207 protein-coding genes, 1 tRNA gene and 4 pseudogenes (2 of these 212 cut by a window edge) are annotated in these 225,651 nt (G+C 63.7%); 125 read left to right on the top strand and 87 right to left on the bottom strand.

The window, feature by feature from the left end:
• From BGRAMDRAFT_RS07795 to BGRAMDRAFT_RS07760, 8 genes are all read right to left on the bottom strand, one after another.
• On the bottom strand, positions 1-690 hold the 5' portion of the coding sequence (locus BGRAMDRAFT_RS07795; protein ID WP_006048157.1) for a dienelactone hydrolase family protein. Its footprint begins 627 nt before the window's first position; 690 of the gene's 1,317 nt are visible here — the first part of the coding sequence; it begins with the start codon at positions 688-690; its stop codon lies beyond the left edge, outside the window.
• Between the two features lie 633 nt (positions 691-1,323).
• The gene (locus tag BGRAMDRAFT_RS07790; protein ID WP_006048156.1) at positions 1,324-1,773 is read right to left on the bottom strand and encodes a YchJ family protein; all 450 of its coding nucleotides are present in this window, start codon (positions 1,771-1,773) and stop codon (positions 1,324-1,326) included.
• 7 nt (positions 1,774-1,780) lie between these two features.
• Positions 1,781-2,911: an acyl-CoA dehydrogenase family protein gene (locus tag BGRAMDRAFT_RS07785; protein ID WP_006048155.1), complete on the bottom strand. Its 1,131-nt coding sequence runs from the start codon at positions 2,909-2,911 to the stop codon at positions 1,781-1,783.
• A 62-nt stretch (positions 2,912-2,973) separates the two neighbouring features.
• Positions 2,974-3,651 (bottom strand): SDR family oxidoreductase, encoded by a 678-nt coding sequence (locus BGRAMDRAFT_RS07780; protein WP_006048154.1) that lies wholly within the window; start codon positions 3,649-3,651, stop codon positions 2,974-2,976.
• Between the two features lie 46 nt (positions 3,652-3,697).
• Positions 3,698-4,918 (bottom strand): acetyl-CoA C-acetyltransferase, encoded by a 1,221-nt coding sequence (locus BGRAMDRAFT_RS07775; RefSeq protein WP_006048153.1) that lies wholly within the window; start codon positions 4,916-4,918, stop codon positions 3,698-3,700.
• Positions 4,911-5,687 carry a carbonate dehydratase gene (gene can, locus BGRAMDRAFT_RS07770; protein ID WP_006048152.1) on the bottom strand — a complete coding sequence of 259 codons (777 nt, stop codon included), beginning with the start codon at positions 5,685-5,687 and terminating at the stop codon, positions 4,911-4,913. Before can ends, BGRAMDRAFT_RS07775 begins: the two co-directional genes overlap by 8 nt.
• A gap of 105 nt (positions 5,688-5,792) precedes the next feature.
• On the bottom strand, positions 5,793-7,649 hold the full coding sequence (gene aceK / locus BGRAMDRAFT_RS07765) for a bifunctional isocitrate dehydrogenase kinase/phosphatase (protein WP_006048151.1): 1,857 nt from the start codon (positions 7,647-7,649) through the stop codon (positions 5,793-5,795).
• Between the two features lie 230 nt (positions 7,650-7,879).
• Positions 7,880-8,347, bottom strand: a complete 468-nt coding sequence (locus BGRAMDRAFT_RS07760) for a MerR family transcriptional regulator (protein WP_006048150.1) — start codon at positions 8,345-8,347, stop codon at positions 7,880-7,882.
• A gap of 123 nt (positions 8,348-8,470) precedes the next feature.
• Between BGRAMDRAFT_RS07760 and BGRAMDRAFT_RS07755 the strand changes: the two genes are divergently transcribed.
• A complete protein-coding gene (locus tag BGRAMDRAFT_RS07755; RefSeq protein WP_006048149.1) occupies positions 8,471-9,541 on the top strand; it encodes an MBL fold metallo-hydrolase in 1,071 nt (356 codons plus the stop codon).
• Between the two features lie 113 nt (positions 9,542-9,654).
• On the opposite strand, the gene BGRAMDRAFT_RS07750 is transcribed toward BGRAMDRAFT_RS07755, so the two are convergent.
• The 6 genes from BGRAMDRAFT_RS07750 to argS form a co-directional block, all read right to left on the bottom strand.
• The gene (locus BGRAMDRAFT_RS07750; RefSeq protein ID WP_006048148.1) at positions 9,655-11,241 is read right to left on the bottom strand and encodes an ABC transporter substrate-binding protein; all 1,587 of its coding nucleotides are present in this window, start codon (positions 11,239-11,241) and stop codon (positions 9,655-9,657) included.
• Between the two features lie 258 nt (positions 11,242-11,499).
• Positions 11,500-12,327 (bottom strand): helical backbone metal receptor, encoded by an 828-nt coding sequence (locus tag BGRAMDRAFT_RS07745; RefSeq protein ID WP_006048147.1) that lies wholly within the window; start codon positions 12,325-12,327, stop codon positions 11,500-11,502.
• Positions 12,328-12,330: 3 nt separating this feature from the next.
• A complete protein-coding gene (locus tag BGRAMDRAFT_RS07740; protein ID WP_006048146.1) occupies positions 12,331-13,104 on the bottom strand; it encodes an SDR family oxidoreductase in 774 nt (257 codons plus the stop codon).
• Between the two features lie 16 nt (positions 13,105-13,120).
• Positions 13,121-13,759, bottom strand: a complete 639-nt coding sequence (locus tag BGRAMDRAFT_RS07735; protein ID WP_029969595.1) for a thiol:disulfide interchange protein DsbA/DsbL — start codon at positions 13,757-13,759, stop codon at positions 13,121-13,123.
• 203 nt (positions 13,760-13,962) lie between these two features.
• A complete protein-coding gene (locus BGRAMDRAFT_RS07730) occupies positions 13,963-14,790 on the bottom strand; it encodes an SPOR domain-containing protein (RefSeq protein ID WP_006048144.1) in 828 nt (275 codons plus the stop codon).
• A gap of 61 nt (positions 14,791-14,851) precedes the next feature.
• The gene (gene argS / locus BGRAMDRAFT_RS07725) at positions 14,852-16,642 is read right to left on the bottom strand and encodes an arginine--tRNA ligase (RefSeq protein WP_006048143.1); all 1,791 of its coding nucleotides are present in this window, start codon (positions 16,640-16,642) and stop codon (positions 14,852-14,854) included.
• A gap of 444 nt (positions 16,643-17,086) precedes the next feature.
• On the opposite strand from argS, the gene BGRAMDRAFT_RS07720 reads away from it, so the two are divergent.
• The gene (locus tag BGRAMDRAFT_RS07720; RefSeq protein WP_006048142.1) at positions 17,087-17,413 is read left to right on the top strand and encodes a DUF1840 domain-containing protein; all 327 of its coding nucleotides are present in this window, start codon (positions 17,087-17,089) and stop codon (positions 17,411-17,413) included.
• A gap of 186 nt (positions 17,414-17,599) precedes the next feature.
• Here the strand turns inward: BGRAMDRAFT_RS07720 and BGRAMDRAFT_RS35280 are convergent, their stop codons facing one another.
• From BGRAMDRAFT_RS35280 to BGRAMDRAFT_RS07685, 7 genes and pseudogenes are all read right to left on the bottom strand, one after another.
• Positions 17,600-17,806, bottom strand: coding sequence for a hypothetical protein (locus BGRAMDRAFT_RS35280; protein ID WP_006048141.1), 207 nt, complete (start codon positions 17,804-17,806; stop codon positions 17,600-17,602).
• 197 nt (positions 17,807-18,003) lie between these two features.
• Positions 18,004-20,720: pseudogene (gene metH / locus BGRAMDRAFT_RS07710) on the bottom strand (methionine synthase).
• A gap of 86 nt (positions 20,721-20,806) precedes the next feature.
• Positions 20,807-21,877, bottom strand: a complete 1,071-nt coding sequence (locus BGRAMDRAFT_RS07705; protein ID WP_006048138.1) for a homocysteine S-methyltransferase family protein — start codon at positions 21,875-21,877, stop codon at positions 20,807-20,809.
• A gap of 308 nt (positions 21,878-22,185) precedes the next feature.
• Positions 22,186-22,443 (bottom strand): BTH_I0359 family protein, encoded by a 258-nt coding sequence (locus tag BGRAMDRAFT_RS07700; RefSeq protein WP_006048137.1) that lies wholly within the window; start codon positions 22,441-22,443, stop codon positions 22,186-22,188.
• Between the two features lie 111 nt (positions 22,444-22,554).
• Entirely contained in the window at positions 22,555-23,349 is a 795-nt protein-coding gene (locus BGRAMDRAFT_RS07695; RefSeq protein WP_006048136.1) for an alpha/beta fold hydrolase, read from the bottom strand.
• Positions 23,350-23,554: 205 nt separating this feature from the next.
• Positions 23,555-24,823 carry a DUF3108 domain-containing protein gene (locus tag BGRAMDRAFT_RS07690; RefSeq protein ID WP_044020541.1) on the bottom strand — a complete coding sequence of 423 codons (1,269 nt, stop codon included), beginning with the start codon at positions 24,821-24,823 and terminating at the stop codon, positions 23,555-23,557.
• Between the two features lie 41 nt (positions 24,824-24,864).
• Positions 24,865-25,764 carry an IclR family transcriptional regulator gene (locus tag BGRAMDRAFT_RS07685; RefSeq protein WP_006048134.1) on the bottom strand — a complete coding sequence of 300 codons (900 nt, stop codon included), beginning with the start codon at positions 25,762-25,764 and terminating at the stop codon, positions 24,865-24,867.
• A 163-nt stretch (positions 25,765-25,927) separates the two neighbouring features.
• Here BGRAMDRAFT_RS07685 and BGRAMDRAFT_RS07680 point away from each other — a divergent pair, with 163 nt between their 5' ends.
• The 6 genes from BGRAMDRAFT_RS07680 (at position 25,928) to rfaE2 (ending at position 32,568) form a co-directional block, all read left to right on the top strand.
• Entirely contained in the window at positions 25,928-26,911 is a 984-nt protein-coding gene (locus BGRAMDRAFT_RS07680; protein ID WP_006048133.1) for a fumarylacetoacetate hydrolase family protein, read from the top strand.
• 132 nt (positions 26,912-27,043) lie between these two features.
• Positions 27,044-28,345: an ABC transporter substrate-binding protein gene (locus tag BGRAMDRAFT_RS07675; protein ID WP_006048132.1), complete on the top strand. Its 1,302-nt coding sequence runs from the start codon at positions 27,044-27,046 to the stop codon at positions 28,343-28,345.
• Positions 28,346-28,405: 60 nt separating this feature from the next.
• Entirely contained in the window at positions 28,406-29,257 is an 852-nt protein-coding gene (locus BGRAMDRAFT_RS07670; RefSeq protein ID WP_006048131.1) for an enoyl-CoA hydratase/isomerase family protein, read from the top strand.
• Between the two features lie 267 nt (positions 29,258-29,524).
• A complete protein-coding gene (locus tag BGRAMDRAFT_RS07665; protein ID WP_006048130.1) occupies positions 29,525-30,409 on the top strand; it encodes a PhaM family polyhydroxyalkanoate granule multifunctional regulatory protein in 885 nt (294 codons plus the stop codon).
• A gap of 591 nt (positions 30,410-31,000) precedes the next feature.
• Positions 31,001-31,873 carry a ferritin family protein gene (locus tag BGRAMDRAFT_RS07660; protein WP_006048129.1) on the top strand — a complete coding sequence of 291 codons (873 nt, stop codon included), beginning with the start codon at positions 31,001-31,003 and terminating at the stop codon, positions 31,871-31,873.
• 212 nt (positions 31,874-32,085) lie between these two features.
• A complete protein-coding gene (gene rfaE2 / locus BGRAMDRAFT_RS07655) occupies positions 32,086-32,568 on the top strand; it encodes a D-glycero-beta-D-manno-heptose 1-phosphate adenylyltransferase (protein ID WP_006048128.1) in 483 nt (160 codons plus the stop codon).
• 25 nt (positions 32,569-32,593) lie between these two features.
• Here the strand turns inward: rfaE2 and BGRAMDRAFT_RS07650 are convergent, their stop codons facing one another.
• The 3 genes from BGRAMDRAFT_RS07650 to BGRAMDRAFT_RS07640 all read right to left on the bottom strand — a co-directional run bounded on the left by BGRAMDRAFT_RS07650 (position 32,594) and on the right by BGRAMDRAFT_RS07640 (position 34,674).
• Positions 32,594-32,833: a hypothetical protein gene (locus tag BGRAMDRAFT_RS07650; RefSeq protein WP_006048127.1), complete on the bottom strand. Its 240-nt coding sequence runs from the start codon at positions 32,831-32,833 to the stop codon at positions 32,594-32,596.
• A 117-nt stretch (positions 32,834-32,950) separates the two neighbouring features.
• A complete protein-coding gene (locus BGRAMDRAFT_RS07645) occupies positions 32,951-33,760 on the bottom strand; it encodes a type III pantothenate kinase (RefSeq protein WP_006048126.1) in 810 nt (269 codons plus the stop codon).
• Positions 33,757-34,674 carry a biotin--[acetyl-CoA-carboxylase] ligase gene (locus tag BGRAMDRAFT_RS07640; protein ID WP_006048125.1) on the bottom strand — a complete coding sequence of 306 codons (918 nt, stop codon included), beginning with the start codon at positions 34,672-34,674 and terminating at the stop codon, positions 33,757-33,759. Before BGRAMDRAFT_RS07640 ends, BGRAMDRAFT_RS07645 begins: the two co-directional genes overlap by 4 nt.
• Before the next feature lie 106 nt (positions 34,675-34,780).
• Between BGRAMDRAFT_RS07640 and BGRAMDRAFT_RS07635 the strand changes: the two genes are divergently transcribed.
• The 10 genes from BGRAMDRAFT_RS07635 (at position 34,781) to BGRAMDRAFT_RS07590 (ending at position 43,601) form a co-directional block, all read left to right on the top strand.
• The gene (locus tag BGRAMDRAFT_RS07635; RefSeq protein ID WP_044020539.1) at positions 34,781-35,914 is read left to right on the top strand and encodes an MlaE family ABC transporter permease; all 1,134 of its coding nucleotides are present in this window, start codon (positions 34,781-34,783) and stop codon (positions 35,912-35,914) included.
• Positions 35,911-36,789, top strand: a complete 879-nt coding sequence (locus BGRAMDRAFT_RS07630; protein WP_006048122.1) for an ABC transporter ATP-binding protein — start codon at positions 35,911-35,913, stop codon at positions 36,787-36,789. The genes BGRAMDRAFT_RS07635 and BGRAMDRAFT_RS07630 overlap by 4 nt, the downstream gene beginning before the upstream one ends.
• A 30-nt stretch (positions 36,790-36,819) precedes the next feature.
• Positions 36,820-37,782, top strand: coding sequence for an MlaD family protein (locus BGRAMDRAFT_RS07625; RefSeq protein ID WP_006048121.1), 963 nt, complete (start codon positions 36,820-36,822; stop codon positions 37,780-37,782).
• A gap of 30 nt (positions 37,783-37,812) precedes the next feature.
• On the top strand, positions 37,813-38,454 hold the full coding sequence (locus BGRAMDRAFT_RS07620; protein ID WP_006048120.1) for an ABC-type transport auxiliary lipoprotein family protein: 642 nt from the start codon (positions 37,813-37,815) through the stop codon (positions 38,452-38,454).
• A 31-nt stretch (positions 38,455-38,485) separates the two neighbouring features.
• Positions 38,486-39,643, top strand: a complete 1,158-nt coding sequence (locus BGRAMDRAFT_RS07615) for a VanZ family protein (protein WP_006048119.1) — start codon at positions 38,486-38,488, stop codon at positions 39,641-39,643.
• Positions 39,644-39,855: 212 nt separating this feature from the next.
• Entirely contained in the window at positions 39,856-40,179 is a 324-nt protein-coding gene (locus BGRAMDRAFT_RS07610; RefSeq protein ID WP_006048118.1) for a (2Fe-2S) ferredoxin domain-containing protein, read from the top strand.
• 8 nt (positions 40,180-40,187) lie between these two features.
• Positions 40,188-40,832 carry an alpha/beta hydrolase gene (locus tag BGRAMDRAFT_RS07605; protein WP_006048117.1) on the top strand — a complete coding sequence of 215 codons (645 nt, stop codon included), beginning with the start codon at positions 40,188-40,190 and terminating at the stop codon, positions 40,830-40,832.
• Between the two features lie 333 nt (positions 40,833-41,165).
• A complete protein-coding gene (locus tag BGRAMDRAFT_RS07600) occupies positions 41,166-42,395 on the top strand; it encodes a D-alanyl-D-alanine carboxypeptidase family protein (protein ID WP_006048116.1) in 1,230 nt (409 codons plus the stop codon).
• A 13-nt stretch (positions 42,396-42,408) separates the two neighbouring features.
• Positions 42,409-43,314: a D-amino acid aminotransferase gene (locus BGRAMDRAFT_RS07595; RefSeq protein WP_006048115.1), complete on the top strand. Its 906-nt coding sequence runs from the start codon at positions 42,409-42,411 to the stop codon at positions 43,312-43,314.
• A 17-nt stretch (positions 43,315-43,331) separates the two neighbouring features.
• Positions 43,332-43,601: an HP0495 family protein gene (locus BGRAMDRAFT_RS07590; RefSeq protein WP_006048114.1), complete on the top strand. Its 270-nt coding sequence runs from the start codon at positions 43,332-43,334 to the stop codon at positions 43,599-43,601.
• A 26-nt stretch (positions 43,602-43,627) separates the two neighbouring features.
• Here the strand turns inward: BGRAMDRAFT_RS07590 and BGRAMDRAFT_RS07585 are convergent, their stop codons facing one another.
• A complete protein-coding gene (locus BGRAMDRAFT_RS07585) occupies positions 43,628-44,644 on the bottom strand; it encodes a transcriptional regulator GcvA (RefSeq protein WP_006048113.1) in 1,017 nt (338 codons plus the stop codon).
• A 98-nt stretch (positions 44,645-44,742) separates the two neighbouring features.
• Between BGRAMDRAFT_RS07585 and BGRAMDRAFT_RS07580 the strand changes: the two genes are divergently transcribed.
• The 3 genes from BGRAMDRAFT_RS07580 (at position 44,743) to lipA (ending at position 46,887) form a co-directional block, all read left to right on the top strand.
• On the top strand, positions 44,743-45,069 hold the full coding sequence (locus BGRAMDRAFT_RS07580; RefSeq protein WP_006048112.1) for a DUF2917 domain-containing protein: 327 nt from the start codon (positions 44,743-44,745) through the stop codon (positions 45,067-45,069).
• Positions 45,070-45,140: 71 nt separating this feature from the next.
• Complete coding sequence (gene lipB, locus BGRAMDRAFT_RS07575; protein ID WP_006048111.1) at positions 45,141-45,866, top strand: lipoyl(octanoyl) transferase LipB; 726 nt, start codon at positions 45,141-45,143, stop codon at positions 45,864-45,866.
• 13 nt (positions 45,867-45,879) lie between these two features.
• Positions 45,880-46,887, top strand: coding sequence for a lipoyl synthase (gene lipA / locus BGRAMDRAFT_RS07570; protein ID WP_006048110.1), 1,008 nt, complete (start codon positions 45,880-45,882; stop codon positions 46,885-46,887).
• A gap of 122 nt (positions 46,888-47,009) precedes the next feature.
• On the opposite strand, the gene BGRAMDRAFT_RS35835 is transcribed toward lipA, so the two are convergent.
• Entirely contained in the window at positions 47,010-47,144 is a 135-nt protein-coding gene (locus BGRAMDRAFT_RS35835) for a hypothetical protein (RefSeq protein ID WP_006048109.1), read from the bottom strand.
• A 54-nt stretch (positions 47,145-47,198) separates the two neighbouring features.
• The gene (locus BGRAMDRAFT_RS07565) at positions 47,199-47,645 is read right to left on the bottom strand and encodes a hypothetical protein (protein WP_006048108.1); all 447 of its coding nucleotides are present in this window, start codon (positions 47,643-47,645) and stop codon (positions 47,199-47,201) included.
• Between the two features lie 276 nt (positions 47,646-47,921).
• Between BGRAMDRAFT_RS07565 and tauA the strand changes: the two genes are divergently transcribed.
• The 3 genes from tauA to BGRAMDRAFT_RS07550 are packed head-to-tail and all read left to right on the top strand — an operon-like array spanning position 47,922 to position 50,649.
• A complete protein-coding gene (gene tauA, locus BGRAMDRAFT_RS07560) occupies positions 47,922-48,944 on the top strand; it encodes a taurine ABC transporter substrate-binding protein (protein ID WP_006048107.1) in 1,023 nt (340 codons plus the stop codon).
• Between the two features lie 41 nt (positions 48,945-48,985).
• The gene (locus tag BGRAMDRAFT_RS07555) at positions 48,986-49,783 is read left to right on the top strand and encodes a taurine ABC transporter ATP-binding protein (RefSeq protein ID WP_006048106.1); all 798 of its coding nucleotides are present in this window, start codon (positions 48,986-48,988) and stop codon (positions 49,781-49,783) included.
• Positions 49,780-50,649, top strand: coding sequence for an ABC transporter permease subunit (locus BGRAMDRAFT_RS07550; protein WP_006048105.1), 870 nt, complete (start codon positions 49,780-49,782; stop codon positions 50,647-50,649). The genes BGRAMDRAFT_RS07555 and BGRAMDRAFT_RS07550 overlap by 4 nt, the downstream gene beginning before the upstream one ends.
• A gap of 40 nt (positions 50,650-50,689) precedes the next feature.
• On the opposite strand, the gene BGRAMDRAFT_RS07545 is transcribed toward BGRAMDRAFT_RS07550, so the two are convergent.
• Positions 50,690-51,373 (bottom strand): histidinol-phosphatase, encoded by a 684-nt coding sequence (locus BGRAMDRAFT_RS07545; protein WP_006048104.1) that lies wholly within the window; start codon positions 51,371-51,373, stop codon positions 50,690-50,692.
• A gap of 234 nt (positions 51,374-51,607) precedes the next feature.
• Here BGRAMDRAFT_RS07545 and BGRAMDRAFT_RS07540 point away from each other — a divergent pair, with 234 nt between their 5' ends.
• Positions 51,608-53,275 carry a Na/Pi cotransporter family protein gene (locus BGRAMDRAFT_RS07540; RefSeq protein WP_006048103.1) on the top strand — a complete coding sequence of 556 codons (1,668 nt, stop codon included), beginning with the start codon at positions 51,608-51,610 and terminating at the stop codon, positions 53,273-53,275.
• A 45-nt stretch (positions 53,276-53,320) separates the two neighbouring features.
• On the opposite strand, the gene BGRAMDRAFT_RS07535 is transcribed toward BGRAMDRAFT_RS07540, so the two are convergent.
• A complete protein-coding gene (locus tag BGRAMDRAFT_RS07535) occupies positions 53,321-54,091 on the bottom strand; it encodes a DeoR/GlpR family DNA-binding transcription regulator (RefSeq protein WP_006048102.1) in 771 nt (256 codons plus the stop codon).
• Between the two features lie 308 nt (positions 54,092-54,399).
• Between BGRAMDRAFT_RS07535 and ugpQ the strand changes: the two genes are divergently transcribed.
• The 8 genes from ugpQ (at position 54,400) to BGRAMDRAFT_RS07495 (ending at position 64,432) form a co-directional block, all read left to right on the top strand.
• Complete coding sequence (gene ugpQ / locus BGRAMDRAFT_RS07530) at positions 54,400-55,164, top strand: glycerophosphodiester phosphodiesterase (RefSeq protein WP_006048101.1); 765 nt, start codon at positions 54,400-54,402, stop codon at positions 55,162-55,164.
• A 137-nt stretch (positions 55,165-55,301) separates the two neighbouring features.
• Positions 55,302-56,414: an ABC transporter substrate-binding protein gene (locus BGRAMDRAFT_RS07525; RefSeq protein WP_029969649.1), complete on the top strand. Its 1,113-nt coding sequence runs from the start codon at positions 55,302-55,304 to the stop codon at positions 56,412-56,414.
• 96 nt (positions 56,415-56,510) lie between these two features.
• A complete protein-coding gene (locus tag BGRAMDRAFT_RS07520; protein ID WP_006048099.1) occupies positions 56,511-57,449 on the top strand; it encodes an ABC transporter permease in 939 nt (312 codons plus the stop codon).
• Complete coding sequence (locus BGRAMDRAFT_RS07515; protein ID WP_006048098.1) at positions 57,446-58,237, top strand: ABC transporter permease; 792 nt, start codon at positions 57,446-57,448, stop codon at positions 58,235-58,237. Before BGRAMDRAFT_RS07520 ends, BGRAMDRAFT_RS07515 begins: the two co-directional genes overlap by 4 nt.
• A gap of 19 nt (positions 58,238-58,256) precedes the next feature.
• Entirely contained in the window at positions 58,257-59,327 is a 1,071-nt protein-coding gene (locus BGRAMDRAFT_RS07510; RefSeq protein WP_006048097.1) for an ABC transporter ATP-binding protein, read from the top strand.
• Between the two features lie 393 nt (positions 59,328-59,720).
• Entirely contained in the window at positions 59,721-61,001 is a 1,281-nt protein-coding gene (locus BGRAMDRAFT_RS07505; protein ID WP_029969651.1) for a dicarboxylate/amino acid:cation symporter, read from the top strand.
• 61 nt (positions 61,002-61,062) lie between these two features.
• The gene (locus tag BGRAMDRAFT_RS07500; RefSeq protein ID WP_006048095.1) at positions 61,063-63,063 is read left to right on the top strand and encodes a sensor histidine kinase; all 2,001 of its coding nucleotides are present in this window, start codon (positions 61,063-61,065) and stop codon (positions 63,061-63,063) included.
• Positions 63,064-63,079: 16 nt separating this feature from the next.
• Entirely contained in the window at positions 63,080-64,432 is a 1,353-nt protein-coding gene (locus BGRAMDRAFT_RS07495) for a sigma-54-dependent transcriptional regulator (protein ID WP_006048094.1), read from the top strand.
• 92 nt (positions 64,433-64,524) lie between these two features.
• Here the strand turns inward: BGRAMDRAFT_RS07495 and BGRAMDRAFT_RS07490 are convergent, their stop codons facing one another.
• Positions 64,525-65,058, bottom strand: coding sequence for a TlpA disulfide reductase family protein (locus tag BGRAMDRAFT_RS07490; protein ID WP_006048093.1), 534 nt, complete (start codon positions 65,056-65,058; stop codon positions 64,525-64,527).
• A gap of 249 nt (positions 65,059-65,307) precedes the next feature.
• Here BGRAMDRAFT_RS07490 and BGRAMDRAFT_RS07485 point away from each other — a divergent pair, with 249 nt between their 5' ends.
• Entirely contained in the window at positions 65,308-65,964 is a 657-nt protein-coding gene (locus BGRAMDRAFT_RS07485; protein ID WP_006048092.1) for a hypothetical protein, read from the top strand.
• 342 nt (positions 65,965-66,306) lie between these two features.
• Here BGRAMDRAFT_RS07485 and BGRAMDRAFT_RS07480 read toward each other — a convergent pair whose 3' ends face one another.
• Together BGRAMDRAFT_RS07480 and BGRAMDRAFT_RS07475 are read right to left on the bottom strand one after the other, a co-directional pair.
• Entirely contained in the window at positions 66,307-67,890 is a 1,584-nt protein-coding gene (locus tag BGRAMDRAFT_RS07480; protein WP_006048091.1) for a YifB family Mg chelatase-like AAA ATPase, read from the bottom strand.
• 123 nt (positions 67,891-68,013) lie between these two features.
• Positions 68,014-68,271, bottom strand: a complete 258-nt coding sequence (locus tag BGRAMDRAFT_RS07475; protein ID WP_006048090.1) for an accessory factor UbiK family protein — start codon at positions 68,269-68,271, stop codon at positions 68,014-68,016.
• A 466-nt stretch (positions 68,272-68,737) separates the two neighbouring features.
• Between BGRAMDRAFT_RS07475 and BGRAMDRAFT_RS07470 the strand changes: the two genes are divergently transcribed.
• The 7 genes from BGRAMDRAFT_RS07470 (at position 68,738) to ptsP (BGRAMDRAFT_RS07440) (ending at position 76,473) form a co-directional block, all read left to right on the top strand.
• Complete coding sequence (locus tag BGRAMDRAFT_RS07470; RefSeq protein WP_006048089.1) at positions 68,738-69,076, top strand: P-II family nitrogen regulator; 339 nt, start codon at positions 68,738-68,740, stop codon at positions 69,074-69,076.
• 44 nt (positions 69,077-69,120) lie between these two features.
• Positions 69,121-70,620 (top strand): ammonium transporter, encoded by a 1,500-nt coding sequence (locus BGRAMDRAFT_RS07465; protein WP_006048088.1) that lies wholly within the window; start codon positions 69,121-69,123, stop codon positions 70,618-70,620.
• Between the two features lie 265 nt (positions 70,621-70,885).
• Complete coding sequence (gene gshA / locus BGRAMDRAFT_RS07460) at positions 70,886-72,175, top strand: glutamate--cysteine ligase (RefSeq protein WP_006048087.1); 1,290 nt, start codon at positions 70,886-70,888, stop codon at positions 72,173-72,175.
• A gap of 145 nt (positions 72,176-72,320) precedes the next feature.
• Positions 72,321-73,277 (top strand): glutathione synthase, encoded by a 957-nt coding sequence (gene gshB, locus BGRAMDRAFT_RS07455; RefSeq protein ID WP_006048086.1) that lies wholly within the window; start codon positions 72,321-72,323, stop codon positions 73,275-73,277.
• A 340-nt stretch (positions 73,278-73,617) separates the two neighbouring features.
• Complete coding sequence (locus BGRAMDRAFT_RS07450; protein WP_006048085.1) at positions 73,618-74,106, top strand: PTS sugar transporter subunit IIA; 489 nt, start codon at positions 73,618-73,620, stop codon at positions 74,104-74,106.
• Positions 74,107-74,203: 97 nt separating this feature from the next.
• Complete coding sequence (locus BGRAMDRAFT_RS07445) at positions 74,204-74,473, top strand: HPr family phosphocarrier protein (RefSeq protein ID WP_006048084.1); 270 nt, start codon at positions 74,204-74,206, stop codon at positions 74,471-74,473.
• 251 nt (positions 74,474-74,724) lie between these two features.
• Positions 74,725-76,473 carry a phosphoenolpyruvate--protein phosphotransferase gene (gene ptsP, locus BGRAMDRAFT_RS07440; RefSeq protein WP_006048083.1) on the top strand — a complete coding sequence of 583 codons (1,749 nt, stop codon included), beginning with the start codon at positions 74,725-74,727 and terminating at the stop codon, positions 76,471-76,473.
• 93 nt (positions 76,474-76,566) lie between these two features.
• Here ptsP (BGRAMDRAFT_RS07440) and BGRAMDRAFT_RS07435 read toward each other — a convergent pair whose 3' ends face one another.
• The 3 genes from BGRAMDRAFT_RS07435 to gpmA all read right to left on the bottom strand — a co-directional run bounded on the left by BGRAMDRAFT_RS07435 (position 76,567) and on the right by gpmA (position 80,042).
• The gene (locus BGRAMDRAFT_RS07435) at positions 76,567-77,325 is read right to left on the bottom strand and encodes a HesA/MoeB/ThiF family protein (RefSeq protein WP_029969653.1); all 759 of its coding nucleotides are present in this window, start codon (positions 77,323-77,325) and stop codon (positions 76,567-76,569) included.
• Between the two features lie 63 nt (positions 77,326-77,388).
• Positions 77,389-78,966, bottom strand: coding sequence for a S41 family peptidase (locus BGRAMDRAFT_RS07430; RefSeq protein ID WP_006048081.1), 1,578 nt, complete (start codon positions 78,964-78,966; stop codon positions 77,389-77,391).
• A gap of 329 nt (positions 78,967-79,295) precedes the next feature.
• On the bottom strand, positions 79,296-80,042 hold the full coding sequence (gene gpmA / locus BGRAMDRAFT_RS07425; protein WP_006048080.1) for a 2,3-diphosphoglycerate-dependent phosphoglycerate mutase: 747 nt from the start codon (positions 80,040-80,042) through the stop codon (positions 79,296-79,298).
• A 137-nt stretch (positions 80,043-80,179) separates the two neighbouring features.
• Here gpmA and BGRAMDRAFT_RS07420 point away from each other — a divergent pair, with 137 nt between their 5' ends.
• The 5 genes and pseudogenes from BGRAMDRAFT_RS07420 to BGRAMDRAFT_RS07400 form a co-directional block, all read left to right on the top strand.
• Complete coding sequence (locus tag BGRAMDRAFT_RS07420) at positions 80,180-80,605, top strand: rhodanese-like domain-containing protein (RefSeq protein ID WP_029969654.1); 426 nt, start codon at positions 80,180-80,182, stop codon at positions 80,603-80,605.
• Positions 80,602-80,862, top strand: coding sequence for a glutaredoxin 3 (gene grxC / locus BGRAMDRAFT_RS07415; protein WP_006048078.1), 261 nt, complete (start codon positions 80,602-80,604; stop codon positions 80,860-80,862). Before BGRAMDRAFT_RS07420 ends, grxC begins: the two co-directional genes overlap by 4 nt.
• A gap of 154 nt (positions 80,863-81,016) precedes the next feature.
• On the top strand, positions 81,017-81,487 hold the full coding sequence (gene secB / locus BGRAMDRAFT_RS07410) for a protein-export chaperone SecB (RefSeq protein WP_006048077.1): 471 nt from the start codon (positions 81,017-81,019) through the stop codon (positions 81,485-81,487).
• A 21-nt stretch (positions 81,488-81,508) separates the two neighbouring features.
• Positions 81,509-82,507 carry an NAD(P)H-dependent glycerol-3-phosphate dehydrogenase gene (locus BGRAMDRAFT_RS07405; RefSeq protein ID WP_006048076.1) on the top strand — a complete coding sequence of 333 codons (999 nt, stop codon included), beginning with the start codon at positions 81,509-81,511 and terminating at the stop codon, positions 82,505-82,507.
• A gap of 138 nt (positions 82,508-82,645) precedes the next feature.
• Positions 82,646-83,188 (top strand): annotated as a pseudogene (locus tag BGRAMDRAFT_RS07400) (O-acetyl-ADP-ribose deacetylase); the annotation flags it as partial.
• Here BGRAMDRAFT_RS07400 and trmL read toward each other — a convergent pair.
• Positions 83,167-83,636, bottom strand: a pseudogene (gene trmL, locus BGRAMDRAFT_RS33565) (tRNA (uridine(34)/cytosine(34)/5-carboxymethylaminomethyluridine(34)-2'-O)-methyltransferase TrmL). The pseudogenes BGRAMDRAFT_RS07400 and trmL overlap by 22 nt on opposite strands.
• An 18-nt stretch (positions 83,637-83,654) precedes the next feature.
• Positions 83,655-84,440 (bottom strand): ComF family protein, encoded by a 786-nt coding sequence (locus BGRAMDRAFT_RS07390; protein WP_044020530.1) that lies wholly within the window; start codon positions 84,438-84,440, stop codon positions 83,655-83,657.
• A gap of 83 nt (positions 84,441-84,523) precedes the next feature.
• Here BGRAMDRAFT_RS07390 and BGRAMDRAFT_RS07385 point away from each other — a divergent pair, with 83 nt between their 5' ends.
• The 8 genes from BGRAMDRAFT_RS07385 (at position 84,524) to BGRAMDRAFT_RS07350 (ending at position 91,846) form a co-directional block, all read left to right on the top strand.
• Complete coding sequence (locus BGRAMDRAFT_RS07385; protein ID WP_006048072.1) at positions 84,524-85,489, top strand: methyltransferase domain-containing protein; 966 nt, start codon at positions 84,524-84,526, stop codon at positions 85,487-85,489.
• A 279-nt stretch (positions 85,490-85,768) separates the two neighbouring features.
• Positions 85,769-86,242, top strand: a complete 474-nt coding sequence (locus BGRAMDRAFT_RS07380) for a DUF2244 domain-containing protein (protein WP_006048071.1) — start codon at positions 85,769-85,771, stop codon at positions 86,240-86,242.
• A gap of 80 nt (positions 86,243-86,322) precedes the next feature.
• Entirely contained in the window at positions 86,323-87,981 is a 1,659-nt protein-coding gene (gene coxB, locus BGRAMDRAFT_RS07375; protein WP_006048070.1) for a cytochrome c oxidase subunit II, read from the top strand.
• 43 nt (positions 87,982-88,024) lie between these two features.
• Positions 88,025-89,638 carry a cytochrome c oxidase subunit I gene (gene ctaD, locus BGRAMDRAFT_RS07370; RefSeq protein WP_006048069.1) on the top strand — a complete coding sequence of 538 codons (1,614 nt, stop codon included), beginning with the start codon at positions 88,025-88,027 and terminating at the stop codon, positions 89,636-89,638.
• A 144-nt stretch (positions 89,639-89,782) separates the two neighbouring features.
• Positions 89,783-89,917, top strand: a complete 135-nt coding sequence (locus tag BGRAMDRAFT_RS35275; RefSeq protein ID WP_006048068.1) for a cytochrome oxidase small assembly protein — start codon at positions 89,783-89,785, stop codon at positions 89,915-89,917.
• Positions 89,918-89,958: 41 nt separating this feature from the next.
• Positions 89,959-90,573 (top strand): cytochrome c oxidase assembly protein, encoded by a 615-nt coding sequence (locus BGRAMDRAFT_RS07360; RefSeq protein WP_006048067.1) that lies wholly within the window; start codon positions 89,959-89,961, stop codon positions 90,571-90,573.
• 54 nt (positions 90,574-90,627) lie between these two features.
• Entirely contained in the window at positions 90,628-90,837 is a 210-nt protein-coding gene (locus BGRAMDRAFT_RS07355; protein ID WP_006048066.1) for a DUF2970 domain-containing protein, read from the top strand.
• A 151-nt stretch (positions 90,838-90,988) separates the two neighbouring features.
• Positions 90,989-91,846: a cytochrome c oxidase subunit 3 gene (locus BGRAMDRAFT_RS07350; RefSeq protein WP_006048065.1), complete on the top strand. Its 858-nt coding sequence runs from the start codon at positions 90,989-90,991 to the stop codon at positions 91,844-91,846.
• A 190-nt stretch (positions 91,847-92,036) separates the two neighbouring features.
• On the opposite strand, the gene BGRAMDRAFT_RS07345 is transcribed toward BGRAMDRAFT_RS07350, so the two are convergent.
• The gene (locus BGRAMDRAFT_RS07345) at positions 92,037-92,246 is read right to left on the bottom strand and encodes a twin transmembrane helix small protein (RefSeq protein ID WP_006048064.1); all 210 of its coding nucleotides are present in this window, start codon (positions 92,244-92,246) and stop codon (positions 92,037-92,039) included.
• A 111-nt stretch (positions 92,247-92,357) separates the two neighbouring features.
• On the opposite strand from BGRAMDRAFT_RS07345, the gene BGRAMDRAFT_RS07340 reads away from it, so the two are divergent.
• The 5 genes from BGRAMDRAFT_RS07340 to BGRAMDRAFT_RS07320 all read left to right on the top strand — a co-directional run bounded on the left by BGRAMDRAFT_RS07340 (position 92,358) and on the right by BGRAMDRAFT_RS07320 (position 96,540).
• Entirely contained in the window at positions 92,358-93,074 is a 717-nt protein-coding gene (locus tag BGRAMDRAFT_RS07340; RefSeq protein WP_006048063.1) for an SURF1 family protein, read from the top strand.
• Positions 93,075-93,143: 69 nt separating this feature from the next.
• The gene (locus BGRAMDRAFT_RS07335; protein WP_006048062.1) at positions 93,144-93,872 is read left to right on the top strand and encodes an SCO family protein; all 729 of its coding nucleotides are present in this window, start codon (positions 93,144-93,146) and stop codon (positions 93,870-93,872) included.
• Between the two features lie 22 nt (positions 93,873-93,894).
• A complete protein-coding gene (locus BGRAMDRAFT_RS07330; RefSeq protein ID WP_006048061.1) occupies positions 93,895-95,004 on the top strand; it encodes a COX15/CtaA family protein in 1,110 nt (369 codons plus the stop codon).
• A gap of 6 nt (positions 95,005-95,010) precedes the next feature.
• On the top strand, positions 95,011-95,916 hold the full coding sequence (cyoE, locus tag BGRAMDRAFT_RS07325; RefSeq protein WP_006048060.1) for a heme o synthase: 906 nt from the start codon (positions 95,011-95,013) through the stop codon (positions 95,914-95,916).
• Positions 95,917-95,922: 6 nt separating this feature from the next.
• The gene (locus BGRAMDRAFT_RS07320; protein ID WP_006048059.1) at positions 95,923-96,540 is read left to right on the top strand and encodes an SCO family protein; all 618 of its coding nucleotides are present in this window, start codon (positions 95,923-95,925) and stop codon (positions 96,538-96,540) included.
• Positions 96,541-96,594: 54 nt separating this feature from the next.
• Here the strand turns inward: BGRAMDRAFT_RS07320 and BGRAMDRAFT_RS07315 are convergent, their stop codons facing one another.
• Positions 96,595-96,885 carry a YciI family protein gene (locus BGRAMDRAFT_RS07315; protein WP_006048058.1) on the bottom strand — a complete coding sequence of 97 codons (291 nt, stop codon included), beginning with the start codon at positions 96,883-96,885 and terminating at the stop codon, positions 96,595-96,597.
• A gap of 286 nt (positions 96,886-97,171) precedes the next feature.
• Between BGRAMDRAFT_RS07315 and BGRAMDRAFT_RS07310 the strand changes: the two genes are divergently transcribed.
• Positions 97,172-97,984 carry a MetQ/NlpA family ABC transporter substrate-binding protein gene (locus BGRAMDRAFT_RS07310; RefSeq protein ID WP_006048057.1) on the top strand — a complete coding sequence of 271 codons (813 nt, stop codon included), beginning with the start codon at positions 97,172-97,174 and terminating at the stop codon, positions 97,982-97,984.
• Positions 97,985-97,990: 6 nt separating this feature from the next.
• Here BGRAMDRAFT_RS07310 and BGRAMDRAFT_RS07305 read toward each other — a convergent pair whose 3' ends face one another.
• Positions 97,991-98,917, bottom strand: a complete 927-nt coding sequence (locus tag BGRAMDRAFT_RS07305) for a helix-turn-helix domain-containing GNAT family N-acetyltransferase (protein WP_006048056.1) — start codon at positions 98,915-98,917, stop codon at positions 97,991-97,993.
• A gap of 365 nt (positions 98,918-99,282) precedes the next feature.
• On the opposite strand from BGRAMDRAFT_RS07305, the gene BGRAMDRAFT_RS07300 reads away from it, so the two are divergent.
• The 5 genes from BGRAMDRAFT_RS07300 to nagE all read left to right on the top strand — a co-directional run bounded on the left by BGRAMDRAFT_RS07300 (position 99,283) and on the right by nagE (position 106,629).
• Positions 99,283-100,017 carry a GntR family transcriptional regulator gene (locus BGRAMDRAFT_RS07300; protein ID WP_029969675.1) on the top strand — a complete coding sequence of 245 codons (735 nt, stop codon included), beginning with the start codon at positions 99,283-99,285 and terminating at the stop codon, positions 100,015-100,017.
• A 56-nt stretch (positions 100,018-100,073) separates the two neighbouring features.
• On the top strand, positions 100,074-101,177 hold the full coding sequence (nagA, locus tag BGRAMDRAFT_RS07295; RefSeq protein ID WP_006048054.1) for an N-acetylglucosamine-6-phosphate deacetylase: 1,104 nt from the start codon (positions 100,074-100,076) through the stop codon (positions 101,175-101,177).
• Entirely contained in the window at positions 101,170-102,177 is a 1,008-nt protein-coding gene (locus BGRAMDRAFT_RS07290) for an SIS domain-containing protein (RefSeq protein ID WP_044020526.1), read from the top strand. The genes nagA and BGRAMDRAFT_RS07290 overlap by 8 nt, the downstream gene beginning before the upstream one ends.
• Positions 102,178-102,215: 38 nt before the next feature.
• Positions 102,216-104,780: a phosphoenolpyruvate--protein phosphotransferase gene (gene ptsP, locus BGRAMDRAFT_RS07285; RefSeq protein ID WP_006048052.1), complete on the top strand. Its 2,565-nt coding sequence runs from the start codon at positions 102,216-102,218 to the stop codon at positions 104,778-104,780.
• Positions 104,781-104,853: 73 nt separating this feature from the next.
• Positions 104,854-106,629 (top strand): N-acetylglucosamine-specific PTS transporter subunit IIBC, encoded by a 1,776-nt coding sequence (gene nagE, locus BGRAMDRAFT_RS07280; RefSeq protein ID WP_006048051.1) that lies wholly within the window; start codon positions 104,854-104,856, stop codon positions 106,627-106,629.
• A gap of 127 nt (positions 106,630-106,756) precedes the next feature.
• On the opposite strand, the gene rpoH is transcribed toward nagE, so the two are convergent.
• Positions 106,757-107,692 carry an RNA polymerase sigma factor RpoH gene (gene rpoH, locus BGRAMDRAFT_RS07275; protein WP_006048050.1) on the bottom strand — a complete coding sequence of 312 codons (936 nt, stop codon included), beginning with the start codon at positions 107,690-107,692 and terminating at the stop codon, positions 106,757-106,759.
• A 360-nt stretch (positions 107,693-108,052) separates the two neighbouring features.
• Between rpoH and BGRAMDRAFT_RS07270 the strand changes: the two genes are divergently transcribed.
• Positions 108,053-108,616: an acyloxyacyl hydrolase gene (locus BGRAMDRAFT_RS07270; RefSeq protein WP_006048049.1), complete on the top strand. Its 564-nt coding sequence runs from the start codon at positions 108,053-108,055 to the stop codon at positions 108,614-108,616.
• Between the two features lie 39 nt (positions 108,617-108,655).
• On the top strand, positions 108,656-109,039 hold the full coding sequence (locus tag BGRAMDRAFT_RS07265) for a nuclear transport factor 2 family protein (RefSeq protein ID WP_006048048.1): 384 nt from the start codon (positions 108,656-108,658) through the stop codon (positions 109,037-109,039).
• Positions 109,040-109,041: 2 nt separating this feature from the next.
• Here the strand turns inward: BGRAMDRAFT_RS07265 and ybiB are convergent, their stop codons facing one another.
• Entirely contained in the window at positions 109,042-110,013 is a 972-nt protein-coding gene (ybiB, locus tag BGRAMDRAFT_RS07260; RefSeq protein ID WP_006048047.1) for a DNA-binding protein YbiB, read from the bottom strand.
• Between the two features lie 240 nt (positions 110,014-110,253).
• On the opposite strand from ybiB, the gene BGRAMDRAFT_RS07255 reads away from it, so the two are divergent.
• Entirely contained in the window at positions 110,254-110,952 is a 699-nt protein-coding gene (locus BGRAMDRAFT_RS07255) for a fumarylacetoacetate hydrolase family protein (protein WP_006048046.1), read from the top strand.
• A 26-nt stretch (positions 110,953-110,978) separates the two neighbouring features.
• Entirely contained in the window at positions 110,979-111,623 is a 645-nt protein-coding gene (gene maiA, locus BGRAMDRAFT_RS07250) for a maleylacetoacetate isomerase (protein ID WP_006048045.1), read from the top strand.
• 97 nt (positions 111,624-111,720) lie between these two features.
• On the opposite strand, the gene ftsY is transcribed toward maiA, so the two are convergent.
• Positions 111,721-112,908, bottom strand: coding sequence for a signal recognition particle-docking protein FtsY (gene ftsY / locus BGRAMDRAFT_RS07245; protein ID WP_006048044.1), 1,188 nt, complete (start codon positions 112,906-112,908; stop codon positions 111,721-111,723).
• Positions 112,909-113,163: 255 nt separating this feature from the next.
• Here ftsY and rsmD point away from each other — a divergent pair, with 255 nt between their 5' ends.
• The 3 genes from rsmD (at position 113,164) to BGRAMDRAFT_RS07230 (ending at position 114,727) form a co-directional block, all read left to right on the top strand.
• Complete coding sequence (gene rsmD / locus BGRAMDRAFT_RS07240; protein ID WP_006048043.1) at positions 113,164-113,778, top strand: 16S rRNA (guanine(966)-N(2))-methyltransferase RsmD; 615 nt, start codon at positions 113,164-113,166, stop codon at positions 113,776-113,778.
• A 112-nt stretch (positions 113,779-113,890) separates the two neighbouring features.
• On the top strand, positions 113,891-114,406 hold the full coding sequence (gene coaD / locus BGRAMDRAFT_RS07235; protein ID WP_006048042.1) for a pantetheine-phosphate adenylyltransferase: 516 nt from the start codon (positions 113,891-113,893) through the stop codon (positions 114,404-114,406).
• 63 nt (positions 114,407-114,469) lie between these two features.
• Positions 114,470-114,727, top strand: coding sequence for a YfhL family 4Fe-4S dicluster ferredoxin (locus tag BGRAMDRAFT_RS07230; protein WP_006048041.1), 258 nt, complete (start codon positions 114,470-114,472; stop codon positions 114,725-114,727).
• A gap of 83 nt (positions 114,728-114,810) precedes the next feature.
• Here the strand turns inward: BGRAMDRAFT_RS07230 and hisC are convergent, their stop codons facing one another.
• The 8 genes from hisC to BGRAMDRAFT_RS07190 form a co-directional block, all read right to left on the bottom strand.
• The gene (gene hisC / locus BGRAMDRAFT_RS07225; protein WP_006048040.1) at positions 114,811-115,890 is read right to left on the bottom strand and encodes a histidinol-phosphate transaminase; all 1,080 of its coding nucleotides are present in this window, start codon (positions 115,888-115,890) and stop codon (positions 114,811-114,813) included.
• Positions 115,891-116,043: 153 nt separating this feature from the next.
• Positions 116,044-116,646, bottom strand: a complete 603-nt coding sequence (gene pth, locus BGRAMDRAFT_RS07220; RefSeq protein WP_006048039.1) for an aminoacyl-tRNA hydrolase — start codon at positions 116,644-116,646, stop codon at positions 116,044-116,046.
• 150 nt (positions 116,647-116,796) lie between these two features.
• Positions 116,797-117,414, bottom strand: a complete 618-nt coding sequence (locus tag BGRAMDRAFT_RS07215; RefSeq protein ID WP_006048038.1) for a 50S ribosomal protein L25/general stress protein Ctc — start codon at positions 117,412-117,414, stop codon at positions 116,797-116,799.
• 163 nt (positions 117,415-117,577) lie between these two features.
• Complete coding sequence (locus BGRAMDRAFT_RS07210; protein ID WP_006048037.1) at positions 117,578-118,534, bottom strand: ribose-phosphate pyrophosphokinase; 957 nt, start codon at positions 118,532-118,534, stop codon at positions 117,578-117,580.
• Positions 118,535-118,580: 46 nt separating this feature from the next.
• Positions 118,581-118,657: transfer RNA gene (locus BGRAMDRAFT_RS07205), tRNA-Gln, on the bottom strand.
• A 52-nt stretch (positions 118,658-118,709) separates the two neighbouring features.
• Positions 118,710-119,591: a 4-(cytidine 5'-diphospho)-2-C-methyl-D-erythritol kinase gene (gene ispE, locus BGRAMDRAFT_RS07200; protein ID WP_006048036.1), complete on the bottom strand. Its 882-nt coding sequence runs from the start codon at positions 119,589-119,591 to the stop codon at positions 118,710-118,712.
• Positions 119,592-119,681: 90 nt separating this feature from the next.
• Positions 119,682-120,314: a lipoprotein insertase outer membrane protein LolB gene (gene lolB, locus BGRAMDRAFT_RS07195; protein ID WP_006048035.1), complete on the bottom strand. Its 633-nt coding sequence runs from the start codon at positions 120,312-120,314 to the stop codon at positions 119,682-119,684.
• On the bottom strand, positions 120,314-122,155 hold the full coding sequence (locus BGRAMDRAFT_RS07190) for a tetratricopeptide repeat protein (protein WP_006048034.1): 1,842 nt from the start codon (positions 122,153-122,155) through the stop codon (positions 120,314-120,316). The genes lolB and BGRAMDRAFT_RS07190 overlap by 1 nt, the downstream gene beginning before the upstream one ends.
• A gap of 87 nt (positions 122,156-122,242) precedes the next feature.
• Here BGRAMDRAFT_RS07190 and mutM point away from each other — a divergent pair, with 87 nt between their 5' ends.
• Positions 122,243-123,073: a bifunctional DNA-formamidopyrimidine glycosylase/DNA-(apurinic or apyrimidinic site) lyase gene (gene mutM / locus BGRAMDRAFT_RS07185; RefSeq protein WP_006048033.1), complete on the top strand. Its 831-nt coding sequence runs from the start codon at positions 122,243-122,245 to the stop codon at positions 123,071-123,073.
• Between the two features lie 6 nt (positions 123,074-123,079).
• On the top strand, positions 123,080-124,228 hold the full coding sequence (mutY, locus tag BGRAMDRAFT_RS07180; RefSeq protein WP_006048032.1) for an A/G-specific adenine glycosylase: 1,149 nt from the start codon (positions 123,080-123,082) through the stop codon (positions 124,226-124,228).
• 30 nt (positions 124,229-124,258) lie between these two features.
• Here the strand turns inward: mutY and BGRAMDRAFT_RS07175 are convergent, their stop codons facing one another.
• The 11 genes from BGRAMDRAFT_RS07175 to kdsD form a co-directional block, all read right to left on the bottom strand.
• Positions 124,259-124,894, bottom strand: coding sequence for an LON peptidase substrate-binding domain-containing protein (locus BGRAMDRAFT_RS07175; protein ID WP_006048031.1), 636 nt, complete (start codon positions 124,892-124,894; stop codon positions 124,259-124,261).
• Between the two features lie 39 nt (positions 124,895-124,933).
• Positions 124,934-125,827: an RNase adapter RapZ gene (gene rapZ, locus BGRAMDRAFT_RS07170; RefSeq protein ID WP_006048030.1), complete on the bottom strand. Its 894-nt coding sequence runs from the start codon at positions 125,825-125,827 to the stop codon at positions 124,934-124,936.
• A gap of 105 nt (positions 125,828-125,932) precedes the next feature.
• On the bottom strand, positions 125,933-126,901 hold the full coding sequence (gene hprK, locus BGRAMDRAFT_RS07165; RefSeq protein WP_006048029.1) for an HPr(Ser) kinase/phosphatase: 969 nt from the start codon (positions 126,899-126,901) through the stop codon (positions 125,933-125,935).
• 139 nt (positions 126,902-127,040) lie between these two features.
• Positions 127,041-127,556, bottom strand: a complete 516-nt coding sequence (locus BGRAMDRAFT_RS07160; RefSeq protein WP_006048028.1) for a PTS sugar transporter subunit IIA — start codon at positions 127,554-127,556, stop codon at positions 127,041-127,043.
• A gap of 294 nt (positions 127,557-127,850) precedes the next feature.
• Positions 127,851-128,207, bottom strand: coding sequence for a ribosome hibernation-promoting factor, HPF/YfiA family (gene hpf, locus BGRAMDRAFT_RS07155; protein ID WP_006048027.1), 357 nt, complete (start codon positions 128,205-128,207; stop codon positions 127,851-127,853).
• Positions 128,208-128,378: 171 nt separating this feature from the next.
• On the bottom strand, positions 128,379-129,890 hold the full coding sequence (locus BGRAMDRAFT_RS07150) for an RNA polymerase factor sigma-54 (protein WP_006048026.1): 1,512 nt from the start codon (positions 129,888-129,890) through the stop codon (positions 128,379-128,381).
• 174 nt (positions 129,891-130,064) lie between these two features.
• Positions 130,065-130,850 carry an LPS export ABC transporter ATP-binding protein gene (lptB, locus tag BGRAMDRAFT_RS07145; protein ID WP_006048025.1) on the bottom strand — a complete coding sequence of 262 codons (786 nt, stop codon included), beginning with the start codon at positions 130,848-130,850 and terminating at the stop codon, positions 130,065-130,067.
• Positions 130,847-131,518 carry a lipopolysaccharide transport periplasmic protein LptA gene (gene lptA / locus BGRAMDRAFT_RS07140; RefSeq protein ID WP_006048024.1) on the bottom strand — a complete coding sequence of 224 codons (672 nt, stop codon included), beginning with the start codon at positions 131,516-131,518 and terminating at the stop codon, positions 130,847-130,849. Before lptA ends, lptB begins: the two co-directional genes overlap by 4 nt.
• A 21-nt stretch (positions 131,519-131,539) precedes the next feature.
• Positions 131,540-132,151 carry an LPS export ABC transporter periplasmic protein LptC gene (gene lptC / locus BGRAMDRAFT_RS07135; RefSeq protein WP_006048023.1) on the bottom strand — a complete coding sequence of 204 codons (612 nt, stop codon included), beginning with the start codon at positions 132,149-132,151 and terminating at the stop codon, positions 131,540-131,542.
• Positions 132,148-132,708, bottom strand: coding sequence for a KdsC family phosphatase (locus BGRAMDRAFT_RS07130; RefSeq protein ID WP_006048022.1), 561 nt, complete (start codon positions 132,706-132,708; stop codon positions 132,148-132,150). Before BGRAMDRAFT_RS07130 ends, lptC begins: the two co-directional genes overlap by 4 nt.
• Complete coding sequence (kdsD, locus tag BGRAMDRAFT_RS07125; RefSeq protein WP_006048021.1) at positions 132,708-133,691, bottom strand: arabinose 5-phosphate isomerase KdsD; 984 nt, start codon at positions 133,689-133,691, stop codon at positions 132,708-132,710. Before kdsD ends, BGRAMDRAFT_RS07130 begins: the two co-directional genes overlap by 1 nt.
• 173 nt (positions 133,692-133,864) lie before the next feature.
• Here kdsD and BGRAMDRAFT_RS07120 point away from each other — a divergent pair, with 173 nt between their 5' ends.
• The 5 genes from BGRAMDRAFT_RS07120 (at position 133,865) to purU (ending at position 139,074) form a co-directional block, all read left to right on the top strand.
• Positions 133,865-135,868, top strand: a complete 2,004-nt coding sequence (locus BGRAMDRAFT_RS07120) for a monovalent cation:proton antiporter family protein (protein ID WP_006048020.1) — start codon at positions 133,865-133,867, stop codon at positions 135,866-135,868.
• Between the two features lie 78 nt (positions 135,869-135,946).
• Complete coding sequence (locus BGRAMDRAFT_RS07115) at positions 135,947-136,513, top strand: adenine phosphoribosyltransferase (protein ID WP_006048019.1); 567 nt, start codon at positions 135,947-135,949, stop codon at positions 136,511-136,513.
• Positions 136,514-136,574: 61 nt separating this feature from the next.
• Positions 136,575-137,201, top strand: coding sequence for a LysE family translocator (locus tag BGRAMDRAFT_RS07110; RefSeq protein ID WP_006048018.1), 627 nt, complete (start codon positions 136,575-136,577; stop codon positions 137,199-137,201).
• Between the two features lie 69 nt (positions 137,202-137,270).
• Positions 137,271-138,122, top strand: coding sequence for an NUDIX hydrolase (locus BGRAMDRAFT_RS07105; protein ID WP_006048017.1), 852 nt, complete (start codon positions 137,271-137,273; stop codon positions 138,120-138,122).
• A gap of 82 nt (positions 138,123-138,204) precedes the next feature.
• On the top strand, positions 138,205-139,074 hold the full coding sequence (gene purU, locus BGRAMDRAFT_RS07100; RefSeq protein ID WP_006048016.1) for a formyltetrahydrofolate deformylase: 870 nt from the start codon (positions 138,205-138,207) through the stop codon (positions 139,072-139,074).
• Between the two features lie 180 nt (positions 139,075-139,254).
• Here the strand turns inward: purU and BGRAMDRAFT_RS07095 are convergent, their stop codons facing one another.
• Positions 139,255-140,538, bottom strand: a complete 1,284-nt coding sequence (locus tag BGRAMDRAFT_RS07095) for a PepSY-associated TM helix domain-containing protein (RefSeq protein ID WP_006048015.1) — start codon at positions 140,536-140,538, stop codon at positions 139,255-139,257.
• Positions 140,539-140,863: 325 nt separating this feature from the next.
• Between BGRAMDRAFT_RS07095 and BGRAMDRAFT_RS07090 the strand changes: the two are divergent.
• Positions 140,864-143,049, top strand: a pseudogene (locus tag BGRAMDRAFT_RS07090) (TonB-dependent siderophore receptor).
• Between the two features lie 67 nt (positions 143,050-143,116).
• Here the strand turns inward: BGRAMDRAFT_RS07090 and BGRAMDRAFT_RS07085 are convergent.
• Together BGRAMDRAFT_RS07085 and uvrA are read right to left on the bottom strand one after the other, a co-directional pair.
• The gene (locus BGRAMDRAFT_RS07085; protein WP_006048012.1) at positions 143,117-144,202 is read right to left on the bottom strand and encodes an AI-2E family transporter; all 1,086 of its coding nucleotides are present in this window, start codon (positions 144,200-144,202) and stop codon (positions 143,117-143,119) included.
• A 33-nt stretch (positions 144,203-144,235) separates the two neighbouring features.
• Positions 144,236-147,109 (bottom strand): excinuclease ABC subunit UvrA, encoded by a 2,874-nt coding sequence (gene uvrA / locus BGRAMDRAFT_RS07080; RefSeq protein ID WP_006048011.1) that lies wholly within the window; start codon positions 147,107-147,109, stop codon positions 144,236-144,238.
• Between the two features lie 244 nt (positions 147,110-147,353).
• On the opposite strand from uvrA, the gene BGRAMDRAFT_RS07075 reads away from it, so the two are divergent.
• Both BGRAMDRAFT_RS07075 and BGRAMDRAFT_RS07070 read left to right on the top strand, forming a co-directional pair.
• Positions 147,354-148,541: an MFS transporter gene (locus BGRAMDRAFT_RS07075; RefSeq protein ID WP_029969720.1), complete on the top strand. Its 1,188-nt coding sequence runs from the start codon at positions 147,354-147,356 to the stop codon at positions 148,539-148,541.
• A 161-nt stretch (positions 148,542-148,702) separates the two neighbouring features.
• Positions 148,703-149,257, top strand: coding sequence for a single-stranded DNA-binding protein (locus tag BGRAMDRAFT_RS07070; RefSeq protein WP_006048009.1), 555 nt, complete (start codon positions 148,703-148,705; stop codon positions 149,255-149,257).
• Between the two features lie 65 nt (positions 149,258-149,322).
• On the opposite strand, the gene BGRAMDRAFT_RS07065 is transcribed toward BGRAMDRAFT_RS07070, so the two are convergent.
• Positions 149,323-150,123 carry a bestrophin-like domain gene (locus tag BGRAMDRAFT_RS07065; RefSeq protein ID WP_006048008.1) on the bottom strand — a complete coding sequence of 267 codons (801 nt, stop codon included), beginning with the start codon at positions 150,121-150,123 and terminating at the stop codon, positions 149,323-149,325.
• Positions 150,124-150,424: 301 nt separating this feature from the next.
• Between BGRAMDRAFT_RS07065 and BGRAMDRAFT_RS07060 the strand changes: the two genes are divergently transcribed.
• Positions 150,425-152,083, top strand: a complete 1,659-nt coding sequence (locus BGRAMDRAFT_RS07060) for a methyl-accepting chemotaxis protein (protein WP_006048007.1) — start codon at positions 150,425-150,427, stop codon at positions 152,081-152,083.
• A 251-nt stretch (positions 152,084-152,334) separates the two neighbouring features.
• Here the strand turns inward: BGRAMDRAFT_RS07060 and BGRAMDRAFT_RS07055 are convergent, their stop codons facing one another.
• From BGRAMDRAFT_RS07055 to BGRAMDRAFT_RS07030, 7 genes are all read right to left on the bottom strand, one after another.
• Positions 152,335-153,144: a c-type cytochrome gene (locus tag BGRAMDRAFT_RS07055; protein WP_006048006.1), complete on the bottom strand. Its 810-nt coding sequence runs from the start codon at positions 153,142-153,144 to the stop codon at positions 152,335-152,337.
• Complete coding sequence (locus BGRAMDRAFT_RS07050; protein ID WP_006048005.1) at positions 153,141-154,766, bottom strand: b(o/a)3-type cytochrome-c oxidase subunit 1; 1,626 nt, start codon at positions 154,764-154,766, stop codon at positions 153,141-153,143. Before BGRAMDRAFT_RS07050 ends, BGRAMDRAFT_RS07055 begins: the two co-directional genes overlap by 4 nt.
• Entirely contained in the window at positions 154,753-155,331 is a 579-nt protein-coding gene (locus BGRAMDRAFT_RS07045) for a cupredoxin domain-containing protein (RefSeq protein WP_006048004.1), read from the bottom strand. The genes BGRAMDRAFT_RS07050 and BGRAMDRAFT_RS07045 overlap by 14 nt, the downstream gene beginning before the upstream one ends.
• 2 nt (positions 155,332-155,333) lie before the next feature.
• Positions 155,334-155,510, bottom strand: a complete 177-nt coding sequence (locus BGRAMDRAFT_RS34935; protein WP_006048003.1) for a hypothetical protein — start codon at positions 155,508-155,510, stop codon at positions 155,334-155,336.
• Positions 155,511-155,577: 67 nt separating this feature from the next.
• Complete coding sequence (locus BGRAMDRAFT_RS07040) at positions 155,578-156,918, bottom strand: c-type cytochrome (protein WP_006048002.1); 1,341 nt, start codon at positions 156,916-156,918, stop codon at positions 155,578-155,580.
• Positions 156,915-157,595 (bottom strand): c-type cytochrome, encoded by a 681-nt coding sequence (locus BGRAMDRAFT_RS07035; protein ID WP_408282186.1) that lies wholly within the window; start codon positions 157,593-157,595, stop codon positions 156,915-156,917. The genes BGRAMDRAFT_RS07040 and BGRAMDRAFT_RS07035 overlap by 4 nt, the downstream gene beginning before the upstream one ends.
• Before the next feature lie 366 nt (positions 157,596-157,961).
• Positions 157,962-158,849 (bottom strand): LysR family transcriptional regulator, encoded by an 888-nt coding sequence (locus tag BGRAMDRAFT_RS07030; protein ID WP_006048000.1) that lies wholly within the window; start codon positions 158,847-158,849, stop codon positions 157,962-157,964.
• 94 nt (positions 158,850-158,943) lie between these two features.
• Between BGRAMDRAFT_RS07030 and BGRAMDRAFT_RS07025 the strand changes: the two genes are divergently transcribed.
• The 8 genes from BGRAMDRAFT_RS07025 (at position 158,944) to BGRAMDRAFT_RS06990 (ending at position 170,349) form a co-directional block, all read left to right on the top strand.
• A complete protein-coding gene (locus BGRAMDRAFT_RS07025) occupies positions 158,944-160,482 on the top strand; it encodes an MFS transporter (protein ID WP_006047999.1) in 1,539 nt (512 codons plus the stop codon).
• Between the two features lie 277 nt (positions 160,483-160,759).
• Positions 160,760-161,461: a response regulator gene (locus BGRAMDRAFT_RS07020; protein WP_006047998.1), complete on the top strand. Its 702-nt coding sequence runs from the start codon at positions 160,760-160,762 to the stop codon at positions 161,459-161,461.
• Between the two features lie 163 nt (positions 161,462-161,624).
• Positions 161,625-162,314: a response regulator gene (locus tag BGRAMDRAFT_RS07015; RefSeq protein ID WP_006047997.1), complete on the top strand. Its 690-nt coding sequence runs from the start codon at positions 161,625-161,627 to the stop codon at positions 162,312-162,314.
• Positions 162,315-162,433: 119 nt separating this feature from the next.
• Positions 162,434-163,078 carry a response regulator gene (locus BGRAMDRAFT_RS07010; protein WP_006047996.1) on the top strand — a complete coding sequence of 215 codons (645 nt, stop codon included), beginning with the start codon at positions 162,434-162,436 and terminating at the stop codon, positions 163,076-163,078.
• Positions 163,079-163,318: 240 nt separating this feature from the next.
• Positions 163,319-164,065, top strand: coding sequence for an aquaporin Z (gene aqpZ, locus BGRAMDRAFT_RS07005; protein WP_006047995.1), 747 nt, complete (start codon positions 163,319-163,321; stop codon positions 164,063-164,065).
• Between the two features lie 29 nt (positions 164,066-164,094).
• The gene (locus BGRAMDRAFT_RS07000) at positions 164,095-168,546 is read left to right on the top strand and encodes an ATP-binding protein (RefSeq protein ID WP_083803801.1); all 4,452 of its coding nucleotides are present in this window, start codon (positions 164,095-164,097) and stop codon (positions 168,544-168,546) included.
• A gap of 279 nt (positions 168,547-168,825) precedes the next feature.
• Entirely contained in the window at positions 168,826-169,260 is a 435-nt protein-coding gene (locus BGRAMDRAFT_RS06995; protein WP_006047993.1) for a CHRD domain-containing protein, read from the top strand.
• Positions 169,261-169,383: 123 nt separating this feature from the next.
• Positions 169,384-170,349: an alpha/beta hydrolase gene (locus tag BGRAMDRAFT_RS06990; RefSeq protein ID WP_006047992.1), complete on the top strand. Its 966-nt coding sequence runs from the start codon at positions 169,384-169,386 to the stop codon at positions 170,347-170,349.
• On the opposite strand, the gene BGRAMDRAFT_RS06985 is transcribed toward BGRAMDRAFT_RS06990, so the two are convergent.
• Entirely contained in the window at positions 170,319-171,161 is an 843-nt protein-coding gene (locus BGRAMDRAFT_RS06985; RefSeq protein ID WP_006047991.1) for an EcsC family protein, read from the bottom strand. The genes BGRAMDRAFT_RS06990 and BGRAMDRAFT_RS06985 overlap by 31 nt on opposite strands.
• 138 nt (positions 171,162-171,299) lie before the next feature.
• On the opposite strand from BGRAMDRAFT_RS06985, the gene BGRAMDRAFT_RS06980 reads away from it, so the two are divergent.
• Together BGRAMDRAFT_RS06980 and BGRAMDRAFT_RS06975 are read left to right on the top strand one after the other, a co-directional pair.
• Entirely contained in the window at positions 171,300-172,895 is a 1,596-nt protein-coding gene (locus tag BGRAMDRAFT_RS06980) for an MDR family MFS transporter (protein WP_006047990.1), read from the top strand.
• Positions 172,896-172,923: 28 nt separating this feature from the next.
• Positions 172,924-173,415, top strand: coding sequence for a MarR family winged helix-turn-helix transcriptional regulator (locus tag BGRAMDRAFT_RS06975; protein ID WP_006047989.1), 492 nt, complete (start codon positions 172,924-172,926; stop codon positions 173,413-173,415).
• Between the two features lie 59 nt (positions 173,416-173,474).
• Here the strand turns inward: BGRAMDRAFT_RS06975 and BGRAMDRAFT_RS06970 are convergent, their stop codons facing one another.
• Complete coding sequence (locus BGRAMDRAFT_RS06970; RefSeq protein WP_006047988.1) at positions 173,475-174,752, bottom strand: amino acid deaminase; 1,278 nt, start codon at positions 174,750-174,752, stop codon at positions 173,475-173,477.
• A 112-nt stretch (positions 174,753-174,864) separates the two neighbouring features.
• On the opposite strand from BGRAMDRAFT_RS06970, the gene BGRAMDRAFT_RS06965 reads away from it, so the two are divergent.
• The 3 genes from BGRAMDRAFT_RS06965 (at position 174,865) to BGRAMDRAFT_RS06955 (ending at position 177,708) form a co-directional block, all read left to right on the top strand.
• Positions 174,865-175,755 (top strand): MurR/RpiR family transcriptional regulator, encoded by an 891-nt coding sequence (locus BGRAMDRAFT_RS06965; RefSeq protein WP_006047987.1) that lies wholly within the window; start codon positions 174,865-174,867, stop codon positions 175,753-175,755.
• Between the two features lie 3 nt (positions 175,756-175,758).
• Positions 175,759-177,240 carry an N-acyl-D-amino-acid deacylase family protein gene (locus BGRAMDRAFT_RS06960; RefSeq protein WP_006047986.1) on the top strand — a complete coding sequence of 494 codons (1,482 nt, stop codon included), beginning with the start codon at positions 175,759-175,761 and terminating at the stop codon, positions 177,238-177,240.
• An 81-nt stretch (positions 177,241-177,321) separates the two neighbouring features.
• Positions 177,322-177,708, top strand: coding sequence for a RidA family protein (locus tag BGRAMDRAFT_RS06955; RefSeq protein WP_006047985.1), 387 nt, complete (start codon positions 177,322-177,324; stop codon positions 177,706-177,708).
• Positions 177,709-177,775: 67 nt separating this feature from the next.
• On the opposite strand, the gene queF is transcribed toward BGRAMDRAFT_RS06955, so the two are convergent.
• From queF to BGRAMDRAFT_RS06925, 7 genes are all read right to left on the bottom strand, one after another.
• Complete coding sequence (gene queF / locus BGRAMDRAFT_RS06950) at positions 177,776-178,600, bottom strand: NADPH-dependent 7-cyano-7-deazaguanine reductase QueF (protein ID WP_006047984.1); 825 nt, start codon at positions 178,598-178,600, stop codon at positions 177,776-177,778.
• Positions 178,597-179,499 (bottom strand): 5'-nucleotidase, encoded by a 903-nt coding sequence (locus BGRAMDRAFT_RS06945; protein WP_006047983.1) that lies wholly within the window; start codon positions 179,497-179,499, stop codon positions 178,597-178,599. Before BGRAMDRAFT_RS06945 ends, queF begins: the two co-directional genes overlap by 4 nt.
• Positions 179,500-179,528: 29 nt before the next feature.
• Positions 179,529-181,094 carry a threonine ammonia-lyase, biosynthetic gene (gene ilvA, locus BGRAMDRAFT_RS06940; RefSeq protein WP_269745233.1) on the bottom strand — a complete coding sequence of 522 codons (1,566 nt, stop codon included), beginning with the start codon at positions 181,092-181,094 and terminating at the stop codon, positions 179,529-179,531.
• Positions 181,095-181,172: 78 nt separating this feature from the next.
• Entirely contained in the window at positions 181,173-181,544 is a 372-nt protein-coding gene (locus BGRAMDRAFT_RS06935) for a hypothetical protein (protein ID WP_006047981.1), read from the bottom strand.
• Positions 181,545-181,588: 44 nt separating this feature from the next.
• Complete coding sequence (locus BGRAMDRAFT_RS34930; RefSeq protein WP_006047980.1) at positions 181,589-181,765, bottom strand: hypothetical protein; 177 nt, start codon at positions 181,763-181,765, stop codon at positions 181,589-181,591.
• Positions 181,766-181,823: 58 nt separating this feature from the next.
• Positions 181,824-182,027 carry a hypothetical protein gene (locus BGRAMDRAFT_RS06930; RefSeq protein ID WP_006047979.1) on the bottom strand — a complete coding sequence of 68 codons (204 nt, stop codon included), beginning with the start codon at positions 182,025-182,027 and terminating at the stop codon, positions 181,824-181,826.
• A gap of 103 nt (positions 182,028-182,130) precedes the next feature.
• A complete protein-coding gene (locus BGRAMDRAFT_RS06925; protein ID WP_006047978.1) occupies positions 182,131-182,673 on the bottom strand; it encodes a hypothetical protein in 543 nt (180 codons plus the stop codon).
• Here BGRAMDRAFT_RS06925 and BGRAMDRAFT_RS06920 point away from each other — a divergent pair.
• From BGRAMDRAFT_RS06920 to BGRAMDRAFT_RS06820, 21 genes are all read left to right on the top strand, one after another.
• Positions 182,642-184,048 (top strand): SDR family oxidoreductase, encoded by a 1,407-nt coding sequence (locus BGRAMDRAFT_RS06920; protein ID WP_269745232.1) that lies wholly within the window; start codon positions 182,642-182,644, stop codon positions 184,046-184,048. The genes BGRAMDRAFT_RS06925 and BGRAMDRAFT_RS06920 overlap by 32 nt on opposite strands.
• A 7-nt stretch (positions 184,049-184,055) precedes the next feature.
• Positions 184,056-184,520: a DUF2269 family protein gene (locus BGRAMDRAFT_RS06915; protein WP_006047976.1), complete on the top strand. Its 465-nt coding sequence runs from the start codon at positions 184,056-184,058 to the stop codon at positions 184,518-184,520.
• Positions 184,521-184,900: 380 nt separating this feature from the next.
• A complete protein-coding gene (locus BGRAMDRAFT_RS06910; protein WP_006047975.1) occupies positions 184,901-188,995 on the top strand; it encodes a DUF3683 domain-containing protein in 4,095 nt (1,364 codons plus the stop codon).
• Positions 188,996-189,029: 34 nt separating this feature from the next.
• On the top strand, positions 189,030-189,458 hold the full coding sequence (locus BGRAMDRAFT_RS06905) for an HIT family protein (RefSeq protein WP_006047974.1): 429 nt from the start codon (positions 189,030-189,032) through the stop codon (positions 189,456-189,458).
• An 84-nt stretch (positions 189,459-189,542) separates the two neighbouring features.
• The gene (locus BGRAMDRAFT_RS06900; RefSeq protein ID WP_006047973.1) at positions 189,543-189,956 is read left to right on the top strand and encodes a gamma-butyrobetaine hydroxylase family protein; all 414 of its coding nucleotides are present in this window, start codon (positions 189,543-189,545) and stop codon (positions 189,954-189,956) included.
• A 67-nt stretch (positions 189,957-190,023) separates the two neighbouring features.
• Positions 190,024-190,755: a bifunctional demethylmenaquinone methyltransferase/2-methoxy-6-polyprenyl-1,4-benzoquinol methylase UbiE gene (gene ubiE, locus BGRAMDRAFT_RS06895; RefSeq protein ID WP_006047972.1), complete on the top strand. Its 732-nt coding sequence runs from the start codon at positions 190,024-190,026 to the stop codon at positions 190,753-190,755.
• 38 nt (positions 190,756-190,793) lie between these two features.
• On the top strand, positions 190,794-191,792 hold the full coding sequence (locus BGRAMDRAFT_RS06890; protein WP_006047971.1) for a Tim44 domain-containing protein: 999 nt from the start codon (positions 190,794-190,796) through the stop codon (positions 191,790-191,792).
• A gap of 193 nt (positions 191,793-191,985) precedes the next feature.
• Entirely contained in the window at positions 191,986-192,630 is a 645-nt protein-coding gene (locus tag BGRAMDRAFT_RS06885) for a ubiquinone biosynthesis accessory factor UbiJ (protein WP_006047970.1), read from the top strand.
• 15 nt (positions 192,631-192,645) lie between these two features.
• On the top strand, positions 192,646-194,223 hold the full coding sequence (gene ubiB / locus BGRAMDRAFT_RS06880; protein ID WP_006047969.1) for a ubiquinone biosynthesis regulatory protein kinase UbiB: 1,578 nt from the start codon (positions 192,646-192,648) through the stop codon (positions 194,221-194,223).
• 39 nt (positions 194,224-194,262) lie between these two features.
• Positions 194,263-194,898 (top strand): methyltransferase domain-containing protein, encoded by a 636-nt coding sequence (locus BGRAMDRAFT_RS06875; RefSeq protein ID WP_006047968.1) that lies wholly within the window; start codon positions 194,263-194,265, stop codon positions 194,896-194,898.
• Positions 194,899-195,125: 227 nt separating this feature from the next.
• Positions 195,126-195,512 carry an FmdB family zinc ribbon protein gene (locus BGRAMDRAFT_RS06870; protein WP_006047967.1) on the top strand — a complete coding sequence of 129 codons (387 nt, stop codon included), beginning with the start codon at positions 195,126-195,128 and terminating at the stop codon, positions 195,510-195,512.
• Positions 195,513-195,584: 72 nt separating this feature from the next.
• On the top strand, positions 195,585-196,238 hold the full coding sequence (locus BGRAMDRAFT_RS06865; protein WP_006047966.1) for a DUF502 domain-containing protein: 654 nt from the start codon (positions 195,585-195,587) through the stop codon (positions 196,236-196,238).
• Positions 196,239-196,314: 76 nt separating this feature from the next.
• A complete protein-coding gene (gene aspS, locus BGRAMDRAFT_RS06860) occupies positions 196,315-198,114 on the top strand; it encodes an aspartate--tRNA ligase (RefSeq protein WP_006047965.1) in 1,800 nt (599 codons plus the stop codon).
• Positions 198,115-198,290: 176 nt separating this feature from the next.
• Positions 198,291-198,776, top strand: coding sequence for a dihydroneopterin triphosphate diphosphatase (gene nudB, locus BGRAMDRAFT_RS06855; protein ID WP_029970480.1), 486 nt, complete (start codon positions 198,291-198,293; stop codon positions 198,774-198,776).
• Complete coding sequence (clsB, locus tag BGRAMDRAFT_RS06850) at positions 198,773-200,032, top strand: cardiolipin synthase ClsB (RefSeq protein ID WP_006047963.1); 1,260 nt, start codon at positions 198,773-198,775, stop codon at positions 200,030-200,032. Before nudB ends, clsB begins: the two co-directional genes overlap by 4 nt.
• A gap of 262 nt (positions 200,033-200,294) precedes the next feature.
• Positions 200,295-201,704 (top strand): tetratricopeptide repeat protein, encoded by a 1,410-nt coding sequence (locus tag BGRAMDRAFT_RS06845; protein WP_006047962.1) that lies wholly within the window; start codon positions 200,295-200,297, stop codon positions 201,702-201,704.
• A 243-nt stretch (positions 201,705-201,947) separates the two neighbouring features.
• A complete protein-coding gene (locus BGRAMDRAFT_RS06840; protein ID WP_006047961.1) occupies positions 201,948-202,547 on the top strand; it encodes a TetR/AcrR family transcriptional regulator in 600 nt (199 codons plus the stop codon).
• 68 nt (positions 202,548-202,615) lie between these two features.
• A complete protein-coding gene (locus tag BGRAMDRAFT_RS06835; RefSeq protein ID WP_006047960.1) occupies positions 202,616-204,403 on the top strand; it encodes an acyl-CoA dehydrogenase C-terminal domain-containing protein in 1,788 nt (595 codons plus the stop codon).
• Positions 204,404-204,530: 127 nt separating this feature from the next.
• Positions 204,531-206,966 (top strand): 3-hydroxyacyl-CoA dehydrogenase/enoyl-CoA hydratase family protein, encoded by a 2,436-nt coding sequence (locus tag BGRAMDRAFT_RS06830; RefSeq protein WP_006047959.1) that lies wholly within the window; start codon positions 204,531-204,533, stop codon positions 206,964-206,966.
• 30 nt (positions 206,967-206,996) lie between these two features.
• On the top strand, positions 206,997-208,196 hold the full coding sequence (locus tag BGRAMDRAFT_RS06825) for an acetyl-CoA C-acyltransferase (protein ID WP_006047958.1): 1,200 nt from the start codon (positions 206,997-206,999) through the stop codon (positions 208,194-208,196).
• A 123-nt stretch (positions 208,197-208,319) separates the two neighbouring features.
• Complete coding sequence (locus BGRAMDRAFT_RS06820; RefSeq protein WP_006047957.1) at positions 208,320-209,090, top strand: enoyl-CoA hydratase; 771 nt, start codon at positions 208,320-208,322, stop codon at positions 209,088-209,090.
• Between the two features lie 51 nt (positions 209,091-209,141).
• Here BGRAMDRAFT_RS06820 and fdhD read toward each other — a convergent pair whose 3' ends face one another.
• A complete protein-coding gene (fdhD, locus tag BGRAMDRAFT_RS06815; protein WP_006047956.1) occupies positions 209,142-209,969 on the bottom strand; it encodes a formate dehydrogenase accessory sulfurtransferase FdhD in 828 nt (275 codons plus the stop codon).
• Positions 209,970-210,092: 123 nt separating this feature from the next.
• Here fdhD and BGRAMDRAFT_RS06810 point away from each other — a divergent pair, with 123 nt between their 5' ends.
• Complete coding sequence (locus BGRAMDRAFT_RS06810) at positions 210,093-210,569, top strand: nitrate reductase associated protein (RefSeq protein ID WP_006047955.1); 477 nt, start codon at positions 210,093-210,095, stop codon at positions 210,567-210,569.
• Positions 210,570-210,741: 172 nt separating this feature from the next.
• Positions 210,742-213,852, top strand: a complete 3,111-nt coding sequence (locus BGRAMDRAFT_RS06805; RefSeq protein ID WP_006047954.1) for a sensor domain-containing protein — start codon at positions 210,742-210,744, stop codon at positions 213,850-213,852.
• Between the two features lie 27 nt (positions 213,853-213,879).
• Here the strand turns inward: BGRAMDRAFT_RS06805 and BGRAMDRAFT_RS06800 are convergent, their stop codons facing one another.
• Entirely contained in the window at positions 213,880-214,494 is a 615-nt protein-coding gene (locus tag BGRAMDRAFT_RS06800; protein WP_006047953.1) for a glutathione S-transferase, read from the bottom strand.
• 168 nt (positions 214,495-214,662) lie between these two features.
• Between BGRAMDRAFT_RS06800 and BGRAMDRAFT_RS06795 the strand changes: the two genes are divergently transcribed.
• Positions 214,663-215,583 (top strand): LysR substrate-binding domain-containing protein, encoded by a 921-nt coding sequence (locus BGRAMDRAFT_RS06795; protein ID WP_006047952.1) that lies wholly within the window; start codon positions 214,663-214,665, stop codon positions 215,581-215,583.
• A gap of 52 nt (positions 215,584-215,635) precedes the next feature.
• On the opposite strand, the gene BGRAMDRAFT_RS06790 is transcribed toward BGRAMDRAFT_RS06795, so the two are convergent.
• The gene (locus BGRAMDRAFT_RS06790) at positions 215,636-216,031 is read right to left on the bottom strand and encodes an acyl-CoA thioesterase (RefSeq protein ID WP_006047951.1); all 396 of its coding nucleotides are present in this window, start codon (positions 216,029-216,031) and stop codon (positions 215,636-215,638) included.
• A 293-nt stretch (positions 216,032-216,324) separates the two neighbouring features.
• Here BGRAMDRAFT_RS06790 and BGRAMDRAFT_RS06785 point away from each other — a divergent pair, with 293 nt between their 5' ends.
• Complete coding sequence (locus tag BGRAMDRAFT_RS06785) at positions 216,325-218,235, top strand: ABCB family ABC transporter ATP-binding protein/permease (RefSeq protein WP_006047950.1); 1,911 nt, start codon at positions 216,325-216,327, stop codon at positions 218,233-218,235.
• An 8-nt stretch (positions 218,236-218,243) separates the two neighbouring features.
• On the opposite strand, the gene murU is transcribed toward BGRAMDRAFT_RS06785, so the two are convergent.
• Together murU and BGRAMDRAFT_RS06775 are read right to left on the bottom strand one after the other, a co-directional pair.
• Positions 218,244-218,951, bottom strand: coding sequence for an N-acetylmuramate alpha-1-phosphate uridylyltransferase MurU (gene murU / locus BGRAMDRAFT_RS06780; RefSeq protein WP_006047949.1), 708 nt, complete (start codon positions 218,949-218,951; stop codon positions 218,244-218,246).
• 9 nt (positions 218,952-218,960) lie between these two features.
• Positions 218,961-220,073 carry an aminoglycoside phosphotransferase family protein gene (locus tag BGRAMDRAFT_RS06775; protein ID WP_006047948.1) on the bottom strand — a complete coding sequence of 371 codons (1,113 nt, stop codon included), beginning with the start codon at positions 220,071-220,073 and terminating at the stop codon, positions 218,961-218,963.
• A gap of 220 nt (positions 220,074-220,293) precedes the next feature.
• Between BGRAMDRAFT_RS06775 and BGRAMDRAFT_RS06770 the strand changes: the two genes are divergently transcribed.
• From BGRAMDRAFT_RS06770 to rsmA, 4 genes are all read left to right on the top strand, one after another.
• On the top strand, positions 220,294-222,660 hold the full coding sequence (locus BGRAMDRAFT_RS06770; RefSeq protein WP_029970463.1) for an LPS-assembly protein LptD: 2,367 nt from the start codon (positions 220,294-220,296) through the stop codon (positions 222,658-222,660).
• Positions 222,661-222,727: 67 nt separating this feature from the next.
• Positions 222,728-224,089: a peptidylprolyl isomerase gene (locus BGRAMDRAFT_RS06765; protein ID WP_006047946.1), complete on the top strand. Its 1,362-nt coding sequence runs from the start codon at positions 222,728-222,730 to the stop codon at positions 224,087-224,089.
• 5 nt (positions 224,090-224,094) lie between these two features.
• On the top strand, positions 224,095-225,105 hold the full coding sequence (gene pdxA, locus BGRAMDRAFT_RS06760) for a 4-hydroxythreonine-4-phosphate dehydrogenase PdxA (protein ID WP_006047945.1): 1,011 nt from the start codon (positions 224,095-224,097) through the stop codon (positions 225,103-225,105).
• A 70-nt stretch (positions 225,106-225,175) separates the two neighbouring features.
• A protein-coding gene (gene rsmA / locus BGRAMDRAFT_RS06755; protein WP_006047944.1) for a 16S rRNA (adenine(1518)-N(6)/adenine(1519)-N(6))-dimethyltransferase RsmA crosses the window boundary here: on the top strand, positions 225,176-225,651 show its 5' portion. 355 nt of this gene lie beyond the right edge of the window; the window shows 476 of its 831 coding nt (coding positions 1-476); its start codon is at positions 225,176-225,178; its stop codon lies beyond the right edge, outside the window.

Genomic DNA, 225,651 nt, shown 5'->3' with positions numbered 1-225,651 from the left:
GCCATACGCGCCGAATGCTCGCGTCAGATTGCCCTGCCAGTCGCCGCACGCGTCCTGGCGCAAGCCGCCGGAAAAGTTGATGAGCGCCCGCACGCCCGGCGCTGCTTCGGTGCCGTAGGCCATCGTCGCCAGGCCGCCATGCGACGTGCCCGCCACGACGATATGCGTGGCGTCGACGTAAGGCTGCTTCGACATGTAGTCGATCGTCGCCGCGACGTCGCCGGCTTGCGACATGCCGTTGCGTTCGACGTCGCAGCCGTCCTGTTGATAGACGCCGCCCGACTGGCCGAAGCCCTGGCGGTTCGGCGCCACGACCACGTAGCCGCGGCGCACGAATTCACGCGCGAACGGCAGCGGGTCGCTGCGTTCCTGCATACGCGGATCGCCGGCAATCTTGCCGTGATTGAAGACGATCATCGGAAACGGGCCTGGGCCGTCCGGCTTGTAGATCGTCGTTTGAAGGGTGACGTCGCCGTCGGCATCGACGGGTACGCGGATAATCTGTTCGTTCAGCCGCGCGCTCGGCAGATACACGTCGTCCGGCAGTGCGATGCGCGGCACGTGAGCGCGGGCGAGCGGTCCGGGCTGGGCGTCCGCGAGCGGGGTCGCGTGCGCCGCTGCCACAGCGCACGCCGCCGCCGCCGCTGCACACATCGCTGCCCACTTCGCCAGAACCTTGCTCAACGCCATTCACCCACCTGCCTCAAAAAATCTGCCTCGACATCTCGTGTCTGTTCATCGAATCGCGCGGCTGACATTTATCTTTCGCACGCGCGTTTGCGACAAACAAAAACATGCTCACGTACGCATTGCGCGAAGCGCACGCACGCCAATCGAGATCGCACGGGATAAACCCAACGGCCGACGCGACCCCACGCGCCGATGATGAACGCCACCTCCGCTGCCGGAAGCCGCTGCCATAACCTCATTAACTGGTTATCGGCAGGCGCCGGCGCAACTTGCGGAACCCTTACCAGCGGGCCCTCGCTTGATGGCGTCACGAAGCAACGGCCTCATCCTGGCACGACAATTTTGTTTTGTGCAATCAAGGAGAACCCCTGACGAAAAAATTGCCGCGTCGCGCGAGAGGCAGAGCGGCAGGCTCGATGAGCAAGGCGCGCGGCGAAAACCCGCGCAGGTATGGGCAATAAAGCCGCGAAAAGGGCCTTAAATCGGCGGATCGAGGCGATGCGTTGGCCGGGCTCGCCTTTGCATCGCGCGATAGCGGGCTGACTGGACTGTCGCGTCGAGCCAACGCCTTAAAGCGGCCCCGCTAAGGGGCCATATGCGATGACGGCGGATTCTCCGTTGACGCTTAAAAAGCTATTCGCTTACATCGCCGTCGACATAGAGCCAGTGGCCGCGATCATTGCGAATGAAACGGCTTAACTCGTGCAGCCGATGCGCGCGCCCGGCCACCTTGTACCGCGCGACGAACTCGACGGTTGCGTGTTGCGAATCCGTTTCGGCGAAGGCCTTGATCTGCAGTCCGAGCCAACGCGGGGCGTCGGGCGCGGAAGGGTCGGCGTCGAGATCGGCGGGGCAGGTGGCGGGCGCCCACGTGGCGCGCAAATAATCCGTTGCGCCGACAACATACGCGCTGTAGCGCGAGCGCATCAGTTCGAGCGCGCGCGGCGCCAATTCGCCGCCGTCGATATAACGGCCGCAGCACGCCGCGAAACGCGGTGCTTTCGCGGCCGCGGACTGGCGAGGCGCCGCGCCGCCGCATGGACAGTCGGCGGGCCGCTGTGTGGACGACTCGTGCTTGCTCATCGAACTCCTAACCAAGACCGCGGGCGATCAATATCTTCTGGATGTCGCTCGTGCCTTCGTAAATCTGGCACACGCGCACATCGCGATAAATCCGTTCGACCGGAAAGTCGCTCAGATACCCATAGCCGCCGTGAATTTGCAGCGCCGCCGAACAGATGCGCTCCGCGGCCTCCGACGCAAACAGTTTCGCCATCGCGGCTTCGGTAAGGCAGGGCTGGCCGGCGTCTTTCAACGACGCCGCGTGCCAGATCAACTGACGCGCGGCTTCGAGTTGCGTCGCCATATCGGCGAGACGGAACTGCACGGCCTGGTGCGAGAACAGCGGCTGGCCGAAGCTCTCGCGCTCCTTCGCGTAACTCAACGCTGCTTCGAACGCCGCGCGCGCCATGCCGACGCTTTGCGCGGCGATGCCGATGCGCCCGCCTTCGAGCCCCGACAGCGCAATGCGATAACCCTCGCCTTCTGCGCCGATCAGATTCGCGGCGGGCACGCGGCAATCGTCGAAAATGATTTGCGCGGTATCCGACGAATGCTGGCCGAGCTTCTCTTCGAGCCGCGCGACCAGATAACCCTTGCTGTCGGTCGGCACGATAAACGCGCTGATGCCGCGCTTGCCGGCGGCCTTGTCGGTGACGGCCATCACGATGGCGACGTTGGCGTTCTTGCCGCTCGTGATGAACTGCTTGACGCCGTTGAGCACGTAGGCGTCGCCATCGCGCGTTGCGGTGGTGCGCAGCGCCGAGGCGTCGGAACCCGCCTGCGGTTCGGTCAGGCAGAACGCGCCGAGCATCTCGCCGCGCGCGAGCGGCGTGAGCCAGTCGCGCTTTTGCGCGTCGTTGCCGTAACTCAGCAGAATGCTGCACACAGGGCAATTGTTCACGGAGATCGCCGTCGATGTACCGCCGTCGCCGGCTGCGATTTCCTCGAGAATCAGCGCGAGCGCGAGCGCGTCCATGCCGGCGCCGCCGTACTCTTCGGGCACGAGCACGCCATACGCGCCGAGTTCCGCAAGTTGCCTATGCACTTCTTTTGGAAAAGTGCGCTCGCGGTCCCACGCCGCCGCGTGCGGTGTGACGGCTTCGCGCACGAAGGTGCGCAGCGCGTCGCGGACCATCAGATGATCCTGATCAAGCACCATGAATCTGCCTCCTCACTCTGGCCTCGTGCATAAGGGCCGACCAGACCACTCACGCGCTCGTGCTACCACTCCAGCTGCGTGCCGTCGTATTGATAGAAGCGGCCATTGAACGCGTCGCGCGAGGCCGCTGCCTGCGCGAGCACGTCACGCATGCCGGCGACGCTCGTCGTGGGATCGATTGCCGCGTGCGCGCCGCCCATGTCCGTCTGCACCCAGCCGGGATGCAGCGACACGCACGTCGCGCTCTGTGCTTCGAGCGACGCGAGCTTGAGCGCGTCGTTCAGCGCGGCCTTGCTCACGCGATACAGCCAGCCGCTCGTGCCGCCCGAATCGGCGATGCTGCCCATCTTGCTCGAGATCACCGCCAGCACGCCGCCCGTTTCCTCGACGATCGGCAGCAGGATCGGCATCAGTTGCATCGGGCCGCGCACGTTGGTGTGCATCACATGATCGAAGTCTTCGGCGGTGATGGTCTCAATGCGGTCGCTGCGCGGACCATACACGCCCGACACGACGATGGCGACATCGACCTGCTCGCCGTCGAGCTTCCAGCCCAATGCGGCGATGTCCGCGGGCTCGGTTACGTCGACGGAATAGGTTTGCGCGCCGAGCTGCGTGAGGGCGTCGAGCGCGGCGCCGTCGCGCGCGGTGGCGAGCACACGCCAGCCGCTTTGCTTGTACTGCCGGACAAATTCCTGGCCGATGCCACGCGACGCACCGACAATCAACACTGTCTTCATGAATCACCTCCGACTATGTGACGCGCCTGACCATACGCACGACGCGTCAAACGAGTTCGATGCCCGTTGCCGTCGCTTCGCCGCCGCCGATGCAAAGCGTGGCGACGCCGCGCTTGCCGCCGCGCTTTTTCAGCGCACCGATCAGCGTGACGAGAATGCGCGCACCCGATGCGCCGATCGGATGGCCGAGCGCACACGCGCCCCCGTGCACGTTGACCTTGTCGTGCGGAAGCTTGTGCTCCTTCATCGCGGCCATCGTCACGACGGCGAACGCCTCGTTGACTTCGTACAGATCGACTTCGTCCGCGCGCCAGCCGTTTTTGTCGAACAGCTTGCGGATCGCGCCGACCGGCGCGGTGGTGAACTTCGCCGGCTCCTGCGCGAACGTGGAGTGGCCGGCCACGCGCGCAAGCGGCGTGACGCCGAGACGCTTCGCCGTCGATTCGCGCATCATGACGAGCGCCGCGGCGCCGTCCGAAATCGACGACGAGTTCGCGGCCGTCACCGTGCCCGTTTTGCTGAACGCGGGCTTGAGCGTCGGAATCTTTTCGAGGTTCGCCTTGTACGGCTGTTCGTCGTGGTCGATGGTCGCTTCGCCTTTGCGGCTTTGCACTTTCACCGGCGCGATTTCCCACGCGAACGAACCGTCTTCGTTCGCACGTTTCGCGCGGTTCAGCGACTCGACGGCGAACGCGTCTTGCGCTTCGCGCGTGAAGTCGAACGAGGCCGCGCATTCTTCCGCGAACGTGCCCATCAAACGGCCTTTTTCGTAGGCGTCTTCGAGGCCGTCGTAGAACATGTGATCGATGACCTGGCTGTGACCCATGCGCATGCCGCCCCGCGCTTTGGGCAGCAGATACGGCGCGTTCGTCATGCTCTCCATGCCGCCCGCGACGATCACGTCGACCGAACCGGCGGCCAGCATGTCATGCGCGAACATCGCCGCGCGCATGCCCGAGCCGCACATCTTGTTGACTGTCGTGCTGCCCGTCGAAAGCGGCAAGCCGGCGCCGAGCGCGGCTTGCCGCGCGGGCGCCTGGCCGAGGCCCGCGGGCAGCACGCAACCCATCACGACTTCATCGATCTGCTCGGGCTTGAGGCCCGCGCGCTGAACCGCGGCTTCGATCGCGATCGAGCCGAGTTGCGGCGCGGTCAGCGATGCGAAATCGCCCTGAAATGCAGCCATCGGCGTGCGTGCCGCGCTCACGATCACAATCGGATCGGCCGTCATGCCGTTCGTCTCGGTCTTTGTCTTCGTCTCACTCATGTTTTAGCTCCTTGATTACGCCTTGGACTATCGCCGGCACGTCGCCAAGCTGCGCCGCGTCTGACGCGACGACGTCGTTGTCCGCCGTATGCGCGGTGCTCGCCGACACGCCGGCCACGCAACGCCGATAGGTTTCATCGAGCGCGGCCGCGTTGTTGATCGTCATGCCGAGGTCGCGCACCTTGCCGTCGTGCACGCCATAGGCCCAGCCGTGCACCGTGAGTTCCTGGCCGCGCGCCCATGCATCGTTGATGATGGTCGTGCGGCACACGTTCACGACCTGCTCGATGGTGTTCAGTTCGACGAGACGCCGGTGACGTGTCTCGCCAATGGGCCACTCGTCGATCAGTGCGGCATGTTTCGCGCGCACGTCCTGCACGTGATGCAGCCAGTTATCCGCGAGACCCACGCGGCGGCCGTGCAACGCCGCGGCCACGCCCGAGCAGCCGTAGTGGCCGACCACCCTGATGTGCTTGACCTTCAGCAGATCGACGGCGAACTGGATCACCGAGAGGCAGTTCAGATCCGTATGCACGACCACGTTCGCGATGTTTCTGTGCACGAATACTTCGCCCGGCGGCAGACCGATGATCTGGTTCGCGGGCACGCGCGAATCGGAGCAGCCGATCCACAAATACTCGGGCGTCTGCTGATGCGCGAGGCGCGAGAAGTACTCGGGATCTTCGGACAACTTGCGCGTGACCCACGCGTCGTTGTTATCGAACAGATGCGCGAGCGGATGAGCGGGGTTGGAAGCGTTCATGTTCATGATGCGTCTTGGCGGTTAATCGACGGTTATTCAGTGGTTATCTGGCGGTTAAGCGACCGTTTCAGCGGCCGGTTTCGTTACGTTGGATTCGGTGTAATGCATGGGCTAGGCAACTCTCACGCTGCGCTCGTCGGCCTGCGGTTCAGCGGCGCTGATAGCATCTGCTGCGTTCGACTCTGCGGATTCTGCATCGACAAACCGCTCCGGATAGCGAATGCAAAAACGCACGCTGCTGTCATACGGAAAGAAGTCGGGCAGTTCGCCTTTCAGCAGATGATTCTTGTGCTTTTGCCACAGCGCCGGATCGAAGAAGTCCGCGTGATGCTGCATGAACGCGCGGCGCACGCGCGGGTCGCCGAGCAGAAAAGTGCCATACGTCTCGGGGAAAATGTCGTGCGGCCCGACCGAGTACCACGGCTCGCCCGACATCTCGTCCTCTTCGTTGCGCGGCGCGGGCACTGCACGCACGTTGCAGTCGGTCAGATATTCGATCTCGTCGTAATCGTAGAACACCACGCGGCCGTGGCGCGTCACGCCGAAGTTCTTGTACAGCATGTCGCCGGGGAAGATGTTCGCCTGCATCAATTCCTTCACCGCGTTGCCGTATTCCTTGATGCCGTGATCGACGTCGTCGTCGCTGCCGTTTTGCAGGAACAGATTCAGCGGCACCATGCGGCGCTCGATATACATATGGCGGATCACCACGTTGTCGCCGTCGTACTCGAGCAGCGACGGCACTTCTTTCTCCAGTTCACGCATGAGCGCTTCGTCGAGCCGCGAAATGGGCAGCGCGACGCTCGAATATTCGAGCGTGTCAGCCATGCGGCCGAGGCGGTCGTGTCGTTTGACGAGCTGATACTTCTCCTGAATCTTCGCGCGCGTGGTTTCCTTCGGCGGCGGGAAGTTGTCCTTGATGAGCTTGAACACGTACGGAAAAGAGGGCAGCGTGAACACCAGCATCACGAGCCCCTTGATGCCGGGCGCGATGATGAACTGATCGCTCGAATGCGACAGGTGATGCAGCAGATCGCGATAGAACAGATTCTTGCCCTGCTTCTGCAAACCGACCGACGTGTAGATTTCCGCTTTTGGCTTGCCCGGCATGATCATGCCGAGGAATTCGACGTAAGCCGACGGCACTTCCATATCCACAAGAAAGTACGAGTGCGAGAAGCTGAAGATAATCAGCAACTGTTCGCGCGTCAGCAGCACGGTGTCGAGTGCGAGCACGCCGGGCTTCACATGACGCAGCGGCACGGCGAACGGCAGCAGCCTGTCGCCGTTGATGATTCGCCCGACGATATACGCGGACTTGTTGCGAAAGAACAGCGACGAGAGCACATGAATCTGGAAGTTCGGCGCTTCGTCGAAGGTGCCGAACGCGTCGTGAATCGCCTGCATTACGCAGCCGACGTCGCGCGTCAGATCTTCGAACGGCGGCTCGAGTTGAAAATTCGTGACGATGCGCTCGAGCGTCGCGGCGAGGCCGTCCTTGCCGGGATAGTACGCGCGATATGTCGGCTTCGCCGCGGGCTCGTCGTTCTCGATGTATTCGGTCGAGATCGCCGGGCGCACGAAAATGAAGTCGTTGTTGAAATACGAGCGGTGCAGAATCTTGCAGCACACCGAATTGAAAAACGTTTCCGCGCACTCGGGCTGACGGTGCGTGGTGAGAAGGCCAATGTAGTGCAGCTTGATCTGCTGCCACACTTCGCTGTCGATGTTCTCCGCGTCGTACTCGTCTTCGAGCAGTTCGACGCATTCCTGCACGCGGTCGTCGTATGAAGTAATGCGCTCCCGCGCGAGCTTTTGCAGGCCATGCCAGTCGCCGTTCTCGAACAGCGTCTTGGCATGAATCGCCGCGTCGCGAAAGATCCGGTAGTGCCGGTTGAATCCTTCGAGCATGGTTTGCGCGACGTCAAAGCCGATTTGCGACGACAACAGTTTGGGGAAGTGATTCATGTCGACCGTGCATTCGTCTCGTGTCGTGAAGACACCCGTGATTGTATCGTCGGGTGCGCTCGCGACGCATTGCGTCAACCGGCTCGTGCGCCGGCGCCGTGTGAGCGGTGCCGGGCATTTGCGGACTTTTCCGGGCAACTGCGCTCAATGCCCTGGTTCGGCGTTGTTAAACGGCTCAATTTGCAGCAAGAAAAATTTCGTTCACGACTTCACCTGGTGCGCATGTCTCGTCATGCGGGCTTGGCTTCGCGCGCTCGTCGCCCTTGTTGCGTTTCTTGCGCTTGCGTCGCTTTGCGTGCCTCGGAAGCCGCATGCTTGCCGCCTTCGAGCAGCGCGCGCGCCTGCGCTTCGTATTGCGCGAGGTCTTCGAGCGTCGCGTTCAGGTCTTCCAGTTGCCGCTCAAGCACCTCGCGATGACGCGCGACCGTGCCGAGAAACGCGTGCAGTTGCGGGACGGTGTCCGTCGGCGATTCGTACACGTCCAGCAGATCGCGAATTTCGGAGAGCGTGAAGCCGAGCCGCTTGCCGCGCAGCGTCAGCTTCAGGCGCGTGCGGTCGCGGCCCGAATAGACGCGCCGCAAGCCGCTCGAACCTTCGCGGCTCGGCGAGAGTAAACCCTGGTCTTCGTAGAAACGTATGGCGCGCGGCGTGACGTCGAATTCCCGCGCGAGTTCGGTGATCGTGTATTGAGTGGTCATCGGGGCATTCACTGGCCGGGCACAAAGTCAGATTGAACGATAGAATCGACGTTTACGTTATCGTCAACTTGGGTTGAATGCAACCTGCGGCAAGTACGCGGAAAGCGTGGAGGAAGACACCGAATGAATGCACTCGAACATCAACTCGACTATCCGTTCAACGACACGCTGCCCGAGCCCGGCCACGCGCAGGAAGTCGCGCCCGGTGTGTTCTGGCTGCGCATGCCGTTGCCGTTCGCGCTCGACCATATCAATCTGTGGCTGCTGCGCGATCAGATCGACGGCGAGGAAGGCTGGACGGTGATCGACTGCGGGATCGCGTCGGACGCGATCCGGGAGAACTGGGAAAAGGTATTTGAGTCGGTGCTCGACGGTTTGCCGGTGCTGCGCGTGATCGTCACGCATTGCCATCCTGACCACGTCGGTCTCGCGGATTGGGTTTGCAGCGGCGGCGACAAGAAGCGCTGGGACGCGCGCCTGTGGATGACGCTCGGCGAATACATGCAGGCTCGCGTGATGGCGGCCGGCGACGGCTCCAACGCGGGCGGCGAAGCGGCGGCGCGGCACTTCGCGCTGCACGGCGTCACCGACGAGGACTCGCTCGAGAAACTGCGCAGCCGGCAGAGTTATTACGCGAATCTGGTGCCGTCGGTGCCCGATCAATACCGGCGTTTGCGTGAAGCGGACCGCGTGCGGATCGGCAGAAAAACGTGGCGCGTGGTGACGGGCTACGGCCATTCACCGGAGCACTGTGCGCTGCATTGCGAAGAGATGGGCGTGCTGATTTCCGGCGACATGGTGCTGCCGCGCATTTCGACGAACGTCTCGGTGTTCGCGATGGAGCCCGAAGGCTCGCCGCTTGCGCTTTATCTCGAGTCGCTCGCGCGCTACGAGGTGATGCCTGAGGACACGCTCGTGTTGCCGTCGCACGGCAAGCCGTTTCGCGGCGTGCGTACGCGCGTGAAGCAGTTGCGCGAGCATCACGATGCGCGTCTGGCCGAAGTGCGAGAGGCGTGCGCGCAAAAGCCGCAAAGCGCGGCGGACATCGTGCCGCTCATGTTCAAGCGCGCGCTGGATATTCACCAGATGACGTTCGCAATGGGCGAGGCGCTCGCGCATTTGCATCTGCTGTGGCTGGCGGGCGCGTTAAAGCGCACGCACGATGCGGATGGGGTGATGCGGTTTTCGGCGTGAGCCCTTGCTTGATGTCGGTGGCCTACGCATAAAAAAAGCCCGGTCGCGCGTTGCACTGCATTGCGCGACCGGGCTTCTGCTGCTTCGGGTTCGTGCGGTATGTTCGTGCGGTATTACTGCACCGACACCGCCCCGAAGTTCTGCCGCCCAAACGGGCTCACGTGATAACCGCTCACGTTGGTCCGCGTGATAGCTGCCGCCGTCGGATAACCGAGCGGAATCCACAGCGCCTGATCGTGAATGATCTGCTGCGCAGCCTGATACGCTTTCGTGCGCTTGGCCTGGTCCGGCGTGGACTTGCCGTCGGCGATCAGCTTGTCGAGGTCCTGATCGCAGAAGCGCGCGAAGTTGATGCCCGACTTCACCGCATTGCAGCTAAAGAGCGGGGACAGGTAGTTGTCCGGATCGCCGTTGTCGCCCGCCCAGCCCATGAATAGCGAGTCGTGCTGGCCTTGCTTGGCCTGCTTGATCAGCTCGCCCCATTCGATCACCTTCACGTCAGCCTTCACGCCGATCTTCGCGAAGTCCGCTTGCAACAGCTCGGCGCCCGCTTTCGGATTCGGATTCAGCACGCTGCCGTTCGGACGCACCCAGATGGTCGTTTCAAAGCCGTTCGGATAGCCGGCATCGGCGAGCAGTTTCTTTGCCTTGGCCGGATCGTACGGCCAGGCCTTCACGGCCTTGTCGTAGCTCCATGTGTTCGGCGGATACGGATTCACCGCTGCGGTCGCGGTGTTGTCGAAGACGGTCTTCAGATACGTGCCGCGGTCGAACGCCATGTTCAGCGCGGCGCGCACCTTCTGATTGTCGAGCGGCTTCTTCTGCGTGTTCAACGCGACGAACGCCGTCATGAACGCGGGCGTCTGCACGATGGCGAGCGACTTGTCGTTCTTCGCATCCGCGAGATCCTGCGGTTTCGGCGACAGCGCAATCTGGCATTCGCCGGCTTTCACCTTTTGCGCGCGCACGGTGGCGTCGGGCGTGATTGCGTAGATCAGACGGTCGATCTTCGGCTTCGAGCCCCAGTAGGTCGGGTTCACGTCGTAGCGGATCACCGCGTCTTTCGTGTAGCTCTTCAACTCGAACGGGCCGGTGCCGACCGGCTTCGAATTCAGATCGACCTGCTTGCCGGCCTTCAGCAACTGGTCCGCGTATTCCGCCGAATAGATCGACGCGAAGCCCATCGTCAGGATCGATACGAAGGTTGCGTCCGGCGCGTTCAGTTCGAACTTGACGGTGTTGTCGTCGACCTTGCTGATCGCCTTGATGAGCTTGGGCAAGCCCATCGACTGCGCATGCGGAAAGCCGCTTGCGCCCGTCACCTTGTGCCACGGGTTGCTGTCGTTGAGCATGCGGTCGAACGTGAAGACGACGTCGTCGGCGTTCAGCGGCCGCGTCGGCTTGAAGTAGTCGGTGGTCTGGAACTGCACGTTCGGGCGCAGATGGAACGTGTACGTGAGGCCGTCCGCGCTCACGTCCCACTTGTCGGCCAGCGACGGCACCACTTTCTTCGCGGCCTCATCGTAGGAGACGAGCGAATTGAAAATCACATCCGCCGATGCATTGGTCGTAACGAGCGAGTTGAACTGCACGACATCGAAGCCGTCGGGGCTCGACTCGGTGCAGACGGTCAGCGGTTTGGCGAGCACGAGCGCGGGCGCCGTGAAGAGTACGGCGGCTGCGAGCAGTTTGAAGCGCATAAGATCTCCGATAACAAGCGCAGTCAGGCAGTGCGTCTGGTTGTGTGGTTATTCCGTTGACGAGCGACAGCGACGTTTATGGCCTCGCCGTCGACTTCATTCTGATACCTTTCCGGGGCTCGCGCATGCTCGCCAAAATGCGGGCTCACGTGCGCGCCGGCCTTCGCGAAAGCTTATCGAAGGGCAGTTCGCGCGACAACAACATAATCCGCATATCCATATGGGATCGTATGGAGGCTGTCCGTGCGCGTGCTGGCTTCACGCGGCGCTCGCACGCTGCATCAGATAAGCGATGCCGTCGATCGCGCGCACGCCGTACCACGAGACCATCTCTCCGTCGATCAACTCGATGCGCTTGCCGGCCATGCGCGGATCGCTTTTCAGCGCATCGCAATGCGCCTGCGTGAAGCGATAAGGTTCGCTCGAAAGCAGAATGCGGTCGACGCCGGCAAGCCACGGCGCGTGCTCGGCGTCGTCGAATTCGAACGATGGATAACGGCCCGCGCCTGTCGCGCCGCCTTGCACATCGGGCAGCGTCTGCCAGTTCACGACGCGCAGCATCGCGGAGATGTAGGTGTCGCGCGCGACGGTCATCCACGGTTCGCGCCAGATCAGATACAGCACGTTTTGCGCGGCGAATGCATGCCCGGCGGCTTCATGCAGACGCGCCTGCAACGCATCGGCGAGACGCTGCGCTTCGTGCTCGCGATCGAAGATCGCGCCCAGCAGCGCGTACAGCGAGAGATTGTCGTGCGGCGTGAGCGGATGAGTCACGACGACATGCGGCACGAAAGCACGCAGTTGCTCGACGGTGTCGCGCTCGTTCTCGTCGATATTGACGATCAGGTGAGTAGGCCGCAGCGCGCGAACGGCGTCGACCTTCACGGCTTTCGTGCCGCCGACCTTGGGCACATTGCGCACCTTGTCGCGGGGATGCACGCAAAAACCGGTACGCCCGACGACCTGGCGTTCTAGACCCAGCGCAAACAGCAGTTCGGTGATGCTCGGCACCAGCGAGACGATGCGCGCGCCGGCACCCGTTTTTTCGTGCGCGACGCCGGCTGCATCGACCGCACAGGCAGACATGATTTACTCGACGACGGCGCGCGGCTTGCGCGGCGCGCGTTCGAACACGCGGTCGTAGAGCCAGCGCGGCACGACGTGCAGCAGCATCGCCACGAGCCGCATCTGCCACGGAAACACCGCGAAAGCGGTGCGGCGCTCGATGGCCTGCGCGGCTTTCGCGGCAAAGCGGTCGGCGTCCATCAGAAAGGGCATGGTGTAGGGATTGTGCGCGGTCATCGGCGTGCGGATATAGCCGGGCGCGATCGTGACAACGCCCACGTCGTGCGGGCGCATTTCGACGCGCAACGCTTCGAGGTACTTGAGCGCCGCCGACTTCGACGCGCTATACGCGCCCGAACCCGGCAAGCCGCGCACGCCCGCGACGCTCGCAATGCCGACGAGCGTGCCGCGTCTTGCGGCAACCATCGCGGCCGCGAACGGCTCGAAGGTGGCGACCATGCCGAAGTAGTTGATGTCCATCACTTCGCGGAAGGTGCGCAGGTCGCCTTCGCCGGTGACGGCGCCGCGGCTGACGCCCGCATTGGCGATCACGATGTCCGGCTGGCCATGTTCCGCGATGAACTGCGCGGCCGCTTCGGCGAGCGCCTCGGCGTCGCGCACGTCGACGCTATAGCAGGAGATGGAGTTTTGCGGATGAGACCGCTTGAAGGCGGCGAGGGCTTCGCCGCGGCGGGCAACGAGGCCGAGCGTCGCGCCGCGCCGCGCGTATTCGGCGGCGAGCGCGAGGCCAATTCCACTCGAAGCGCCGGTAATGAAAACTTTCAACGGTGAGCTCATTCCGGCGCCTCGGGCTTTACATCTTCTTCGCGCGAACCTGCTGGACCAGGTAATCGAGCACCTGGACCGTGCCAGGCAGGCTGTTGGTCGCAGCCGGGCCGGTTTCGTACTTGCCTTGCACGGCGATGGTCGGCACACCGTCGATCTTGTAGTCTTCGAGCAGTTTCTTGTCTTTCTGCAACGCGCTTTGCGTCGAGAACGAGTTGTACGCGTCCATGTACTTCTTCGGATCGACGCCGTTCTTCGCGAGGAATTTGGCCTGATCTTCCGGCGTCAGCAGATAGTTCTTGTTGACGTGAATTTCGTTGAAGACCTTCGGCGTGAGCTGGTTGGCGAGACCGAGCGCGTCGAGCGCGTGATACATCTTCGAATGCGGAATGAAGTCGTCGCGGAAGGCAACCGGCACGCGCTTGAACACGACGTCCGGACCCTGCTTCTTCACCCAGGCTTCGAGGTACGGGTCGAATTCGTTGCAGTGCGGGCAGCCGTACCAGAAGAATTCGGTGACTTCGATCTTGCCGGCGGGCACGTCGGTGGATTGCGCGCTCGGCAACACGGTGTAGTCCTTGCCCGAGACCGGCGCGGTCGGCGATGCGTGCGCCGAGGCCGCGACGAGGCCCAACGAGAGGAACAGAATGCTCAGCAGTTTTTTCATGTTGTCTTGACCCAGGTAGGCGTAAAACAGTGGCGCCACGCAAATGCCCGTCACCGTTTTCAAATCGGCGTTGGACGGCTCTATCGGCCGTCGTGCTCAATCATGCTCAATCGTGCTTACTGTGCTTGTTGCCTGCGATTCCTGTGACAGGCGCCGCACGCCGATAGTTCGGCGGCGGCGCCTGCCTGCGGGTCCCGCGCTGCTTATTGTTTGGTGAAGCGGATCACGGCGGTGTCCACGCCCGCGTCCGACAGACGCTGACGGCTCGCGTTCATGTCCTCGAACTTCGAGAACGGCCCGATACGCACGCGATAATACGTGACCCCGCCCGCATCGCGCTGCGTGACCTTCGACTCGAAGCCCTGGAACGCGAGACGCGCGCGTTGCTGTTCGGCGTCCGCAGCGGTTTTGTACGCGCCCACTTGCAGGAAGTAGCCGGTGTTCGCGTCGCCAGGTGCCGGCGCTGCGCCCGAACCCGGCTTGACGTTCGCGACCGCCGCCGACGACGTGCTCTTCGGCGCGGAACCCGCTGTGGTCGCAGCCGGCGCGCTCGTGGCTTGCGGCTTTTTCACCGCGGCGGTGGCGCTGCTGCCGTTATCCGGCGCGGGCTTCGGCGCGACTGCCGTGCCGTTGGCATTGCCCGCGGCATTATTGTTCCCGCCGAGGGTCGGCGGCACTTCGATGATTTGCGGCTGCTCGAGCATGCCCGACTGCGTCTGCGAGTTGGTCTGGCCAGGCGCGGTGTTCGGCGGCGCGGGTTGCGCGGCCTGCGGCACCGGCTGACCCGGCGTCTTGCCTTGCAGCGGACGGTTCGGATCGTATTGCGCCTGGCTCGCGCTCGACTCGGACGCCGCGGGCGGCGCGACCTTCGACACGAACGGCGTAGGCGCACGGGTGATATACAGCGCCACCACTACCGCGATCGCGAGGCCGACAATCAGGCCCAGCACGATGCCGAGAAAAGTACCCCCGGTTTGTTTCGATTGCTTTGTTGTGCGGCGTGGTTTTGCCATCGTATGAATCACCTGCAAAAAGAATCCTGGAACGGCCGCCGATTATAACGACGGCCGCATGCATGTTGCGCCGGAGGACTTACATCTTGACGGGAGCGGAGACGCCGATGATCGCAAGACCGTTGGCGAGCACCTGACGCGTGGCTGCGAGCAGCGCGACGCGTGCATTGCGTTCGGCCGCATCGTCGACCAGCACGCGTTCGGCTCTGTCATTGTAGAACGAGTGGAATTCCCCGGCGAGGTCGCGCAGATAGAACGCGACCGCGTGCGGCGCGAGTTCGTCGGCGGCGTGTTGCAGCATGTCCGGGAACTCCGCGAGCTTGTTCAGCAAGGCCATTGAGCGCTCGCTCGACAGCGGCGCGAGGTCCACGCTGTCAAGCGTGCTTTCGTCCGCGCCGTAGCGAGTTTTGCATTCGGCGATGACCGAGCAGATCCGCGCATGCGCATATTGCACGTAGTGCACGGGGTTTTCGTCATTTTGTTTCAACGCGAGGTCGATGTCGAAGACGAACTCCGTATCGGCCTTGCGCGAGATCAGGAAGAAACGCACGGCGTCGCGGCCGCGGCGAATCGTCTCTTCGTCGATCTGATCGACGGCTGCCTCGGTGCCCGGCAGCGCGCCGCCCGACCATTCGATCAGATCGCGCACCGTCACGTAGCTGCCCGCGCGCTTGGAGATTTTCACCTCTTCGCCGTTGCGCATGACCGTGACCATCTTGTGCAGCACGTAGTCGGGATAGCCCTTCGGAATGCCGATGCCGAGACCTTGCAGCCCGGCGCGCACGCGCGCGATCGTGCCGTGGTGGTCGGAACCCTGAATGTTGATGACCTTGGTGAAGCCGCGCTCCCACTTTGCGACGTGATACGCGACATCGGGCACGAAGTACGTGTACGTGCCGTCGGTCTTGCGCATCACGCGGTCTTTGTCGTCGCCGTCGTCGGTTGTGCGCAGCCACAGCGCGCCTTCCCGCTCGTAGGTCTTGCCCGCGGTGATGAGCGCCTGCACCGTCTTCTCGACGCGGCCTTCAGTGTAAAGCGACGACTCCAGGTAGTACTGGTCGAACTTCACGCCGAACGCCTGCAAGTCCATGTCCTGCTCGCGGCGCAGATACGCCACCGCGAAGCGGCGGATCGCGTCGAGATTCTCGACGTCGCGCGCGCCGGTGACGGGCTCGCCGTCGCTCGCCGATACCGTGACGCCGTTCAGATAGTCTTTCGCGATGTCGGCAATGTACTCGCCGTTGTACGCGGAAGCGGGCCAGCCGGCGTCGCCCGGAGCGAGGCCGCGTGCGCGCGCCTGGGTGGATAGCGCGAGCGTGCCGATCTGCACGCCGGCGTCGTTGTAATAGAACTCGCGATGCACGTCCCAGCCTTGCGACGCGAGCACGTTCGACAGCGCGTCGCCGAGCGCGGCCTGGCGGCCGTGGCCGACGTGCAGCGGTCCGGTCGGATTCGCGGATACGAACTCGATCAACACGTGCTTGCCCGCGTCGCGTTGCGAGCGGCCATACACGTCTTTCTCCGCGAGCACGGCCTTGACCACCGCCTGCTTGGCCGCAGCGGCAAGACGCAGGTTGATGAAGCCGGGGCCCGCGACTTCGGCGGATTCGATCAAGCCTTGCGCCTGCGGCTGCGCGAGCAGCGTGTCGACGATTTGCTGCGCCAACTGGCGCGGATTCGCGCGCAGCGGCTTGGCGAGTTGCATCGCCACATTGCACGCGACGTCGCCGTGCGCGGCGACCTTCGGACGTTCCAGCGCGATGGTGGGCGATACGAAGGCGGCTTCCGTCGCGCCTTGCGTGGCGAGAGCGACCTGCTTCACCGTGTCGGCGAGCAGTGTTTCCAGAGTGTGTTTATGTGCGGGCAGCATGCTTGTTGCGAGTCCAGTGAGGCAATCCGGTGATACGGAGGAAGCGCCGGCCGCCTCGAGCGCGGCCGATTCGGCAGAAGCGTGGAAAGCGGCGGTTGCGCGGCGGCGCGGTCTGTCATGACATATCGGCATGACGAGGCGAGCTGTTGGGCACTTTGCCTGCAATGCAATCAGCGCGCCGTTCGGCCGCGAGGCGAAGGCTTGGCCGCTGCGGCATGCAGGCCGCAACCGGCTGGCCGGCCGCGCCGCTGCGCCTTGCCGCGCGCGGTGCAATGCGGCGCGCTTTTCCGTCCAGACGGATTTTAGCAGGTGCTAATATGTTCAATGAGAAGCCCAGCAAGGGCCGTGGCCGCCGCGTCTGTTCGCGCGGCTAACGGAACATGCGAGAGGCCGCTTTCGGCTCCGCTTGCGCGTGAAGCCAACATAACGAAAAAGGGAATTGTCATGCTGATTACTTTCAAATGCCGAGCTTGTCCAGATGTGATGATGCTCGAGAATCTGGCGCAGTATCTGGTCGGCATTGTCGGCAAGCGCCTCGGTGAGCGCGGTGTGATTACGCACGCCGAAACCGGCGAAGCGATCGCCAAACTCGAAGCGGCCATCAACTTCGACAAGCAGGAACGCGCCGAACACGACGGCCATTTCCACGAAGGCGAAGAGGGCCACGAGCATCACGAGATTCCGCCGGGTCTTGCGCAACGTGCGTATCCGTTCCTCGACATGCTGCGCGCCGCCCAGAAGGAAAACGCGGACATCGTCTGGGGGCTGTAGTCGAGGCAGGTTCGCCGCGACGGCAGCGGCGACTGTCGTGGCCAGGGCGACAAACACGGCCATCGTGGCCGCGGCACTTGCTGTGACTCATGGCCTGTCGCCATGTCCCGTCAATGTATGGCGCCAAAAAATGAGCCCGCTCGAAGCGGGCTCATTTTCTTTGCAAGCCAGAAACGCGAAAGCGGCTTACTGGCTTGCGGCTTCCGGAGCAACCGCGGGAGCTGACGCGCCCTTTTTCATTTTCTGCTTCTTCGGCTTCTTGACGTGTTTCGTCGTGGGCGGCGAATACGAACTGACCGAACTCGATGCGGCCGGAGCGGCGGTTTGTGCGAGCGCCGCCGAAGCGCCCACGGCAAACGAAACAGCGGTCAATAACAGCGCCAGCTTCTTCATATGATTTTCTCTCCGTTGACGGTTGAATTAGATGAGCCGACGCATTCTGGTTGCGTCTGGCGGGTCAAGCCGCCTCAGTCTACAAAGCCGAAAATTACGTTGCCGCAAATATTCAGTCTTTCTCGCCGGATATAGTGGGTTTCGCGCCAGGCCGGCTCGGCTCATCGATGCATTCAACGCTGCCTTGCCGGAACGGCTTATAGCAACGGCGCCAACGCGCGTTCGGCATCCGCCTTCGAGAGCGACATGCGCTGCGCGTAATCTTCCAATTGGTCCTGGCCGATCTTGCCCACCGAGAAATAAGTGCTGTCCGGATGCGCGAGATAGAAACCGGAGACGCTCGCCGCAGGCAGCATCGCGAGCGATTCCGTTACGGTCATGCCGATTTCATTCGCCTGCAGCACGTCGAACATGTCGCGCTTGACCAGATGATCCGGGCACGCCGGGTAGCCGGGCGCCGGGCGAATGCCGCGATACTTTTCGGCGATGAGTTCGTCGTTCGCAAGCGTCTCGTTGCTCGCGTAGCCCCACAAGTCGCGTCGCACGCGCGCATGCAGCGCTTCGGCGAAGGCTTCGGCGAAACGATCGGCAAGCGCCTTCAGCATGATCGCGCTGTAGTCGTCGTGATCCTTCTCGAACTGCTTTTCCTTCACGTCGACGCCCAGACCCGCCGTGACCGCGAACATGCCGATGTAGTCGGCCACGCCCGAATCTTTCGGCGCGATAAAGTCGGCAAGCGAGCGGTTCGGCCGCATCACGCCGTCGACCACCGGCCGCACGCTTTGCTGCCGCAGATTGCGCCATGTCAGCGCAACTTCGCTGCGCGAATCGTCGGTATAGATTTCGATGTCGTCGTCGTTCACGGTGTTGGCCGGCAGCAGCGCAATCACGCCGTTCGCTTGCAGCCAGCGGCCCTGGATCAGGCGCGCGAGCATCGACTTGCCGTCCGAAAACACGCGCCGCGCCGATTCGCCGACAATCTCATCGTTCAGAATCGCGGGGTAGGGACCGGCGAGATCCCACGTCTGGAAGAACGGACCCCAGTCGATATAGTTCGCGAGTTCGCTCAGATCGAAGTTCTTGAACACGCGCCGGCCGATGAACTTCGGCTTGACCGGCTGATAGCTCTTCCAGTCGATCGGCGTCTTGTTCGCGCGGGCTTCGGCGAGCGTGACCATCGGCAGCGCTTTCTTGTTCGCGTGCTGATTGCGAATGCGATCGTAGTCGGCCTTGAGTTCGTCGAGGTACTTGGCCGCGCCTTCGTCGGACAAGAGGCTCGATGCGACCGACACCGAGCGCGACGCGTCCGGCACATACACGACCGGCCCTTCGTAATGCGGCGCGATCTTCACGGCCGTATGCACGCGCGAGGTGGTTGCGCCGCCGATCAGCAGCGGAATCTTCTTCACGCGGAAGTAGTCGTCGCGCTGCATTTCAGACGCAACGTAGGCCATTTCCTCGAGACTCGGCGTGATCAAGCCCGACAGTCCGATGATGTCCGCGCCTTCCACTTTCGCCCTCGCGAGAATGTCGTTGCACGGGACCATCACGCCCATGTTGACCACTTCGAAGTTATTGCACTGAAGCACCACCGACACAATGTTCTTGCCGATGTCGTGCACGTCGCCCTTCACGATGGACGATCACGATCTGCCTTCGCGCGCACGTCGCCGCCCGCGGCCGCGAGCTGCTTCTTTTCTTCTTCGATGAACGGGATCAGATGCGCGACCGCCTGCTTCATCACGCGCGCCGACTTGACGACTTGCGGCAGGAACATCTTGCCCTGACCGAACAGATCGCCGACGATGTTCATGCCGTCCATCAGCGGGCCTTCGATCACATTGATCGGACGGCCGCCTTGCGCCGCGATCTTCGCGCGCACTTCCTCAGTATCTTCGACGATGAAGTTCGTGATGCCGTGCACGAGCGCATGCGACAGGCGCTTCTCGACCGGCTGATTGCGCCACTCCAGGTTTTCTTCTTTCTTCGCTGCGCCGGTTTTGTATTTGTCGGCGACTTCCAGCAGACGATCGGTGCCGTCCGCGCGGCGATTCAGCACGACGTCTTCGACGCGTTCGCGCAGTTCCGCATCCAGATCCGCATACACGCCGAGCTGGCCCGCATTCACGATGCCCATGTCCATGCCGGCCTGAATCGCGTGATACAGGAACACAGTGTGAATCGCCTCGCGCACCGGATCGTTGCCGCGGAACGAGAACGACACGTTCGACACGCCGCCGCTCACCTTCGCGTACGGCAGGTTCTGCTTGATCCAGCGCGTCGCGTTGATGAAGTCGACCGCGTAGTTGTTGTGTTCTTCGATACCCGTGGCAATCGCGAAGATGTTCGGATCGAAGATGATGTCTTCCGGCGGGAAGCCCACTTCGTTCACGAGAAAGTCATACGAGCGTTTGCAGATCTGCGTCTTGCGCTCGAACGTGTCGGCCTGGCCTTGTTCGTCGAAGGCCATCACCACGGCTGCCGCGCCGTAGCGGCGAATCAGTTTCGCGTGATGGCGGAAAGCCTCTTCGCCTTCCTTCAGCGAGATCGAGTTGACGATCGCCTTGCCTTGCACGCATTTCAGGCCCGCTTCGATCACTTCCCACTTCGACGAATCGATCATGATCGGCACGCGCGCAATGTCCGGCTCCGACGCGATCAGATTCATGAAGCGCACCATCGCCGCTTTTGAATCGAGCATCGCCTCGTCCATGTTGACGTCGATCACCTGCGCGCCGTTCTCGACCTGCTGACGCGCGACGGCAATCGCCTCGTCGAACTGGTCGTTCAGAATCATTCGCGCGAAGGCTTTCGAGCCCGTCACGTTGGTACGTTCGCCAACGTTGATGAAAAGCGTCCCGGACGTGACGTTGAACGGCTCGAGGCCGGCAAGGCGCGTGGTGTGATCGGTCATGGCGTAGGTGCGAGTCGATTGCGTGCGTTAGGTGCGGCCTGGGTGCGTCTGATGCGGCCTGAGCGGCGGCTGTTTTTCGATGCCGCTCAGGCGGCGTCGCGGTATTGCGTCGGCCACTTGCGCGGCTTCACTTCGGCAAGCGCGCGGGCGATCGCCGCGATGTGCTCCGGCGTCGTGCCGCAGCAGCCGCCGGCGATATTCACGAGACCCGCTTCGGCAAATTCCTTCAGCAGGCCCGAGGTGTCAGCCGGCAATTCGTCGAAGCCGGTATCGCTCATCGGATTCGGCAAGCCCGCGTTCGGATAGCACGACACGTAGGTGTCGCACAGCTTCGCCAGTTCGGCGATGTACGGGCGCATCAGCGCCGCGCCCAATGCGCAGTTCAGGCCGAACGTAAGCGGCTTCGCGTGGCGCAGCGAGTTCCAGAACGCCTCGACGGTTTGCCCCGAGAGGATGCGCCCCGAGGCGTCCGTGACCGTGCCCGAAATCATGATGGGCAGACGCTCGCCGGTGTCTTCGAACAGTTCGTCGAGCGCGAACAGCGCGGCTTTGGCATTGAGCGTGTCGAAGATCGTTTCGACGAGGAACAGATCGGCGCCGCCGTCGAGCAACGCTTTCGCCTGCTGGTAATAGGCGGCGTGCAGTTCGTCGAACGTGACGTTGCGCGCGCCCGGATCGTTCACGTCAGGCGAAATGCTCGCGGTCTTCGGCGTCGGTCCGATCGCGCCGGCGACGAAGCGCGGTTTGTCGGGCGTCGAATACTTGTCGCACGCGGCGCGCGCGAGTTTCGCCGACTCCAGATTCATCTCGACTGCAAGCGCTTCCATTCCGTAGTCGGCCTGCGCGACGGTGGTCGCGCCGAACGTATTGGTTTCGATGATGTCGGCGCCCGCAGCCAGATACTGCTCGTGAATCTCGCTGATGATCTGCGGTTGCGTGATGGACAGCAGTTCGTTGTTGCCCTTGATGTCGCGTCCGTAGTCCGCAAAGCGCTCGCCGCGATAGCGTGCTTCGTCGAGCTTGTAGCGCTGGATCATCGTGCCCATCGCGCCGTCCAGAATCAGGATGCGCGACTTGAGCAGCGCGGGCAGTGTCGCGCCGCGCGTGTAATCGCGCTCGGGACGGATAGGCTTGACGGTTTGGGCAGGCTGGTTCATGGCTGACGATGGCTTGGGCCGGCTTTTCTGGGACCTGTCATTGTAGCCGCAGCCGGGCTATCGCGCCGGGCGCGGCACTGGGCGGCACGTGGCGGCACTGGACGACACGGCGCGCCCGGCCGCGCGAAACGCGCTTTGCAAAAAGAAAACGGTCCAGCGCGCCTTAAGCCCGCTGAACCGATTCCATTAAAACCGACCGCCTTGTGAAGCGCGCCCGTGAAGCCGGGTGGCGGCGTCGGCAAATGTCGCCAACAACGTCGAGATGCTCGCAACGCCAAAAACCTTGGCGCTTCCTGCACTCCTTGCGGTTAGTGAAGAATGACCGGCTGATGCATCAGGCTGTCGAACTGGCCGAGGAATTCGTCGACCTCATCGAGCGACGGTTCCTCTTCGATCAGCTTTTGCACGCTCTCGCGAAACCGCGCCGCCATTGCACCGTCGATGTAAATCTCGCGCTGCATGTTCTTGTCGACGATCTCATAGCCACCCGATTTCATGGCCAGCGGACCTTCCTGCGGCGGAAATTCGACGACACAATAGTTGGGGCTGTTGTAGATCATTTGCATGGCGACACTCCTTATTTCCGTTGGCTCCTGGCCGTTCCTGCGCCTTACGTGGAGCTTGTGGTCTGGAATTCAAGGGGTGGGTCCGGATTGACGCATGTAAAAGTTCCGAACCTACCGGTTAGACCGGCCTTCAAGAAACGTTTCAAGCAGTGCGGCAAACCGTTGGGACTGCTCGACAGGCGCGAGATGAGCGGCGTCGAGCAATTCGAACTGCGCGCCTTCAATGGCATCTGCTATTGCCTGACTAGCAGCAGGCGCCGTGCCCGTGTCGTGGCGTCCAGCCACCACCAGGGTTGCGCAGCGAATGCTTCCCAGCTTACCCCGTACATCGAAATCGCGCAGCGCTTCGCACGCCAGGGCGTAGCCTTCCGGCAACGTGCGCACGAGCGCCTCGCGGATCGGCTCGACGGCTTCGGGATGCGCGCTGCGAAACTCAGGCGTCAGCCAGCGCTCGAGCGTGGCGGGCGCGAGCGAGGCCATGCCGTCCCGGCGCGCGCTCGCGGCGCGTTGATCCCATAGCGGGCGGGCTTCAGGGAGATTGGCGGCGCTGCTGTCAGCAATAGTGAGCGTGTCCACGCGCGAAGGGTGATCGAGCGCGAACTGCTGGGCGATCATGCCGCCCATCGACATGCCCACGAGGTGCGTGCTCGGTGCGCCGAGCGCATCGAGCAGTGCGGCGAGGTCGCCGGCGAGATCGGCAATCGTGAACGGCTCCTTCGATACCGCCGTCTCGCCGTGGCCACGCACGTCGTAGCGCAGAACCGTGTAGTCGTCGCGGAAATAGCCGGCGAGTTGGTCCCACACCGACAGATCGCCGCCGAGCTGATGAATGAACGTCAGCCACGGGCCACCACCTTCATTGCTCAGCACGTAGCGTGTCTCGATACCGTTGATGTTCACTTGCATGCAAGCTCCTTCGAGGGGAATGCAGTGGGAGAGTCCGTCGGCGCTTGTTGTTGCATGTCGCTGCCTGGCGTTTGTGCGCAGCGGCCCGCCGAACGGTTGCATCAGATGATGAAGAGTCGGCGGGCAGGCGGAAGTTTCGCGGAATGTCAGAGGCACCATTCGGGTGCGCCGCTTGCCTTTGCGCGTTTAGCCGAATGGCATGTCGTTATGGCTTGATGTTGCCGGAAGTGTCGTCGGGAGCGGTCGAGTCGACCGGTGAGGGCGGTGCTGGCTCGGGTGCCGCTGCGGGCGCAGCGGAAGGCGAGGTATTGGCGGACCCGTCGGGCGAATCGGTGCCCGCGCCGTTCTCCGCGTTCAGCTTGCCGCGCCACACCAGCTCGAACTGCGTGCCGTTCGGCTCCGTCTGCACGATCCGCGCGGGCAGCCAGCCGAGCGAAGGCGCGAGCCATACGTCGATGCGGCGCTGATCGCCCTCGCGACGCGGCAGGCGTTTGAAATGGCGCGTTTCGAGGTAGCCCTGCGCGGTGCGGATGGTTTCGTCGCCGATGGTCTCGACCGGCCAGTTCTCGCCGCTGTCGCTGTCCACCACGAAGAACTGCCGCGTGACGCCCGGCTTGTACGCAGTCGGGTCGCCGCGCACGAGACTCGCCAACTGCATCACCATGCTGAAGCGGTCCTGTGCGCCGTCGGGCAGCGGCAAGGTGGCCGGCGTGCGCGTGAAGGCGATTTTCCGGTCGGCGCGGTTGAAGATTGAAATGTCTTCCGCGCGATGGCCGCGTTTTTCCACGTATTGCTCCGGCGCGAGACCGAATGCGTCGATGCGGCCATGACTCGAATAGACGAACGTGCCGACAAAAGGTAAGGGCACCGAAACCACCATTTCGTAGCGCTCGCCGCTGCTCGTCCAATGGATGGTGCCAGGCTGATTGCGCACGCCGTTGTAAAACGTGTCGTATTGAAGATCGCCGGACGGCGGGACAGAGAACTTTGCGCCGGGAGCCGGTTGCGGCGAGTTTGCGTTTGCCGATGCATTTGCCGACGCGCCGCTCGCGGAACTCGCTGAACTCGCGGGCATCGCGTTTGCGGCGGCCGCGCTCGCCACGGCGTCCGATGCAGCGCGCGCCGCTTGCATTGCCGCCCGTTCGGCCGATTGCATTGCTGTCAGCACATGTTCTCGCGGCTTGCTCGCGGCGGGTTTGCGCGTCGCGGGCTGAGCGGCCGGCGCGGGCGGCACGGCCGCCGGATTGCGCTCGATACGTTCGGGCTTCAGAAGCGCGACCTGCACGGGCACGTGTTCGTCGTCCGAAGGATTCAGGGTTGCGCGATGACGCTCGACCCATTGCGCGGCGATCCAGTGAAGCACGCCCACGACGAGCAGCACGACGATCCATCGCCACATGCGCGAACGGGCGCGCGGCTCGTCTGGCGGCGTGACAGTGGCTTCGGCGGAACGTGCGGCGAAAGGGAAGGCCATCGGCGGAAAAATGGGCGAGCGGACGGAAAGCGGCGTGCGCTTTAGCGAGGCGTCGGACTATACCCCAGCTCGTACGAAAGCTTGCGCGCGCATTCGCGCAGGGCAGTGTCGATCTCGCCGCCCCAGCTAATGTCGAACGCGCCTTCGTGACCGAGCGCGACGAGGCCGAGCGCGAGTTCGCCGGTCGAGTCGAACACCGGCATGCAGAACGCGTGGATGGTCGGCAGCAGCATGCCTTCGACGCGCGCCGCTTCGTGCTCGCGCACTTCCGCGAGCGCGCGTTCGACTTCCTCGCGCGTGCGCGGCACGCCGATATGCGACGAGCGGCGCGTGTCGGCCAACTCACGCTCGAGCATCGCGGCGGTTTTGCCTGTGGGCAGATAGGCCGCGAACAGCAAGCCGGTCGCGGAGCTTAGCAGCGGCATCACGTCGCCGAGCTTGAGCGACGCTTTTGCCGGATGACTCGACTCCATCCAGTGGACCATGGTCGGCCCCTGGTTGCCCCACACGGCGATGCCGACCGTCAGGTCCAGGCGGTCGCGCAATTCGGCGAGCGCGATACGCGCGAGCTTCACGCCGTCGACGCGCGCAAGCCGCGCGAGTCCGAGTTGCAACGCGAAGCCGCCGAGTTCATAGCGCCCCGACAACGGATCCTGCGCGACGACGCCGAGCCGCAAAAAGCTCACCAGATAGCGGTGCGCTTTCGCCGGACTCATGCCTGCGCGCTGCGCGAGATCGCGCAGCATCATCGCGCGCGGCTCGTGAGTGAGCACGTCGAGCAGCCTGAAGCCGACTTCGATCGACTGGATTCCCGAGCGCAGTTTTTCTTCGCCGGCGTCGGCGGTATCGTCGTCGGTGTCGGGCGCTTCCGATGCGTCGAGCGGTTCGGCAGCGGCGTCAGCATCGTGAGCAATGGCGCCGGAGCGGGCAGTGTGCGGCATGAGCAAAAGGCGCTAAGCGCGTTCAAAAGCAATGTAGGAAGAACCGGCTGCGGCGCGCATGCAATGCGCCTCTTGCCGGCCAGGGCGCGCCGGACTTGGGCGGCGCCGATTCACCATCGTAGAATAGATTCCCCTTATCGTCACTAACACGGTTCATTCCTCCATGAAACTTGCCACGCTGAAGGACGGCACGCGCGACGGCCAACTGATTGTCGTGTCCCGCGATCTGCATACCGCTGCCGTTGCCGACGCGATCGCGCCCACGTTGCAGCGCGTGCTCGACGACTGGGCCTTCTACGCGCCGCAATTGCTCGACCTGTACGACGCGCTCAATCAGGGCCGCGCGCGCAACACGTTTTCGTTCGACGCGAGCGACTGCATGGCGCCGCTGCCGCGCGCGTTCCAATGGGCCGACGGCTCCGCGTATGTGAATCATGTCGAACTCGTGCGGCGCGCGCGCGGCGCGGAAATGCCGCCGGAATTCTGGACCGATCCGCTGATGTACCAGGGCGGCAGCGACGATTTCATCGGCCCGAAAGACGACGTCGTGTGCGCGTCCGAAGCGTTCGGCATCGACTTCGAGGCGGAAGTTGCCGTCATCACGAGCGACGTGCCGATGGGCGCCACGCCCGACCAGGCGCTCAGAAGCGTGCGCCTCATCACGCTCGTCAACGACGTCTCGCTGCGCAACCTGATTCCCGCCGAACTCGCGAAGGGCTTTGGCTTTTTCCAGAGCAAGCCGGCTACGTCGTTTGCGCCCGTTGCGGTCACGCCCGACGAACTGGGCGAACATTGGCGCGAAGGCCGCGTGCATCGGCCGATGATCGTCCATTGGAACGGCAAGAAAGTCGGCCAGCCGGATGCCGGCACTGACATGGTGTTTCACTTCGGGCAACTGATCGCACACGCGGCGAAAACGCGCAATTTGCGCGCGGGCGCAATTGTCGGCTCGGGCACGGTGTCGAACAAGGACGCGAAGCGCGGCTATTGTTGTATCGCCGAAAAGCACTGCCTCGAGACCATCGAGCACGGCGCGCCGCAGACCGAGTTCATGAAGTACGGCGACACGGTGAAAATCGAAATGTTCGACGAAGCGGGTAAGTCGATCTTCGGTTCCATCGAGCAGAGCATCGCACCGCTCGACTGACGCGGCACGCGCGCCGGTCCGAAAGGGTTTCGCCCGATGCCGCTGCCATCGCGCGCCGCTACACTGACTGGCGCGGCGGCATCGGCGGATGATTAGAACGAAGCAGAACAAAAACTCATGTGAGGAGACACCATGCGGCGAGCTGGATCGTTGGAAGCGGGGATGGCGGGCGCTTGCGGGCAGCCTGCGCGTGCGGGCATAGGGCGCGAGTTCGGGGAGCGGTTCGCGCAGCAGGTTGCGCGACAGGAGAAGCGGTTTGCCTGGTTTCTGCGCTTGATGCCTCTTGTGCGTCGCCCGGCGATACTGTTCGCGACGCTTGCCGCACTGTCGCCTGCCGTCGCGCTTGCCCAGGTCAAGATCGGGCTCGTGCTGTCGCTGACCGGACCGGCCGCGTCGCTCGGCATTCCCGCGCGCGACACGGCGAGCTTGCTGCCGAAACAGATCGGCGGGCAGAGCGTCGAATACATCGTGCTCGACGATGCCTCTGACACCACGCAGGCCGTGCAGGACACGAAGAAGCTGATCTCCGAAAATCACGTCGACGCGATTATCGGTTCTTCGATCACGCCGAATTCGCTCGCGATGATCGACGTGGTCGCCGACGGAACGACGCCGATGATCTCGCTGGCGTCGTCGGCGAAAATCATCGAGCCCGTGGATGCGAAGCGCCACTGGGTATTCAAGACCCCGCAAACGGACGCGATGATGGCCTCGGCGATTGCCGAGCACGCGAGCACGCGCGGCGTTAAAACGGTCGCGTTCATCGGCCAGGCGGACGCGCTCGGCGAGACTTTTTACAACGAAGTCGCGAAGTTCGCGCAACTGCATCACATGCAGATGGTGGCGAGCGAGCGCTTTAACCGCACCGATCCGAGCGTGACCGGCCAGGTGCTGAAAATCCTCGCGACGCACCCCGATGCCGTCGTGGTCGGCGCGGCCGGCACACCCGCCGCACTGCCGCCGAAGACGCTGCGCGAGCGCGGCTACAAAGGGCTGATCTATCACAATCACGGCGTGGGCAACAACGACTTCCTGCGCGTGTGCGGCGCCGATTGCAACGGCACGTTCCTGCCCGCGAGCCCGGTGCTGGTGGCGGCGCAATTGCCGGCGGATCATCCGGCGAAGCGTCTTGCACTCGATTACATCGCGCGTTTCGAGGCGCTGCGTGGCGCAGGCACGGTGTCGGCGTTCGGCTCCTACACCTGGGACGCGGGCATGCTGCTCAATCATGCCGTGCCGATCGCATTGAAGGCGGCCTCGCCGGGCACGCCCGAATTCCGCCGCGCGTTGCGCGACGCGCTCGAAACCACGCACGGTCTCGCGGACACCAACGGCGTCGTCAACATGAGCCCCACGGACCACCTCGGTCTCGATCAGCGCGCACGCGTGATGGTCGAAATCAGGAACGGCAAGTGGGTTTATCAGCCGCGTTAGCGTTAAATCGACTCACGACGCGCGCCACGCGCGCCTTTACCGACACACGGATCGATCGCCATGTCAGAGCAAGCTCACAGCAACGACGCGTTTTACGCACACTACCGGTCGCTTCGACTGCGTCGCCATCAGCACGGCGTGCTCGAGGTGGTGATGAGCGGCGAGGGCGCGAACAAAAGCGCGCTCGCCACCGCGGACGCGCGCATGCATTACGAGCTTGCGGAAATCTGGCGCGACATCGACCGCGATCCCGACACGCGCGTCGCGATTATTCGCGGCGAGGGCAAGGGCTTTTCGGCGGGCGGCGATCTGCAACTCGTCGAAGACATGGCGACCGATTTCGATGTGCGCGCACGCGTGTGGCGCGAGGCTCGCGACCTCGTCTATAACGTGATCAACTGCAGCAAACCGATTGTCTCGGCGATGCATGGTCCGGCGGTCGGTGCGGGACTTGTCGCCGGGCTGCTTGCGGATATTTCGATCGCGTCGAAAACGGCACGCATCATCGACGGGCACACGCGGCTCGGTGTCGCTGCCGGCGATCATGCGGCCATCGTCTGGCCGCTTCTGTGCGGCATGGCGAAGGCCAAGTACTACCTGATGCTGTGCGAGCCGGTGAGCGGCGCGGAGGCGGAGCGCATCGGCCTCGTCTCGCTTGCCGTCGACGAAAACGATCTGCTGCCCAAAGCGTTCGAGGTCGCGCAAAAGCTTGCGCACGGCTCGCAGACGGCGATCCGCTGGACCAAGTATGCGTTGAACAACTGGCTGCGCTCGGCCGGCCCGGCGTTCGATACGTCGCTCGCACTGGAATTCATGGGCTTCGCCGGGCCCGACGTGCGCGAAGGCGTGAACTCGCTGCGCGAGCGGCGCGCGCCGGATTTCGGCGGCGCCGATCCGTGGCGCGAGCGGTGAGGGCGGCGGCTCGGTCTGACGGCTCGGCTCGTGCGCGTGATGCGCACCGTCGTGGCGTGATGGGGTAGAGCCTGCGCATGGTGAGTACGCTGTGAGCCGCGGCCCGATCTGGCGGCATCAGCGCGTCGCGAGTACGGCGACAGCCACCGTGCGATCAGGCAACGCCGCGCGCGGTATGATCGGATTCAGATGCGTGTGCGCGGTACTCAGCGCGTTTGTGCGCTCTTTGTTCCGTGCTTTTTCAGTTAATGCAGCGAGGCGACAAGCATGACCGACACACCTGGCTCAACGCCGCCGTTTCCTGGCTTCCCTGGTTTTCCGCCCGCCGACATGCTCGAGAGCATGTGGGGCATGATGCGCCTGTCGCCGTTCGGCTCCGCGTTTTCGGGCGCGCAGCCGGGCGCGGGCCTCGGCCCATCGCTGTCGATGATGTCCGACATGATGGCGCCGCTCACCAATGTCGAGGAACTCGACAAGCGCATCACCGACATGCGCGCCGTCGAGCAGTGGCTCAAGCTGAACCTGAGCATGCTGCAGTCCGCGATTCAGGCGCTCGAGGTGCAGCGCGCGACGCTTGCGACGCTGCGTGCGTTTGGCGCGTTCGCGCAACAGTCGATGGCGCAGCCTGCGGCGGCGGCCGAAGCGCAGTCGCCGGCGCCCGCGCCGAGCCCGTCGGCGGCGAGCGGCTGGCCGAATTCGCCAGCGTCGGCTTCGGCCTCCAGTTCGGCGGAAAGCGCGAGCGCCGCTGAATCTGCGAGCGATGAGCAAGCCGAGCCCGCCACGCCGAGCTTCGATGCATCGGCATGGTGGAATCTGCTGCAATCGCAATTCAATCAGATCGCCCAGTTCGCGATGACGCAGCCGGCGGCCGGCGCAGCGGGTGCTGCCGGCGCTGCCACGAGCGGCGGCGCGCAGGCGGACTCGACCGAAGACCACCTGGACGAGGCGAGCGAAGCGGTAGGCGGCGCGACGGATGTGCCGCGTCCATCGCCGGCGGACGTTGCAGCGGCAGCCGCGGCGTCCGGTGGATCGAGCGGCAGCGCTGAGTCTGCCGCCAAGCGTCCCGCGGCGAAGCGAGCGCCGACCGCGACGAAGCGCACCGCCGCCGGCACCGGCAGCAACGCGTCGAAAGCGCCGAAAAAGTCACTGTAAGCACGCGCGCCGGACGGCGGCGCGCATCGACTGTCGGCTGCAAACAACAACGGAAATCGCCGACTGTCACCGTTTTGTCCCCGATCGCCCGTCACACTCCGCCGATTGCGCGCGTCATTGAGACACGTCAAGCGGGCACCGGAATTGCGTCTGTCCCCGCGCGGGTTTGGGCAAATCAGCGTGCTATCATTGGAAGGTATTTGTTTGGCTTTTGGGCGTGCGCTGAAAAACAACCAATCCAGCCGCCCTTGCTCCATTCGCCGCCGGCACGACCGGCGCAGGGCTGGACGGTGCGGTTTTCATCGCAGACTGGCTCGACCTCAGGCATAGGGTATCCCTCACCCACGGTTGGCCGCGCAGCGCGTAACGTTGAGCATGCAAATTTTGCGTTAGCCGCTCTTCGCGCAAGCGCCCGGACTTCTTCGCTGCCCGTGCATCCAGGCGGCCGGTTACCGCGTAAAATTGAAGCTTTGGCCGGCGAACGGCGCGGCATTCGGGCACAACGCCCGGTGCACCAGGTTCGTCGTCAGCAAGAGTGCTACACGTAGTAGTGACAGACACACACAGTATGTGCAGAACAGGGGTGGGACTATGAACACCATGCTTTATCCGGAACTTTATAAATCGCTCGAATCCGTTCGATGGGACATGGAGAAAGACATTCCCTGGGACAAGTTCGATGCATCGCTATTGACCGACGAGCAGGCCGCGACGATCAAGATGAACGCGATCACCGAATGGTCGGCGCTGCCCGCCACGGAAATGTTCTTGCGTGACAACCATCACGACAGCGATTTTTCCGCGTTCATGAGCGTGTGGTTCTTCGAAGAGCAAAAGCATTCTCTGGTGCTGATGGAATACCTGCGCCGCTTCAAGCCCGAAATGTGCCCCACCGAAGAAGAACTGCACGCCGTGCGCTTCGAATTCGATCCGGCACCGCCGCTCGAAACGCTGATGCTGCACTTCTGCGGCGAAATCCGCCTGAATCACTGGTATCGCCGTGCGGCCGAATGGCACACCGAACCGGTCATCAAGCACATCTACGAAACCATTTCGCGCGACGAAGCGCGGCATGGCGGCGCCTACCTGCGCTACATGAAGAAGGCGATGGTGCAAACCGGCGACATCGCGCGCGCTGCTTTTGCAAAGATCGGCGTCCTGATGGCGTCGGCGCGCCGCACCGAAAAGCCGCTGCATCCCACGAACCTGCACGTCAATCAGGCGCTGTTCCCGCGCGACACGATCCAGTCGCGTCTGCCCGACCCCGAATGGCTCGAGCGCTGGCTCGACGAGCAGATCCGTTTCGACGACGGTTGGGAAAAGAAGGTCGTCGAGCGCATTTTGCACAATCTGTCGCTGCTGTTCGAACGCACGTTCAACACCGCGCAGGAACTGAACCGCTATCGCAAGGAAGTGGTGGCGCGCCTGCAGGCCGACCAGAAATCGGCCGAACAGCCGGCTTAATGGCCGAGCGCTCGTAAGTTCCGGTTCGAGGCTTCTGATTCGTAAAAAAGACGGCCCGGCAGGCATCAGCTTGCCGGGCCGTTCCGTTTCATGACTCGGTTCGGTCGGCTCTATCTGCGCGGCTTCGTCAGGTCCTTTTTGATCGGTTTTGCGTTCTCGATACGGCTCGCGGTGTATCGTGACGGCGCTCCTTCTGTCTCTTCCACATCCTCATGGCTGCCATTTTCGAACGCAAGATTCTCGCGCGCGACGCACTCGTCGCATTGCGCCCTTCACTGAAGTCGCCGGTCGTCTTTACGAACGGCGTGTTCGACATCCTGCATCGCGGGCATGTGACCTATCTCGCCGATGCCAAAGCCCAAGGCGCTTGCCTGATTGTCGGCGTGAATAGCGACGCGTCGGTGCGCATGCTCGGCAAGGGCGACGACCGTCCGATCAACAACGAAGCCGACCGCATGGCGTTGCTCGCGGCGCTGGAAAGCGTCGATTACGTCGTTTGCTTCACGGAAAAGACGCCGGTCGATCTTATCTCGGCGGTGCGTCCGGACGTGCTCGTGAAGGGCGGCGATTACGACATGGATGCGTTGCCGGAATCGGCCATCGTGCGTGGCTGGGGCGGTAAGGCGTTGGCGATTCCGTTCGAGCACGATCGCTCGACCACGGCGCTGCTCAACAAGGTTCGCACGCAGGGTTGAATGTGGCGCGCGGTTTCACCGTGCTTTATTGCGGTAACGCTGACGCCGCGATCGGCGCAGCCGGGGCCGGCGCGCCGACTACCGCCTGGTCGCCCGCCTCGGCGGCAGTGATCGGGCGCACCTTCAGCCCATCGGGATGCACTTCCCGGCTCAGATGATTGGGTTCGCGTCCGCTCGCGGTGGGCGTCGGACCGAATACGCCGCGCACGGCGACGAATGCCAGAAGGTTGGCTAGAAACAGAATGGCAATCAGCCAGCGCAGCATCGTTTTATTTTCCCATCTATAAGCTGAGTCAGTTTAGCCGCCGGTATCGCCGCTGCGAGTTCGAGTCACGCCGCTGGACCACGACATCGAGCCGTGTCGATGATATTCGACTGTGCTTTAAGCGTCGCGCTCCGAAGCGATCAATGCGAGCCCGGATAAGACCAGCGAATCGTGGCGAGTATGCGGCACTTTCAACGCGCTCGCCACTTCGTCCGCCGCGCCGCCGCCGATCACAAGGTGCACCGGCACCTGCCATTCATCCTGCAAGTCGCGCCACATCCGTTCGACGAGACCCGCTTGCGCAAGCGTGCAACCGGCAGAGAGCGAACGCGGCGTGTCTGTCGCAAAGGACGGCCCGCGACTGGCGGCGTCCCGCGTGCCGCGAGCGTCGTCATCAAGAAGGCCGCGCGCGGCGTCGGCGTCGAGCGTCGGCAATTGCGCCGTGTGCTCGCCGAGCGAGCGCATCATCAAACTCCAGCCCGGCGCAATCAGTCCGCCGACAAAGCAGCCGTCCGCGCGCAACGCCTCGAGCGTGGTCGCAGTGCCGAACGTCGCGATCAGCAGATGCTCGCCCGGGAATGCCGCGTGCGCGCCGATCATGCCGGCCCAGCGGTCGCTGCCGAGCGCATGCGGCGTCGTGTAGCTGTTGGTCACGCCGCATTGGCGTTCGCGTGCGCGGATCGTGGTGAGCGGCAAGCCCGGCCACTGCGTGCGGACGAGTTCGGCGATGCGCGCCGCGACCGCATCGCCGGCGACATTCGATAACCACGCGCCGCCCGGCGCGGGCAGCTTTGACCACTCCGGCGAATCGCCATCCCCATGCGCAAGCGCCCCGGCCGCAATCTGCGCACCGTCCGCCGCCACCAACGCCCATTTGACGCGGCTATTGCCCGCGTCGATCAAAAGATGAGGCGCGCCGCGCGTCATGCGGCACCGTCGGCGAGACGCAGCGACACGTCGCCGGTCGCGATGCTTTGCCGTCCGGCAGCCGTATCGAGCAGCAACTGACCGCGTTCATCGACGCCCGCAGCCACGCCGCGCGTGACTTCCTGGCCTTGCTCGAGTAGCACGACCTCGCGGCCCGCGTACGCGTGCACCGCGTTCCAGCGCGCCTGGAAGGGCGCGAAACCTTCCGCGCCGAAGCGCTGCAAGGCGGGTTCGAGCGCATTGAGTTCGGCCGCGAGCGTATCGGTGAGATTGGCGTTCGGCAGCGCGCGCTGCAACGCGGTCGGCGCAGTGCCGCGCGCCTGCGGCGGCGCGTCGGCGTTCAGCGCGCCGATCTTCGCGGCGAGTTCGTCGGCACCCTTCACGTTCGTGCCGATGCCGATCACGACCGCGCTCGCGTGCTCCGTGCTCCACGCGGTTTCGATCAGAATTCCCGCGAGCTTGTCGCCTTCGAGCAGCACGTCGTTCGGCCACTTCAGCGCAATCTGGCCGGGGCCCGCGACCGGCAACGAACGCAATCCGTCGACGAGCGCAACACCCACCGCGAGGCTCAATCCCGCGAGCCCTTCGAGCGGACGCGGCAGCACACAGGCCACCGAAAACAGCAGCGCATTGCCCGGCTCCGCGTACCACGGACGGCCGCGCCGGCCGCGCCCGGCGGTCTGCAGATAAGCGACCCGCACGATCGGCCGCGGCAGCGCGCCCGCTTTGCGCGGCAGCGCCTTTACGCGCGACATGAGGTCGGCATTGGTCGAGCCGGTTTCCTCGACGATTTCGATTGGCCAGTCATGCGCATGCGCGCCGAAAAGCGCGACGGCGCGTTCACGGTCGATGCGCCAGTCAGCTGCGTTCGCGGCAGCGGCCGGACCTTGGGGCGGAGTGCGGGAAGCGTTCATGTCCCATATTGTAACGACAGCGAACCGCGCGAGGCCGCCCGCACGGTCGTTCCGCTGCGCCTTCGCTACAATGGCCGCTAATCCGATAACCAGATTGCAGCGATCCTTGAACTACGACACTCCGCCCGGCCTCGAAGTCGCGGCCGGCAGCCAAGGCAAGATCGTCCGGCTCTCGGGCCAGTGGACGGCGCTCGCGCTCGCGCGCGATCGCGCAACCGGACACGTGATCCCGCAACTGCGCTCGCTGGAGGGCGCCGAAGGCATCGGCCAGTGGGACCTGTCGCGTATCGACCGGATGGACCATGTGGGCGGCCAGGCGCTGTGGCGCGTGTGGGGCCACAGAATGCCGCCCGACACCGAGCTGACCGACACGCAGCGCGACATTTTCGAGCGCATCGCGTTGCTCGACACGGTTCGCGAGACGGCTGAACCGGTCATCAGGTTCGATCCGTTCACGCGGCTCGGCCTCGCGATTTTCTCGTTCTTCGAGCATCTGTACGGCGGCGTCGCGATGCTCGGGCGCGTCGTGCTCGATCTGCTCGCCATCGCGCGCAAGCCGGCCATCACGCCGTGGACGGAAATCTCCGCGAACATCTACAACGCCGGCACGAAGGCGCTGCCGATCACCGCGCTCGTCGCGTTCCTGATCGGCATCGTGTTGAGCTATCTGTCGGCGCAGCAACTGCGGCTCTTCGGCGCGAATCAGTACATCGTCAATATTCTCGGGCTTTCGGTGATTCGCGAACTCGGCCCCGTGCTGTCGGCGATTCTGGTGGCCGGCCGCTCGGGCTCGGCGATCACCGCGCAGATCGGCGTGATGCGCGTGACCGAGGAACTCGACGCGATGCGCGTGATGGGCATTCCACACGGCTTGCGGCTGATTCTGCCGCGCGTGATCGCGCTCGGCGTGGCGATGCCGCTGCTCGTGATGTGGACCGACATCATCGCGCTGACGGGCGGCGCGGTCGCCGCGAAGATCGTGCTCGGCATCGACATGAGCTACTTTGCGCGCGCGTTGCCGGGCGTCGTGCCGGTGGCGAATCTGTGGATCGGGCTCGGCAAGGGCGTCGCGTTCGGCATGCTGATCGCGATTGCCGGCTGTCATTTCGGCTTCCGTATCAAGGCGAATTCGCAGAGCCTCGGCGAGGGCACGACGACATCGGTCGTGACGTCGATCACGATCGTGATTCTCGCCGACGCCGTGTTCGCCATCCTGTTCCAGAACGTGGGGCTCGGATGATCGCGCCGCTCACTCAGGCCGTGCGCGGCCAGCCGATGCCGTCGATCGCCGAGCCGGTGATCGAGGTGATCGACGTCACCAAGCGCTATGGCCGCAACATCGTGCATCAGCATCTGAATCTCGACGTGCGGCGCGGCGAAATCCTGTCGATCGTCGGCGGGTCGGGATCGGGCAAGACCACGCTCGTGCGGCAGATTCTCGGCCTGGAGCGGCCGTCGTCGGGAACCATCAAGCTGTTCGGCGAGGACCTCGCGACCATTTCGCCCGAAACCGCGCTGCTGATGCGCAGCCGCTCCGGCATGCTGTTTCAGCGAGGCGCGCTGTTCTCGTCGCTGTCGGTGTTCGATAACGTCGCGCAGCCGGTGCGCGAACTCGGCAAGGTGCCCGAGGACCTGCTGCGCGACATTGTGATGCTGAAGCTCGAGATGGTCGGCCTGCCGTGCAAGCACGCGTCGAAAATGCCGTCGGCGCTGTCGGGCGGCATGATCAAGCGCGTCGGCATTGCGCGCGCGATCGCGCTCGAACCGGAGCTGCTGTTTCTCGACGAGCCGACGGCCGGCCTCGATCCTCAGGCGTCCGAGGAGTTCGTCGAACTGATTTCGGCGCTGCATCGCGCGCTCGGCCTGACGGTCGTGATGGTCACGCACGACCTCGATACGATGGTCGCGCTGTCCACGCGCGTCGCGGTGCTCGCGGACCGCAAGGTGCTGGTCGCCGCGCCCGTTGAAGAAGCGGCGGGCGTCGATCATCCGTTTATCCGCGAATATTTTCTGGGCTTGCGCGGACGCCGCGCGTTGCAGGCGCTGCCGCCCGAGCGCCGTGCGAAGCTGCCGCGCGCGGCGCTCGAGCCGGCGTCGTCGGAATTGCCGCTGTGAAATTGCCGCTGTAAATCAGGGAACCTGGTAATGGAAAACAAATCACATGCGTTCTGGGCTGGGCTCTTCACGATCGTGCTGCTCGGCGCGATTGCCACGGCGGCATTTTTGTTCAATGTCGACCGCGCCGTGCGCGTGCCGTACGATCTGATTGCGCGCACCAACGTGACGGGCCTGTTTACCGACGCCGCCGTGCGCTATCGCGGGCTCGACGTCGGCAAGGTGCAGTCCATCAAGTTCGACCGCGCTCATCCTGGGCAGATCGTGATCCGCATCCTCGTCGACACGCATGCGCCGATCACGCATTCCACGTTCGGCAGCCTCGGCTTTCAGGGCGTGACCGGCATCGCGTTCATTCAGCTCGACGATACCGGGCGCGATCCGTCGCCGCTCGCTTCGTCGCCGAAACAGGTTGCGCAGTTGCCGATGCGTCCAGGCTTGCTCGATCAGTTGCAGCAACGCGGCGACGTGCTGCTGAAGAAGCTCGAAAAAGTCACGGACGACGTCGACAATCTGTTGTCGCAGGAAATGGTCGATCAGTTGCACGGCACGGCGGCCAGCATCCAGAAAGCCGCGGACGGCGTCGCCACGCTCACGCAGCAGATGGCGCCAGCGGCCGGCAAGTTGCCCGCGACCATCGACAAGCTGGACAGGACGCTCGTCTCGACCAACCAGTTGATCACGAGCTTGAACCGCACCGATGGTCCGTTCGAGATGAACCTGAACAAGGTAGGCACCGCCGCACAGCAGGCGGGCGACGCGCTGACGCAGATGAACGGCTCGTTGCAGGAACTGTCGGCGCGAGTCGGCTACGACACGCTGCCCCGCGTCAATTCGCTCGCCGAGGACGTGCGCTCGGCGGCGCGCTCGGTCGACCGGGCCGCCGATACGTTCAGCACCAGTCCGCGCAGCGTGTTCTTCGGCGCGCCGACTGCGGCGCCTGGGCCCGGCGAGGCCGGCTTTACGTGGCCCGCCACGAGCGCCGGGAAATGAATCTGAAGGTTTGAAGAAAGGAAGATTGTCATGTCACGCTCCATTCACCGGTTGTTGTCCTCGCGCGTCACGCGTGCGGGTGCGGCGTGCGCGGCGCTCGTCGCCGCCGGTCTGCTGGCCGCGGGCTGCACGAGCACGCCGGCGGCGCTGTCGGACATCCGTTATGACTTCGGTCCGCCGAAGCCGGCATCGTCGGCGGGAACGCAGCCGGCCGTGAAAGTGCTCGACGTGAGCGCGCCCGAAGTGCTGCGCTCCGACAAGCTCGTGTACCGGATTGGCTATGCGGACTCGCAGCAGGTCGCCGCATACGCGAACAGCCATTGGACGATGCCGCCATCCGAGCTGCTCACGCAGCGTCTGCGCGGCGCGCTCAGCTCGCGCGGCACGGTGCTGACGGGCGCCGACGGCGTCCCCGCGCCGGTGCTGAAGGTCGATCTGAACGAGTTCGAGCAGGTTTTCGACAGCCAGGCGCAAAGCCATGCGGCAGTGACCGCGCGCGCCACGCTGACGCAGAACGGCAAGGTGATCGGCCAGCGCACTTTCATTTCGCGTGCGCCGTCCCGTTCCGCCGACGCCGCCGGCGGCGCGCAGGCGCTCGCCGCCGCCAGCGACGACCTCGTCGCGCAAATCGGCGCGTGGCTCGGCGTCCAGGCGCTGGTCGCCGCGCAATGACGCCCGCGCAGCGCACGCAACGGAGCGCTGCATGAGCGAACGATCCTGGCTGCGCCGCCCTTCGGTACTCTCGCGGCAAGCGTTGGTGCTGTACACCGCGCTGATCGGCTACGGTTCGTGGTATCCGTTTTCGGGCTGGCGTTCGCTCGGCCTCGGTCCGTTGGCGTACCTGTCGGACCCGATGCCGCAGTACCTCACCGCGTTCGACGTCGTCACGAATGTGCTCGGCTATATGCCGTTCGGCGCGCTGATGGTGCTCGCGCTTTACCCGCGCTGGCGCGGACCGCTCGCGGTTGCGCTCGCGTTCGTGCTGGGCGGACTGCTGTCGGGCGTGATGGAAGCCGTGCAAACCTATCTGCCGACGCGCGTCGCTTCCAACCTCGATCTCGCGGCCAACGCGCTCGGCGCGCTGCTCGGCGCTGCGATCATGTCGCCCGCCACCGGCGCGCTGCTCGACCGCGGCTTGCTGCGGCGCTTGCGCCTCATGTGGTTCGAGCGCGACAGCGCGGCGCTCGCGTGTCTCGTAACGGCATGGCCGTTTGCGACGATGTATCCGTCGCCGCGTCTGTTCGGACTCGGCAACTGGCCGCGTGCGTTGTGGACACGGTTCGATTCGACGACGCAGGACGCGCTCTTCGCGTGGGCGCCGGCCGGCTGGCACGTCGGCACATGGCCGGCGTGGGTCGCCGCGTGGTTGCCGGACGACGGCTGGGAAGCGCTCATTACGACGCTCAATCTGTTCGCCGCGCTGGCGCTCGCGTCGCTAACGGTGCGCCGGCATGCGCCGCGCGTGCGGCTGCTGCTGCTGTTCATCGTCGTGGCTTTGGGCGTGAAGGCGGGCGCGACGTTTCTGCAATCGCAATCCGGCCTCGCGTTCGATTGGGCGACGCCCGGCGCGCTCGCGGGGCTCGGCTGCGGCGCGCTGCTCGGGCTTGCCGCGCTGCGTCTCACGCGCAGCGCGCGAGCGGGGCTGGCCGCCAGTGCGCTCGTCGTGACGCTGGTGTTCGTCAATCTGCTGCCGGTGAATCCTTATTTCGACGTCGTGCTGGCCGACTGGCGGCAAGGACGGTATCTGCACTTCAACGGCCTCGCGCGCTGGCTCGCGTGGGTCTGGCCTTATGCGGCGCTGGTGTGGCTCGCGTTTGTCGTCGAACGCGTGTGGTTGGGGCGGCGCACGCGGCGCGCTTGAGGGCGGGGGCGGGATGCGTGTGGCGGGGTGGGGCTTGCCCGCTCGCTATAATTGTTTGCTACGGGCGGTCGGCAAGAGGCTCTCGGCTCGGTCGTCCGCACCCCAACAGCAATTGCCCGCCGCTACGATCAGCGAACAAAACCTCGCGCCGCTGCGCCGAACGGCGTTCTGCTGCACTATTGCCCTTCCGACAGTCTCCCTCTGCGTACATCATGGATTCCTTCTACAAGTATCACGTCTTCTTTTGCCTGAATCAGCGCGAGCCGGGCGCGGAGCGGCCGAGTTGCGCGAATTGCAACGCGCAGGCCATGCAGGAGCACGCAAAAAAGCGCGTCAAGAAACTCGGTCTCGCCGGCCCCGGCCAGGTGCGCATCAACAAGGCCGGCTGTCTCGACCGCTGTGAGCTGGGTCCGACGCTCGTGGTCTATCCGGAGGGCGTCTGGTACACGTACGTGGATGAAAGCGACATCGACGAAATCGTGGACTCCCATCTCGCGAACGGCAAAATCGTAGAGCGTCTGAAGATCGATCAATAAGCGCCGCCATGAACGTACACACCAAGAAGTATCTGATCGACGGCCCGGTCGGCAAGATCGAGGTCGCGCTGGACCTGCCCGACGAAGCGCGCGAAAACGGCGCCGCGCCGCGCGGCATTGCGCTCGTCGCGCATCCGCATCCGCTCTTCGGCGGAACAATGGACAACAAGGTCGCGCAGACGCTCGCGCGCACGCTCGTCCAGTTGAACTACGTGACGTATCGCTCGAATTTTCGCGGCGTCGGGCAAACGCAAGGTGAACACGACGCCGGCATCGGCGAGCGCGACGATCTGCGCGCCGTGCTCGATCACATGCGCGCGCAGCCGGGACACGAAGACCTGCCGCTCGTGCTGGCGGGTTTCTCGTTCGGCACGTTCGTGCTGTCGCACGTGGCCGCGAAGCTGCGCGACGAAGGCCAGCAAATCGAGCGCATGGTGTTCGTCGGCACCGCGGCGAGCCGCTGGGAAGTCGCGCCGGTGCCGGAAAACACGCTGCTGATTCACGGCGAAACCGACGATACCGTTCCCATTCAATCGGTTTACGACTGGGCGCGGCCGCAGGAATTGCCGGTCGTCGTGATTCCGGGCGCGGAGCATTTCCTGCATCGCAAGCTGCACATTCTGAAGCGGATCATCGTCGACGCATGGCGTTGATGCGGCGGGCGCCGCGCGTTTTCCGGGGTACAGGTACGCGAAAACGCACAATTAATCGCCTGCCACTACGCGAAGTTACCCGAGCAGCGCGCGTATAATGGGCGCTCTTTTTTGGGCGCAGCACGGCTTGTGCGGCAGTTCGCGCGACGCGTAGCTTCTTTTCACGCGCGCAGCGGTGCCGCCTGCAAGTGTGCTGCGCGAACCGATCGCGTGGCCGGAAGTCCAATGGGCGCCCGCGCCGTTACGCTTGATGTTGTTGCGGCCCGACGCTCGCCGACCGGCTCTTCCCACTCTGCGCCCTGCGCGTTGTATTTTTCTGCACGAACCGACCCTATGCGTTTTTCGACCTCCGGCCGCCTGTCTTTCCCCTCTGTTGCATCCTTTGTTCCTTCCACGCCAGCCCGCGCATTCGCGCTCGGCGTCGTGCTGCCCGCAACGCTCGTGGCCAGCACCGCGTTCGCGCAAGTGCCGCCGCCGGCGGTGAACGCGCGCTCGTGGGTGCTCGTCGACGCGACCAGCAATCAGGTGCTCGCGTCGGGCAATCCCGACGAACGCGTGGAACCCGCTTCGCTCACGAAGCTGATGACCGCGTATCTCGTCTTCGAAGCATTGCAGACGAAAAAGATCACGATGGACCAGACGGTGACGCCGGGCGAAGCGGTGCGCCGCGTGCGCACGGACGAATCGCGCATGTTCATCGAGGCGAACAAGCCCGTCACTGTGCACGATCTGGTGTACGGCATGATCGTGCAGTCGGGCAACGACGCAGCGATCGCGCTGGCCGAACTGGTCGGCGGCAGCGAGTCGCAGTTCGTCAACATGATGAACACCGAGGCGCAGCGCCTCGGCATGAAGCACACGCATTTCGCCGACGTGAACGGCATGCCCGACCCGCAGCACTACACGACCGCGGGCGACCTCGCGGTGCTGTCGGCGCGTCTGATTCGCGACTTCCCTGACTACTACAACATCTTCTCGGTCAAGGATTTCACGTACAACAAGATCAAGCAGCCGAACCGCAATCGTCTCTTGTGGATCGACCCGACAGTGGACGGCCTGAAGACCGGCCACACGCAGGCCGCCGGCTACTGCCTCATCGCAAGCGCGAAACGTTCGCTGCCGGGCACGCCGGACGCATCGCGCCGGCTCGTCTCCGTGATGATGGGCGAGACCAAGGAACACGACCGCGTGCAGGACAGCCTGAAGATGCTGAACTACGGCTACTCCGCGTACGACACGGCGCGCCTCTACAAGGCGAATCAGGTGGTCGGCACGCCGCGCGTCTACAAGGGTGCGCAGGATACGGTGCAGATCGGCGTGAAGAGCGATCAGTACATCACCGTGCCGAAGGGCATGGCCGACAAGGTCAAGCCGCAGATCGAGCAGATCGATCCGCTGATCGCGCCGATCGCCAACGGTCAGCAGGTCGGCACCGCCAAGCTGGTTGCCGACGGCAAGGTGCTCGCGCAATTCCCGGTGGTCGCATTGCAGGCCGTGCCGCAGGCCGGCGTGGTGGGCCGCGTGTGGGATTCGCTGATGCTCATGTTCAACAAGAAAAAGTAAAGACCTGACTGCGATGACCGCTCTTCCCGATGTTTCGCTCGAACCGATCGTTTATCTGAACGGCGAAGTGGTGCCGTTGTCCGAAGCGCGCGTGCCGGTTCTCGACCGCGGCTTTATTTTCGGCGACGGCATTTACGAAGTCGCGCCGCTGTATGCGCGCGCGAGCGGCCGCTTGGCGTTCCGCTTCGAGCATCACCTGGCGCGCCTTGCGCGTTCGCTCGAGAAGATCGGCATCGCCAATCCGTTGGACAATGCCGGCTGGCGCGCGCTGATCGAGCGCGTGACCGCGGCGAACGAAGCCGAGGCCGGCCTCGCCGCCGACCAGGACGCGATTGCGTACATCCAGATCACGCGCGGCGTCGCGAAGCGCGCTCACGCGTTTCCCGCAGGCATCCAGCCGACGGTGTTCGTGATGGTCACGCCGCTCACTCTGCCGGGCGCCGCACAGCGCGCGGCGGGCGTGCGCTGCGTGAGCGCCGAGGATCGCCGCTGGCTTCATTGCGACATCAAGTCCGTGTCGCTCCTCGGCAATGTGCTGATGGCGCAATACGCGGCCGAAAACGATGCGCTCGAAACCATCCAGTTCCGCGATGGCGTGCTGACCGAAGGGTCGTCGTCGAATGTGTGGGTGGTGAAGAACGGCGTGCTGGCCGCGCCGCCGCGCAGCCACAAGATTCTCGAAGGCATTCGTTATGGGCTGATCGAGGAACTCGCGGCGCAATGCGGCATTCGCTTCGAAGTGCGCGAGATCGCCGAAGCCGAGGTGCGCGCCGCCGACGAAATCCTGATCAGTTCCGCGACCAAGGAAGTGCTGCCCGTCACGCAACTCGACGGCAAGCCGGTCGGCGAGGGCAAGCCGGGCGCGGTGTTTGCGGCGCTGTATGCGGCGTATCAGCGAGCCAAGGCAGAACAGGCGTGAGCGGCAAGGAGCAAGCCATGAATCCGGCGGAAGAATCACTTATTGAGTATCCGTGCGATTTCCCGATCAAGATCATGGGTAAATCGCATCCCGAGTTCGCCGAGACGATCGTCTCGGTGGTCCGGCAGTTCGATAGCGAAGTCGACGCATCGCGCGTCGAAACGCGTCCGTCGAGCGGCGGCAACTACACCGGACTGACGGTGACCGTGCGTGCGATCAGCCGCACGCAGCTCGACGACATTTATCGCGCGCTGACCGGACATCCGATGGTCAAGGTGGTGCTTTAAAGTTTTGCGCGCCGGTTGGTGCGGCGTTAGGGCGCGACGCGCAATGCGTTCGCGTTCGCCGTCCCGCCGGTGCTTGTTGCGTTTGCGGCATCTTCAGCGCTCTTGCTTGCGACACGCGCCGCCGGCCCGGCCTCGCAGACCTGGTCGAAAAGCAGCTTGAACCGCCCCACCTCCCCGAACACCCAGTCCCGGAACGCCTTCACCCTCGCTGTTTCCAGCATCTGCGGCGTGCAGATGAAGTAGTACTGCCACGGGCTCGGCCCATCCACATCGAAAAGCCGCACGAGGCGGCCCGCGGCGATCTCGTGCATCGCCAGCGAGCGGCGTGTGAGCGCGATGCCCTGACCGTCGATAGCCGCCTGCAACAGATTCGACGAATCCTGATACAGCACGCCGCGTTTCGGCTCCGGCCAGTCGGTGAGTCCGGCGGCGTCGAACCACGGACGCCACAGTTCGTCGTCGGAACGCAGCAGCGGCAGATTGGCCAGATCGGCCGGCGTTTTGGGCAGCTTCCCGCCGTTGAAATTCGGCGCGCAAGCCGGGAAGAAGATTTCCTCCAGCAGCAGCTCGGAATACAGGCCCGCATATTTGCCGTAGCCGAAACGGATTGCCACGTCGACGTCGTCGCGCGCGAAGTCCGTCAACGCGTTGGTGGACAGCAGTTCCAGGTCCCACTGCGGATGCGCCTCGATAAAGCTGCCGATGCGCGGCGTCACCCAGCGCGCGGCAAACGACGACAGCATCGACACCACCAGCCGCCGTTCGCGGTCGCCGGCGCGAATTTCGCGCGTGGCGTCGGACAGCGCGGTGAGCGCCGTGCGCACGTGGCTGGCGTAGCGCCTGCCGGTTTCGGTGAGCCGCACGCGCTTGCCGTCGCGCGCAAAGAGCGACACGCCAAGCTCGGCCTCGAGCGCCCGGATCTGATGGCTGACCGCGCCGTGGGTGACGAAAAGCTCGTCCGCGGCGCGCGAAAAGCTTTCGTGGCGGGCGGCGGCTTCAAAGGCCTTGATCGCATTCAGTGGTGGAAGATGGCGCAGCTCCATCGCAATTTTTCTCACATAGAGGTGAAAATTGATCGTTTTGCGTAAGCCCTTGCTACGCCTACGATTGTAGCCATGAAACGACTTTTGGCGAGGGCATCATGCGAGAAATATCCTCTAGCATCGCGTATGAAATTCATCGCGGCGAAACGCTGCCCCTGAAGGTGGCGCGCAGCACCAAGCTGGTCGTGCGCGGCGGCGCGGTGTGGGTGACGCGCAGCGACGATACCGAAGACTACTGGCTGCAGCCCGGCCACACGCTGAGATTGCGGCGCGGCGAACGGCTGTGGCTGAGCGCCGAGGGCACGCCCCGCGCGACGGTCGCGTTTTCGGTGCCGACGCGTTGCGACGAGCGCGCGCTGAACTGGTTTGCGCGCATCGGCGAGCGCCTCGCGGCGCGGATGCGTGGAGGCTGGCGCACCGTTTGACGGCGGACGCCGCGGCGTGTCCGCGGCGACGCCGGGCGGGCATTGCCGTATTTCGGTAAACTGCCGGGATCATGTCCGCCTCTCCGGTTTCTTCATCTCTATTGCCCGCCGCGGCGCCGCTCACGCTGCGCTGGCGCGGCAACGAACCCTACGAAGCCAGTTTCGAAGCGATGCGCGCGTTCACCGACGCGCGCACCGCCGACACGTCCGACGAAATCTGGCTGGTCGAACATCCGCCCGTCTTCACGCTTGGCCAGGCCGGCGATCCCGCGCACCTGCTGGCTGCCGACAGCGGCATCCCGCTCGTGAGAGTGGACCGCGGCGGCCAGATCACGTATCACGGCCCAGGCCAGGTGGTGGCCTATCTGCTGCTCGATCTGCGGCGCCGCAAACTGATGGTTCGCGAGATGGTCACGCGGATCGAGCAGGCCGTGATCGACACCCTTGCGGCGTATAATCTCGCCGGAGAACGCAAGGCGGGCGCGCCCGGCATTTATGTCGCGCCCGGGCCGCAGGCCGGCTTGCATGCCGGCGCGAAGATTGCCGCGCTCGGCCTCAAAATCCGCAACGGCTGCAGCTATCACGGCGTCAGCCTGAACGTGAAAATGGATTTACGGCCGTTTCTGGCCATCAACCCTTGCGGCTACGCGGGGCTCGAAACAGTCGACATGGCAACGCTCGGCGTTGTGGCCGGCTGGGACGACGTGGCCCGCACCCTTGCAGCACGCCTCACCGCAAACCTCGACGGCAGTCCCGCGGCCGTCGACCAACCGCAGGCCGGTGCGCTCACCGCCTGACTGGATCGAACGAATGACTGACGTTACCGCGAACCTCGCAGCTTTTCCCGCGCCCGAAGGCGTGCCGGCATCCGCTGCTGCCTACGACGCCACGGCGAAGCAGAAGGCTCAAGCCAAAACCGCCCGTATTCCCATCAAGATTGTTCCGATTGAAAAGCTCAAGAAGCCGGACTGGATTCGCGTCAAAGCGGCAACCGGCAACTCGCGCTTCTACGAAATCAAGCAGATCTTGCGCGAGCACAATTTGCATACGGTGTGCGAGGAAGCGAGCTGCCCGAATATCGGCGAATGCTTCGGCAAGGGCACTGCGACCTTCATGATCATGGGCGACAAGTGCACGCGGCGCTGCCCGTTTTGCGACGTCGGACATGGCCGTCCCGATCCGCTCGATGCGGACGAGCCCGCGAACCTGGCGCGCACCATCGCCGCGTTGAAGCTCAAGTACGTCGTGATCACCAGCGTGGATCGCGACGATCTGCGCGACGGCGGCGCGGCGCACTTCGTGGAATGTATCCGTCAGACGCGCGAGCTGTCGCCTGGCACGCGCATCGAAATTCTGACGCCGGATTTCCGTGGACGTCTCGACCGCGCGCTCGGCATTCTGAACGCCGCTCCGCCCGACGTGATGAATCACAACCTCGAGACCGTGCCGCGTCTGTATAAGGAAGCCCGGCCGGGTTCGGACTACGCGCATTCGCTGAAGCTGCTCAAGGACTTCAAGGCACTGCATCCGGACGTCGCGACCAAATCAGGCCTGATGGTGGGCCTCGGCGAAACCGAAGAAGAGATCTTGCAGGTCATGCGCGATCTGCGCGAGCACGACGTGGACATGCTCACCATCGGTCAGTATTTGCAGCCTTCCGAACACCATCTGCCGGTGCGTTCTTATGTGCACCCGGACACCTTTAAGATGTACGAGGAAGAAGCGTACAAGATGGGCTTCACGCACGCAGCAGTGGGCGCGATGGTGCGCTCGAGCTACCACGCCGATTTGCAGGCGCATGGAGCCGGCGTGGTGTAAGCGCCTCGCGCTTTGCTCCGCCGGTTTGAAGAATGCCCGCACATGTTGCGGGCATTTTTATTCGCGGTAGGCAAAATGCAACATGCGAAACGCCGACCCGCGAGCGCGGCGACTGCGGCGCGCTACCGGTAGTACCGCGCGAGCAACATGCAAACGGATGCGAGCGTGCCGCCGACTATCGAAAACGGGATCGTGAATGCGATAAAGCGGTCGCGCACAGCCGGATTTTCGATGACGTAGTCGATGAGATTGGGCATGTGAGTTCTCCGGTAAGCGTGAGCAAAAAGTATATCTGATCACGTTAAATTTAGTTAGGTTAACGAATAATGAGATGCGGCGAACGACGCGGCGACCACAGCGGTCATGACGAGTGACGGCCACATCAGCGTTCCTTCCTGCTTGCCGTCACGGCGCCGATAGCCAGGGCGGCGTGTGGAATCCGCCGCGCCGAACGAAACCAGAATCGACGCGACGACGATAAAGCCGACGTACCACAACAAGCCCGCCAGCATCAGCGCAAGTGTGCCGCGCGTCGGTGCATCGCCCAGCGCGCATCCAATCTCGTAGCAGGCGCTCGCGCACATCGAAATGACGACCCATAAGAGCTGTCCGTCGCGTATCGATCGGACGGCAATTCCCTTCGACGTCTGTCGATACGAACGCGAGAAACTGAGAAGCGGCAGCAGCGCAATCGGACCCAGCGCGGGCACGCCGATATTGAAAAAGAGCCAGCTCGAGCGGCTAAGAAATTCGATCATGAAAGAGGTCAGGCGATGGAGATGCACGCATCATCCCGAACGCATCCTACAAGCGTCAATCAGCCGAATGGCCAGCTTGTTTTAAGGCATCGCAATCGCGCATCATGTGCGGAAGCCTGCGCACTGAGCGTTCGAGCAGCGGCTCGCAACCAACGTAACGTGAAAAGCAATGCTCGAACAGCGTGATTTGCAATCGCGGATTTGTTAGAACCGCATAAGGGCAAACTCCCTATAGTCGAAAGCCTCCCAGACAACATCCGCTACAAGGGGCTTTTGATGAACCGTCTCCGCCGTCCGCTCGCCGCGTTTGCGACGCTGCTCGCCCTGTCCGCGCTGTTCGCTTCCACCGCGCGCGCCGACGCCAAAGAAGTCGTGATTGCGTATCAGGACATGGTGGTGCCGTGGCGCTACGCGCAGGCAACGGGTGAAGTCGAAAAGGCGACGGGCTACAAGGTCACGTATCGCAAACTCGGCAGCGGCGCCGACGTGATTCGCGCGCTCGCCTCAGGCTCGGTGCAACTGGGCGAGGCCGGATCGAGCCCGATCGCGGCGGGCTTGTCGCAAGGTGTCGACATTTCGTTGTTCTGGATTCTGGACAACATCAACGACGCCGAAGCGCTCGTCGCGCGCGACGGCTCGAATGTCGCGAGCATCGCCGCGCTGAAGGGCAAGAAAATCGGCGTGCCGTTCGTGTCGACGTCGCATTTTCATACGCTCGTGGCGCTGCAAAGCGCGGGCGTGAATCCGTCGGATGTGAAGATCGTCAATCTGCGTCCGCCTGAAGTCGCGGCCGCGTGGGAGCGTGGCGACATCGACGCAACGTATATCTGGGACCCGGTGCTCGCGAAGGTCAAGAAGAACGGCAAGGTGCTCATTACTTCGGGCCAGATCGCGCAGCAAACCGGCAAGGCGACGTTCGACGGATTCGTCGTCGATCGCAAGTTCGCGAAGGACAACGCGGAGTTCGTGGCGCGCTTCGTGAAGGTGCTGGCCGCCAACGACGCGAGTTATCGCGATCACACATCAGCGTGGACCGCGGCCTCGCCGCAAGTCCAGGCCGTCGCCAAAGAGTCCGGCGCGAACGCGCAGGAAGTGCCGGCGAGTCTCGCGCTTTATGCGTTCCCGACGCCGGCGCAGCAGGCGTCGAATGCGTGGCTTGGCGGCGGCGCGCAATCGGGCGCGGCGAAGTCGCTTGCGGCAACGGCTGCGTTCCTGAAAACGCAGGGCACGATTCAGAACGTGCTGGCCGATTATTCGGCTGGCGTCGATCCGCGGTTCGTGCAGCGCGCGGCGCAATGACCGCCGCATGAGGCTTCACGTGAGCATGACGAGGTCCGCCGATGAGCGCTCTTGAAATCCGCCGATTGCGCGTCGCCTACGAAGGCGCGCGCGGCGCGGCGCCGCAACTCGCGCTCGACGACGTCGATCTGCATATCGAAAGCGGCGAGTTCGTCGTTGCATTGGGCGCGTCCGGTTGCGGCAAGACGACCTTGCTCAACTGCATCGCCGGCTTCGTTTCGCCGACGCAAGGCGAGGTGCGGTTAAACGGCGAGCGTGTCGTCGGGCCAGGCGCGGATCGAGGCGTGGTCTTTCAGAAGTACGCGCTGATGCCGTGGCTTAACGTGCTCGACAACGTCGCGCTCGGTCTGCGTTTTCAGCGCGTGCCGAAGGCGGAGCGCGAGCGCGTCGCGCGTGACATGCTTGCGTTGGTCGGGCTCGAGAAGCACGCGCATTCGCGCGTTCATGCGCTCTCCGGCGGCATGCAGCAGCGCGTGGGCATTGCTCGCGCGCTGGCGAGCGATCCGCAAGTGCTGCTGATGGACGAACCGATGGGCGCGCTCGACGCCATGACGCGCGAGTCGATGCAGGAACTCGCGCTGGACGTGTGGGGGCGCACGCACAAGACGGTGTTCTTCATCACGCACAGCGTGGAGGAAGCGCTTTTTCTCGCGACGCGTCTTGTCGTGATGACGCCGGGTCCCGGCCGCATCGCCGAGAGCTACGAGTTGCCGTTCGCGCGGCGCTTTCTGAAGACGCGCGATGCGCGCGCGGTCAAGTCGTCGGCGGAATTCATCGAATGGCGCGAGCGGCTGGTGCGGCACCTGCATCGGCGCAACGAGGAAGAGGTGAGTCCATGACGGCTTCGCGCGACTCATTGGCCGATGTGCGGCTGGCCGACGCCGCGCAAGGCGAGCGGCGTCGAACGCGGCCGCCGAAAGCCTGGCGGTTGCCGGGCGAAGGGCCGACTGCGGCGCTTAGCGCGGCGTCGGTGGCGGGGCTCGCGGCGCTCTGGTGGGTGGCCACGCATCTGCACTGGCTGCCTCCGCTCTTTCTGCCGACACCGGAAGCCGTGTGGGCGGCTTTCGTCGATGCGTCTCGCGGACACATTCAGGGCGGCTTGCCGCTCGCGCAGCATCTCGCGTGGAGTGCGCTGCGCGTGTTCGGCGCGTTCGCACTGGCTGCGCTTACCGCGGTGCCGGTCGGCATTCTGATGGGCGTGAGCCGCGTCGCGCGCGGTCTACTCGATCCGCCGCTCGAGTTTTATCGACCGCTTCCTCCACTCGCTTATCTGCCGCTGGTCGTGATCTGGTTTGGTATCGACGAAACGGCGAAGATCGTCGTCATCTATCTTGCCTGTTTCGCACCGATCGCGATGGCGGCGCGCGCCGGCGTGCGCAGTGCGACGACCGAGCAGATTCATGCGGCGTATTCGCTCGGCGGCAGCTTCGGTCAGGTCGTGCGTCACGTCGTATTGCCGGCTGCGCTGCCGGAGATTCTGACCGGTCTGCGGATTGCAATTGGCTTCGGCTGGACGACGCTGGTTGCCGCCGAAATGGTCGCGGCCACCGCTGGGCTCGGTCAGATGGTGCTCAACGCGTCGAGCTTTCTGCGTACCGATGTCGTGGTGATGGGCATTGTGCTGATCGGCTTGATCGCGTGGGTGTTCGACCTGGGCATGCGCGCGCTTGAGCGGTGGCTCGTGCCGTGGAAGGGCCGGGCTTAACAACCCCGCATATGCGTTGAACGGCGCGCTACCGCGTGCGCTATGCAAAAAGCTCAATCACCGGCCAACCCCGCTCATTCGCGATCGCGCGCAAACGCGCATCGGGATTCGTCGCGACAGGATGCGTGACGCGTTCGAGCAAGGGGACGTCGTTGATCGAATCGCTATAAAACCAGCTTTGCGGAAAGTCCTGCAAACAGTGACCTAGCGAGGCCAGCCAGTTCTCGGTGCGCGTGATTTTGCCTTCGCGGAAAGTCGGAATGCCGACCGACGCGCCCGTGAAGCGCGCGAGCGGATCGCCGCCCTCGGTGCCAAGCTCGATTCCAAGCAGATGCTCGAAGCCGAGCGCCTTGCCGATCGGCGCGGTCACGAACACATTCGTCGCCGTGACGATGCAGCACAGGTCGCCCGCGTCCCTGTGACGTTGCACGAGTTCGCGTGCGGCTGGCAGGATGGCGGGCGCGATCACCTCCTGCATGAAGCGCGCGTGCCAGAGGTCGAGTTGCTCGCGCGAATGGCGAGCGAGCGGCGCCAGTGTGCGCTCCAGATAGGCCGCCATGTCGAGCGTGCCGGCCACGTATTGCCGGTAATACTCGTCGATGTCCTGCGCGTGCCGCGCCGCGCCTTCTATTCCAAGTCCGGCGACAAAGTGCGCCCATGCCTGATCGCTGTCGAGCGGCAGCAGCGTATGGTCCAGGTCGAACAGCGCGAGATTGCGGCTCATCCGGTTGTCCTCGTGATCAGGTGACCAAAGCGTTAGCGGCATACGGTTGATATGAGCACGACGTGCGCAGCAAAAAGCGGCCACGCCGCGCTCGACATCGTTGCGCGAGCGTATATTTAAAAGCACAAAATTACAATAAGGCAAAAATGTGCAACACTACTGTCATACGCCCCGGATGCCGTGCGCGGCATGCGGTTCCGGTTACGGCAGCAGAGAACGAGTGCGCAGTGCCTTATGTTGATTCTCCTTAACCTTCTCGCAGGCGTGGCACTGCTCGTGTGGGGCTCGCATATCGTGCGCACGGGCATCCTTCGCGTGCTGGGCGCCGATCTGCGCGGCGTGCTCGGGCGCAGCACGCGCAACCGCTGGCGCGCGTTCCTGTCCGGCGTCGGCGTCACCAGTCTCGTGCAAAGCAGCAACGCCACTGCGGTCATCCTCATGTCGTTCGCGGCCCAAGGGCTGTTGCCGCTCACCAGCGGGCTCGCCATCATGCTCGGCGCCGACGTCGGCACGGCGCTAATGGCGCGGGTTCTCACACTCGATCTCTCGTGGTTGTCGCCCATCCTTATTCTGTTCGGCGTGCCGCTCTTTCTGTCGCGCAAGCAAACACGCGCCGGCCAGGTCGGCCGCACGCTGATCGGTCTCGGCCTGATCCTGCTCGCGCTGCATCTGATCGTCGAGGCCGCGCAGCCGATGATGCAAGGCGCCGGCGTGCGCGTGATGTTCGGCGCATTGACGGGCGACACGATGCTCGACGCGCTGGTGGGCGCCGCCTTCGCCGTCCTGTCGTACTCGAGCCTGGCAGCGGTGCTGCTCACGGCGACGCTCGCGTCGTCGGGCGTGATTTCGTTGAAGGTGGCGCTGTGCCTTGTGATCGGCGCGAATCTCGGCAGCGGTCTCGTCGCCTTGCTCGGCGCGGCCGCGCAGAATTCGGCGGCGCGGCGTCTTGCGCTCGGCAGCTTCACGTTCAAGCTCGCGGGCGCGTTGCTGATCCTGCCGTTCGCGTCCTTGCTCGCGCGCTGGCTGCCGATGCTGATCGCCAATCCACGCGAAGCCACAGTCGGCTTTCACCTGATCTACAACGCGCTGCGCTGCGGCGTATGCCTGTCGCTGATCGATCCGGTCGCGCGTATCTGCGAGCGCGTACTGCCCGACCGGCCCATGCCGAACGGCGAACTGCGGCCACTGCATCTCGACGCAGCCGCGCTGTCCACGCCGACGCTCGCGCTCGCCAATGCCGCGCGCGAAGTGCTGCGTATCGGCGACATCGTGCGGACCATGCTCGACAATGTGGCCGAGCTGATTCATCACAACCGTCTCGACAAGGCGCGCGAAACGGTTCGCATGGACGACGACGTCGACGAACTGTACGCCGCGGTCAAGAACTACCTCACGCTGATTTCACGCGAGCAGCTTGACGAAGCCGATAGCCGCCGTTGGACCGACATCATTTCGCTGACCATCAACCTCGAGCACGCGGGCGACATCATCGAGCGGATCGTGGGCGACATCGAAGAGAAAAAGATCGCGCACCGGCTGTCGTTTTCCGAAGAAGGGCTCGGCGAACTGGACGATTTGCAGACGCGGCTCGTCAGCAATCTGCAGCTTGGCCTGTCAGTGTTCCTCAACAACGATCTGCGTTGCGCCGAGCGGCTTCTCGCGGAGAAAGAGCGCTTTCGCGATCTGGAGCGCGCGTATTCGTATCGGCATCTGGATCGACTCGCCGGGCAGACGCTGCGCAGCATCGAAACCAGCGCGCTGCATCTCGATCTGATCAGCGACATGAAGCGGCTCAATTCGCTGTTTTGCTCGACGGCTTATCCGGTTCTGGATGCCGCGGGCGCGCTGCACGACACGCGCTTGCGCAAGCGTGTGCTCGATACCATGCATGTGAAGGAATGATTCCGCGAAGCGCGGCAATCCGCGTGAAGCTTCACGCTCCGCGCTTCACGCCAGCACCACTTCTTCCAGCTTCTTTTTCAGCGCACCGAAATCAGCCGCATCCGCGGCCTTCTTATTGGTGACGAGCACGTCGATCTGCTCGACCGGGCAATACGAAATCCGGCTGCGCTGCCCGATCTTGCTGTAGTCGGCGAGGATCACCACACGGTCCGCATTCGCGACCATCGCGCGCGCCACTTCGGTTTCGGCGTGATCGTAATTCGTCGCGCCATGCCGATGGTCGATGCCGACCGGCGACAGCAGCGCGAGGTCCGCGCGATACCGCTGAATGTCGAGCACGGTGGTCGCGCCGGTGGTCGCCATTGCGCGGTCGCTGATCGTGCCGCCGAGCAGAATCACTTCGTTGCCGGCTTCCGACTGCTCGGCCGCGCCGCGCATTTTCAACGCGACGTCGATTGAATTTGTGACGATGGTCAGATTCGCGAGCTTCGCCAGTTCTTCGGCGAGCGCGGCGGTGGTCGTGCCCGCGTCGATAAAAAGCGTCTGGCCGCTCGCAATCAAACCGATTGCCGCTTTGGCAATGGCCGTTTTCGATTTGACGCGCATGTGGGCGCGCTCGGCGATCGGCGCTTCGTCGGCGGGTTTGATCGCGCCGCCGTGCACACGCCGCAGTTCACCGAGCGCTTCGAGATCGAGCAGGTCGCGCCGCACGGTTTCGCGCGACACGCCCAGGTCCGCCATGATCCGTTCGGTCGACACTCTATGGAGCGTCGACAATAACGCGCGTATTCTCTGATGACGGTCTTCCTGCCACATGCATTTTCCTTGGATGCGAAGGCGCTCGCACAACGTGTTTCGACTGACGACATCGTGGACATGAATGTGTGTCGAGACGATGTCAAGCGTACTACTTCAGCCGGATTGTGTTGTATTTTTTTGGTAGCTTGCAAGTTTGTGTATTTGACTTTAGCCTTCGCAAATCGAAGCGCCGCCTGATTCGAACATCGAATCGTCGAAGGCAAAGTTAATCTGTGCTTTCGCGCATTGTCATGGCGTTTTTTGACAAGACCTTTGGCGTCGGCGCGCGGCGAAACGCGCTTATTCTGAGTGAAAGGTGACGGGACGTGGCAAACGGGATCGATCGTGCATCACCTGCAGACTGGCCGTATCCGCCGCTCGTCGCGCATCGCTGCGGCGGCACGCTTGCGCCGGAGAACACGTTAGCGGGCTTCGACGCCTGCGTGCGTTACGGTTACCGCATGGTCGAATTCGACGCCAAGCTTTCCGTCGACAACCAGCTTTTCCTGCTGCACGACGACACGCTCGAGCGCACCACCAACGGGTATGGCGCGGCGGCGGTCTACACATGGGCGCAGCTTGCGTTGCTCGATGCCGGCGCCTGGTACGGGCCGCAATTCGCGGGCACGCGTTTGCCGACGCTCGCCGATGCGGCCGCGCGTTGCGCGCGCGATGGCATCGCGGCGAACATCGAGATCAAACCCTGTCCTGGTCGCGATGAGATCACCGGCCAGCTCGTCGCGAGCGCCGCGCTCGAGTTGTGGAAAGACCAGACGCCGCCGCTGCTGTCGTCGTTTTCTTTCGACGCGCTCGCGGCCGCGCGCGACGCCGCGCCTTCATTGCGGCGCGGCATGCTGTTCGAGGAAGTGCCCGCGGACTGGCTGCGTATCGTGCGCGAACTGGACTGCGTGTCCTTGCACGCGAGCCACCTTTATCTGACCGAACCGCTCGTCGCGGAAATTCGCGCGGCCGGCTTGCATGTACTCGCTTACACCGTCAACGATCCCGCGCGCGCCGAATTGCTCGCGCAATGGGGCGTCGACATGATTTGTACAGATCGCATCGATAAGCTGTCGCACGACATGCTTTGAGCGCCGCAGCCGGCGCAGGCATGGCGTGGGCGCGCAAGCACGAAAGCACCAGCGGACGAGTGCGAGCGAGCTGTGCCCTTGAAGTCGAACCTGCAACTTTCCAAACGCAACAACTTCGGCAGAGGATGGGGAAAACTATGAACCGCACCGTGTTAGCTCGGATACTTTCGATGTCGGCCGTCGCGGGTGTCGCCGCCGCCGGCGCGAGCAGCGCATCGGCCGCGCCGCTCGACGCATTGATCGCCGCCGCGAAGCAGGAAGGCCAGCTCACCGTGATCGCGTTGCCGCACGACTGGTGCAACTACGGGCAACTCGTCGCGGGTTTTCAGAAGAAGTACGGCATCAAGATCAACGAACTGAATCCGGACGCGGGCTCGGGCGACGAAGTGGAAGCCATCAAGGCGAACAAGGGCAACAAAGGTCCGCAAGCGCCCGACGTGATCGACGTGGGTCTGTCGTTCGGTCCGACCGCGAAGGCCGACGGCCTGCTGCAACCGTACAAGGTGTCGTCGTGGAACTCGATTCCGAAGGAGTCGAAAGATCCGGACGGCTACTGGTACGGCGATTACTACGGCGTGCTTGCGTTCGAAGTCAACGCCGACATGATCGACAAGGCGCCGTCCGACTGGAGCGATCTGCTCAAGTCCGATTACAAGAACGCCGTGTCGCTCGCGGGCGATCCGCGCTCGGCGAATCAGGCGATCCAGGCGGTCTATGCGGCGGGCTTGTCGCAAAGCAAGGGCGATGCGGCGAAGGCGGATAAAGCCGGCCTCAAGTACTTCGCCGACCTGAACAAGAGCGGCAACTTCGTGCCGGTGATCGGCAAGGCGGCATCGCTTGCACAAGGGACGACGCCGATCGTCGTCCGTTGGGATTACAACGCGTTGGCCGATCGCGATACGCTGAAGGGCAACCCGAAGGTGCAGGTCGTGATTCCGAAAACGGGCGTCGTCGCAGGCGTCTATGTTCAGGCAATTAGCGCCTACGCGCCGCATCCGAACGCAGCGAAGCTGTGGATGGAGTACCTCTATTCCGACGAAGGCCAGCTTGGCTGGTTGGCCGGCTATTGCCATCCGATGCGCTACAACGAACTCGTGGCCGCGAAGAAAGTGCCGCAAGCGTTGCTCGACAAATTGCCGCCGCCGTCGTCGTATAAGAACGTGGTGTTCCCGACGCTTCAGCAGCAGGACGCGTACAAGGAAACCATCACGAAGCATTGGGACGAAGTGGTCGGCGCGAACGTCAAGTAAGCGCAGCTTTAGAAAGCGCGAAGTCATGTGTGCGCCGCGGCGCCGTTCGCAAAGAGCGGCGTTTGCGGCGTTAGTCATCAAGCCCAAAGGTGAGCTATGAGCGCTTCATCGGATGCTGGATCGGTGCCGCCGGATCTGCTGGTGCCGCCCGTGCCCACGCCGACGCCGCGCGTCGACGGTCCGGGCCGCGCGTCGCAGATGCTTGCGTGGATCGGCGTCGTGCCGTTCTTCACGTTCGCGCTGCTGTTCCTGATTCTGCCGACCGGCTTTCTGATGATCGGCGCGTTCCAGGACGCGCAAGGTCACTTCACGCTCGCCAATCTACGCGATCTGTTTCAGCCGTCGATACTCGACGCCTACTGGATCAGCTTCAAGGTGAGCGCGGCGTCGGCGGCGGGCGGCGCGCTGATCGGCTCGCTGCTCGCGTGGGCTGCGGTGCAGGGCAAGCTGCCCGGCTGGATTCGTCCGACGTTGATGACATTCTCGGGCGTCGCGTCGAACTTCGCGGGCGTGCCGCTCGCGTTCGCGTTCATCTGCACGCTGGGGCGCGTCGGGCTCGTCACCGTGCTGCTGAAGAAATACCTCGGCTTCAATCTTTACTCGACGGGCTTCAGCATTCTCAGCTTCTCGGGGCTCACGCTCACTTACCTGTACTTCCAGATTCCGTTGATGGTACTGATCGTCACCCCCGCGCTCGACGGCCTGAAGCGCGAATGGCGCGAAGCATGCGATTGCCTCGGCGGCACCGCGTATCAATACTGGCGCCACGTCGCGTTGCCCGTGTTGTGGCCTAGCGTGCTGGGCGCGACGCTGCTGCTCTTTGCCAATGCGTTCGGTGCGGTGGCCACGGCTTATGCATTGACGGGCAGCTCGCTGAACATCGTGCCGATCCTGCTGTTTGCACAAATACGCGGGGACGTCATGCATAACCAGAACCTCGGCTACGCGCTCGCACTCGGCATGGTGCTCGTGACCGGGCTGTCGAATGGCGGCTACATCTGGCTGCGTTCGCGCGCCGAAAGGGGCCGTCGATGAAAAGCCAATCCCGCGTCGGAGCGTGGACCGCGACGGTGATCGGTTCGCTGTACTTCCTGATCCCGCTGATCGCCACGTTCGAATTCAGCTTGCGGATGAAACGCGGCACCTACAGCTTCGAGGCGTATAGCGTCGTGCTGAGCGATCCGCGCTTTCAGGCTTCGTTCGGTTATTCCATTCTGATGGCGCTGCTGACGATCGTCGTCGGCATATTGCTGGTGGTGCCGACCGCTTACTGGGTGCAATTGCGCTTGCCGAGGCTGCGGCCGGTCGTCGAATTCATCACGCTGCTGCCGCTCGTCGTACCGGCTATCGTGATCGTGTTCGGCTATCTGCGCATCTACAACAGCAGTTCGATTCTGCCGCTCACGGGCAACGAGCGCGCGACCGATCTGCTGCTCGTATTCGGCTACGTGACGCTCTCCTTGCCCTACATGTACCGCGCGGTCGATGCGGGCCTGCGCGCCGTGGACGTCCGCTCGCTCACCGAAGCCGCCGAATGTCTTGGCGCGAACTGGCCGACCATTCTGTTCAAGGTGATCTTTCCGAATATCCGCTCGGGCATTCTGTCCGGCGCCTTTCTCACCTTTGCGGTCGTGATCGGCGAGTTCACGCTCGCGAGCCTGCTCGACCGTCCCGCGTTCGGTCCGTATCTGCAACTGATCGGCGCGAATCGCGCGTATGAGCCGTCGGCGCTGGCGATTATCGCGTTCATGATCACGTGGGCGTCGATGGGATTGATACAGGTGTTCGGCTCGGCCCGCGCGTTGAGCGGCCAGAAAATCTGACGCACTGAGGCAGCGAACCATGGCATTTCTCGAGATAGAAAATCTGCACAAGTCCTTCGCGTCGAACATCGCGCTGCATCACTTCGACATGAAGATCGAGCGCGGCGAGTTCGTCACGTTCCTCGGACCGTCCGGTTGCGGCAAGACGACCGTGCTGCGCATGATCGCCGGATTCGAGACGCCGACGCGCGGCATTATCCGGCTCGACAACAAGGACGTCACGCATCTGCGCACGCGGCAGCGCAAGGTCGGCATGGTGTTCCAGTCGTATGCGCTCTTTCCGAACATGACGGTGGCCGAGAACATCGGCTTCGGGCTGAAGATCACGCACCGGCCGCAGGCGGAGATCAATCAGCGCGTCGAGGAGATGCTGCATCTGATCAAGCTGCCGCAGCTCGGCGGGCGTTATCCGTGGCAACTGTCGGGCGGTCAGCAGCAGCGCGTGGCACTCGCTCGCGCGCTCGCGGGCAAGCCGCAGGTGTTGCTGCTCGACGAGCCGCTGTCCGCGCTCGACGCAAAAATCCGCATCTCGTTGCGGCAGGACATTCGCGCGTTGCAGCGCGAACTCGGCATCACGTCGATTTTCGTCACGCACGATCAGGAAGAGGCGTTGTCCATTTCCGACCGCATCGTCGTGATGAACGAGGGTCGCGTCGAACAGATCGGCTCGCCATCGGAAATCTACAACTATCCGCGCACGCGTTTTGTCGCGTCGTTCGTCGGCACGCTCAATATTCTGGCCGGGCATGTGATCGATCCGGCGACGGGCAAGATGGCCGTGGACGGTCAGGAGCTCATCACCACGCAGCAACTTCCTTCCGCCGATGCCGGCAAGAAGCGCCTGCTCGCGCTGCGTCCCGAAGCGATCGTGCTCGAACCTGCGGCGCCCGGCCGCAACACGCTGAATGCGACCGTCGAAGAAGTGAATTTTCTCGGCGCCGTCGTGCGCATCAGAACGCGCGTAAAAGACGCGGTGATTTCGCTCGACGTATTCAACGATCCGAATCGCGGTTTACCCGAAAGAGGGCAGCCGGTGTCGCTCGGCTTTTCGCACGACAACCTGCTGGTGCTCGAGGAAGGCAACGCCTGACAATCCGCCAAAGCCCGCCAAAGCCCGCCGAAGCCCGCCCGCAAAGGCTTCGGGTTTTCCCGAAGGTTTGCGCGGCGGCGAATCCGGGTTTCCCGACGCCGCTCGTCCGGATTTCCGGAATCCCGGAACGCGTGCGCCAGATCTTGCGCGCAAACCCATAAGAATCAAGGGTATGTCTTAGGCATCAAGCTGGCATCGACCTTGCAAAATAGATAACGCGGCCGCAACGGTCCGACAACTAAAGCAAGGAGACAACGATGTCTGATTTCCCTTCCCGGTATTTCTGAATTCGTCGTCTTGTCGCGGCCTAATGCCGTGCAGAGGCGACGTTCATTCGTTCGCATGATGCGCAGCGTGGCAGGCCATGGGCTCACCCACATCGCAGGAAACATCGTGAAGAAACCTATCCACAAAGTGCTGTACGTCCAGGTGATCGTGGCGATCATCATCGGTATCGCGCTCGGCCATTTCTATCCGACCTTCGCCGTCGACATGAAGCCGCTCGGCGATGCGTTCATCAAGCTCATCAAGATGGTGATCGGACCGATCATCTTCTGTACGGTCGTGACCGGCATCGCCGGCATGGAAGACATGAAGAAGGTCGGGCGCGTCGGCGGCAAGGCGCTGCTGTACTTCGAAATCGTCTCGACGTTCGCACTGCTGCTTGGCCTCGCGGCGACGCACCTGCTGCGGCCGGGCGTCGGCTTCAACGTCGATCCGGCTACGCTGAACGGCAAGGAAGTCGCATCGTATGCCGCGAAGGCGCACGGTCAGACGACCGTCGACTTCCTGATGCACATCATTCCGGACACGCTCGTGTCGGCATTCTCGCAAGGCGAAATCCTGCAGATCCTGCTGATCGCGCTGCTGTTCGGGGCGGTGCTCGCGCACATCGGCGAACGCGGCAAGCCGGTGACGAGCTTTATCGAAAGCCTGTCGAGCATCCTGTTCGGCATGGTCGGCATCATCACGAAGCTCGCGCCGATCGGTGCATTCGGCGCGATGGCGTTCACCATCGGCAAGTACGGCATCGGCTCGCTGCTGCCGATGCTCAAGCTGATCGGCACGTTCTATCTGACCGCGATCGTGTTCGTGGTGGTGGTGCTCGGCGCGATTGCGCGTGCGGTGGGCTTCAATATCCTGCGCTTCATCGCGTACATCAAGGAAGAGATGCTGATCGTGCTCGGCACGAGCTCGTCGGAAGCCGCGTTGCCGCAACTGATGCTGAAGCTCGAAAAGCTCGGCTGTTCGCGTTCGGTGGTGGGCCTCGTCGTGCCGACCGGTTATTCGTTCAACCTCGACGGCACCAACATCTACATGACGATGGCCGTGCTGTTCATCGCCCAGGCGACGAACACCGACCTCACGTGGACGCAGCAGCTCACGCTGCTCGCGGTGACGATGCTGACCTCGAAAGGCGCGAGCGGCGTGACCGGCGCGGGCTTCATCACGCTGGCCGCGACGCTGGCGGTGGTGCCGACCATTCCGCTGTCGGGCATGGTGCTGATTCTCGGCATCGACCGCTTCATGAGCGAATGCCGTGCGCTGACCAACATCGTCGGCAATGGCGTGGCGACCGTCGTGGTGTCGGCGTGGGAAAAGGAACTGGACCGCAGCAAGCTGGAAGCGGCGCTGCGCGGCGATGTGCCGGTCGACGAACCGGCCAGCGTCTAAGCCGGACGTCGTCGGGCATCGCCTGAAATAGCGTGATGTTTGCGGCCGCGGACACCAGCCCATGCAACCGGTGAACGCGCGCCCAACCCCAGTGCCGTCGGCCGAGGAAGCGCAGGCCGACGGCGCTTCGCCTTATGCCACAATATCCGATCCCACCCGACCGGATAGTGCCAACGTGACCCGCCGCCTGCTGATCCTCTTCGCGCTCGTTGCCGGGCTCGTTGCGGCGTGCGGGCTCACCTATAGCGTCGCGTGGCAAAGCGGCATCGACAGCTTGCGGTTGAATGCGGCGGGGCGCGTCGACCGTACCGCGAGTTCGCTCAAGAGCACGCTCGAGCGCTATGAATCGCTGCCGTATCTGCTCGCGGAACATCCGATCGTGCAGGACGTGCTGGTCGATCCGTCGCCGGCCAACGTCGAGCGCGCGAATCTCTATCTCGAAGACCTGAACCGCCACGCGCGCGCGACGGTCACCTACATCATTCCGCTCGACGGCTACTGCGTGGCCGCGAGCAACTGGCAAGGGCCGGGCAGTTTCATCGGCGCGGGCTATCAGTTCCGGCCGTATTTCGTCGATGCAATCAAGGGCGGCGTGGGCCGCTTCTTCGGCATCGGCACGATCTCGCAGGCGCCGGGCTATTACATTTCGCAGCCGGTGCGGCGCGACGGCAAGATTGTCGGCGCGGCGGTCGTCAAACTCGATCTCGAATGGTTTCAGGGCTCGGACGCGTCCGAGCCGTTGCTCGTCACCGACGATCACGGCGTGATCTTTCTGTCGTCGGTGCCCGCGTGGAAATACCACACGATACGACCGCTGTCGGGCCAGGTCGCCGATTCGATTTACCAGGCGCGTCAATATGCGCAGCAGCCGATCGCGCCGCTGCCGGTGACGATCGAACGCAAGCTGGAAGGCGACGCGCAGATTGTGCGCGTGGGCGGCGGCCGCTATGCGCCGCGTTATCTCGCGTCGCGGCGCGGCATGGGCGAACCCGATTGGCATCTGATCACGATGGCGCCCGTGAGCCCCGTCGATGCCGACGCGCGCAACGCGACCATCGTCACGGGTTTTGGCTATGTGTCGCTCGTGCTGCTCGCGTTCTACTGGAGAATGCGCCGCTCGCGCGTGCGCGAGGTGATGCGCAGCCGTACGCTGTTGCAAAAGGCGTATGCCGAACTGAATCAGCGCGTCGCGGAACGCACCGCCGATCTGTCGCAGGCGAACGAGCAGTTGCAGAAGGAAGTCGCCGAGCGCACGCGCGCCGAGCAGGAACTGCGCGCCGCGCACGACGAGTTGATCCAGGCCAGCAAGCTCGCCGCGCTCGGTCAGATGGCGGCCGGCATCACGCATGAACTGAATCAGCCGCTCGCTGCGTTGCGCGGTTTTTCCGACAACACGCGCGTGCTGCTCGAGCGCGGCGATCAGGCGTCGGCGCGTGAAAATCTCGAAGCGATCGCGGCGCTCACCGAGCGCATGGGCAAGATCACGAACCAGTTGAAGCTGTTCGTCGGAAGGGCGCGGCCGCGCAGCGCGCGCGCGTCGGCTGTGCGCGCGCTGCGCAATGCGCTCGCGCTGTTGCAGAAGCGCTTTCAGGGCGTCGAACTGCAGCTTGCGCTATTCGATGTCGAAAGCGGTACGCGCACGCCGCTCGATCTTGCCGACGATCATCCCGACCTGATCGCGCATTGCGACGATCTGCGTCTCGAACAGGTGCTGATCAATCTGCTCGGCAATGCGCTCGACGCCACCGCCGGCATGAGCGCGCCGCGCATTTCGGTGCATATCGAGGTGGCTTCGGACAATCTCTCGTTCGCGGTGGGCGACAACGGTCCAGGCATCGCCGAAGACGTGCTGCCGCGCCTGTTCGAACCTTTCTTCACCACCAAGGAAATGGGCCAGGGACTCGGTCTCGGGCTCGCGATTTCTTCGTCGATCGCACGCGATTGCGGCGGCACGCTGGTGGCGCGCAACGCGCCGCAAGGCGGTGCACTCTTCGTGTTGACGCTGCGCCGCGCCCGCGTGCAGACGAGCCCTACCGCGGACCCGCTCACCACGGGTTCCTGATTCCGATGAGAACGACATGCTGAACGACGGCTTGCAAGTGCTGTATATCGAAGACGACGAACTGGTGCGGCGCGCGAGCGTGCAGAGTTTGCAACTGGCGGGCTTCGATGTGGTCGGCCATGCGTCGGCGGAATCGGCGGCGAAGTCGATCAGTGCGGATTTTTCCGGCGTGATCGTCAGCGATATTCGGCTGCCTGGCGCGAGCGGTCTCGAGTTGCTCGCGCAGTGCCACGAACGCGCGCCCGATGTGCCCGTGATTCTCGTCACCGGTCACGGCGATATTTCGATGGCCGTGCAGGCGATGCGCGACGGCGCCTACGACTTCATCGAAAAGCCGTTCGCCTCCGAGCGGTTGATCGAGACCGTGCGGCGCGCGCTGGAGCGGCGCAAGCTCGTGCTCGAAAACCTCGCGCTGCGCCGCGAACTCGCGGGGCAGAACACGGTGGCGCCGCGGATCATCGGCCGCAGTCCGGCGATCGAGCAGGTGCGGCGGCTCATCGCGAACGTCGCGCCGACCGATGCGTCGGTGCTCATCAACGGCGATACCGGCGCGGGCAAGGAACTGATCGCGCGCAGTTTGCACGAGTTGTCGCCGCGGCGCGACAAGCCGTTTATCGCGGTGAATTGCGGCGCGCTGCCCGAGCCGATGTTCGAGTCCGAGATGTTCGGCTACGAGCCCGGCGCGTTTACGGGCGCGGCCAAGCGCCGGATCGGCAAGCTCGAACATGCGTCGGGCGGCACGCTCTTTCTCGACGAAATCGAAAGCATGCCGCTCGCGTTGCAGGTCAAGCTGTTGCGCGTGTTGCAGGACGGCGTGCTAGAGCGGCTCGGTTCCAATCAGCCGATTCGCGTGAATTGCCGCGTGGTCGCGGCGGCGAAAGGCGATATGGCGGAACACGTCGCGGACGGCTCGTTCCGCCGCGATCTGCTGTACCGGTTGAATGTGGTCACGATCGCGCTGCCGCCGCTCGGCGAGCGTCGCGAGGACATCGTGCCGCTTTTCGAACACTTTCTGCTCGACGCGGCGGTGCGTTATCAGCGGCCCGCGCCGATCCTCACCGACCGTCAGCGCGCGAGCCTGATGCAGCGCGACTGGCCGGGCAACGTGCGGGAACTGCGCAACGCCGCGGACCGCTTCGTGCTCGGTGTCGCCGACGATCCCGTGATGTCTTTCGGCGACGAAAGCGGGCAGGCGCAGCCGCTCAAGGAGCGCGTCGAGCAATTCGAGCGCGCGGTGATCGCGGAAGCGCTCGAGCAGTGCGGCGGCGTGGTGGCGGTCGCCGCCGACCGGCTTCAGCTCGGCAAGGCGACGCTCTACGAGAAGATCAAGCGGTATGGCCTCGCGGCCAAGGGCGATGGGGAGAGGTGAAATAGAAACGCCGGCAAGTGGGAGTGCCGGCGTTTTTGTTTGAGCTTGCGGTGGCGTGGCCTGGATTTGGCTTGCCTTCGCTTGGCGGCTGCTTAAGCCGCGTTCAGCGCCTTCTCCAGCAACTGATCGAGTTCCGCGAACTGCGGTTCGCCGACGTAGCGCTTCAGAATCTTGCCGTCTTTGTCGACGAGGAAGGTGGTCGGCGTGAGCTGCACGTTGCCGAACTGTTTGGCGGCCGAGCCGTCGTCCATGGCGACCTTGAAGGGCAACTGGCGCGTTTGCGTGTAATTGGTCACGTACATCGGCGCGTCGTAGCTCATGGCCACCGCGACGAATTCGAGCCCTTTGCCTTTGAAGCGGTTATACGTCTGCACCATCTGCGGCATTTCCTTCATGCAGGTGTCGCAGCTCGTCGCCCAGAAGTTGACGAGGTAGACCTTGCCTTTCAGGTCGGCGGTCGTGACTTTCTGGCCCGACAGCAGCGTGAAGGTCGCGTCGGGCACGCGCTGCTGGCCGGCAAACGCGAAATAGCCGGCGATGCCGATCGCAATCGCCACCACGGCGATGATCAGGTAGCGAAGCGGATTCGTGCGCTTGACGGCGCTGGTCGATGCGATGGAACTCATGAGCGGAACCTCGGAAGTCGCGCAAGGGCGCAGGACAGTGCGTCGGCTGGGGCTTGGAGCGTGCCGCAACGGAGCGTTGATATTGTAGTCCTATTCGGGATGCGGGGCAGGGAGCGCAACCCGCAACCCGCGTTGCGCCGGCACAGCCAAACGGGCGCTTGGCCGCTTCCACGCGCTCCATCAGCTTGCAGCGGATAATGGCGTTTTGCGCTTCACGTCAACTTCACCGCTTCACGGTCTCTCTTGCTCATGTTCCAGACAGTTTTCCGCATCTATTCCCTGTTCGTTCGAATTCCCTCGCGTCTGTTTTCCAGCCTCGTCTTCCATGGCAATGCCGCGGCTCGCATGCTGCGCGGCCAGCCACGCGCGCAGTCGATGACCCGCGCGGCGGTTTGCGCGCTTGCTATCGGCGTCGCGCTGAGCGGCTGCTCGCCGACCTTCGACTGGCGCACCGTCATGAATAACGACAACGGCTACAGCATCGACTTGCCTGCCAAGCCCGGCAACGATCAGCGCGCGGTCCAGGTCGACGGCACGCCGATGCAGATGGCCATGCAGACGGCCGAGGCCGGCGACGCCGTGTTCGCGGTCGGCACGATCATGCTGCCCGACGACAGCGAAGCGACGCAGCGTAAGGCGCTCGAGTTCCTGCGCACCGGCCTCGCGCGAAACGTGGGCGTGACGCCAGAGGCGCGCGCGGTGCAGATTCCGCTCGCGGCAGGCGGCAAAGTCCTGGGGCTCGAGATGACGCTGAGCGGCGAGGCCGGCTCCAGCCATGAAAAGCGGACCGTCTATGCGCGCCTCGTGGCGCGTGGCCGGCACGCGTATCAGGCCGCGATCATCGCGTCAGGGCCGCTGCCCCAGGAACAGGTGGACCAATTTTTCTCGTCGTTCCAGCTCTATTGAACCGGTAGATTTGGCCGACTCGGCGCCGACCTGACGCCGAAGCGACGCGCGCACGTACTGAAAGTTCCTTCGCAGCTTTCGGCGCTAATTCGCGGTTTACGTTGAAGTTTTCCACCTCGCCGGGCGTCCTGTGGATAACTCTGTTGAGAAGTCCGCTTTTTTTGCCGCAGATGCCCGCGCCGTGGGCATTCCGTCAGTCTGAATGTAGTTGGTGCAGAAGAAAAAATCCTTTGAAATCAATGCCGTTTGGATCTGACTTTCTAAGTACCTTTCAGATGTTTCTAAATCTATCTGGAACGCGGGCATGTGCATAAGTCAAGTCTTGACAGCATTTTTTTCTCCTCAACCAGAGCCAAAAGCCCGTCGGTACTGAACCGCCTCGCCGATCTGCGCGGCGCTCGGCATGCTCGCGCCCGCGAGGTCGGCAATCGTTCGTGCGACTTTCAGGACGCGGTAATATGCGCGCGCCGACCAGCCGAAACGCTCGCCCGCTTCCCGCAGCAGCGCCTCCCCGGCCGCGTCCGGACGGCAGACTTCGTCGACTTCTTTGCCCGTCAACTCACGGTTGGTTTTGCCTTGCCGAGCCAATTGCCGTTCGCGCGCGGCGAGCACCCGCCGCGCGATGACCGCGCTCGTTTCTCCGGCGGCATGCGCTCGCGCGGACAATTCCGCCGACGTCAGCGCCGGCACTTCTAGCTGAATATCGATCCGGTCCAGCAGCGGGCCCGATAATTTGCGCAGATAACGCGCCGCAATCTCCGGCGTGCAGCGACAACGCCCATTCGGGTCGCCGCGCCATCCACAGGGACACGGATTCATCGCCGCGATCAGTTGGCACGCCGCCGGAAAGTCCGCTTGCAGCGCCGCGCGTGAAATCGTGATTCGCCCGGCTTCGAGCGGCTCGCGCAGTGTTTCGAGCACGTGGCGGTCGAACTCCGGCAGTTCATCGAGGAAAAGCACGCCCAGGTGCGCGAGCGTGATCTCGCCCGGTTGCGGCGGATTGCGCCCACCTACCAGCGCTGCCGCGCTCGACGAATGATGCGGCGCCCGGAACGGCCGCTGCCGCCATTGCGCCGGCGTGAAACCGGCGCGGCTCGCCGACAGCAACGCGGCCGAACTGAGCGCCTCGTCGTCGGTCATCGGCGGCAGCAGACCGGGCAAGCGGGCGGCGAGCATCGACTTGCCCGCGCCCGGCGGGCCGATCAGCAGAACATGGTGCCCGCCGGCCGCGGCGACTTCGAGCGCGCGGCGCGCGCCGCGTTGGCCGATCACGTCGCCCATGTCGGGCACGGCGGCAGGGCGCGTATCGGCCAGGTTTAGCGCGGCGACCGGATAGAGGCGGGCGTCGGGCGCATCGGCGAGATGCGCGCATAGCGACGGCAGATCGCTCGCGCCGTACACATCCACGCCGGGGACAAGCGCCGCTTCCGCCGCGCTGGCCGCGGGAAGATAGAGTTGCGGATTACGCTCGGGCGGCGTGTGCCCGGTCACGCTTTCGGCGAGACCAGGAGCTGCCGCGCAAACCGCCGCGCCGCGCGCGGTGCCGCAAGCCATCGCGAAGGCGCCTCGCATCGGACGCAGCGCGCCAGTTAGGGAAAGCTCGCCGGCAAATTCGCGGTTGACGAGCGATTCGGCCGGGATTTGCCCGCTCGCCGCGAGAATGCCCAAGGCAATCGGCAGATCGAAGCGGCCGGATTCCTTCGGCAGATCGGCGGGAGCGAGGTTGACCGTGATGCGCCGCACGGGAAAATCGAAGCCGCAGTTTTGCAGCGCGGCGCGCACGCGCTCGCGGCTTTCGCGGACTTCCAGATCGGGAAGTCCGACGATCGAAAAAGAGGGTAGCCCGTTGGCGAGGTGAACCTCGACGGTTACTTCGGGCGCGCGGCCGGCGGCCGGCGCGCGACTGCGCACCACGGCAAGCGACATGTTTTCTCCCGTCGGACCGCGCGCAAGTGGCGCGCTGCGGTCCCCTTAATACGCTGATGACGTCACGGCTCGCTTGCCTGTGATGTGCAGCTCGATGCAGCTAACGCGCTGCTTGTGAAACCGTCAGAGCGTTTGCGTCGTGACGGGCAGCTTCTGTTCGAGTTCCGCGACGCGGCGCTCCAGTTCTTCGAGGCGCGCACGCGTGCGCACCAGCACCTGGGTCTGCGTATCGAATTCCTCGCGCGTGACGAGATCGAGCTTCGAGAAGCCTTGCGACAGCATCGCTTTCACATTGCGTTCGACGTCTTTGGCCGGCGAGTTCTTGAACAGCTCGCTCATGCGCGCCTGGATGTCGTTGAAAACGTCGTTTGGTTGTTTCATGGTGTTCCCCTTGATGCACAAAAAATGTGCAGCGTTTCGTTACGTCTGTGCCTCGCGTCTGACGATGCGCTGCCTTGGTGCGTGCACGCCGGCTGTGCTTCGCCGCGTGAGCCCGTTTGGTGCGCGTCGGCGCTTGCAGACCCTGCGGACACTCTAGCAATGATCCAGGCGGCGCGCCACAGCGCAGCGCGCGCGTTGGCCATCTGGACAAGGGCGGCTGCGCCCCTTGCCGGGCGTGCACCGGCGGCAGTCTGACACAACATGGCATACGAGTTGCTCTTACTGCCCCGCGCGTTCTGCCGGCACGAATTTCCGGCAGGGCAACGAGACCAGGCGAAAGGGCAACGAGTACCACCAGGCTTGAGCGAGCGGGCTACAGGCAGCTTACGAGACGGTTACGCAGCGGTTCCGCGGCGGTTACGCAAACGGGTTAGCAACGGTTTTTGGCAACTAAGCGAGGGATTTCATGAAACTCATCACCGCAATCATCAAGCCGTTCAAGCTCGATGAGGCGCGCGAAGCCTTGTCGGCGATCGGCGTCTCCGGCATCACGGTAACCGAGGTCAAGGGGTTTGGCCGTCAGAAGGGCCATACGGAGCTGTATCGCGGCGCGGAGTACGTCGTCGATTTCCTGCCGAAAGTGAAGATCGAGGCGGCTGTCTCGGACGACATCGTCGATCAGGCCATCGAGGCGCTGGAACGCGCGGCGCGCACCGGCAAGATCGGCGACGGCAAGATTTTCGTCACGCCGATCGAGCAGGTCATCCGGATTCGCACCGGAGAGACCGGCGCGGATGCTCTGTAACACCAAAAGATAGCGACACAGATAGCGACAAGAGGAAACGAAAGATGCGCAAATTATTGATGTCCTTGCTGATGGCCGGTTCGCTGCTTGCGGGCGGTATCGGCGCCGCCCTCGCGGACGACGCTTCCGCCCCCGTAGCCGCCTCGGCCGCTGCATCCGATACGGCGGCAAGCGCGCCGGCAGCGGACGCTTCGGCGGCCGCAGCAGCTTCGGCGCCCGCCGCCGACGCCTCGGCTGCACCTGCAGCAAGCGCCGCAGCGGCAGCCCCCGCCGCATCGGACGCCGCTCCGGCTGCGCCCACCGCGCCGTTCTCGGTCGACTCGTCGAAAATCAATTCGGGCGACACCGCCTGGATGCTGACCTCCACCGCGCTCGTGCTGTTCATGACGATCCCGGGCCTCGCGCTCTTCTACGGCGGCATGGTCCGTAAGAAGAACGTGCTCGCGACGCTGATGCAAAGCTTCGCGATCACCTGCCTCGTGACGATCATCTGGGCGGTCGTGGGCTACAGCCTCGCGTTCACGCCGGGCGGCTCGTTCATCGGCGGCTTCTCGCGCTTCTTCATGTCGGGCATGAACTACATCAAGGGCGACAAGGCCACGACGCTGACCGTCAGCCATCTCGCGCAGACGATCCCCGAAACGGTCTACTTCGTCTATCAGATGACGTTCGCGATCATCACGCCGGCGCTGATCACCGGCGCATTTGCCGACCGCATGAAGTTCTCGGCGATGCTCGTGTTCATGAGCCTGTGGTCGATCATCGTCTACTCGCCGATCGCGCACATGGTCTGGGAACCGACCGGCTGGCTGGCGACCGCGGGCATCCTCGACTTCGCGGGCGGCACGGTGGTGCACATCAACGCCGGTATCGCCGGTCTGGTCTGCTGCCTCGTGCTCGGTAAGCGTGTCGGCTACGGCAAGGAAGCGATGGCTCCGCACAACCTCACGCTGACGCTGGTCGGCGCCGCGATGCTGTGGGTGGGCTGGTTCGGCTTCAACGCGGGTTCGGCAGTGGCGGCAGACGGCCGTGCCGGTTTCGCGATGTTCGCAACGCAAGTGGCGACCGCAGCGGCAGCGCTCGCGTGGATGTTCGCCGAATGGGCCGCGAAGGGTAAGCCTTCGGTGCTCGGTATCGTGTCGGGCGCAGTGGCGGGTCTGGTCGCCATCACGCCGGCTTCGGGCTTCGTCGGCATGACGGGTTCGCTCGTGATCGGCATCGTGGCGGGCGTGGTCTGCTTCTGGTCGGCAACGTGGCTCAAGCACAAGCTCGGTTACGACGATTCGCTCGATGCGTTCGGCGTGCACTGCGTCGGCGGTATCGTCGGTGCGCTGCTGACCGGCGTGTTCGCGGTGAAGGACATCGGCGGCTTCGACGGCAGCGTGCTGCTGCAAGCCAAGGGCGTCGTGACGACGCTGGTCTACAGCGGCGTGGTGAGCTTCATCCTGCTGAAGGTCATCGACATGACGATGGGCATCCGCGTGACGGAAGAACAGGAACGCGAAGGTCTGGACGTGAGCCTGCACGGCGAACACGTCGAATAACGAAGGCGTTTCACGAGCCCGCGCTCCCGGGCTCGCCGAGCCTCACCGGCTCATAAAGGTAGCAACAGGTAGCAACAAGCGCAGCGATTTGGCCCGCCTTCATGGCGGGCTTTTTTCTTGCTCGCCTTCTTGTTCACGACAGTTTCCCCTGCCTATCATTGCGATAGGGAGAATGCATTCCGGCTGGCTTGCGAATGGAGAAACCATCCCCAAATGGGCAAAGCATTTGCTCTACAATCTTTTTTCTCCAGTCTGCGAGTGATCAATGGTTCCGCACCTAGTTACGGCGTTAAACGGCCCGCTGCTCGATCTCGAGCGGAAGATCCTCGACGCTACTCCCGCAATCGAACGCTGGTTCCGGCTCGAGTGGCAGGAGCACACGCCGCCGTTCTATTGCTCGGTCGACCTGCGCAATGCGGGTTTCAAGCTCGCGCCCGTCGACACCAATCTGTTTCCCGGCGCGTTCAATAATCTGCCGCAGGAAGTGCTGCCGCTTGCCGTGCAGGCGGCAATGGCGTCCATCGAAAAAATCTGCCCGGACGCGAAGAATCTGCTCGTCATTCCCGAGCGCCACACACGCAACGCGTTTTATCTGGAGAACGTCGCCCGGCTCGCCGCGATCATGCGCCAGGCCGGCTTGAACGTGCGTTTCGGCACGCTCGACGAAAGCATCAACGGGCCCGTCACCATTGCGCTGTCCGACGGCCAGAAACTCGTGCTCGAACCGCTCGAGCGTTCGCAGCGCCGCCTCGGGCTGAAGAATTTCGATCCCTGCTCGATTCTGTTGAATAACGATCTGTCGGGCGGCATTCCGCCCGTGCTGGAAAATCTGCACGAGCAGTATCTGCTGCCGCCGCTGCATGCCGGCTGGGCTGTGCGCCGCAAATCGACGCACTTCTCGTGCTATGACGACGTCGCGAAGAAATTTGCGAAGATGGTCGAGATCGATCCCTGGATGATTAATCCGTACTTCGCGCATGTGGAAGGCGTGGATTTCCAGGAGCGCACCGGCGAGCAGGCGCTGGCCGATGCGATCGACGGCGTGCTGAAGAAGATCGCGAAAAAGTATCGCGAGTACGGCATCTCCGAAAAACCGTATGTCGTCATCAAGTCGGATGCGGGCACGTACGGCATGGGCGTGATGACGGTGCACGACGCGTCGGAAGTGGCCGCGCTCACGAAACGCGAACGCGCGAAGATGGCGGCGACGAAAGACGGCCTCGAAGTGCACGACGTGATCGTGCAGGAAGGCGTGTACACGTTCGAGCGCATCGGCGAGGAAGTGGCCGAGCCGGTCGTCTATATGATCGACCGCTATGTGGTGGGCGGCTTCTACCGTGTGCATGGCAGCCGCGAGCGCGACCAGAACCTGAACGCGCCGGGCATGCACTTCGTGCCGCTCGGCTTCGAGCACACCGCGCTGCCGGACGCGCACGCGAAGCCGGGCGCGGCGCCGCCGAACCGCTTCTACATGTACGGCGTGGTGGCGCGGCTCGGCTTGCTGGCTGCATCGGTCGAACTGGAAAAGACCGATCCGGAAGCCATTCAGGTTTGAACGCAGCCGTGTGAGATTGCCGGGCGCGGGCAGCGCGTAGGCCGCCCCGCGCCGTTTTCATCGACGATGTTCACGCCGCATTCACGCGTAATACACGCTCGATTCACGATCAATGCCAGGCCCTCCAGGGCGCAACGGGACCTTCATGGACATTCTTTTCATCGCCGATCCGCTCACGCAGTTCAAGATCTACAAGGACTCCACTTACGCGATGATGGCCGAGGCCGCGCGCCGCGGCCATACGCTGTACTTCTGCGAGCCGAAGCATCTCGCGTGGACGGGCGGCGACGTCGAAGCCAACGTGCAGCGTTTTGCGATCACGGGCGACGTGACCGATTTGCACCGCGACGAATGGTATGCGGCAGACGCCGCCGCGCCGCGCTCGCTGAAGGACTTCAGCGCGGTCGTCATGCGCAAGGACCCGCCGTTCGACATGGAATACGTGACGTCCACGTGGCTGCTCGAACTGGCCGAGCGCGCGGGCGCACGTATCTTCAACAAGCCGCAGGCGATTCGCGATCATTCGGAAAAGCTCGCTATCGGCGAGTTCGCTGAATTCGTCGCGCCCACGCTGGTCACGCGCGATCCGGCGCGACTCAGGGCGTTTCACGAGCAGCATGGCGACGTGATTCTGAAGCCGCTCGACGGCATGGGCGGCATGGGCGTATTCCGCGTGAAGCCGGACGGCATGAACCTGGGCTCGATCGTCGAAATGCTGAGCCACGACGGCGCGCGCTCAGTGATGGCGCAAAAGTTCATCCCCGAAATCAAGGACGGCGACAAGCGCATTCTGCTGATCGGCGGCGAAGCTGTGCCGTATTCGCTCGCGCGGATTCCACAAGGCAACGAGGTGCGCGGCAATCTGGCCGCGGGCGGTTTGGGCGTGGCGCGTCCGCTGACCGACCATGACCGCAAGATCGCCGATACGCTCGCACCCGTGCTGGCGGCACGCGGTCTGCTGCTGGTGGGGTTGGACGCCATTGGCGACTGGCTGACCGAAGTGAACGTGACGAGCCCGACGTGCTTCCGCGAGATCATGGATCAGACGGGCTTTGACGTCGCCGCCATGTTCGTCGACGCGCTGGAGCGCGCGGCGGGCTGAGCGGCCGTCTTGAAACTGGGCGGCGGCCCCCAAACTGACAGACAGGATCAGCATCATGTCCGCTGCGGGCGGAACGGCGGCGCGGGCCCGAAAAACGGGCCTGCTACAATGCCCGCTCTTCGCGTCGATTTGTAGCGATACGCTCCGCAAGGAGTCATCGCATGCACGGCGGAGCCTTGAAACGGGCAGGTTCGGTGGGCGCCGCTGCGGCGTCGCATTCGAGGTTCTGTTCGCGAAAGGCGTATTTCCGGCTCTCATGGCCAACGGCCGGCCGAGGGCGCGAGCGTTTCGGACAGCGTTCCGATCCACGTTTGGGGCCGTCTTTTTGCAGTAGGCTGACATGGCAGGCATTCTGATCATTGCGCACGCACCGTTCGCCACCGCGTTGCGCGACTGTATTTCGCATATTTACGGCGGTTTGCCGGCTCGCATCGGCGTGATGGACGTATCGCCCGACTGCGATCCCGCGCAAATGGTTTCCTTCGCCGAGTCCGAGATTGCGCGCCTCAAAGAAGAGAACGGCGCGCTCGTGCTCACCGACATGTTCGGCGCCACGCCCGCGAATATCGCCGGGCGGCTGGCTTCCGTGCCCGACGTGCGCGTGCTGTGCGGCGTCAATCTGCCGATGCTCGTGCGCGCGGTCTGTTATCGCGCGACGCCGCTCGACACGCTGGTAGACAAAGCGCTCGCCGGCGCGACCAAGGGCATTCACGCGATCGGCCCGGCAGCACCCGCGCCCGCCGAGGCCGCGGCTGTCACCGCCGACTGTCTGCCCGCGTTGCCGGCCGATGCGGACCTCGCACAGAAGACCGGGCCGGCCGGTTTATAGTCGTTCGCAGCGCAGCTTGCAGTGCAACCTTTGCAGTACACCCTGATTCGCCGTTCTACTTTTCACAACAACACTTACCCGCGCTTCGGACCAACACATGCTGCAACAGGAAACGACTATCGTGAACAAGCTGGGGCTGCACGCGCGCGCGTCGGCCAAGTTGACGCAACTCGCAGGCAACTATCAGTCGGAAATCTGGATGAGCCGCAACGGCCGCCGCATCAATGCGAAAAGCATCATGGGCGTGATGATGCTTGCTGCGGGCATCGGCAGCACGGTGCTGATCGAAACCGAAGGCGCCGACGAAAAAGAAGCCATGGACGCATTGTTGAAACTGATCGCGGATAAATTCGGCGAAGGCCAGTGAGCTGGCGAATCGACAGTGCAATGTAGAAGAACGCCGCGGCTATCGCTCCGCGGCGTTTTTTTTAGCGCGCGACAATATGCGGACATGCGTGAATACGCGGCCGTTGTGCCTCGCTCTTACTACGCGCTTTCGTGCTGCACTGCACACAGCATTCGCGTACGTCTGCGGCGGCGCGGAATTTATAATGACGACGAGAGTCTGAGAGCATTGCAGCGGTTTGCCGCGGCATCACACAACTAGAGGAGGTGCGCGTGTCGTTCACGCTGCATGGAATTCCCGTGTCACGCGGTATCGCCATCGGGCGGGCCTACCTGATCGCCCCGGCTGCACTTGACGTAGACCACTATCTGATCGAACCCGCGCAGATCGAGAGCGAGGTCGAGCGCTTTCGCACGGCCCAGCAATGCGTGCATGTCGAGCTCGACGCGTTGCGCGCCGACCTTGCCGCAGACGCGCCTAGCGAAATGGGCGCGTTCATCAACGTTCATTCAATGATCCTGAACGATGCAATGCTCGTTCAGGAAACCATCGACCTCATTCGCACGCGCCGCTACAACGTGGAGTGGGCGCTGACCGAGCAGCTCGAACGGCTGTCGCGTCATTTCGACGACATCGAAGACGAATATCTGCGCGAGCGCAAAGCCGATATCGAGCAAGTGGTGGAGCGCGTGCTGAAGGCGCTGGCGGGTGCGTCGGCTACACTCGTGGACGGCGTGCACGGCGCCTGCAGCGAGATGATCGTGGTCGCGCACGACATCGCGCCGGCCGACATGATGCAGTTCAAAACGCAAACGTTTCAGGGCTTCGTCACCGATCTCGGCGGCCGCACGTCGCATACGGCGATCGTCGCGCGCAGCCTTGGCATTCCTGCCGCGGTCGGCGTGCAGCACGCGAGCGCGCTGATTCGTCAGGACGACCTGATTATCGTCGACGGCGATCATGGCATTGTGATCGTCGATCCCGCGCCGATCGTGCTGGAGGAGTACTCGTACCGGCAAAGCGAAAAGGCGCTCGAGCAACGCAAGCTGCAGCGCCTCAAATTTTCGCCGACGCAAACGCTGTGCGGCACGCGCATCGAACTGTGCGCGAACATCGAGTTGCCGGACGACGCGCGCGCCGCGCTCGATGCGGGCGCGACCGGCGTCGGCCTGTTCCGCACCGAGTTCCTGTTCATGAATCACAAAGACCGCATGCCCGAGGAGGAGGAGCAGTTCGAAGCCTACCGGCGCGCGGTCGAGTTGATGAACGGGCTGCCCGTCACGATTCGCACGATCGACGTGGGCGCCGACAAGCCGCTCGATTCGATGGGCGGCGGCGACGGCTACGAGACCGCGCCCAACCCGGCGCTCGGGCTTAGGGCGATTCGCTGGAGCCTGTCCGAGCCGCAAATGTTCCTCACGCAATTGCGCGCGATTCTGCGTGCATCGGCGTTCGGCACGGTGAAGATTCTGGTGCCCATGCTCGCGCATGCGCAGGAGATCGATCAGACGCTCGACCTGATTCGCGAAGCGAAGCGTCAACTTGACGACGCGGGGATCGCGTACAACCCGAACGTGCAAGTCGGCGCGATGATCGAGATTCCGGCCGCCGCGATTGCGCTGCCGCTCTTTCTGAAGCGGCTCGATTTCCTGTCGATCGGCACCAACGATCTGATCCAGTACACGCTCGCTATCGACCGCGCGGACAATTCCGTCGCGCATCTGTACGACCCGCTGCATCCGGCGGTGCTGCATCTGATCGCGTTCACGTTGCGCGAGGCGAAGCGGGCGGGCGTGCCTGTGTCGGTCTGCGGTGAGATGGCGGGCGATCCGACGTTGACGCGTCTATTGCTCGGCATGGGGCTCACCGAGTTTTCGATGCATCCGAGCCAGTTGCTCGAGGTCAAGCAGGAAGTGTTGCGCTCGCATCTGAAGACGCTGGAGAAGCCGGTGGCCGATGTGCTTGCATCGTTTGAACCGGAAGAGGTGCAGGCTGCGCTGAAGCGGGTCGCGCAAGCCTGATTGATTGATCACACACACGCGTGAATGACAAACGCCGCACATGTGCGGCGTTTGTCGTTGTGGCTTACCTCGCGGTCCCGCTCGTGCTCGTGCTCAGTGGCCGTGGCGTTTTCCGCAGACGGGGCAGTCCGGCTGGCGCGCAATGCGCATCGTGGTCCATTCCATTCGCAGCGAATCGAGCATGGTCAGCCGCCCGGCGAGCGACGTTCCGATTCCGCCGATCACCTTCAGCGCTTCGGCCGCCTGCATCGAGCCGATGATGCCGACCGTAGGCGCAAACACGCCCATCGTGGAACACGCAACTTCTTCGAACGGCTGGTCTTCGGGGAACACGCACGCGTAACACGGCGATGCTTCGTCGCGGAAATCGAATGTGCTGATCTGGCCGTCGAAGCGCAACGCCGCGCCCGACACGAGCGGCACGCCGTGCTTCACGCAGGCGCGATTGATCGCATGGCGGGTCGCGAAGTTGTCCGTGCAATCGAGCACGACCGTGGCGCCCGGCACTTGCCGATCGAGCCACGCATCGTCGACGCGTTCGGCGACCGCGTTCACATGCACTTCGGGATTGATCTGCGCGAGCGTGTCGCGGCCGGACTCGACCTTCTTGCGTCCGACCGACGCGCTCACATGCAGGATCTGCCGTTGCAGATTGGTGAGGTCGACCGTATCGGCATCGACCAGCGTCAAACGTCCGACGCCCGCCGCCGCGAGGTACATCGCGGCAGGCGAACCCAGCCCGCCCGCGCCGACGATGATCGCGTGCGCGTCGAGAAAACGCTGCTGCGCCTCGATGCCGATTTCGTCGACGAGAATGTGGCGGGAATAGCGAAGGAGTTGATCGTCGTTCATGGCGGGAGCCGGCGTGTCTTCGCGGCGCATTGACCGCGAAGACACGTGAGGTTGCTTGCGCGACTACTTGCCTTGCGTGGCCGGAGCCGACGCCGGAGCCGGACCCGACGCGCCGGGCACCGGTTGAGTCGGCTTCACAGCAACCGGCGCGGACGCCGACGTAGCCGGCTTGTTCTGCGCGAGACGCCGTTCGGTCACCGACTTCGACTCCTGCACCGGCTTGCCTTCGAGCTTGTTCAGCGCCTGCGTCAGCATGAAGTCGTCGGCGGAACCGAATTCGACCGGCTTGCGCTCACGATCTTTCTGACGCTGTTCCGGCGTCTTCTTATCGTTCTGCTCTTCGAGCTGACGCAACTGGTCCATGCGATCCTGCTCGCGCTTCTCGGCTTCCTTCTTCTCGTTCGGATCTTGCGTGTTGGCGAGGTGGTTCGAGTAGTCGACTTCGCGCGTGACGAGTGCGTCGTCCGGATCGCCTTCCGCGTATTGATCGACCGCGATGTCAGGACGGATGCCCTTGTTCTGGATCGAGCGGCCGCTCGGCGTGTAGTAATACGCCGTGGTCAGACGCAATGCGGTGTCGGCGGTCATGGGGCGCACGGTCTGCACCGAGCCCTTGCCAAAGGTCGTCTTGCCGACGATCAACGCGCGATGCTGATCCTGCAACGCACCCGCGACGATCTCCGACGCCGACGCCGAATACGCGTTGGTCAGCACGACCATCGGCACCGTCTTGAAGATCGGCGCTTCGTCCTTCAGCGGATCGCTGTCGAAAGATTGCAGACGGTAGTTGTCGTAAGTGTCGCGATAAACCTGCTTCGAATCGGGAATCTGCCCGTTGGTGGACACCACGACGGAGTTCGGCGGCAGGAACGCGCCGGCGACGCCGACCGCGCTTTGCAGCAGACCGCCGCCGTTGTTGCGCAGGTCGAGCACGAGGCCCTTCAGGTTCGGCTGCTGACGCGCGATGTCCTGCAGCTTCGCCGCGAGGTCAGGCGTGGTGCGTTCCTGGAAGCTCGTGATACGCACGTACGCGTAGCCCGGCGCAAGAATCTTCATCTTCACCGACTGCACCTTGATGACGGCGCGCGTCACGGTGAGCGGGAACGTGCGGTCGTCGGTCTTGCGGAAGATGGTGAGCGTGACCTTGGTGCCCGGCTCGCCGCGCATCTGCTTGACGGCCTGGTCGAGCGTCATGCCGCGCACCGGCTTGTCGTTGATGCGCGTGATCAGGTCGCCCGGACGAATGCCGGCGCGGAACGCAGGCGTGTCTTCGATCGGCGAGATCACCTTGATCAGGCCGTCTTCCGACGAGATTTCGATGCCGAGGCCCGCGAAGCGACCTTTGGTCTGCTCCTGCAGTTCCTCGTAATCGGTCTTGTCGAGGTAGGACGAATGCGGGTCGAGGCTCGACACCATGCCCTTGATCGCGGCGGTGAGGAGCTTTTTATCGTCGACGGGTTCGACGTATTCGTGCTTGATCTGACCGAACACTTCGGCAAAGAGCCTGAGCTGGTCCAGCGGCAAGGGCGCGGCGGCGGCGCTGGCGGGCTGCTGCGCCGAAGCGGAAAGTTGCAGGGTGGCAAATACACCGGTAGCAAGGCCCGCGGCGATCAGGCCGATATTTTTCAGGTTCTTTCGCATAGAGTCTGTTGCGGTCGGAAGCGCGTGGCAGCGTCGATAGAGATGGGGACGGACAAGTATAACTGCACACCCGCCAACAGAGGGCGCGGGGCAGGCAATCGTGATTCGACAGCGGGATGCGTGCCGGGTTCGGCGCAATGTGCGCGCGGCTGCGAAGTAATGTGCCGTAACGGAAGACGGCGGCCAGAATGGCGCGCTCAAAACAAACGGACCGCGCTGACCGGTACGTCTTGCCGGTCGGCGCGGTCCGCTGGCGACGTGCTGCTGCGTTTCTCGTCACCTTCTTTAACAAAGAGTGGCGGCCAATGAGCACGCCATGCCGGCCAACCTTAGCCGGCTTTGCCTTGCTTCGCGACGGCCGCCTGCGCCTTCGCGATCGCTTCCTGGTCGCCCAGATAGTAGTGCTTGATAGGCTTCAGGTTTTCATCGAGTTCATAGACGAGCGGCACGCCGTTCGGAATATTCAGCCCGACGATGTCGTCGTCCGAAATGTTGTCGAGGTACTTCACCAGCGCGCGGATCGAGTTGCCGTGCGCGGCGATCAGCACCTTGCGGCCCGACTTGATGGCCGGCGCGATCGACTCGTTCCACAGCGGCAGCACGCGCGCGACCGTGTCTTTCAGACACTCGGTGAGAGGCAGTTGCTCGCGCGGCACCTTCGCGTAGCGCGGGTCGTTGTACGGCGCGCGCTCGTCGGTCGGCTCGAGCGCCGGCGGCGGCGTGTCGTAGCTGCGGCGCCAGACCAGCACCTGTTCGTCGCCGAACTTGGCTGCGGTTTCGGCCTTGTTCAGACCCGACAGGGCGCCGTAGTGACGCTCGTTCAGACGCCACGAATGGACGACGGGGATATACATCTGATCCATCTGGTCCTGCACGTGCCACAGCGTGCGAACGGCGCGCTTGAGCACCGACGTGTACGCGATGTCGAACGTATAGCCGTTTTCCTTCAGCAGCACGCCCGCCTGCTGCGCTTCACGGTTGCCCTGTTCAGTGAGGTCGACGTCGACCCAGCCCGTGAAGCGGTTTTCCTTGTTCCACGTCGATTCGCCGTGGCGGATGAGAACGAGTTTGTACATAAGATTGCCGGTCGGTAGTGAGGAAGCGGTAAAGCGCTGCGAAGCGCCCGCCGAGGAGCGCCGCCATCGCGTCAGACGCTTATTTTATAATGGGCGGATTGCCCTTTCCGATTTCTCTCTTTTTCGGCGGATTTTCCGTGAAGTTTTTCACTGATTACACAAACCTTGTCCTGATCGCGATCGTCCTCATCTCCGGTGGGTTGCTGCTGTGGCCGACCATCAGCCGGCGCGGCCGCGGTGGCCTGTCGGCCGCCGAAGCCACGCAACTGATCAACCGGCGCAACGCGGCCGTTATCGACCTGCGTCCGTCGGCCGACTTCGCCAAGGGCCATTTGCCCGCGGCGCGGCACCTCGAATTCGCCGAGTTGCAAGCAAAGGTCGCGCAACTGGTGAAGAATAAGAACAACCCCGTGCTGCTGGTCTGCCAGACCGGCCAGCAGTCGAACAAGGCAGCGCGTATCGTGCAGGACGCAGGATATGCGGAAGTCCACGTTCTGGAAGGCGGCGTCGACGCCTGGCAGAAAGCCGGCATGCCGGTTGTGAAACAAGGAGTAGCCAAGTGAACAAAGTGATCATGTACAGCACGCAGGTGTGCCCGTATTGCCAGATGGCCGAACGTCTTTTAAAGTCGCGCGGCGTCGAGAATATCGAAAAAGTACTGATCGACAAGGACCCGGCCCGTCGTGAGGAAATGATGACCAGGACCGGTCGTCGCACGGTGCCGCAGGTGTTCATCGGCGAGAAGCATGTCGGCGGGTACGACGACCTTTCCGCGCTGGATCGCGCGGGCGGTCTGACGCCTCTGCTCGAAGCCGCCTGAATTCGCGCGCCTTTCGTGCGCGCGTGTCGGCGGGTGAAACACAAGCCGGCGCATCGTTGCTCCTGAAAGGGGCGGACGGCGCGCCGCAACTATCTGGCGGCCCTTGAGACTCAGGGGCCGCCGCTACGCATATCTATCAGGGAATCACACCATCATGTCCGACGAGAATAACCAGCCGTTCTTCAACATCCAGCGCATCTATCTGAAGGACATGTCGCTCGAGCAGCCGAACTCGCCCGGCATTTTCCTCGAGCAGGATATGCCGTCGGTGGAAGTGGAAGTCGACGTGAAGGCCGAGCGTCTCGCCGACACCGTCTTCGAAATCCTCGTGACGGGCACCGTTACGGCCAAGGTCGCGGACAAGGTTGCGTTCCTGATCGAAGCGAAGCAAGCGGGCATTTTCGACATCCGCAATATTCCGGCTGAGCAGGTCGATCCGCTCGTCGGCATTGCATGCCCGACGATCCTGTTCCCGTATCTGCGTTCGAACATCGCGGACGCGATCACGCGCGCCGGCTTCCCGCCGATCCACCTCGCCGAAATCAACTTCCAGGCGCTGTACGAGCAACGCCTCGCGCAGATGGGCGGCGAGAACGGCGCGGCGCAAAACGGCGTCACGCATTAAGTGTCCCAGGCAGTGCCGGCTATGAAGGTTGCTGTCCTCGGAGCCGGCGCGTGGGGCACAGCCCTCGCCGGCCATCTGGCCGTTCGGCACGACACGGTGCTGTGGGCGCGCGAACCTGCGCTCGTTACGGATCTCGCCGCTTCGCATGAAAACGCCCGCTATCTGGCGGGCGTTGCTTTGCCTGCGGCGCTTCGCTACGAAGCGGATCTCAACGCAGCGCTCGACCAGGCGCTCGCCGACGACGCGTTATGCGTCGTCGCGACGCCCGTCGCCGGACTGCGCAGTCTCATCCAGTCGATGCGCGATGCCGGCAAAGTGCCGGCGCATGTCGTGTGGCTTTGCAAAGGCTTCGAGGCCGACTCGCAGTTGCTGCCGCACCAGGTGGTCGCGGCCGAATTGCCGGAACACGGCAGCAACGGCGTGCTGTCGGGGCCGAGCTTCGCGCGCGAAGTGGGCCAGGGCTTGCCGGTCGCGCTGACTATCGCAAGTGCTTCGGCGGCGTGCCGCGAACGCACGGTCGCCGCGTTTCATCACGGCGCGATGCGCATTTATACCGGCGACGATGTTGTCGGCGTCGAAGTAGGCGGCGCGGTGAAGAACGTGCTGGCTATCGCGACGGGCATCGCGGACGGCCTCGGTCTCGGCCTGAACGCGCGCGCCGCGTTGATCACGCGTGGTCTCGCCGAAATGTCGCGCCTCGGCGTGACGTTGGGCGGACGGGCGGAGACGTTCACCGGCTTGACCGGTCTTGGCGATCTGATTCTGACCGCGACCGGCGATCTGTCGCGCAACCGCACGGTGGGTGTGCAACTCGCCGCAGGCCGCTCGCTTGCCGATATTCTCGGCGGCCTCGGGCATGTGGCCGAAGGCGTGCGCTGCGCGCAAGCGGTTCTCGCGATCGCACGCGCTCATGCGATTGAAATGCCGATCACACAGGCCGTCTGCGCCGTGCTGTTCGACGGCGTGGCGCCCCGCGACGCCGTCAGCGCTCTGTTGCGGCGCGATTCCAAGGCTGAATAACCTGGAATAAGCCGAAGCGAGCCGTCTTGCGGTTCTTCCTTGAGCCGTTTCAATCAGCCGTTCGGTGTGTAAAACGCTGAACGGCTGTCTGCTCTCGCTGTCCACTGTCTATCGACGCTTCGGATCAGCGAGGTTCACATGCTCAGTATCGATCGTTGCACGCTTGAAGCCCGCGTGGCCGACATCACGACGCTTGACGTGGATGCCATTGTCAACGCAGCCAATACTTCGTTGCTCGGCGGCGGCGGTGTGGATGGCGCGATCCACCGCGCGGCCGGCAACGAATTGCTGCGCGAATGCGAGGCGCTTGGCGGCTGCGCGACCGGCGACGCGAAACTCACGCGCGGCTACCGTTTGCCCGCGCGCTATGTGATCCACGCGGTGGGCCCCGTATGGCGGGGCGGCACGCACGGCGAGGCCGACTTGCTCGCGTCGTGCTATCAGCGCTCGCTCGAAGTGGCGCGCGAGGCGAATTGCGCGAGCATTGCGTTCCCCGCGATCAGTTGCGGCATCTACCGGTTTCCCGCCGATCAGGCGGTCCGCATTGCGGTCGACACCGTACTGGAAAATCTGCCGCGCATGCCGCAACTGCGCAGCGTGATCTTCGCCTGCTTCGACGACGCGATGTTCGAGCGCTATCAGTCCGAATTGAAAAGCCGTCAGGCGCAGCCTTCGAATCCCATTGACGGCACGCTTCGAACACCACGATTGCTACCGTATTCGACAGATTCAGGCTGCGGTTGCCGGGACGCATCGGCAGGCGCACGCGCTGCTCGCCGGCGAATTGCTCGAGCACCGAGTCGGGCAGGCCGCGCGTTTCCGCGCCGAACACAAACCAGTCACCCTCCTGAAACGCGTGCTCGTGAAAGCGGCCCGAGCCGCGCGTGGTGAACGCGAACATGCGCGAGGGATCAGGCGATTCCTTCGCGATAAACGCGGCCCAATCGGCATGCACATTCATTTGGGCGTACTCGTGATAGTCGAGGCCGGCGCGGCGCAGCTTGGCGTCGTCGAGCGGAAAGCCGAGCGGCTCGATCAGATGCAGACGTGCGCCGGTGTTCGCACACAGGCGGATGACGTTGCCGGTGTTCGGCGGAATTTCCGGTTCGACGAGAACGACATTGAACATAAGGTGACCAGGTAGAGACTAGTTTTTCGGTGTGCGCAGCGCGACGAAGTTGGTGACGCGCCGCGCACCCGCTGCTTTCAGTGTGCGAGCCAGCGCTTCGAGGGTTGCGCCGGTCGTCATGACATCGTCGACGATTCCCACGTGCAGCCCTTGCACGTTGCCGGCAACTTCGAATGCGCGCCCGACGTTCATTCGGCGCGCATCGAGGTCAAGCCGCGACTGTGGCGCCGTGTCGATCACGCGGCGCAGCAGCGTCGCGTCGTGCGGCACACGCAACGCGCGAGCCAGCGGCTTCGCGATCTGCCATGCCTGGTTATAGCCGCGCTTTCGCAGACGCCGGTCCGCAAGCGGCACAGGAGCGATCAAGTCGGGACACTCCGACGGATCTTGCCAGGCATCGTGCGCGAGAAGCGCGAGGCGCCGCGCGAATTCCCGCGCAAGCACGAGCTGCGCACGAAACTTAAGGCCGACGGCGAGCGTGTCGAGCGGCGCGCGATAGTCGGCGAGCGCGAAGGTGGCGTCGAACGGCGGCTTTTCGGCGATGCAATCTCCACAGCAATATGACGCTCGACGCCCCCGATATGTGACAGGCAACGGAACCGCGCAAACGCAGCATCGCAAAGCGCCTTCATTCCAATAGGATTCGTCGCAAAAGCCGCACAGCGCGTTATGCGACAAATTGCCGCATAACGCGCATGCGTTAGGCAGTATCGCCTGCATCGCATGCGGCCACGCCGAGCGAAAGCCGCGCGCGAATCGCGTGAAGGGGCTTCGTGAAGACGGAAAACGGGCTCGGAATGGCATGCATGGGCGGCCGCAAAGGCCTTTGGCGCTGAATCGAAGGAAGCGAACGAGTATACTTCGGGCTCCACGCCAGCACGACACCCATGTCCCCAACGCCCCCTCAATCTGGCCGTCCGGCCTATGACTCCCGGCGCCTGCGGCGGATTTTCGACCGCCGCGCAGCGACTTTCGACGACGTCGCCTTCCTTCCGCGCGAAATTTCGCAGCGCATGCGCGAGCGTCTCGATTACATCAAGGTCGCGCCGGCGGCCGTGCTCGACGCGGGTTGCGGTGCAGGCGAGGACATCCCCGCATTGCGCGAGCGCTTTCCCGAGGCGCCGGTGTTCGGCACGGACCTGTCGCGCGGTATGCTCACGCGCGCGCTGCGCCACGATTCTGGCGATACCAGTTGGCGGCGCTTCTTGCCGGCCACGCTCGGCAAGGCGCTCGGCGCACGCGGTCCGCGCTTCGCGCAAGCGGACTTTGCCGCGCTGCCGTTCGCGGCGGGCGCGTTCGAATTCATCTGGTCCAATCTCGCGCTTCACTGGCACTCGCGCCCGGATCTCGTCTTTCCGGAATGGCAGCGCGTCTTGAAGGTGAACGGCCTGCTGATGTTCAGCACGCTCGGCCCCGACACGCTGAAGGAGTTGCGCGGCGCCTATGCCGAAGTCGAAGCGGCGCATGGCGTCGGCTCGCGTAAGCACGTGATCGACTTCGTCGACATGCATGATCTTGGCGACATGCTGGTCGAAAGCGGTTTCGAGATTCCCGTGATGGACCAGGAAACTATCACAATCACCTATAAGTCACCCGACTCGCTGCTCGCGGACGTGCGCGGTTGGGGCGCGTATCCGTTCGAGCGCGAAGTGTCGTCGGGTGCGGCGGCACGGCGGTTGCACAAGGCATTGCTGGCGGCGCTCGAAGCGCGCCGGCGCGGCGACGGCACGATCGCGCTGACCTTCGAGGTGATCTACGGACACGCATGGAAAGCGGTGCCGCGCACGACGGCCGAAGGGCATGGCATCGTGCGAATCGAGGACATTGGACGAGGCTCGTCAAGGAATCGCTGAAGCGGTAAAGAGGACATCTGTTATGTCTGAAATTACCGTTTCCAGACACGCGCAAAACATGCGGCAAAACGGCGCGGAGGCTTGTCGCGCCTGGCTTGTGAGGCAGCCGGGGCTTGCTTGTGGATGCTATGGATCGCGCCTATAATGCGTCAGTTTGTCGCCCGGAGTTCCCACATTTGGGGCGGCAGGCCCGAGGCACAGGGCAGCAAGACTGGTTGGCGCGGTAGTTGTGAATAGAGGTCGATAGCGGGCCTTTGGGACGATCGGCAGGAGGCAGCGATGGAAGCATCTGATCTGCTGGCGGATTCGGAACCGGTCCTTAAAGACTGGACGATGAAGCGCAACTGTTCCATGTCGCCGCGGCAGTTCGTATGTTTCTACGTGTCGCTTGCGTTGTTCTCGTTGGCAATTGCTTTCATGCTGGTTCTGGTCGGCGCCTGGCTGGTGTTGCCGTTCACCGGTATCGAATTGCTGGCGGTGGGCGTCGCGTTTGCCATCTATGCGCGTCATGCTGTCGATTACGAACGCATCCGGCTGTTTCCGAACCGGCTCGTGATCGAACAGGTGAGCGCCGAGCAGGTCACGCAGTTCGAGTTCAATCCGCGCTGGGTGCGGATCGAGGCTGGCGCAACACCGCGTGATCAGATCAGACTGGTCTCGCGCGGCGAGACGATCATGATCGGGCAGCACCTCGCGCAGCACCGGCGCGCGCAGTTTGCCGGCGAATTGCGCAGATGGCTCGCGCGTTGTTAGTCGCGTCGGGGCATGCGGCGTTCGCCGCAGCGGAGCAGCGGGTGATCGGGGCGAGCGGGCCGGCGGGGTCGAAGGTTTGAATGGAAATTTTGGGTAAGGAAGCTATGAAAACAATCAAGCGAGCGCTCATGGGCGTGCTGGCGATGAGCGGACTGCTTTTCGCCGGTGCCGCCCTGGCAGTGGGCGATGTTCCGGGCGGCCCCGCCGTCAACGAGATCAATCTCCAGCCGCCTGCGACGAAAATCGCTGAGGAGCTCTACAGCCTCCACACGCTAATGCTGATTCTGTGCACGGTGATTTTCATCGGCGTGTTCGCTGTGATGTTCTATTCGATCTTCGCTCACCGCAAGTCGAAAGGACATAAGGCTTCGAATTTCCACGAAAGCACCACCGTCGAAATCATCTGGACGATCGTGCCGTTCATCATCGTCGTGTTGATGGCGCTGCCGGCCACCAAGACGGTGGTCGCGATGAAGGACACGACCAATGCCGACGTCACCATCAAGGTCACCGGCTACCAGTGGAAGTGGGGCTACGACTACGTGAAGGGTCCGGGCGAGGGCATCAGCTTCCTCTCCACGCTCGCCACGCCGCGTTCGGAAACCGACGGCCGTCAGCCGATTTCCACTACCTATCTGCAGGAAGTCGACAATCCGCTCGTCGTGCCGGTCGGCAAGAAAATTCGCATCATCACCACCGCGAACGACGTGGTCCACTCCTGGTACGTGCCGGCTTTCGGCGTGAAGCAGGACGCGATTCCGGGCTTCGTGCGCGACACGTGGTTCAAGGCCGAGAAGGTCGGCACGTTCCGCGGCTTCTGTACCGAACTGTGCGGCAAGGAACACGCGTTCATGCCGGTCGTCGTCGAAGTGCTCTCCACCGACGACTACGCGAAGTGGGTCGACGCGCAGAAGAAGAAAATGGCCGCGGGTCAGGACGATCCGAACAAGACGTACACCATGGCGGAACTGATGGAACGCGGCGGCAAGGTCTACGCGGCGAACTGCGCGGTCTGCCACCAGCCGACGGGCAAGGGCGCGGGCGCGTTTCCAGCGCTCGACGGCAGCAAGGTCGCCAACGGCGCGATCGCCGAGCATGTCAGCATCGTGCTGAAGGGCAAGAACGCCATGCCTTCGTGGGCGCCTACGCTGAACGACGTGGAGATCGCATCGGTTGTCACGTTCGAGCGTAACTCGTGGGGCAACCATACCGGCGACATTCTCCAGCCGAAGCAGGTCGCGGACGCCCGCAACGGCAAGCTGCCCGAAGGCGGCAACCATCTGGCCGACACGGGCGCGGCCGCAAGCGGCGCTGCTGCTTCGGGCGCCGCGGCTTCGGAAGCATCGGGTGCACAGGCAGCGGGTGCACAGGCAGCTTCAGCGGGTTCGGAAAGCGCGGGCGCATCGCAAGCTGCGCTGCCCGCCAGCGTCTACTTCGATACCGGCAAGAGCACGCTGCCGGCCGACGCGAAAGCGGCAGTCGAGGCAGCCTCGGCTTATGCCAAAGCGCATCCGGACGCGAAGTTCACGCTGTCGGGCTTCACCGACGCATCCGGTTCCGCCGACACCAACGCGAAGCTCGCGAAGAGCCGCGCCGAAGCCGTGCGCGACGCGTTGAAAGCAGCCGGCATCGCCGAAGACCATATCATTTTGAAAAAGCCGGAAACGATCACGGGCGGCGGCGACGCGAAAGAAGCCCGACGTGTTGAAATTAGTGCGGCTGCAAGTCCGGCTGCCTGACGTGTTCATGATCGCACCGCAGTATTCGCTTTAGGAGATTGTCATGTCTAGCATCGGACACGATGTAGTCGCGGGCCACGAGCACGTGCACGGCGACCATGCCCACGAAACGCCGCACGGCTGGCGTCGTTGGCTGTTCGCAACCAACCACAAGGACATCGGTACGCTGTACCTGATCTTCTCGTTCACCATGTTCCTCTCCGGGGGCGTGATGGCGCTGATGATCCGTGCCGAACTGTTCGAGCCGGGTCTGCAGATCATGCGTCCCGAGTTCTTCAACCAGTTGACCACCATGCACGGCCTGATCATGGTGTTCGGCGCGATCATGCCGGCCTTCGTCGGCTTCGCGAACTGGATGGTGCCGCTGCAGATCGGCGCATCGGACATGGCTTTCGCCCGCATGAACAACTTCAGCTTCTGGCTTCTGCCGGTGGCGGCTGTTCTGCTGGTCGGTTCGTTCTTCTCGCCGGGCGGCGCGACCGCCGCGGGCTGGACGCTGTACGCGCCGCTCTCCACGCAGATGGGCCCGGGCATGGATTTCGCGATTTTCGCGGTCCACCTGATGGGTGCTTCGTCGATCATGGGCGGGATCAACATCGTCGTGACGATCCTGAACATGCGCGCACCGGGCCTCACGCTGATGAAGATGCCGATGTTCGTCTGGACCTGGCTGATCACCGCGTATCTGCTGATCGCCGTGATGCCGGTTCTGGCAGGCGCGATCACGATGGTGCTGTTCGACCGCCACTTCGGCACGTCGTTCTTCAATGCGGCAGGCGGCGGCGACCCGGTCATGTACCAGCACATCTTCTGGTTCTTCGGGCACCCCGAGGTGTACATCATGATCTTGCCGGCGTTCGGGATCGTGTCGCAGGTGATTCCGGCGTTCTCGCGCAAGCCGCTGTTCGGCTATAGCTCGATGGTGTACGCAACGTCGTCGATCGCGATTCTGTCGTTCATGGTCTGGGCGCACCACATGTTCGCAACCGGCATGCCGGTTACGGGTCAGCTCTTCTTCATGTACGCGACGATGCTGATCGCGGTGCCGACCGGCGTGAAGGTGTTCAACTGGGTCGCGACGATGTGGCGTGGTTCGCTGTCGTTCGAAACGCCCATGCTGTTCGCAGTCGGCTTCCTGCTGGTGTTCACGTTCGGCGGTCTGTCGGGCCTGATGCTGGCAATGGCGCCGCTCGACATCCAGTACCACGGCACTTACTTCGTGGTGGCGCACTTCCACTACGTGCTGGTGGCGGGTTCGCTGTTCGCGCTGTTCTCGGGCTGGTACTACTGGGCGCCGAAGTGGACCGGCTGGATGTACAACGAGACGCGCGGCAAGATCCACTTCTGGGCGTCGATGTTCTTCTTCAACCTCGCGTTCCTGCCGATGCACTTCGTGGGTCTCGCCGGCATGCCGCGTCGTTATGCCGACTACCCGGCGCAGTTCACCGACTGGAACCAGGTCATCTCGATCGGCGCATTCGGCTTTGGTCTCGCACAGGTCTACTTTCTGTTCGCGGTCGCGCTGCCCGCGTATCGCGGCGGCGGCGAGCACGAAAAAGCGGCCGACAAGCCGTGGGACGGCGCAACGGGCCTCGAATGGACTGTGCCGAGCCCGGCTCCGTTCCACACGTTCGAACACCCGCCGACCGTCGAATAACCGGCGTTGGGCGAGACGGCCGGTTGCGGCGGCGGCATGATGGTTGTGCCGTCATCGGAACCGGGCAGCCGCCGAAGCGGCAACCGCAGTGATCGCGGTGACCGCGGTGACAAAAGCAGCAGCAAGGTATTCAGAAACTCGAGCATGACGCGCAATCCACAGGAAAGACGTACCCCGGAGCAGATTCGCGCGAGCAACAGGCGGTTAGGTCTCGTGCTGCTTGCCATCGCAGCGGTTTTTTTCACTGCCGTCATCATCAATCAGGGCTGGTTTTCCTGACCAGGCGGTAACTCTGGTTTGCAGGTTTGTTAAGGATTGAGATGTCGACGCAGCCGCCGGCTCAGGCCGATCGCTCTTTTAACCGTTCGATGCTGATCAAGCTGTTCGTCGTCGCGTTGATGATGTTCGGCTTTGGTTTTGCGCTGGTGCCCATGTACCGCGCGATCTGCCAGATCACCGGGATCAACAACCTGGTGCAGCGCGACGCGACGGTGCGCGAGGCGAAGAACACGCAAGTCGACATGAGCCGCACGATTTCGATCGAACTGGATGCGAACGCGCGCGGCCCGCTCGGTTTCAAGCCGGAGCAGCGCAGCCTGGACGTGCATCCGGGCGAAGTGACCACGGTGATGTACGAGGTGAGCAACGAACAGGCGCGCTCGATCCAGGCGCAAGCCATTCCGAGCTACGCGCCGAAGCAGGCGACCGAGTACTTCAAGAAGATAGAGTGTTTTTGCTTTACGCAGCAAACGTTGAAGGCGAACGAAACGAAGCGGATGCCGGTGGTGTTCGTCGTCGATCCGAAGCTGCCGAAGGATGTGAAAACGATCACGTTGTCGTACACGTTTTTCGAGTTGAACACGCCGGCAACGGCGAAGGTTGGAAGCGCGGCGCTTCCGGCTGAGACGGGGGCCACGGCCGCCAATCCCGCCTGATGGTAAGGGCCGAAACCCAGGCCAAGGCGCAGGCCCAGGCGAAGGAAGACAGCAATGAGCGATAACAGCGGCGGCCCGCGCAAGAGCAGCTTTGGCCAGTCGATGCGGGCGGTGTTCTGGTCGTTTTTCGGCGTGCGCAAGCGGCGCGATCTTGAAAGCGACGCGACGCAACTGAACCCGCTGCATGTGATTATCGCGGCGCTGATCAGCACGGCTATTTTCATCGGCGCGCTGATTCTGGTGGTTCGCGCGGTGGTCGGCTGAGACGGTCAAGACGGCTCGCGCAGCGTGACGATGCAGGAAGGACCGGGCGCGGCAGCGCCCACGAATTAGAGTGAAGCGGTGCGGTAGCCACGCGCCGTCGAAGATACAGCCGGAGCTTCCGGAACAACTGGACTGAAGTGGAGAATCAAGAATGAGCGGTCAAAACGAGAGCCCGTACTATTTCGTACCGCATCCGTCGCGGCATCCGATCACCGCCGCCGTCGGCTTGCTGATCATGCTCGGATCGCTGGCGGCCTGGATCAACGAACATGAACTGGCGCCGATCGGAGTTGTCGTCGGTCTGCTGTGGCTGCTCTTTACGTTGTGGCACTGGTTCGGCGACGCGATTGCCGAGTCCGAAGGCGGCATGTACGGCAAGAACGTCGACAAGTCGTATCGCTGGAGCATGAGCTGGTTCATCTTCTCCGAAGTCATGTTCTTCGGCGCTTTCTTCGGCGCGCTGTTCTACGCACGCGCCATCGCGCTGCATGAACTGTCGAGCCTCGACTACAAGCTGATCTGGCCGGACTTCTCGGCGGTGTGGCCGAACAACGGTCCTGCGGCGCTCGTGTCGACCTTCAAGTCGATGACGCCGTGGCCGGTGCCGACTATCAATACCGCGCTGTTGCTGTCGTCGGGCGCGACGCTGACGGTCTCGCACCACGCGCTGCGCGAAGATCATCGCAAGAAGGCGATCATCTGGCTTGCGGCCACGCTCGTGCTCGGCGTCTGCTTCCTGTTCCTGCAGGGCTTCGAATATTTCCACGCGTACAACGAACTGAACCTGACGCTGGCTTCGGGCGTGTATGGCTCGACGTTCTTCCTGCTGACCGGCTTCCACGGTTTCCACGTGTTCCTCGGCGGCACGATGCTGGCGGTCGTGCTGGCGCGCATGATCCGCGGCCACTTCACGGCGGAGCACCACTTCGCGTTCGAAGGCGCGGCCTGGTACTGGCACTTCGTGGACGTGGTCTGGCTCGGACTGTACGTTGTCGTGTACTGGCTGTAAGGCTGAACTGTCCGCGCGGGCCGGCGCTTGCCGGAACTGCGCGGGCTGTTGCCCAACGTGTTTTTCGGCGGGCGCTCAGGCTGTACGCAATCAGCAGTACGCAGAAGCAGGCATACCGGTTTGATGCAGCGCCGCCCTCGACCCTGTCAGGGCGGCGTTTTGTTTAGAGCGGTAAAAGCTCTTGCCGGATTCAGCGCCCGTACGGAATGCCCGTCGAGTGAATCCAGCCCATCCAGTAAGCAAACAGGATGAAGAGGAACAGCGAGATCGATAGTCCGACTCGCGTGGCGAGCGACCAGACCATCCGCTTGGTTTTGCCCTTGTCATGCATCATGAAGTACAGCGCCGACACCATGCTGGCGATGATCAGTGCGAAGGCAATGGGAACGAGAATGTGCATGGAATCTGCTGAAACGGAAAAGCGCAAAGGCGAGACGTTTATTATCTCACCGCGCGTCGGCGTTTGCCCTGCGTTCCCCGCGGCGCTCAATGCAGGCAGGGAGTATCGTCGATGAAATTCCGGCTCGTGCCCGCGTTATTGATCCTGCTGGTGGTCGCGGTCACTATGCGGCTCGGCTTCTGGCAGCGTGACCGCGCGCATCAGAAAGAAGCGCTCGAGGCGCGCATCACGCAGTTCGAAAACGCGCCCGCTCAACCCGTGACCCGCGCGCCGGTGGCATTGAAGGACATCGAATTTCATCGCGTGAAGGCGCGCGGCACGTTTGTCGCGGACAAGGTCGTGTACCTGGACAATCGTCCGTATAACGATCAGCCGGGCTTTTACGTCGTGATGCCTTTTAAACTCGCGGACGGCGGTTATGTGCTGATCAATCGCGGATGGTTGCCGCGCAATATGAGCAATCGCGAGACGATCGCGCCGTACGTCACGCCGCAGGGTGAGATCGAGATCGAAGGCATAGCGCGCGCTGATGCGTCGCGTGCTTACGAACTCGGGCAGGGCGGTTCGGCCGCGCATCAGCCGATTCGCCAGAACCTGGATATCGCCGCATACGCCGCTGAAACCGGACTGCCTTTGCAGCCGTTCGTGATCCAGCAATTGAGCGACGACGGCGACAAGCTCGTGCGCGACTGGCCGGCTCCGACCAGCGGCGTGGAGCGCAATTACGGCTACATGTTCCAGTGGTGGGGCATGGCGGCGGCGGCGGTGGCCTTCGGCCTTTACGCCGCGCGCCGCGCCGCCAGAAAAGAGCACGCGCCCGGCGTGTGACGCAGCGTGTTTCGTGTCGTTCCATGTGAGTTCGACGCGAGCCGCACAATCATTGAAAGAGGTCACGTAGTGTCGACGCAATCCCCCCGTTCGCCCGAGACCGGCAAATCCGGCGGCAAATCCGACGGACAGTCCAACGCGAAACCTGGCAACGCGAGCCCCGCCGCCGCCCAACGCGCTGCAGCGAAACCAATGCCCGGCCAACCGAACGGCCGCGGCTCGTGGCAGCGCGGCCGCTGGATGCTGCTGCTGCTGGCCATCGTCTGCGGTGCGCCGATCGCCATCTCGTACTTCATGTACTACGTCGTCAAGCCGACGGGCGGTTCGACGAGCTACGGCACGCTGGTCGAACCGCAACGGCCGATTCCCGAGTCGCTCGTCGTGACCGGCGAAGACGGCAAGCCGCTCAAGCTCGCCACGCTGCGCGGCCACTGGCTGCTGGTATCCGTCGACAACAGCGCCTGCGACAAAGCCTGCGTCACGAAGCTGTACTTCATGCGGCAAATCCGCGCGGCACAGGGCCCGGAACGCGAGCGTGTAGTAGAAGTGTGGCTGCGCACGGATGCAGGCAACGTCGCTGACGTGATACAAAAAGCGTATCCCGACACCAACATGCTGATTGCCGATCCGGCGCAAGTGTCGGCATGGCTGCCCGTCGACAAGGGCACTCGAGTGACCGACCACCTCTATATGGTCGATCCGAACGGCAATCTGATGATGCGTTTCCCGAAAGATCCCGACCCGAGCAAGATCAAGGGCGACCTGACCAAGCTGCTCAAGTGGTCCCGCATCGGCTGATGCCGCAACCAGGGTAATCAAGATGTTCGTATTGCAATTGGGCCTGATCGGTTTGTGTATCGCGTTGTTGCCGCTGTCCTACGTGTGGGTCAAAGCCGACGACAACAAATTCCGCAAGCTCGTCTGGCTCACCACGTTCCTCACGCTCGACCTCGTGATGTTCGGCGGCTTCACGCGTCTCACCGATTCCGGGCTCGGCTGTCCGGACTGGCCGGGCTGCTACGGCACGTCGTCGCCGTTTATCGCGCACGCGGCCATCACGGCCGCGCATCAGGCGATGCCGACCGGCCCCGTCAGCATGACGAAGGCCTGGATCGAGATGATCCATCGTTACTTTGCAATGGCCATCGGCGTGCTGATCGTCGCGCAGACGGTCATCGCGTGGGTCGCGCGCATCAAGCGCCGTCCGCTGCATGTGTCGCCGTGGTGGCCGACGTCGCTGCTGCTGCTGATCCTCGTGCAAGGCGCGTTCGGCGCGTGGACGGTTACGCTGAAACTGCAGCCGGTCATCGTGACGACGCATCTGCTGCTCGGCCTCGCGTTGCTCGGCATGCTCGGCTGGCTCGCCGCGCGCCAAACGCCGCTGCCCGCCTACGAGCCCGAAGCCGCGCGCTGGCGCACGGCGGCGCTAGCGGGTCTCGCGTTGCTGATCGCGCAGATCGCGTTGGGCGGCTGGGTCAGCACGAACTATGCGGTGCTCGCCTGCACCGATTTCCCGACCTGCAACGGCCAATGGCTTCCGCCGATGGACTTCGCTCACGGCTTCCATCTGTGGCGTGCGCTCGGCATGACGGGCGACGGCGACATGATCACGCAGGAGGCGCTCGTGGCAATCCATTGGACGCATCGCACGTTTGCGTTCGTGGTGATTGCCTACCTCGTGTGGTTTGCGCTCAAGCTGCGCCGCTTCGAGTCGCTGCGGCGTCCGGCGAACGGCGTATTGCTGGTGGTGTTGATCCAGTTCATCACGGGATTGTCGAACATCGTCCTACAATGGCCTCTGCCTATCGCGGTAGCTCATAACGGCGGCGCGGCGGTCCTGCTGCTCCTGCTCGTTATGCTAAACTTTCGAATCGCTTATAGCCGTCCCGGCCGTGCCGTATTGCCCGCGCACGATGCCGCGCCAGCGTGACTCCACATGGACAGCACAACACTTCCCCAAACGCCCGGCAGCAGGATGTCGCAGTACATCGCGCTCACCAAGCCGCGCGTCACGCAACTCGCGGTGTTCTGCGCCGTCATCGGCATGTTTCTGTCGACGCCGGGCATGGTGCCGTGGCCCGTCCTGATCGGCGGCACGGTCGGCATCTGGCTGCTGGCCGGCGCGGCGTTCGCGATCAATTGCCTCGTCGAACAGAAGATCGACGCGAAGATGCGGCGCACGTCGTGGCGTCCGTCGGCGCGCGGCGAAATCACCACCTCGCAGATCCTGCTGTTCTCGGCCGTGCTCGGCGGCCTCGGCATGTGGACGCTCTACACGTTCGCCAATCCGCTCACCATGTGGCTCACGGTTGCCACGTTCGTCGGCTATGCGGTCATCTATACGCTGCTGCTGAAGCCGGCCACGCCGCAGAACATCGTGATCGGCGGCGCGTCGGGCGCCATGCCGCCCGCGCTCGGCTGGGCTGCGGTCACCGGCCATGTACCGGGCGACGCGTGGATTCTCGTGCTGATCATTTTCGTGTGGACGCCGCCGCACTTCTGGGCGCTCGCGCTGTATCGCCGCAAAGATTACGAAAATGCCGGCCTGCCGATGCTGCCGAACACTCACGGCGAGAAGTACACGCGGCTGCACATTCTGCTTTACACGGTGATCCTGTTCGCCGTCACGATGATGCCGTTCATCTCCGGCATGAGCGGCGTGGTGTACCTTGCCGCGGCCGTGCTGCTCGGCGCGCTGTTTCTCGCCTACGCGTGGAAGATCTATCTCGAGTATTCGGACGATCTGGCGCGCCGAACCTTCCGTTATTCGATCGTCTATCTGTCGCTGCTGTTCGCCGCGCTGCTGGTCGACCACTATGTGCGCGTCCTGATCGGCGTGTAATAACCCATGCTCAATATCCGCTTCGCGCGCGCCGCGCGTGCTGCTGTGATCGCCTGCGCGCTCGGCGGCGCGTTGTTTGTCGCGGGCTGCGGCAAAGAGCAGCCGGCATTCCAGAATCTCGACATTACGGGCAATACGCAATTCGGCAGCAACTTCTCGCTGCCCGACACGTCCGGCAAGATTCGCACGATGGCGGATTACAAGGGCAAGGTGGTCGTGCTGTTCTTCGGCTATACGCATTGCCCGGACGTTTGCCCGACCACGATGGCCGAACTCTCGCAAGCGCTGCAGCAACTCGGTCCCGACGATGCCAAGCGTGTGCAAGTGCTGTTCGTCACCGTCGATCCCGAGCGCGACACTGCCGCGTTGCTCGGGCAATACGTGCCGGCGTTCAATCCGAGCTTCGTCGGTCTGCGTCCCGCCGACGACGCACAGGTCAAGAAGGTGACCAAAGACTTCCGCATCTACTACGCGAAGGTGCCGGGCAAGACGCCAGACAGCTACACGATGGACCATACCGCGGCGAGCTATGTGTTCGACACCGACGGCAAGCTGCGCCTTTTCGCACGCGACGGCCAGGGCGCCGCGCCCTGGGTGCACGACATCAAGCTGCTGCTGGATTGATGCAGCGAAACCCGCGTCGAAACCACGTAGCGACCACACCAACCCGCGACAACCTCAAGCCGGCATCGGCAGATTCAATCCCGGCGCGAGCCGCGTGGTCTTGAACTCCGTCACCTCATAACGCGCGAGCATTTGCACGGCGAACGGATCGGTCGCAAGGATCGCATCCAGCTTCTCGCGCTCGATACGTACCGCCAGAATGATCCCGCCGTCGCGCGGCACTTTCGGCCCCGCAGCCACGAATACGCCTGCTTCGAATTGCTCCGCGAGAAAGGCGCGATGCGCTTCGAGCGCGTCGTCGATCCGTTCGAGCGAAGCGGTGTAGATCAGGTTGATGACATACATGGATAGGCGTCCTCACACGCAAATGAACATGCCGCGCACACTCGCGGCAACGTTCCAGATTATCCGTCACGGCGTGACCTTTCGCCGCGAACCGTGAACCGCGGGCCGCGCGCTGCATACTCATATGCGATTGCGGTATTTCCCATCTTGCAGCGCATATGAGACGATTTACGGTCCAGCCGGCGACGCCCTTCATTGCGCGGTGACGCGCGTGTCGTCAGCGTCTGTCTTCGGCTATCACCCGAGTCCCTTGCAAATGGATTCGACCAGAAACAGAGAGAATGACATGCAGCGCAGAATTATCATCAAAGCCCTCTCCGCAGTAGTCGCCGGCGCGGCGATCGTCGCCAGCTTCGGCGCGCACGCCGACGACAAAGCCATCAAGGTCGGCACGATCAGCGGCCCCGATGCGCAGATCTGGGAAGTCGTCACCAAGGTCGCCAAGCGTGAAGGGCTGAACGTGAAGGTAGTCGAATTCAACGACTACGTGCAGCCGAACGCCGCGCTCGACGCCGGCGATCTCGACGCCAACAGCTTCCAGCATCAGCCGTATCTCGACAGCCAGATCAAGCAGCGCGGCTACAAGATCGTCAGCGCGGGTCTCACGTATATCTCGCCGCTCGGCATCTATTCGAAGAAGCTGAAGTCGGTGAAGGACTTGCAGCAAGGCGCGAAGGTCGCGGTGCCGAACGACCCGTCGAACGAGAACCGCGCGCTGCTGCTTTTGCAAGCGCAAGGCGTGATCAAGCTGAAGGCCGGCGCGGGCACGAACGGCAACAACGCGACGGCGCTCGACGTCGCGGAGAATCCGAAGAAGATCAAGCTGGTCGAACTGGATGCCGCGCAATTGCCGCGGTCGCTCGCCGATGTCGACGCGGCCGCGATCAACACCAACTTCGCGCTGGCCGCGGGCCTGCAGCCGACCAAGGACGCGATCGCGCTCGAGGACGTTCACAGCCCGTACGCGAACCTGATCGCCGTGCGCACGCAGGACAAGGACAAGCCGTGGGTGAAGAAGCTGGTTGCCGCGTATCAGTCGGAAGACGTGCGCCAGTTCATCAAGACGCAGTTCAAGGGCTCGGTGGTGCCGTCGTTCTGACGCGGCCTATAACCCGAGCTCCCAGCGCTCGACGATCAGGTCCTTGCCGAAACGGCGCTCCGGCGCCGCGCTGACCAGTTCGAAACCGGCGCGCTTGCACAGGCGCCGCGGTTCCTCCAAAGCGCTGGCCGTGGTCAGCGTCAATCTCGTATAGCCGGCGCGCCGCGCGAAGCGCGTCGCTTCGGCGATCAACCGCGTGCCGATGCCGAGGCGCTGCAAATCCGGTTCGACCCACAAGAGCCGCAGGCCCGCTACCGTCGTCGACACCGCGACGACGCACACCGCACCCGCCACCATGCCGTGCTGATCGGCGACGATGCACCGTTCGCGAACCGTATCGTTGCGCTGCGTGTAGTCGGCGACCACGCGCGCGAGCAGTCCCTCGAACGATTCGTCCCAACCGTATTGCGCCGCGAACCACTGCGCCTGCCGATGCACGAGCCACCCGCATTCGCCGGGGCGCGGCGCGCGCAGTTCCGCCGTGTCCGGCCGAGGCTTGTCGCCAAGCAGCCTTTCGACGATGTTCATCGCGGCAATCAACTGCTCCTGCGAGCCCGCGGTGAGCCGGCCCAGCAGGTCGAGCACTTCCTGGCTCGCGGCAGCGTCGAGCGGCGCGTAGGCAGCGTGGCCGTTATCCGTCAACGCGATCAGCGACTGACGCGCGTCGGTCTCGGACGGCCGTCGCGTGATGAGATTGCGTCGTTCGAAATTGGTCAGCAGACGGCTCAGATAACCGCTGTCCAGTCCAAGCGCGCGGCCAAGCACCGACGCGGTTTGCTCGCGTCCGCGCGACAGCTCGTGCAGGACGCGCACCTCGGTCAGCGAGAAAGTGCTGTGAGCCAGATGCTCGTGCAGAGCGCCGATAAGCCGCGTGTAAAAGCGATTGAAGCGGCGGACTGCCTGAGCCCGCCGCAGCGCCTCGGAATCGGTCAAATGCTGATCTCCGGATTTTTATGCGTTCGCTATCACTATATTGGAACGCGCCCTCATTAACAAAGCCGCGTGTCCGGCAGGCGGGAATCGACTGGTATCAAGGCGGTATGAAGCTGCGGCGCGCGTGCCCGCGCAATTGGTCTGCAACAGGTCACTTGCGCGTCCCAAACGACTCGAATACGGGTAAATCCTGGGGCGTAGAAAGGGGCCGCGAGCGCGCGTTGACCGCCGCCAAACGCTTATGCGGCAAGGCTTTGCGGCAGAACATACCGGCCTATAACCAGTTCGTTGACTGGTATTATGTTGGTTATATAATGGGCTCTCATTTTTGCAGGCCGAACCTAGTCGAAGGCCGCCGGAGCGCCATGGAAACTCGCTGGTCCGCACTCATGCCTGACGCTCGCAACGTCACGCCGCTGTACTTGCAGCTCGCGCGCAATCTGGCGACGGCGATTCACTGCGGCGTGTGGTCCGCGGGCGAGGCGCTGCCTTCGGAGCGCACGCTGTCGGACGCAATCGGCGTGTCGCGCATCACCGCGCGCAAGGCGATCGAGCTGCTGGTCGAGCAAGGTCTGATCCGGCGGGCGCGTGGTGCGGGCAGCTTCATCACGCCACGTGTCGAAGACCCGCTGTCCAGGCTCACCGGTTTCACGAAGAAGATGCAGCAGCGCGGCTTTCGTCCCGACTCCGTGTGGCTCGAGCGCGACATTCGCGCCGCCAATCGCGAGGAGCTGGTGCACCTGGGCTTGTCGCCGGGCGCCGCGGTCGCCAGCCTGCGTCGCTTGCGCCGCGCCGATGGCATCGTGATGGCGGTCGAACATTCGGCGCTGCCCGTTGCAATCGTTCCCGATCCGCTCGCCATCGGCGTCTCGCTTTATAGCTATCTCGAGCAACGCGGCGCGGCAGTCGTGCGCGCGTTGCAGCACTTTCGCGCGGTCAACGCTTCGAGCGAGATCGCTTCACTCATGGACATCGAACCGCGCTCGGCGCTGCTGGTCATTACCCGTATCGGTTACAGCGCCGACCAGCGCGCAATCGAATTGACCGACACCTATTGCCGCGACGACTACTACGACTTCGTCGCTGAACTGCGGACCTAAGCGGCGCCGCCGACCAGTTCAGCCATGCCCCGTATCACGCCTTGCAAGAGAGACTCATGCTGACCGGAAACATACTCACCACCGAAGGGTGGATTCACGGCACGCTCGAATTCGAAAACGGCCGCATCACCGCGCTCACCGGCGAGCGCGTCGATCCGGCGACGAACGATGCGCCGTACATCCTGCCTGGCTTCATCGACCTGCATGTGCACGGCGGCGGCGGAGCGGACGTGATGGAAGCCGGCGACGCGATCCAGACCATCACCCGCACGCATGCGCGCTACGGCACGACGAGCCTGCTCGCCACCACGATGACCGCGCCGCGCGACGAGCTGATGAGCGTGGTCGCCGGTCTCGGCGACGTCGCGCGGGTGCGCACGCCGGGCTGCGCGCGCGTGCTCGGCGTGCATCTGGAAGGGCCGTACATCAACCCCGGCAAGCTCGGCGCGCAGCCCGACGCGGCCGTCTCCGCCGTGATGGACGAGGTGCTGAAGTACCTGTCCATTGCGCCGATCCGCGTGGTGACGCTCGCGCCGGAGATTGCCGGGCACATGGACATCATCTCGGCGATGGCGGCGCGCGGCGTGCGCGTGCAGCTCGGCCATTCGCTCGGCACTTACGACGACGCCGTCGCCGCGCTGAAGCACGGCGCGTGCGGCTTCACGCATCTGTTCAACGCGATGTCGCCGCTGCATCACCGCAATCCAGGCCTCGTCGGCGCCGCCCTCGCGCACGCCGAATTTGCCGAAATCATTCCCGACCTGCTGCACGTCCATCCGGGCGCGATCCGCGCCGCGTTGCGCGCGATCCCGCGCCTCTACGTGGTCACGGACAGCACGTCGGCGACCGGCATGCCCGACGGCGAATATCGCCTCGGCAGCCAACACGTGACGAAGTGTCTCGGCGGCGTGCGTCTCGCCGACGGTACGCTTGCCGGCAGCACCCTGACGATGGATCAGGCGCTGCGCAATCTGGTGTCGATCGGTCTGCCGATCGCCGATGTATCAAACCGTTTGTCGCGCTACGCCGCCGACTATCTCGGCATCGAAGACCGTGGCCGTATCGCGCGCGGCGCGTGGGCCGACGTCGTCGTGTTCGATCGTGAACTGGCGTTGAGCGCGACTTACGTCGAAGGAGAAGCAATTGTCGAATATGCTTAAAGAGGCGCTGGCGTCCGCTGAAACGGTCGCCGCGCAACTCACGGACACCTCGCGCGTCGAGGCGCTAGCCGCGCGGCTCGCAGAAAAGCCGCGCCATGTCGCGCTCACGGTCGCGCGCGGCAGTTCGGATCACGCGGCGAGTTACTTCGCATCGCTAACCATGAGCCGCCTTGGCGTGCCGGTTGCCTCGCTGCCGATGTCGGTCGCGACGCTGCAGCAGGCGCCGCTTCAGGTGCGCGATCAACTCGCGCTCGCGTTTTCGCAATCGGGCAAGAGTCCCGATCTCGTCGGCACGATGCAGGCGCTGCGCGCGGCCGGCGCGTTGACCGTTGCCGCCGTGAACGCGCCCAGCTCGCCGCTCGCTGATGCCTGCGAATGGCATCTGCCGCTCGTCGCCGGTCCCGAGTTGAGCGTCGCGGCGACCAAAAGCTATATCGCGATGCTGTCGATCTCCGCGCAACTGGTCGCGCACTGGCAGAACGACGCGGCGCTGCTCGGCGCGCTGAACACGCTGCCCGACGCGTTGCAAGACGCGGGCAAGCTCGACTGGTCGAAGGCAGTCGACGAACTGCGCGGCATCGAACGCATGATCGTGATCGGCCGTGGTCTGGGTCTCGCGATCGCGCAGGAAGCCGCGTTGAAGCTGAAGGAAACCTCCGGCATTCAGGCCGAAGCGTTCTCGAGCGCGGAAGTGCGTCACGGTCCGATGGAACTGATCGACCGCGACTATCCGCTCCTCGTATTCGCGCCGCGCGGACCGGAGCAGGCAGGCCTGCTGCAACTCGCGCGCGATATGCAGGCGCGCGGCGCACGGGTGCTGCTGGCCGCGCCGTCCGACGTGCCCGAAGCCACGCTGCCGCTCGCCACTACCGCTCACGCGGCGCTCGATCCGATCGCCGCAATCCTGTCCTTTTACGTGATGGCAGCGGGCCTTGCGGCCGCGCGCGGGCGCAATCCCGATGCGCCGCGCCATCTCAACAAAGTCACCGAAACTCACTGACGAGAAATCAGATGCGACGTGTCGAGGAGTCCCGTTTAATGAGCCATTCTGAAGGCCATATTGTTTTGCTCGCGCCGATGACCGGTCCGGTCGTGCCGCTCGCGAACGTGCCCGATCCGGTCTTTTCGGGCGGCATGTTCGGCGACGGCATTGGCGTCGATCCGCTCGAGGGCCGGCTCGTCGCACCGTGCGACGCAACCGTCACGCATCTCGCGCGCACCGGTCACGCGGTGACGTTGGCGACCGCGGAAGGCGCCGAGATTCTGCTGCATATCGGCATCGACACCGTCGAACTGAACGGCAAGGGCTTTGCGCCGATGGTCGAGCAAGGCGCCAAGGTGCGTGCCGGCGATGTGCTGATCGAGTTCGATCAGGATCAGGTGGCGCTACGTGCGCCGAGCCTCGTTTCGGTGATCGCGATCGCCAATTCCGATGCGTTCGAAATTGTCGAGCGCGCGCAGGGCGGCATGCTGAAGGCGGGCGAAACGCCGCTGTTGCTGCTGCGCGCCCGCGACGGCGCGGCGGCTGCGGCGTCGCGTCAGTTGAGCGCGACCGGCGTGACCGAGGAAGCGCGTGCGCAGATCACGCTGGTCCACGCGGGCGGCCTGCATGCACGGCCGGCGGCGCGCGCCCGCGAAGCGGCGCGTGCGTTCGATGCGCGCGTCGAAGTGCGTTATGAAGGACGCAAGGCGGCGATCGAAAGCGTGGTTGGTCTGCTTGGGCTCGGCGCGGGCCAGGGCGCGACCGTCGAACTGCTCGGCGTCGGCCTGGAAGCCAAAGCCGCAGTCGACGCAATCGCTCACGAACTGACGCGCGAGGCCCACGGCGAAGTGGAAGAGAAGCCGGCGCGGCAAAGTTCGCCGGCGCCGCAAACGGCGGCGCCCGTCGCCGGCGAAGCGCTCGCGCCGAATACGCTCGCGGGCGTGTGCGCGTCGCCGGGCGTTGCTGTCGGCAAGCTGGTGCGCTGGGACGACGCGGACCTCGATCCGCCGGAACAGGCGAGCGGCACGTCCGCTGCGGAAAGCCGCCTGCTCGACAAGGCGATCGCGACCGTCGACGCCGATCTCGGCACGACAGTGCGCGACGCGTCGCAACGCGGCGCGGTCGGCGAGGCGGGCATTTTCGCGGTGCATCGCGTGCTGCTCGAAGATCCGACGCTGCTCGACGCCGCGCGCGATCTGATCAGCCTCGGCAAGAGCGCGGGCTTCGCGTGGCGCGAAGCAATTCGGGCACAGATAGGCATCCTGAACAATGTCGAAGACGCGTTGCTCGCCGAACGCGCTGCCGATCTGCGCGACATCGAAAAGCGCGTGCTGCGCGCGCTCGGTTATACGAACGCGGCCGCGCGCACGTTGCCGGATGAAGCCGTGCTCGCCGCCGACGAATTCACGCCGTCCGATCTGTCGTCTCTCGACCGCTCGCGTGTCACGGCGCTCGTGATGGCGCGCGGCGGCGCAACTTCGCACGCGGCCATTCTCGCGCGCCAGGCGGGCATTCCGGCGATGGTCGCCGTCGGCGACGCGCTGCATGCGATTCCTGAGGGCGCGCAGGTCGTGGTGAACGCGACGAACGGCCGTCTCGAGTTTGCGCCGACTGAGCTCGATGTCGAGCGCGCGCGCCTTGAGCGCAGTCGCCTCGCGGGTGTGCGCGAAGCGAACCGCCGCATGTCGCAGCAAGCGGCAGTGACCGCGGATGGCCGCGCGATCGAAGTGGCCGCGAACATCGCCACGCTCGACGACGCAAAGACGGCTGTGGAAAACGGTGCCGACTCCGTTGGCCTGTTGCGCACCGAGCTGCTGTTCATTCACCGCGCCGCCGCGCCGACCACGGACGAGCATCGGCAGAGTTATCAGGGCATTGCCGACGCACTCGGCGGGCGAACCGCGATCATCCGCACGCTCGACGTGGGCGCCGACAAGGAAGTGGATTACCTCACGCTGCCGCCGGAGCCGAACCCGGCGCTCGGCTTGCGCGGCATTCGCCTCGCGCAGGTGCGCCCCGACCTGCTCGACGATCAGTTGCGCGGCCTGCTCGCGGTCAAGCCGTTCGGCGCCGTGCGCATTCTTCTGCCGATGGTGACCGACGTCGGCGAACTGATCCGCATCCGCAAACGTATCGACGAATTCGCTCGCGAGCTTGGCCGCACCGAGCCGATCGAAGTGGGCGTGATGGTCGAAGTGCCGTCGGCGGCGCTGCTCGCCGATCAGCTCGCGCAACACGCGGACTTCCTGTCGATCGGCACCAACGACCTCACGCAATACACGCTCGCGATGGATCGCTGTCAGGCCGATCTGGCCGCGCAGGCCGACGGTCTGCATCCGGCTGTGCTGCGTCTGATCGCGGCCACGGTGCAGGGCGCGAACAAGCATGGCAAATGGGTCGGCGTGTGCGGCGCGCTTGCGGGCGATCCGCTTGCGATGCCGCTGCTTGTCGGCCTCGGCGTGACCGAGCTTTCGGTGGACCCGGTGTCGGTGCCGGGCATCAAGGCGCGCGTGCGCAACCTCGATTATCAACTGTGCCGCCAGCGCGCCCAGGATGCACTGGCGCTCGAATCGGCGCAGGCGGTAAGAGCAGTCAGCCGCGAAACCTGGCCGTTGGACTGAACTCCGCACGGCTTGCATCGCTACATAACTCAACGACGTCCGTCGACAACGAGACAAGGATTGGAGGTAATCAATGGATGGGAATCCGTTTCTGAAGATACAGCGCCTGGGACGCGCGCTGATGCTGCCTATCGCGGTGCTGCCGGTTGCCGGCCTGCTGCTGCGCCTCGGCCAGCCCGATGTGTTCAACATCAAGATGATCGCCGACGCCGGCGGCGCGATCTTCGATAACCTGCCGCTGCTGTTTGCGATCGGCGTGGCCGTTGGCTTTGCGAAGGACAACAACGGCGTCGCGGGTCTCGCGGGCGCGATCGGTTACCTGATCGAAGTCGCGGTGATGAAGGACATCAACGACAAGCTCAACATGGGCGTGCTGTCGGGGATCGTGGCGGGCGTCGTCGCCGGTTTGCTGTACAACCGGTACAAGGACATCAAGCTGCCGGATTACCTCGCGTTCTTCGGAGGGAAACGCTTCGTGCCGATTGTCACGGGCGTGGTCTGTCTCGCGCTCGGCATTGTGTTCGGCTACGTGTGGCAGCCGGTGCAGGGCGTGATCGATACGGCCGGCCATTGGCTGACCACGGCGGGCGCGCTCGGCGCATTCGTGTTCGGCGTGCTGAACCGGCTGCTGCTCGTGACGGGTTTGCATCATATTCTGAATTCGCTGACGTGGTTCGTGTTCGGCAGCTTCACGCCGCCGGGCGGCGCGGCGGTGACGGGCGACCTGCATCGCTTCTTCGCGGGCGACCCGACTGCCGGAACGTTCATGACGGGCTTCTTCCCGGTGATGATGTTCGGCCTGCCGGCCGCGTGTCTCGCGATGTTCCATGAAGCACCGAAGGAACGCCGCGCAGTCGTGGGCGGCTTGCTGTTCTCGATGGCGCTGACGTCGTTCCTCACGGGCGTGACCGAGCCGATCGAATTCAGCTTCATGTTCCTCGCGCCGGTGCTGTACGTGATCCACGCGTTGCTGACGGGTCTCGCGCTCGCGATCTGCTCGGCGCTCGGCATTCACCTCGGCTTCACGTTCTCCGCGGGCGCCATCGACTACGTGCTGAACTACGGCCTGTCCACCAAGGGCTGGCTGGCGATTCCGGTCGGTATCGCGTATTCGGTGGTGTACTACGGGCTGTTCCGCTTCTTCATCCGCAAGTTCAACATGGCGACGCCGGGCCGCGAACCGGCCGCGGCCGACGAGCAGGTCGAATCGTTCACGGCTGGCGGCTTCGTTTCGCCGGCTGCCGGCGCGGCCGTGCCGCGTGCGCAGCGCTATATCGCGGCGTTGGGCGGTGCGGCGAATCTGTCGGTGGTGGATGCGTGCACGACGCGTCTGCGTCTGTCCGTCGCCGATTCGAACAAGGTCTCCGAGAGCGAACTGAAGACGATCGGCGCGCGCGGCGTGCTCAAGCGCGGCGCGACGAACGTGCAGGTAATCATCGGACCGGAAGCGGACATCATCGCCGATGAAATTCGTACGGTGATCGGGCAGGGCGGCGGTGACGCGGTTGCGGCAAAGCCGGCTGCTGTGGTGGCTCCTGCTGCTTCGGCTCCCGCGGCCGTTGCAAGTGGCGCGGCGAACGGTCCGCTCGATCCCGATCCGTTGCGCTGGCTTGCGGTGTTTGGCGGCGCGGGCAATGTGGTGTCGCTCGATGCCGTCGCGGCGACGCGTCTGCGTATCGTCGTGCGCGATCCGTCGGCGGTGGATCGTCAGCGTCTCGCCACGCTCGATACCGCGTGGGTGTCGGCGGACACGTTCCATATCGTCGTCGGCGATGCTGCGCGGCGTTACGCCGAAACGCTGGCAACCCGCATGCCGGCGAGCGGCGGCGCGGCGCCTCTGCCTGCGTGATTGGATGAAGGCGGCAGCCAGGCTGCCGCCGCTCTCTTCGCGCTGAGAGATCACAGCGCGTATAAAAAAACCCTGCCGTCGTGAGACGGCAGGGTTTTTCACTTACAGCGTTTATTCGAAACGAACGTTACGCGTACTCGGTCAGCGCGCCGCGCATCTTCTTCATCGCGCTGGCTTCGATCTGGCGAATACGTTCCGCCGACACGCCGAACTCGTCGGCCAGTTCGTGCAGCGTCGAGCCGCCCGAACCATCGTCCTGCACCTTCAGCCAGCGGGCTTCGATGATGCGGCGGCTGCGGGCATCGAGTGCCTCCAGTGCCGTCGCGATACCGTCGCTCTGCAGCTTGTCGCGCTGACGCGAGGCCAGCACGGCGGTCGGCTCGCTGTGCGAGTCGGCGAGATACGCAATGGGCGCGTACGACTCTTCGCCGTCTTCAACCTGGCCTTCCAGCGCGATGTCGCCGCCCGACAGGCGCGTTTCCATTTCGGCTACTTCTTCGCGCTTGACGTTCAGTTCCTTGGCGAGACCTTCGATCTCGTCCGGCGTGAACGAGCCCAGGCCCTGCTTGTGGCTGCGCAGATTGAAGAACAGCTTGCGCTGCGCCTTGGTCGTGGCGACCTTCACCATGCGCCAGTTGCGCAGAATGTATTCGTGGATCTCGGCCTTGATCCAGTGCATCGCGTACGACACCAGGCGCACGTTCTGCTCGGGATCGAAGCGCTTCACGGCCTTCATCAGGCCGATGTTGCCTTCCTGGATCAGGTCGGCGTGCGGCAGCCCGTAGCCGAGATAGTTGCGCGCGATCGAAACGACCAGCCGCAGGTGCGACAGCACGAGCCGGCGCGCGGCCTCGAGGTTGTCGTGCTCGCGGAATTCTGTGGCGAACTGGCGTTCTTCTGCTGGCGTCAGCATCGGAATCCGATTTACGGCCTGGATGTAGGCGTCGATGTTGCCCAGTTGACCGGGCAGCAGGGAGGAATGCGAGAGCGCCAGCGCACCTGCCGGAGCGGCCTTAGCCGACGACGGGCTCAGAGTACTCGGAAGGGTCAATGCATGGCTCACGTGGAAAACTCCTTTGGAATCAGGCAAAAGCTTGTTCAGGTAACGACTCCAGCGTTGGATGTTAGCACTCTCGTTTTCCGAGTGCTAATACTTAGAGGCCGTAGGGGCTTCCAAGTTCCGTAAATTCCTATCGACATCAAAGCTTCAATAGCCATGATACGCCCCTTCAAAGCGGAATGCAGAGGCGTATTAATTACCTGACAAAGCGCCTTCATTTATCACTTTCGACCGATTTTTTCACTTTTTAACGTCAGTAATTGCGAAAATTTAAGTTTCTTAAGATGATCCGCCGACTTCGGATTCTCTTTAGAATAAGCAAGACTGTTACAGATCGTTCAACCTGTTGAGCTCGGGTGTCAGATGAACAACAAAAAGAATGTCGTGCGTGGACTGGCTCTAAAAAGCGTCTGCGCGGCCCTGCTGTTTGGCCTTTCAGGCGTCGCCGCGGCGGATCAGTTCGGAATCCAGGTCGCCGGCGGCCTCGGCGATCACCATGTCAAGAAGCTGGATCTCGGCTTTGTGTGGGACCCGAATCTCACGTGGTGGCAGATCGGCGACTGGCATTTCGCGCTGATCGGCGAGGCGCACGTGGCCTGGTGGCATACGAACGAAGGCAATGTGCACGAGAACATCGGCGAAATCGGTGTGACGCCTATCATTCGCTTCATCAAAGGATCGGGAACGATCCGGCCTTTCGTCGAGGCCGGCGCGGGCGTGCGGCTTCTGTCGAGCCCGAGAATCTCTTCGACCTTCACGCTTTCCACCGCGTTCCAGTTCGCCGATATGGCGGGCGTCGGCGTGCAATTCGGCGGCCGTCAGCAGTACCAGGCCGGCTACCGCTTCCAGCATGTGTCGAACGGCGGTATCAAAGAGCCGAATCCTGGTATAAATTTCCACCAGCTATATCTGCAATATAACTTCTGACCGTGGCCGCTACGGCTCACCGGTACAAGGGGCTGAGCAATGGCGGCAAAGACAATCGAGGCGATTCGCGGGCTGGAGCGGGAACGCTTTCGCGCAATGGTCGACGGCGACGGGCAGTCGCTCGACGCGCTGCTCGCCGACAACCTGAGCTACGTCCACACGAACGGCAAGCGCGAAACGAAGCAGCAGTTCATCGACGGCATTACGGGCGGGCGCCGCCGCTACCGGCAGATCGAAGTGCAGACGCAGGACGTGCTGCCGGTCGGGCGGGAAACCTGCGTCGTGACGGGCCGCGCGCTGATCGAGATGGAAGCCAATAACGGCGCGCTGCTTTTCCCCATTGCCTACACGGCGATCCATACGCAGGAAGAGGGCCAGTGGCGCCTCATTGCGTGGCAGGCAACGCGCTGCGCAATCGAGTGAGCTTACGACGGCGTTCTGGCGACATCCACGATCAGTTCGACTTGCCGCTCGATCGCGCCGGGCACCGGCGCCTCGCCGCGCAGCACGGCGCTGATCCACGCTGCGGTCGTCGCGGCGTCGCGCGCTTCGGGTAATTCGACCTCCGGCGCGTCGCGCGACGAGCGCTCGTGCGGCACGCGCGTCTCGCAGATGCCGTCGTGCAGCCAGTCGATCTGCACCTGACGCCGCGTGTCGGCCACTGCTTCGCCTTCGGTGCCGCGCGCGAGCAGCGCGCCGCCCTGCGCCGCCTCGGGATGCGCGCTGAAGAGTTCCGTCAGGCTGTCCCGATACGGCGGATGCGTGTAGTTCACGAGCCGCAGTCCGGCGGGCGCGAACGGCTGCAGAATTTTCACCAGCGTGTGCGTCGAGTTGCGCACGCCCATGCGCCGACGCAGCGCGAGCAGACGCGCGAGCTTCGGCGCGAGAACATCGATGGACGCAAAGGCCACGCGCCGCTCGGCGAGGCCGTCTTCGATATCGTCGTGCGAGCTTGCGTGCGGAATCCGCAGATGCGTGAAGATTTCGGCGCTCGTCACGCGGCCGGGATCGTCGGTGACGCCGTGCACGAGAACCGGCACGCCCTCGCGCGCGAGCAGCAGTGCGAGGAGCGGCACGAGATTCGGCTGCTTGCGCGCGCCGTTGTAGCTCGGGATCGACACCGGGCTGAACTCGCCCGGCGGCAGATGAACCGGCTCGAACGACGCATGAGCGCCGGCGAGCATCGCGGCGAGTTCGTCGGCGGTTTCGCCTTTCACGCGGTAGGCGAGCAGGATCGCGCCGAGTTCGAGTTCGCCGACGCGGCCGTCGAGCATGGCCGTGTAGAGCGCGCGGGTGTCGTCGGCGGTGAGCGCGCGGGCGCCGTTCGGCCCGCGGCCGATCTCCTTGATGAAGCGGGCGCACGGGAACGGGTTGGCGGTGTCGGCGGAGTCTGTCATGAGGGCAATGGACTTGCTGGCGCGCCGACTTTGAGCCGGCCGCCACGGTATTCAAGGGACGTTGTCTGGTGTGAGTATCGCATCTATGGCGCTGCGGCGAGATCCCGGCAACGGCGTGGCGCTGCCGAGGAGCACTGCCGGACTGACGCGCGCCGCCTGTTGCCGCGCGTTAAACTGGCTGTCTGTTTGTCTGTCTATCGCCGCGCCGCGGCTCGTGTCTATCAAACAACGGAGAACCGGATGAGTTACGTATTTGCACCGGCACCGGTGGTTGCAGTGCCGGTTGTCGGGTCTAGCGAGCAGTTCCCTGTGCGTCGCATTTACTGCGTCGGCCGCAATTACGAGGCGCATGCCCGTGAGATGGGACACGATCCGGATCGCGAACCGCCGTTTTTCTTCGCCAAGCCCGCGGATGCCGTTCTGTATGTGCCGCCGGGCGAGACGGGCGAATTCCCATATCCGTCGCAGTCGAAAAACGTGCACTTCGAAATGGAACTGGTCGCGGCGATCGGCAAAGGCGGCAAGGACATTCCGGCCGACCACGCGCTGGATCACGTCTACGGCTACGCGCTCGGCCTCGATATGACGCGCCGCGATCTGCAGGCCGAGGCGAAGAAGCTCGGGCGTCCGTGGGATACCGCGAAGGGCTTCGATCACTCGGCGCCGCTTGGGCCGATCCATCCGGTTTCGACGGTCGGCCACGTCGGAGAAGGCGCGATCTGGTTGTCCGTCAACGGTGAGGACAAGCAGCGTTCGGACGTGTCGCAGCTCATCTGGTCGGTCGGCGAAACTATCGCTTATCTGTCGACGCTCTTCGAGCTGCAACCCGGCGATCTCATCTTCACGGGCACGCCGGAAGGTGTCGGCGCGGTCGTGCCGGGCGATCTGATGAAAGGCGGCGTGGACCGGCTCGGCGAGTTGAGCGTGCGCGTCGTTTGACGCGGGGATGGGGAGGAGACAACAACATGAAGCTCTACAGCTATTTCCGCAGTTCGGCGTCGTATCGCGTGCGCATCGCGCTCAACGTGAAGAATCTGCCGTACGAGTATGCGCCCGTGCATCTCGTGCGGGACGGCGGCGAGCAGTTGAAGCCCGAGTACCGCAAGCTGAACGCCGACGGCATCGTGCCGACTCTGGTGGACGGCCACGAGGTCATGCCGCAATCGCTCGCGATCATCGAGTATCTGGAGGAAACGCATCCGGAGCCGCCGCTTCTGCCCAAAGCGCCGCTCGATCGCGCGTATGTGCGTTCGGTGGCGTTGCAGGTGGCGTGCGAAATTCATCCGCTGAACAATCTGCGGGTGCTCAGGTATCTGAAACACACGCTTTGTGTCGACGACGATGCCAAAGACGCGTGGTATCGGCATTGGGTGGAAGCCGGTTTTGCGGCGCTCGAGACGCACCTCGCGAGCGACGCACGCACGGGCAAGTTGTGCTTTGGCGACGTGCCGACGCTCGCCGACGCCTGCCTGATTCCGCAGGTCTTCAACGCTCAGCGCTTCAAGGTCGATACGGCGAAATTTCCGACGATCCAGCGCATCTACGATCACGCGATGCAAATCGATGCGTTCGCGCGTGCGGCGCCGGGCGCGCAGCCGGACGCTGAATAGGCTTGCTACGGTGAATGCGAAAAGGGCACTCCGCGGAGTGCCCTTTTTCGTTTGGCTTCGTTTCCCTTCGGTTCCCTTCGTCTGCCTGTGCTGGCGTTCAGCCGCCGAGCAACGCGTCCGAAAACTCCTCGGCGCTGAAGGGCTGCAAATCCTCGACCTTCTCGCCGACGCCGATGAAGTAAACCGGAATTGGCCTTTGCCGCGCGATTGCCGCGAGAATGCCGCCCTTCGCCGTGCCGTCGAGCTTGGTGACGATGAGGCCGGTGAGGCCGAGCGCGTCGTCGAAAGCCTTGACCTGTGCGAGCGCGTTCTGCCCGGTATTGGCATCGATCACGAGCAGCACCTCGTGCGGCGCGCCGTCCTGCGCCTTGCCAATCACGCGCTTGACCTTGCGCAGCTCTTCCATCAGATGCAGTTGGGTCGGCAGACGGCCGGCCGTGTCGGCCATCATCACGTCGATCTTGCGCGCCCGCGCGGCGCCGACCGCGTCGAAAATCACGGCGGCCGGGTCGCCGCTTTCCTGCGCGACTACGGTCACGTTGTTGCGCTGGCCCCAGATGGCCAACTGCTCGCGCGCGGCCGCGCGGAACGTGTCGCCGGCGGCCAGCAGCACCGACTGGTCGAAGCTCTGCAGATGCTTGGCGAGCTTGCCGATGCTGGTCGTTTTGCCCGCGCCGTTGACGCCGGCGATCATCATGACGAGCGGCTTGGCGCGCCCGAGCATCAGCGATTTTTCGAGCGGCTTCAGAAGGTCGACGAGCAGCGTGCGCAGGGCGGCCTTGACCTGCTGCGGCTCCGTGAGACGCTCGGCGCGCACTTTCTCGCGCAGCGCTTCGAGCAGGAATTCGGTGGCGTCGACGCCTGCGTCCGACATCAGCAGCGCGGTTTCGAGCTCTTCGTAAAGATCTTCGTCGATCTTTGCGCCGACGAAAATGCCGGTGATGCTCGAACTCGTTTTCGACAAGCCGGTCTTCAGGCGAGTCAGCCATGAGCGTTTCGCGCTCTCGTCCGGAACCGGCGGCGGCACGATCTCTACCGTTTCTAACGACGCTTCTTCGACGTCGGTTTCTGGCTGGGCTTGCGGCACAAATTGGGGCTCAGCGGCTGCGGGCGGTGTGGCGATGCTGCCCGGCGCATCGGCACGGGCATCGGCATCGGCACGCGGCGCGGCCGGTGCTTCTACCGCGGGAGGCTCGTCGAGAAGATCGTCAGGCGCGGCTTGCGACTCGTCTGGCGCGTTTTCGGACTCTTTCGAACCCTTGAATCGTTTGAAAAAGCTGAACATGATCTGGCGTGGTGAGAGCGCGCGCCGAAGCGCGCAGCCGGCACAGCGCCGGCGGGAGCGGCAGGCAGCGTTGCAATGCGGGATGCAGGGCGCTGGAAGCCGCACATTTTATCAGGCGCGCCGTCGTGCGTCGTATCGGCCGAATGGCCAGGGTGGACGCGCGGCGCCCCTGTGGTAACGTTGGCGCTCCAGTCCGCTCGTATGGCGCTTCGCGTCGATGTGGCGGACGCTTTCCACAAACGTAATCGAAACTGCATGCCCCGTTCTGCTCCTTCACGCGCCCACGGCGCTTCCTCCAAAAGCCGCAAGCCGCACGCGATCCGGATTATCGGCGGCGACTGGAAACGCACGCCGCTGCCGGTGCTCGACCTCGACGGTCTGCGGCCGACGCCGGACCGCGTCCGCGAGACGCTGTTCAACTGGCTCGGGCAACGTCTGGACGGCGAGCGCTGTCTCGATCTGTTCGCGGGCAGCGGCGCGCTCGGTTTCGAGGCAGCGTCGCGCGGCGCCGCGCGGGTGCTGATGGTCGAGCGCAACGCGCGAGCCGCCGCCCAGTTGCGGGCGAATCAGGAGCGCCTCGCCGCGCGCACGATCGAAATTGCCGAGGCCGACGGCTTGCGGCTTGCTGCAAGCCTGCCGCCCGCTTCGTTCGACGTGGTGTTTCTCGACCCGCCTTTCGGCGACGATCTGCTGGACAAAGCGCTCGCGCTGGCCGCGCCGCTCGTCAGCGAAGACGGGTTTCTGTATGTGGAGGCCGGCGCGGCTCTGGACGTCGACGCAAACGAAGCGCTGGCCGGGTGGAAAATCGTGCGGGAAGGGAAAGCCGGCGCTGTCCACTTCCATTTGCTGCAGCGCGAAAATGAGGAATAATGCGCCTTCCATAACAAGCGCCGGACGATTTCACGTCACGCGCGCGGCCGGTGCCAAATGCGTCGCGTGGACGCTTTGACGTGCCCATCTGTCTGAAGAGAGGAGAAATCTCATGGTAGTCGCCGTGTATCCGGGCACGTTCGATCCGCTCACACGCGGTCACGAAGACCTCGTGCGGCGCGCGTCGAGCATCTTCGACACGCTGGTGGTCGGCGTTGCCGACAGCCGCAACAAGAAGCCGTTTTTCACGCTGAAAGAGCGTCTCGACATCGCTCATGAAGTGCTCGGCCATTATCCGAACGTGCAGGTCATGAGCTTCAAGGGGCTGCTGAAGGACTTCGTGCGGACCAATAACGCACGCGTGATCGTGCGCGGGCTGCGCGCCGTGTCGGACTTCGAATACGAGTTCCAGATGGCTGGCATGAACCGCTATCTGTTGCCGGACGTGGAGACCATGTTCATGACGCCGTCCGACCAGTACCAGTTCATCTCGGGCACGATTGTCCGGGAGATCGCGCAACTGGGCGGCGACGTCAGCAAGTTCGTGTTCCCGTCGGTCGAAAAATGGCTGAAGGAAAAGGTCGCGGCATTGGACGCGGACAACGGCGCTTCGGCGGCGCAGCCGTAACCGGCGTAAACTATCGGTTTGACGGAACGAAGCTGGCTGTGGCCGGCATGAAGTGAGAGAAGTATGGCCTTGATGATTACCGACGAGTGCATCAATTGCGACGTGTGCGAGCCCGAGTGCCCGAACGACGCGATTTCGATGGGCCCGGAAATCTATGTGATCGACCCGAAAAAGTGCACGGAGTGCGTCGGCCATTTCGACGAGCCGCAGTGCATTCAGGTGTGTCCCGTCGAGTGCATTCCGCGCGATCCCGAGCATCTGGAAACGCCGGAAGGCTTGGTGGCGAAGTATCACGCGTTACAGGCGGCAAAGAGCGCGTGAGGTTGTGGTCAATGGAATTGAAAACGGCGAGGCGCGGGCCTCGCCGTTTTTTTTTGCTGCGCGCCGACTAGCTGATTAGCTGACTAGCTCACGTAGGCGCTGAAAATGTCGCGCAAGGCGTCGAGCAGCATGTCGCACTCGGCGTCGGTTCCGACCGAGATGCGCAGGTGCTGATCGATTCTCGGCGCCTTGAAGTGGCGCACGAAAATTTCCTTCTCACGAAGCCGTGACACCAGCGCCGCCGCATCGTATCCGGGGTGGCGCGCAAACAGCAGATTGGCCGCCGACGGCACGACATCGAAACCTAGCGCCGTCAGGCCCGCAGCCAGCCGTTCGCGGCTCGCGATCACTTTGGCGCAGGTGTCGCGAAACCACGCTTCGTCCTGATACGCCGCGCGGGCCGCGGCTTGCGCGAGGCGGTCCAGCGGATACGAGTTGAAGCTGTCTTTCACGCGATTGAGCGCGCCGATCAGTTCCGCGTTGCCAAACGCGAAGCCGACGCGCATGCCCGCCAGCGAGCGCGACTTCGACACCGTCTGCACGACGAGCAGGTTCGGATAGCGGTCAATCAGCCCGATCGCCGATTCCGCGCCGAAATCCACATACGCTTCGTCGATCACCACGACTGAATCCGCGTTTCTTGCGACGAGGCGCTCGATGTCCGCAAGCGGCAGCGGACGTCCCGTCGGCGCGTTCGGATTCGGAAACAGGATGCCGCCGTTGGGAACCGCGTAGTCGTCGACGTGGATCGCAAAGGCGTCGTCGAGCGGAATCGTCCGATAGTCAACGTCGAAAAGCCGCGCATAAGTCGGATAAAAGCTGTACGTGATGTCAGGAAACAGCAGCGGCTTGTCGTGCTTGAGCAAGGCCTGGAAGGTGAGCGCGAGCACCTCATCGGAGCCATTGCCGGCGAAAACCTGATCGGCGCGGATGCCGTGGTACGCGGCCACGGTTTCACGCAGCTTGAGCGCGGTCGGGTCGGGGTAGCGGCGCAACGATTCGCCGGCATCGCCCAGTTCCTCGCGGATTGCCTCGAGCACGCGCGGCGAAGGCGGGTAGGGATTCTCGTTGGTATTCAGCTTCACCGGATGCGCGAGCGCGGGCTGTTCGCCCGGCACATACGGCGTCAGACGGTGAACGATGTCACTCCAATAGCGGCTCAAAGGGTTCTCCGATGCAAAGCGGTCGATCTGGCGGCCGGTTCTGAGTCAATGCGACGATCCGCTTGTGTTGTTAAGCGCACGGCCGGCAGATCGCGCCGCTGCACGCAACGCGGCGGGGCGCCCCGCGCAAGCAACAGCGCTTACGAATCGCGCTTACGAATTCCGATGCAGTTGCATCATCGCGCGTTCGAGTTCGCCCTTGATGATCTGCAGCATCACTGCCAGCCCACGCTCCATGGCGGCGTCGATCGCGTCCTGCTCCTCGCGGCGCGGCGGCTTCAGCACGTAGTTGGCGACGTCGGGCTTCGCGCCGGCGCGCGCGCTTTCAGGAATCAAATCCCGCGGATGGCCGATGCCGATGCGCAGCCGCCAATACTGCTGCGACGACAGATGCGCGGTGATGTCTTTCAAACCATTATGCCCGCCGCTACCGCCGCCGAGCTTCAGCTTGACACTGCCGGGCGGCATGTCGAGTTCGTCGTGCGCGACGAGGATCTCGTCGGGAAGAATCTTGAAGAACTGCGCCACCGCGACGACCGACTGACCCGAGCGGTTCATATAAGTCTGCGGCTCGAGCAGATGCACTTCCTCGCCGTGAAGCCGTGCCTTCGCGTAGAAACCGTGGAAGCGCCGCTCGTCGCGCAGGGTTGTGCCTGCGTCGCGCGCCAGTTGATCGACCAGCCAGAAACCTGCGTTGTGGCGCGTCGCGGTGTATTCGGCGCCCGGATTGCCGAGCCCGACGATCAGCTTGATCATGATTGCGTGGGTCCATCAGGCCCGGAAGCAGCGCGCGGCCGAGCCGAAAAAAACCGAAAAAAAACCCGCCGGGGCGAACCTCGGCGGGTCACGTCGACCGTTTCATTGAAACGGATCGAGAGGATTGCTTGCTCAATGCGCGAACGGCGCTTAAGCAGCCGGCGTTTCACCTTCAGCGGAAGCAGCGTCGCTTTCCGACACTGCGCCAGCCGGGATCGTTGCCGAAGCGACGACCGGGTTTTCAGCGTCGACGTGAGCAACCAGCGACACGCCTGCCGGCAGCGGAATATCTTTCGCGTGAACCGATTGACCCGCTTCGATCTTCGCCAGGTCGACTTCGATGAATTCGGGCAGTGCCGACGGCAGGCACTCGACTTCGATTTCATTGATGACGTGCGAGATCACCGCGCTCGCCAGCTTGACTGCCGGGTTCGATTCCTGGTTCATGAAGTGCAGCGGCACCTTGGTGTGCAGCTTCTTCGTTGCGTCGACACGCTGGAAGTCCACGTGCAGCACGAGCTGACGGAACGGATGGTATTGCACGTCGCGCAGCAGAACCTGTTGCGACTTGCCACCGACTTCCAGATCGAGAATCGACGAGTGGAAAACTTCTTTCTTCAGCGCGTGCCACAGCGCGTTGTGGTCCAGTTCGACCAATTGCGTTTCAGCACCAGCGCCATATACGATGCCCGGGGTCTTGCCCGAGTTACGCAGGCGGCGGCTCGCACCCGTACCTTGCAAAGAACGCTCGAAAGCGACAACTTTCATCTTGAATCTCCAATGCACTGCCCGCGACCAGGCAGTAAAAACGGGGCCCGCAAGCCGTTATGGCTGAGGCCCCAGAGCTGCGGCATGAACCTTCGTTCGTTCACGCCGATTGTGCAAAAGCGCGGCGTTGCCTTGTAGCAATACGCCGCGCCTTCGCAAATACTTAACTTTCAGCGAACAGCGACATGACCGAATCGCCGCGGCGGATGCGCGAGAACGTTTCGGCCAGCAGGCCCGCGCTCGTCAGCGAACGGATCTTCGCGCACGAGCGGGCTTCTTCGCCGAGCGGGATTGTGTCCGTGACGACCAGTTCGTCAAGCGCGGAAGCGGCGATACGCTCGCCCGCGCCGCCCGACAGAACCGGGTGCGTGGCGTAAGCGAAGACCTGCTTCGCGCCACGTTCCTTCAAAACCTGTGCTGCCTTGCAAAGCGTGCCGGCGGTGTCGACCATGTCGTCCATGATCACGCAGGTCCGGCCTTCGACTTCACCGATGATGTTCATCACTTCGGCAACGTTCGCCTTCGGGCGGCGTTTGTCGATGATTGCGAGGTCGCAGTTGAGCTGCTTCGCCAAAGCCCGGGCACGCACCACGCCGCCGACGTCCGGCGAAACGACCAGCAGGTTCTCGTAGTTCTGCTTGCGCAAATCGCCGAGCAGCACGGGCGTAGCGTAGATGTTGTCGACGGGGATGTCGAAGAAGCCTTGAATCTGGTCAGCGTGCAGATCCATCGTGATGATCCGCTCGACGCCCGCGATTTCCAGCATGTTCGCCACGATCTTCGCCGAGATGGCGACGCGCGCCGAACGAGGGCGGCGATCCTGGCGTGCATAACCGAAGTAGGGGATGGCTGCGGTGATCCGGCCGGCCGATGCGCGCTTGAGCGCGTCGACCATGATCATCAGTTCCATCAGGTTGTCGTTCGCCGGTGCGCACGTGGACTGCAGAACAAAGACGTCTTTGCCGCGCACGTTTTCCTGAATCTCGACCTGGATTTCACCGTCCGAGAAACGGCTCACCATTGCTTTGCCGAGGGGAATACCGAGGATTTTGACGACTTCCTGTGCAAGCGCGGGATTTGCGTTGCCAGTAAAAACCATCAGGCCGTCATGGCTGCTCATCGTGCACCTGCTTCAGGCTGGGGGCGAGGGGAAATGCGAGAATTTTTGGCAGGGGAGAAAGGATTCGAACCTTTGCATGCCGGAATCAAAATCCGGTGCCTTAACCAGCTTGGCGACTCCCCTACACTAACTTTGAGCCCCGCCGAACGTGGAGTTTCGTTCGACGATGCAAAACCTATGACGCGAAAGCAAAGAGTGGATGCTGCGTCAGACTGGCGGCCACTGCGCTGTTCCATTCGCTCGGCAGTTTGGCTTGTGCCGCTTCTGCTTCAGCTTTGCTACGGAACGCTGCAAAGACACTTGCACCAGATCCGGACATCCGCGCCGGCGCGATATTTTCAAACCATCGCAGCACTTGCGCTACTTCCGCGTACTTTCCTACGACAACCGGCTGCATGTCATTGCGGCCAAAACTGTCTGGCCATTCAGTGTTGCAGCTAAGTTCTGCAGGAAAGTCCGTAATTGTGAGGGCTTTTGAATCTCTTGTCAACGCTTTTTCGGAGAAAATCGCTGCAGTCGGCACATGAACCCTCGGCGTCACTACCAGGAAATGACGCGGCGGCAATTGTACAACGTCTAACGTTTCTCCAACACCCTGGGCGAACGCATTTTTTCCGAAGACGAAGAACGGCACGTCGGCGCCGAGTTTCAGTGCCAGCGCCTGCAATTCGAGCCGCGGCAGGTTCAGCTTCCACAGACGGTTTAGCGCGAGCAGCGTGGTCGCCGCGTCGGAACTGCCGCCGCCGAGTCCTGCGCCCATCGGCAGACGCTTTTCGATCTCGATGTCGACGCCTTCCGGCGAGCCCGTATGCGCTTTCAGCAGATTGGCTGCGCGCACGGTGAGGTCGTGTTCCGGCGGCACGTCGGCGATTTCGGTGCTGCGGGTGACGAGCCCGTCGTTACGCCGCGTAAAGTGCAGCGTGTCGCCCCAGTCGAGTAGCTGAAAGACCGTTTGCAGCGTGTGATAGCCGTCCGGCCGGCGCCCGGTGATGTGCAGGAAGAGATTGAGCTTCGCTGGCGCGAGGCAATCGCGCAGCGAGTGGGTTGTTTCGATCATGGGTCGGGGCTACGGGGCTACATGCGCCAAACAGGCGCCGAATAAGCGGCAAGTGCATGCGAAACAACAGCGCGCAAGGCACGCCGTCGGTTACTGGTCCAGCACGAGCTTGATGTCGAGCGGAGGTTCCGAACGCGTCAGATTCACACGCTTCACGCCGGTGGCCGGCGCGTCGGCGTAGGCCAGATAGTCGATCGTCCAGCCGTCCTGGGTGATTTCCTTGAAGCGCGACGGTTGCTCCGGATCCTTTTCAGTCTTCGCGCGCGAAGTCGGCGCGGGCGAAGGCTGCAGCCAGTAGCGCAAGCCTTCGACGGGCAACGCGAAGCCCAGCGCATTCTGCATCAGCGTTGACACGTTGTCCGCGGTGAGCGGCTGGCGGTTCGGCAGTTCGAGCGTGGCCGAAGCCGGCGACGACGTCACGATTGCGAGCGTCTGGCCAAACGGATTGCGCAACTGCAGCGTGACGGTGTCGCCGGTTTCCTGCCACGAGAAATTGCCGTACGCATTGCGCTGCTGGCCATTCTGATCGTTGTACTGGACGGCGAAGCGGCCCTGGTAAGCGCGGCTGGTTTGCGCGGTCACCGCGGTCGCGCCATTCGACGTGGACGGCCCTTGCGGTTTCACCGACGCGCAGCCGGCGAGTGCGACGACGGCTGCCGCCGCGAGCCCGAGCGCCGCACGACGCGGCGCAAGGGAGCGAGTATCAAGACGGGAAAGACGCATCAAAGATCGTTTACCTGAAGACGTTGCAGCGTTTTGACGAGCGTTTCGTTGTCCGGTTCGAGCTTGCGCGCTTCGCGGAAAGCGGCGCGAGCCTGGTCCTGATTGCCGGATTTCCACAGCACTTCGCCGAGGTGCGCGCCGATTTCGGCGTTCGGCTGAATGTCGTAAGCCTTGCGCAGCACCTTGATCGCGTCTGTCGTGTCGCCCATGCGGTACTTGACCCAGCCGACGCTGTCCATGATGAAGGCGTCGTTCGGCGCGAGCGACGATGCCTTCTCGACCAGCTTGTCGGCTTCCGCGAGACGCTGATTGCGATCGGCCAGCGAGTAGCCGAGCGCGTTATACGCCTGCGGATTGTCCGGCTGCGTCTGGATCAGCTTGCGCAATTGCGCTTCCATCGTGTCGAAGTGGCCGTTCTTTTCGGCGGCCATCGCGTAGTCATACGTCAGATCGGGGTCGTCCGGGAACGCCGCCGTGGCTTCCTGCAGGCGCGTTTCAGCTTCGCCATAGCGCTTCGCGTCGAACAGAATCGCGGCGTCGGTGCGCACGACCACCGCCTGATCGCGCGGATCGGCGGGGCGCAGCCTGGCGAGCTGCCGGCGCGCGTCGTCGGGCTTGCCCTGCTTGGCGAGCAGTTGCGCGCGCGTAATCTGCGCCGGCAAGTACTGCTGGCTGGACGGCGAAATCTTGTCGAGCCAGTCGGCGGCAGCCGCTTCGTTCTTCTGTTCGAGCGACAACTGCGCAAGGTAGATGTACGCCTGGCCAGGATCGGCGCCGGGCGTTTTCTCGGCTTGCTGCGCGTATTGCGTGAGGTAAGCCTGCGCGTCGTTGAAACTCTTCTGCTGGATTCTGATGAGCGCGAGCGCCATGAGCGGCGTCAGGTCGTTCGCGTTCGCCTTGTGCATGATCTCGAACTGCTTCTGCGCGTCGTCCAGACGGTCGCTCGCCAGATACATTTGCGCGAGCGCGAGACGCGCGTCATGCGACTTCGGATTCTGCTGCACGTATTTCTCGAGCGACGCGATGCCTTCCTTGCGCTCTTCCGGGCCCATCTGCGACAGCGTCAGCGCGGCCGGCAAATAGTCGGGCTTGAGCGCCAGCGCCTGTTCGAGCGACTTACGTGCGCCGGGTGCGTCGTTCGCGACCAGTTGCTGACGTGCGACGGCCAGTTGCGCTTCCGGCCGGTTCATGTCGTTCTTCAACATCTCCTGCAACACATGCAGGCCGCCGATCCGGTTCGGTCCGCGCGAGAGCAGCAACTGCAGCGCGAGGATCGCGTTGCCGCGATTGTCCGCCGGCACCTTCGCGAGTTCGCGCTCGAGCAGCGGCTGCGCGTCGTCCGGCTTGCCCGATAGCACGAGCAGCGACGCGTCCAGCTGCGCGGCGCGCTCCGAACTCGGCGCATACTGCTGCCACAATTGCGCGGCGGCCAGTGCGTCCGATGGACTTTGCGCGGCCAGCGCGATTTCGGTGGCGCGTTGCGCCATGCGCGGATCATGCGTGTCGCGCGCGAGCGCGAGGTACGTCTGGTACGCGGGCGCCGGCTGATTGCGTTGCAGCGCGACTTCGGCGGCGAGTACCTGGAATACGATCTGGCTCGTCAGCTGCACGCTCGGCAGCGATTTCTGTTCTTCCGCCGACGGCGGCCCGAGCGGATCGCTCAGCGTGACGGAGGTGTCGTCCGAGTCGGGCGACGGGTCCTGCGCGTGCGCGGGCGCCGCGGCGAACGCCCACAGCGCGAGCGCGGCAGCACCGAGCACGCGCCGGGCGGACACTGCCTGCGGCACACGCAATGCGCTAGCCGGGCGCTTCAAAAACAGCTTCACGAAGGACAAGTTCATGGAAATCCGTTCAATGTTTCGGACGATTGTAACGCGCTCGCTACAATACGCGCACAACCACTCACGCAAGTTGCAGACCAGTCAGACATGCCAGAGTTGCCAGAAGTAGAGGTTACCCGACGAGGAATCGAACCGTATGTGTCCGGCCGCAAGGTCGAGCGCGTCGATGTCCGCACGCCCGCGCTGCGGTGGCCGATTCCGGCGGATCTCGCGAAGACTTTGCGCGGCCACGTGGTGCGCAACGTCGAGCGGCGCGGCAAGTATCTGCTGTTCGAAACCGACGCAGGGTGGTTCATCGTGCATCTTGGCATGACCGGCACGCTGCGCGTGCTGCGTCACGTGCCGCATCCGCCGGCCGCGGCGAAGCACGACCACGTCGACTGGATCTTCGACGAGTTCATTTTGCGCTTTCGCGATCCGCGGCGCTTCGGCGCGGTGCTGTGGCATCCGCGTGAAGCCGGCGACGTGCTCGGGCATCCGCTGCTCGCGAGCCTCGGCGTCGAGCCGTTCTCGCCGGCCTTCTCCGGCGCGCTGATGCACCGGCTCACGCGCGGGCGCAAGGTCTCGGTGAAGCAGGCGCTGCTCGCGGGCGAAATCGTGGTGGGTGTGGGAAACATCTATGCATCGGAGAGCCTTTTTCGCGCGGGCATTCGGCCGACGACCGCAGCGGGCCGCGTTTCGCTCGTGCGTTATGGATTGCTGGCCGACGCCGTGCGCGTCACGCTTGCCGCGGCGATCGAAAAAGGCGGCAGCACGCTGCGCGATTTTGTCGGCAGCAACGGAGAAAGCGGCTACTTTCAGCTCGATTACTTCGTCTATGATCGCGCGGGGCAGCCATGCCGCGTATGCGGCACGCCGATCAGACAGATCGTGCAAGGTCAGCGCTCCACTTACTTTTGTCCCACCTGCCAGCGCTAAATTTCAATGCCCTCCCGCTTAACTCCGCGCTCCGCCGAGCGTTCACCCACGTCGGCCGCGCCCGCGGCATCCGCCTCTTCGCTCACGTCCGATTTTTCCTCGCGGCTGGTCGCGTGGCAGCGCAAGCATGGCCGCCATGACCTGCCGTGGCAGAACACGCGCGATGCGTATCGGATCTGGCTGTCGGAAATCATGTTGCAGCAGACGCAGGTGTCGACGGTGATTCCGTACTACGCGAAGTTTCTCGCGCGTTTTCCGGATGTCGCCGCACTGGCCGCCGCGCCCGTCGATGACGTCATGGCCTTATGGGCCGGCCTCGGCTATTACACGCGCGCGCGCAATTTGCACCGCTGCGCGCAGGTGGTGGTCCAGCAGTATGGCGGCGCGTTCCCGGCTTCCGTCGACGAACTCGCGGAATTGCCAGGCATCGGCCGCTCGACGGCGGCGGCGATTGCGTCGTTTGCATTCGGCGCGCGCGCGACGATTCTCGACGGCAACGTGAAGCGCGTGCTCGCGCGAGTGTTCGGCGTCGAAGGTTTTCCGGGCGAGAAGAAGGTCGAGAATGCAATGTGGACGCTGGCGGAATCGCTATTGCCGTCGAATGCATCGGACGACGAAGTCAGCGCGTACACGCAAGGGTTAATGGACCTCGGCGCCACATTGTGCGTGCGCGGCAAGCCCGACTGCTTGCGCTGTCCGTTCGCCGCCGATTGCGTCGCTAACGTAACGGGGCGTCAGCGTGAACTGCCGACGGCGCGCCCGAAGAAAGTTGTGCCGACCCGCCGCACGTGGATGCTCGTGCTGCGCGACGGCAATGCGGTGATGCTCGAGAAGCGTCCGCCGTCGGGTATTTGGGGCGGCTTGTGGAGCTTGCCCGAAGCGGCTGACGAAGCCGCGCTCGCGACCCGTGCGCGCGAATTCGGCGGGGGCGCCGGTGTTTCATCGCTTGCGCCGCTTGCACCGCTCACGCACGTTTTCACACACTTCAAGCTGGACATTGAGCCGCGGCTCGCGGAACTGGAGCGAGGCGTCGGCGCGCTCGCCGCGTTGGGCGATGCGGACACCGCCTGGGTCGCATTAAGCGATCTCGATTCGTTCGGCGTGCCCGCGCCCGTGCGGAAACTGCTGGATGGTCTGCAAGGTTCGCTGATCTGACGAATCGCGTCGGCGTGTCTTCAGTAATAGCTAGAGCAGTTGATGCTGCTGCATATAGCGATGAACCACTTCGATGCGCGCGCCGGCGTCCTGCATCTCCATCAGTTTCTGGCGCGCACGCAGCGCGATCGGCAGTACTTCGGCGAGACGGTTCGATACCCACGACGGGTCCTCGAGTCGGAACGGCTCGGCAAACGGCAAGCTTTCCGGATCGCGCTCGCGGATTGTCGCGATGATCCGTTCGAGCACCTCCGCGCACGCGCCGAATTTTGCCAACTGCTGATTGCCTTCGAGCGGCTCGTCTTCTCCGAGCGGCTCGGCCATGCCGACCAGCAAACCGCTGCTTTCCACGCGATGCGACAGCAGCCGGAAGCGCCGCGTGCCGCGTGCGCGGATCAGCAGCATGCCGAACGCTTCGACGTCGCATTCGTCGATTTCGGCGAGACAGCCAATTGATTCGGGTACCGAAGGCTCATTTTCCCGCGCGACTTCGGCGCCGCTTTTCAGCAGACACACGCCGAACGGCGTCTTTTCGCGCAGACAGTCGCGCGCCATGTCGAGGTAGCGCGCTTCGAAGATTTTCAGCGGCAGAATTCCGCCGGGAAACAGAACCGTGTGCAACGGGAACAGCGGCACATCGGCGAGCACAGTGGAAGTAGAGGACATGGCGCAACGCTTCGAGTTGAGGCCGCGCGATGCGGCCGGTTAAGCCACTAACTTCGAAGACGCGCCGGCGTCGACCGGTGCGTCGCGGTGCCGCACGATTACATTCGCTGCATTGGCGAGACGCGCGGCGAGCGTCTCGGCAATGAACACCGAGCGGTGCTGGCCACCCGTGCAACCAATCGCGACTGTCAGATAACTACGGTTGTCGTCGCGGAAATGCGGGAGCCATTTAGCGAGAAACTTCTCAATGTCGTCGATCATTTCATGCACGACCGGCAGCGCGTCCAGAAAATCGATCACCGGTTTGTCCAGGCCCGTAAGCGGGCGCAGTTCATGATCGTAGTACGGGTTCGGCAGCGTGCGGACGTCGAACACCAGATCGGCGTCGAGCGGCACGCCGCGTTTGAAGCCGAACGACTCGAACATCAGCACGAGTCCCGCATGCTCCTGTTCGATAAAGCGCTTGACCCATTGGCGCAGCACGTTCGCGCGCAAATTGCTCGTGTCGATCTGATGGCCGAACTCGGCGAGGCCCGCGACGAGTTCACGCTCGCGCTCGATCGCTTCGGCGAGCGACGTCAGCAAACCGACGTCGGCATCATGCGCGGTGGAGCCCGACAGCGGATGGCGGCGGCGCGTTTCGGAAAAGCGCTGAATCAGCGACTGCGTGCTCGCGTTGAGGAACAGCACGCGCACGTCGTGAGCGCGCGACAGATCGCGGATCATCGCGGGCATGTCGTCGAGCGACGCGCTCGAACGCGCGTCGATCGCGACCGCGAGGCGGTCGTGTCCGTCTTCGGCGAGGTAAGAGGCGAGCTCGGGCAGAAAGCGCGGCGGCAGATTATCGACGCAGTAATAACCTGCGTCTTCGAGCGCGTTTAGCGCGACGGATTTGCCTGAGCCGGATATGCCGGTGATGAGGATTATGCGCATGGAGTCGTGAAATCGGTCCGTTTCATCATAGCATCTGAGCCCTTTCGCGCGTACCCGCGGACAGCCGCGGGCTGCGGCGTCAACCGGGTCGACATGCCCGCCGACTCAGATCAGTTTGCCGGGAAACTGGCTATCCGGGTCCTGCATGGCGAGACGCTGGCGGTCCATGAAATCGCGCAACGTGTCGATGCCGCGCAGTTGCAGGATCGTGTTGCGCACGGCCGCTTCGACCAGCACCGCGAGGTTGCGGCCGGCCGCCACCTGGATCGTCACCTTGCTGATCGGCAGGCCGAGCACGTCGACGGTTTGGCTTTCCAGCGGCAGCCGCTGGAACTCGCCGTCAGGACGGCGTACCAGTTGCACGATGAGCTTCAGCTTCATTTTGCGGCGCACGGCGGTTTCGCCGAAAATCGTCTTGATGTCGAGCAGGCCCAGGCCGCGCACTTCCAGCAGATTCTGCAAAAGCGGCGGGCAGCGCCCTTCGACGAAGTCCGGGCCGAGGCGCACGAAATCCACTGCGTCGTCAGCGACGAGGCCGTGGCCGCGGCTGATCAGTTCGAGACCCAGCTCGCTCTTGCCGAGGCCCGAATCGCCGGTGAGCAGCACGCCCATGCCGAGGATGTCCATGAACACGCCGTGCAACGTGGCGCGCGGCGCAAGAATGCGCGACATGTAAAGGCGCAGGCTGTCGATTACCGCGGCCGCCGACATCGGCGTGGTGAAAAGCGGCGTGGACGAGCGCGTGCAGCGCAGCACCAGTTCCGGCGGCGCGGCAACGCCGCCCGCCACCACGAGGAACGGCGGTTCCAGCGCGATCAGCTCGGCCATGTGGCGCGAGCGGTCTTCGTCGGTCTGGCGTTTGTAGTAGTCGATTTCGGCGTCGCCGAGCACCTGGATCCGGTTCGGATGGATCAGGTTCAAGTGGCCGACGAGGTCGGCGCTCGACGTGGCATTCGCGACCGATTCCGAAGAAAAGCCGCGTTCCCAGCCTTCATGCCCTGTCAGCCAGCTCAGTTTCAGCGTGGCGGCGTTATCGTCGAAAATGCTCTGGGCGTTGATGCTGGACGTGTCCATGAGTCAGTGACTCCAGTGTTGGCCGCTTGCCGGGCACAGCGCGGGCCGCGCTAACGCGCGCCGTGAGCCGGGCCTGGCGATATCCGCACGCGGGCGGTTGGGCGTGCGGATAGGCGGCGTGCGGATGACCGCCGCTGCATCAAGGTTGCCACTGAGTGAGCAGACGATGCAATGATTCGCGGTCTTCTTCCGTGTGCAGGCGCTCGCGTGCCTCGCGGTCGGACAGCAGTTGCGCGATTTCCGAAAGAATTTCGAGGTGCTGCTGCGTGGCCTGTTCGGGCACGAGCAGGAAGATGAGCAGAGAGACCGGCTGACCGTCGGGCGACTCGAAAGGAATGGCCTCGGCCAGGCGGACGAACGCGGCGAGCGGCTGCTTGAGTCCTTTGATCCGGCCGTGCGGAATCGCGACGCCTTCGCCGAGCCCCGTCGATCCGAGGCGCTCGCGCGCAAACAGATTGTCTGTGACCGTGCTGCGGGCGATGCCGTTCTGGTTCTCGAAGATGAGGCCCGCTTGCTCGAACACGCGCTTTTTGCTGGTGACCGATAGTCCGACGACGACGTTCTCGAGGGGAAGAAATTTGGCTAAACGATTCATGTTGACAGGCGAAAACGTGGCCTGGGTTCTCCTCGCTGGGGCGATTGATTGGTGTTCCATTCGTTTGATGCTCACGGCGACGTACGTTGGAGTCCGAAAGCACAGGACTCCGGCACACCGCCTGCATGCGAGCTAGACCCCGATGGTAACCGGAACATTATAGAACAGGGTAGCAGCGTATGGTGCGGCGCGCCATCAATGCGCAATAGGTTCTTTCTTCGGATTGGCCGGCGTGGGTGCAAACGAAAAATGCAATGAAAAACCCAACGAACAACGCAACCAAAGCCCCAACAAAAAACCGCCCGATTGCGGGCGGTTTCGGTGAGCGAACTGAAGCAGTGCTTGCGGATTCGCTTACTGCGGCGGCACGTCCAGTTGCGGTGCCGGTTGATACTTGATCGCTTCGTGCTGATGGCCTTGCAGGCGATCCTTGTGGCGTATCACTTGCCGGTCGAGCTTGTCGATCATCAGATCGATCGCAGCGTAAAGGTCGCTGTCACAGCTCTCGACAAAAATGTCCTTGCCCTTCAGATGCAGGTTGATTTCAACCTTTTGCCGCTTTTCCTTTTCCTTGTGATTGTCGACCGAGAGGACCACACTGCCGTCGATGACCTGATCGAAATGTCTTAGCACCCTATCCAATTTGGAGATCACGTATTCGCGCAACGCAGGCGTAACTTCGAGGTGGTGTCCACTGATCTGCAGATTCATAGTGCTTCTCCAAGCTAGTGGCCGCTTGGTCCGCACGATGACGTAGGTCCGGTCGATCTGTCGGCTTGCCTGAGTCGCCCCCCGGTGACTGACTTCTGGCAGGTCGCATCGGCCGGCCTGTCCGCCAACTTGCGGAGCGGCCGGTAAATGCCCGCCACGGAAGGCGACGGGCTACAGAGACTTGCGCAGGTTGACTGCCGGGATTCTGAGCGCTTCGCGATATTTCGCCACGGTGCGCCGTGCGACCACGAAGCCCTGTTCCGCCAGCAGTTCGGCTATGCGGCTGTCTGAGAGAGGCGTTTTTGCGTTTTCCGCTCCTATCAGTTGCTTGATGAGCGCGCGAATGGCGGTTGAAGACGCCGCGCCGCCCGTATCTGTCGAAACATGCGAACCGAAGAAGTATTTGAACTCGAGCGTCCCGAACGGGGTGAGCATGTACTTACCGGTTGTCACACGCGAGACAGTCGACTCGTGTAGGCCCAGCGTATCAGCAATTTCCCGCAAAACCAAGGGGCGCATGGCAATTTCGCCGTGCACAAAAAAGCTCTTTTGACGCTCGACAATGGCTTGCGCGACCCGCAGGATCGTCTCGAAACGCTGCTGGATATTCTTGATCAGCCAGCGCGCTTCCTGCAGTTGCTGGCGCAACGAACCGCTGCCCGGATCGCCCCGGTTATTGCGCAAAATGTTGGCGTACAGGTGGTTGATGCGCAGCTTCGGCACGACCTCGGGATTGAGTTCGGCCTGCCAGCCCTGGGCGGTTTTGCGCACCATGATGTCCGGCACCACGTAATCCGCTTCGGCCTTGCCATACGCTGCGCCGGGAAACGGTTCGAGCGAGCGGATCAGCATGTGCGCGTCGCGCAGATCGTCGTCGTTTGCCTTCAGATGCTTGCGCAGACGCGTGAAATCGCGCGCCGCAAGCAGTTCCAGATAATGGCTGACGATGTCGAGCGCAAGCGCGCGCGTAGGCGAGGGCTCGAGCCGCAACAACTGCAGCTTCAGGCATTCGGACGCGGAACGCGCGCCGACGCCCGCGGGGTCGAAACTGTGCAGCAGCGCGAGCGCCGCATTCATTTCGTCCAGGTCGACTTCGAGTTCTTCGGGCAGATCCGCGAGCACTTCTTCAAGCGTGGCGGCAAGATAGCCGTCGTCGTCGAGCGACTCGATCAGGAAGGTGACGAGCGCGCGGTCGCGCTGACCGGCCTGCGTGACGCGCAGTTGCGCCATCAGGTGATCGCGCAGCGAAGTACTCGATTCGTGAATTTGCAGCGGCGGCAAATCGTCGTCGTCGGAGGCGTTGCCGGAGCGGCCGTAGTCGTCGAGATTCCATTGCGACGCGTCGCCGTTGCCGTCGCCCGAGAGGCCGTTGTATTCGTCGACGCCTTGCGGCTCGCCGTTCTCCGAGCGCTCACTGCTGCTGGACGACGAGCCATTGCCGCCCATCTGCTCGGGCGGCGCGGACGAACTGGGCGCCTGCGTGATCAGAGAGCCGTCGGACGCCACGCGCAGCGGGCTCGCGATCCAGTCGTCCTCGTTCTCGAGGAGCGGATTCTGCGAGATCGCCGTTGCCACTTCCTGCTGCAGTTCGAGCGTGGACAGCTGAAGCAGCCGGATGGACTGCTGCAGTTGCGGGGTCAACGCAAGATGCTGCGATAGGCGGAGTTGGAGGCTGGCTTTCATGGCAAGTTCAGATTCATTGTAGAGAGTTTGCCACGACCGCGATACCTTGCGAATTCGCAATTACCAATGCGTCCGCTTTCGACGGCGCCCGACGCGAGCCGCCCAGCTCGAAAACGAGCCGGAAACAACGCAAGGGACCGACAACGCGCGCGGCGCCGCCGGTTCCCTGCGCCTTTACATGCGGAAATGCTCGCCCAGATAGACGCGCCGCACGCTTTCGTTTTCGATGATTTCGCTTGGCGCGCCGGCCGCGAGCACGCTGCCGTCGCTGATGATGTAAGCGTGGTCGCAGATGCCGAGCGTTTCACGCACGTTGTGATCGGTGATTAGCACGCCAATATTGCGCTGCTTCAGAAATTTAACGATCTTCTGGATTTCCAGCACCGCGATCGGGTCGACGCCCGCGAACGGTTCATCGAGCAGAATAAAGCTCGGATTCGTGGCGAGCGCCCGCGCGATTTCCACGCGGCGGCGCTCGCCGCCCGACAGTGAAAGCGCCGGATTTTCACGCAAATGCGCGATTTGCAGTTCGTCCAGCAGCGCTTCGGTGCGGTTCGTGATGGCGTCTTTGGACAGGCGCTTGCCGTTTTCCTCGTGCTGCAGTTCGAGCACCGCGCGAATGTTTTCCTCGACGGAAAGCTTGCGGAACACCGAGGCTTCCTGCGGCAGATACGACAGCCCGAGCGAAGCGCGCTTGTGGATGGGCAAGAGGCTGATCGATTTGCCGTCGAGGTCGATTTCGCCGGCATCGAGCGGCACGAGGCCGACGATCATATAGAACGACGTCGTCTTGCCCGCGCCGTTCGGACCGAGCAGGCCGACCACTTCGCCGCTTTTCACATCGAGCGAAACGTCTTTGACGACCGTGCGCGAACCGTAGCGCTTTTTCAGATTCCGTACGACCAGCGAACTACTCGTACCTGCGGGCTTGCGATTGGGTAGGGACGCGGAGGTGCTCACTGATTCGGCGCTCCCTGAATCGTGGTGGACGGCGCGAGCGTGGCCGATGCGCCGTTCAGCGGCGCAGCGCCGCCGTTGCGCGGCGACAGCATCGCGCGCACGCGGCCGCTCGGGTTGCCCGGGCCGGCGACGTCCTTGCCCGCCTTCGCGGTATAGAAGTCTTTCTGGCCGTCATACGTGATGACGCTGCCGTGCACCTGATCGATCACGGTGGACAGACCCTGCAGGCGCTTGACGGTCGCATTCGTGGTAAGCGTGGTCAGATCCTGCTTGCCGTCGTAGTCGATACGAATAGCCGTGCCTTCGATGTATTCGTCCAGACCTTCGCGCTTCTGGCGGAAATACGACAGATTGCCGCCGCTCGACGTGCCGGTCGCGTACTGATAGCCCTGCGGGTCTTGCGTCACTTCGACGCGATCGGCCTTGATCACGATCGTGCCCTTGGTGGCGACCACATGGCCGGTGAAGATGTTGACCTGCTTCAGGTCGTCGTAAGTCATGTTGTCCGCTTCGATGTTGAGCGGCTTGTCCTTGTCGGCGCGGTCCGCGTGCGCGAGCGGCGCGAAGCCGGCGAGCGGCAGGGCGACCAGGAGCGCAGCGAGTCCGGCGCGGCACGCCGACACGGCGCGCGAGCGGCCGGTATCAAAACGGGGGAACGATTCGTTCATGCAGTCACGCCTGGAATGGATTTACCCGGGTTGCTTGGGCGAGCTGCCGCCGGCGTCGGACGCGGCGATCGCGCCTTTTACGTTGCCGAAGAGCTTCATCACCCGGGTGACGTTGTTGTAGTTCATGCCGCTGGCAGTCATCACGGACACGCCGCGCTGAAGTTTAACCGGCTTTTCTGTCTCGATCACATCGTCGTTGACGAGCACGCGGAAATGCTCGGAATCGGCCTGCATCTGCGGATCGCCGTAGCCTGCGGAGCGCAGAATGCGGGCGTTGCCGTACAGATCGACGATGGACGCGTCGCCGTTCACCTTGCCCGTGTCGCCGGTCGCGGTCACAACCGGCTTGCCGGGCTGGAACGCGCGCATCGCGGGCTTCACGAGGTCGCTCAGTTCGTCGTCTTCGTAATGAATCAGCGACTGCGCGGTCAGGCGATATTGCGTCGAGCCCGACTGGTCGAGTTCGGACACCGAGAAGTTGTCGGCGAAGTAGTCCGGCGTGTGCTCCTTGGGACGCACCACGCCTTCGTTTTGCCGCGGCAACGTGGCCTGCAAAAGCCACCACGTGATGCCCGCGAGCGCGGCCATCGCGACGAGCGGAATCAGCGAAGTCAGGCGAAACTGGTTGTTCATCCCACGAGGCCTCGCGTTTCGCCGCTGCAGGCGGCCGCGAGCAGCGCCTCGTACTTGTGCTGGGCGCGCAGCAGCGTGTCGCAGACTTCGCGTGCCGCGCCGTGACCGCCGCGCGCCTCGCTGACCCAATGCGCCCGCGCGATCACTTCAGGATGCGAATTGGCGGGCGCCGCCGCGAAGCCGACCTTCAGCATCACGCCGAGATCGACCCAGTCGTCGCCCATGTAGCCGCATTCGTCGGCGCTCATGCCGGTTGCTTCGAGCAGATCGGCGAATGCCTGCGGCTTGTTGTCGATGCCCTGATACACATGCGTGATGTGCATTTCCTTCGCGCGCGCCGCGACGATGCCCGACTTGCGGCCGGTGATGATCGCCGTTTCAATGCCGGCCTGGCGCAGCAGCTTCATGCCGTGGCCGTCCATGGAATTGAAGGCTTTCATCGTGTCGCCTTCCGCCGTGAAGAGCAGGCCGCCGTCGGTCAGCACGCCGTCGACGTCGAAAATCATCAGCTTCACGCGGCTCGCGCGTTCGGTAGCGGTAGGGGGCGCGACGGCCATCAGATCACCTTCTTCGAGAACAGGTCGTGCATGTTGAGCGCGCCGATCAGCTTGCCCGCTTCGTCGACGACCAGCATCTGATTGATGCGATGGCGCTCCATCAGTTCCACGGCTTCGACCGCGAGATGATCTGGACCGATGGTGCGCGGATCGGCGGTCATGACGGCGGCGATGGACAGCGCGCGGAAATCGCCGTCGCGCTCCAGCACGCGGCGCAAATCGCCGTCGGTGAAAATGCCTTTTACGCGGTCTTCCTGATCGACAATCGCGGTCATGCCCATGCGCTTCGCGGTCAACTGGAACAGCGCGTCGCGCACGGTTGCGTCAGGCGTGACCTTCGGCACCTGGTCGCCGGTGCGCATGACGTCGCTGACATACGTGAGCAGGCGGCGGCCGAGCGCGCCGCCCGGATGCGAGCGCGCGAAATCGTCGCGGCCGAAACCCCGCGCGTCGAGCACCGCGACGGCGAGCGCGTCGCCGAGCGCAAGCGCTGCGGTGGTGCTCGCGGTGGGCGCAAGATTCATCGGACACGCTTCTTTCGCGACGCCGGAATTCAGATGCACGTCGGCCAGTTTCGCCAGACTCGACGAAGGCCGGCCGGTCATCGCGATCAGCTTCGCGCCGATCCGTTTGATGAGCGGCAGAATCGCCACGAGTTCTTCGGTTTCACCGGAATTGGACAGCGCGAGGAAGACGTCGTCGGCGGTGACCATGCCGAGATCGCCGTGACTTGCTTCTGCCGGATGCACGAAGAAAGCCGGCGTACCCGTGCTCGCGAGCGTGGCCGCGAGCTTGCGCGCCACATGTCCCGACTTGCCGATGCCCGAGACCACCACGCGCCCACGGCAACCCAGGATGAAGTCGACCGCGCCGACGAACGCGTCGTCGAGCTGATCGCGAAGCGCGCGCACGGCGTCCGCTTCGATGTCGAGCACGTCGCGAGCGAGCGCGAGTGCCCGGTCGCCATTGATTTTCGCTATCATTCGCGAAGTATAGCAAAGGCGCCTGTTCGCCGCGCCGGGCCTGCTGTGCAAAGCCGCTGCCTCCATTGCCCGCTTTATCGCCCTGTATAACGGCCCCTCAACCTTGTCGCACGGCGTGTTCCGTGCGCGGTTCCGCTGACGAACGAGGACGCTTTACCCATGCGTTTTTGCCGATGATTTCCCCGCTGGAGATGACGCTGTTCCTGCTGCTGGCATCAGTAGCGGGCGTGGTGGTTTTTCGCTTTCTGAATCTTCCGCCGATGCTCGGCTATCTGACCGTCGGCATTCTTGTCGGGCCGAATGCGCTCGGTCTCGTTCCCGATTCGGTCGGCGCGCAGAATCTCGCCGAATTCGGCGTCGTGTTCCTGATGTTTTCCATCGGCCTCGAGTTCTCGCTTGCGAAGCTGCGCTCGATGCGCCGCCTCGTCTTCGGCCTCGGCCTGTTGCAGGTGCTCGGCACGATCGTGGTCGCCGTGTCGCTCGGTTTCGCGTTCGAGCGCTGGGTGCATATCAAGTGGCAGGCGAGCATTGCACTCGGCGGCGCGCTCGCGATGTCGTCGACGGCGATTGTCAGCAAGATGCTCGCGGAGCGCCTCGAGATCGAGACCGAGCACGGCCGCAATATCTTCGGCGTGCTGCTGTTTCAGGATCTCGCGGTGGTGCCGCTCCTCATCATCATTTCGGCGCTGGGCGGCGATTCGAAAGACCTGATGAACGCGCTCGGCATCGCGGCGATCAAGATCGTCGTCGCGTTGTCGCTGCTGTTGATCGTCGGTCAGAAGTTCATGACGCGCTGGTTCAACGTGGTCGCGCGGCGGCGCTCGCAGGAACTGTTCATTCTCAATCTGCTGCTCGTCACGCTCGGCTCGGCGTTCATCACGGACAAGTTCGGTCTTTCGCTCGCGCTCGGCGCGTTTATCGCCGGCATGCTGATCGCGGAGACGCCGTATCGTCATCAGGTGGAAGAAGACATCAAGCCGTTTCGCGACGTGCTGCTCGGGCTCTTCTTCGTCACGACCGGCATGCTGCTGAATCCGCGCGTGATCTGGGAGCATCCGTTGATCGTGCTCGGCTTCCTGATCGGGCCGACCTTGCTGAAGGCGGTGATGATCACGGGGCTTTCGCGTCTGTTCGGCGCGTCGCCGGGCGTCGCCATGCGCACGGGTCTCGGCCTCGCGCAAGCCGGCGAATTCGGCTTCGTGCTGCTGAATCTGATTCTCGACAAACATCTCGTCGACGCCACGCTGTTGCAGGCCATTCTCGCCGCGATGCTGCTCTCGATGCTCGCCGCGCCGTTCCTGATCCAGAACGCGGACCGTATCGTGCTGCGCCTGTCTTCGACCGAATGGATGATGCAGTCGCTGCAGATGACGCGCATCGCCACGCAGAGCCTGAAGCAAAGCGGCCACGTGATCATTTGCGGCTACGGCCGCGCCGGGCAGAACCTTGCGCGCATGCTCGAACATGAAGGTCTGTCGTACGTCGCGCTGGACCTCGACCCGGATCGCGTGCAAGCGGCCGCGACGGCGGGCGAATCGGTCGTGTTCGGCGATGCCGGGCGGCGCGAGTCGCTGCTTGCGGCCGGCATTCACCGCGCCGCGGCGATCGCGATCACGTATGCGAACACGCCGTCGGCATTGCGCGTGCTGCACAACATTCATGAACTCGAGCCGACCTTGCCGGTCATCGTTCGTACCGTCGACGACGCCGATCTGGAAAAGCTGCTGGCCGCAGGCGCAACCGAGGTGATTCCGGAGATTGTCGAAGGCAGCCTGATGCTCGCATCGCACACGCTGGTGGTGATGGGCGTGCCGATGCGCCGCGTGGTGCGCCGCGTCGAGGAAATGCGCGACGAGCGCTATGCGCTGCTGCGCGGCTATTTCCACGGCGCCGACGACATGGACGACGACGACGGTCACGAACAGGTGCGGCTACAATCGGTCCCGGTCGATACAAATGCCGACGCGGTCGGCCGCACGCTGGCGGAGCTGGGCCTTTACGAACTCGGTGTCGAAGTCACCGCGATTCGCCGGCACGGCATTCGCGGTGTGGAGCCCGATCCGTCGACCAAGCTGCGCGCGAGCGACATCGTCGTGTTGCGCGGCTTGCCGGAGCAACTGGCGCAGGCCGAGGAGCGGCTCTCGAAACACCGCCGCGCGGGCGCCGCCGCGGCATAGCGAATGCGCGGCACGGTCCGCGCGTTCAGCATCGATTCAGCTTTTCATTGGGCCTTACGCGGTCCATCCGGAGACATCATGTCAAACGCGCTTGCGAGCGCGCCGCTCGACGCGGCCGACTACATCAAGAGCCACATTCGCACGGTTCAGGACTGGCCGCAGGCCGGCGTGCAGTTTCGCGACATCACGCCGCTGTTGCGTGAGCCGAGGTCGCTGCGTGTGCTGATCGACCTGTTCGTGCAGCGTTATATCGATGCGAAGCTCGACTACATCGCCGGGCTCGACGCGCGGGGTTTCATCATCGGGCCGATTCTCGCGTATGAGCTGAACCTCGGCTTCATTCCGATCCGTAAGGAGGGCAAACTGCCCTACAAGCGCGCGTCGCAATCGTACGAGCTCGAATACGGCACGGCCACCGTGGAAATTCACGAGGACGCGTGCAAGCCGGGCGACCGCGTGTTGATCGTCGACGATCTGATCGCGACCGGCGGCACGATGATGGCCGGCAAGATTCTGCTCGAGCGGCTCGGCGCGGTCGTCGTTGAAGGCGCGGCGATTATCGACTTGCCCGAGCTTGGCGGCTCGAAGCTGCTCGCGGGCGGCGGTCTGCCGCTTTATACCGTGACGAGTTTCGACGGTCATTGAGCGCGGCGCCACGCCGCTGTGTGCGCCTTGCTGTCCGCATAAAGAAAGGTAGGTAAGAACGATGCCCAACTTCGCCTTGTTTCTCGCCACATCGATTGCGATCACGATGGCGCCCGGTCCCGACAATCTGCAAGTGCTCGCGCGCGGCATCTCGCAGGGCCGCGCCGCGGGTCTCGTCGCGGCGCTCGGCTTTGCGACGGGCATCACGTTCCACACGACACTGGCCGCGCTCGGCGTGGCTGCGTTGCTGCGCTCGTCGCCGCTCGCGTTTGAGGCCATCAAACTGGCCGGCGCCGCGTATCTCGTGTGGATCGGCATCAAGGCGCTGCGCAGCCAGGGCCTCGCGACCGCTCACGAACGCGCGCCGCAACCGTTGATGACCGTGTTCCGTCAAAGCGTGCTCGGCAATCTGCTCAATCCGAAAGTGACGCTGTTCTTTGTCGTGTTCCTGCCGCAATTCGTGCAGACCGGCGGTGCACAAAACGGTGCACAAAGCGTCACGGTGCAGATGCTGGAACTCGGCGCGCTTTTCATGTTGCAGACGCTGGTGGTGTTTTCGCTGTTCGGCGTGTGCGCGGGAATGATCGGCGGATGGCTGAGGCGCCGGCCGCGCGTGGGCGTGTGGCTCGACCGTCTTGCGGGCGCTACGTTTATTGCACTGGGAATTCGCGTCGCGCTGCGCGACTAATCAGCTACGCGGCTGACGACGTGCCGCACTTGTCGTCCAGCCTCGCTGGAAAAAAATGTGGAGTGTCGAATGAGTTTGCCTTGCCTCGTTGCCGCGCGCCGCTTCGATGCTCACGCGCATCTGCCGTTCTGGATCGACGCCGAGCAGGTCGGCTGGATTCGTTCGGACGACGTACGTTTGCTCGCGCGCTGGCCCGACGTGTTCGAGATCGACGATGCGCGCGTGAAGCTCGCGCCGGCCTTCAACACGGTCGATCTGCGCAGCGCGGCGCTCGGTTCGGTGATCGGCGCGCTTGCCGCCGACGGGCGCATTCCAGGCTGGCGCAACGAGACCTACGCGATCCGCAATGCGTTCGACGCGCGGCCGCTTGCGTACATCGAGCGCGCGGCGTCGCGCTTCTTCGGCACGATGACGTACGCGGTGCATCTGAACGGCGTCGTAGAATATGCGGACGGCGGCGCGCCGGGATTGTGGATCGCGCGCCGCAGCGACACCAAGGCGACCGATCCGGGCATGCTCGACAATGTCGTGGCGGGCGGAATCGGCTGGGGTTTCAGCGTCGAGACGACGATCGTCAAGGAATGCTGGGAAGAAGCCGGCATTCCCGAGGAAATCGCCGTGCGCGCCGTGGCGGGGCGCACCGCTTATGTGCTGCAATCGTTGCCGGAAGGCACGCAGGCCGAGCAGATTTTCATCTACGACCTCGCGCTGCCGGCCGATTTTGCGCCGCGTAATCAGGACGGCGAAGTCGGTGAGCACCGGCTTGCCCGCATCGACGAAGTGGCGCGCTGGATCGAGGAAGGTGCGATGACCGTCGACGCGAGTCTCGCCACGCTCGACTGCCTGCTGCGTCGCCGCTGGATCGACGAAGAGGCATGCCAGGGAATAGAGGCGCTGTTTACGCCGCCCATAATGGGTTGACAGCAGCGCGGCGCGAGACGCCTAACGTTGAAACCAGCGACACCGAACAAACCACGCATTGAAGAAGGGAGTCACCCAGGTCATGTCGACCGATCACAGCTTTATCCTCAAACTGTCGTGCGCCGATCGGCCCGGCATCGTCCACGCCGTGTCGGGCTTTCTGTTCGAGCGCGGCAGCAATATTCTCGACTCCGCGCAGTTCGGCGACAGCCGCACCGGCGAGTTCTTCATGCGCGTGCATTTCCAGCAGGTGGGCGGCGATCCGGGGCTCGACGCACTGCGCGTGTCGTTTGCGACGCTCGCCGAGCAGTTCGGCATGAACTGGGAGTTGCACGATGCATCGGTGAAGCCGCGCGTCGTGATCATGGTGTCGAAGATCGGCCATTGCCTGAACGACCTGCTGTTCCGCTACCGCACCGGTCAGTTGAACATCGAGATTCCGGCGATCATTTCGAACCACAAGGAGTTCTATCAGCTCGCCGCGAGCTACGACATTCCGTTCCATCATTTTCCGCTGCTGGGCGGCACGCCCGAGGCCAAGGCGGCGCAGGAAGCGCGCGTGCTCGAAGTGATCGACGAGCATCAGGCGGATCTCGTCGTGCTCGCGCGCTACATGCAGATTTTGTCGCCGAAGCTGTGCGAAGCGCTCGCCGGACGCGCGATCAATATTCATCACTCGTTCCTGCCGAGCTTCAAGGGCGCGAAGCCGTATTACCAGGCGTTCGACCGCGGCGTGAAGCTGATCGGCGCAACCGCGCACTACGTGACGACCGATCTGGACGAAGGTCCGATCATCGAGCAGGAAGTGGAGCGCGTGGACCACAGCATGACGCCGGAGCAGTTGACGGCGATTGGCCGCGACGTCGAATGCGTGACGCTCGCGCGCGCGGTGAAGTGGCACGTCGAGCATCGGGTGGTGTTGAACGGGAGTAAGACGGTGGTGTTTCGGTAGGAGGTTGGGGCCGCGGCCGCGGCTCGGCGTGATGTTGAGCGTCGCGGCGGCGCACCTTCGTTGTAGTTGATGTGAAGCCGGTGCGTTTCGCACAATGCGTACGAACGTGTTAACGATGCGCACTGCCAAGGCGTGGCGCTTGAAGATGCCGCCGCGATGAATTGCTCTCCTCCCGCCGCCTTATTCCGACGCCACTTCTTCTCGTGACCGCTCGGGCATCCGGTCGGCGTCGCGCGTCACTGGCGCTCTCTGAGCTTCCTCCACGCTCGGAGCCTTCCTCGCCTTTACCGCCGCCCCTCGGCGCGCATTCAACTTCCTTAGCCAGATCAGCAATCCCGTCGCGCTCAGCACGGCGACTGCGATGCCGACCGCGCTAATCAATATCCGTCCGCCGACACCGAGAATACGACCCGAGTGCAGCGGAAATTGAACCTGCATGAAGATGTCGCCGGCCGTGCCCTTGCCGGGAATCTGCTTGCCGAGCAGTTTGCCGGTGGCCGCGTCCCAGTACATCCACGGGTTGCCGAGGCCCATGTCGCCGTGATCGTTGCCCGTCTCGTAGAAGCCGACGCCGTAGGTGTGCAGGAACTCCGCGTAGTAGATGCCGCCCGGCGGCACGGCAATGTGCTGCGCCTTGCCGGCTTCTTCGGCGAGTTGCACGATGCGCTCGCGACTCAGCACGCCGTCGCCGGGCCTGGGCGCGCGGACGATCTCGGGATTGTTGATCGGGTCCGGCGTGAGCGTCGAAAACATCGACACGATGGGGCGCACAACGGGTGCGGCGAGATTCATCGACACCGACGTCAGCGCGACGATCATGAGCAGGCCCCAGATCCACACGCCGCCCGAGCGATGCAAGTCGAAGGTGAGCGCATAGCCGCCGCGCCCGAAGCGGAACGCGAGCGACTTGCGCCACGCCTTGAGACTGGGAAACGACAGGCCGAGCGCAATGACGCTGTCGAACAGCCAGACGATGCCGACCACGCCCATCAGCCAGACGCCGACATCGACGCCGCCGGTAAACGGCAAATGCAGCGTGTAGTGCAGCTTGTAAATGAACGGAATCAGGTCGATGCGCGACAGGGAAAAGGCGCCCCATTCGCGGCGGCCTTGCACGGCGCCGGTGGCCGGATCGACGGCGATCTGGTTGAAGTCCAGCTTGTACGGCGCTCGCGTGGCCGGGTCGATGCGCGGAAGCACCATCATCTGCAACGTATGGCCGGGCTCGGCCGCGAGCGGCAGATACGTCACTTGCACGCGCGGATCGGCAGCCTCGACGCGCCGCGCGAGTTCCAGCCCCGACAACGCCGGCCCTGGCGTGCGGGCCTCGAAGAAGGACGGGTTGAGCGCGGCGTCGAGCTCGTGATCCCACGCGATCACCGCGCCGGTCAGGCCCGCGACGAACAGAAACAGCGCCGTGGCCACGCCGAACCAGCGATGCAGGCGAACGAACTGGCGCCTCATGAGCGGGCCAACGAAAGCAAGAAAAAATCCGGGTGACGTGTCACTGCGAGAGTCGGTGCGTAAATAGGAATTGTTCGCATCTTAAGCGACGCACGTTGTCGGCGGCAAGTTCTCTGAAAGTTTGCTAAGGCGATAGTTGCTGCGAGGCGTCAAAACCCGTTGAAGTCCCGCTGCATAAGGCTTGGCCCACCGTCCGCGCGCGCGAAGTGCGGCAAAATGCCGCATGCAGGGGCTTACAATCCGCATAGTTTTTCGGCATTATCCCGTCCCGTGTAATGGGAATGATTCTCATTCGTTAAGTGAATCACCGACGACGGGAAAGGGAATGAACAAACATAACGGGGAAGCGCGTCCACAGAAAACGCGCACGAAGCGTCGATTGCACTGGGCCGCGTGCCTGGCGCTGACGGCCACTCAGGCGGCGCTTGCACAGTCGGTGCCGCCGGCGTCGACACCGGCGTCGCCATCGGCATCGGCGGACAGCGAAGACAAGGCGCTGCCGACGGTCAAAGTCACTGCGGCGCAGGACACCACGCAGCATCTGAAAGAGGACGTCGGCAGCGGAGCGCTCGGCACGCGTTCGCAACTCGATACGCCGTTTTCGACGACCGTCGTGACGAGCGAGGAGTTGCAGGATCGCCAGCCGTCGAAACTCGGCGACGTGTTCGCCACCGACGCCTCCGTGTCCGACAACGGCAACGCGTACAACGCGTGGGCCACGTATCTGACGGTGCGCGGCATGCAGCTCGACTGGCAGTCGGGGTTCAAGATCGACGGCATGCCGTTCAACAGCTATGGCATCACGATGCCGTACGAGCAGCTCGAAAAAGTCGAGCTGCTGAAAGGTCTAACAGGCTTCATGTACGGCTTCGGCGCGCCGGGCGGCATCGTCAACTACGTGACGAAGAAGCCGCCGTCTCGACGACGCCCGTGCGCAGCGTCGACGTCGGCTATTACACGGACGGCGTCTGGACCGAGCACGCGGACCTCGGCGGCCGCGTCGGCCCCAACGGCATGTTCGGCTATCGCCTGAACGCGACGCACGAGGAAGGCAAAACCTATAACGACGGCAACGTGCGGCGCGATTCGGTGTCGGTCGCGCTCGACGCCCGCATCACGCGCGACCTCAAGGCCACCTTCGGCGCGCTGTATCAGGAGCGCCATTCCACCGGCATCACCGGTTCGATTTCGACGGCGCAATACACCGGCACGTCGCTCCCGCATACGATCAGCGGCGGCACCGGCGACCTGTCCGGTCCCGACCAGCATCTGAATACGAACCTGCAGCTGTACACGGCGGGGCTTCAGTACAACCTCGGCGAGAACTGGACGCTCAATGCGAGCTACAGCTACAGCAAGAGCTCGCGCGATCGCAACGAAAGCACGTACTACCTGCTGAACGGCGCGGGCGATTACACCGACAGCCGTTTCGCCGGCAAGGAAGGGCATCAGTTGAGCTTGTGGCAGGTGTCGGCGGAAGGCCAGGTGAAGACCGGACCGCTGCAGCATCAACTCGTATTCGGCGCCGCGTATCAGCGGCAGACGAACGACTACGGCGCGAACAGCTTCTTCGGGCAGATCGGCACGGGCAACATCTACCAGCCGAATACGAATACGTTCGGCGGCGCGTCGAACTACTACACGTATCGCGATAGCGACATCACGCAGAAGGCGCTGTTCGCGAGCGACACCATCCAGTTGACGCAGCGTTGGTCGGTGCTCGGCGGTGTGCGGTACACGAACTACGAGCAGCACGGCTACTCGACCAGCGGCGCCACGACGTCGACGTACAGCCAGAACGGCGTGGTCACGCCGACCGTCGCGGTCATGTTCAAGCTCGCGCCGACCACGACGCTTTACACGAGCTACGTCGAGTCACTGGAAGCGGGCACGGTGGTCGGCGACACCTATGCAAACCGCGGCGAGCTGCTCAAGCCGTTGCGCAGCAAGCAGTACGAAGTCGGCATCAAGACGGAGCAGGGACGCTGGAGCGCGACGGCCGCGCTGTTCCGCATCGAACGCGGCGCGGCTTACGCAAACAGCGCGAACGTCTACACGCAGGACGGCGAGTCGATCTTCCAGGGCATCGAGATGGGCGGCGACGTGCGTCTCGGCAGCCACTGGAATGTCGGCGGCGATCTCATGTGGATCAATACGAAGTACGAGCGCGGCGCGGCCAACAACGGCAATCGCGTGGCGGGTGCGCCGCAGTTCGTCGTCGCCGGTCATGCGACTTACTCGGTGCCGTACGTGCCGGGTCTGCGCATCGGCGCGGACGCCAAGTTCACGGGCAATACGAACGTGCGGCCGTCGTCGAATCTGAACGCGCCGGGCTATATGCTCGTGAACCTCGGCGCGAGCTACGCGACGCGAATAGGCGGCTACGACGTGACGTTCCGCGCGGCCATCGACAACCTGCTCAACCGCCGTTACTGGGAATACCAGTACGCGGATTACGTGACGCCGGGCGATCCGCGCACGCTGTCACTGAACGCGCGCATCGACTTCTGACGATGAAAAAAAAACGGCACCGCGGTGCCGTTTTCCTTGCCTGCGAGCCGAGCGGCGCGCAACGAACCTAAACCAGCCTCAGATAAATCAGCTCACGCTTGATATACGCATAGAAGATCGGCGCGGCGACCACGCCCGGCAGACCGAACGCGGCTTCCATGACCAGCATCGCCACGAGCAGTTCCCACGCGCGCGCCTCGATCTGTCCGCCGACGATCCGCGCGTTCAGGAAGTACTCGAGCTTGTGGATCAGGATCAGAAACGCGAGCGACATGACCGCGGCAGGAAAGCTGACCGACAGCGCGACCGCCACGATAATCGTGTTCGAAATCAGATTGCCGATGACCGGCAGCAAGCCGACGATGAACGTGATCAGCACCAGCGTTTTCGACAGCGGCAACTGGTCGTGAAACATGGGCAGCACGACCAGCAGGAAGATGCCGGTGAATACCGCGTTGATCGCGGAGATTTTCACCTGGGCGAACACGATGCGGCGAAACGCGTCGGCGAAACGCGTCACGCGCGTGACGAACGCCGTGGACAGCGGCAGCCGCTGCATATGCTTCTGCGCGCTGACCGCGATAATCGCGCCGATGATCATGCCGATCAGGATGTGCGTGAACGCGCGCGCCGCCGTCTTGCCGCTTTGCTGGAGCATGTTCGCGTGCGTCTGCATCAGCTCGCCGGCCTTGGCTTTCATCTGCTCGGTGTCGACCGGCAGAGAGCTCGCGATGAATTGCGGAATCCGGCCGCGCGCCTGATCGATCAGTTGCATCGCCTGGTCGAGCAGCTTCTGCACGCTCGGCACATCGTTCTCGAAGTGCTCGATGACGCCGAGCGTGAGGCCCGTGAGCGCGCCCACGATCACCGTCGAGAGAATCACGACCGCCAGCCAGCGCGCCCGCCCGCTCGACATGTGCCGCTCGATGCGCGGCGCGATGGTATGCACGAGCTGGAACACCAGCAGCCCGGCGAGCAGCGCGCCGAGCAGCCGGAGCTGGATCACCGCCCACATGCCGAACAGCATCAGCACATAGCTGCCGATCTCGACCGCCGAGAGTTTCGGCAGGCTCATATTGCTGGTCAGCCTGACCGGGCGTGGGCGCAGGTCCTGCACTTGCCCTTCTTCGCTCGCCTGATTCCGCTTGGCCATGGCTTATCCGTCTCCAACCCGTGTTGTGCAGCGTTACTTTTTACTGGCCGCGCGTTTCAGCAAAGGCGCCAGGTATCTACCGGTAAAACTTGCTTTGGACTTCGCGATCTGCTCGGGCGTGCCTTGCGCGATGATCTGGCCGCCGCCCGCGCCGCCTTCCGGACCCATGTCGATGACCCAGTCGGCAGTTTTGATTACATCGAGATTATGCTCGATGATCACGACGGTATTACCCTGGTCGCGTAACCGATGAATAACTTCCAGCAGCAGCGCAATGTCATGAAAGTGCAACCCGGTCGTGGGTTCGTCGAGAATGTATAGCGTGCGACCGGTATCACGCTTGCTCAGTTCCAGAGATAGTTTGACGCGCTGCGCCTCGCCGCCCGACAGCGTGGTCGCCGACTGCCCCAGCCGGATATAGCCGAGGCCCACGTCGAGCAAGGTTTTCAGCTTGCGCGCGACGACCGGCACCGGCCTGAAGAACTCGTACGCGTGCTCGACGGTCATGTCGAGCACTTCGCTGATGTTCTTGCCTTTGTACTGCACGTCGAGCGTTTCGCGGTTGTAGCGCTTGCCGTGGCAGACGTCGCACGGCACGTATACGTCCGGCAGAAAGTGCATTTCGACCTTCAGCACGCCGTCGCCCTGACAGGACTCGCAGCGCCCGCCTTTCACGTTGAACGAGAAACGCCCCGGGTCGTAGCCGCGCTCCTTGGCGGCGGGAACGCCCGCAAACAGCTCGCGGATCGGCGTGAAGAGGCCCGTGTAAGTGGCCGGATTGGAGCGCGGCGTGCGGCCGATCGGCGACTGGTCGACGTTGATCACCTTGTCGAAATGCTCCAGTCCCTCGATCGACTCGTACGGCGCGGGCTCCGTGGACGACCCATAAAGGTGATGCGCGACCGCCTGATACAGCGTGTCGTTGATGAGCGTGGATTTGCCCGAGCCGGATACGCCGGTCACGCACGTCAGCAGCCCGACCGGCAGATCGAGCGTGACGTGCCGCAGATTGTTGCCGTGCGCCTCGACGATGCGCAGATGCCGCTCGTCGGGGTCCTTGCGCTCGTCCGGATACTCGATGGTGCGCGCGCCGGACATGTACTGCCCCGTCATCGAAGCCGCATTGGCCTGCACCTGCTTCGGCGTGCCCTCGGCGATCACCATGCCGCCATGCTCGCCCGCGCCCGGACCCATGTCGACCACGTAGTCGGCCATGCGGATCATGTCTTCGTCGTGCTCGACCACGATCACCGAGTTGCCCAGATCGCGCAGATGCTTGAGCGTGGAGATCAGCCGGTCGTTGTCGCGCTGATGCAGTCCGATGGACGGCTCGTCCAGCACGTACATCACGCCGGTAAGGCCGGAGCCGATCTGCGACGCGAGGCGAATGCGCTGCGCCTCGCCGCCCGACAGCGTTTCGGCGCTGCGTTCGAGCGACAGATAATCGAGCCCGACGTTGTTCAGGAACATGAGCCGCGCGACGATTTCCTTGATGACCTTGTCGGCGATCTCGCGCTTCGAGCCTTCGAGGCGCAGCGTCTGGAAGTAGCCGAGCGCATCGCGCAACGGCCAGCCGCTGATTTCGTAGATGCCGCGCGCGTCGCCGTCCGCGCCGATCCGCACGAAGCGCGCTTCGCGGCGCAGCCGCGTGCCCGCGCACGCGGGGCAGGGCTGATTGTTCTGGTACTTGGCGAGTTCCTCGCGCACCGCGGCCGAATCGGTTTCGCGGTAACGCCGTTCGAGATTCGGAATGATGCCTTCGAACACGTGCTCGCGGACCGACGCGCGCCCGCGCTCGTTGATGTACGAGAACGGAATTTCCTGCTTGCCCGAGCCGAACAGCAGGATCTTGCGGACCTTTTCCGGCAGGTCTTCGACGGCGGTGTCGATGTCGAAATCGTAGAACGCCGCGAGGCTTTGCAGCATCTGGAAGTAGAACTGGTTGCGCCGGTCCCAGCCCTTCACCGCGCCAGCCGCAAGCGACAGCGACGGATGCGCGACCACCCGCTTCGGATCGAAGAAAGTAATCTGGCCGAGGCCGTCGCATTCCGGGCACGCGCCCATCGGATTGTTAAACGAGAAGAGCCGCGGCTCCAGTTCCTGAAGCGAATACGAGCAGATCGGGCACGCGAACTTGGAACTGAACAGATGCTGCTTGTCCGTGTCCATTTCGAGCGCGATCGCGCGGCCGTCGGCGAGACGCAGCGCGGTTTCGAACGATTCCGCGAGACGCTGCTTCATGTCGGGACGCACCTTCAGGCGGTCCACGACCACGTCGATGGTGTGCTTGTCGTTCTTCTTCAGCTTCGGCAGCGAGTCGACGTCGTAGATCTTCGCGGCGCCTTCATTGGCCGTGCCGCCGCCCGAGCGCACACGGAAACGGATGAAGCCCTGCGCCTGCATTTCCTCGAACAGTTCGACGTGCTCGCCCTTGCGGTCGGCCACGACCGGCGCGAGGATCATCAGCTTCGTTTCGTCCGGCAACGCGAGCGCCGCGTCGACCATTTGCGACACGCTTTGCGCCTCGAGCGGGATTTCGTGGTCCGGGCAATAGGGCGTGCCGACGCGTGCGAACAATAGCCGCAGGTAGTCGTGAATCTCGGTGACGGTGCCGACCGTCGAACGCGGATTATGCGAGGTGGCCTTCTGCTCGATCGAGATGGCCGGCGACAGGCCCTCGATCAGATCGACGTCGGGCTTTTCCATCAATTGCAGGAATTGACGTGCGTAGGCCGACAGGCTTTCGACGTAGCGCCGCTGCCCTTCCGCATAGAGCGTGTCGAACGCGAGCGACGATTTCCCCGAGCCGGAAAGACCGGTAATAACGACGAGCTTGTGACGTGGTAGGTCGAGATTGACGTTCTTCAGGTTGTGGGTGCGAGCCCCACGAATACGGATTTGTTCCACGGATTTATTCCATGAACTGCGGAAAGAGGAAGAGGCTAAACCTGCTACTATAACGACTTTTCAAGGCCGCCGTTACGGCTTCCTGACGGCCTCAACAAGGCCTTAGGCGTGCTGTAAGACTGCGGCCAGGCGCTGCGGCAAAAATCTAACTGGGGCCGTTTTCCGTCAGTGCAAGGCGTCTCCCGGGAAAGCCGTCCGGCCGTGCTGCCCGGTCCGCGACCAGCTCATTCAAAGAACGCTTCCGATGTCCAATCCGTCCGCCACATCTTCACGCATGAGCGCGCCTGAACTGCGCGCGACCGTGTCGCTTGCCGCCATCTTCGCGCTGCGCATGCTCGGTCTCTTCATGATCATGCCGGTGTTCTCCATCTACGCGAAGACGATTCCCGGCGGTGACAACGTGCTGCTCGTCGGCATCGCGCTCGGCGCGTACGGCGTCACGCAGTCGATGCTGTATATCTTCTACGGCTGGGTCTCCGACAAGGTGGGCCGCAAGCCGGTCATCGCGACGGGGCTCCTGATCTTCGCGCTCGGCAGCTTCGTCGCGGCGGGCGCGCACGACATGACGTGGATCATCGTCGGCCGGGTGATTCAGGGCATGGGCGCGGTGTCGTCGGCGGTGATTGCTTTTATCGCCGACCTCACCGCGGAAGAGCACCGCACGAAGGCGATGGCGATGGTCGGCGGCAGCATCGGCATGTCGTTCGCGGTGGCGATTGTCGGCGCGCCGATCGTCTTTCATTGGGTCGGCATGAGCGGGCTGTTCACGCTGGTCGGCGTGTTTTCGATCCTGGCCGTGGGCGTCGTGCTGTGGGTCGTGCCCGATGCGCCGAAGCCCGTGCATGTGCGCGCGCCGTTCGCCGAAGTGCTGCACAACGTCGAACTGCTGCGCCTGAATTTCGGCGTGCTCGTTTTGCACGCCACTCAAACGGCATTGTTCCTCGTCGTGCCGCGCATTCTGGAAGCCGGCGGCCTGCCGGTCGCGTCGCACTGGAAGGTGTATTTGCCGGTCATGGGGCTTTCGTTCGTGATGATGGTGCCGGCGATCATCGCCGCGGAAAAGCGCGGACAGATGAAAACCGTGCTGCTCTCTGCGATCGCTCTTATCCTGTTCGGACAGTTGTTATTGGGCGTCGCTCCGCATACGATTCTGAGTGTGGCAGCCATCCTCTTTGTGTACTTTCTCGGCTTTAATATTCTCGAGGCGTCGCAGCCTTCGCTGGTGTCGAAACTGGCGCCGGGCAACCGCAAGGGCGCGGCTGCCGGCGTGTACAACACGACGCAATCCATCGGTCTTGCGTTGGGCGGCATGATCGGCGGCTGGCTGCTGAAAGTGGATGGCCCCAGCACGGTGTTTTTTGCGTGCTCGGGGCTCGTCTTATGCTGGCTTATAATCGCCGCAAAGATGAAACAGCCGCCGCGCAAGGCCTGAAGAATTTCGCGGCGCACGCAGCATATTCGGGGCCTATCCCGGCATCACCCAGAACTCACCCGGCGGCGGGCAGAGGCGCATTCCGATCCACGGCCCGCAGGCCATGAGACGCGAACCGCGAATTGCCGCGCCGCCCGACATGGAATCAACAGGAGAAACTCATGGCATCCGTGAACAAGGTCATTCTCGTCGGCAATCTCGGAGCCGATCCGGAAGTCCGTTATCTTCCGAGCGGCGACGCAGTGGCGAATATCCGCCTTGCCACGACGGATCGGTACAAGGACAAGGCATCCGGCGAGATGAAGGAAGCCACCGAATGGCATCGCGTGTCGTTCTTCGGCCGCCTCGCGGAGATCGTGTCCGAATATTTGAAGAAAGGCTCGTCGGTCTATCTGGAAGGACGTATTCGCACCCGCAAGTGGCAGGCGCAGGACGGCACCGACCGTTACTCGACGGAAATCGTTGCCGAGCAGATGCAAATGCTGGGCGGCCGCGGCGGCTCGATGGGCGGCGGCGATGAAGGCGGCTATAGCCGCGGCGAGCCGTCGGAGCGCAGCGGTGGTGGCGGTGGCGGCGGCCGTGCGATGTCGGGCGGCGGTTCCCGTGGCGGCAGCGGCGGTGGTGCTGGTGCTGGCGGCGGTGGTGGTGGTTCCAGCCGTCCGAGCGCGCCGGCCGGCGGTGGGTTCGATGAGATGGATGACGATATTCCGTTCTGATCGGCCCGTAGCGCAAAGCCAGCAAAACCCCGCTTCCTCGCGGGGTTTTTTCTTTTCAGCCGTCGTCACCGCCCCAAATGCGCCAACGCATCCCGCATCGGCGCACTCGAAATCATGATCGGCCCGGTCAGCGGCGTATCGAGATCCACGATCACATAAATAGCCGACGCAATCGACACAGCCCCGAGCGTAATCGTCACTAGCGCCAGCGCGTTGCGCGGCGCGATCAGCCCAAAGCTCAGGAAGATCACGCAAAGCCAGAACGTCAGCGTCTTGAAGAACGGCTGCGAAATCGAGCTATGCGCTTCCTCGATAATTTTCCAGCGCGCGTCCACGACGCGGCGAAACTGCGTGAGGCTGTCGTCGAGTGCGTGTTGTTGCAGCGGGTCATGCGCGCGCAGCTGCCGCAATTGCCGGCCGACCGACGTCAGCAAATCTCCGAGCCGCACGTTTTCCAGTTTCTGCGAGTTGTCGGGCGAGCCGAGGTTTTTCGGGTAATCGCCGGCCGGCGCCGGCTCGCGCGGCCATGTCGATGCAACGGCCGCCGCCGTGTAGACGCGCAACAGCTTGCGCGCCGCGTCCGTGTCGCTGCCGTACTCCCTGAGCGTCGTGTCCAGTTCGATGATGTCGGCGGCGTAGGTGCGCAAATCGTTCGCGGCCGTGTCGAAGCTCGATTTCGCCGACGCCGTCATCAGACCCAGCACCAGCGCGGCGAACGTCACCAGCATGCCGATCACTAGTTGCACGAGTTGCACCGTTTCGTGCGCCTTGTGCTCCTCGGGCAGCAGCGGCCGCAGCCATACGCCAAAACCCGTCGCCACGAGCAGCAGAACGAAAACCAGCAGAGCCGAGCCTATTTCCGACATAAAAGTGCTCCCAGTGGCGCTCGCGTCGACAGGCGGCATCCGGCTAGCGTGCCACGAACCCGGCGGGCCCGCCATGCGGCGCTTCGAGGCCGGTTGCCGTCGTCGAAATGTTGATGCGACGCAAACGCTTGCGTCATCACCATAAAGTTTCCAGTTATTTCGCCGTAGTCCCTATCTGTGGCATTCGCTTAAATTCTGACAAAAGTTGCGGACCATGCCGAACGGGCTTGGGCGCAGCACGCGTGGCCGGGCACATTTTCACTGAGTATTCGGTCAGGCAGCCCAAATGGAGACTAGCCCGATGCTGAAAAATCTGTCGATTCGCAGTTGCCTTACCTTGATGATCGCCTTCTTTGCCGCCGCGCTGCTGCTGGGCGCCGCGGCCGGGCTTCTGTCGCTGCGCTCGAGCAACGCGTCGCTGCAGCAGATGTACACCGTGGATACGCCCGCCGTCGCCGATCTTGAAGGCAGTGCCGGCCAGTTGCTGCGGCTGCGTCTCGCGCTGGCCACTTATTCGTCGCTGGTGGATCTGAACGACCAGGACGGCGCGAACGCCGTACTCAAGCGCTTCGATCAGTATCAGAAAGCGTCCGACGAACGCCTCGCCCACTATTTGAGCCGCGCCAGCGCCGACGAAACCGAGCAGCGGCTGATCAAGGACATGCAGACGAAGCGCGACACGTTCCTGCACGAAGGCGTGGAACCGGCGTTCGCCGCGTTGAAGGCGGGCGACCATCCTACGTTCCAGCAATTGCAGGCGCGCAAGCTGCCGTCGCTGTACAGCGCCTATGAAAAAGCGATGCTCGCGCTCGAACAACTCCAACTCGATCACGGCGCGCAGCGCTATCAGAGCGCACAAGACCTGTTTTACGCGATCTGCGTGACGGTGGCGGTCGGCATCGTCGTGTCGCTGCTCGGTTCCCTGATCGGCCGCGCGGTGCTGGTGCGCGCAATCGTGACTCCGGTCGATGCGACCATCGCGCAGTTCCAGCGGATCGCGAATGGCGACCTGACGGGCCGCATCGTCGTGACGAGCAACAACGAAATGGGGCGCCTCGCCGCGGCGCTGCGCAAGATGCAGGAATCGCTGATCGCGACGGTGACGTCAGTGCGGCAAGGCACGGAATCCATCGACAGCGGCGTGAGCGAAATCGCCGCCGGCAATACGGATTTGTCGCAACGCACGGAAGAACAGGCTGCGTCGCTCGAGGAAACGGCGGCGAGCATCGAAGAGCTTACGTCGACGGTCAAGCAAACGGCGGACAACGCGAAGCAGGCGAGCTCACTTGCCCAAGGCGCATCGACGCTCGCTGCTCAGGGCGGCGAGCTGGCGGACAAGGTGGTCGGCACGATGCACGAGATCGTCGACGACTCGCGGCGTATTGCCGACATTGTCGGCGTGATCGAAGGGATCGCTTTCCAGACCAACATTCTCGCGCTGAACGCGGCCGTCGAGGCGGCGCGTGCCGGTGAGCAGGGCCGCGGTTTTGCGGTCGTCGCGAGCGAGGTGCGTTCGTTGGCACAGCGAAGCGCCGCGGCTGCGAAGGAGATCAAGGCGCTGATCGACGCGTCGACGGCGCGCGTCGAAAACGGCTCGCAACTGGTCGAGCGCTCGGGCTCGACGATGAGCGAAATCGTGCAGGCGATCTCGCGTGTGAGCTCGATCATGGGCGAGATCGCGGCAGCGGCAACCGAGCAGAGCGCGGGTATCGACCAGGTGAATCTCGCCGTCGCGCAAATGGATGAAGTCACGCAGCAGAATGCCGCGCTCGTCGAGCAAGCCGCGGCGGCCGCGAGTTCGCTGGAGGAACAGGCGCGAAGGTTGACGTCGGCGGTGGCTGTGTTTCAGACGGAGGGTGGTTCGTCGTCGCGGGTCACGGCGGGCTTAAGTCGTGGCAACGGCAACGGCGTTGCGGCTCAGTTTGCGACAAACGAGGCGGATGAGTTCGTCGCTGCTTGATGCGTTTGTGAGCGGTTTGACGGGTGAGGCGAGGCGCGGTCGGGTGCGTCAGGTGGCGGCGCGCTGAGCCGTACCGCACGGCGAACAAACGAACCGCCAACAACGCACCGCCAGCAACGCACCGCCAGCAACGCACCGCCAGCAACGCACCGCCAGCAACGCACCGCCAGCAACGCACCGCGAACAACGCACCGCGAACAACGCACCGCGAACAACGCACCGCCAACAACGCGCGTCCTCTGAAGCCCGCCTTACTGCATAGCCGCATAATACTTCGCAAGACTATCTATCTCCGCCGACGTCATCTGCCGCGTCACATTGCGCATCTGCTCATTGATGTCGTTGCGACGCGCGCCCGAAGCAAACGCCCGCATTTGCGCGGCCAGATAAATCGACGACTGCCCGCCGAGCCACGGCGCTGACCCTTTGCGGTCGAGCTGTCCGTGGCACGCCGCACACGGCGCGATATTGCGCTGCGGATCGCCCTGCATCGCGAGCCGCACGGCGTTCGCATCGGGCGTGCTGCCGGTCGGCGCGACTTCCGCTGCCGGACCTCGCGGCAGTGACGCATAGTAAGCCGCGAGATCGTGCAGATCCTGATCGCTGCGGGCCGCGACGATCGGCTGCATGATCGAGTTTTGCCGCACGCCTTGCTGATAATCGCGCAACTCCTTGTAGACCACATCAGCGTATTGACCCGCCAATGCGGGCGCCGTGACCTGCACCGTGCCGAGCACGCCGTGGCACATCGAGCAGTTCTGCGTCGCGATCGTCGCGCCGCGCCCGATCGAATCCGCGTCGGCCCGCATGCGCCGCAACGGCGGCAGCACGACAACGTCGCTCGGCGCCGGGCCCGCCACGTTCGCGCCGCCATACCAGCTCGACGGCGCGCCCGCCGCGCCGCAGATGGTTGCCCACAAGCCGCGGCCCGCGAACGCGCTATTCGCCGAAGGCAGCCAGACAAAGCCGATCAGTATCGCGATGACGGCAATCGCGAGCGTGCCGCCGACGCTCACCGTGAACCACGGGTTGCGCAAGCTGAAGACGCGTTCCTGATTCATCGCTGGGCTCCGACGACGACCGCGGGCACCGAAGTCTGCGGCAGTTTGAGCAATTGAACGATGGGCACGCTGTAATTGACGACGGTCAGGCCGATCATCAGGGCGACCCACAAGCCGAAGGTATTCAACGCGGCCGGCACGCGTTCCACCGGATGAACCGCGCTCGCGAAGCGGAAGCGTTGCTGCTCAACCGCGGGCCCGAACTGCGACTTCGCGAGAATGTAGATGAAGAGCGCGCCCGATACCGCGAGAATCAGGCCGCCCACTGCCGACACGCCGACCCAGAACGCCTGCGATTCGAGACCCGGCATCTTGTAGTCGTAGTAAGCCATGCGGCGCGGCGCGCCGAGCAGGCCGACGTAATGCCACGGCAGCGTGACCACCAGCATGCCGATGAACCATAGCCACAACTGCGTGCGTACGAGCTTCACCGACACGATCGCGCGGCTCGTCAGTTGCGGCCACAGTTCATAAGCGATCGCGAAGTACATGATGACGATCGCCCCGCCGAAAATCAGATGGAAGTGCCCGGTGACCCACTGCGTGTTGTGCACCGTCGAGTTCAACTGATAGCTCATGTTGATAAGGCCGCCCGCGCCGCCGAGCCCAAGCATCACGAACGAGAACGCGATGACGAGCATCATCGGATTCTGCCAGGGCAATGCCGTGAGCCAGCCGAACGCGCCTTTGCCGCCGCGCAGCCTGCCGGCAATTTCCACCGACGCGCAAATCGTGAACACCGTCAGCAGCGTGGGCACCGACACCATTCCGGTGAAGACCGCGTGCAAAAACTTGAAGCCCGAGCCGACCTGCGGATCGACAAACAGATGGTGAATGCCGATCGGCATCGCGAAGACGAGAAACAGAATGAACGACACGCGCGCCATCGAATCGCTATAAAGCCGCCCGCCGATGGCTCGCGGCACCAGCGTGTAGTACGCGATGTATGCGGGAATCAGCCAGAAGTAGACGATCGCGTGCAGCGTCCACGAGAACAGGATGCGTGAGAGGCCGGCGTCGATCGTATTGGTGAGGCCGAGCGCGACCGGCAGAATCTGAAAGAGGATTTCGAGCGCCGCGCCGACCGCGGTCCACGCCCACAGGTACGCGCCCGCAACGTTGGCGAACATCGCAAGCGGCACCGGTTTGCCGGGGTTCGCGCGCCTCCAGATACGCAGATTCACGTGCATCAGCGCGACCCAGATCCATGAGCCGACCACCACCAGCACCACGCCGAGGTAATAGAAAGGGCTGCCGATCATCGGCGGATAGAAGGTGTAGAGCACCGAGGCTTTGCCGAGTGCCACGGGCACCATCGCCATCACCGCGCCGACCGCCAGCATGATGAACGCGGCCCATGCCCACTTGAGGCCGGCGAGGCGCTGCGCGAGCGCAAGCTCGACGATGGCATAACCGAAGCCCATCGACACCAGCGTCGGCAGCACGTAGGCCATGACCGACCCATGCGCGGTCACCGAGCGGTAGTAGAGTTCCGGGTCGCCGATCCAAGGCGCGAGCGGGCTGCGCACCAGCATCTGCCAGGCGCCGAGAAAGAGCGCAATGATGAACGCGATAAAGGCGAGCCAGAAATGCGCGAGAACGAGTCGCTTAGCGTGAAACACAGCTCAGCCTCCGTGTTTGTCGGGCCTGCTCGAAGAAGGCCGCTTTGTCGATCACCTTCACATGCGCCCACATCGCCTGATGACCGAAGCCGCAGAACTCGTGACAGGGCATGGTGTGATCGGCGGGCGCGTCGAAGCGCGTGTTCAGCGTCGCGACGTAGCCGGGTACGACCATCGTGTTGATGTTGGTGTCGGTGACGAGCAGGCCGTGCACGACGTCGGCGCTCGTCGTGCGGATCGTGATCGGCGTATCTGCGGGCACAAGCAGGCACTGCGGCGTGAACGAATACTGCTGCGCGATGAAACGCACGATCACCGAGCCGTCCGGCTCGACGGCGCTGCCGAGATTGTTTTCGACGAATTCGCCCGAGAGTTGCAGGCGCGACGGGTCGATGGTTTCCACGCGCGACGGCGGCATCATCGCCCAATGCAGTCCGGAGTACACGATCACGGCGAGCATGAGTACGATCAGCGCGCTGACGAAGATCGCCCAGCGGCGTTCGGCGCGCAGCGCGACCGCGTGGCCGCTGCCTGGTGGATGTTGAGGTTGCGGTTCGGTGGACATGATCAGTGCACGACGCCGCGCGGCAGAAACACGAGGAAGTAGAAGCCGAACCAGATCGCCATCACGATCAGCGTAGCCACGCCCGCCACCGCAACGGCGCCGTGCGGACCGGCGGCCACCACGCGTTCGACGTCTTCATCCGTGGATCGGCCCGCGGTGCGGGTATCGTTCGCTTCCATCAAGGGCTTCTCCAGTTTCCGATGCGGCGGTTCAATCGCGGCTGCTGCCGCTACGGGACATGCCGCGCTAATGCAGCGGCGCCTTGCGCAGTTCATTGACTTCGCGTGCGGTCACGGGCTTGCCGTGATTGCCCCACGCGGTGCGGATATACGTCACGACGGCGGCGGCTTCGGTGTCGTTCAATTCCTGCGCGAAAGGCGGCATGCCGTAGGGCTCCGGGTTGCGTCGCGTGCCAGGCGGGAAGCCGCCGTTCAGCACGATGCGGATCGGGTTCACCGCGGAGTCCATTTCGATCGACTGGTTCGCGGCGAGCGGCGGATAGTGCTGCAGCTTGCCTTCGCCTTTTGCGCCGTGGCACAGCGCGCACTTGTCGGCGTAGATCTTTTCGCCGAGCGCGAATACGTTGGTGTTGGTCGCCGCCGACGGCCCCGACTTGCGGCCGCGATTGTCCGGCAGCGTCTTCAGATACGCGGCCATCGCCTTGGCGTCTTCGTCGGTCATGTATTGCAGGCTGTGGTAGGTGACCTCGGCCATCGGGCCATACACCGCACCACGGTCAGAGATACCCGCTTGCAGCAGATCGACGATGTCCTTGATGCTCCAGTCGCCGAGGCCGCCGTCCTTGTCGGAGGTGAGCGAGGGCGCATACCAGTTCTGCACCGGAATCAGCCCGCCGGCAAACTGCTCGCTTTGCGACGAGCCGCCGAGCATGTTGATCTTGGTGTGGCACATCGTGCAGTGCCCGAGTCCTTCGACCAGATACGCGCCGCGATTCCATTCGACCGAACGAGTCGGATCGGGCTTGAACTCGCCTTCGCGGAAATACAGCGTGCGCCAGCCGTATAGCAATTTGCGCTGATTGAACGGGAAGCGCAGCGTGTGCTTGTGGTTCGCCTCGCGCACCGGTTCGACGGACTTCAGATAAGCGAAGATCGCGTCCGAGTCCTCGCGCGTGACTTTGGTGTACTGCGCAATCGGCATCGCCGGATAAAGCAGCTTGCCTTCGGGCGTGATGCCGGTGCGCATCATCCGGAAGAACGCGTCCTCGCTCCATGTGCCGATGCCGTATTGCGCGTCCGGCGTGATGTTCGGCGAATAGAGCGTGCCGAACGGCGTCTCCATCGCGAGGCCGCCCGCAAACAGCCGGCCGCGCGGCGCCGTGTGGCAGGCCACGCAGTCGCCCGCGCGCGCCAGGTATTCGCCGCGCTTGACGATGTCGGGACGCGTGTCGGCGGCTGCGCCGGATTGAACTGCTGCGCTTTCCGCGGCACGAGCTTCGGCGACGACGAGCGGCAACGGCACGGCCATGCGCGCAAGCATCGCGCTGCCGCATACGAGCGCCGCGGCGGCGAGCAGCGCGAAGCGGCGGCGCATCGGCGTGCGAGGCGGACGAAGTGTCGGTTTCATTGCGGTTGGCTCCCGCATGCGAGAGGCAAGCGCTCCGCCGATGCCGGCGCGGGCCGCGGATCGGCAGGACGCGGTTGGCGCGCGAGCCACGTGGACACTGCGGTGATGTCCTTGTCGGTCAGCTTCACGGCGATCGAGTGCATGCAATCCGGCGCGAGCGCGTGGCGTGTGCCCGAACGCCAGGTGCCCATCTGGCCGGCGATATAGCTCGCGTGCAAACCGAGCAGGCCGGGAATGCCCGGCTGCTGGCCGGTCATGCGCGCGCCATGACACGCGATGCACGCGGGAATCTTGCGCGCAGAATCGCCTTGCATCACGAGCCGCTGACCGGCGGCGAGCACCGCGGGCGAGACGTCGGAGTGATCGGCATTCGGATAAGGCGGCTGAAGATCGGCGAAGTACTCGCTGATCTTGTGCAAATACTCGTCGGGGAGAAATGCGACCAGGTAACCCATCGGCGGATAGGTACGGCCGCCGTCGCGGAATGCGATGAGTTGATTGAACAGATAGTCGGCGGGCTTGCCGGCGATGCGCGGGAAGTAATCGTTATTGAGGCCCTGACCTTGCACGCCATGACACGAGGTGCAGGCGCGCACGCGCTCGTCCATGGCCGAAGGCATTGCGCCGGCTGCATTGCCGGCCGCTAGCGCGGCGCCGCTCCATAAGAGATGGAGCATAAACACAATGGCAAATCCCCAAGCTCTACGATGCACGTCGGGCCTCGCTGGGAAACGTTTTTTTGTCGGCTTGCTTCGCCCGCATTCGCGACTGGGCTGCTTTCCAGTCACCACGCACAGCGGGTCTATCACTTTCTCTCTTACGACAGCACAGACTGCGAAGGGAAGCTTATTCTGGACAATAAAGTTGATTCGCCATTGCGATGCAATTGCTTGATTCAAATCAAGCAAGCGCGTGTATGTGCCGAAGACGGCGGCTCGTTGATTCGTCTCTGACCATCATAGATGCGCTTCAAAGCGCTTTCAATGCTTCAATTTGCACTGCACGCAAATTCCACGGCGGGCGAATGTGACAGTCCGATGTGCTTAACTGAAGAGCCGCATCAACGCTAGGCGCGCATTGCTCACGCGTTCGCTTTCGCCAATTCGGCCTGGCAATAGATGGAATTCGACGGCAGGCAATGCGGGCAAGCCGATGCCGGGCGGGCACGCGATCACGCCCGCGCCAATCGACGATTCATTCAGGCACGAGATGCCGAGCCCCGCCTTTAACGCGAGCTGCAATCCGGCCACGCCCGAAGCCGAGTGGGACACCACATAGGGCACCTTGTTTTCGTCGAGCAGTTTGACGACGAAGCGCTGCAACTGGCAACTCGACGGCAGCAGCACCAGTTGATACGGCGAGGCGGGGCGCGGACTCGCATCGGCGGCGCTGACCCACAGCAGCTTCTCACGCCTGACCACGGTGCTTTGCGCCGCGCCGCGCCGGCCGTTCGCTCGCGAGTTGCCGGTGACGAGCCGCAACGAGAGGCCGATGTCGAACGAGGCGTCGTCGGCGGCGTGGCTGTCGATCACGGCGCTCGGCAAGACCGTGACATGCAGCTTCAGACGCGGATGCTGCTCGGAAAACGTCTTGAGGATGCGGGCGATGTCGTGCGGGCGGTAATAGTCGGTGATCGCGATGCGCAATTCGCCGTCGAGCGAGCGGCCTTGCAGGTCTTCGAACGCCGCTTCGCTCATTGCGATGATGCGCCGCGCGTGTTCGAGCAGGCGGCTGCCCGCAGGCGTCGCGCTCACGCCTTGCTTGCTGCGTACGAAGAGCGGCTGGCCGACGCGTTCCTCGAGTTTTTTCAGCTGCTCGCTAACCGACGATTGCGACAGGAAAACGCGCTCCGCCCCTGCCGACACGCTGCCCGATTCCGCGACGGCGACGAAGGTGCGCAGTTGCGTCAGATCGAATCCGCGCTGGCTCATGTTTCGCTTGTTCCGATGGATGGCATCTGTATTTCCGGCTTTTCCGATGGAAGCCGTCGCCGTAGGATACCTCCGAAATCATCGCGGAGGAATCATGGCAAACGGATTATCGGCAAGCGGCTTCATCACCGGCGGACGCGCGGCGAGCCATAAATGGAAGGTGCTGGGCGTCGGTTTCGCGGCGAACGCGAGCTTTTCGGCGGCTTTCTCGGGCATTCCTACGACGGCTGTTTATTTGCGCTCGGGTTATCACCTCGGCAACGAGGGACTCGGCCTCGTGCTTGGCATGCTTGGTTTGGGCATCGCGGTCAGTGAACTGCCGTGGGGACTCTTGACGGACCGCTGGGGCGACCGTCGCGTGCTCTTGCTGGGACTGCTGTCCACCGCGGCGGCGCTCGCCGGCCTTGCGCTCTTCGCGGCGCCGTTCGGCTCGCATGTGCCTCACGTCACGACGCTGGCGGTCGGCTTGCTGCTGGTCGGCCTGCTCGGCGGCAGCGTCAACGGATCGAGCGGCCGCGCGGTGATGGCGTGGTTTCGTGAAGGCGAGCGCGGACTGGCCATGAGCATTCGTCAAACGGCGGTGCCGGCGGGCGGTGGACTTGGCGCGCTGCTGTTGCCGGCGCTGGCGTCGAGGTTCGGCTTCGTGAGCGTTTATGCGGTGCTGGCGCTGGGTTGCGCGATAACGGCGGGGTTCGCATGGCGATGGCTGCATGAACCGGCGCATGTTGTGGACGGCGATGCGGGCGCGGCGTATGGAGGCGCGGCGCATCGTGCGAGGACAGAGGATGCGGCAGAGGCTGCGGGCGATGCGAATGGTCAGCGTGCCGTAGACGCGGTGGGTATCGTACGTGCTGACGGTGCCGCGCAAGGTGCGCGTGCGGTGCGTGGCGAAAGCGCCGTACGAGCAGCCGATGCGGCGGGCGGCGGACGTGCCGTGCATGCCAACACCAACGGCGCCAAGGTCAACCTCGCCAAGGCCAACGTCGCCAACACCAGCCAAGCCAAAACCCCCTCGCCGCTGCGCGAAATCGGCATCTGGCGCGTCGCGCTCGGAGCGGGCGCGCTTTGCGTGCCGCAGCTTGCCGTCGTCACGTTCGGAACCGTGTTTCTGCATGACTTCGGTCACGCCGACGTGCTGACGATCAGCGTGGCGATGGCGGCGGTGCAGGCCGGCGCGGCGATCGCGCGCGTCTGCAGCGGCAGGTGGACGGATCGGCACGGCAATCGGCGCGCCTACATGCGCGGCTGCAGTCTGCTCACGGCCGTACTGTTCGCCGCGCTTGCCCTCGCGACCGGCGTCGCCGGCATGCAGCACGTCGCGCTCACGCCGGTCACGATGATCCTCGCGTCAATGATCGTGCTCGGCGGCGTGAGCGCGTCCGCATGGCACGGCGTCGCGTTCACCGAGCTCGCGACGCTCGCCGGCACGAACCGCGCAGGTACTGCGCTCGCGATCGGCAATACCTGCGTTTTCCTCACGCTTTTTCTGACGCCGCTTGCGATTCCGCCGCTGCTCTCGCTCGGATCGTGGCCGATGGTGTGGGCGGTCGCGAGTGTGAGCGCGTTGCTCGCGCTGCCGGTTTTCCCGCGCGCTGCGCGCATGGATTCGGCGCGCGTGACGCAAACCTGTTGACGTGGGTTAAGAATTTTCACACAGCGTATTTCCATTTCGCGCGACGTTTATCTGGACGCCGCGCAAGCCGGTGTGCAAGACGGTGTTAATGGCGCCTGGTTTGCGCGCCAATCTCCCCCGCGTAGACCTTCGCGAATTATTCACTTTGGGTATTTAAGCCTTTGGCGGTTCGATTCACTACAGGATTAGGAGCGCTCCGATTTTAGTTTTGCGCGGGGTGGTGATTTTATGGTCGTGCCGCGCGCTCACATTCAAATGTGTCCGCGGCGGGACACGCGTGGAGCGTCTTAATCTGTTCTGCGTATCTGATAACTATTCCTACATTCAGCGCGAGAAAATCCTAGTGAACATTCGAATTGTTCTTGCCGACGATCATCCGTTCGTTCTGCTTGGTGTCAGAAGCATGCTTGAGACGCGTGCCGGCGTCGCGATCGTCGGGCAGGCTGGTAGTCCCACGACATTGATCGAACTGCTGCGGCGCACGCCGTGCGACGTGCTGGTTACAGATCTGTCGATGCCCGATCCCGCCGGCCTCATCGAAGATGAATTGCACCTCATCCGCCATATCCAGGCCGAGTGGCCGGGCCTGCGCATCGTCGTCATGTCGACGACAACCAACCCTGCGCTTCTCCGCGCGCTTGCGGCGGACGGCGCTGTGAGCTTGCTAAGCAAGAGCGAGTCGACGCGCGAACTGTGGCGTGCGATCGACGAACCTGCAAGCGGCGCGCGATATATCGGAAGTTCGATTGCGAGACTTCTCGCAAGACCGGAGACGGGTTGCGATCGGAAGATGGCGCTTCCGCTGTCGGGAATGCAGACGACGGTCGTCAGGATGTTCGTAGAAGGCCACTCAATTGCGGAAATTGCCGCTTCTCTCGGATGTCATCGCCGCACTGTTATTCGGCGAAAGCGTGAAGCAATGACAAAACTTGGCGTTACTAACGATCCTGGTTTATTCTCGTGCATCAGGTCCAGTTAAATTCTTAAGATTGTATCGCATAGCTAAGCAATTAATCGATCCGGTTTTTGAAGTTGTTTCGGACCGATCTTATGTTTAAGGCCATCGTAATGCTTGATGATCAAGCGGGACCGGTTGCGCGGGACACGGTGACGGGAGTCAGAACATGGAGAAGAGGTAGACGATGGGCGACACCGCTGCAATAAGCACACCGGTCCGGGCGATCATCGCGGACGATCATCCGCTCGTCCTGCTGGCGATCGAAAATCTGATAGGCGGCTACCCGAGCATGGAGGTCGTCGGCCGCGCGGCCGACGCGACCGAGCTCTTTGCCGAGGTCGACCGCACAGGCTGTGACCTCGTGCTCATGGATCTGTACATGCCAGGCGGCGCAGACGGCAGCGGAGTCGAGGCCGTGCGGCAGTTCAGGAGGCGCTATCCTGACGTCGCGCTCATCGTGCTCACCATGGAGACCGAGGCCGCAGCGCTGCAAAGCGTGATCTCGCTCGGCGTGGACGCGCTGATCAGCAAGCGCGACCGTATCGATCTGATCCACGTGGCAATCGTCACGGCGCTCGCGGGCGAATGCTATCTGGGACCGGCGGTGCGCACGCTCATTACCAAGGCAGCGGCGATGCAGCGGCTCGACTTCGTGCGTTCGGTGTTGTCGCGGCGCGAGCTGGAAGTATTCACTCAGTACGCGTCGGGGCTCGGCGTCACCGAAATTGCGGGCCGGCTCGGGCGCAGCGTCAAGACGATCAGCGCTCAGAAATGTACGGCCATGCGCAAGCTTTCGTTAAATAGCGACGCGGAACTGTTCCGGTTCGCGGTCGAGCATGGCGTGGTGTCGGAGACGCACACCGAAGGCCGTTAGCGCACCGATAGCTACAAGTGGACGTCGCGCCGGGCCGGCGCGGCGAACAAAAAATGGATTGGCGTTGCCTGGGGAAGTACATCTCGTATTGGGCAGCCAGTCGATAAGTCAAGAAAACAATGACAGACAAAATCCGCGTTATCGTGGCGGACGACCACGACTGTGTTCGCGTCGGCGTGACGCGATTGCTGCAGGCCACATCGAAAATCGAGATCGTCGGGCAGGCGGCCGACACCCAGGGACTCGCCGAATTGCTCGACATCTGCGAGTGCGATGTCGTCATATCCGACATCGGCATGCCCGGACTGGACGGCGGGAGCAACGCCGTGTCGTTCCTGCGCCGCGTGTTGCGAGGGCGCGCGCATCCGCCTGTCGTTGTCCTCACCATGATCTGCCATGCGCATATGCTGTCAGGGCTGTTACACCTCGGCGTCAGCGCAATAGTGGACAAGCGCGACACGACAGCAGCGTTGATCGACGCGATCCGTGCAGCAATGTCGGGCGGCGTCTATCTGTCGGATCGAGTGCGCAATGTATTGGAGATCAGCGAGACGCCTCCGCAACTACGTGCCAGCGTTCTCAGCGCGCGCGAATGGGAAGTATTTCAGCTCTATACGCAAGGTCTCGCTGTGCACGAAATCGCGAAGCGTCTCGAGCGCAGCGGAAAAACCATTAGCACTCAGAAGCGCACCGCCATGCGCAAGCTGGGTCTCGAGACTGAATCCGACCTCATCGAGTACGCGCGGCAAATCGGACTGGTCTAGGCGACGTGCTGACGCCATGCCCCTATACCGACATCTCGCGGTCCTGAAATTAGGACTCTTCTGATTGGTAGACGCGCCTCGCCGCTACATAGTTGCGAATTAGCTTCGGCCTTTGCTGACGTTAGCCTCATAGAAGCAGTTATTTCTCGAGGCTAGACCGCTCAAAGCCGGGAACTTGAGGCGGGTGTGCTGCAGAAATTTCGCGGCGCCTTCCGCCTTGCATCGCGACAGGAGGGCGGCATGGCCGTGCTAGGTAAGCGGTTGTCGGTCGAGGGCGTAGGTACTGCATGGCTTGTTTTCGTCGGCTGCGGCAGTATTGTGTTGAACACCGGCGCCGTTCAGCACGGGTACGGCGTACTCGAGGTCTCACTCGCGTTCGGCCTCGCGCTCGCCACGGCCAGCTACTGGTTCGGCGGGACGTCGGGCGCGCATTTCAATCCCGCTGTCACGGTCGGTTTCACGGCCGCGCAACGGTTCCCCGTCAAAGACTTGCTGCCCTACATCGCAGCGCAGATTCTCGGCGCTGTCGCGGCCGCTGCGCTCCTCGTCTATGTGGCGAACGGCCGCCCCGGCTTTGAAATGGGCGCGAGCGAATTCGCGGCCAATGGTTTTGGCGACCATTCTCCTTCGGACTACAAACTGCACTCCGCGCTCGCGATCGAGTTCGTGCTGTCGTTCGCGTTCGTCATGGTGAGCCTCTTCGTGGCCACGCGATACAAGGCGGAGGTGGCCGGGCCCGTGGTCCTCGGCGGATGTCTGGCGCTCATCTATCTGGTGTCGATTCCGGTTACTAACGGCTCGGTGAACCCGGCGCGCTCCACGGCGCAGGCGCTTTTCGTCGGCGACTGGGCGCTCGACCAGTTGTGGCTCTTCTGGGCGGCGCCCATGTCGGGCGGGGTCGTGGCGAGCTTTGTGTTTTCGGTCCTGTCCGGCAGATCCGAGCAGTCTGCCGCTGCGCTTGCCGATCGGCAGAGCGAAGCCGCTTGAGTCGCGCCGTGTCTCTGAAATTCACCGCGATGGGCTTCGAAAGGGCCGCGATAGCGCGCGTATTCCGGCGCGTCTGCCTATGTCTCGTAGGACTGGCTCTGTTTGCCGCTGCGCAATCGGCAGCGGTCGCGGAGTCGTTTGGGGATTCCGCTGCGGTGCGGACGGTTGAAGCTTTTCCGCAGAAAATTACCGTCGGCGTGCTCGCGGACAACTGGTTGCCGTTCGACGCGCTGCAGGACGGCCGGCTGACCGGATTGAGCGTCGACTATCTGCGTGCGCTGGTCGGGCCGAACGTCGTGATCGAGGCCAAGGCGTTTCCCGACATGCCGCAACTGCTCGCCGCAGCCTGCGCGGGGGAAGTTGATCTATTGATGAGCGTCGCCCGCACTCCCGAGCGCGAGCGATGCCTCAGTTTCACGGCGCCGTATTTTCGCGCGTCGACATCGGCGGTGGTCCGCAGGGACGGTGAACTGTACGAAGGCCCCGCGCGCGTCGCGGCAGCGTCCATCGCGATCGAGAAAGGCTTTGCGCTCGAGCGCTCTTTGCGCGAACGCTTTCCGCGCGCCCAGATCAGCGCTTTTACGTCGACGCACGCGGCGCTCGCCGCGGTTGCTAGCGGCGATGCAGACGTCTACATGGGCTTCACGCCGGCCATCCAATATGCACTCGCCACCGACGAGTTCCGCAATCTGCGTGTCGCGTTCGGGGAAACCAGCCGGAGCGCGGAACTGCGGTACGGTGTGCCGCGCAACCAGGTTGCATTGCGCGACCGGCTCAATCGTGCGTTGGCATCCATGAGTCAGGCCGACGATACGGCCATTCGCGTTCACTGGCTCTCGGGCAATTTCGACGCGAAACCCGAATCCGCCACATCGCGCCTGGAACTGACGCAGCAGGAGCAGGCCTGGCTGCGGTCGCTGCCGCCGTTGCAAGTCGGCTTCGACAGCAGTTGGCCGCCGTTCAGCTATATCGACGCATCCGGGCATCCGGCCGGCATTACCGCCGACTATCTCGCCTACCTGAGCCGCACGCTCGGCGTGGTATTCAACCGCGCGCGGCAGCCCGACTGGCCGAGTACGATCGACGCATTCCAGCGCGGCGAACTGGCCATTCTCACCACGGGCTCGAGCAACGATCCGCGCCTTCAGAAGGCGCGGCATACCCGTGCATACGAAAGCTATCCGCTCGTGATGGTCGGTCGCGACGACGAGCCCGCCGCACGTTCGCTCGGCGATTTTGCCGCGCGGCGCGTCGTGGTGTCGTCGCATGTCGCGGGGGCGGGTCTGCTCGCGTTCCAACGCATCCCGAAGGACCACCTGGCCATCGCGCCAAGCCTCGACGAAGCGTTGCGCATGGTCGCTTCTGGCGAAGCGGACGTCGTCGTGGAAAATGTGGCTGCCGTGGACACGATGCTCAAGCGGCAATACTCGGGCGTGCTAAAGATTCTGGGCACGGTCGGCGAGTCGGACGCCCTCGATTTCGCCGTGCGCCCGGACCTGAGTCCGCTCGCCGGGCTGATCGACCGTGCGTTGCTGGCCATGCCGCCTGCCGAGAGGCAGCGCATCCGGCAGAAATGGGTGACCGGCAACGCACCGGCAACGGGTACGTGGAGCGTGACTGCCGTGCGCCTCTTGCCTGTGCTGATCGGCATCGGTGTCGCGTTGCTGGTCACGTTGCGCGCTTATCTGCTCCTTCAGCGCGAAGTCAGGCGCCGCAAGCAAACCGAGCTCGAACTCGCGTTGCAACTGAACTTCCAGGAAACCATGATGAAGATGGTTCCCTATCCGCTCGTCGCGCAGGATCTGCAAGGTCGCTACATCGCCGTCAACGGTGCGTACGAAGCGGCATGCGGGCGAGGCCGCGAGGCGGTTCTCGGACGCACCACGATGGACGTTCAGACGTGGGGCGAAGCCAACAGCGACGTGCTGGAGAAAATGAGGCTCGACCTGCTGCAAGGCGGCGACATGGCCCAGGTCGAGCTTCAGTTCGAGCGCGGCCCCGGCGATTTGCGGCACGGCCTGTTCTGGACCAGCATCTGCCGCGGCAATGACGGTCAGCCGGTCTGTTCGCTCGGCACCATGGTCGACATCACCGACATCCGGCGTGCCGAAATGCGCGCGCGCGACACCGAGCGGCGGCTATTCGATGTCACCCGTTCGTTGCCAGCGGTGGTGTTCCAATTGCGCCGCGCGGCGGACGGCGCCTATTCGTTTCCCTACATCGGCGGTGCGCCAAGACTTCTGCTTGGCGAAAGCGGAATAAGGCAGACATGCCTCGAACATGCCGACTTCGCGCGCATTTGCGACGAAGACCGGCCAGTGGTGCTTGCGGAACTCGAACGTTCGGCGCGTCTTGAAACGCCGGTGCTCGTCGAGTTTCGTCTCGGCCGCGAACACGAGTTCAAATGGACGCGCGCCGAACTGGTGCCGCGCCGCGAAGCGGACGGGGGCGTCGTATGGAGCGGCTACTGGGTGGACGCGAGCATTGAGCACGCGCGTGCCGAGGAACTCGCCCGGGCGCGCGACCTGGCGGAGGCCGCTTCGCGCGCCAAGGACGACTTCTTCGCGATGATGAGCCACGAAATCCGCACGCCGATGAATGGCGTGCTCGGGCTCGTCGAGGTGCTGGAGCGCACGCCGCTCAACTCCGACCAGGGCGAAATGCTCGGCATGATTCACGAGTCGGCGGGCGCGCTGCTGCAAATCCTCGACGATCTGCTCGATTACTCGAAGATCGAGGCCGGCCGCCTGACGATCGAAGCGGAGCCCATCGATCTGCGTGAAATGGTCGACAACGCCGTGGGGCTGCTCGCCGGCCGCGCGCACGAGAAGGGTCTGAAAGTCCGCGTGGACATTGCATCTGACGTCGCGGCCACGCTGCGAGGCGACAGCGTGAGACTGCGCCAAGTGCTTTTCAATCTGCTCGGCAACGCAATCAAGTTCACGCCCGAAGGTCACGTGGACGTGCGCGTGGCGGCGGTTGCGCAGACTGGCGAGCTTCAGACAATCGAAGTCATCGTCGAAGATACCGGTATCGGCATTCCGGCGGAACTGCAGGCAAAGCTGTTCGAGCCGTTCGTGCAGGCCGAGTCGTCCACTACGCGCCGCTTCGGCGGAACCGGCCTCGGTTTGACGATTTGCCGCAAGCTGATCCAATTGATGGACGGCTCGCTGGCGCTAGACAGCGAACCCGGCCGCGGCACCCGCATGACCGTGCGGCTCAGCATGCCGGTCGAGACGCAGCGCTATTCGGTGAGCGGCTTGCGCGGCAAGCGCTGTCTCGTCGCGACCAACGACGCGCGAGTCGGCCAGGCGCTCGTCCACTTCGGGCAAGCGCTGGGGCTCGACCTGTACCACATTCCGGCAGACGCCGAGGATTTGCGTTGCAGCGCGACGCTACGCGACGTCGACTTATTGTTCGTGAGCGAGGACCTGACGCTGCCCGCCAACGTCACGCACAAGCTGCGCGTGATCTCGCTGACGGAGAAGGCCAAGCCCACGGGCTACCGCATTCTCGAAGACGCCAACGTGCGCCTGAGCATCAACCCCATATCATGGCGCGGGCTCGGTGCGGCGTGCGCGGCGGTCATGACGGGACTTCAGTCCGCGCCGACGCCGTCGGCTGGTGCGTCGGCTGTGCGCGAAGGCATCACCGCGCCGCCGGACCGCGAGCGGGCTATGGCGAGCGGCCGCCTGATTCTCGTCGCTGAAGATCATCCGGTGAATCAGGAGTTGATTCGCCATCAACTGGCGCTGCTTGGTTTTGCGTGCGACGTCGCGAACGACGGCGCGGAAGCGCTAACCGCGCTCGAACACACCAGTTATGGATGCCTGATCACCGACTGTCATATGCCGAACGTGTCCGGTTATGAATTGACGCAGCGCATTCGGGAAAGAGAGCAGGAGCATGGCGTTTCGCATCGTCTGCCGATTCTGGGCGTCACCGCGAACACGGCGCCCGAAGACCTCAACCTGTGCCGCGAGGCGGGCATGGACGAGAGCCTCATCAAGCCGACACGCCTCGCCACGCTCCGTGAATATCTGAGCCGCTGGTTCGGCATTGACAGCGCGTGGCAGGCGGCTCCGGCCGAAACCGCTGACGCCACGGATCTTGCCGGGGCCTCAGCAACCGCCGCCGAGCCGTTCGTCCCGGTCGATCTCGGTCACATGACGCAATTGTGGGGCAGCGAATCGACGGTCAAGGCTTTGCTCGATTCGTTCGTTTCTTCCGTGCGCGAAGACGTTCGGTCGCTCACGCCGTTGCTCGAGAACGTCGATATGGTTCTCGTGCGCGAGTGGCTTCATCGGGTGATGGGCGCGGCTAGCGTGCTGCAATACCCGCCGCTCATCAGCGCGCTCGACGAATATCGCCACAGCGTCATCAGCGAGCCGAAGCGGGCGCGTCGCGAAGGACTTGCGCTCATCGACAAGTGCAATGCAATGCTGGACGGCATCGAGCAGCAAGCCGCGTTGCTCGCCTGAACGCTTAGACGAAAAAAAACGCGGCCGAAGCCGCGTTAAAGATTTGGAGACATCCCTCGATGAAGGAGTCACTTCTCGCGAGGTCAAAGCATACCAGGGATCGCCCGGATGATTCATTCCATAATCTGCAAATAACTGTTCGGGAAAATCGCAACAAGCGTCGAGCGGCGCATTTGCTGCGTCCACTCCCACCATCGACGCCCTCCGGCGATTTGCACTAGTATGTGATGGCTTCGCGCGGCCGTGGCGCCGGCGCGGTGCATTTCGTCGGAGAAGACCATGAATACGCTAAAAAAACTCAATATCGCGATGGCTTTGTGGGCGGCAATGGCGGGCGCCGCGTTTGCGGACACCGTCGCGCTGAAGGCAGACCTCGAACCTTCCAGCGAAGTGCCACCGCGTGTGAGTCACGGTCACGGCGCGCTGAACGCAACCTTCGACACGTCGACAAAATCTCTCCAATGGACCGTCACCTATGAAGGGCTCAGCGGCCCCGTCACGGCCGCGCATTTTCATGGTCCCGCGCCGGTTGGGCAGAACGCGAAAGTGCAGGTTCCCATCGACAAAAGCGCGGTAGCGAGTCCGATGAAAGGCTCGGCGGCCCTCAGCGAACAGCAGGTGACCGACCTGATGGCCGGCCAGTGGTACTTCAACATTCACACCGCGCAGAACCCGATGGGTGAAATTCGCGGGCAAGTGCTGCCTGCCAACTAGCGCGCGGTACTGCGTAGCACGGTCGGATCGGCGGATGCGCCTTCACGATTAGAAGCCCCCATCCACCGACGCAGCGGACAACGCACGTACCATGACGGGACATTTCCGAAGGAGCGTGTCCCGATGAGTTGGCAAAGCGCACTCGCGTGCTGGTTTTTGCGCAGGCAATTTCGCCCTCAAACCCTGAAACCGCATATCGACGTCCACAAGGCGCGCGCGTTGACGGCGAAGCGCGTGTGGTCGCCCGACGTGCCGCGCGGCTGGCGTCTGCGTGAACTCGATGGCGCGGACGGCAACCCGCTGCGAGGCGAATGGATCGAGCCCGCAGCGGACCAACCCGCAGCCGGCGCGCAACCCACAGTGCTCTACTGCCACGGCGGCGGCTACTACTTCTGCTCGCCGCGGACGCATCGCTCGATCGTGTTCGGTCTCGCCACGCGTGCGAATGCACGGGTCTTTTCGCTCGATTACCGCCTCGCGCCCGAACACCGCTTCCCGGCCGCGCTCGACGATGCGACCGCCGCCTATCGTCAATTGATCGCCGACGGCACAGCGCCGGAGTCGATCGTGATTGCAGGCGATTCGGCTGGCGGCGGCCTTGCGCTCGCGGCGCTGGTCGCGCTGCGCGACGCGGGCGATCCGTTGCCCGCCGGCGCACTGCTGTTCTCGCCGTGGACGGATCTCGCGGCAACCGGCGCGAGCATCGTCGATAACGACGGCGCGGACCCGATGTTCAGCGGCCCGGCAATCTCGCGGGCGGCCAAGATCTATCTCGGCGAGATGCCCGCCACGCATCCGTATGCGTCACCGCTCTACGCGGACCTCCGCGGCTTGCCGCCGCTTTTCACGATGGCGGGCAGCACCGAAGTCCTGCTCGACGACTCGCGGCGCGTCGCCGCGAATGCGCGCGCGGCGGGTGTCGATTGCGAACTCGAGGTGTGGAAAAAGATGCCGCACGTGTGGCCGCTCTTCGCGCCATTCGTGCCCGAGGCGAACCGCGCGCTCGATCGCGCAGCCGCCTTCGTGACGCGCGCGACACGCCACACCGCCAATCCTGCTCAGGCGCCGAGCGTGACGTCGATAGTCTGATACGCGGCTTTCACCGTCGGCTCGCCGTATTGCCGTTCCAGTCGACGCACGGTGAAGTGGCCGTGCGCGACCTGCTGGAAGTGGTCGATGAAAACCGTGTTGACCATTGCGCCGAGCACCGCGCCGATCGCCGGAATGGACTTCGCGGCGATCTGTTCGCTCACCTGCACGGAGAAGCGCGCGGCGATCGTATTGACGAGGCGCAGCAAGGCGGCCGAGCCGTGCGTGGTGAATCCCTTGGTCGCGATTTCTGACGACGCTTTCGACACCGCCTGCGCCAGCGCGCCGCGCATGATGAAGTAGCCGAAGTCGGCGTCGTCGTCAGCCGTGGACGTGCCGCCCATGCCCAACACCGTCAGACATTGGAGCTGCGTGTCGATCGACGTCAGATCCTCGCCCTCGCTGCGCGCGATGTCGCAAATCGAGCGGAACATCAGCGTGGTCGTGACCGGCAATTCGACGGGCAGTGCAAACAGGCCAAATGCGCCGCCGGCCGCGCCGGTCGTGGCCACCGCGAACTTGTGCAGCAGATTGCTCGGCTTCTCGGGCGCGAGCAGCGACGACGCGCCGTCGCGCCGGCCCAGCGTGCGCAGCGCAATGGACAGACACTTGCGCAAAGCCAGTTCGGTCGCGTCCGTGACCTTCTCGTTGGCGAACGCGGGCATGCGCGAAAGCAGCTTCTCCAACGGCGCGCCGACGATGCTCGCCAGCTTCATCGCCAGCGCGGGGCTTTCCAGTTCGTGTTTCGCGCGCCGCAGCGCGCTCAGATCTTCTTCCGACAACGATTGTCCTGCGAGCGAACCTGGCTCCATGCGCCTCCCTGGCGTGACGTGATGTGCTTTTTTCCGTCGACGAACGCGCCCATGCCTGCCGTCGACGTCCTGCTTAGAGCCAACATGCGTGGTATGATTCCCTAATCGTTTGACGCGTCAACTGTTGCTCTATCAAAAATGGCTGTCCACACCGCCGCCCACCATTCGAGTGGGCAAGTCTTGCCGTTCCGGGAATCGCTTTTGGCGATGCTCGGCATTTCCTTCGTCACCATGCTGGTCGCGCTGGACCAGACGGTCGTCGGCACCGCGCTGCCCACCATCGTCGCCGAGCTCAAGGGCTTCGAGCTTTATGCGTGGGTGGCCACGTCGTATCTGCTGACCTCGGTGATCACCGTGCCGATCTTCGGGCGCCTCGGCGACTATTACGGACGCAAGCCGTTCGTGATCGCGTCGATTGTGGTGTTCACGGCCGCGTCGGTGCTGTGCGGCATGGCGAACAACATGCTGTTTCTCGTGCTCGCGCGCGGCCTGCAAGGCATCGGCGGCGGCATGCTGGTCGGCACCGCGTTCGCCTGCATTCCCGACCTGTTTCCGGACTCGGTCGTGCGCCTGCGCTGGCAGGTGCTGATGAGCTCGGCGTTCGGCATCGCCAATGCGGTCGGGCCGTCGCTGGGCGGCTTCCTCACTCAGTACTACGGCTGGCGCTCGGTTTTCTACGTGAATCTGCCGGTCGGCCTGCTATCGCTCTTTTTCGTCTGGCGCTTTCTGCCGCATCTGCGGCACGTCGAGCATGAAGGCAAGATGCGGCTCGATTGGCCCGGCGCCGCGCTGATCGCGGTGGCGCTCGGCTCGCTGCAGTTGTTCGTCGAATTGCTGCCGAAGCATGGGCTCACGCTCAGCGCGTGTGCGCTGCTCGTGCTGAGCGCCGCTTCGGCGTATGCGCTGTGGCAATGGGAGAAGCGCTGCCCGACGGCGATCCTTCCCGTCGATATGTTCCGCAACCCGAGTCTCGCCGCGCTGTTCACGCTCGCGGTGCTCGGCGGCTTCACGATGTTCTCGCTGCTTTTCTACGCGCCGCTGTTGTTCCAGGGCGGCTTCGGCATGTCGCCGAAGGAAGCGGGCGTCGTTATCACGCCGCTCGTCGTTTTCATCACGATCGGCAGCATCGCGAACGGACGCGTGGTTTCGCGCGTGCGCAATCCGAATCTGATGCTGTACGTCGGCTTCGCGCTGATCGCGCTCGCGTGCTTCGGCGTGGTGGTCGCCACGCGGTCGATGCCGCATTGGCTCCTCATGTCGTTCATGGTGCTCGGCGGCCTTGGCCTCGGTTTCGTCATGCCGAACCTGACGATCTTCGCGCAGCAGACGGCCGGCCGCGAGCATCTCGGCATTGCAACCGCGCTGCTGCAATCGCTACGGATGATCGGCGGCATGATCGGCACCGCGCTGACCGGAACGCTCATCAGCCATATGTACGCGAGCGGCGTGCGCAGTACGCTCGAAAGCGATCGCGCGTCACAATGGTTCAGCGACCTGGGCGATCCGCAGATCCTCATCAATCACGAAGCGCAAACAACGCTGCTCGGCGAGTTGGCGCAAGCCGGCCATAATGGCGCGATGCTTCTCGAGACCGCGCGCGAAACGCTCGTCTCGGCGATTCACTTTGGTCTCGCGATGGCGGCTGTCGTCGCCGTCGTGTCGGTATGGCAAAGCCGCCGCGTTCCGCCGATCAAGCTCCAGCGCAAGCTCGAGCCGGTGGTCCACGCGGACTGATTTTCGATTGCAGCTTGATAGAACCATCATGGAAGAACAGGACCGCGTAGCCGTCATGCAGCAATTCGGCCGCACATACCGGGCGTTCATGTCGGCGTTCGAGGCGCAAGTCGGCCACCCGTTGCCGCGCTGGCGCATCATGCTCGCGCTGCATCAGCAGGGGGGCGAGTCGTCGCAGAAGCGGCTTGTCGAGCAATTGCGCGTCGATCCCGGCGCATTGACGCGCCAGTTGAAAGCGCTCGAAGGATTGGGCTGGATCGCGCGCAGCATGGACTCGCGCGACAACCGCGTGACCAATGTGCGTCTGACCGAAGCGGGCCTGTCTGCAACCGAAGCCAGCCTGCCGCGCCGCAACGCGTTTTTGCACGACACGATGGCCGCGCTGCCGGACGACGCGCTGAGCGCGTTGTCCGGCGCGTTGAAGATGCTGGAGGCGAGAATCGGCGAAGTCGTGTCGGCGGCGAATGTTGCACAAACGCCTGTCGAGCTTGCCGCCGAAGCGTCGCGAGCGGAGCGCTGAAGCGCCGCGGCGCCTCAGTGCATCCACTCCACGCCGCGCGCGCCCTCAAACGCAAAAAATCAGAAGAACGTTTCGATCACTTCCGTCACGCGATAAGCCGGATCGACGACCAGCACCTGGCGCCATTTGTCGAACGTCAGACACGGGTGCGAGATGTCGAACGCGATCATGTCGCCCACCTTCAGATCGGCGCCTGCGGGAATCCGCATATACGCGTGCTGATCCATCAAGCCGAAAATCTCCCAGCCTTCGCTCGCGGCGATGTCGCGCGGCGCCTCGCTGCCCGGCCTGTAATGGCGCGCCGGCTCCGGCAAGCCTGCGTCGAATGCCGAGTCGCGCTTGCCAAGACCGATGATCGCGCGGTCGGGCTCGGGAATCGACTGCACGTAGGCCCATAATTGCAACGCAGGCAGCAAGCCTTCGCCCATCTTTTTAGCGACCGGATTGCGCGCGAAGATGTCCGTCTGCGCCTTGCGATAAATGCCGACGTCGTGCGTCAGATAACAGCCGGGGCGCAGCACGACCTCGACCTTGCCCGTCTGCGACGCCTTCGAGAATTCCTCCGCGACCACGTCGTACCATGCCGAGCCCGCGCCGGACAGAATCGCCGGCGTACGCTCGAAACGCCCGCCGTCGACGAGCGCGCGCGTAACCGCAACGGCGCTTTGCAGAAACTCGCGCACCTCGTGTTCTTCCTTCAGCACGCCTTCATACAACTCGACGCCCGCGAGCTTCAGCACGCCCGGATAGCGGCCGATCGCTTCGAGCACCGCATTGCGCTGCGCTTCGTCGCGCACGCCGGTGCGCCCGCCAGGCACGCCAAGTTCGAGCAGCACTTGCAACGGCTTCTTCACCGACGTGAAAAAGCGTCCCAATTGCTCGACGCCTTCCACTGAATCGACGAGACAAAAGAACTCAAAGTCGGGATCGCTCAGCAACTCGGCGACCATCATCATGTTGCGGCGCCCGACGAGCTGGTTGGCCATCAACACGCGCGACACGCCGCCGTGATAAGCCGCGCGCACCTGATGCGCGGTGGCGAGCGTGATGCCCCACGCGCCGGTTTCCAATTGACGGCGGAACAGTTGCGGCGCCATCGTCGTCTTGCCGTGCGGCGCGAGCTTGACGCCGTATTCGGCGACGAATGCCTGCATCCATTTCAGGTTGTGCTCGACGCGGTCCGCGTACAGCACGGCGGCCGGCAGGCTCACGTCTTCGTTCAGCAGATTCCACTCGAGACGCCCGGTGTCCGTGAGCTGGATGCTCGCGCCCGGAACCATGCCCAAGCCCTTGCTATAAGGATCAATCGTTGCGCCCTGATAGTTTGTAACTTTCATGTCTCCTGCTCCATCGTCCGGTTAAATTGCATCCAAGTTGACTTTATCATGTTACCGAAAGTACGATGGACGGAGAAATGTTATTTAGTACCACGCCCTTTCACGAGCCGCGATGAACTCCGCCGCCGAACCGCTGACCTTCGACATCGTCGCGCGCATTGCCGAATGCGCGCCCGAGTTGCGTTCGGCCGAGCGCAAGGTGGCCGCGTTGATTCTCGACGATCTGACGGGCGCCTCGCGCGCCAGCATCGGTGCGCTCGCCGAGCAGGCAGAAGTGAGCGTGGCGACGGTCACGCGGTTTGCGAAAGCGGTGGGCTGCCGCGACGTCCGCGAGTTGAAGCTGAGGCTCGCGCAGGCAGCGGCGGTCGGCCAGCGGTTCTTGCAGGCGGGCACGCCTGCTGGCGCGCCCGAGCACATCGCGACGCGCGTGTTCGACGAATTGCAGACGGCGCTTGCGCACAACCATCAATTGCTGCGGCAGGCGCCGTTGGCCGACGCGGCTGCCGCGCTGCGCGCCGCGCGCATGATCTACGTGTTCGGCATGGGCGGCGGCTCGACCGCGCTCGCCGACGAAATGCGTTTCCGGCTCGTGCGCCTCGGTCGGCCCGTCGCCACGTATCAGGACGGCCTGTTGCAGCGCATGGTCGCGAGCACGGTCTCGCGCGACACGGTGCTGATCGCGCTCTCCACGACCGGCCGCGTGCCGGAGATGGTGGAGAACTGCAAGATCGCGCGCAGCTACGGCGCGACGGTGATCGCGCTCACCGCGCCGGCGTCGCCGCTCGCGAAGCTCGCCGACTGGCTGATCCCGATTGTCGCGTTCGAGACCGACTTCATTTACAAGCCGTCTTCGTCGCGTTACGCGATGATGATGGCGCTCGACGTGCTCGTCACCGAACTGGCCGTCAGTCAGGGCGACGAGAGCCGCGAATTGCTGCGCCGCATGAAGCACGCGCTCGACACGCATCGTGGCGGCGGCGATCGACAACCATTAGGAGACTGATCCATGCACTCGCATCCCGAAGCCGCCGATACGCTGATTGTCGGCGCGCAACTGTATGACGGCACGGGCGCGCCGCCTGTCGAGCGCGACGTGGCCGTGCGCGACGGGCGCATCGTCGCGATCGGCAATCTGTCGAACTGGCTTGCCGAAGACGTGATCGAGGCCGAAGGCCGCGCGCTGGCGCCGGGCTTCATCGACGTTCACACGCACGACGACACGCACGTGATCCGCTCGCCGCAAATGCTGCCGAAGATCACGCAAGGCGTGACGACGGTGATCGTCGGCAATTGCGGCATTAGCGCGTCGCCGGTTGCGCTGAAGGGCGATCCGCCCGATCCGATGAATCTGCTCGGCGAGCGCGACGCGTTCCAGTACCCGACGTTCGCGGACTACGTGAAGGCGGTGAACGCGGCGCGTCCGGCGGTGAATGTCGGCGCTTTGATCGGACACACGGCGCTGCGCAACAACCAGATGGACCGGCTGGATCGCGCGGCCACGCCGCAGGAAATCGAAGGCATGCGTGCGCAGCTCGAAGAGGCGCTCGCGAACGGCGCGCTCGGGCTCAGTTCGGGACTCGCTTACGGTTCCGCATTTGCCGCGCCGACCGAGGAAGTGATGGCGCTCGCCGAACCGCTCGCCGCCGCGGGCGCGCTTTACACCACGCACATGCGCACCGAGTTCGACGCGATTCTCGACGCAATGGACGAAGCCTATCGCGTCGGCCGTCATGCACGCGTGCCGGTCATCATTTCGCATCTGAAATGCGCGGGGCCGTCGAACTGGGGACGCAGCGTCGAAGTGCTGAACTCGCTCGAAGGCGCGCGGCGCATGCAGCCGATCGGCTGCGATTGCTATCCGTACAACCGCAGTTCGTCGACGCTCGATCTGAAGCAGGTCACCGGCGACATCGACATTACGATTACGTGGTCGGAGCCGCATCCCGAGATGGCCGGCAAGCTCGTGAAGGAGATTGCCGCCGAGTGGGGCGTCACGCAGCAGGAAGCGGGCAAGCGCCTGCAACCGGCGGGCGCGGTCTATCACAACATGTCCGAGGACGACGTGCGGCGCATCCTCTCGCATCCCGCGACGATGGTCGGCTCCGACGGCTTGCCGAACGATCCGCTGCCGCACCCGCGTTTGTGGGGCGCGTTTCCGCGCGTGCTCGGCCACTATGCGCGCGACGCCGGTTTGCTGCCGCTCGAGGAAGCGGTGCGCAAGATGACGAGCCTCTCCGCGCGACGCTTTGGCCTTGCGCAACGCGGCGAGGTGCATATCGGCTATCACGCTGACCTCGTGCTGTTCGATCCCGCGAAAGTGCGCGACGCGGCTACTTTCGAAAAGCCGCAACAAGCAGCTGACGGCATCGACGCAGTGTGGGTCAACGGCGTGCTGTCGTACCTGAACGGCGAAGTGACGGGCGAACGCGCCGGCCATTTCGTTGCGCGCGGCGCGGCGTCGAAGGGCGATGCAGAAGGCGCATTCTGAGTTATCGAGTAACTGGTTGAACGATCTATCGCGGCGCGCGGCACTACGGCCACGCGCGCCGAACTTTCAAGGAGCGTAAAGATGAAGCGATATGGTGTTGAAGGCGGTAAGGGAACGGGCGGTCAGCACATGCCGTTTTCGCGTGCGGTGGAAGCCGACGGTTGGCTGTTCGTGTCGGGACAGACGCCGATGGAAAACGGCGAGGTGATCAACGGCGGCATCGTCGAGCAATCGCATAAGGCGATTCAAAACGTGTTCGCGATTCTGAAGGAAGCCGGCTACGGCGCGGAGCATGTCGTGCGCTGCGGCGTGTGGCTCGACGACCCGCGCGACTTCGCGTCGTTCAACAAGGTGTTCCGCGAATACTTCGGCGACAATCCGCCGGCGCGCGCCTGTGTCGTTTCGTCGATGGTGATCGACTGCAAGGTCGAAGTGGATTGCGTCGCTTATAAGAAGCCGGCGGCTTAACGTTATTAGCGCTTCGTCGCGGAGCGTCGAATGAACGTCCGCGGCGATAATAAGCGCGCGTGCTTTTTTATTGCCGCGCCAAACGCATGTTGTCCGGCATCGGCAGGTTGTAGTTGGTGCGGAACGGGTTGATGTCGAGCCCGCCGCGCCGCGTATAGCGTGCATAAACCGCGAGCTTCACCGGCTTGCATGCCTTCAGCACGTCGATAAAAATCTTCTCGACGCATTGCTCGTGAAAACCCGTGTGATTGCGATACGAGATGATGTAGCGCAGTAAGCCTGCATGATCGATTTGCGGGCCGACGTAGTGAATCTGCACGCTGCCCCAATCCGGTTGCCCTGTCACCGGGCAATTCGACTTCAGCAGATTCGAGAACACCGTTTCCTCGACCGGCGCTTCGTGAAGCGCGGCCGTCAGCAGCGAAGCGTCCGGCGTGTACACGTCCGTATCGAGATCCAGTCGATCAAGCGACGTGCCTTCGAACTCTTCCATCTTCAGTTTGCCGAAGTCATGCGGCCCGGTCAGATAGACAGAGACCGTCGCGCCGCACGACGCGGACACGTCGCGTTTGATCGTGTCGCGCACCGCTTCGATCGACTCGAATGCGGTCTGCGCAAACGAGCCGAGATAAAGCTTGAACGACTTCGACTCGACGATGTTCGGCGAGTCCGCCGGCACGAAAAACGTGGCCACTGCGATTTGCGGTTTGCCGCGCTGATTCAGCCACGACAACTCATACGCATTCCAGATGTCCGTGCCGAAGAACGGCAATTGCGCGTGGATGCCGATCGCCTCGCGCGCGTTCTTGCGCGCAATCGGAAAGAGCAGCGAGGCGTCGTACTGTTCGGTGTAAGTGGAGGCCTTACCCAGCGGTGATTGTTCGGGTGTCATGATGCATTCACGATGCCACTCAGCACGTGCCCGGTCGCCGTCACGACGCGGGCCGATTCGCAATGGCCAATTTGGTCGTCGAAGAAAAAGTCCGGCTCGAACTCGCGCAAAAATGCGCTCTTGTCGAGGCCGCCGAGGAACATCGCTTCGTCGATTTCGATGTTCCAGGCCATCAGGGTTCGGATCGCGCGCTCGTGCGCGGGCGCCGAACGCGCCGTCACCAATGCCGTACGAATATGCATCGGCGCGGCTTGATCCGCGAGTTTTTGCAGCCGATGAAGCGCTTCGAGCAAGGGCTTCAGCGGCCCGTCGGCGAGCGGCAAATCCTTGTTGTGCGTCTCGTGGCCGACGAACGCGCGCAAACCGTCCTTCTGAAACACGCGCTCGGCTTCGTCGGAAAACAGCACGGCGTCGCCGTCGAAAGCAATGCGGATTTCGTCCGGATACTTGCTCGCCATTTTCGCCGATTCCGGCAGCACGCGTGCGGCCGGGAAACCGGCGGCGAGCGCGTCGCGCACGTCGTCCTGATTCGCGGACAGAAAGAGCGACGCGTTCAACGGCTTCAGATAAGCGAACGGCGCGCGTCCGCGCGTGAACACGCCGCGCTCGATCGCGAGTCCATGTTCGCGGCACGAATGAAACGCGCGCAGGCCGCTGATCGGATCGCTGCGCGACAGGATCACCACTTCCACGCGATGCCCGCTCGTGTTCAATGCCAGCAGCTTGCGGATCAGCGGGAACGCGACGCCGGGTTTCGCGGGGACATTGAGCCGCTCGCGCTGCAACGCTTCATAGGCGCGAAGGTCGCCTTCCTCGTACACGCGGTTCTCTTCCTCGAAGTCGAAGAGCGCGCGCGACGAGATCGCCACCACCAGTTTGTCGACAAGCGAAAGAGCCATCTGCGGGTTCAGGTTTTCGTTTCAGTAGTTCAGCCGAGGAACAGCCGATAAACCGGATTCTGCGTCTCTTCCCAATACGGATAGCCGAGCGTCGCGAGGAAGCGGTCGAACTCGGCGTTATCCGTTTCAGGCACCTGAATGCCGACGAGAATCGAGCTGTAGTCCGCGCCCTGGTTCCGGTAGTGAAAGAGGCTGATGTTCCAGTCAGGCGCCATCGACGATAGAAACTTCATCAGCGCGCCCGGCCGTTCGGGAAACTCGAAGCGGAATAGACGTTCGTCGTGCGCGAGCGGCGAGCGGCCGCCGACCATATAGCGAATGTGTTGCTTCGAGAGTTCGTCGAAAGTCAGATCGACGGTGGCGAAATTGTGCGCCTCGAATGCGCTTGCAATCTGCGCCGATTCGCTGCGGTTCCTGATCTGCACGCCCACAAAGATATGCGCGGATTCGGCCTGCGCGATCCGGTAATTGAACTCCGTGACGCTGCGTGTGCCGACCAGTTCGCAGAATCGTTTGAAGCTGCCGCGTTCTTCCGGGATCGTCACCGCAAATACGGCTTCGCGCGCCTCGCCGACTTCGGCGCGTTCGGCGACGAAGCGCATGCGGTCGAAGTTCATGTTCGCGCCCGACGTGATCGCGATCAGCGTCTGGTTCTCGATGCCCTCGCGCTCCGCATACTGCTTGGCTCCGGCGACCGCGAGCGAGCCCGCGGGTTCGAGCACGCTGCGCGTGTCCTGGAAGACGTCTTTGATTGCGGCGCAGAGTGCGTCGGTGTTGACCAGCAGCACATCGTCGAGATATTCGCTGCACAGCCGGAAGGTTTCTTCGCCGACGAGCTTTACGGCAGTGCCATCGGAGAAGAGTCCGACTTCATTCAAGGTCACGCGTTCGCCGGCTTTCAACGATGCGGCCATCGCGCACGAATCGTCGGTCTGCACGCCGATCACCTTGATCTCCGGGCGCACCGATTTCACATACGCCGCGACACCCGCCGCGAGTCCGCCGCCGCCAATCGGCACGAAGATCGCGTGAATCGGGCCTTGATGCTGGCTGAGAATTTCCATCGCGACGGTGCCCTGGCCGGCGATCACATACGGATCGTCGAACGGATGCACGAAGGTCAGGTCGCGCTCTTTCTGTAGCTGCACCGCGTGGCCGTACGCATCGCTAAACGATTCGCCGAACTGCACGACTTCGACCGTCGGCCCGCCATGCGCGCGCACGGCATCGACCTTGACCTGCGGCGTCGTGACCGGCACCACGATGATCGCCTTAACGCCCATGCGTGCCGCGGACAACGCCACGCCCTGCGCATGATTGCCCGCCGACGCGGTGATTACGCCGCGCGCGAGCGCGTCGGCGGACATGTGCGCCATCTTGTTGTACGCGCCGCGCACCTTGAACGAGAACACCGGCTGGTTATCCTCGCGCTTCAGATACACGGGATTACGCAGACGCGCCGACAGATGCGGCGCGCGTTCGAGCTCGGTCTCGCGGGCCACGTCGTAGACGCGCGCGGTGAGGGTTTTTTTCAGGTAGTCGTGGGAGGCCATGCGAGTGGCGCGATGCGCTCTGGAAGGCGGAAAAGCATCAATGATAGCGCCAACGGTGCGAGCACTGGCCGGCCGGGGTTGGCGCCGCGAAGGCCCAACCCCGCGCGTACTGCAAGCGGACTAGAAGATATGCGGCGGCTTGCCGTCGGTGAGTTCGCGCGGCAACGGTTCGTCGAGCTGCCATTCGACGTGCGGCAACGCAAACAGGTCGCCGTGAAAGTCGACCGGTCCTTCGCTCGTGAAAAGCCCGTCCAGATAGTCGAAGTTCAATTGCGAAGAGACCGCGCGCAGCGCCGCTTCGACCGAATGCGACGGTTCGAGAGCGGGCGGGTCGACGTCGAGCCGCACGATGTAGCGATCGCCTTTCGTTTCCAGCGCGCCGATGTCGATGACTTTGCCGTCGACGTTCTGCGCAAGGACGCGATCGCCGTCCGCGAACAGCCTGAAAGTGGCCTTTAGCGCCGCGGACGCGGCGGGTTGCTTGCTTGCCATCGCGATTCTCCTTGTACCTTGTAGTCTGGCGTTGTCGATGCGGCCTAGCCGTCCTCGCCGACTTCGTTTGGATCGGGCAGGTCGGCGCCGCGGCCCGGTTCGGGCGGCGCGGGTTCGTTCCTCGCCGACTGCTTCTGTTCGTCGGACAGGCGGCGGTCGCCGGCCGTCGGATCGTTCGGCGACTGGCGCGGCGGCGTCGGGCTGGCGGATTCGCTTGTCATGGGAAGTCCTTGTCGTGTGGATTGCGTTGTCGATTGGTGCGTCGGTTGCGGTATCGGCTCAGTCCGGCGAGCGCGTGCGGTCGGCGTCGCTTTGTGAGCCAGGCGGGTTGCCGGGTTTCGTGTCGGGGCTGGCCGTCGGTGCGGCGGTTTCCTGACGGTGGTCATCGCGTCGGTTGTCGGAGCCGTCGGTTGGAATATTTTCGGTGTGGCCGGGCACCGGTTGCTGCTCGATGTGCCCGGTTTTCGATTCGGGATCTGCCATGCTGAGCCTCCGTGAGTTGGTGGTTCGTCGTTTGGGTCAGCATGCCGCGTGCCGGGCGGTTTGCGGTTCGTGAAGGCGCGGGCGGTGCCGCGCGATCGCGCCGTTATTGCCTGGTTATCGCCTCGTTAGTGGGCAAAGCCGCGACCCGCCTTCTCCGGCAATAATCCTCGACGACAAACGGCGCAACCAGTCCCGCGCCGAACGCGACGTACACCGCCGCAATATGCGGTACCCGCAAATGAAACTCGAAGCCCGGCGTAAAGCGCTTGGGCGCGATCACGTAGTCGCTGAAGGCGGCGACGACCGTCAACGCGCTCGCGAGCGCGACGCGTCGACCGTGTTGTGGGCGCGAGTCGCCGCATAACCCGGCGGACTCCTGAACGGCTGCAAGCGTGTACGCATTGACGGCCGCCCATCCCACCGACATCAGATGATGAATCGCCAGCCCCGTCACCAAATGGCGCGGGCGCGGGCGGGCGGTCTGGTTCACTTCTTGCGGCCAGACCCAGTGGCTTACGGCGCTGACAGGCGCGGTCGCGCGCTTGCCGATGAGGCGCGCGCACGCGCCGAGCGCCAGCGTCGAAAGCGCGCCGGCAACGAGGCCGGGCAGCACGATGTCTTCTAACGGTCGAACGTCCAGAGTCATGGTGATTTTCCTTGCAGGTGCTACCGGCATGATTGGCGCGCGAGTCGCGAACGCGCTGGTGGCGGCGGGCCACTCCGTCGTGTGCGGCGTGCGCGATCCCGTCCGTGCCGCGCAGCGCTTGCGCGGCTGCCGGCTGGTCCATCTGGACTTCGCGGGCCTCGGCGATGCAGCAAAGTTGATGCCGCTGCTCGCGGGCGTCGACGTAGTGGTCAACGCGGTCGGCATTTTTAGCGACGCGACCGGCAACGACTTCCGGCGCTTGCACACCGAAGCGCCGATCGCGCTGTTCAAGGCCGCGGTCGCCGCGGGCGTGCGGCGCATCGTGCAGATTTCCGCGCTCGGCGCCGATGCGCTCGCGCAAAGCCCGTATCACCGCAGCAAGCTCGCCGCCGACGAAGCGCTGCTCGCGCTGCCGGTTTCGTCGTTGATCGTGCAGCCGTCGCTCGTGTTCGCACCCGAGGGCCGCAGCACGCGCTTTTTCGCCGCGTGGGCGACGCTGCCGGTCGTGCCGCTGCCCGGAGCGGGCGCGCAGCGCATTCAGCCGGTTCATATCGACGATGTCGTCGAGCTGGTCGTGGCAGGCGCGCTGGCCCCGCCGGCCGGCGACACGCCCAACGCAGCCGCACCGACGACGCCGACGACGCCGACGACGCGTCGTGTCGCGGCCGTCGGCCGGGAGCCGATGACGCTGAGGGAATACCTGGCCGTCTTGCGACGGGTAGCCGGCAGCCCGCGTGGCTGGTTCCTGCCGGTGCCGATGCCGCTCGTCAGGCTGGCAACGCGGCTGGGCGCGCTGCTGCCGGGCTCGCTGATGAGCGCCGACGCTCTCGCGATGCTCGAGCGCGGCAACGTCGCGCCGACCGACCGTTTCGAGCGGCTGCTCGGAAGGGCGCCGCGCGCGCTGTCGGAGATGCCCGTCGAGCGCGAAAGCTTTGGGACGCCCGCGCGTTTGATGTGGCTGTTGCCGTTGCTGCGCGTATCGATCGCGGCGGTGTGGATCTGGACGGCGATCGTGTCGGCGTGGCTGTACCCGCGTGCGTCGAGCCTGGAACTTCTGGCGCGGGTCGGGGCGCCGGCGGCGCTCGCGCCGTTGCTGCTCTACGGCGCGGCGTTACTCGACCTTGCGTTCGGCGTGCTCTCGCTGGTTTGGCCGCGGCGCCTGGGTCCGCGCGCTCGGCTTTGGACATTGCAGATCGTGCTGATCGTGCTTTATACGGCGCTGATCAGTTGGCGCTTGCCCGAATTCTGGCTGCATCCGTATGGGCCGCTCTCGAAGAATCTGCCGATGATCGCGCTGCTGATTCTGCTGATCCAGTTCGACGGCGGCGGCGGTGAGCGATCCGCCTGCGCCGGTAAAGCTGTCGCTAACCCCTGAATTACCCATGACCTACCTCGTCATCAAATGGCTGCACGTGCTTTCATCGACGATTCTGTTCGGCACCGGCATCGGCTCCGCCTTTTACATGCTGCTGACCAGCCTCGGCCGCGATGCGAGGACCGTCGCGCGCGTCACCCGGCTCGTGGTGATCGCCGACTGGCTGTTCACCACGCCCACCGCGATCCTGCAGCCGGCCACCGGGCTTTACCTCGCGCATCTGGCGAACATGCAGTTGGCAAGCGGCTGGCTCGCGTGGTCGATTGGGCTGTATGTGCTGGCCATCGGCTGCTGGCTGCCCGTGGTGTTCCTGCAGATGCGCCTCGCCGCGTCGGCCCGCGTGAGCGCTGAAACCGGGCGTCCGCTGAGCGCCGCCTACTGGCGAATGCTGTGGATCTGGGTCGCGCTCGGCGCAATCGCATTCTTTGCCTTTGTCGGCATCTTCTGGCTGATGGTGACGAAGGGCGCCTGAGTGCGGAATGGGGCGGCTCATAGCGCGGACTGCGGTGCACTGCCTGGCCCTCAGCCCCGCCGCCGCCTCCTTTTCCGCCCTCAACGCGGCGTTGGCCGATGCGGTAGAATTCCATTTTGGAATAAGGATCGGAAGATGCACTGGCAGCCTCGGATCGCCCATTTGATGCCCGTCCCGCGTGAGTCTCGCCCCGCGGCGGAGCGTCACGTCCGCCAGGCACGATCGTGTAGCAGTATCTGAGCGCCGCGAAGCGTCCGACGTGAGTAGACCGTCGGTGGCGCTTCGCTCCCAAGAAGATTTCCAAGCATTGCGCCCCACGCGCACAGTCAGCCGGCGCCTCGCCACGAGAGCGTCGGGCTGATCCACCGAGTCGTCCACACATGAACGCACCTCAAGTATTCGATCCGCACGGAGCCGCCACTGCGGTCGCCGCCGATCCCGAAGCGCGCCTGCGCGAAATTCCCTACAACTACACGTCGTTTTCCGACCGGGAAATCGTCATTCGTCTGCTAGGCGACGACGCCTGGGCCGCGTTGGCCGAACTGCGCGCGGAGCGCCGCACCGGCCGCTCGGCGCGCATGCTCTATGAAGTGCTCGGCGACATCTGGGTGGTGCGCCGTAACCCGTATCTGCAGGACGACCTGCTCGACAACCCCAAGCGCCGCGCGATGCTGATCGAGGCGCTGCATCATCGTCTGTCCGAGATCGAGAAGCGCCGCCGCGCCGATCTCACCGAGCATGGCGACGAAGCGGGCGTCGACCGCGCCGCGCGCGTGGAAACGCTGGTGCAGGCCGCGCGCCGCGCCGTCGACGAATTCGAAAGCGAATTTCAGAAGACCTACGATCTGCGCCGCCGCGCGACGAAGGTGCTCGGCCGTGTCACCGAAAAAGACAACATCAAGTTCGACGGTTTGTCGCGCGTCTCGCATGTGACCGACGCGACCGACTGGCGCGTCGAATATCCGTTCGTCGTGCTGACGCCGGATACCGAAGCCGAGATCGCCGGCATGATCAAGGCTTGCTTCGAGCTCGGGCTGACGGTGATTCCGCGCGGCGGCGGCACCGGCTACACGGGCGGCGCGGTGCCGCTCACGCCGTTCTCGGCCGTCATCAATACCGAAAAGCTCGAACAGCTCGGCGCAGTCGAAATGACCGAACTGCCGGGCGTCGATCGCAAAGTGCCGACCATTTTCTCCGGCGCGGGCGTCGTCACGCGCCGCGTGACCGAGGCGGCCGAGCAGGCGGGCTTCGTGTTCGCCGTCGATCCGACTTCGCTCGACGCATCGTGCGTCGGCGGCAATGTCGCGATGAACGCCGGCGGCAAGAAAGCGGTGCTGTGGGGCACGGCGCTCGACAACCTCGCCTGGTGGCGCATGGTCGATCCGGAAGGCAACTGGCTCGAAGTCACGCGTCTGGATCACAACCTCGGCAAGATTCACGATATTGAAGTCGCGCGTTTCGAGCTGAAATGGTTCGACGGCAACTATGCGCCGGGCGAGAAGCTGCTGCGCACGGAAGCGCTCGACATCAAGGGCCGCGTGTTCCGCAAGGAAGGTCTGGGTAAAGACGTCACCGACAAATTCCTCGCCGGTTTGCCTGGCGTGCAGAAGGAAGGCTGCGACGGACTCATCACGTCCGCGCGCTGGGTGCTGCACAAGATGCCCGCGCATACGCGCACTGTGTGCCTCGAATTCTTCGGCCAGGCGCGCGAAGCGATTCCGAGCATCGTCGAAATCAAGGACTATCTGTTCGAAACGTCGAAGCAGGGCGGCGCGATTCTGGCTGGTCTCGAACATCTCGACGAGCGCTATCTCCGCGCGGTCGGCTACGCGACCAAGAGCAAGCGCAACGGCTTTCCGAAGATGGTGCTGATCGGCGACATCGTCGGTAACGATGCGGATGCGGTTGCACAGGCGACGTCGGAAGTCGTGCGCATGGCCAACGGCAAGAGCGGCGAAGGTTTCGTCGCGGTCAGCGCCGAGGCGCGCAAGCGCTTCTGGCTCGACCGCAGCCGCACCGCCGCGATCGCGAAGCACACCAACGCGTTCAAGATCAACGAAGACGTGGTGATTCCGCTCGACCGCATGGGCGAGTACACGGACGGCATCGAGCGGATCAACATCGAGCTGTCGATCAAGAACAAGCTGCAACTTGTCGACGCGCTCGAAGCGTTCTTCAAGGCAGGCAAGCTGCCGCTCGGCAAGAGCGACGACGCCAATGAAATTCCGAGCGCCGAACTGCTCGAAGACCGCGTGCAGCAGGCGCTGGATCTGCTCAAGCGCGTGCGCACGCGTTGGGAGTTTTTGCGCGACAAGCTCGACCTGTCGTTGCGCGAGGCGCAGCATTATCTCGTCGGGCTCGGCTACGAAGCGCTCGCCGAAAAATTCGCCGATCGCGTCGACGCACAAGCTGATGCGACCGTGTTCCATGTCACGCAGGACCGAACGATCCGCGTGTCGTGGAAGCAGGAAATCCGCGCTGAATTGCGGCAGATTTTCAACGGCGGCGAGTTCAAGCCGATCCTCGACGAAGCGCAGGCGATCCACAAGCAGGTGCTGCGCGGCCGCGTGTTCGTCGCGCTGCACATGCACGCGGGCGACGGCAACGTGCACACGAACCTGCCGGTGAACTCCGACAACTACGAGATGCTGCAAGACGCCCACACGGCGGTCGCGCGCATCATGAAGCTCGCGCGTTCGCTCGACGGCGTGATTTCCGGCGAGCACGGCATCGGCATCACGAAGCTCGAATTTCTCACCGACGACGAGATCGGCGAATTCCGCGCGTATAAGCAGCGCGTCGATCCGCATGGCCGCTTCAACGCGGGCAAGCTGCTCGAAGGCGCCGACTTGCGTAACGCCTACACGCCGAGCTTCGGCCTGATGGGCTATGAATCGCTGATCATGCAGCAGTCGGATATCGGCGCGATTTCGGAGTCGATCAAGGACTGTTTGCGTTGCGGCAAGTGCAAGCCGGTGTGCGCGACCCACGTGCCGCGCGCGAACCTGCTGTACAGCCCGCGCAACAAGATTCTCGCGACGTCGCTGCTGGTCGAGGCGTTCCTGTACGAAGAGCAGACGCGCCGCGGCGTGTCGATCAAGCATTGGGACGAGTTCGGCGATGTCGCCGATCACTGCACCGTGTGCCACAAATGCGTGACGCCGTGCCCAGTGAAGATCGACTTCGGCGATGTGACCATGAACATGCGCAACCTGCTGCGCAAAATGGGCAAGAAGAAGTTCAATCCGGGCAACGCAGCCGGCATGTTCTTCCTCAACGCGACGAATCCGCAGACCATCAACCTCGCGCGCACGGCGATGATGGGCATCGGCTACAAGGCGCAGCGCCTCGGCAACGAAGTGCTGAAGAAGTTCGCGAAGAAGCAGACGGCGCACCCGCCCGCAACGGTCGGCAAGCCGCCGGTCACGCAGCAGGTGATCCACTTCATGAACAAGAAGATGCCGGGCAATCTGCCGAAGAAAACCGCGCGCGCATTGCTCGATATCGAGGACAACAAGATCGTCCCGATCATCCGCAATCCGAAGACGACCACGGCAGATACGGAAGCGGTGTTCTACTTCCCCGGCTGTGGTTCCGAGCGGCTTTTCTCGCAGGTCGGCCTAGCGACTCAGGCGATGCTGTGGGAAGCGGGCGTGCAAACGGTGCTGCCGCCGGGCTATCTGTGCTGCGGCTATCCGCAGCGCGGCTCGGGTCAGTTCGACAAGGCCGAGCAGATCGTCACCGACAACCGCGTGCTGTTCCATCGCGTCGCGAATACGCTGAACTATCTCGACATCAAAACGGTGGTGGTGTCGTGCGGCACCTGCTACGACCAGCTCGCCGGTTATGAATTCGACAAGATTTTCCCGGGCTGCCGGATCATCGACATTCACGAGTTTCTGCTTGAAAAAGGCATGAAGCTCGACGGCGTCACAGGCACGCGCTACATGTACCACGACCCGTGCCACACGCCGATCAAGACGATGGACCCGGTCAAGCTGGTGAACGCGCTGATGGGTTCCGAGAAGGACGGCTACAAGATCGAAAAGAACGATCGTTGCTGCGGCGAATCGGGCACGCTCGCGGTCACGCGTCCCGACATTTCGACGCAGGTGCGCTTTCGCAAGGAAGAGGAAATCCGCAAGGGCGCGGCCAAGCTGCGCGGTATTCCGCTCGTCGCCGAAGCCGGCGCGAACGCGATCAATCCGGCCAATGCATCGGCCGGCACCGCGGGTGCGGCGAATGGCTCCGTGCTGAAGGCCGGCGACGGTCCGCAGCCGAAGGGCGCTACCGACGTCAAGATTCTCACGAGCTGCCCGTCTTGCCTGCAAGGTCTGTCGCGCTACAACGAAGACGCGGGCATCGAGGCGGATTACATCGTCGTCGAAATGGCGCGTCATGTGCTCGGTGAAGACTGGATGGTCGACTACGTGCAGCGTGCGAACAATGGCGGAATCGAGCGCGTGCTGGTTTAATGGCACGACTGACGATTTTTGCCTGAGGACGACGATGGATTGCGTTTTTTGCCGTGAAGATGGCGGCGATGTGCTGTGGCAGGACGACACGTTGCGCGTCGTCCTCGCCGACGAACACGATTACCCGGGCTTTTGCCGCGTGATCTGGAACGAGCACGTAGCCGAGTTTTCGGATCTCGACGCGGCGGGCCGCGATCGTGTGATGAAGGCGGTGTATGCGGTCGAGCGCGCGATGCGGCGCATTCTTCAGCCGGCGAAGGTGAACCTCGCGAGCCTCGGCAACCAGGTGCCGCATGTGCATTGGCACGTCATTCCGCGTTTCTCGAACGACGCTCATTTCCCGCTGCCCATCTGGGCGCCGCGCCAGCGCACGGTGTCCGAAGCGATGCTGTCGTCGCGCCGCGCGCAGGCCACGCTGCTGCGCGAAGCGGTGCGGCAGGAAATCGAACACGCTCTCGCCTGAGCGCCATTCACCCGCCGCTTCGCGCCGCGCTCATGGGGCGCATCGGGCGCGGCGGCGCTTTCATATCGACCTATCGAGGCCATCATGAGCGGACTGACTCCCGATACTCCGGTGCCGACCGGCGTCGTCGTGCATTCGAAGTCGCGCGTGCTGGAATTGCAGTACGCGAGCGGCGAATCGTACCGGCTGCCGTTCGAGCTGCTGCGCGTGTATTCGCCGTCGGCGGAAGTACAGGGCCACGGTCCCGGCCAGGAAACGCTGCAAACCGGCAAGCGCGACGTCACGATCACGATGATCGAAGGCGTCGGCAACTACGCCATTCAGCCGACGTTCTCCGACGGGCACTCCACCGGCATCTATTCGTGGGACCTGCTCTACGATCTGGCACGGCGCCAGGATGAACTGTGGCGCGCGTATCTCGACAAACTGGCTGCGGCCGGCGTCGACCGCGATACGCCGATGGCCCCGCCGGGCGCTGCGCACGGGCACCGTCACTGATACGATTCGCCAGAACTGCCGCACCTGCGGCGCAATATTTTCAGAATACGCGGAAAGGACAAGCGCGATGAGCAAAACCCACTTCGGCTTTCAATCGGTCGACGAACAGGAAAAGGCGCAGAAGGTGGCGGGCGTGTTCCACTCGGTGGCCGCCAACTACGACTTGATGAACGACCTGATGTCGGGCGGGTTGCACCGTGCGTGGAAGATGTTCACGATCGCGCAGGCCCACGTGCGGCCGGGCTACAAGGTGCTCGACATCGCGGGCGGCACGGGCGATCTGTCGAAGGCGTTTGCGAAGCAGGCGGGCGAAACCGGTGAGGTCTGGCACACGGACATCAACGAGTCGATGCTGCGTGTCGGCCGCGACCGTCTGCTCGACAAGGGCGTGATTACGCCGGCGCTGCTCTGCGACGCCGAGAAGATTCCCTTCCCGGACAACTATTTCGATGTGGTCACCGTGGCATTCGGCTTGCGCAATATGACGCATAAGGACATCGCGCTGGCGGAAATGCGCCGCGTGCTGAAGCCGGGCGGGCGTCTGCTGGTGCTGGAATTCTCGAAGGTCTGGGACCCGCTGAAAAAGGCCTACGACGTCTATTCGTTCAAGGTCTTGCCGTGGCTCGGCGAGCGTTTTGCGAAAGACGCGGAGAGCTACCGCTACCTGGCCGAATCGATCCGCATGCACCCGGACCAGGAAACTTTAAAAACAATGATGGAACAAGCGGGCCTCGACAGCGTCAAATATTACAATTTGTCAGCCGGCGTGGTAGCTTTGCATGTGGGGACCAAATACTAGGGTTCCTAACCCGTCGATTTTTAAAGGAATGCACCGAAATGTCCGATTCAATGCTGTTATCTCCCCGTAAGGTCAAGCGGTCGCTGGCGAGAAGAATCGGACTGATCGCAATGGTCGGTCTGATCGTGGCCGGCTCCGTCGCCTCGCTCGACGCCGAAGCGCGCCGCATGGGCGGCGGCCGCAGCATCGGCCGTCAGTCGAACACCGTTCAGCAGCAGGCTGCGCCGCAACCTTCGCCGACCAACCCGGCCATGCAGCAGCGCGCGCAACCCGCGCCTGCGCCTACACCGGCGCCGGCCGCGCAGCCTAACCGCTCGCGCTGGCTTGGGCCCATCGCCGGTCTCGCAGCCGGTCTCGGCATCGCCGCGTTGCTGTCGCACTTCGGTCTGGGCGGCGCGTTCGCGGGCGCCATGGCCAACATCATCGTGATCGCATTGCTCGCGATGATCGGCATCTGGCTGATCCGCCGCTTCCTGGGCCGCAAGCGCGATACGTCGCAACCGGCTTACGCCGGGCATTCGCCGTCGCTGAATTCCGGCGCCACGGGCTATACGCAGGAGCCGCAAGAGCCGCGCTACACGGCGCCGCCTACCGGTTCGTATCTTGAGCCGCAAGGCAATCCGCTGACCACGCCGTCCGTGAACGCAACGCCGAGCGTGCCGGCCGGCTTCGATTCCGAAGCGTTCCTGCGCAACGCGAAGGTGTATTTCGTGCGACTGCAAGCCGCATGGGACGTCGGCAATATCGACGACATCCGCGAGTTCACCACGCCGGAAATGTTCGCCGAGGTTCGCGTCGACCTGTCTTCGCGCGGCGCCGGAACGAATCAGACGGATGTCGTGCAGTTGAACGCCGATTTGCTCGGCGTCGAAGAACGCGCGAACGAATACTTCGCGAGCGTGCGCTTCTCCGGGCTGATCCGCGAGGCGCCGGGTGCGGCGGCCGAGCCGTTCGTCGAAGTGTGGAATCTGTCCAAGGCGAACCGTCCGGGCGAAGGCTGGCTGCTCGCCGGCATCCAGCAGGTCGCGCAGCACTGAGACGCGAGAGCGTCGCGGCCGTCCGTCCGGTGGTTCGCTTGCAACGTGCGCACATGTCGCCCGACGCTGATCCGCGGTTGATCATCAAGGCCCACGATTAGCCGTTCAGCCAGGCAGGCCGCGAAGCGAACGGACGTTACAATAGGAACCCGCGCGAGCAGTCGCTCCCGCGGGTTTTTTCTTGCCACCTTCAATGACCCTCGCCGCCAAGCCCTTTGTCGCTGCCGTCAATCATCTGCTCGCCCGCGAATCGTGGGCTCGCGAGCGCCTCGCCCCTTACGCGGGCAAGACCGCGCGACTGTCGTCGCCGCCGGTCGTGCTGGCGCTCGTCGTGCAGCCGGACGGCTATCTGGGCGCGCTCGGCGAAACCGACGCGCAACAGTTCGACGTGACGCTTTCGGTGCCGTCGGATGCGTTGCCGGCGTTCGTCCAGGGTGGCCAGGCCGCGGTCATGAAGCACGTGAAGATCGACGGCGACGCCGAGTTCGCGACCGTCATCGCCAAACTGGCGGAGCATTTGCGCTGGGAGCCGGAAGAAGATCTGGCGAAGCTGATCGGCGACGGCCCCGCGTGGCGGGTCGCGTCGATTGCGCGCACGGTCGGCGAACATGTGCAGCGCACCGGCCGCAATCTGCTCGACACGGCCGCCGAATATCTGCTGGACGAAAATCCGCAACTCGTGCGCCGCACCGCGCTCGACGACTTCAACGTCGAGCTGGCGCAAGCACGCGATGCGCTCGCGCGAGTCGAAAAACGCATCCAGCGTCTTGAACAGAAGGTCGAAGCCCGCGGCGCCGTCGCGCCGGGCAGCGCCGCCACGTTGCGCGGCACGCGCTAGTCACCGGGCACCACTATGCGTTTTCTGCGTTTCCTCAAGATCTTTTTCACGGTTATCCGCTTCGGTCTCGACGAGATGATGCTCGGCCGCATCAACGACCGGCGCGTGCGCATGCTGCTGCGTATCACCACGCTCGGACGGAATTTCGACGCGCCGCCTGGCGTGCGCTTGCGCCTCGCGCTAGAAAGCCTCGGGCCGATCTTCGTCAAGTTCGGGCAGGTGCTGTCGACGCGGCGCGATCTGTTGCCCGTCGACATCGCCAACGAACTCGCGAAGCTCCAGGACCAGGTGCCGCCGTTCGATTCGACGGTAGCCATCGGGCTCGTCGAGAAGTCGCTCGGCGCGCCGGTCGATGTGCTGTTCGACGATTTCGAGCGCGTGCCGGTGGCCAGCGCTTCCATCGCGCAGGTGCACTTCGCGACCGTGAAGGCCGGGCAGCACGCGGGCAAGGCTGTCGCCGTGAAAGTGCTGCGCCCGAACATGCTGCCGGTGATTGATTCGGACCTCGCGTTGCTGCGCGACATCGCCGTATGGGCCGAGCGCTTGTGGGCCGACGGCAAGCGCCTGAAGCCGCGCGAAGTGGTCGCCGAGTTCGACAAGTATCTGCACGACGAACTCGATCTGATGCGCGAGGCCGCCAACGGCAGCCAGTTGCGCCGCAATTTCGCCGGGCTCGATCTGCTGCTCGTGCCCGAAATGTATTGGGAATTTTGCACGCCCACCGTGCTCGTGATGGAGCGCATGGTCGGCGTGCCGATCAGCCAGGTGGATACGCTGCGCGCGGCGGGCGTGGATATTCCGAAGCTCGCGCGCGAAGGTGTGGAGATTTTCTTCACGCAGGTGTTCCGCGACGGCTTTTTCCACGCGGACATGCACCCCGGCAACATCCAGGTGAGCCTCGATCCGGCGCACTTCGGCCGCTATATCGCGCTTGATTTCGGCATCATCGGGGCGCTGTCGGACTTCGACAAGAACTACCTCGCGCAGAACTTCCTCGCCTTTTTCAAGCGCGACTACCATCGCGTCGCGACGCTGCATCTCGAGTCGGGCTGGGTGCCGCCGACCACGCGCGTCGAGGAACTGGAAAGCGCGATTCGCGCGGTATGCGAGCCGTATTTCGACCGCGCGCTGAAGGACATTTCGCTCGGTCAGGTGCTGATGCGCCTGTTTTCGACGTCGCGCCGCTTCAACGTCGAAATTCAGCCGCAGCTCGTGCTGCTGCAAAAAACCATGCTCAACGTCGAGGGGCTCGGCCGCTCGCTCGATCCCGAACTCGATTTGTGGAAGACGGCGAAGCCCTATCTCGAACGCTGGATGAACGAGCAGATCGGGCTGCGCGGCTGGTACGAGCGGTTGAAGATCGAGGCGCCGCAGTGGAGCAAGACGCTGCCGCAATTGCCGCGGCTGATCCATCATGTATTGGCCGAGCGGCACGATCATGGGCGCGTCGGCAACGACGACATGATCCGGCAGATCCTGCTCGAGCAGAAACGCACGAACCGGCTGCTGCAAGGCTTGCTGCTGTTCGGCGTGGCAGTCGGTGTCGGCGCGGCGCTTGCGCGAGTGTTCCTCGCGCTGGCGTACGGCGCCTGATCCAAGCGAAGCCTAAGCGGCCCGAATGCGAGGCGAACGATGAGCGATCCGAGCCAAGATCCGACCCAATCCCCGATGCCCGATTTCGAAAGCCGCGATCCGAATTCGCCGGCGTTCTGGGACGAGCGTTTCGAGCGTCATTTCACGCCGTGGGACCAGGCGGGCGTGCCGTCGGCGTTTCAGTCGTTTGCTGGGCGTCATGCCGGCGAGGCGGTGCTGATTCCCGGCTGCGGCAGCGCCTACGAAGCGGCCTGGCTGGCCGCGCACGGCAGTCCGGTGCGCGCCATCGACTTTTCGCACGCAGCCGTCGCGGCGGCGCGCGCGCAGTTGGGCGAACAGCATGCACAGCTCGTCGAACAGGCGGATTTTTTCAGCTACGAGCCGCCGTTTGCGCCCGCATGGATCTACGAGCGCGCGTTTCTGTGCGCGTTGCCGCCTGCGCGCCGCGACGACTATGCGCGCCGCATGGCCGAACTGTTGCCGGCAGGCGCGCTGCTCGCCGGCTTCTTTTTTATCGGAGCGACGCCGAAAGGGCCGCCGTTCGGCATCGAGCGCGCTGAACTCGAGACGCTGCTCACGCCGCATTTCGAACTGATCGAAGATGAGGCGGTCAGCGATTCGATCGCGGTGTTTGCGGGACGCGAGCGTTGGCTGACGTGGCGCCGCCGAGGCTGAACGTCGAGCGTCGCCCGCCGAGGCCGGGGCCGCTGCCGCTGCCGGTTCGAGCGCCGCGGCGCCTGACCATCGCTCGCGCGGCCCTTGATTTTTCATGCAAGCGCCCCCATCTGGCGCGACGGCGGCTGCGCCGGACGCTCATCCCCAAAATGCCGGGGAGCGTTACGGTTTGCGGCTATAATTCAAGGCTTTGCAAGCGTTTACAAGATTTCAGTAGGGAACAGGTCATGCCGATCTACGCTTATCGTTGCGAGTCATGCGGCTTTGGGAAGGACGTCCTTCAGAAGATGAGCGACCCCCAGTTGACGCAATGTCCCGAGTGCGGGAAAGACACTTTTCGCAAACAGGTCACGGCCGCGGGCTTCCAGTTGAAGGGCTCCGGCTGGTACGTGACCGACTTCCGCGGCGGCAACAGCGGCGCGCCCGCGAAGGCCGACGCCAACGGCGCGTCGAATGGCGCTGCCAACGGCGCCTCGGGCGAGAACGCCGCGGCTGCCAGCAACGGCGCCGCCAAACCCGACACAGCCGCAGCCAGCAGTTCAGCCGCGGCGCCGGCAGCACCGGCTGCAACGCCGGCGGCCAGCACGCCCGCAAGCGGCTCCAGCAGCGTCTAGTAGCACTGCCGCCCTCGCGGGCGGCGCACACGCCGCGCATTGCTTCGGCGGCGCGGCTTTCTGGCGGTACACATGACGACGAAAAAAACGACGCTCAAATCGGTGTTTCTGACTGGCCTCCTGGTGCTGGTGCCTTTGGCCATCACGCTGTGGGTGCTCGGTCTGATCATCGGCACGATGGATCAGACGCTATTGCTGCTGCCGCGCGCATGGCAGCCCGAGCGCGTGTTCGGTTTCCGCCTGCCCGGCCTCGGCGCGGTGCTGACACTGGCATTCATCTTTGTCGTCGGGCTGTTGACTCAGAACTTCGTCGGGCAGAAGCTCGTGAAGTGGTGGGAAGTCGTGGTCGCGCACATTCCCGTGGTCGGGCCGATCTACACGAGCGTCAAGCAGGTGTCCGACACGCTGCTGTCGAGCAGCGGCAACGCGTTTCGCAAGGCGCTGCTCATCGAATACCCGCGCCGCGGCTGCTATACGATTGCGTTTCTGACCGGCATTCCGGGCGGCGACGTGATCAATCACCTGAAAGAAGATCACGTCAGCGTTTATGTGCCGACCACGCCGAATCCAACGTCCGGCTTCTTCCTGATGGTGCCCAAGAGCGAAGTGATCGAACTCGACATGACGGTCGACGCCGCGCTCAAGTACATCGTCTCGATGGGCGTCGTGGCGCCGTCCGCGCCTCCGGCGCCGGTGCGCCGCACGACAGTCGAGCCTCCGCTGTAATGCCGGCGCGCAACGTTTCACGCAGTGTCGAACTGCGGCGCGCCGATCAACCAATGCAAAACGAAAGTCAAACATCATGTCGATGAGATCTGAATACTGCGGTCTGGTGACCGAAGAACTACTGGGCCAAACCGTCTCGCTGTGCGGCTGGGTCAGCCGCCGCCGCGACCACGGCGGCGTTATCTTCATCGACCTGCGTGACCGCGAAGGCCTCGTTCAGGTCGTCTGCGACCCGGATCGCGCGGAGATGTTCAAGGCGGCCGAAGACGTGCGCAACGAGTTCTGTCTGCAGATCAAGGGCGTGGTGCGCGCGCGTCCCGAAGGCACGACGAACGCCGCGCTCAAGAGCGGCAAGATCGAAGTGCTGTGCCACGAGCTGATCGTGCTGAACGCGTCGGTCACGCCGCCGTTCCAGCTCGACGACGACAACCTGTCGGAAACCACGCGCCTCACGCATCGCGTGCTCGATCTGCGCCGTCCGCAGATGCAGCACAACCTGCGTCTGCGTTACCGCGTCGCGATCGAAGTGCGCAAGTACCTCGACACGCTCGGCTTCATCGACATCGAAACGCCGATGCTGACCAAGAGCACGCCGGAAGGCGCGCGCGACTACCTGGTGCCGTCGCGTACGAACCCCGGTCAGTTCTTCGCGCTGCCGCAGTCGCCGCAGCTCTTCAAGCAGCTCTTGATGGTGGCGAACTTCGACCGCTACTACCAGATCACCAAGTGCTTCCGCGACGAAGACCTGCGCGCCGACCGTCAGCCGGAATTCACGCAGATCGACTGCGAAACCTCGTTCCTGTCGGAACAGGAAATTCGCGATCTGTTCGAGGCGATGATCCGTCATGTGTTCAAGGAAACGATCGGCGTTTCGCTCGACGAGAAATTCCCGGTCATGGAGTATTCGGAAGCCATGCGCCGCTTCGGTTCGGACAAGCCGGACCTGCGCGTGAAGCTCGAATTCACCGACCTGACCGACGCGGTTAAAGACGTCGAATTCAAGGTGTTCAGCACGCCGGCCAACTCGAAAGACGGCCGCGTTGCGGCCATCCGCGTGCCGAAGGGCGGCGAGCTTTCGCGTGGCGACATCGACAGCTATACGGAATTCGTGCGCATTTACGGCGCGAAGGGTCTCGCGTGGATCAAGGTCAACGAAGTGGCGAAGGGCCGCGACGGTCTGCAAAGCCCAATCGTCAAGAACCTGCATGACGAAGCGGTCAAGGCGATTATCGAGCGCACCGGCGCGCAAGACGGCGACATCATCTTCTTCGCGGCGGATCGCGCGAAGGTGGTGAACGACAGCCTCGGCGCGCTGCGTCTGAAGATCGGCCATTCGGAATTCGGCAAGGCCAACGGTCTGGTCGAGTCGGGCTGGAAGCCGCTGTGGGTGGTCGACTTCCCGATGTTCGAATACGACGAGGAAGACAACCGCTACGTCGCCGCGCATCATCCGTTCACGAGCCCGAAAGACGAGCACCTCGAGTACCTGGAATCGGACCCGGCGCGTTGCCTCGCGAAGGCTTACGACATGGTGCTGAACGGCTGGGAAATCGGCGGCGGCTCGGTGCGTATCCACCGCGAGGAAGTGCAGAGCAAGGTGTTCCGCGCGCTCAAGATCAACGCCGAAGAAGCGCAAGCCAAGTTCGGCTTCCTGCTCGACGCGTTGCAGTACGGCGCGCCTCCGCATGGCGGCATCGCGTTCGGTCTGGACCGCATCGTCACGATGATGGCCGGCGCCGATTCGATCCGCGACGTGATCGCGTTCCCGAAGACGCAGCGCGCGCAAGATCTGCTCACGCAGGCGCCGAGCGAAGTGGACGAGCGCCAGCTGCGCGAGTTGCACATCCGTCTGCGCACGCCGGAACCGAAGGCGTGACGATTTGATGCCGGGTGCTGTCTGAAAACGACAGCAGAAGCAAAACGAAAAGGCGCGGGAGGAAACTCCGGCGCCTTTTTCGTTTTTTGCGTTACAGTCGATGCAACAGCTTTCGACTGTTCATTGGACCACCCGCCGACATGTATCGCGCAAGCATTGCGCCCAGTTTTCACATCATGCCGAAACCGCCGAAGATCCCGCAGTCCGTACTCGTCGTCATTCATACGCCCTCGCTCGATGTGCTGTTGATCGAGCGCGCCGATATGCCGGGGTTCTGGCAGTCGGTGACGGGTTCGAAAGACCGGCTCGACGAACCGCTCGCCGAAACGGCCATGCGCGAAGTGGCCGAGGAAACCGGCATCGTGATCGGCAGCGCTGCTGTGCCGCAAAGCGCGCTGTTCGACTGGCAATACTCGATCGAATACGAGATCTATCCGCAGTTTCTGCATCGCTATGCCGAAGGCGTGATCCACAACACCGAGCACTGGTTCAGCGTGGAAGTGCCCGAGCGCCTCGAAGTCACGCTCGCGCCGCGCGAGCACACCGCGTTTCTTTGGCTGCCGCATGAAGAGGCGGCGTCGCGCTGCTTTTCGTCGTCGAATGCGGATGCGATCCTGCAGTTGCCGAGCAGGTTGCGCAAGCGTTCGGAGTCTCGCCGATGAGCGTCGGCGGCGCACGCCGTTTCGCCCGTCTGCGGCAATCGCTGCTCGGCCGCCGCTATTGGCAGCGCTACCGCTTCACGAGCGGCAACGACGTCAAGCTGCTGCGCTCCGGCGACGAGTTCTTCAGCGCGCTTGTGCAGCGTGTGGATGCCGCCGAGCGCGACGTGGTTCTCGAAACCTATATCTTTTGCTACGACGAGGCCGGGCAGATGGTCAACGCGGCGCTGCTGCGCGCTGCGGCGCGCGGCGTGCGTGTGCGCGTGATCACCGACGGTGTCGGCACCGCCCGCCTGCCGATGTTCGACGAGTGGACCGGCGCGGGCATCGAGCATCGCATCTACAACCCGCACATTTTCGGGCGCTTCGGTTTCTCGCGCACGCACCGCAAGCTGGCCGTGATCGACGACGCGTTTGCGTATTGCGGCGGCATCAACATCGTCGACGATTACGAAAACAACGGCGAGACGCTGCCGTACCGGCGCTGGGATTTCGCGGTCGAACTGCACGGGCCGGTGGTGAGCGACGTGCGCCAGGCGTTCGAAGTGCAATGGCGGCGGATTCGCGTCGGGCATCGGCCGGTGGAGTCGCTCGAGCCCGATCTCAGTCCGAAGACGTCCGCGTCGCTCGGCAGCCTGCGCCGTCGCCGTCGGCGCCGCAACGAAGAACTGTGGGCGGGCGGCGAACCGTGCGTCGCGTTCGTCGCGCGCGACAACCTGATCAATCGGCGCGCCATCGAAAAGGCGTATCTGACGGCGATCGGCCAGGCGCGTAACGAGGTGCTGCTCGCGAATCCGTACTTCATGCCTGGCCGCAAGCTGCGTCGCGCGCTCGTGTATGCGGCGCGGCGCGGCGTCGTGGTGAAGCTGATTATCGGCCGCAAGGAGTTCAAGGCGCTCGACTACGCGGTGCCTTTTCTCTATCGCGCGTTGCTGCGGGCGGGCGTGCAGATCGCCGAGTACGAGAAGACCATGCTGCACGGCAAGGTCGCGGTGGTCGACTCGAACTGGGCGACCGTGGGTTCGTCCAATCTCGACGCGCTCAGCCTCATGCTGAACAACGAGGCCAACGTCGTGCTGGTGAACGATCCGTCGGTCGACGCGCTTCGCGAAGCGATCCTCGTCGCGTTCAAGGACTCGCGGCGCATCGACGAGGCGCACTACGACGCGCGTCCGGCCGGCGAACGGCTGCTTAACTGGCTCGCCTACACGACGTACCGGCTGGCGATGAAGGTGCTGACGGTGGGCGGCTACGATTAGCGGATAAGGCCGACGCTTCACAAGCACGCTCAACCATTTCCCGATGTCTTTCAGACGTTTCGCGCAGCCCCTTCGCGGACCCCGAAACCATAATCGCCGCTCACCAGCGGTCAAGCGCCCGACGCGAGAAGATGCGAGCCCATGCGAGCCCATGCGTCGGCGTCAAAGACCTCTGCCATCAAGCAGCGTGCGCCGATGGCACTGCACCGCGCACCGTGAGCGGCGCGAAGCCACCGGCCAGTCATCGAGGTCCGTCCGTCCCATGCCAGCGCATTCCGAAGCCGCATCCGATAACAGCAACATATCAAGCCTGCATGACCAGGCTCTGGCAGCGTACCGGGCCGGTCGCCACGACACCGTCCACGCGCTCGCCGCGCAAATCCTGACGCTGGACGGCGAGCACACCGGCGCCATGCATCTCGAGGGCCTGCTCGCGCTTGCCGCCGGCCAGCCTGAAGTGGCGCAACACTGGATCGAGCGGGCGATCGAGCTCGGTCCGGAAGCGAACCTCTACAACACGCTGTACGCGATTCAACTCAGACTGGGCGATCACGACGGAGCCGTCGACAGTTTGCGCAAGGGGCTCGCACTGCAGCCGGAGTTCACTGCGCTTCACTACAACCTGGCGTTGACGCTGCAACATCTCGACCGTCCGGAAGACGCGGCAGTCAGTTACCGTCGGACGATCAAGATTGAACCTGGCCACTCCGCGGCGCACAACAACCTCGGCCGCATCTTCGCGGACCTGGGCGCTCTACAGGAAGCCGAGCATCACTACCGGCGCGCGCTCGAACTCGCGCCGGCCAATCTCGTCGCACGCAATAACCTGTCGATGCTGCTGCTCGCCACCGGCCGTTATCAGGAAGCCTGGCCATATTTCGAAGACCGCTGGGTCAGCTTCCGTCACGCCGACGGAAGTCCCGCGCGAGTGCCCATCCAGGCGCCGTTGCCGCGCTGGTGGGGCGAAAGCCCCGCCGTGGTCGGCACCGCGGAGCCGAAACGTATGCGCAGCGAACGTCTGCTCGTGCTCGACGAGCAAGGCTACGGCGACAGTCTGCAATTCGCGCGCTACCTGCCAATGGCGCTCGAACTGTTCGCGCAGGTCGGCTATGTATGCCCGGCGCCGCTGCGTCGCCTGTACGCAGAATCGCTGTGTTCGCGCTGGCCGGGGCTCGTGCTGCTCGACGAGCCGGCGTCCGATGTTGCGAGCTGGGATCGCTATTGCCCGCTGATGTCGTTGCCGATGGCGTTCGGCACGCAAGTCGCGACCATCCCGGCGGACACGCCGTATCTCCACGCCGATATGACGCGTGCCGCCGCCTGGCGCGCGCGGCTCGACACGTTGCCGGACGCGCACTTGCCGCGCATCGGCGTGGTATGGGCGGGCGGTCATTCGGGCATCGCCGTGGATCGCCGGCGCAGCCTCAGCGCAGCTCAGCTTGCGCCGCTCTTCGCGCTCGATCAGATCCGCTGGATCAGTCTGCAAAAGACCGATGATCCCGCCAAGCTGGCCGATCCGGCCAGCCAGGCGCGCCTAACGGACTGGACCGCCGATCTCACGGACTTCGCGGATACCGACGCAAACTCAGCGCGACGACTGGGACGACGTGCTCGCGCGGACATGCGAGGCACTCAAGCAGCGCTACGCAATCGGAGCTTAAACGTGTTCTAGATTCGCTTGCGCTGCTGCATCATGTCAGCCGGCTGCGCAGTTCGAGGAAGCAGATGGAGCAATGCAAAACTGCCTGACGACAAACCCCTCTAAAAAATCCGATTCCTCTGATTGCTACATGCCCCAAAATTGAAGCCAGGTTAGAAACCGGTTTCTAATAAAGTCCTTGTTTCGCGGACGGCGCCACTCAATAATAGTACGGCCGTTCGATTTTCTTTCGGTCACATTAGAACGGTAAAAGCTATGCGAAAAGGCGAACAAACGCGAGCCGCAATTCTCGATGCAGCACTTGATCTTGCAAGCCGCGACGGACTCGAAGGTCTGACGATTGGCCTCCTGGCCGAGCGCATGCAGATGAGCAAAAGCGGTGTGTTCGCGCATTTCGGGTCGCGCGAGGACTTGCAGGTGGAAGTCGTGCGCGAATATCACCGTCGTTTCGAAGACGAGGTGTTTTTCCCGAGCCTGCGCGAGCCTCGCGGATTGCCGCGTTTGCGCGCGATGATCTCGCGCTGGATCGAGAAACGCATTCAGGAAGTGACCACCGGGTGCATCTACATCAGCGGCGCCGTTGAATACGACGACCGCGCGGACAGCCAGGTGCGCGAACAACTGGTGTCGAGCGTGACGATGTGGCGCGCGGCGCTCACTCGCGCGATTTCGCAGGCAATGGAAGAAGGGCATCTGCGCGCGGACACCGATCCGCAATTGATGCTGTTCGAACTGTACAGCTTCACGCTGGGTCTGCATCACGACGCGCGTTTCCTGCATCTGCCGGATGCGGTGCGTCTGACGTGGGCCGCGTTGGAAAAACTGATTGTTTCGTATCAAAGCGAAAGCCGTTAGCAGAGAGCCGATCCGCGTCGCGCGTGCAGCTAACGGCCTGGCTTCATGTTTAAACTTTGGAGAGACTCATGGGACAGTACGCCGCGCCGCTGCGCGACATGCAATTCGTGTTGCACGAGCTGCTTAACGTCGAAGCCGAGATCAAGCAGATGCCGAAGCACGCGGATCTCGACGCCGGGACGATCAACGCCGTGCTCGAAGAGGCCGGCAAGTTCTGCTCCGAAGTGCTGTTTCCGCTGAATCACAGTGGCGACCAGGAAGGCTGCACGTACGTCGGCGACGGCGTCGTGACCACGCCGAAGGGTTTCAAGGAAGCCTATCAACAGTACGTTGAAGCCGGCTGGCCCGCGCTCGGTTGCGATCCCGAGTACGGCGGCCAGGGGCTGCCCGCGTTCGTCAACAACGCGCTCTACGAAATGCTGAATTCGGCGAACCAGGCATGGACGATGTACCCCGGCCTCTCGCACGGCGCATACGAATGCCTGCACGCGCACGGCACGCCGGAACTGCAAAAGGTGTATCTGCCGAAGCTGGTGTCGGGCGTATGGACCGGCACCATGTGTCTGACCGAGCCGCATTGCGGCACCGACCTCGGCATTCTGCGCACCAAGGCCGAGCCGAATAGCGACGGCTCGTATGCGATCAGCGGCACGAAGATTTTCATCTCCAGCGGCGAGCATGATCTTGCGGAGAACATCGTTCACCTCGTGCTCGCGCGTCTGCCGGACGCGCCCAAGGGCACCAAGGGCATTTCGCTTTTCATCGTGCCGAAGTTCGTGCCGAACGATGCGGGCGAGCCCGGCGAACGCAATGGCGTGAAGTGCGGTTCCATCGAACACAAGATGGGCATTCACGGCAACGCGACCTGCGTGATCAATCTCGACAACGCGAAGGGCTGGCTCGTCGGCGAGCCGAACAAAGGCTTGAACGCGATGTTCGTGATGATGAACGCTGCGCGTCTGGGCGTCGGCATGCAGAGTTTGGGCTTGACCGAAGTCGCGTACCAGAACTCGCTGACGTATGCGAAAGAACGTCTGCAGATGCGCTCGCTGACCGGCCCGAAGGCGCCGGACAAAGCCGCTGATCCGATCATCGTGCATCCGGACGTGCGCCGCATGCTGCTCACGCAAAAGGCCTATGCCGAAGGCGCGCGCGCGTTCTCGTACTGGTCCGCTTTGCACATCGATAAGGAGCTGTCGCACGCCGACGAATCCGTGCGCAAGGAAGCCGCCGATCTGGTCGCGCTGCTCACGCCGATCCTGAAAGCGTTCCTGTCGGACAACGCGTTCGAAGGCACGAATCACGCGATGCAGATTTACGGCGGCCACGGCTTTATCGCCGAGTGGGGCATGGAGCAGTACGTGCGCGACGCGCGCATCAACATGATCTACGAAGGCACGAACGCGATTCAGGCGCTCGACCTGCTCGGCCGCAAGATTCTCGGCGACATGGGCGCGAAGATGAAGAAGTTCGGCAAGCTCGTGACCGAGTTTGTCGAAGCCGAAGGCATCAAGCCGGAGATGCAGGAGTTCATCAACCCGCTCGCCGACATCGGCGAAAAGGTGCAGAAGCTGACGATGGAAATCGGCATGAAGGCCATGCAGAATCCGGACGAAGTGGGCGCTGCGGCCGTGCCGTATCTGCGCACCGTCGGGCACCTCGTGTTCTCGTACTTCTGGGCGCGCATGGCGCGCGTCGCGCTGGATAACGAAGCATCGGGCGATCCGTTCTACAAGGCCAAGCTCGCCACCGCGCGCTTTTACTTCGCGAAGCTGCTGCCCGAAACGGCCATGACGATTCGCCAGGCGCGCGCCGGTTCCAAGCCGCTGATGGACTACGAAGAAGCGCTGTTCTAAATCAACTCACGGAAAGTCGCCGCGCGGGTTCCAACGACGCGGCGACTTTGCCGGCCCCATCCATCGCGAAGTAGTCGAGATATCCGCGACACATTCGCGACACCGCATAACTCCCCGGAGGAACGACGTGAGCAATCTGATCATTCGCAAGGTAGCCGTGCTCGGCGCCGGCGTGATGGGCGCGCAGATCGCCGCGCACCTGATCAACGCCAAGGTGCCGGTGCTGCTGTTCGACCTGCCCGCAAAGGAAGGTCCGAAGAACGCCATCGCGTTGAAGGCGATCGAGAATCTGAAGAAGCTGTCGCCCGCGCCGTTCGGCGTGAAGGACGACGCGCAGTACATTCAGCCCGCGAATTACGACGACGACATCGAGAAGCTCGCCGAATGCGACCTCGTGATCGAAGCGATCGCCGAGCGCATGGACTGGAAGCACGACCTGTACAAGAAGGTGTCGCCGCACATCGCGCCGAACGCGATCTTCGCGACCAACACGTCGGGCCTGTCGATCACCGAGTTGTCGCAAGGTTTCGCGGACGAACTCAAGGCGCGCTTTTGCGGCGTGCACTTCTTCAATCCGCCGCGCTACATGCATCTGGTCGAACTGATCCCGACCGCGACCACGCGCCCGGAAATTCTCGATCAACTCGAAACGTTCCTGACGAGCGTGGTCGGCAAGGGCGTCGTGCGCGCGAAAGACACGCCGAACTTCATCGCGAATCGCGTCGGCATTTTCTCGATTCTCGCCGTGATTACCGAGGCCGCAAAATTCGGCCTGCGTTTCGACGAAGTGGACGACCTGACCGGCTCGCGTCTCGGCCGTGCGAAGTCGGCCACGTTCCGTACTGCTGATGTCGTGGGTCTCGACACGATGGCGCACGTCATCAAGACGATGCAGGACAACCTGAAGGACGATCCGTTCTTCCCGGTCTACGAAACGCCGGCCGTGCTCGCCGAACTCGTGAAGAAGGGCGCGCTCGGTCAGAAGACGGGCGGCGGCTTCTACAAGAAAGAAGGCAAGGCGATCAAGGTGCTCGACCCGAAAACGGGCGAGTACGTGGATGGCGGCGCGAAGGCCGACGAACTCGTCGGCCGCATTCTGAAGCGTCCGCCGGCTGAGCGGCTGAAACTGCTGCGCGAATCGGAGCACCCGCAGGCGCAGTTCCTGTGGTCCATTTTCCGCGACGTGTTCCACTACATCGGCGTGCATCTGGAATCCATCGCCGATAACGCGCGCGACGTCGACCTCGCCATCCGCTGGGGTTTCGGCTGGAACGAAGGTCCGTTCGAAGGCTGGCAGACAGCCGGCTGGAAGCAGGTCGCCGAATGGGTGCAGGAAGACATCGCGGCAGGCAAGGCGCTCTCGACTGTGCCATTGCCTTCGTGGGTGCTCGACGGTCCCGTCGCCGAAAAGGGCGGCGTGCATACGAACGAAGGTTCGTGGTCGCCGGCTTCGAAGACGTTCGTGCCGCGCTCGTCGCTTGGCGTGTATGAGCGCCAGGTGTTCCGCGCACCACTCGTCGGCGAAACGGCTGCGGACCCGAAGACTTACGGCAAGACGCTATTCGAAACGGACGCGGTGCGCGCATGGGTCGACGACCGCGCCGGCGAGAACGATGTTCTGATCGTGTCGTTCAAGAGCAAGATGAACACGATCGGACCGTCGGTGATCGACGGTTTGACGCAGGCCATCGAACTGGCCGAGAAGGACTACAAGGGTCTCGTGATCTGGCAGCCGACGTCGCTGAAACTCGGCGCGCCGGGCGGCCCGTTCTCGGCGGGCGCGAACCTCGAAGAAGCGATGCCCGCGTTCATGATGGGCGGCGCGAAAGGCATCGAGCCGTTCGTGAAGAAGTTCCAGCAAGGCATGCTGCGCGTGAAGTACGCGAGCGTGCCGGTTGTGGCCGCAGTGTCGGGCATTGCGCTCGGCGGCGGCTGCGAGTTGCTGCTGCATAGCGCGAAGCGCGTTGCGCACATCGAAAGCTATATCGGTCTCGTGGAAGTCGGCGTGGGTCTCGTGCCTGCTGGCGGCGGCCTGAAGGAAGCGGCGTTGCGCGCGGCCGAGGCCGCGACGCAAGTCGGCGCGACCAACGATCTGCTGAAGTTCGTGCAGAAGTCGTTCGAAAACGCGGCGATGGCGAAGGTGTCGGCGTCCGCGCTCGACGCCCGCGCGATGGGTTATCTGAAGCCGTCGGACACGATTGTGTTCAACGTGTTCGAGTTGCTCGACGTCGCGAAGAAGGAAGCGCGCGCACTCGCCGGCGCGGGCTATCGTCCGCCGCTGCGCGTCACGCAAGTGCCGGTTGCCGGACGCTCGGCGATCTCGACCATCAAGGCATCGCTCGTGAACATGCGCGACGGCCGCTTCATCAGCGAGCACGATTTCCTGATCGCGAGCCGCATCGCCGAAGCCGTGTGCGGCGGCGACGTGGAAGGCGGCAGTCTCGTCGACGAAGAATGGTTGCTGCAACTCGAGCGCCGCGCGTTCGTCGATCTGCTCGGCACGCAGAAGACGCAGGAGCGGATCATGGGCATGCTGCAAACCGGCAAGCCGGTGCGGAACTAATAGCGACGCGCGCAAATTTCGGAGAAACAAATGAGCAAGCAATTGCAAGACGCATATATCGTCGCCGCGAGCCGCACGCCGATCGGCAAGGCGCCGCGCGGCGTGTTCAAGAACACGCGCCCCGACGAACTGCTGGTGCATGCAATCCGATCCGCCGTGGCGCAAGTGCCCGGCCTCGACACGAAGGTGATCGAAGACGCGATTGTCGGCTGCGCGATTCCCGAGGCCGAGCAAGGCCTGAACGTGGCCCGCATGGGCGCGCTGCTCGCGGGCCTGCCGCAGTCGGTCGGCGGCGTCACGGTGAACCGCTTCTGCGCGTCGGGCCTGACCGCGTTGGCGATGGCCGCGGACCGCATCCGCGTCGGCGAATCGGACGCGCTGATCGCGGGCGGCTGCGAGTCGATGAGCATGGTGCCGATGATGGGCAACAAGCCGTCGCTGTCGCCGCATATCTTCGATCGCAATGAAGATGTTGGCATTGCGTACGGCATGGGCCTGACCGCCGAGAAAGTCGCCGAGCGCTGGAAGATCAGCCGCGAAGCGCAAGACGCGTTCTCGGTCGAATCGCATCGCCGCGCGATCGCCGCTCAGCAGTCCGGCGAGTTCAACGACGAGATCGCCGCGTACACGGTCACTGAGCGCTTCCCCGATCTCACCACGGGCGAAGTGCGCGTTAAAACGCGCGAAGTCTCGCTCGACGAAGGCCCACGCGCCGACACGTCGCTCGAAGGTCTCGCGAAACTGCGCACGGTGTTCGCGAACAAGGGCTCGGTGACGGCCGGCAACAGCTCGCAGACCTCGGACGGCGCGGGCGCACTGATCGTCGTGTCGGAGAAGATCCTCAAGCAGTTCAACCTGACGCCGCTCGCGCGCTTCGTCAGCTTCGCGGTGCGCGGCGTGCCGCCGGAAATCATGGGCATCGGGCCGAAGGAAGCGATTCCGGCCGCGCTGAAGGCCGCGGATCTGACACAGGACGACCTCGACTGGATCGAGTTGAACGAAGCGTTCGCCGCGCAATCGCTCGCGGTGATTCAGGACCTGGGCCTCGATCCGTCGAAGATCAACCCGCTCGGCGGCGCGATCGCGCTTGGCCATCCGCTGGGCGCGACGGGCGCGATTCGTGCGTCGACGGTCGTGCACGGCTTGCGCCGCCGCAACTACAAGTACGGCATGGTGACGATGTGCGTCGGCACCGGCATGGGCGCGGCGGGCATCATCGAGCGGCTGTGATACGGCTCGCTTCGGTGCACGCGGCATGCCGTTAAGGCGCTCGCAACGGTTCGCAGGCCTCGCGCTTGCGAACCGTTTTTGCTTTTACTACAGCAGATTCTGTAGCACATGAAGGAGACGAACATGACGACGGACATTCTGGTCGAGCGCGCCAACGGTGTGCTGACGATTGCCTTCAACCGGCCGGACAAGAAGAACGCGATCACGGCCGCGATGTATCAGACGATGGCCGACACGTTGGTCGACGCGCAAGCCGACGCGTCCGTGCGCGCCATTCTGTTTCGCGGCAGCGCGGGCATTTTTAGCGCGGGCAACGATCTCGAAGACTTCATGAAGGCGCCGCCGATGGGCGAAAACGCGCCGGTGTTCCAGTTCCTGCGCGCGATCAGTTCGGCGGAAAAGCCGGTGGTGGCGTCGGTCGCGGGGCCGGCGGTGGGCATCGGCACGACCTTGCTGCTGCATTGCGATCTGGTCTATGCCGCGGATTCGGCGAGCTTCTCGCTGCCGTTCGCGCAACTCGGGCTGTGTCCGGAAGCGGCGTCGAGTTTGCTGCTGCAACGCGTCGCGGGCTATCAGGCCGCGGCGGAAAAGCTGCTGCTCGGCGAGGCGTTCGACGCCGCCGAAGCGCAACGCATGGGCTTCGTGAATCGCGTGTTGCCGGCTGCGGAAGTCGACGCGTTCGCGGCATCGCAAGCCGCGAAGCTCGCCGCGTTGCCGGCGTCGTCATTGCGCGTGACCAAGAGCCTGATGAAGCGCGCGAGCCACCAGGAACTGCAAACGCAGATGTCGGAGGAAGCGCTGCACTTCGGCAAGATGCTGATCGCGCCCGAAGCGCGTGAGGCGTTCAAGGCGTTCTTCGAGAAGCGCAAGCCGGACTTCCGGCAATTCGACTGAACGAGCGGGGCGGCTGCAAAGCGCCCACTTGGCGATGCTCGCAGGAGCCGCTCAGGGCTGCGCCGTGTCGTAATCGACGTAGCTGGTTTCGCGGCAGAAGCTGACGAGCCGCACGCCGGCCTTGCGGGCAATCGCAATCGCCAGCGACGACGGCGCGGAGATTGTCGCGAGCATCGGCACGTCGACGCGCGCGGCTTTGCGCACGAGTTCATAGCTCGCGCGGCTCGACAGAAACACGAAGCCCTCTTTGGTATCCGCGCGATCGAGCACGAGCTGGCCGATCAGTTTGTCGAGCGCGTTGTGGCGGCCGACGTCTTCGAACGCGTAGCGGATCGCGCCCGCGGCGTCGCACCACGCGGCGGCGTGCAGGCCGCCGGTGAGGCGCGTCAACGCCTGATGCGCGGGCAATTCGCGGGCCGCGCGCGCGATCGCGTCGGGCGCGAGCCGCTGCAAAAAGCCGGTATCGGGCACGCGTTCCGGCTTCAGATCGAGCAGATCGATGCTTTCGATGCCGCACACGCCGCAGCCGGTGCGGCCGGCCAACGCGCGGCGCTTTTCCTTCAGTGCGACGAACGCCTGCTGCACGACCTGCAATTGCACCTCGGCGTGCGGCAATTCGCCGTCGTCATGCAGTTCGACCTCGATGTCCTGAATGTCGCTGCCGCGCTCGACAATCCCTTCCGAAATCGCAAAGCCGACGGCGAATGCTTCGAGATCGCGCGGCGTGCACATCATCACCGCATGCGAGATGCCGTTGAAGACGAGCGCGACCGGCCACTCCTGGCCGACGTGGTCGGCGACCGTTTCGACCGCCGCGCCGCGATGGCGGTGCACCTGACGCTCCACCGCGCCGGGCTGGCCTGTTTGCAGTTCGTTCACGCTGATTCACTCCGTTGATGCCGTGCGTGCGCCCGGCCATGCCGCGCCGCCGACGCACGAATAAGGTTCTAAAATACCTCAAGCTGGCCTTGTGCGTTGCCCGTCATCCAAGAGGAAACTGTCATGGGACTCAACGAAGCACCGCTGCTGTTCAACTTCGAGGTGGAGTCGTCGGAGAATTTCACCTACATCCCGATGTCGGTTCGCTTCAATCTCGATCGTTTCGGGCTGCGCATTTCGCTCGCGCAATGGCAAATGCTGCCGCTGGAGGACCGCAAGCTGCTCGCGCGTTTTCCCGTCGAAGACGATGCGGAGATCGAGCCCAACTTCGATCACGCGCTGTTCGAGATGCTGCGCACTCACGCGAACGTCGAACCGGAGTGGTTCACGCCGGACGAAGCGCCCGCGTGGCGCGACACGGCGAGCGTGCCTCAAAGCGTCGAGCGTCAGGCGAAGCTGGCGGGCCTCGCGGGTCCGAGCGCCGCGCGGTGGGCGGAGCTGGAACCGTTCAAGCGCTACGTGCTGGCGAAGTTGTCGCGCAAGCAGGAGATCAACCACGACTTCATCCCGGCGATGAAGGAATTTGGTGCGGCCGGCTAGGTGCGGCCGGCTAGGCGCACCCCACCAACTTTTTTTCACCTCCCACCCTCAACCTGTTCCGAACGCTGCCGTTATCCAAAGGTTAGCGCGTAAAAGACTCGCATCGATGCCGCCGGACGCATCGCAAGCGGCCTCGCGCTCCCGCCCGAAGAACGATCGACGTTCGGAACCCATGACTCCTTTCATCTCGAAGCGGCTGCTGATCAACATAGCGGTCGTGGCCGTCGCGCTCGGCGCAAACGTGTTCGCCGCATGCTTGCAGATCGCCGGCCAGCGTGAGGCCGACGCGCGCATGCTGCATTCGACGCACGTTCGCCAGAGCCTCGACGCCTACCAGTCGGCGCTCGACGGCGGCCTCGCCGCGCTCGGCCGCCTCGAGGCCGCGGGCGATCCGCCGCCCGTCGACGCGGCCGCGACGATGAACGCGACGCTCGCGAGTCTGGAAAGCAAGTTGCAGGGCGAACTGGCCGACGAACCCGCGATGCTCGCCACGCTCGCCCAGGTCGGCGCGGACCGGCGCGCGCTGCAACGCGACATCGGCGATGCACTGCTCACGCGCGACGCCGACGAGCCGGCCGCCTCGCGCGCATGGACGGCGGCGTCGTACATGCATGCCGGGCTCGGGCTGCAGCGTGTCGAAGCGGGCCTCGCCGCGCTGCGGGCAGCCGAGAACCGCGCGTTGCAGGCGTCGCTCGCGGCGTCGTCGAAGGAGCGGCGGCACGCGGCGCTGTTTCTGATCGCGACGATGCTGGCGGGCGCGGCGCTCCTGATCTTCACCTTCGGCGCACGCGAAAGCAGCGCGCGCAAGAAGCTGCACAGCGTGCGCGCGCTCGGCCGCAACGACGAGCGCTTTCGCAGCCTGTTCGACGATCATCCGGTGCCGATGTATATCTTCGAGCGCGCGACGCTGCGCTTTCTCGCCGTCAATTCGGCCGCGATCAAGCAGTACGGCTATTCGGAGAGCGAGTTTCTCGACATGACGATTCGCGCGATCCGGCCCAATAGCGAGATCGGGCGGCTCGAGTCGCATTTGCAGCGCGCCGACAGCGCCGAGCGCGGGCGCACGATGGCGGGCATCTGGCATCACCGGCGCAAGGACGGCTCGGTGATCAGCGCGGACATCTCCTATCACGCGCTGAACTTCATGGGCCGTGCCGCGTTCTTCGTTCTCGCCGACGACGTCACCGAGCAGATCAACGCCGAAGCCGAGGCGCAGCGCTCGAACCAGATGCTCGAAGCGGTGATCGACAACATCCCGCAGCGCATTTTCTGGAAAGACCTGGAGTCGCGCTATCTCGGCTGCAACATGGCGTTCGCGCGCGACGCGGGTCTGTCGTATCCCGAGCAGGTGGTCGGCAAGAGCGACGCCGACATGCCGTGGCGGGCGTTCGCCGAATTGCTGAACGCGCACGACAGGGAAGTGGTCGGCACGGGCGTGCCGAAGATGAACTTCGAAGTCGACGTGGTGATAGACGGCGTGCACCGCACGACGGTCACGAGCAAGCTGCCGTTCACCGACGGCGACGGCCGCGTGATCGGCGTGCTGGGTTCGTACACGGACATCACCGAGCGCAAGCGCGCCGACCTCGCGCTGCGTCTGCAAAGCCGCGCGCTCGATGCGAGCGTCAACGCGATTCTGATCACGGCGCCTTCGCCGGCGGGCAATCTGATCGAATACGTGAACCCGGCCTTCATGCGGATCACGGGCTACGATCCCGCCGAGGTGATCGGCCATGATTGCCGCGTGCTGCAACGCGACGATCGCGAGCAGGAAGGCGTCGCGCTGATCCGCGAGGCGCTCGCCGCGAATCGCGAAGTGAGCGCGGTGGTGCGCAACTATCGCAAGGACGGCGCGCTGTTCTGGAATCAGCTCTTCATCGCGCCGGTGCCGGATGCCGAAGGCATCATCACGCATCACATCGGCGTGATCAACGATGTCACCGACTTGATGCGCTATCAGGAACAGCTCGAATATCAGGCCAACTATGACAGCCTCACGCGCCTGCCGAATCGCAACCTGTTGCGCGACCGCTTGCAGCATGCGTTGATCGTCGCGCAGCGGCAGCACAAGGGCGTCGCGGTCGTGTTCATGGATCTCGACGGCTTCAAGAACGTCAACGACAGCCTGGGCCACAGCGTCGGCGACCGGCTGCTCGGTGTCGTCGCGGAGCGGCTCGCGCGCTGCACACGCACGAGCAATACGGTCGCGCGTCACGGCGGCGACGAGTTCGTGGTCGTGATGACCGATACCGTCGACGAACAATCGCTGATTGCGTGGATGGAGCGCGTGCGCGCGTCGATCTCGGAGCCGGTGTGGCTCGACGGAACGGAACTGTACGTGGGCTGCAGCCTGGGCGCGAGCCTGTTCCCGCAAGACGGCGACGACGCCGAAACGCTGATGAAAAAGGCCGATCTCGCGATGTATCGCGCGAAGGACATGGGCCGCAACACGTTCCAGTTCTATCAGCCCGAGATGAACGCGAGCGCGGGCGCGCGCCTTAACCTGGAGCGGCGTCTGCGGCGCGCGCTGCGCGACAACCAGTTCTTGCTGCACTATCAGCCGCAAGTCGATATTCACACCGGGCGGATTGTCGGCACCGAGGCGCTGGTGCGCTGGCGCGATCCCGAAGTCGGGCTCGTGCCGCCGTCGTCGTTCATTCCCGTTGCCGAAGAAAGCGGGCTGATCGGCCCGCTGTCGGAATGGGTGCTGCGCGAAGCGTGCCGTCAAAACAAGGCGTGGCAAGACCTCGGCTTGCCGCCGGCGCGCGTTTCCGTGAACCTGTCGGCGCGCGTGTTCCAGCAGCGCGACATTGCCAAGCTCGTGATGCAGGTGCTCGACGAAACCGGGCTCGAGCCGCGATATCTGGAACTGGAACTGACCGAAAGCGCGATCATGCGCAATGCCGAAGAAGCCGTGTCGATGCTCAACGAACTGAGCGCGCTGGGCATCGGCCTCGCAATCGACGACTTCGGCACCGGCTATTCGAGCCTCAGCTATCTGAAGCGCTTTCCGGTGGACCGGCTGAAGATCGACCGCTCGTTCGTGTCCGACATCGGCATCTCGGGCGACGACGAGACCATTACTTCGGCGATCATCGCACTCGCGCATTCGTTGAAGCTGCAAGTGATCGCCGAAGGCGTCGAGACCTCGGCGCAACTCGACTTTCTGAAGGAGCGCGCGTGCGACGAGATGCAAGGCTTCTACTTCGCGAAGCCTTTGTCGACCGATGCGATCTCCGAGCTGATGAAAGGCGGCACCGCGCACGAGCCGGCGATGGCCTGAAGCCTGGCTAACGCCTGCGCCTCGCGCTCACACCGCTGGCGTACTCACGAAAACCGGCAACTGTTCCGCCGCCGCCGAAAACGCCTGCAAATGCGGATGCGCGCTCGCGCTGACGATCTGCGGCAGCATCATCTGCGTGAAATTCCACGCGACCGCGACCGTGACTTCCGCCGCGCCGAAGCGCTCGGCCTCGGTCGGCAAGGGTGCCGCCGCGGCTTCCTGTTCGAGCTCGGCGTAGGCGGCGAGCACTTGCGCACGCACACGGTCCATCCACGGTTCATGCTGCTTGTCGGCCGGCCGCAGGTTGCGTTCGTAGACGATCTGCACGCTCTTGTCGCACGCGGCGAGCGAGAGGCCGGTGAGGCGCGCGGCGCGCAGGCAGTCGTCCGGATGCGACGGAAATAGCCGCTGCTTCGGACCGGCCAGCGACGCGAGATATTGCAGGATCACCGTCGAGTCCATCACCGTCTTGCCGTTGTCGGCGACGAGCGTCGGCGCCTTGACGACCGGGTTGATGGCCGCGAACTGGTCGTAGGTGCTGAACACCGAGATGGGCGCATGCTCGAACTCGAGCCCGAGCATCTTCATGCAGATAGCGACCCGGCGCACGTAAGGCGAGTCGAGCATTCCGATCAGTTTCATGTCTGTCCCGTTAGACGTTCTATCATCATGCGCCGTGGGGTCGCGGCGCTCGTTGCGTGTCGCCGCATCCCGCCGCGTCCATGCGGCGCGCTTCACCGCAATAGATTAAGCATCCGGGCGTGGCAGAAAAAGCGAAATTATTCGACGGTTTACGTCAGAATCTCTTACATGAAACGCATTCCGCCCCTGACCGCTCTGCGCTGCTTCGAGGCCGTCGCGCGCCTCGGCGGCGTCACGCAGGCGGCCCGCGAGTTGCACGTCACGCATTCGGCGGTGAGCCAGCAGATCAAGGTACTCGAAGAGGCGATGGGCGTCGCGCTTTTCGTACGCGAGGCGCGCGGTCTGCGTCCAACCGACGAAGGCCGTCTCTACGCGCTCGAAATCCGCGCGGCGCTGCGCGACATCACGCAGGCCACGCGCCGCGTGCTCGCGCGTCCGCACGACAGCGAACTGGTGATCGCAACGTTGCCGTCGTTCGCGCAGCATTGGCTCGTGCCGCGTCTGCCGGACTTTCGCGACGCGCATCCGTATTACCGCGTTCGTCTCGTGACGAGTTTGCAGCTTGAAGATTTGCGCCACGGTGCGAGCGATGTCGGCATTCGCATGGGCCAGGGCCATTGGCCCGACGTCGCGCATCAAAAGCTATTCGACGATGAAATGATCGTGGTCGCCGCGCCGCATTTCGCGCTCGCGCCAGGTGGCCGCTTGCCGGTCACGGCCGAAGAGGTGATCGCGTGTCCGCTGATTTCGAGTCCCGACGCGCCGTGGGCCGACTGGTGCGAAGCCGCGAAGGTCGCGCAACCGGATGCCGCGCGCGTGGTGTTGTCCGCGAACGATTCGAACGTCGTGATCGGCGCGGTATTGCTCGGCCAGGGCGTTGCGCTCGAGCGGCGCAGCCTGGTCGCGCACGCGCTTGCGCGCGGCGAGCTGGTGCAGATCACGCGGGTTCGCGTGCCTTATCGCTATCCGTACTGGCTCGTGTGGCAGCAGCGCGAAACGCTCACTGCGCAGCAGGCGCATTTCGCGCAGTGGATCGAAGGACAGGTCGACGCATATCTGCGCGCGAATGCGGCGCTTGGGGATCAATAGCGCCGCGATGCGGTCAGGCGGGTTCGGCGCGTTGGGGCGGATTCGGCGCGTTTCAGTCGAGCGCGGGCAGTGCGCGCGGACGGCGGTCGCTGTCGGTGGCGACGTAGGTCAGCGTGGCCTCCGTCACTTTGACGATGTCTTCCGCGAGGCTCATACGTTGCGCGTAGACCTCGACGGAAACGGTGATGGACGTATTGCCCGTCTTCACGATGTCCGCATAAAAGCTCAGCAGATCGCCGACGAACACCGGCTGCTTGAAGAGGAACGAATTGACCGCGATGGTCGCGACTCGCCCGTTCGCGCGGCGGCTTGCCGGGATCGAGCCGGCAATGTCCACCTGCGCCATGATCCAGCCGCCGAACACGTCGCCGTGGATATTGGCGTCGGCCGGCTGCGGCATGACGCGCAGCGCGCAAGGCTTTTGCGGGAGTTGGAGAATATCGGTCATCAGTTACCCTGGAAACGCGTGTTGGTTTGATTCGCCTGGCCGGCGCGGCTCACGACGCAAGCCGCGGACATTGCCAAACAGCAGAGCCGCGCCCAACGTCCAGCCATAACGAGCCGTCTCGCCGATGAAAAGCGGCGCTAGCCGGCTTCTGCGACAATAGAACGATCAGGAATTGTACGGGAAAGCGCCCAGTCGGGTCGCGACAGGCCCCGTGCGCCGGCAGTTGGCGGCGCGCGCGTGGCGGTCGCGGCCGCTGCGAACTCCGGCATTTCCATATCTCCCCAGCCCAATCCATGCGCCGCTCGCTTCCGTCCGAACCCTCGCCGATTTCCACCCAGCCGCGCAACGACTGGCAGACGATCCTGTCTCTGCTGCCGTATCTCGCCACGTACAAATGGCGTGTCGCGTTCGCGCTGAGCTGCCTGATCGGCGCGAAGATCGCGAACCTCGGCGTGCCGATCGTGATGAAGCGGATCGTCGACAGTCTCGCGTCCGTGCAGCATCTCACGGCGCTTGGCCGCGCGCACGATTCGCCGGGCATCGTGCTGCTCGGCGGCGTCGGCTTGCTGGTGGTCGCCTATGCGGTGGTGCGGCTCTCCACGTCGCTCTTCACCGAGTTGCGCGAAATCCTCTTTTCGAAAGTCACCGAAAGCGCCGTGCGGCAACTCGCGCTCAAGGTGTTCCGGCATCTGCATGGCCTGTCGTTGCGCTTTCATCTCGAGCGGCAAACGGGCGGCATGTCGCGCGACATCGAACGCGGCACGCGCGGCATCACGCAACTCATTTCGTATTCGCTGTACAGCATTCTGCCGACGCTCGTCGAAGTCGGCCTCGTGCTCGGCTTCTTCGTCGTCAAATACGAGGCGTATTACGCCGCGGTCACGTTCGTGGCGCTGGCCGTGTACATCGTCTTCACGGTGAAGGTAACCGAGTGGCGCACGCATTTTCGCCGCACGATGAACGAGCTCGATTCGAAGGCGAACTCGCGCGCGATCGACTCCTTGCTTAACTATGAAACCGTCAAATACTTCGGCAATGAAGAGTGGGAAGCGAGCCGTTACGACGAGAACCTGAAGCGCTATCGCACCGCGGCGATCAAGTCGCAGCGCTCGCTGTCGGCGCTGAACTTCGGGCAGCAGGCGATCATCGGCACGGGGCTCGTGTTCATTCTGTGGCGCGCGACCGAAGGCGTGATGGCCGGGCGCCTCACGCTCGGCGATCTCGTGCTGATCAACACGTTCATGCTGCAGCTTTATATTCCGCTGAATTTCTTGGGCGTCGTGTATCGCGAACTGAAGCAAAGTCTCACCGACATGGACCGCATGTTCACGCTGCTCGGCGCCGCGCAGGAAGTGCCCGATGTGCCGGGCGCGCCCGCGCTGCGAGTGAGCGGCGGGCAAGTGCGTTTCGAGCACGTCAACTTTTCATACGAGCCGGCGCGGCAGATTCTGCACGATGTGAGCTTCACGATTGCGGCGGGCACCACGACGGCGGTGGTCGGGCATAGCGGCTCGGGCAAGTCGACGCTCGCGCGGCTGATGTTCCGCTTCTACGATCTGGATCGCGCGACGGGCGGCGCGATCACCATCGACGGTCAGGATATTCGCGACGTCGCGCAGGCATCGCTGCGCGCGTCGATCGGCACGGTGCCGCAGGACACGGTGCTGTTCAACGATTCGATCTACTACAACATCGCTTATGGACGGCCGTCGGCGACGCGCGACGAAGTGATCGCGGCGGCGCGCGCGGCGCATATCCACGAGTTCATCGAAGGACTGCCGAAAGGCTATGACACGCCGGTCGGCGAGCGCGGCCTGAAGCTCTCGGGCGGCGAGAAGCAGCGCGTCGCGATTGCGCGGACCATCCTCAAGAATCCGCCGATTCTACTGTTCGACGAGGCGACCTCCGCGCTCGATTCACGTTCGGAACGCGCGATCCAGCACGAGCTCGATCAGATCGCGCGCGAACGCACGACGCTGATCATCGCGCACCGGCTGTCGACGGTCGTGCACGCTCAGCAGATCATCGTGATGGACAAGGGGCGCATCGTCGAGCGCGGCACGCATGCCGAACTGTTGCGCGCAAACGGCCTGTTCGCGCAGATGTGGGCGTTGCAGCAGCAACGCGCGGCTGAGACGTCGGAAGCGGTGGAGAGTGCCGGCGCTGCGGCGATGCCTGACAGCGCGGAACTGCCGGCGCGTTGAACGCCAACTCAGCGCGACCGCAACCGCTCGTCGAGTTGCTGAAGCTGCGCCGGCGTGCCGACGTTTTCCCACAAGCCTTCGTATAACTCGCCGGTCGCAAGACCGCGTGCGATCGTTTCGCGGTAATACGGCGTGAGCGCGCGTCGCGTGCCACGCGGAAGATCGCGGAACATGCGCGTGTCATAGAGTCCGATATTGCCGAACGTGAAGCGCGGCGCGCCGTCGAGCGACAACACATCGTCCTTGAGCGCAAAGTCTCCGTTCGGATGAAACGGCGGATTCGGCACCATGACGAGATGCATGCCCGGCTCGGGCAAAGCCTTCAATGCGTCGGCGCGCGCGCTCAACCTGCTGTAATCGAAGTCCGCGTACACGTCGCCGCTCACCGCGACGAACACGTCGCTTGCATCGTTATCTTCGATCAGCGCCAGCGCCTGCACGATGCCGCCCGCCGTCTCGAGTGCTTCACGCTCCGGCGAATAGCGCAGCTCGACGTGCCAGCGCGAACCGTCGCCGAGCGCGGCTTCGATCTGCTCGCCGAGCCACGCGTGATTGATCACGATGGTTTCAAAGCCCGCGCGCGCGAGCCGTTCGATCTGCCAGACAATCAGCGGCTTGCCGCCCGCTTCGAGTAGAGGCTTCGGACACGCGTCGGTCAACGGACGCATGCGCTCGCCGCGGCCCGCGGCGAAAATCATCGCTTTCTTCAGAGGCATTGTGATTGTTCAGAACGTGTAGCCGATTTCATTCGCGCGGCCTTCGAGATCGTCGAGCAGCTTGCCGAACTGACGCAGCGGCGCATAACGTTCGGCCACCTTGCGCGCATAGCCGATGAAGCGCGGCAAGTCGTTCATGTAATGCGCCTTGCTGTCGCGGTAATTGATGCGGCAGAAGAGACCCAGCACCTTGATATGCCGTTGCAGACCCATCCATTCGATCTGCCGATAGAACTCGCCGAAATCGGGATCGACGGGCAGGCCGGCTTTCTTCGCGCGTTCCCAGTAGTACACGAAGCAATCGAGCTCGAACTCCTCGTCCCAACTGAGGAAGGCGTCGCGCAACAAGGACGCGACGTCGTAAGTGATCGGGCCGTATACCGCGTCCTGGAAGTCGAGCACGCCGGGGTTGGCCGCGCGGCTTGCTTCGCCGGCCGCGCCTGGCGCTGCGCACACCATCAGATTGCGCGGCATGAAATCGCGCAGCATGAACACTTGCGGCTGCGCCCGCGCGCTCGCGATCAGCAGCGCGAACGTGCGGTCGAGCAGGCCGCGCGTATTGTCGTCGACCTCGCGCCCCAGGTGCCTGCCGATGAACCACTCCGGCATCAGCTCCATCTCGCGGCGCAGGAACGCTTCGTCGAACGGCGGCAGCACGTCTTCGCGCGATGTCAGTTGCCAGCGGATCAGCGCGTCGAGCGCGTCGCGCATCAGCGTGCGTGCGCGGCGCGGATCGTTATCGTTTTGCGCGGCCGTGAGCGCGCCGAGGTACGACGCGGTGCCGAGATCGGTGACGAGCATCAAGCCCGCGTCGAAATCCACTTCGAGGATGCGCGGCACATGCACGTTGGCCGCTTCGAGCAACTGCGCGACCTGCACGAACTCGCGGCATTTTTCGGGCGGCGGCGCGTCGACCGCGATCAGCGTGCCGGCGTTTTCGCCTTCCGCCGCCTTACCGGCGAGCCGGAAATAGCGGCGAAAGCTCGCGTCGGACGAAGCGGGCGCGAGCGTGCTGATGTCGAGTGCATAACGGGCCGCGTGGCCTTGCAGCCAGGCCTTGAGCAGTTCGAGGCGGCTGTCGGCGGGATGGTGTGTGAAGTCTTGGGAAGGGGGCAGCGTCATGAAAACCGGCGGCAAATTCAGAGGGACAACGTCTTGCCATATAATACCCCACGACTTTTTTGACGCGACTCACGCCAGCTTTCGCGTATTCCGCTTTACCGCCCGCCTCACCGTTCGGAGATTGTAAATATTGTGTGCAGCCGACTGTCACGGTCGTGGTGTGCAGGCGGTGGATCGTGACTGCAAAAGCTGACGGACGGGCCGATTCGCCAAACGATACATGCCGCCTAGACAGCTTTCCCAAACGAATCCCTCTTGTGCCGCGATGCCGCGCAAAAGGCGGCTCGTCGCGGCGTTGATCGCCGTACCGGGCCTCGTGCCCGCGCTTGCTCACGCCCAATTGGTCGGTGAGGCGGCGCAGCCGCAGCCAATCGATCCACCGTGGGGCATGCAACTCGCTCCGCAACTCGAAGACCATGTGCTGCAGCCGGGACAGAAGCCGGCCACGTTCGTGCTCGGCGATTCGACCAACGGCACGACGGACCAGGACATGGCCGTCAAGGGCGCGGCCGAAGTGCGCCGCGGTACGGTCGTCATCAAGTCCGACGCGCTGCATTACGATCAGGACTCGGACATGGCCGACGCATACGGCCAGGTTCACATCAGCAACAACGGTACAACCTTCGCGGGGCCCGAGGCGCACATGCGCGTGGATTCGAGCGAAGGCTTCATGACCGCGCCCAAGTATCACTTCAACGTGACGGGCGGTTCGGGCAGCGCGGAGCGCGTCGATCTGCTCGACAACGAGCGCTCGGTGTTCACGAAGGGCACCTACACGGCCTGCGCGTGCGCGGATAATCCGGCGTGGTACATCAAGGGCAGCGAGTTCGATTTCGATACCGGTGCCGACGAAGGCGTGGCCTACAACAGCGTGCTGTTTTTCCAGGGCGTGCCGGTGTTCGCGTCGCCGTGGCTGTCGTTTCCGCTGTCGGGCGAGCGGCGCAGCGGTATCTTGCCGCCCACCTTCTCGCTCAGTTCGACGAACGGTTTCGAACTGTCGGTGCCGTATTACTTCAACATCGCGCCGAATCGCGATCTGACGGTCACGCCGCGGATCATTTCGAAGCGCGGCGTGCAGTTGCAAAGCACCTTCCGCTATCTGTCGCCCACGTATTCTGGCTCGATTACCGGCGAGTACCTGCCGAACGACCGGCTGACGAAGACCAACCGCTACGCGCTGTATATCCAGCACAACCAGAACTTCGGCAACGGGTTCGGCGGCTACATCTACTACAACAAGGTTTCGGACAATACGTATCCGGAAGACCTGTCGTCGTCGTCGAATCAGTTCATGAACGGCACCCAGCTCCTGTATCAGCAGGAAGCCGGGTTGACCTACAACAACGGCCCGTGGTCCGTGCTCGCGCGCGAGCAGCATTGGCAGACGCTCACGCCGTCGGTCGCGCCGTATGGCCGCGAGCCGCAGTTGAACGTGAGGTACGCGAAGTACAACGTGGGCGGCTTCGACTTCGGCGCCGAAGCGGACTACACGAATTTCCGCATCACGACCGCGGACATGACCCAGGGTCAACGGGTGATGTTCAACCCGTATATTTCGTACTCCGTGGTGGGGCCGGGTTATTTCGTCACGCCGAAGGTGCAGTGGCACTTCGCGTCGTACAACCTGAACAACATCAGCAACGACGTGCCCGCCGGCACGCCGAAGAATTTCACCGAATCGATCCCCACGCTGACGTTCGACACCGGTCTGATTTTCGACCGCTCGGTCCGGCTCTTCGGCGAGGATTACATCCAGACGCTGGAACCGCGCCTGTACTACGTGTACACGCCGTATCGCAACCAGCAGTCAGCGCCGCTCTTCGATACTGCGGAATCCGACTTCGGGCTCGCCGAAATCTTCACGCCGAACACGTTCGTCGGCAACGACCGTATCGCGGATGCAAACCGCCTGACCGCGGCCCTCACCACGCGCTTCATCAACCCGGCAACGGGCGACGAACGCGCGCGCTTCGTGATCGCGCAGCAGTACTATTTCCGCGATCAGCGCGTCACGCTGACGCCGACGCAGACGAGCACGCAGGCCACCCATTCCGACCTGATCGTGGGCGCGTCGCTCAAGCTCGGGGCCGGTTTCGCGTCGGAAACTGCGTTCCAATATAATGCCGACAACAACCAGCTGGTCAAGACGAGCGTCGGCTTCGGATTCAGTCCGGCAACCGGCAAGGTGCTCAACGTCGCGTATCGGTACACGCGCGCGAACACCACGCTCGACAACGAGCCTATCAACCAGGTGCTGGTGTCGGGGCAATGGCCGCTGGCGCATCGGGTGTTCGGTGTCGGGCGCTTCAATTACGATCTGGGCGGACATCGCATCGTCGACGGACTCGTTGGTCTGCAGTACGACGCCGATTGCTGGACGCTCGGCGCGGGTCTTCAGCGCTACGCAAACGGGCTGAATACGTCGGGGCAGCACCAGTCGAGCACGCGCTTTCTCGCGCAGTTGACGTTCAAGGGCTTGTCGAGCGTCGACAACGGGCTGATTGCCGCGTTCCGCAGCAGCGTGGCGGGCTATACGCCGCTGCCGCCACCGCCGCCGCCGGAGTCGCGGTTCATCAATTACGAATGACGCTCGCCCGGTCGTTCATCGAATGCGAAAAGACGGGCCAGGCGTGCCCGACATCATTGGAGTATCTGTGGCAATCATGAAAAAGCTTCGCTTGGCAACGCTCGCGGCAGGTCTCGCCGCCGTGGCGTCTTTCCTGTCGGTGGCGCCGGTGCACGCGCAGGCGCTTGCCGGCAACCGCGGCCAGACGGTCGACACGATCGCCGCAGTGGTCAACAACGGTGTCATCACGCGGCGTGAACTCGAAGAACGCGTGAGCCTCATCACGCGCCGCCTGAACCAGCAAAACGCGCCGATCCCGCCGGCCGACCAGTTGCGTCAGCAGGTGCTCAACCAGATGGTGCTGGAACGCATCCAGTTGCAGAAGGCGAAGGAAGACGGCATCAATATCGACGACGCAGCCGTGCAGAAAACGCTGGAGCGGCTCGCGCAGGCGAACAACCTCTCGCTCGACGTCTACCGCGCGCGTATCGAGGCGCAAGGCGTGCCCTGGACCACGTTCACGAGCGACGCGCGTACCGAACTGACGCTCTCGCGTCTGCGTGAGAAGGAAGTAGACAGCAAGGTCACGGTGTCGGACGCGGAAGTCGCGAACTACATCGCAAGTCAGCGCGGCCCGAACGCGGGCGCGACGAGCGACCTGCACCTGGAGCACATTCTGCTGAAGGCGCCGCTGAACGCGCCGCAACCCGATATCGAGGCGGCTCAGAAGAAGGCCGAGGCATTGCTCGCCGAAGCGAAGGGCGGCGCCAACTTCGAAAAGCTCGCGAAGTCGAATTCGCAGGCGCCGGATGCGTCGAAGGGCGGCGACATGGGCTACGCGGCGCCGTCGAAGCTGCCGCCGGAGTTCGTCAAGGCGGCGTCGGCACTGCGTCCGGGCCAGGTTAATCCGGAAGTGATCCGCACCAGCGACGGCTTCGAGGTCGTGCGTCTCGTCGATCGCCGCGCCGGTCAGGGCACGAGTTCGGATGCGCCCAAGCTCGTGCAAACGCATGTGCGCCACATTCTGCTGCGCGTCGGCGACGGCATGTCGGAGCCGCAAGCGCGTCAGAAGCTGCTCGAAATCAGGAAGGAAATCGCCGCGGGCGGCGACTTCTCGAAGTTCGCCAGCACCTATTCGCAAGACGGTTCGTCGTCGCAAGGCGGCGACCTGGGCTGGATCAGCCCCGGCGAGACGGTGCCCGAATTCGAGCGCGCGATGAACTCGCTGCAGGACGGCCAGATCAGCGACCCGGTGCGCAGCGAATACGGCTATCACCTGATTCAGGTGCTGGAGCGCCGCGAAGCGCAAGGCTCGATTGCACAGCAAATGGATCTTGCGCGCCAGGCGATCGGTCAGCGCAAGGCCGAACAGGCTTACGCCGACTGGCTGCGCGAACTGCGCGATACTGCGTACGTCGAAGTCAAGCCTGATCTGTCGAGCATTCGGTAATCGTCATGAACACCGCCGCCCAGTCCGCCAGCTTGCCGTTGCAGATCGCGATCACGACCGGCGAGCCGGCCGGCGTCGGTCCCGAACTGACGGCGCAGGCGCTCGCGGGCGCGGCGGCGCATTGGCCCGGCGCACAGTTCACGGTGCTGGGCGATTCGGCGCTGCTCGCCGAACGCGCGCGCGCAGTGGGTGTCGACTGGAGCGCGCTCGCCGCGCGGGCGGGGCGCATTAGCGTGCAGCATCGGCCGCTCGGCGCGCCGGCGGTCGCGGGCAAACTGAACGCGGCCAATGGGCGCTACGTGCTCGATCTGCTGGACAGCGCAATCGACGGCGCAATGGCCGGCACCTTCGATGCGATCGTCACCGCGCCGCTGCAAAAGAGCACGATTAACGACGCCGGCGTGCCCTTTACCGGCCATACCGAATATCTCGCCGAGCGCACGCACACGCCGCGCGTGGTGATGATGCTGGCGGGCACCGGCAAGCGTCCGTTGCGGGTCGCGCTCGCGACCACGCATCTGCCGCTGAAAGACGTTTCCGCCGCGTTGACGCAGCAAGGTCTCGTCGAGACGTTGCGCATTGTCGATCACGACTTGCGGCATCACTTCGGCTTGCCCGCGCCGCGCATTCTCGTGACCGGGCTCAATCCGCATGCAGGCGAAAACGGCTATCTCGGGCGCGAGGAAATCGACGTGATCTCGCCCGCGCTGAAACTCGCGAACGGTGAAGGCATCGACGCGCGCGGTCCTTATCCTGCCGACACGCTGTTTCAGCCGCGTTATCTGGACGAAGCCGACTGCGTGCTCGCCATGTTCCACGATCAGGGCTTGCCGGTACTGAAGTACGCGACGTTCGGCGAAGGCATCAACATCACGCTCGGCTTGCCGATTATCCGCACGTCGGTCGATCACGGCACCGCGCTCGATCTGGCCGGCACCGGCCGCGCCGACGCGGGCAGCCTGATCGCCGCCATCGACACAGCGGTGTCCATGGCGCAACATCGCCGCGCGGGCTGATTCAACGCTGCCGCGGCAGCCTCGCGCGTCGTCTCTTTTCAAGCAGTGTTCTTTCTTTAGCGTTTCTTCGATGTCCACCAGCAGACAGCAGCAGGGCCGCCACCAAGGTCATATCGCGCGCAAGCGTTTCGGGCAGAACTTTCTGGTCGACATGGGCGTGATCGATTCGATCGTCGACGTGATCCGGCCGCAACGCGGCGAGCGCATGGTCGAAATCGGGCCGGGACTCGGCGCGCTGACCGAGCCGCTGATCGAGCGTCTCGCCACGCCCGAGGCGCCGCTGCATGCCGTCGAGCTGGACCGCGATCTGATCGGGCGTCTGAAGAACAAGTTCGGCGAGCTGCTCGAACTGCATGCGGGCGATGCGCTCGCGTTCGACTTCGGCTCGCTGGCCGCGCCTGGCGACGCGCCGTCGCTGCGCATTGTTGGCAATCTGCCGTACAACATTTCGAGCCCGCTGCTGTTTCATCTCGTGTCGTTCGCGCCTCGCGTGATCGATCAGCACTTCATGCTGCAAAACGAGGTGGTGGAGCGGATGGTGGCCGA

The sequence above is a fragment of the Paraburkholderia graminis C4D1M genome (genome assembly GCF_000172415.1).
Taxonomy (GTDB): domain Bacteria; phylum Pseudomonadota; class Gammaproteobacteria; order Burkholderiales; family Burkholderiaceae; genus Paraburkholderia; species Paraburkholderia graminis.
This window is presented reverse-complemented; position numbering and strand designations above follow the sequence as displayed.

Bases quoted from the DNA above. Each gene is read 5' to 3' on its own strand.
- rfaE2 (WP_006048128.1), top strand. From the start codon at position 32,086: ATGGCTGCCATTTTCGAACGCAAGATTCTCGCGCGCGACGCACTCGTC.
- BGRAMDRAFT_RS07510 (WP_006048097.1), top strand. From the start codon at position 58,257: ATGGCATTTCTCGAGATAGAAAATCTGCACAAGTCCTTCGCGTCGAAC.
- ispE (WP_006048036.1), bottom strand. From the start codon at position 119,591: ATGATCGAAACAACCCACTCGCTGCGCGATTGCCTCGCGCCAGCGAAG.
- BGRAMDRAFT_RS06800 (WP_006047953.1), bottom strand. From the start codon at position 214,494: ATGAAACTGATCGGAATGCTCGACTCGCCTTACGTGCGCCGGGTCGCT.
- BGRAMDRAFT_RS07030 (WP_006048000.1), bottom strand. From the start codon at position 158,849: ATGAGCCAGCGCGGATTCGATCTGACGCAACTGCGCACCTTCGTCGCC.
- BGRAMDRAFT_RS35280 (WP_006048141.1), bottom strand. From the start codon at position 17,806: ATGAAGAAGCTGGCGCTGTTATTGACCGCTGTTTCGTTTGCCGTGGGC.
- BGRAMDRAFT_RS35275 (WP_006048068.1), top strand. From the start codon at position 89,783: ATGACGCGCAATCCACAGGAAAGACGTACCCCGGAGCAGATTCGCGCG.
- BGRAMDRAFT_RS06900 (WP_006047973.1), top strand. From the start codon at position 189,543: ATGAGCGGACTGACTCCCGATACTCCGGTGCCGACCGGCGTCGTCGTG.
- BGRAMDRAFT_RS06995 (WP_006047993.1), top strand. From the start codon at position 168,826: ATGAATACGCTAAAAAAACTCAATATCGCGATGGCTTTGTGGGCGGCA.
- BGRAMDRAFT_RS07270 (WP_006048049.1), top strand. From the start codon at position 108,053: ATGAACAACAAAAAGAATGTCGTGCGTGGACTGGCTCTAAAAAGCGTC.
- BGRAMDRAFT_RS07665 (WP_006048130.1), top strand. From the start codon at position 29,525: ATGACCGACACACCTGGCTCAACGCCGCCGTTTCCTGGCTTCCCTGGT.
- BGRAMDRAFT_RS07120 (WP_006048020.1), top strand. From the start codon at position 133,865: ATGATTTCCCCGCTGGAGATGACGCTGTTCCTGCTGCTGGCATCAGTA.
- ctaD (WP_006048069.1), top strand. From the start codon at position 88,025: ATGTCTAGCATCGGACACGATGTAGTCGCGGGCCACGAGCACGTGCAC.
- hpf (WP_006048027.1), bottom strand. From the start codon at position 128,207: ATGAATCTGCAGATCAGTGGACACCACCTCGAAGTTACGCCTGCGTTG.
- rsmD (WP_006048043.1), top strand. From the start codon at position 113,164: ATGCCCCGTTCTGCTCCTTCACGCGCCCACGGCGCTTCCTCCAAAAGC.
- tauA (WP_006048107.1), top strand. From the start codon at position 47,922: ATGAACCGTCTCCGCCGTCCGCTCGCCGCGTTTGCGACGCTGCTCGCC.
- BGRAMDRAFT_RS07350 (WP_006048065.1), top strand. From the start codon at position 90,989: ATGAGCGGTCAAAACGAGAGCCCGTACTATTTCGTACCGCATCCGTCG.
- BGRAMDRAFT_RS06910 (WP_006047975.1), top strand. From the start codon at position 184,901: ATGAACGCACCTCAAGTATTCGATCCGCACGGAGCCGCCACTGCGGTC.
- BGRAMDRAFT_RS07315 (WP_006048058.1), bottom strand. From the start codon at position 96,885: ATGTATGTCATCAACCTGATCTACACCGCTTCGCTCGAACGGATCGAC.
- BGRAMDRAFT_RS06845 (WP_006047962.1), top strand. From the start codon at position 200,295: ATGCCAGCGCATTCCGAAGCCGCATCCGATAACAGCAACATATCAAGC.
- BGRAMDRAFT_RS07600 (WP_006048116.1), top strand. From the start codon at position 41,166: ATGCGTTTTTCGACCTCCGGCCGCCTGTCTTTCCCCTCTGTTGCATCC.
- BGRAMDRAFT_RS06985 (WP_006047991.1), bottom strand. From the start codon at position 171,161: ATGGAGCCAGGTTCGCTCGCAGGACAATCGTTGTCGGAAGAAGATCTG.
- BGRAMDRAFT_RS07070 (WP_006048009.1), top strand. From the start codon at position 148,703: ATGGCATCCGTGAACAAGGTCATTCTCGTCGGCAATCTCGGAGCCGAT.
- BGRAMDRAFT_RS07755 (WP_006048149.1), top strand. From the start codon at position 8,471: ATGAATGCACTCGAACATCAACTCGACTATCCGTTCAACGACACGCTG.
- mutM (WP_006048033.1), top strand. From the start codon at position 122,243: ATGCCAGAGTTGCCAGAAGTAGAGGTTACCCGACGAGGAATCGAACCG.
- BGRAMDRAFT_RS06785 (WP_006047950.1), top strand. From the start codon at position 216,325: ATGCGCCGCTCGCTTCCGTCCGAACCCTCGCCGATTTCCACCCAGCCG.
- BGRAMDRAFT_RS06965 (WP_006047987.1), top strand. From the start codon at position 174,865: ATGAACTCCGCCGCCGAACCGCTGACCTTCGACATCGTCGCGCGCATT.
- BGRAMDRAFT_RS07490 (WP_006048093.1), bottom strand. From the start codon at position 65,058: ATGAGTTCCATCGCATCGACCAGCGCCGTCAAGCGCACGAATCCGCTT.
- BGRAMDRAFT_RS07640 (WP_006048125.1), bottom strand. From the start codon at position 34,674: ATGAACGCTTCCCGCACTCCGCCCCAAGGTCCGGCCGCTGCCGCGAAC.
- aceK (WP_006048151.1), bottom strand. From the start codon at position 7,649: ATGAATCACTTCCCCAAACTGTTGTCGTCGCAAATCGGCTTTGACGTC.
- BGRAMDRAFT_RS07355 (WP_006048066.1), top strand. From the start codon at position 90,628: ATGAGCGATAACAGCGGCGGCCCGCGCAAGAGCAGCTTTGGCCAGTCG.
- BGRAMDRAFT_RS07210 (WP_006048037.1), bottom strand. From the start codon at position 118,534: ATGAGCAGCCATGACGGCCTGATGGTTTTTACTGGCAACGCAAATCCC.
- BGRAMDRAFT_RS07310 (WP_006048057.1), top strand. From the start codon at position 97,172: ATGCAGCGCAGAATTATCATCAAAGCCCTCTCCGCAGTAGTCGCCGGC.
- hprK (WP_006048029.1), bottom strand. From the start codon at position 126,901: ATGGACACGTCCAGCATCAACGCCCAGAGCATTTTCGACGATAACGCC.
- BGRAMDRAFT_RS07675 (WP_006048132.1), top strand. From the start codon at position 27,044: ATGCGGCGAGCTGGATCGTTGGAAGCGGGGATGGCGGGCGCTTGCGGG.
- gpmA (WP_006048080.1), bottom strand. From the start codon at position 80,042: ATGTACAAACTCGTTCTCATCCGCCACGGCGAATCGACGTGGAACAAG.
- BGRAMDRAFT_RS07695 (WP_006048136.1), bottom strand. From the start codon at position 23,349: ATGCAAGTGAACATCAACGGTATCGAGACACGCTACGTGCTGAGCAAT.
- ybiB (WP_006048047.1), bottom strand. From the start codon at position 110,013: ATGACAGACTCCGCCGACACCGCCAACCCGTTCCCGTGCGCCCGCTTC.
- BGRAMDRAFT_RS07595 (WP_006048115.1), top strand. From the start codon at position 42,409: ATGACCGCTCTTCCCGATGTTTCGCTCGAACCGATCGTTTATCTGAAC.
- maiA (WP_006048045.1), top strand. From the start codon at position 110,979: ATGAAGCTCTACAGCTATTTCCGCAGTTCGGCGTCGTATCGCGTGCGC.
- BGRAMDRAFT_RS07230 (WP_006048041.1), top strand. From the start codon at position 114,470: ATGGCCTTGATGATTACCGACGAGTGCATCAATTGCGACGTGTGCGAG.
- BGRAMDRAFT_RS07785 (WP_006048155.1), bottom strand. From the start codon at position 2,911: ATGGTGCTTGATCAGGATCATCTGATGGTCCGCGACGCGCTGCGCACC.
- BGRAMDRAFT_RS07740 (WP_006048146.1), bottom strand. From the start codon at position 13,104: ATGAGCTCACCGTTGAAAGTTTTCATTACCGGCGCTTCGAGTGGAATT.
- BGRAMDRAFT_RS07390 (WP_044020530.1), bottom strand. From the start codon at position 84,440: ATGCCATTCCGAGCCCGTTTTCCGTCTTCACGAAGCCCCTTCACGCGA.
- BGRAMDRAFT_RS07300 (WP_029969675.1), top strand. From the start codon at position 99,283: ATGGAAACTCGCTGGTCCGCACTCATGCCTGACGCTCGCAACGTCACG.
- mutY (WP_006048032.1), top strand. From the start codon at position 123,080: ATGCCCTCCCGCTTAACTCCGCGCTCCGCCGAGCGTTCACCCACGTCG.
- pth (WP_006048039.1), bottom strand. From the start codon at position 116,646: ATGATCAAGCTGATCGTCGGGCTCGGCAATCCGGGCGCCGAATACACC.
- BGRAMDRAFT_RS07720 (WP_006048142.1), top strand. From the start codon at position 17,087: ATGCTGATTACTTTCAAATGCCGAGCTTGTCCAGATGTGATGATGCTC.
- ubiE (WP_006047972.1), top strand. From the start codon at position 190,024: ATGAGCAAAACCCACTTCGGCTTTCAATCGGTCGACGAACAGGAAAAG.
- BGRAMDRAFT_RS07735 (WP_029969595.1), bottom strand. From the start codon at position 13,759: ATGAAAAAACTGCTGAGCATTCTGTTCCTCTCGTTGGGCCTCGTCGCG.
- rapZ (WP_006048030.1), bottom strand. From the start codon at position 125,827: ATGCGCATAATCCTCATCACCGGCATATCCGGCTCAGGCAAATCCGTC.
- BGRAMDRAFT_RS06990 (WP_006047992.1), top strand. From the start codon at position 169,384: ATGAGTTGGCAAAGCGCACTCGCGTGCTGGTTTTTGCGCAGGCAATTT.
- BGRAMDRAFT_RS06885 (WP_006047970.1), top strand. From the start codon at position 191,986: ATGACCCTCGCCGCCAAGCCCTTTGTCGCTGCCGTCAATCATCTGCTC.
- BGRAMDRAFT_RS07035 (WP_408282186.1), bottom strand. From the start codon at position 157,595: ATGCTCCATCTCTTATGGAGCGGCGCCGCGCTAGCGGCCGGCAATGCA.
- BGRAMDRAFT_RS07160 (WP_006048028.1), bottom strand. From the start codon at position 127,556: ATGGAACACCAATCAATCGCCCCAGCGAGGAGAACCCAGGCCACGTTT.
- BGRAMDRAFT_RS07515 (WP_006048098.1), top strand. From the start codon at position 57,446: ATGAAAAGCCAATCCCGCGTCGGAGCGTGGACCGCGACGGTGATCGGT.
- nagA (WP_006048054.1), top strand. From the start codon at position 100,074: ATGCTGACCGGAAACATACTCACCACCGAAGGGTGGATTCACGGCACG.
- BGRAMDRAFT_RS07215 (WP_006048038.1), bottom strand. From the start codon at position 117,414: ATGAAAGTTGTCGCTTTCGAGCGTTCTTTGCAAGGTACGGGTGCGAGC.
- BGRAMDRAFT_RS06975 (WP_006047989.1), top strand. From the start codon at position 172,924: ATGGAAGAACAGGACCGCGTAGCCGTCATGCAGCAATTCGGCCGCACA.
- BGRAMDRAFT_RS07190 (WP_006048034.1), bottom strand. From the start codon at position 122,155: ATGAACTTGTCCTTCGTGAAGCTGTTTTTGAAGCGCCCGGCTAGCGCA.
- BGRAMDRAFT_RS07475 (WP_006048090.1), bottom strand. From the start codon at position 68,271: ATGAAACAACCAAACGACGTTTTCAACGACATCCAGGCGCGCATGAGC.
- BGRAMDRAFT_RS06790 (WP_006047951.1), bottom strand. From the start codon at position 216,031: ATGACCGATATTCTCCAACTCCCGCAAAAGCCTTGCGCGCTGCGCGTC.
- BGRAMDRAFT_RS06890 (WP_006047971.1), top strand. From the start codon at position 190,794: ATGTCCGATTCAATGCTGTTATCTCCCCGTAAGGTCAAGCGGTCGCTG.
- BGRAMDRAFT_RS07430 (WP_006048081.1), bottom strand. From the start codon at position 78,966: ATGCGAAAGAACCTGAAAAATATCGGCCTGATCGCCGCGGGCCTTGCT.
- BGRAMDRAFT_RS07500 (WP_006048095.1), top strand. From the start codon at position 61,063: ATGCAACCGGTGAACGCGCGCCCAACCCCAGTGCCGTCGGCCGAGGAA.
- BGRAMDRAFT_RS07465 (WP_006048088.1), top strand. From the start codon at position 69,121: ATGCGCAAATTATTGATGTCCTTGCTGATGGCCGGTTCGCTGCTTGCG.
- BGRAMDRAFT_RS07760 (WP_006048150.1), bottom strand. From the start codon at position 8,347: ATGACCACTCAATACACGATCACCGAACTCGCGCGGGAATTCGACGTC.
- BGRAMDRAFT_RS07525 (WP_029969649.1), top strand. From the start codon at position 55,302: ATGAACCGCACCGTGTTAGCTCGGATACTTTCGATGTCGGCCGTCGCG.
- BGRAMDRAFT_RS07265 (WP_006048048.1), top strand. From the start codon at position 108,656: ATGGCGGCAAAGACAATCGAGGCGATTCGCGGGCTGGAGCGGGAACGC.
- BGRAMDRAFT_RS06980 (WP_006047990.1), top strand. From the start codon at position 171,300: ATGGCTGTCCACACCGCCGCCCACCATTCGAGTGGGCAAGTCTTGCCG.
- BGRAMDRAFT_RS07480 (WP_006048091.1), bottom strand. From the start codon at position 67,890: ATGTCGCTTGCCGTGGTGCGCAGTCGCGCGCCGGCCGCCGGCCGCGCG.
- BGRAMDRAFT_RS06835 (WP_006047960.1), top strand. From the start codon at position 202,616: ATGGGACAGTACGCCGCGCCGCTGCGCGACATGCAATTCGTGTTGCAC.
- BGRAMDRAFT_RS07650 (WP_006048127.1), bottom strand. From the start codon at position 32,833: ATGCTGCGCTGGCTGATTGCCATTCTGTTTCTAGCCAACCTTCTGGCA.
- BGRAMDRAFT_RS35835 (WP_006048109.1), bottom strand. From the start codon at position 47,144: ATGCCCAATCTCATCGACTACGTCATCGAAAATCCGGCTGTGCGCGAC.
- BGRAMDRAFT_RS07535 (WP_006048102.1), bottom strand. From the start codon at position 54,091: ATGTGGCAGGAAGACCGTCATCAGAGAATACGCGCGTTATTGTCGACG.
- nudB (WP_029970480.1), top strand. From the start codon at position 198,291: ATGCCGAAACCGCCGAAGATCCCGCAGTCCGTACTCGTCGTCATTCAT.
- BGRAMDRAFT_RS07520 (WP_006048099.1), top strand. From the start codon at position 56,511: ATGAGCGCTTCATCGGATGCTGGATCGGTGCCGCCGGATCTGCTGGTG.
- BGRAMDRAFT_RS07150 (WP_006048026.1), bottom strand. From the start codon at position 129,890: ATGAAAGCCAGCCTCCAACTCCGCCTATCGCAGCATCTTGCGTTGACC.
- BGRAMDRAFT_RS06825 (WP_006047958.1), top strand. From the start codon at position 206,997: ATGAGCAAGCAATTGCAAGACGCATATATCGTCGCCGCGAGCCGCACG.
- BGRAMDRAFT_RS07360 (WP_006048067.1), top strand. From the start codon at position 89,959: ATGTCGACGCAGCCGCCGGCTCAGGCCGATCGCTCTTTTAACCGTTCG.
- argS (WP_006048143.1), bottom strand. From the start codon at position 16,642: ATGCTGCCCGCACATAAACACACTCTGGAAACACTGCTCGCCGACACG.
- clsB (WP_006047963.1), top strand. From the start codon at position 198,773: ATGAGCGTCGGCGGCGCACGCCGTTTCGCCCGTCTGCGGCAATCGCTG.
- ftsY (WP_006048044.1), bottom strand. From the start codon at position 112,908: ATGTTCAGCTTTTTCAAACGATTCAAGGGTTCGAAAGAGTCCGAAAAC.
- BGRAMDRAFT_RS07585 (WP_006048113.1), bottom strand. From the start codon at position 44,644: ATGGAGCTGCGCCATCTTCCACCACTGAATGCGATCAAGGCCTTTGAA.
- BGRAMDRAFT_RS07550 (WP_006048105.1), top strand. From the start codon at position 49,780: ATGACGGCTTCGCGCGACTCATTGGCCGATGTGCGGCTGGCCGACGCC.
- BGRAMDRAFT_RS07290 (WP_044020526.1), top strand. From the start codon at position 101,170: ATGCTTAAAGAGGCGCTGGCGTCCGCTGAAACGGTCGCCGCGCAACTC.
- BGRAMDRAFT_RS34935 (WP_006048003.1), bottom strand. From the start codon at position 155,510: ATGGAAGCGAACGATACCCGCACCGCGGGCCGATCCACGGATGAAGAC.
- BGRAMDRAFT_RS07555 (WP_006048106.1), top strand. From the start codon at position 48,986: ATGAGCGCTCTTGAAATCCGCCGATTGCGCGTCGCCTACGAAGGCGCG.
- BGRAMDRAFT_RS06870 (WP_006047967.1), top strand. From the start codon at position 195,126: ATGCCGATCTACGCTTATCGTTGCGAGTCATGCGGCTTTGGGAAGGAC.
- BGRAMDRAFT_RS06915 (WP_006047976.1), top strand. From the start codon at position 184,056: ATGACCTACCTCGTCATCAAATGGCTGCACGTGCTTTCATCGACGATT.
- BGRAMDRAFT_RS06770 (WP_029970463.1), top strand. From the start codon at position 220,294: ATGCCGCCTAGACAGCTTTCCCAAACGAATCCCTCTTGTGCCGCGATG.
- BGRAMDRAFT_RS06955 (WP_006047985.1), top strand. From the start codon at position 177,322: ATGAAGCGATATGGTGTTGAAGGCGGTAAGGGAACGGGCGGTCAGCAC.
- BGRAMDRAFT_RS07630 (WP_006048122.1), top strand. From the start codon at position 35,911: ATGATCGCGCCGCTCACTCAGGCCGTGCGCGGCCAGCCGATGCCGTCG.
- BGRAMDRAFT_RS07345 (WP_006048064.1), bottom strand. From the start codon at position 92,246: ATGCACATTCTCGTTCCCATTGCCTTCGCACTGATCATCGCCAGCATG.
- BGRAMDRAFT_RS07540 (WP_006048103.1), top strand. From the start codon at position 51,608: ATGTTGATTCTCCTTAACCTTCTCGCAGGCGTGGCACTGCTCGTGTGG.
- queF (WP_006047984.1), bottom strand. From the start codon at position 178,600: ATGACACCCGAACAATCACCGCTGGGTAAGGCCTCCACTTACACCGAA.
- BGRAMDRAFT_RS07780 (WP_006048154.1), bottom strand. From the start codon at position 3,651: ATGAAGACAGTGTTGATTGTCGGTGCGTCGCGTGGCATCGGCCAGGAA.
- BGRAMDRAFT_RS07450 (WP_006048085.1), top strand. From the start codon at position 73,618: ATGGCAGGCATTCTGATCATTGCGCACGCACCGTTCGCCACCGCGTTG.
- BGRAMDRAFT_RS07065 (WP_006048008.1), bottom strand. From the start codon at position 150,123: ATGTCGGAAATAGGCTCGGCTCTGCTGGTTTTCGTTCTGCTGCTCGTG.
- BGRAMDRAFT_RS07045 (WP_006048004.1), bottom strand. From the start codon at position 155,331: ATGTCCACCGAACCGCAACCTCAACATCCACCAGGCAGCGGCCACGCG.
- BGRAMDRAFT_RS07175 (WP_006048031.1), bottom strand. From the start codon at position 124,894: ATGTCCTCTACTTCCACTGTGCTCGCCGATGTGCCGCTGTTCCCGTTG.
- BGRAMDRAFT_RS06795 (WP_006047952.1), top strand. From the start codon at position 214,663: ATGAAACGCATTCCGCCCCTGACCGCTCTGCGCTGCTTCGAGGCCGTC.
- BGRAMDRAFT_RS07685 (WP_006048134.1), bottom strand. From the start codon at position 25,764: ATGCCGCACACTGCCCGCTCCGGCGCCATTGCTCACGATGCTGACGCC.
- ptsP (WP_006048052.1), top strand. From the start codon at position 102,216: ATGAGCCATTCTGAAGGCCATATTGTTTTGCTCGCGCCGATGACCGGT.
- lptC (WP_006048023.1), bottom strand. From the start codon at position 132,151: ATGAACAACCAGTTTCGCCTGACTTCGCTGATTCCGCTCGTCGCGATG.
- BGRAMDRAFT_RS06775 (WP_006047948.1), bottom strand. From the start codon at position 220,073: ATGACGCTGCCCCCTTCCCAAGACTTCACACACCATCCCGCCGACAGC.
- BGRAMDRAFT_RS07470 (WP_006048089.1), top strand. From the start codon at position 68,738: ATGAAACTCATCACCGCAATCATCAAGCCGTTCAAGCTCGATGAGGCG.
- gshB (WP_006048086.1), top strand. From the start codon at position 72,321: ATGGACATTCTTTTCATCGCCGATCCGCTCACGCAGTTCAAGATCTAC.
- BGRAMDRAFT_RS07485 (WP_006048092.1), top strand. From the start codon at position 65,308: ATGTTCCAGACAGTTTTCCGCATCTATTCCCTGTTCGTTCGAATTCCC.
- BGRAMDRAFT_RS07620 (WP_006048120.1), top strand. From the start codon at position 37,813: ATGTCACGCTCCATTCACCGGTTGTTGTCCTCGCGCGTCACGCGTGCG.
- BGRAMDRAFT_RS06905 (WP_006047974.1), top strand. From the start codon at position 189,030: ATGGATTGCGTTTTTTGCCGTGAAGATGGCGGCGATGTGCTGTGGCAG.
- BGRAMDRAFT_RS07750 (WP_006048148.1), bottom strand. From the start codon at position 11,241: ATGCGCTTCAAACTGCTCGCAGCCGCCGTACTCTTCACGGCGCCCGCG.
- BGRAMDRAFT_RS06960 (WP_006047986.1), top strand. From the start codon at position 175,759: ATGCACTCGCATCCCGAAGCCGCCGATACGCTGATTGTCGGCGCGCAA.
- BGRAMDRAFT_RS07055 (WP_006048006.1), bottom strand. From the start codon at position 153,144: ATGAATCAGGAACGCGTCTTCAGCTTGCGCAACCCGTGGTTCACGGTG.
- BGRAMDRAFT_RS06840 (WP_006047961.1), top strand. From the start codon at position 201,948: ATGCGAAAAGGCGAACAAACGCGAGCCGCAATTCTCGATGCAGCACTT.
- coxB (WP_006048070.1), top strand. From the start codon at position 86,323: ATGGAAATTTTGGGTAAGGAAGCTATGAAAACAATCAAGCGAGCGCTC.
- lipA (WP_006048110.1), top strand. From the start codon at position 45,880: ATGACTGACGTTACCGCGAACCTCGCAGCTTTTCCCGCGCCCGAAGGC.
- BGRAMDRAFT_RS06820 (WP_006047957.1), top strand. From the start codon at position 208,320: ATGACGACGGACATTCTGGTCGAGCGCGCCAACGGTGTGCTGACGATT.
- aqpZ (WP_006047995.1), top strand. From the start codon at position 163,319: ATGGCCGTGCTAGGTAAGCGGTTGTCGGTCGAGGGCGTAGGTACTGCA.
- BGRAMDRAFT_RS07085 (WP_006048012.1), bottom strand. From the start codon at position 144,202: ATGGCCAAGCGGAATCAGGCGAGCGAAGAAGGGCAAGTGCAGGACCTG.
- BGRAMDRAFT_RS07255 (WP_006048046.1), top strand. From the start codon at position 110,254: ATGAGTTACGTATTTGCACCGGCACCGGTGGTTGCAGTGCCGGTTGTC.
- BGRAMDRAFT_RS07130 (WP_006048022.1), bottom strand. From the start codon at position 132,708: ATGGCCGTCGCGCCCCCTACCGCTACCGAACGCGCGAGCCGCGTGAAG.
- BGRAMDRAFT_RS07320 (WP_006048059.1), top strand. From the start codon at position 95,923: ATGCTCAATATCCGCTTCGCGCGCGCCGCGCGTGCTGCTGTGATCGCC.
- BGRAMDRAFT_RS07010 (WP_006047996.1), top strand. From the start codon at position 162,434: ATGACAGACAAAATCCGCGTTATCGTGGCGGACGACCACGACTGTGTT.
- BGRAMDRAFT_RS07445 (WP_006048084.1), top strand. From the start codon at position 74,204: ATGCTGCAACAGGAAACGACTATCGTGAACAAGCTGGGGCTGCACGCG.
- BGRAMDRAFT_RS07680 (WP_006048133.1), top strand. From the start codon at position 25,928: ATGAAACTTGCCACGCTGAAGGACGGCACGCGCGACGGCCAACTGATT.
- aspS (WP_006047965.1), top strand. From the start codon at position 196,315: ATGTCGATGAGATCTGAATACTGCGGTCTGGTGACCGAAGAACTACTG.
- BGRAMDRAFT_RS07615 (WP_006048119.1), top strand. From the start codon at position 38,486: ATGAGCGAACGATCCTGGCTGCGCCGCCCTTCGGTACTCTCGCGGCAA.
- BGRAMDRAFT_RS07700 (WP_006048137.1), bottom strand. From the start codon at position 22,443: ATGCAAATGATCTACAACAGCCCCAACTATTGTGTCGTCGAATTTCCG.
- cyoE (WP_006048060.1), top strand. From the start codon at position 95,011: ATGGACAGCACAACACTTCCCCAAACGCCCGGCAGCAGGATGTCGCAG.
- BGRAMDRAFT_RS06810 (WP_006047955.1), top strand. From the start codon at position 210,093: ATGGGACTCAACGAAGCACCGCTGCTGTTCAACTTCGAGGTGGAGTCG.
- BGRAMDRAFT_RS06865 (WP_006047966.1), top strand. From the start codon at position 195,585: ATGACGACGAAAAAAACGACGCTCAAATCGGTGTTTCTGACTGGCCTC.
- BGRAMDRAFT_RS07545 (WP_006048104.1), bottom strand. From the start codon at position 51,373: ATGAGCCGCAATCTCGCGCTGTTCGACCTGGACCATACGCTGCTGCCG.
- coaD (WP_006048042.1), top strand. From the start codon at position 113,891: ATGGTAGTCGCCGTGTATCCGGGCACGTTCGATCCGCTCACACGCGGT.
- nagE (WP_006048051.1), top strand. From the start codon at position 104,854: ATGGATGGGAATCCGTTTCTGAAGATACAGCGCCTGGGACGCGCGCTG.
- BGRAMDRAFT_RS07075 (WP_029969720.1), top strand. From the start codon at position 147,354: ATGTCCAATCCGTCCGCCACATCTTCACGCATGAGCGCGCCTGAACTG.
- BGRAMDRAFT_RS07435 (WP_029969653.1), bottom strand. From the start codon at position 77,325: ATGAACGACGATCAACTCCTTCGCTATTCCCGCCACATTCTCGTCGAC.
- BGRAMDRAFT_RS07590 (WP_006048114.1), top strand. From the start codon at position 43,332: ATGAATCCGGCGGAAGAATCACTTATTGAGTATCCGTGCGATTTCCCG.
- lolB (WP_006048035.1), bottom strand. From the start codon at position 120,314: ATGCGTCTTTCCCGTCTTGATACTCGCTCCCTTGCGCCGCGTCGTGCG.
- BGRAMDRAFT_RS07565 (WP_006048108.1), bottom strand. From the start codon at position 47,645: ATGATCGAATTTCTTAGCCGCTCGAGCTGGCTCTTTTTCAATATCGGC.
- BGRAMDRAFT_RS07625 (WP_006048121.1), top strand. From the start codon at position 36,820: ATGGAAAACAAATCACATGCGTTCTGGGCTGGGCTCTTCACGATCGTG.
- BGRAMDRAFT_RS07340 (WP_006048063.1), top strand. From the start codon at position 92,358: ATGAAATTCCGGCTCGTGCCCGCGTTATTGATCCTGCTGGTGGTCGCG.
- BGRAMDRAFT_RS06875 (WP_006047968.1), top strand. From the start codon at position 194,263: ATGAGCGATCCGAGCCAAGATCCGACCCAATCCCCGATGCCCGATTTC.
- purU (WP_006048016.1), top strand. From the start codon at position 138,205: ATGTCGACCGATCACAGCTTTATCCTCAAACTGTCGTGCGCCGATCGG.
- BGRAMDRAFT_RS07115 (WP_006048019.1), top strand. From the start codon at position 135,947: ATGTCAAACGCGCTTGCGAGCGCGCCGCTCGACGCGGCCGACTACATC.
- murU (WP_006047949.1), bottom strand. From the start codon at position 218,951: ATGCCTCTGAAGAAAGCGATGATTTTCGCCGCGGGCCGCGGCGAGCGC.
- BGRAMDRAFT_RS06935 (WP_006047981.1), bottom strand. From the start codon at position 181,544: ATGGCAAGCAAGCAACCCGCCGCGTCCGCGGCGCTAAAGGCCACTTTC.
- BGRAMDRAFT_RS34930 (WP_006047980.1), bottom strand. From the start codon at position 181,765: ATGACAAGCGAATCCGCCAGCCCGACGCCGCCGCGCCAGTCGCCGAAC.
- can (WP_006048152.1), bottom strand. From the start codon at position 5,687: ATGAACATGAACGCTTCCAACCCCGCTCATCCGCTCGCGCATCTGTTC.
- BGRAMDRAFT_RS06925 (WP_006047978.1), bottom strand. From the start codon at position 182,673: ATGACTCTGGACGTTCGACCGTTAGAAGACATCGTGCTGCCCGGCCTC.
- BGRAMDRAFT_RS07670 (WP_006048131.1), top strand. From the start codon at position 28,406: ATGTCAGAGCAAGCTCACAGCAACGACGCGTTTTACGCACACTACCGG.
- BGRAMDRAFT_RS07645 (WP_006048126.1), bottom strand. From the start codon at position 33,760: ATGACGCGCGGCGCGCCTCATCTTTTGATCGACGCGGGCAATAGCCGC.
- BGRAMDRAFT_RS07330 (WP_006048061.1), top strand. From the start codon at position 93,895: ATGTTCGTATTGCAATTGGGCCTGATCGGTTTGTGTATCGCGTTGTTG.
- BGRAMDRAFT_RS07790 (WP_006048156.1), bottom strand. From the start codon at position 1,773: ATGAGCAAGCACGAGTCGTCCACACAGCGGCCCGCCGACTGTCCATGC.
- BGRAMDRAFT_RS06805 (WP_006047954.1), top strand. From the start codon at position 210,742: ATGACTCCTTTCATCTCGAAGCGGCTGCTGATCAACATAGCGGTCGTG.
- BGRAMDRAFT_RS07495 (WP_006048094.1), top strand. From the start codon at position 63,080: ATGCTGAACGACGGCTTGCAAGTGCTGTATATCGAAGACGACGAACTG.
- BGRAMDRAFT_RS07380 (WP_006048071.1), top strand. From the start codon at position 85,769: ATGGAAGCATCTGATCTGCTGGCGGATTCGGAACCGGTCCTTAAAGAC.
- BGRAMDRAFT_RS07610 (WP_006048118.1), top strand. From the start codon at position 39,856: ATGGATTCCTTCTACAAGTATCACGTCTTCTTTTGCCTGAATCAGCGC.
- BGRAMDRAFT_RS07690 (WP_044020541.1), bottom strand. From the start codon at position 24,823: ATGGCCTTCCCTTTCGCCGCACGTTCCGCCGAAGCCACTGTCACGCCG.
- BGRAMDRAFT_RS06945 (WP_006047983.1), bottom strand. From the start codon at position 179,499: ATGGCTCTTTCGCTTGTCGACAAACTGGTGGTGGCGATCTCGTCGCGC.
- gshA (WP_006048087.1), top strand. From the start codon at position 70,886: ATGGTTCCGCACCTAGTTACGGCGTTAAACGGCCCGCTGCTCGATCTC.
- pdxA (WP_006047945.1), top strand. From the start codon at position 224,095: ATGAACACCGCCGCCCAGTCCGCCAGCTTGCCGTTGCAGATCGCGATC.
- BGRAMDRAFT_RS07025 (WP_006047999.1), top strand. From the start codon at position 158,944: ATGGCAAACGGATTATCGGCAAGCGGCTTCATCACCGGCGGACGCGCG.
- BGRAMDRAFT_RS07580 (WP_006048112.1), top strand. From the start codon at position 44,743: ATGCGAGAAATATCCTCTAGCATCGCGTATGAAATTCATCGCGGCGAA.
- BGRAMDRAFT_RS07040 (WP_006048002.1), bottom strand. From the start codon at position 156,918: ATGAAACCGACACTTCGTCCGCCTCGCACGCCGATGCGCCGCCGCTTC.
- BGRAMDRAFT_RS06920 (WP_269745232.1), top strand. From the start codon at position 182,642: ATGTCTTCTAACGGTCGAACGTCCAGAGTCATGGTGATTTTCCTTGCA.
- BGRAMDRAFT_RS07110 (WP_006048018.1), top strand. From the start codon at position 136,575: ATGCCCAACTTCGCCTTGTTTCTCGCCACATCGATTGCGATCACGATG.
- BGRAMDRAFT_RS06970 (WP_006047988.1), bottom strand. From the start codon at position 174,752: ATGAAAGTTACAAACTATCAGGGCGCAACGATTGATCCTTATAGCAAG.
- BGRAMDRAFT_RS06930 (WP_006047979.1), bottom strand. From the start codon at position 182,027: ATGGCAGATCCCGAATCGAAAACCGGGCACATCGAGCAGCAACCGGTG.
- BGRAMDRAFT_RS07705 (WP_006048138.1), bottom strand. From the start codon at position 21,877: ATGAACCAGCCTGCCCAAACCGTCAAGCCTATCCGTCCCGAGCGCGAT.
- BGRAMDRAFT_RS07745 (WP_006048147.1), bottom strand. From the start codon at position 12,327: ATGTCTGCCTGTGCGGTCGATGCAGCCGGCGTCGCGCACGAAAAAACG.
- BGRAMDRAFT_RS07660 (WP_006048129.1), top strand. From the start codon at position 31,001: ATGAACACCATGCTTTATCCGGAACTTTATAAATCGCTCGAATCCGTT.
- BGRAMDRAFT_RS07015 (WP_006047997.1), top strand. From the start codon at position 161,625: ATGGGCGACACCGCTGCAATAAGCACACCGGTCCGGGCGATCATCGCG.
- BGRAMDRAFT_RS07775 (WP_006048153.1), bottom strand. From the start codon at position 4,918: ATGAGTGAGACGAAGACAAAGACCGAGACGAACGGCATGACGGCCGAT.
- BGRAMDRAFT_RS07060 (WP_006048007.1), top strand. From the start codon at position 150,425: ATGCTGAAAAATCTGTCGATTCGCAGTTGCCTTACCTTGATGATCGCC.
- kdsD (WP_006048021.1), bottom strand. From the start codon at position 133,691: ATGATAGCGAAAATCAATGGCGACCGGGCACTCGCGCTCGCTCGCGAC.
- BGRAMDRAFT_RS07000 (WP_083803801.1), top strand. From the start codon at position 164,095: ATGGGCTTCGAAAGGGCCGCGATAGCGCGCGTATTCCGGCGCGTCTGC.
- BGRAMDRAFT_RS07605 (WP_006048117.1), top strand. From the start codon at position 40,188: ATGAACGTACACACCAAGAAGTATCTGATCGACGGCCCGGTCGGCAAG.
- lptA (WP_006048024.1), bottom strand. From the start codon at position 131,518: ATGAACGAATCGTTCCCCCGTTTTGATACCGGCCGCTCGCGCGCCGTG.
- lipB (WP_006048111.1), top strand. From the start codon at position 45,141: ATGTCCGCCTCTCCGGTTTCTTCATCTCTATTGCCCGCCGCGGCGCCG.
- BGRAMDRAFT_RS07105 (WP_006048017.1), top strand. From the start codon at position 137,271: ATGAGTTTGCCTTGCCTCGTTGCCGCGCGCCGCTTCGATGCTCACGCG.
- BGRAMDRAFT_RS07405 (WP_006048076.1), top strand. From the start codon at position 81,509: ATGAAGGTTGCTGTCCTCGGAGCCGGCGCGTGGGGCACAGCCCTCGCC.
- BGRAMDRAFT_RS07095 (WP_006048015.1), bottom strand. From the start codon at position 140,538: ATGAGGCGCCAGTTCGTTCGCCTGCATCGCTGGTTCGGCGTGGCCACG.
- ubiB (WP_006047969.1), top strand. From the start codon at position 192,646: ATGCGTTTTCTGCGTTTCCTCAAGATCTTTTTCACGGTTATCCGCTTC.
- secB (WP_006048077.1), top strand. From the start codon at position 81,017: ATGTCCGACGAGAATAACCAGCCGTTCTTCAACATCCAGCGCATCTAT.
- BGRAMDRAFT_RS07385 (WP_006048072.1), top strand. From the start codon at position 84,524: ATGTCCCCAACGCCCCCTCAATCTGGCCGTCCGGCCTATGACTCCCGG.